Raw genomic sequence first — 222,327 nt, forward strand, 5'->3', positions numbered from 1 at the left:
TGGTCGCCCTGGGCGGGCGAGGCGATGCCGCGCTCTTCCAGGCGGAAGGTGCGCTCGGCCTCGGCGCGGGTGTTCTCAAGGGCCGTGCGGGCCTGGGTGACGGCGGCCTGCGCCGCCACCAGCGACGCGCTGGAAGCGTCTATGTTCTGTACCGCCTGCTCAAGGTTCGCCTCGGCCCGGCGCACGGCCAGCTCGTAGGGCCGCGTATCGATGGAGAACAGCGGATCCCCCGCGGCGACCACGGCGTCGTCCTCCACGTGCACGGCGGTGATCTCTCCCGACACGCGGGGGGCGATCTGAACCACTTGGGCCGACACGACCCCGCGTGAGGACGCCGGGGTCAGCCGGTCTGTCAGCGCGTAAAGGACGACCAGGATCACCAGCAGGACCACGACGCCGATGGCGACGCCCTTCGCGCTGCTTGCGCCAGGCTCGGTCTGGGGAGTGTTCTCGCTCATCGGCTCACCTTTCGATTGTGTCCCAACTTACAATGCGCTTGTCCTGGGTGAAAGCGGAACTAATTCATAAGCACCCGCTTGGCGATACGGTAACCGATGACGTCGGGTCCGCCACCTGCTTGGAGGGGTAGGAAGCCCGGCGTTCTGGGACTACTTGCGGCGGTATGCTGGATCCAACGCAGGAGATTCCGATGAAGCAGACAATGACCGCCGCCCTTGCGGCGAGCCTCGTTTTCGCAGGTGCCGCCATGTCCCAGGACGCCCCGCTTTCCGCCGAGGCCGCAGACCCCCTTACCTTGGGCTGGATGCAGGGCTTTCCGCCCCCCGAAGACAAGATCATCCGCTTCACCGACCCCGATTACTTCGCCTTCCCGAAGCTGCGCTGGACGGTCTGCCATTTCCGCCAACTGATGCCCAACACGGCCGTGCGCAACGGCTCGGCCGGGGCCGATGCGCTGCCGGTCGATCCCGATGCCGGGCTTGATAGCGTGACCTTCACGCCGCTCGGCGCGGACGCGGTGATGACCTGGGACGCCGCCTTTGACGCCAATTACACCGACGCGATCCTGGTGATGCACCACGGCCGCATCGTCTACGAGCGTTATGACGGCTGCATGGACGAACACGTGCTGCACGGCGCGATGTCAGTCACGAAGTCCATCACCGGCCTGATCGGCGAGGTGCTGGTCGCCAACGGCCAGGTCGACGAAAACGCCCTGATGGGCGATCTGATCCCCGAGTTGTCCGACAGCGCCTTCGGCGACGCCACCGTGCGCCAGGTGCTGGAGATGACGACCGCCCTCGACTATTCCGAGGATTATTCCGACCCCAAGGCGGACGTCTGGATCTACGCCCAGGCCGGCAGCACGCTGCCCCCGCCCGAGGGTTACACCGGGCCGCGCAGCTACTTCGGCTTCCTCGAAACGGTCCAGAAAGATGGCGAGCATGGCGAGGCGTTCGGCTATCGCACCATCAACACCGACGCGATGGGCTGGCTGATCGCGCGCACCACCGGCATGAACGTGGCCGACTGGCTGGCCGAAAACGTCTGGACCCGGATCGGGACCGAGCGTGAGGCCTTCTTCACCGTGGATTCCACCGGCACGCCCTTTGCCGGGGGCGGCTTCAACGCCACCCTGCGTGACATGGGCCGCCTTGGTCAGTTGATCCTGGACAACGGTGCCTGGCGCGGCGAGCAGGTCCTGCCCGAAGCCGCCATTGCCCGCATCCGCGAGGGCGGCGATCCCGAGGCCTTCGCCCGCGCGGGTTACGAGTTGCTGCCGGACTGGAGCTATCGGGGCATGTGGTGGGTCAGCCACGACGACCACGGCGCTTTCGCCGCGCGCGGCGTGCATGGCCAGACGATCTGGATCGATCCGACCGCCGACATGGTCATCGTGCGCTTCGCCTCCAACCCGGTGGCGGGGAACGCGGCGAACGACCCGACCTCGCTGCCCGCTTACCGCGCGGTTGCGGACTACCTGATGGCCCAGGACAGCGACCCGCAGCTGGTCGGGCGCGAGTGGTTCGTCGAGGATATCGGCGGCGCGGGCGTGATCGACAATTCCCCCGCCAGCCTAGTCTTCCTGCCCGAGGGGCGGCTGGCCGGAAACGCCAGCTGCAACCGCATCCTCGGCGGCTACGAGGTGGACGGCAGTGCGATCACGCTTTCCCCCGCAGGCACCACGATGATGGCCTGTCCGGAGGCGCTGATGATGCAGGAACGCAAGATGCTGGACCTGCTGGGTCAGGTCGCGTCGTTCGAGGTCACCGACACCGGCGCGCTTGTCCTGAGCGCGGCGGACGGCAGCGCGATCACCGCCCGCCGGCGCTGAGCCCGGCCTGACCGGGCGCGCGACTGCGCCCGGTTTTTCCGATCCCATCGGCAGGGGCCCGGCGTGGGGGGCGGTGTGGCGCGCCGCAGCGCCGCACCCTTTGAATTGGTATTTACAATGCGCATTGGCGGATCTACCCATTGATCCGACATGCCGGCAACGGGGCAAGGTGCAGTCCCCCCGTAGGGCCCCGGCAGGAAGGAGCGCGTTATGACCGATCGCGACCGGACGGGCCGCTACGCCTCACCCCCCTGCATGGCCGGGGAGGTCGCGCCGGAATACTTCGATCCGCTGGCGGTCGACCCCGATCAGGCGCGCGACGTGGCCCGCTGGCGGCGGGCGGAACGCAGCAGGCTGCGCGCCGCGCGCCAGGCACTGACCGTGCAGGAGCGTGCCGCGATCGACCTCGCACTTGCCGGACACTTGCGGGACCTGCTGGAAACGCGCTTCGGCGCGCTGCGGGGCAGGGGGCTGTCCGCCTACTGGCCGATCAAGGGCGAACCTGACCTGCGCCCGCTGATGAGCGCGTTGCACGAAGCGGGCGTGACCATCGCCCTGCCGCTGGTGGAAACCAGGGCCGCGCCGCTGGTGTTCCGCCGCTGGAGCCCGCAGACGAAAATGGTGCGCGGCGACTGGAACATCCCCGTCCCGCCCCCCGAGGCAGAGGCGCTGACGCCGCAGATCACGCTGGCCCCCCTCGTGGGGTGGGACTGCGCGGGCTATCGTCTCGGCTATGGCGGGGGGTATTTCGACCGTACGCTGGCGGCGCTGTCCCCGCGCCCGTTCACCATCGGCACAGGGGTTCAGGCAGCAAGGCTGAAGACGATTTTTCCCCAGCCCCATGACATCCGCCTCGACGCGATTGTGACCGAGGCGGGGCCGCAGGTCTTGCCGGGGCCGGGGCAGTCATGAGCAGCACGGCGGAACAGATGCGCGCCTGGCGCGGCCCGGCGATCCTCAGCTTCGGCTTTCGCCCGTTCTTCCTTGGCGCGGCGGTCTGGGCGGTGCTGGCCATGGTGCTGTGGGTAGCGATGCTGGCGGGCGCGCTGCGCCTGCCGAGCACGCTCGACCCGGTAAGCTGGCACGCGCATGAGTTCCTGTTTGGCTACCTTTCGGCGGTTGTCACAGGCTTCCTGCTGACGGCGGTGCCGAACTGGACGGGGCGCTTGCCCATCGTGGGCTGGCCGCTCGGCGGGCTGTTCGCCCTGTGGATCGCCGGGCGTGTCGCGGTGGCGGCTTCCACCGCCCTTCCGCCGGTGGCAGTGGCGATCGTGGACCTTGCGCTGCCGGTCACGCTCGGGCTGGTCATCGGGCGCGAGATCGTGGCGGGCCGCAACTGGCGCAACCTTGTCGTGCTGGCGATGCTGGCCGTCTTCACCCTCGCCAATGCGCTTTTCCACTGGGAGGCGGCGTCGGGGGCCTATGCCGCCAAGGGCTATGGGCTGCGCCTAGGCCTCGGGGCGGGGATGATGATGATCGCCGTGATCGGCGGGCGGATCGTGCCCTCTTTCACGCGCAACTGGCTGGTGCGGCTTGGCGGGGGTGCGCGCCTTCCCGCGCCGCCGATGCAGACCCTCGACAAGCTGGTGCTGCTTGTGCTTCTGGCCGCGCTGCTGCTGTGGGTCGCAATCCCCACCCACCCGCTGAGCGGCGTCGCGCTGCTGCTTGCCGGGGGTGCGCATGTCTTGCGGCTGGCGCGCTGGGCCGGGGGGCCGAGCTGGCGCGAGCCACTGGTCCTGGTGCTGCACGTCGGCTACGCGTTCCTGCCGCTCGGCGCGCTCGCCCTCGGCGCGGATATCCTGTGGACGGGCGGCCTTTACGCGGCGACGGCGCAGCACCTGTGGCTTGCGGGCGCTGTCGGGCTGATGACGCTGGCGGTGATGAGCCGCGCGACGCTGGGGCACACGGGGCGCCCGCTCGTCGCGGGGGCGGGAACGGTCGCCATCTATGGCGCCATGGTGCTCGCGGTGCTGGCGCGGATCTGCGCCGGTGTCCTGCCGGCAGAGGCTGCTTGGCTTCACACCGTCGCGGGGCTGGGCTGGATCGCGGCCTTCGGCGGGTTCTGCGCCGTCTATGGCCCGCTGCTGCTGCATTTGCCCGCCGACAAGCGGTTGAGAGCGTAGGCAAGGGCAATGGGCTGGAGCGAGTTCGCCATCGCATGGATCGTGTTCTTCCTGACGCATTCCCTGCCGATCCGCCCGCCCCTGCGCCCCCGGTTGCAGGCTGTGCTCGGGCGGCGTGGCTTCACGGTCGCCTATTCGGCGCTGTCGCTCGGGGTGCTCGGCTGGCTGATCGGTGCCGCCGGGCGCGCGCCCTTCGTCCCGCTTTGGGACTGGGCGCCGTGGCAGGCAAGGGTGACAATGGCGATGATGCTGGCGGCCTGCCTGGTGCTTGCGCTGGCCATCGGGCGGCCGAACCCGTTTTCCTTCGGCGGCGCGCGGAATGCGCGCTTCGATCCCGCGCGCGCCGGGATCGTGCGCCTGACGCGGCATCCAATCCTGCTGGCGCTGGGCTTCTGGGCGGTGGCGCATATCCTGCCGAACGGTGACCTGGCGCATGTCCTTCTGTTTGGCACCTTCGCGGCGTTCGCCGCACTCGGAACCCGGCTCGTGGACCGGCGGCGCAAGCGCGAGATGGGCGCGGAGTGGCAGCTTCTGCGCAACGCCACCATGCAGGGCCCCGCCGTGCCGCGCCCCGAGTCCCCGGGCTGGGCGCTTGTCAGGCTGGCGGCGGGCGGTGCGCTTTACGCGGGGCTGCTCTTGCTGCACCCGCTGGTCTTCGGCGTAAGCCCCCTTGGCTGAGGTCCGGGGGGTGAAACCGGCGATCCGCTTTCCACGGATTTCGGGGTTTGACGCCCCCCAGGGGATGGGCGTAGCCTTTGACGACGCTCGACTTTTCGCGCGTGCCCCGCGCCTTTCGGCGGGGCGCGCCGGCTGGCATGCGATCCTTTCGCCCGGGATGAAGGAGCACGGGACATGAACATCGCCTTTACCATGGCCCCGGGCCGTGGCGACACGGATCTGTTTCTGTACGCGCTGGCGCAGGACCTTGCGGCGCGGGGCTACCGGACATGCGGCACGGTCCAGAAGAACACCGCCTGCGACGATCGTCGTTGCGACATGGATATCAAGATCCTGCCCGACGGGCCTGTGCTGCGGATCTCGCAAAGCCTGGGGCGTGACGCGCGGGGATGCCGGCTGGATCCGTCGGCGCTGGAAACCGCCGTCGGGCTGGCGGCGGCGCGCCTTGGGGAGGGGGCCGACGTGCTGATCGTCAACAAGTTCGGCAAGCACGAGGTCGACGGGCGCGGGTTCCGGGGCGTCATCGCGGAGGCGCTGGCGATGGACATTCCGGTCATCGTCGGTCTGAATTCCATGAACGCAGAGGCATTTCACACCTTTACAGGGGGTTGCGCGGTGCAGTTGAAGCCTGATCGGAAGGATATTCTCGCCTGGTTGGAGGGGCTGGGCAGTGGCTCCGACGTTCCCCAGGCGGCGGAACGGGGTTGACGCGCGGGCGCGGCTGCTGCTGTTAATCGGATGAGCTGGATCATATGGACTTGATATTTGGTCCATATGGTCCTATCTTCACCCCAAAAGCAAACGGGGGGTGCGCCATGGAAAACCTTGTGATGGAGCGGGCCGCGCCGGATCGGCAGGCGGTGGCGCTGAAGGCTTTCGCCAGAATCGCGCAGGCCTGGTCGCTGACCCAGCAGGAGGCGGCGGCGCTTGCGGATATGTCCGAGTCCACCTGGAAGCGGGCGAAGAAACCCGGTTTCGCCGGCGATCTGACGCGGGACCAGATGCTGCGGCTCAGCGCGCTGGTCGGGCTCTACAAGTCGCTTGAGCTGTATTTCGACGCGCCGGTTGCGCGCGACTGGATCAAGCTGGCGAACACCGGCCCGGAGTTCGACGGCGCGCGGCCCCTCGATGCGATGATCGCGGGCGGCCTGCCGAAGATCCTGCGCGTGCGCACCTATGTCGATGCGCTCAGGGGCGGGATGTGAGGATCACCGCGCTGAACGACCGCGCGTTGGTCCGCCTGATTTCCGAGACGCACCACAAGCCCCCCGTCCTGCGCGGCCTTGTCGATACCGACGAGGAGGCGGCGGTACTGGCCGAGCTGGAGGGCGAGACGAGCGCCCGCCTGATCGCCGAGCGGGACGGCAGCCCCGCGCTCGACCGGCGCGAGCTGGCCTTCGCGCGGCGGGCGCAGGACCTGAAGCTTTACGGGCAAAGCCACATCAACGCCGCCTTCACCTACACACGGCCCACGGGTAACCGCTTCAACACCGGGGACCGGGGGGCGTGGTACTGCGCCTGGGACCTTGCCACGAGCGCGCAGGAGGTGGGCTTCCACCGCACGCGCGAACTCGGCTACATCGGGCGCTACGAGGGCGAGGCGCGCTATGTCGAGCTGCTGGCGGATTTCATCGGCGATTTTCCCGATCTGCATGGCGGCGGGGGTCACGCGGCGCTGCATCCCGATCCCGCGACGGGCTACCCGGCGGGGCAGGCGTTGGCGGAGGAGCTGCGCCGCGACGGGCACCGGGGGCTGATCTACCCTTCGGTGCGCCAGCCGAGGGGGCGCTGCTTTGTCGCCTTCGATCCGGGCATCATCCAGAACGTCCGCCCGGGCGCCAGCTGGAAGCTGGTGTGGGACGGCGCACCGGAATTCAGCGTGATCGGCGTGTGACGGCGGGGGCTACGCCCCCGCGTCCGCGTCGTCAGCCTGCTCGGACACCACCGCCGCGACGACGGCAAGGCAGTCGCCAAGGCCGATCAGCCCTGGAAAATGCCGCGCCGCCAGGATGCCTTCGCTGCTCGCGTGCACGGTTTCGGGCGCCACGCCCGTGCGATCGGCGGGCCAGATCCGCGCCAGCGGGTCGCCGATGGCCACCGGCTCGCCCAGGTCGACGAGCGGCTCGATCAGCCCCGCGCTTTCGGCGTGGTGGAAACAGCCCGGCCCGGTGGAATCGATATTCACGCTGGGTCCGATCTCCGGTTTGCCGCGCAGGATACCGGCCTGTTTCAGCACGTTTTCCACGCCCCGCCGCGCGATCCGCGCCGAGCGCGCCGTGGCCGTGCCACCACCGCCCAGTTCGGTGGAGACAAAGACCTTCCCGGCGTTTTCGGCCGCCGAGTCGTACATTCCCACCGAATCGATTTCCTTCAGGATCATCGAGTAGGGCGCGTTGAAGGCCAGCATCGCGTCGACGCAGGCGGCCTGCTGGTTCGCATCGCCCAGGATATGCGCGGCGGCAAAGGGGATGAAGTCCAGCGTCTTGCCCCCGGAATGGAAATCCAGGACCACGTCGGCCAGCGGCAGAAGCGTGCGCTCGAAGTAATCGGCGATCTTCTGGGTCGGCGTGCCGTCCGGCGCGCCGGGGAAGCTGCGGTTCAGGTTGCCGCCATCCAGCGGCGAGGTGCGGCGCGCGGCGTGAAACGCGGGCGTGTTCATGTAGGGAACGATGATCACCCGTCCCTTGATCGCCTTCGGCTCCAGTTCGTGGGCCAGCCCTTGCAGGGCGATCGGCCCCTCGTATTCGTCGCCATGGTTGCCCCCGGTCAGCAAGGCGGTCGATCCGGGGCCGTTCTGGATCACGGTAATGGGGATCATCACCGCCCCCCAGGCCGAGGTGTCGTGGCTGTAGGGCAGGCGCAGGAAGCCGTGGTGCTTGCCGTTCTGATCGAAGGGCACGGTGGCGGTGATCGGGTTTTCGGGTCTTGAGTGATAAGACATCAGCTCTTCACAATCAGTTTGCGTGGCACGTCGGCCAGGCATTCGGGGCCTTTTTCGCCGATGGCGATGCTTTCGGTGATTTCAAAACCCATGTCGTCCATCCAGAGGCCGGTCATGAAATGGAATGTCATCCCCGGTTTCAGCTCGGTCCGGTCGCCGGGGCGCAGCGAGCAGGTCCGCTCGCCCCAGTCGGGGGGGTAGGACAGGCCGATGGGATAGCCGGTGCGGTTGTCCTTCACGATGCCGTACTTCTGCAGCACCTCGAAGAAGGCGATGGCGATATCCTCGCAGGTGTTGCCCGCCTTCGCGGCCTCCAGCCCGGCGTCCATGCCCTCCAGCACCGCCTTTTCGGCATCCAGGAACTTCTGCGTCGGCTTGCCGAGGAAGATGGTGCGGCTCAGCGGGCAGTGGTAGCGACGGAAACACCCCGAGATTTCGAAGAAGGTGCCTTCGCCGGTCTGCATCTGCTTGTCGTCCCAGGTCAGGTGCGGCGCGGCGGCATCCGTGCCCGAGGGCAGCAGCGGCACGATGGCCGGGTAGTCCCCGCCAAAGCCCAGTTCCTCGTCATAGCGCAGGCTGGCGTCATAGATTTCCGCCACCAGGTCGCATTTGCGCATGCCCGGTTCCACCAGTTCGGCAATGCGCGCGTGCATCTTTTCCACGATCCGCGCCGCCTTGCGCATCCGGTCAAGCTCTGCCGGGGATTTCACGCCGCGCTGCCAGTTCACCAGCGCGGTCGCGTCGACCAGCGGATCGGGCAGCCCCTGGGACAGGGACTGGAACCCCTTGGCGGAGAACCAGTAGTTGTCCATCTCCACCCCGATGCGGCCGGTGTGCCAACCGCGCTCGGTCAGCTTGGCGGCCAGGTAGTCCATCGGATGACGTTCGGTCGATTGCACAAAGAAGTCCGGGTAGCCGATGATATCGGGCTCGGCCATGAAGACGGTGCGCAGCGCGCCCTGCGCGTCCTGCTCGCGCCCGAACCACACCGGGTCGCCGGTGGGGCCGATGATGACCGCCTGGTGGACGTAGAAGGACCAGCCGTCATAGCCTGTCAGCCACGCCATGTTGGACGGGTCCGAGGTGATCAGCGTGTCGATCTCGGCCGCCTCCATCGCCTTGCGGACTTTGGCGATGCGGGCCTCGTATTCGGAGTCGGAAAAGCGGAATGTGTCGATGGTGGCCATGTCTGATCAGCTTTCGATGTTCGTGCCAAGGTTGAGGTCGAGCGCGCGGCGGCGCGCAAGGGTGGCGATCGCGGTGTCCTGGACGCCGGTCCCGGTCAGGTCCGCGATCGTGATCTGGTCGGGCCCGCCGCGCCCCGGGGCCTGCCCGGCGGCAATCGCGCCAAGCTCGGCGAATTCCGCATCCCCGGCGATCAGCCCGGCGGCAATGGCGCCGCGCAATTCGCCCAAGTGCCGTGTCTGGCTGAGGCGGTCGGGCACGTAGAGATCGGCGCGCGCAAGGCACTCGGGCTGCAACTCGCCCTTGTGATCCTGGTCCGAGCCCATGGCCGTCACGTGCTGGCCGGGGCGCAGCCAGTCCGCCATTAGGATCGGCGCGGCGGCGGGGGTGGTCGTGACGATCACATCGGCCGTCGTGACCGCGGCCTGAGCATCCTCCACGGCGCGCACCTCGATCCCCAGTTCCTGTGTCAACTCTTCCGCCGTGGCCCTTGCAGCTTCGGGCTTCCGGGCCCAGATCGTCGCGCGGGTGATCGGGCGCACGAGGCACAGCGCCTTAAGTTGCAGGCGCGCCTGAAGCCCCGCGCCAAGGATCGCGGCGCTTTGCGCATCCGCCCGTGATAGGTGGCGCGCGGCCACGGCCCCGGCGGAGGCGGTGCGTACGTCCGTCAGGTAGCCGTTGTCCAGCAGCAGCGCCTCCAGCTGGCCGGTGCGGGCCGAGAACAGGATCATCAACCCCGAGGTGGAGGGCAGGCCGATCTTCGGGTTGTCGAAGAACCCGGGCGAGACCTTGAGCGCGAAACTGTCCAGCCCTGGAACATAGGCCGTCTTGACGTCCACCTCTCCGTTGAAGTCCTTGATCGCCATGGACAGGATCGGAGGCATCACCACATTGCCCCCGGCAAGGGCGCGAAAGCCGTCCTCGACGCAGGCGATGGCGTCCAGGTCCAGCGGCACCGCCTTGCGCAGTTCCGACTCGACCAGGATCCGGATATCAGGCATCAGCTTTCCCCTTCCGAGACGTCGACGTCCTCACCCGATATGATCCGGTGATGCAGACCCATGTCGATGTTGGCCCCGCTCAGCACCACCATTGTCGGCCCCTTGGGCGTGACCTTGCCCGCCAGAAGGGATGCGACGCCGACCGCGCCTGAGCCTTCGACGATCTGGCGTTCCTGCCAGTAGCAATGGCGGATCCCGGCGGCGATTTCCGCCTCGTCCAGCAAAACGATGTCGTCCACCAGGTCGCGGACCATGGCGAAGGTGTGCCGGTTGTCGAGCCCGATCCCCCCGCCCAGGCTGTCGGCAAGGGTCGGCAACTCCGTCACCTCGACCGGGCGGCCCTTGGCCAGGCTTTCGTGCATCGCCGCGCCCCGTTCCATGCTGATGCCGATCACCCGCACGCCGGGGATCTGCGCCTTCAGCGCCGCCGCGACGCCCGAGATCAGCCCGCCGCCGGAAAGCTGGACCAGCACGGTTTCGACGTCGGGCATGGCTTGGGCGATTTCGAGGCCCAGCGTGCCCTGGCCGGCGATGATGTCGCGGTGATCGAAGGGCGGGATCATGGTCATGCCTTTGGCGACCAACTCGTCCACCGCAAGCTGCGCCTCGTCCTGGCTGCGGCCCCGGATCAGCACCTCCGCCCCTTCGGCGCGGATGGCTTCCACCTTATTGCGCGGCACCAGTTCGGACATCGCGATGACGCAGCGCACGCCCGCGTTAGCGCAGGCCCGCGCCAGGCCGCGCCCGTGGTTGCCCGTGGATACCCCGACGACCCCGGCGGCGCGCTCCGCCGCGCCCAGCTGGGCGACCGCGTTGGAGGCGCCGCGAAACTTGAAGCTGCCGCTGAACTGGTGATGTTCCAGCTTCAGGCTGACCGGCACGCCCAGCTTCTCGCTGAGCGCCAGTGACGGCTCCACCGGCGTGCGCCGGATCATGCCTGACAGGGTCCGCTCAGCCGCGAGGATTTCGTCCAGGCCAACGGCTGAAGCGCTCATGCCGCCTGCTCCGGGGGCATCGCGGTAAAGATCCGCCCGGGCCGAGCAGTCGGGGCCAGCCCGGCGTGGCTGAGCAGCTTCCACAGGGCCGCCTGGTTGGACGAGATCACGGGCTTGCCAAGCCGCGCCTCCAGCGTCTCGATCACGCCAAGGGCGGGCAGGCCGGTGCAGGACAGAAACACGCCCTCCGCCTCGGGGCGGTCGGCGGCGATGGCGGCGTCGATGATCGTCTGCGCGCTGACGCGAGCCATGTCGCGGTCATCCTCAAGCCCGAGGCATTGTGCCGACACGATGTCCAGCCCGTGACGATTGAAGTAATCGGCCATCGGGGCGGTGGTTTCGGGCAGGTAGGGCGTCATTAGCGCGACCTTGCGGATACCGAGCGCCCCGAAGGCCGCCAGCGCGGCGGCGGTTGGGGTCACGACGGGCACGCCCGGCTTGGCCGCCTGGATGGCGCTGATCACTGCATCGTCGCCCATTGCGACCGAGGCCGCGGTGCAGGCGTAGTAGATCGCCGCCACGGGTTCGTCCGGCAACAGAAGCGCCGCCGTATCCGTCAGGCGCGGCAACATGCGGCGCAGGTTTTCTGGCGTCGTCGGGTTCTGGAAGGCGATGCGCGCGACATGCAGCGCCGCGTGGTCCCGCGGTAGCAGATTGGCCGCGTCCCGTTCGGTAGTCAGGTCCGTGGCAAGCGCGATCAGGCCCAGTCGGGTCACGGCGTCCCGCGGTTCCAGCCTGACCGGAACCGAGGACAGGAGAACGTCGGATTTTTCGGTCATCGGTCTAGACGATCATGACTGGGCAGTCGGATATACCGGTGACCTTGTGTGACACGCTGCCAAGCAGGTAGCTTTCGACCGAGCCGAGCCCGCGGCCGCCCATGACGATCAGGTCCACCTCGTTCGTTTCCGCGAAGGACACGATTCCGCGCGCCACCGGCCCGTTCTTGACCACCGCGCGGACGTTCTCGGCCCCCAGCTCCTTCGCGCGCGCCTTGGCCTGCTCGCACAGCTCCTTGGCGTAGTCGCGCATCGCGTCGTCGATGGGCTCGGGCGTGTCCTTGCGCACCATGGAGAAGGACGCCTCCAGCAGCGAGTGATGTCGATAGACGGTCAGGATGGTGATCTTCGCGCCGACCGCATCGCTGAGCTCGATGGCCTTCTCCAGCGCGGCCATGGCGTTTTTCGACCCGTCATAGGGTACGAGGATGTGCTTGAACATTGCCTGCGCTCCTTAGTCTATTTGGCGAATGCCAGGTCGCGCAGGAACAACGCGATCTGCGGGAAGAAGATGAGCGCCACGGAGACACTCAGCAGGATGATGATAAACGGCGGCGTGCCCTTGATGACCTCCATGTAGGGCCGTTTGAAGACGGCGATCGCCGTGAAGATATCGCAGCCGAATGGCGGCGTGGCCGAGCCGATGGCGACCTGCAGCGTGATCACCGTACCCACCAGGACCGGGTCAAGGCCGACGTCGTTCACCACCGGGGCAAAGATCGGGACAAGCACAAGAATCACGACGATCGGGTCCACGAACATGCAGCCGATGAAGAACGCGATGGAGATCACGAACAGCACGCCGTACTGGCCCATCTCGTCGATGCCGATGGAGCCGAGGATCGCCTGCGGGATCTGCGCGAAGGAAATCACCCAGGAAAAGGCCGCGCCGGCGGCGACCAGGATGAACACCACGGCGGTGATCAGACCGGTGGATTTCGCCGTGGAATAGACGTCTGCCAGGCTCATGGAGCGGAAGACCGCAACTTCGAGGATCAGCGCGTACAGCACACAGGCCGCCGCCGCCTCGGTGGGCGAGAAGATGCCGCCGTAGATGCCCCCGATGATGATGACCGGAAAGCCGAGCGGCCAAACCGCCTGCTGCACTGCCTTCAGGCGCGCGCCCCAGCTTGCCTTTTCCTCGGTCGGGACGTCATGGCGGATCGCGTAGATCACGGAATAGATCGAAAACAGCACCAGGATCAGCAGTCCCGGGCCTATGCCCGCGATGAACAGCTCGGAAATCGAGGTGTTGGAGACGACGCCGTAGATGATCATGCCGATCGACGGCGGGATCAGGAAGGCGATATCGGAGGAGTTCACGATCAGCGCCAGCACGAAATTGTCCTTGTAGCCCGCCTTCAGCATGCGCGGGCGCAGCGGGCCGCCAACAGCCACCACCGTCGCCTGCGTCGAGCCGGAGACAGCGCCAAACATCGTACAGGCCGCGGCCGTCGAAACCGCCAGCCCGCCCTTGAAGTGGCCCATGAACTTCATGACCATGTTGATCAGCCGGTCCGCGGACTGGCCACGGGTCATGATGTCGGCGGCAAAGATGAACATCGGCACCGCGATCAACGAGGCGGGCCGGATGCCGGCCATGAACTGCTGAACCATCGTCTCCATCTGCGAGAAACCGTTCAGCATCATGTAAAAGCCGACGAATGCGCCGGTGATCAGGGGGATCATCATCGGGAAGCCGAGCAGCAGAAGCACGATCATGATCGAGAATATGGTAAGCGCCATGAACGTGTTCCTTAAATCTCGATTTCGTCGTTGTCATAGCCCTCAAGCACGTTGGTCGAGAGGTAGATGTCCTTCTCGACCATGTTCTTGATGGCTGTCAGGAAGTACTGCATGCCGGTCATGAAGAAACCGACAGGCACCCAGACCAGCGTCCACCACACGGGGATCTGCAAGGACGGCAGCACGCGCCCGCGGCTGGCCTGCGTACCGATGTACTGGGTCGAATAATAGCAAAGGCCAAACATGAAGACGGCGGTGACAAGGGAGATCACGATCATCATGAACTTGCGCGCCTTGGGCGGCATCGCGTCATAGATCGCCGACATACGGATGTGACGGCCCTGCCGCGCGGCATAGCTGATGCCGGCGAAGGTGATCATTATGATCAGGATGCGGTTGAGTTCCTCGGAAAAGAACAGGCTGCTTTGAAAGACGAAGCGTCCGACCACGTTGCCGATGGTATTTGCCGCCATCAGAAGGACACCGACGGCCAGCATGATGGATTCTATCCTGGATATCGCGCTGTCGATGTAGCCCAGAAAGCCGGGCAGGCTGGAGGCGTGCTCATCGCGCTGCGTTCTGTCGGACACGTCCTGCTCCCTTCGGGTTGGCTTGAAAAGCCCCCGGCGGAACGGGTTCCGCCGGGGACGTTTTCGTCAGGTGATCAGCCCTCGGCCGCAGCGGCGAGGTCTGCTTTCATCTGCTCCAGGATCGCGGCGCCGCTTTCGCCGGTCATCTCGATGAACTTGGCCTCCACCTCTTCGGCCGCTGCCTTGAAGCAGGCGCGGTCTTCCTCGGGCAGGACAGTGACCGTCATCTCGGGCTTGGCTTCCATGATCTTGGCGAGTTCGGAATCCGCCAGACCCTTCTGGTAGTCCACGATGAACTCATAGGCGACGTCGGTCGCTTCCTGGATCACGGCCTGATCTTCCTCGGACAGGCCTTCATAGAAGTCGAGGTTCGCCATCAGCGCCGTGGTGAAATTGTTGTGCCCGACATAGGTGATATGGTCCGTCACCTCGTAGATCTTTGTCGAGAACAGGAAGAACGTCGGGTTTTCCTGGCCCTGGATGATGTTGGTTTGAAGGCCGCCGTACACCTCGCCCCAGGGCAAGGGGGTCGGGGTTGCGCCGAAGGCGCGGTAGGATTCGACCAGCAGCGGGTTGGTCATCACGCGGAACTTCACCTCGTTGAGGTCCTCGCAGGAATTCACCGGGTCCTTCGTCGTCATCGCGACTTCGCCCTCGGGGTACATCTGCAGCAGCTCAAGGCCCTGCTCGGCGTAAAGGCCCTGGAAATCCTCGTTGATCGCCTTGCTGTCGCGATAGAAGCGCGCCAGCTGCGCCTGGTCCGTGGGCAGCAGGTAGGGCACGAAGAATACCTGCGCCTCGGGGATCAGCGAGCCGGTGAAACCGGGCGACTGGTTGACGAACTGCAGGATACCGGCCTGCGCCTGTTCCATGATGTCCGCGGATTCGCCGAGCGTGCCGAAGGGGAACAACTGGATCTCGTGATCGGAATTCGCCTCCACGTGTTCCTTGAACTTCTGCGCGAACTGGCCCTGGACCTCTTCAAGGGATTCCTCGAAGGCGTAACGCCAAGTGTCCGCGGATGCGACGCTGCCGACCAATGCGAGAGCTGCGGTCGCCGAAAGCAATTTTCTGATGCTCATAATATCTTCCTCTTTTCAGTGCCAACGCCCGACCGCTGCCATGGCGATCGCGAGCACAGCGGGCTGTGCTTCAGCGTTGATTTCATTTTTGAGTTGAAAGCGGCAGGTGACCTCCCGGACAAACTCTGCTTTCCACCCCACGCACCAATTGGTTCAGCAGGGAGAAAATCAAGTCAATTCTTATTTTGAACCATGACAATCCATCCTGCCCAAAAACAGGGAAGTTTGCCGCTCGTGCCTATAATGCGAGCAGAGCGGGCACCGGCGCGGTGCGCACAAGACGGCTGAGCGCCTTCAATCCGGCTTCCAGTTCCGACTCGGTTCCCGCACCCAGGCAGACCCGCACGCCGCGCTGCACACTGCCCCCCTCGATCGCGAAATTTGCGCCGGCGGCGACGGCGACACCGTCGTGACGGGCAAGGGACACGAAGGCATCCTCCTGCCAGCTCGGGGGCAGGGGAAGCCAGATGTGCATGCCGTACGGGGCCGCGTTATGGGGGATGTCCTGCAGGATCCGCGCGGCGATGCGGTTGCGGCGGCCCAGTTCGCGGCGCTGCCAGGCCAGCAGTTCGCCCGCGGTTCCGTCCTTTATCCAGCGGCTCGCGATCTCTGCGATCAGAGGTGTCGCCATCCAGTTCGTGACCAGGTGGCGGGTCCGCGCGGCATGGACCTTTGCCTCGGGAACCACCAGCCAGGCGAGGCGTAGGCCGGGAAGAAGGCACTTGGACAGACCAGTGAAATAGAACGTCCGTTCGGGCGCGATCGCGGCGATCGGGGGCGCGCGATCGGGTTCCAGCGGACCCCAGGCGTCATTCTCGATGATCCAGACGGAATGCCGCCGCGCCACGTCGGCAATGGCCTTGCGCCGCTCTGTTCCCATCAGCGTCGCCGTGGGTCCGATCCCTGCTGGCATGACGCAAAGCGCCTTCACGGGCCCGTTCTGGCAGGCCCGCTCGAACGCCTCGGGCAGCACGCCCTGCTCGTCCATCGCAAGGCCGGAAAGCTTGAGCCCCAGCGTCGCGGTCAGCGACGCGAGCGTGTGATGCCCCATCTCCTCGGCGAGGACAAGGTCGCCGGGCATGGCCGCGGTCATCAGCGCGCAGGTCAGTGCCGCGGTGCTGCCGTTGGTGGGCAGAAGCCTGTCGGCGCTGTCCAGCCGGATCCCGCATCCGCAGAGCCAGTCAAGCGCGCGGGCGCTGTGGTCGCGCAAGGTCTGGCGCGGCCGGAAAGAGAACAGCGCCGCGTGGGGCAGGTCCTCGCCCATGTCGCGCAACACCTGCGCCATCCGGTCGGCGTGGATCTGTCCGATCACCGGCACCAGCATGGAGCAGTCGATCAGCTTCTCGTCGCCGTTGGTGCGCTGCCAGGGTACGCGCGCGTCCGTCGGCTTGGGCAGAACGAAGCTGCCCCGCCCCACGTGGCCGGAGATCACGCCAAGCCGCGCCAGCTCCTCGTAGGCGCGGCTGACGGTCTGCACGCTAACCCCGAGGTCGAAGGCAAGGGCGCGGTGCGTTGGCAATTGCATGCCCGGCAGCACTTCGCCTTCGTCGATCGCGCGCACGAGCGCCTGCGCAAGGGAGTGATACACCGGGCGGGAGAGGTTTTCGCGTTTCGGAGGCCAGATTGTCATGCTTTTACGCTGCGTCACACAAGGACATTTGACAAGATCAATTCCAGGCGCATACCTGCCTCATGACGCTTGCACTCGATCCTCGCGATATCCGAATCCTCCAGATCCTCTCTTCCGAGGGGCGCCTCTCCAAATCCGAGCTGGCGCGGCGTGTCAACCTGTCCCCCTCGCCCTGCTGGGAGCGGATCAAACGGCTGGAAAAAGCGGGGCTTATCAAGGCGTACCGCGCCGAGGTGGACTTGGCTCGCCTGTCCGCACACGTGGTCATCTTCGTCGTAGTGGAACTCGAATCCCACCGCGCCGAAAGCTTCCGCGTGTTCGAGGAGGCGGTCACGAAATACCCCGAGATCATCGAGTGCTGGGCCATCGGCGGCGGGGTGGACTACCTGATGCAGGTCGTGACCGGCGATATCAACAGCTACCAGCGCATGATCGACGAATTGCTCGAATCAAGCGTTGGGCTGAAGCGCTACTTCACCTATATCGTTACGAAGAAGGTGAAATCCGAACCACCCGCACTTGACCTTCTGCTGAAGCCGCAGATCGATTGACCTGTTTCGCGCGGATGCGCAGACAAACTCTCTGAAACGCTGGCCGACTTCGAAAAAACTGCCCGCCGCAAACGCGTTAGGGTGCCCGCACAATTTCATGCGGACACAGGATACGGTTATGCCAGAAGCACGACAGCTCGATCGCCCCACGGGTGTGGACGTTTCGGACCCGAAATTGCTCAAGACCTTTTCCTACGTGGACGGGCGCTGGATCGCCGCCACGTCGGGGGCCGGTTTCGACGTGACCGACCCCGCCAACGGCGGTTGCATCGGCCATGTCGCGCAGCTTTCGGGCGAAGACAGCGCGCGCGCCGTGGATGCCGCCGACGCCGCCTTTCCGGGCTGGGCGACGCTGCTGCCGCAGGAACGCTCGGCCCTGCTGCGCCGCTGGTTCGAGCTGATGATCGAAAACCGCGAGGACCTAGCCCGCATCATGACCGCCGAGCAGGGCAAACCCCTGTCCGAGTCGCGGGGCGAGATCGACTACGCCGCCGCCTTCCTGGAGTTCTACGCCGAGGAGGCCAAGCGCCCGAACATCGAAAGCGTGACCTCGCACCTGCCCGATGCCGAAATGGAACTGTGGCGCGAGCCTGTGGGCGTTGCCGCGCTGATCACGCCGTGGAACTTCCCCTCGGCCATGATCACCCGCAAGGCGGCCGCCGCGCTGGCGGCGGGCTGCACCGTCGTCATCCATCCCTCTGCCGAAACGCCATATTCCGCACTGGCCCTGGCCGAGCTGGCCGATCGTGCGGGCTTTCCGCCGGGTGTGCTGAACGTCGTAACGGGCATTGCGCCAGAAGTGGTGGAGCCCTGGCTTACAGACAGCCGCGTGCGCGCCCTGTCCTTCACCGGCTCGACCGAGGTGGGGCGGCTGCTCTATCGCCGCTCGGCGGACACGGTGAAGCGGCTGGTGCTGGAACTCGGCGGGCACGCGCCCTTCCTCGTCTTCGCCGATTGCGAGCTGGACCGCACCGTGGACGAGGCGATCAAGGCGAAGTTCGCCACCACCGGGCAGGACTGCCTCGGTGCGAACCGTTTCCTGGTGGAACGCCCGATCTACGAGGAATTCTGCGAGCGCTTCGCCGCCCGCGTGGCGGAACTGACCCTCGGCCCCGGCATGGAGGATTGCGACCTCGGCCCGCTGATGAACGAAAACGCCGTCAAGAAGCAGGAAGAGCATGTGGCCAACGCGCTGGCACTGGGCGCGCGCTGCGTCCACGGTGGTAAGCGCTCGCCCCTCGGGCTGCTGTTCTACGAACCCACCGTGCTGGTGGATGTCCCGCCCGAGGCGAAGATCTTTTCCGAGGAAACCTTCGGCCCCGTCGCGGCCATCGCCCCCTTCGATACCGAGGACGAGGCTGTGACCCGCGCCAACGCCACCGAATACGGGCTGGTTGCCTACGCGCACACCATGAACCCGCGGCGGATCTATCGCCTCAGCCGGTCGCTTCAGTTCGGCATGGTGGCGATCAACCGCACCAAGGTGACCGGCGCGCCGATCCCCTTCGGGGGCATGAAGCAATCCGGCCTTGCACGCGAAGGCGCGCGCTCCGGGCTGGAGGCGTTCACCGATATCAAGTACGTCTGCCGGGATTGGGGCCAGGCCCGTATCCCGTCGTGAATTTCAAAAACATTACAGACCAACGCTAGAATATAAAGGACGACCGATGCTTACCAACGACCAGCTCAGCGCGTGGGATCGCGAAAACTTCTTCCACCCCTCCACCCACCTCGGCGCCCATGCGCGCGGCGAAACGCCGACCCGCGTGATCACCGGCGGGGACGGTGTCTATATCACCGACCGGGACGGCAAGCGGATGCTTGACGCCTTTGCCGGGCTCTACTGCGTGAACGTGGGCTACGGCCGCCAGGAAATCGCCGAGGCGATCGCCGAGCAGGCCAGGGAACTGTCCTACTACCACTCCTACGTGGGCCACGGCACCGAGGCCTCGATCACGCTCTCCAAGATGATCATGGATCGCGCGCCCAAGGGCATGTCCAAGGTCTATTTCGGGCTGGGCGGCTCGGACGCGAACGAAACCAACGTGAAGCTGATCTGGTACTACAACAACATCCTCGGGCGGCCTGAGAAGAAGAAGATCATCTCGCGTTGGCGCGGCTATCACGGCTCGGGGCTGATGACTGGCTCGCTGACCGGGCTGAAGCTGTTCCACAACAAGTTCGACCTGCCGCTGGCCCAGGTGCTGCACACCGAAGCGCCCTACTACTACCGCCGCGACGACCTTAACCTGTCCGAGGAGCAGTTCACCGCCCACTGCGTGGCCGAACTTGAGGCCCTGATCGAGCGTGAGGGTGCCGACACCATCGCCGCCTTCATCGGTGAGCCCGCGCTCGGCACCGGGGGCCTCGTGCCGCCGCCCGCCGGCTACTGGGATGCGATCCAGGCCGTGCTGCAAAAGCACGACATCCTGCTGGTCGCGGATGAAGTCGTCACCGGTTTCGGCCGCCTCGGCACGATGTTCGGCTCGGACCACTACGGGATGCGCCCGGACCTGATCACCATCGCCAAGGGGCTGACTTCGGCCTATGCGCCGCTGTCCGGCTCCATCGTCAGCGACCGGATGTGGTCCGTTCTGATGCAGGGCACGGACGAAAACGGTCCCATCGGCCACGGCTGGACCTATTCCGCGCACCCCATCGGGGCTGCGGCGGGGATCGCCAACCTCAAGCTGATCGACGAGCTGGACCTCGTCGCCAACGCGGGCAGCACCGGGGCCTATTTCACCGGCGCGCTGAAGGATGCGCTGGGGGATCACGCGAAGGTCGGCGAAGTCCGGGGCGAGGGCCTGATGGCCGCGGTCGAGCTGGTGGCGGATCGCGACAGCCGCACCTATTTCGACGCCTCCGAAAAGGCGGGGGCGCGCGTGGTCGCAGCGCTGCTGGAGCAAGGCGTGATCGCCCGCGCGATGCCCGAAGGGGACATCATCGGCTTCGCACCGCCCCTGTGCATCACCCGCGAAGAGGCGGACATCGTGGTGGGCAAAATGGTCAAGGCGATGGACGCCGTCTTCAAGTGACCCCAACCGCGCGCCAGCCCCTCGCTGGCGCGCGGAAAACCCGGTCGGGCGGGCAGCCCCGAACAGGCCGCCCGCCTGCCACGATCCGCTTGACCCGCTGAATTCCATGACTTAAGCACCGGGGTGTCCGAGCGGGCGTTGTGTAATGGTAAGACCTCAGCCTTCCAAGCTGATGATACGGGTTCGATTCCCGTCGCCCGCTCCAAACTCCCTCCGCTACGCCGAGTCATCGCCGCGAAATGCGCTGCCGTAGGCCGTCCGCCTCAGACGAAACCGAACTCGAAATCCGCGTTGCTCAGGATGTTCGGGGCCACGTCGTGCAGGATGATCGTGGTATCGCCGAACGTGATCGTCGCGTCGCCCCCGGCATAGGCGATGCCCAGCTCCGAGATGTCGAGCGCGCCGTCCAAGATGCGGATCTTGTCCTCGCCATCGGTGAAATCGAAGATCCGGTTCGTCCCGTCCAGGCTGTCGAAATGGAACTCGTCGTTGCCAGCACCGCCGTGGATCTGGTCCTGGCCGTTGCCCGCGATGATCGTGTCGCGGCCGGGGCCGCCGAAGATCTTGTCCGCGCCATTGCCTGCGATGATCGTGTCGCGCCCGCTGCCGCCTTTCAGCTTGTCATTCCCAAGGCCGCCGTCGAGCAGGTCGTGGTTGCCGCCGCCGAACAGCTTGTCGCGCTGGTCGCCGCCGTGAAGCTCGTCCCTACCGCGCATACCCTTCAGGATGTCATAGCCGCCGTTGCCGTACAGCACGTTAGCGCGGGCGTTGCCGACGATGAAATCGTTGCCGCCGCCGCCGCTGGCATTCTCGATCAGGACGCCGTTCGCGATGGTGAAGCCGCCGTAGATCCCCGCCGCGCTGGAGGCGAGGCCACCGGCCCGCATCCCATCGGCGTAGTCCAGCGTGGCGGCGCGCAGCTGGATCTGAACGTCGCGCAATCCGGTATAGACGATCTCATCCGTGCCGCCCGCGTCCCAGATTGCCTTGTAATAGGTGCCCGCGCCGTTCACGTCCAGCAACACGTAGGTGTCGTTGCCGGTCGCCGTGGTCATGTTCGCCCCGTAGAGCGCCTGGAGCATGGCGATGTCGAAAGCGCCCATGACCCCGTAGCCATAGCCGTCCGCGCCCCAGCCGGTTGTGCGCTCTCCGATGTCGTCGATCTGTTGGGTGCGGTTGTATGACATCACGGTGTAGAGGTTCTGGTTCAGCCCGAAATCACCCGTCACCCAGGGAGAATCTACGCCCGGGAAGGTGGCGTAGCGATCATGGGGGTGCATGATCCCGACGTTGTGCAGGATCTCATGGATCACCGTGCGGTAGTTGAACCCGCCGTAGGTCAGGCCGTTGTCCTCAGGCGTCGGCCCGGTGCTGATGGCGTTCATGTTCATGAACACGCCCGGCCCATCAACGCCGTAGGAATAGCCCAGCACGTTGCCCGCCCCGCTGTAGGCCCAGAAATCGATGTCCGCCGCGACGCTTGGGCTGACCTCCGTGAAGCTCAGGTTGGTGATGGCCGAGATGTCGGCCAGTGCCAGGCGGATCGCGGCGGCAAGCTCGGGGGTGAAGGGGGCGGCCGTCTCTCCGGGGACGCTGACACCGGCGCCGGTATTCAGCGTGTAGGTCAGCGTCAGGGAATCCCACATCTCGAAGCGTTGGACGCCGCCCCATATTCCCGCGCTTGACGCCAATCCGGCGAGGAAGGGATTGGAGTCGACCTGCGTGGACGTGCTGATATTGGTGTAGGTCGCGTTTGCCATCTGGAAGCCTTGCATTCGGAGTGGGGCCGTTTCGAACATTTCTGTGGCGAGACTATGTTCGTGGGCGCTTCGCAAGGGGGACAAAACATCGCCTTGTCAGTTAACGGAGGGCTCAGTAGGTAGGCGCTGACTTGGGAAAACGCAGGAGTTGTGCAGGCATGAGCGATGCGAATAACGGCAAGGCGTCGCCGCAGGATCGGGCCAAATCGCGCAATTTCCGTGCGCTGGGCGGGCTTGCCCCGTTTTTGTCCCCGTATCGCGGGCTGATCGCGCTGTCCCTGCTGGCGCTGACCGTCACGGCGGCGCTGTCGCTGATCCTGCCGCTGGCGGTGCGCCGGGTCGTTGACGAGTTCAACGGCGGGGACGTGGTGCTGATGGACGCCTATTTCGCCGCCGCCGTGGGCATTGCGGCGCTGCTCGCGCTGGGCAGCGCGTTCCGCTACTACCTCGTGACCCGTCTTGGTGAGCGCGTGGTGGCCGACATCCGCCTTGCCGTCTATCGCCGCGTTATCGGGATGAGCCCGGCCTTCTTCGAGCGGATCATGACGGGCGAGGTGCTCAGCCGCCTGACCACGGACACCACGCTGATCCTGTCGGTGATCGGCTCGTCCGTCTCCATCGCGCTCAGGATGTTCCTGACGCTGATCGGCGGGCTGATCTTCATGTTCATCACCTCGGTCAAGCTGGCGGGGTTGGTGCTGCTGCTGGTGCCGGTGGTGGTGCTGCCGATCATCTTCCTTGGCCGGCGTGTGCGCAAACTCAGCCGCGTGGCCCAGGACCGGATCGCCGAAAGCTCGGGGCAGGCTTCCGAAACGCTGCTGGCGGTGCAGACGGTGCAGGCCTACACCCACGAACAGGTCTCGCGCGGGGCCTTCACGACGCTGACCGAGGCCGCCTTCGACGCCGCGCGGCAGCGGATCAAGGTGCGCTCGGTGATGAGCGCGATGGTTATCTTCTTCATGTTCACCGGCGTTGTCGGCGTGCTCTGGATCGGGGCGCGCGACGTGCGCGACGACCTGATGACCGCCGGGCAACTGGTGCAGTTCGTCATCTACGCGGTGATGGTCGCGGGCGCGGTCGCTGCCCTGTCGGAAATCTGGGGCGAGTTGCAGCGCGCCTCCGGCGCGACGGAGCGCCTGGTAGAGCTGCTGAACCTGCGCGACAGTATCGAGGACCCGGCCCAGCCGAAAACTCTGCCCACGCCGGTCCGCGGCGAGATCGCCTTTGACGGCGTCGGCTTCCGCTACCCCGCGCGCCCCGACATCCCCGCGATCGAGGATTTCAACCTGACCGTGGCCGAGGGCGAAACCGTCGCCCTCGTCGGCCCGTCGGGTGCGGGCAAGACCACCGTCTTCCAGTTGCTGATGCGTTTCTTTGACACCGACACCGGCACCGTGCGGCTGGACGGGGTGCCCATCACCGAGCTTGCCCGCGAGGAGCTGCGCCGCCATTTCGCGCTGGTCCCGCAGGAGCCTGTGATTTTCGCCGCCTCGGCGCGCGAAAACATCCGCTTCGGGCGCCCCGACGCGAGTGACGCGGAAATCGAGGCGGCCGCCAAGGCGGCAGCGGCCCATGACTTCCTGTCCGCGCTGCCCGAAGGCTATGACACCTACGTGGGTGAGCGCGGCGTGATGCTGTCGGGCGGGCAGAAACAGCGCATCGCCATCGCCCGCGCGATCCTGCGCGACGCCCCCGTGCTTCTGCTGGACGAGGCGACCTCGGCGCTGGATGCGCAAAGCGAACGCGCGGTGCAGGAGGCGGTCGAGCAGCTTGCCCAGGGGCGCACCACGCTGATCATCGCGCACCGCCTGGCCACCGTGAAGAAGGCGGACCGCATCGTGGTGATGGAAGGCGGTCGGATCGTCGCCACCGGCACCCACGACTCGCTGGTCGCTCAGGGCGGGCTCTATGCGCAGTTGGCGCGGCTTCAGTTTACCGACGGTCAAGCCGCCTGAAGTATCGATCAGGCTTGAACGCAACGGCCCAGACCGTATCGTGACACAAAGAATACTGTGCGGCGGCCGCGCGAACGGCCCCGCCAACGGAGGACATGCGCGTGACCCAGATCGCCACGCTGGCCGATACCAAGGCCATCGAAGCCCGGACCCCGGTGGACCAGCTGTGGAGCGCGCGCTCGCTCTACCAGCAGCTTGAGCAGACCGCCGCCCGCTTCGGCGACCGACCGGCGATTTCCTTCCAGATCAAGTCTGGCCCCCGTGACAAGCGAAAGACGCTCACCTGGGCCGATTTCAAGGCGCGGGTGACCCAAGGGGCGAACCTGTTCCGCCGCATCGGCATCAGCGACCATGACGTGATCGCCTACGTGCTGCCCAACTGTAACGAGACCGCGATCAGCCTGCTGGCCGGGGCGACGGCGGGGATCGTCGCGCCGATCAACCCGCTGCTCTCGGCGGACAAGATCGCCGCGATCCTGCATGAAACCGGTGCGAAGGCCGTGGTCACGCTGGCGCCGCTTCCGAAGTCGGATCTGAACGCGAAGGTGGCTGCGGCGGTGGCCAAGGCCGGACATGTGCACACCATCCTTGAGGTGGACCTGATGCACTACCTCAGCGCGCCCACAAGCTGGGTGGCAAAGCTGATCCGCCCCCGCGCGGCCGCCGGTCATTCGGCGAACGTGATGGATTTCAACCTGTCCCTGAAGGGCGAAAGCAGCGATGCCCTGGCCTTTGACGAGCCGCTGGACGACCGGATCTGCGCCTATTTCCACACCGGCGGCACGACGGGCATGCCGAAGGTGGCGCGCCACCGCGCCTCGGGCATCCTGTACAACGGGTGGTGCGGCAAGACCTACATGTTCGACCAGAACGACGTACTGATGTGCCCGTTGCCGTTGTTCCACGTGCTGGCCGCGTACCCCCTGATGATGAGCTGCCTGATGAGCGGTGCGCATATGGTCATGCCCACGCCGCAGGGCTATCGCGGCGAAGGGGTGATGGACAACTTCTGGAAGCTGGTGGAGCGCTACAAGGCGACCTTCATCATCATCGTGCCCACCGCCGCCGCCGCGCTGATGCAGCGCAAGGTCGACGCCGACGTCTCCTCGCTAAAGTCCGCGATCTGCGGCTCGGCACCGCTGCCGGTGGAGCTGTTTAAACGGTTCGAGGCCGCGACCGGGCTGAAGATCTATGAAGGCTACGGCATGACGGAGGCGACCTGCCTCGTCTCCATCAACCCGCCTGACGGCGAGCGGCGCATCGGCTCCGTCGGCTTTCCCTTCCCGCACACGGACGTAAAGATCCTCGAGTGCGACGCCAGCGGTGCGATCCTAAAGGAATGCGGCATCGACGAGGTGGGCGAGATCTGCGTCTCCAACCCCGGCGTGATCGTCGGCGCGACCTATACCGACGACGGCAAGAACGCCGGCCTGTTCGCGGGCGGCACCCATCTGCGCACCGGGGATCTGGGCCGGATCGACGCGGACGGATACCTCTGGATCACCGGCCGGGCGAAGGACCTGATCATCCGGGGCGGGCACAACATCGACCCCGCGGTGATCGAGGATGCTCTGATCGCCCACCCCGACGTGGCCTTCGTCGGCGCGATCGGCCAGCCCGACGCCAAGGCGGGCGAGGTGCCCGCCGCCTACGTCGAATTGCGCGAAGGCGCGACGCTGGGCGCGGACGAGCTGAAGGCCCACGCGCGCGACAACATCGGTGAGCGGGCCGCGATCCCGAAATACATCGAGGTGCTGGACGAACTCCCCAAGACGGCCGTCGGCAAGGTGTTCAAACCCGACCTGCGCCGCCTGGCGATCACCCGCGTCTACAACGCCGCGCTCGAACAGGCGGGCGTGCCGGTCAGCGTCGAGCGGGTGGTCGAGGACAAGAAGCTTGGGCTGGTCGCCCATCTGCGCGCCACCGGGCAGGTTGGCGACGACACGATCGACGCCGTGCTCGGCAGCTTCACCACCCCCTGGGCGTGGAGCGACTGACCCCGACCCTGTCCCGCGCCGCAGGGCAAGGCGCCGAGCGGATTGCCGGCTGGGCGTGATCTGCGGTTTTCCTGCCCATTTGCTGGCCATTCTTCCCCATGGATACCGGGCGGTGTCACGGGCCGATTGCATCGGCCCCCGGTCGCCTTGCGATCATGCACGTCCGCAGCTGCTTCCAATGGCAGGGGCGGGGCGCTCCGTCGTGCTCGGACATCCGGCGGTCGCGCAGGCGTCAGGGAACCAGCGGCGCAGCCGGACGTGCGGGCGCTGCTGGAGGCGGCAAGTTCGTGACAATATGCAAAACGCAGTTTGACATACAAAACAATTGGCGTATAAATGGAGGCGTTAAAGACACCAATTCCACACCGGCATCCTGCAATTGCCGGGTACAATCTTCAGGGAGTTCTACGCATGCGTATAGTCAAAACCTTGGAAGCGGTGGCGTTCGCGGCTGCTGTCAGCCTTGCCGGTCCAGTCTCGGCCCAGACCGAGACACATGATATTGCGACCTTCATCTCGGGCGGGCCGACGGGAACGTGGTACCCCACCGCGGCGATGGTTTCCGACATGGTCAACGAGTCCTACCTCGGCCAGCCGATGACGACGATTCCGGGCAAGGGCGCGGTCGGCAACCCGTTGGCGGTCGCCAGTGGCGGCGCGCAGTTCGGCCTGTCCTACGGCCCCTTTTTGAAGCTGGCCTATGAGGGCGGCAACGAAGTCTATGAAGGGGAAGGGTTTAGCAACCTGCGCGCCGTGGCCAACCTGGTTCCGAACACCGTCCAACTCGTGGTCGCGGAGGATGTCGATATCGATATCCTGTCCAAGCTGAAGGACGGCGCCACCGTGCGGATCGGTGTCGGGCAGAAGGGGTCGTCCAACTTCTTCGCCCAGGAAAAGATCCTGATGGAGTACGGCTACGACTACGAAAGCCTGGAAGCGCAGGGAAGCGCCGTCGTCCAGGGTGCGCAGGAGGGGTTGAACGACGCCTTCGCGAACCGCCAGATCGACATCTACACCAATACCGTGGGCACCAATTCCGGGGACATGCAGCAAGCGGTCGCCGCGCGGAACGGCCGCCTCATGCCGTTGCCGCAGAACGTGCGCGACGCACTGGTCAACACCTGGGGCTACGCACCCTCGGTGATACCGGCGGGAACCTATGACGGCCAGGATGAGGATATTCCCACCGTGAACCTCTCGACGGTCATCCTGACAACGGCGGAAATGGACGATGAAATCGTCTACCGCGCGGTGAAGGCCATTGCCGAAAACCATGACCGCATGATCGAGGCCTACGGCGGTTTCGAGCGCTGGAAGCCCGAGGACATCCACGTGGGCCTGCCGATCGAGATCCATCCCGGTGCCGTGAAGTACTTCAAAGAACGCGGCTGGATGTAACCTCGGAACGCGCGTGAGGAACAGGAAGGGGCGCAGCGATGAGGCGCCCCTTCGTCATAGACGGGAACGCAATGCTGAAATCCTATTACACCCAAAGCGCTGACGATCGCACACATACGTTTCCGGCCGAACAGCGCCAGCTGAACGGCTGGCTTCGCGTCGCGGTGACACTGGTCTGCTCGGTCCTGACCCTGCTGACGCTGTATTTCGCCTTCACCATCGCCCCCGACCAGATCGAGGCGCGCAGCCTGTTCCTGGCCTTCACCATACCGCTGACGATGCTGCTGTATCCGGCACTGGTGTCGCGGCACTCAAGGCCGCCCTCTGCTCTGGACTGGCTGCTGGCGGCGGCGGCGCTCGCCGCGTTCTCCTTTGCATTCTTTCGCGCCGATGCGTGGCTGGACCGTTTCGTCGGATATGACGCGGTGCCACCGCTCGACATGGCCATGGGGATCATTGCCCTTCTGACCGTGTTCGAGGCGACGCGGCGCAGCGTCGGCCCGACAATCGTCGTACTGAACCTTGTCTTCATCGGCTATGCGCTGACCGGCCCGATCTGGCCGGGAATATTCCAGCACGGCGGGATGAGCCCCACGCGCTTCATCGAGACGATGTATATGGATGCGGAAGGTATCTTCAACTTCATCACCGGGCTGATCGCCACCTTCATCTTCACCTTCCTGATGTTCGGCGTCTTCCTGCGGCTCAGCGGCGGTGACAGGGTGTTCACCGACTTTGCCGCCGCCATTTCGGGGCATCGCCGTGGCGGGCCGGCGAAAGTGGCGGTCATCAGCTCGGCGCTGATGGGGATGTTGTCGGGCAGCTCGATCTCCAACGTGTCGACCACGGGGGCGATGACGATCCCGATGATGAAACGCCTCGGCTTTCGCAACTACGAGGCCGCCGCGATCGAGGTCGTCTCTTCCGTCGGGGGCGGGCTCATGCCGCCGTTGATGGGCACCGGCGTTTTCGTGATGTCCAGCCTGACCAACATGCCGCTGGTCGAGATCCTGCTCTACTCGATGGGGCCGGCGCTGCTATATTACGCGGCGATCTATTTCTACGTGGACTTCAAGGCGGCGCAGCGCGGGCTTGCCGGGGTGCCGCGGGACCAGTTGCCCAGCCTTGGCGCGGTGTTGCGCGAAGGGGGGCATATCTTCGTGCCGATCTTCGTGCTGATCGCGCTGCTGCTGATGAAGTTCACGCCCTTCTATGCCTCCGCCGCCTGTGTCGTGATGACCGTGGTGATCAGCTACGTGCGCCGACGGACCCGCATCACGCCCGCCAAGCTGCTGACCGGGCTGGAGGCAAGCGCCCGCGTCGTGCTGACTATCGCGGCGCTGATCACCAGCGCGGCGATCATCTATGCGGTCATCGTCCACACCGGGCTGCTGAATAAGGTCACATCGATCCTTGTCGACGCCTCGGGGGGCAACCTGATCATCGCTGTGATCCTGATCGGCATCATGTCCTATGTCATCGGTATGGGCCTGCCGGTAACCGCGTCCTACGTGATCATTGCCGCCCTTGGCGCGAGCGCCTTGCAGAACATGGGTCTGTCGGTGCTTGCGGCGCATCTGATCATTTTCTGGTTCGCCCAGGACAGTACGATCACGCCGCCGATCTGCATGACCGCCTTCGTCGGCGCGCGCATCGCCGGGGCGCCGCCAATGCGCACGGGGTGGGAGTCCATGAAGATCGCCAAAGCGCTTTACATCGTTCCGTTCATGTTCGCGTTCTCAAGCCTGCTGGACCCGTCCATCGGTGAAATCGTCTTCGACGTGGCGATCGGCCTTGTGATGTTCTACGTGCTGCCGATTGCCATCGGGGGCTATTGGCGCGGACCGATCAACCCGCTCGGGCGGCTGGGCTTCGCGCTGGCGGGCTGCCTGCTGTTCTGGGCGACGATCGGGCCCTGGTCGGCCTCCCTACTGCCGCTGGCAGGTGCCTTCTCTGTGCTGGCGCTGTCGGTGGTCTACGCCACCCGCATGGCGCGTGCCGATATCCATGCAAAGGTCTGACGGGAAAGGGGCAGGGGCATTTGATAGCGCCGAGGGCAGCACTCTCATTGGTTGCACAAGGCGTGTTAGTCGATAAAACGAAGGAAGCCGCAAAACGGGACGTCGATACAGACATGAAGAAAGCCGTGAACCACGATGTCTATTTTGTGCCGGGCCTTTTCCGCGGACTGAGGATCCTTGAAATCCTAGGTTCTGCCGATGCCCCGATGTCCCTCAGCGAGATTGGCGAGGCGATCGGCCTGAGCCGCTCCTCGGCGTTCCGCCTGGTCTATACCCTGCGGCACATGGGCTTCCTGAGAGAGGGTGAGCAGAAAAACACCTATACGCTGGGCGCAAGGGTACTCAACCTTGGGTTTGCTTATCTTCACCAGCAGCCGATCACCGCGATCGCCAGGCCGCATCTTGCGGACCTGCGCGACCTGACCGGGATCAGTTCCCACCTGTCCGTGCTCGAAGGGTTGGATGTCCTCTACCTCGGCAGTCACCAGGCGCGGACCGGCTTTGTCAGCAACATGGTCACGGGAACACGCCAGCGGGCGTTCAGTTCCGCGATCGGCTGGTGCCTGCTCGGTGACATGAGCGACGAGGAGCTTGAGGCTTTCTGCGACATGCAGGAAATGACCGCGGTCACGGAACACACGCCTACCACCTTTGCCGCCCTGCGCGAAAGGGTGGTGCAGGCCCGGGAGCAGGGCTACATCATCTCGCGCGGGTTCGGAGAGCCGGGCGGCTCCAGCGTGTCTGTCCCGGTGCGCGACAACAGCCGCGCCATCGTTGCCTGCGTGAATATCTCCGGGCCGGACAGCGGGTTCGATTTCGAACGCCTGGACGGCCTCTACGTGCCGGCGGTGCGGGAAACGGCGCTGAAAATCTCGCGCGAGCTGGGCTACGCCGGGCCGGGCTAAGGGCGGCGCACCTGCTATCAGCTCCCGCTGCCCAGCCCGAGGATCGCGCGCGCTTCGATAGGGTTGGCGAGGGTTCCGCCAAGGTTTTCAACGATGCCCCTGGCCTTGGTGACCAGTTGAGCGTTCGATGTGCAATGCTCGCCGGCGCCGATATAGGCCGTGTCCTCCATGCCGATGCGCACATGCCCACCCAGCAGATACGCCTGCGCCAGCATCGGGAAGGCCATGCGCCCGATCCCGAAGGCGGCCCAGATCGTTCCGGGCGGAAGCTGGCTGACGAAATACGCCATGGTCTGCGGGTTCGCGACAGCGCCGAAACGCACGCCCAGCACGATCTGCACGATCAGCGGCGTGCTCAGCGCGCCGTTTTGCACGAAGTCCTTGGCAAGGTGCAGGTCACCGGAATCGAAGATTTCGATCTCGGGCGTCACGCCCGCGTCGGCGATCCGCTGAGCCATGATCCGCAGGTTGCGCGGGCTGTTGATGACCGAGGCCTGCCCCGACCACATCGTGTTGAAATCAAGCGTGCAAAGCTCCGGGCGCAGGTCTTCGACGTGACGAACCCGTTCTTCGGGCGTGCAAAGGGTGGAGCCTGCCGCCGCGACCCTCGGATCATCGTCGGATGGCACGAAACGCCCGCCTTCCCCCGTGGTCAGGTTCAGGATCACGTCCTCGTTCTGTGCGCGGATACGCTCGACCACCTCGCGGTAGAGGTCGAGCCGCATGGACCCCTTAGCCGTTTGCGGATCGCGCACATGCAGATGCACGATGGAGGCCCCGGCTTCGGCGGCCCCAAGGGCCGAGGTGGCGATTTCCTCCGGGGTGACCGGCAGGTGGGGGCTGATCTCGCGCGTCATCAGGTTGCCGGTGATGGCGGCGGTCAGGATTGTCCTTGTCTTGCTCATGAGAATGGAACGGCCTTCTCCAGTACTGAATCGATGACATCCCCGATCGTCCCGACGATCAGGTCGATTTCCTCGGCGGTTGAGGTGTAGGCCGGGGCGAGCAGCACATGATCGCCGTTCAAGCCGTCAGCACAGCCCTGTGAGGGGTAGCAGATCAGTCCCGCCTCCAGTGCGGCGGTCCGTATCTTCGGCGCGATGGACAGGCTGGCGTCGAATGGGGCCTTGCTGGTCCGGTCGCGCACAATCTCCACGCTCCAGAACAGGCCACGGCCGCGTATGTCCCCGACGTGGGGGTTCTGGCCAAGGCGCTCGTTCAGCGCCGCGCTCAGCTGGTCGCCGCGTTTCACGACGTTCTCAAGCAGGTTGTTGTCCTCGATATAGCGCAATACCGCCAGCGCGCCGGCGGCGGCGATGGCGTGGGACATGTAGGTGTGTCCGTTCCAGAGTGTGCCGCTGTTCTCCGCGATCATTCCGGTGACCTTCTCGGCGGCCATGACGGCGGCGATCGGCTGGTAACCGGCGCCGAGGCCCTTGGCCATGGTCGTGATATCGGCGGCGATGCCTTCCTGTTCCAGCGCGAAGCAGGTGCCGGTCCGGCCGATCCCGCACATCACCTCGTCAGCGATCAGCAACACGCCGTGCCGATCGCAGATATCGCGGATGCGCGCGAAATATCCCGCCGGGGCGGGCTGCGAGCCGAGCGACGCGCCGACAACCGGCTCGGCAACGAAGGCCGCGACGGTTTCCGGCCCGAGGTCCTGGATCTTCTGTTCCAGCAGTGCCGCCATTCGTGCGGCGAAGGCGTCTTCCGTTTCCGCGGCATGACGCTGGCGGTAGTCATAGGCCGCGTCGATATGGGCCACGTCGATCAGCAGTGGCGCAAAGGGTTTGCGCCGCGCGGCGTGGCCGCCGGTGGCCAGCGCGACCAGCGTATTACCATGATAGCTGGGCGCGCGCGCGATCAGCTTCGAGCGGGAGGGCTGACGGTTTTCCACGTGGTACTGGCGCGCCAGTTTGATCGCCGCTTCCATCGCCTCGGATCCGCTGCCAAGAAACATCACCCTCCCGTCGCCGGTGCCGGGCGGCGCGCGCTGGACCAGAAAGGCGGCAAGATCCTCTGCCGGTTGATTGGTGAAATAGCTTGAATGCGCGAAGGCAAGCCTTTCGAGTTGCTTGGAAATCGCGCTTCTCACGCTTGCGTTGCTATGCCCGAGGCAGGACACGGCCGCGCCGCCTGAGGCATCCAGGTATCGTTTCCCGTCCGCATCGATCAGGTAATTCCCCTCCCCATGGGTGACGGTCAGGGGTGTCGATGTAAGGGTGCGGTGGAGGACATAACTCAAAGCATCTTCGCCTTGCATGTAAAACTGTGTTTTGTATATTAGACAACAGATCGAGAGATAAGACAAGTCTCCCGTCCCGCAACAACCAGGCGAGGCAGCAATGGACCCGGCGCTCAAGGGAGTAAAAGTCATCGAGCTGTCACAGGTGCTGGCAGGGCCGTTCTGCGGATACCAGCTGGCGCTGCTCGGTGCGGATGTCATCAAGGTGGAATCCCCCTCCGCCCCGGATTGCGCGCGCGGGCGCGGGGTGGACGCGGCGCTGAACGCGGCCGGGCGTGGGCTGACCTACCAGGTACAGGGTGGCAACAAGCGCTCGTTGGCCATCGACCTGGACACCGCGGCGGGACGCGAAGCACTGCTACGGCTCGCCCGGGGTGCCGACGTGGTGCTTGAGAATTACACCACTGGCGCGCTGGACAGGATGGGACTTGGATACGAGGATCTTCGCAAGGTGAACCCGGCCATCATACAGTGTTCGATCACCGGCTATGGCGACAGCGGGCCGAAGGCGGCGAGGGGGGCCTATGACAACACGATCCAGGCGGCCAGCGGGTTGGTCATGCAAAGCGGTGGAACCAAGGCGGGGGTGTCCTTCGTGGATTACGCGGCCGGATACGCGGCCGCCTTCGCAATCGCGGCCGCGCTGGTGCAGCGTGCCGGAACCGGGCAGGGTAACTGCATCAGCGTCTCCATGCTGGAAGTCGCCATGTCCCTGATGGCCCCCGAAGCTGCCGCCGCGCAACTGCCCGGATCCCATGCCAAGCCCGCCGAGGCGGGCATCGGCTGCTTCGAGACGCGCTCAGCGCGGATCATGCTCGGGGCGTTCAAGCCGGATCAGTACCGCAAGCTGAGTCGGTGCCTGAAAGGGGAGGGGGTCGATATCCCCGAACTGTCCGAAATCCGCGGCTGGCCGGACGTCTGGCGCCACTCCCCCCGGCTGTCGGAGCAGCTTCGATCCGTGTTCCTCCAAAGGCCGGCGGAGGATTGGGTGCCGATCCTGGTGCGCCACGACATCCCGGTGGAAATCGTGGTCCCGCTCAGCGAAGCGGTCGAGGATCCGCAGCTTGCGGCGCGCGGCTATTTCCAGCGGATTCCGTCGGCGGAGAACCCCGATGTCGTCTTGCCGGAGGCGGCTTTCCGGATGCGCCACGGTAGCCCGGCGCTGCACACGCCGCCGCCCGCGCTCGGGGCGCATACGCGTGAAATCCTGCAGGAGGCGGGCTATTCGCATGCCGAGGTTCAGGCACTGATCGAAGATGGGGTCGTCGCATGATTCCCGCCCCGATCAGCATCCTCGCGGAGGCGGCGTTCCGCTTGCCTGAGGCTCTGCACCATCGTGGCCCGCCGTCAGCATGGGCGCGAATGACCCGCCCGGGCCAGCCGATGCACTCGTTTCTCGAGGCGGCGGTCTTTGACGGCGAGGGCAACCTGTGGCTGTCCGACGTGCCCTGTGGCCGGGTGTTCCGGATCTCGCCCGGCGGGGACTGGAGCGTCGTCCATGAATATTCCGGCGCGCCGCATGCCATGGCGATCGCGCCCGGTGACCGACACCTGGCCGTCGACTACCATCACGGCCTGATCGAGCTGACCGGGACGGACTCGTATACCGTTCTCAGCACCGGGCTTCCCGGACAGCCGTTCCTGGGGCTGTCGGACATGTGCTTTTCAGACGACGGCACACTTTGGTTCACCGACAGCGGGCGCAGCAGCCTGTCGGCACCTGTTGGCCGGGTCTATCGCCGGGACGCGGGCGGAAAGCTGCGATTGGTTCTGGATTGCATGCCCTATTCCAACGGCATCTGCCTATCCGCAGATGGCAAATGGGTCTACGTCGCCGCGACCCGCGCCAACCAGGTCTGGCGCTTTTCGGCTGACGTGCCGGACTCCGGGCCGCCGATGGTAGGTACGTTCCTGCAACTGTCCGGCGGCCTCGGGCCCGATGGGCTGGCGGCGAATGCCCTTGGTTGGCTGGCCGTCGCGCAGGCGCAGGCGGGCCGGGCCTATGTCTTCTCCGCGCTCGGCGACCCGCTTGCGGTCGTTCACCTGCCCGAGGGGTTGTGGACGACCTCCGTGGCGTTTCATCCCGAAAATCCCCGGCTGCTTTACGTGGTCGACGCACAGTTCGGCGCGGTCTTTAGCGCAAACCTCGAAAAGGCAGGCAAGTGACATGAAGAAAGAGGATCTGCACGGCTTCGTGCCCGCGATCGTAACCCCCTTCAGCGAGACGGGCGAGATCATGGAGGACGCTTTCACCGAGATCGCCCGCTTCCTGGTTGCGCGCGGGGCCACGGCGATATGCGTTGCCGGTGACAACGGCGAAAGCTGGGCTCTGTCAGCGCAGGAACGCGGGCGGCTGGTGCGCGTGTTGAAGGATGAACTGAAGGGCGAGGCGAAGGTGATCCTCGGGATCTCGGCCCCGACGATCGATGCGGCGCTGGCCTATGTCTGCGCGGGCGAGGAGAACGGCGCCGATGCGTTTCTGAGCATGCCCCAGACCTATGTGCTGAAGGCGACGGACGCGGAGCTGGCCCGCCGTTTCGATGCCATCTCGGCAAATACGCGGCTACCGCTGATCCTGTATAACTCGCCGCGCCGCATGGGCTATTCACTGTCCGTCGACCAGGTGGAACTGCTACTCGACCATCACAACGTGATCGGGATCAAGGAATCCCATCGGGATTTCTTCCATCACACGCACCTACTGCACCGCCTGTCGGGCAGACTGTCCGTGATGACGGGCCCCTGCCACTACATCCTGCCGGCTTTCGGTCTGGGCGCGCGCGGGTTCATCGCGACCGGGCCGGAATTCATCAACACGCTGCCGGCCGAACTCGCGCAGATCGGAACAGGTGCCCCCGGGGCGGCCTACCGCAAGGTCCATCACGAGTTGACCGTGATCTACGAGACGCTGATGGCCACGGGCACGTGGCCGTCCGCCTTCAAGGCGGCGCTGGCCCTGAAGGGGCTGCCCGCCGGGGCGCCGCGCGACCCGGTATTGCCCGCGACTCCGGCGGATATCGCCAGGATCAGGCAGGCGTTCGATGTGTTGGGGATCGAACACAGGTGATACGGCTCATTCCCGATCAGTCCCGGCGGATCCGCCGCACTGCTGAGGTCACCTTCTGGTTCGACGATGCTCAGATCCCGGCCCACGAAGGTGAGCCGGTCGCAACGGCGTTGCTGCGCGCGGGGCAACTGCGTTTGCGTGATGCCCCCACCGTGGCCGAGGGTGCGTCAGCCGCGCGGGGGCTGTTCTGCTGCATGGGCGCTTGTCAGGAATGCGCGGTCGAGGTGGACGGCGCGGTGGTTGAGGCGTGCCGCCTCGAAGCGGTCGAGGGGCTGAGGGTCCGCTCGCTCGGGCGGGGCGCATGACCGGGGATCTGGACACCGATGTCGCGGTGCTCGGCGCTGGTCCGGCGGGGGGGAATGCCGCTCTCGGGGCTGCCCGTGCGGGGCTGAGGGTCGCCCTGGTCGATGAGCAGCAGGATGCGGGCGGCCAGGTCTGGCGGGCGAAAGGCAAGGCGATACGCGCGGCGCCCGAAACCCCGGAATCCCGCGCGGGATCGCAGCTGCGCGCGCTGATCGCCGCATCGGCGGTGGATCACCTCGCGGACACCCGCCTCTGGCAGATCGAGCGCCACGGCCCCGCGTGGCGACTTGGCCTTTTGCAGGGCGGCGAGCCCGTGCAACTGACAGCCCGCGCGCTGGTCGTCGCATCCGGGGCGCGCGAGTTCGTCCAGCCGGTCCCGGGGTGGACGACACCCGGCGTCCTCGGCCTTGCGGGGGCCACGGCGTTGCTGAAGCGGGACATGGTGGTGCCCGGCGCGGCGACGATCGTCGCCGGGACCGGCCCGCTAGTGTTCTTCACCGCCGCCGAGATCCGACGGCTCGGGGGGCATGTCCAGGCGATCGTGACGCCCAATACCCGGGCCGACTGGATGCGAGCCCTTCCAGCGATGCTGGTGCGCCCGGACCTGCTGGCTCGCGGGGCGCGGTGGATGGCCGACCTTGCGCTTTCGGGCGTGCCGATCCACTGGGGCCACGCGCTGAGCCGCGTCATCGGTGAAGACAGGGTCGTCGGGGCAGAGGTGCACCCCCTCGACAGCGATTGGCGCCCCGCCGGGCCGGTGCGGGAAATCGCTGCCGACAGCCTGTGCCTCGGGAACGGGCTGGTCCCCTCCATCGAGGCGGCGCAGCTTGCTGGCTGCCCAATCCGACATGACCCCGCCCTTGGTGGCTGGGTGCCGGACGCGGACGATGAAGGGAAAACGCCGGTCGACGGGCTTTTCGTCTGCGGCGATGGCGCGGGTATCCGCGGCGCGGCTGCCGCGGCGTACCAGGGCAGCCTGGCCGGGCAGGGGGTGGCGCGTTTCCTAGGCGCGCAGGTCCCTGGCATTGGCCCGCGCCACCTGCGCCGGTACCGGCGCGCGGCGGCCTTCGGGCGCGCGATGACGGCGCTGAGCGCGCCGCGACCGGGGCTGTCCTCGCTGATCGATGACGCCACCGTCCTCTGCCGGTGCGAAGGGGTGACAAGCGGAGCGCTGCGGCAGGCCATCGCCGCCGGGGCGACAAGCGCCAATGCCACGAAATCTGGCCTGAGGTGTGGGATGGGCCCCTGTGGCGGCGCCTATTGTCAGACCGCAGTCACCCGCCAGATCGCCGTCAGTACCGGCCGGAGCGAGGGCGAGGTCCCCCCGCCCACGGCGCGCCCGCCGCTCAGGCCGGTTCCCCTTGGCGGCCTTGCCGGGGACATCGCCTACGAGGACCTGCCCATTCCAAAACCGGCCCCGCTGTGAGCGCGCCCTTTGACATCGCCATCGTCGGCGGCGGCATCATGGGCTGCGCGACGGCTCTGCGGCTGGCGGATGGTGGCATGACGGCCGTGATCCTCGACCAGGGGGATCTCGGGCAGGGGGCCTCGGGCGTGAACGCGGGAACGCTAAGCCTGCAGATCAAGCGGGTCGCCCTGATGCCCTACGCGCTGCGCGGTCACCGGGAATGGCAGGCGATGGGCGATGCGGTCGGCTTCCACAGGACCGGGGGCTACACGCTGGCCTTCACCGCGGATGAGGCTGCGTTGCTGCAAGAGCGCCAGGCCCTGAAGGCAGCGGCCGGTGCGCCGATCAGCTTCGTGTCGCCAAACGAACTGTTTACCCATGAGCCCCATCTTGCCCGCAAGGTGGCCGCGGCGAGCTTTTGCGCCGAGGACGGCTATGCCAACGCCTCGCTTACCGGCGCGTACTACCGCGCCCGGCTCAGCGCGGCAGGCGTGCCCTACCGGGAGCGGCAGGAAGTCCGCGACATATCGCGAACGCAGGGAACTTACGACCTTGTCACGCCCGGCGGGACGATCCGGGCGCGGCGTATCCTGCTGGCCGCCGGCGCCTGGCTGAGGCCCCTTGCCTCGCATCTGGGCGTCGATCTGCCGGTGCGCGCACGGGTCAACACGGTTTCGGTCACCGAACGCCAGCCGCCGTTGCTGGGCAGCGTCATCGGCCATGCGACCGGATTGCTGACCATGAAGCAGAAGCCGAACGGAACGCTCCTGATCGGCGGCGGCTGGCAGGGGGCAGGGCAGCCACAGGACGGGCGGGGGCAAGTGCGCATGGACACCCTGCGCCCCAACCTCGCCCTTGCGCAGCACGTGGTGCCCGCGTTGGCAAAGGCGCGCATCCTTCGCTCCTGGACGGGGTTCGAGGCGAATGTGCCCGATTTCTATCCGCTGGCCGGTTCGCTGCCGGGGCTGGAGGACGCATTCGTCCTTGGCTGTGTCCGGGGCGGCTATACCATCGGACCCTACATCGGAAAGCTGATGGGCGACCTCATTCTTGGCCGGGAGCTTGAGTTGCCGCTGTTCGATCCCGGACGTGACTTTGAAAGGACTGACCCATGACATCGCAGTATTCCGACAGAAGCCGCCTTGACGGCAAGCTCGCGGTCATAACCGGCGGGGGCAGCGGGATCGGCGCGGCGACAGCGCGCGTCTTCGCGCAGGCCGGGGCGACCGTGGTCGTCATGGGCCGGCGGCAGGAGCCCCTTCGCGCCGTCGCGGAGGCGACTGGCGGCCATGCGATTCCATGCGACGTCAGTGACCAGGCGCAAGTCCGCGCCGCCTTTGCCGAGGCGTTGAGCCTCACGGGGCGTATCGACGTGCTGGTGAACAACGCCGGTGGGCCAGGGCCGATCGCGCCGGTGGATGAAGTGGACATGTCCGAATGGGTCGCCTGCATGGGCGTGAACCTGGTCGGCGCGATGTACTGCCTGCAAGAAGCGGCGAAGATCATGCGGGTGCAGCGCGCCGGTTCCATCATCAACATGTCCTCGCTCATGGGGATCCAGGGCTATCCGATGCGCTCGGCCTACGTGGCCTCCAAGTTCGCGCTGATCGGGATTACCGAGACGATGGCGCGTGAGTTGGGGCCGGACAACGTACGGGTCAACGCGCTGATGCCCGGCGCTGTCTCGGGCGAGAACATGGACCGCATCCTTGAGCGCCGCGCCAAGGCCGAGGACCGCCCGGTTGAGCAGATCGTGGCCGAGAACTATACCGATGTCGCCGCGCTGAAGCGTTGGGTCGCCCCTGAGGAGGTCGCCCGCGCCGCGCTCTACTACGCCTCGGACATGTCTTCCGCCGTGACCGGGGACAAGATGAAGGTGGACTGCGGCCGGTTCTGAGCCGGTCGTGCCGGGGCGGTGCGATGGGCATTGCCGTGTTCCGCTCCGGACTGCTAGGCATGGTGTTCCGCCCCGCGTATCCACCCGGATTGTCATTGGAATCGTTGCCTCCAGCGCCGTCTGACTGAACATCCGCAGCCTTGCCGCCAATTTCGGGTTCGGTGGCCAGGCACCCAAAAACCTACCGGAAGGGACCATGACGCAGATATCAGGCACAACCCCGAACGCGATCGAGCAGATCTTCGCCCGCAAGAAGGCGCTGATCGGTATGATCCACTGCCCGCCCTTGCCCGGCGCGCCGCGGTATCGCGGGGCGTCCCGGCAGGAGATACTGTCCTTCTGCCTGCGCGATGCGGAGCGGCTGATCGCGGGCGGCATGCACGGGCTGCTGGTGGAAAACCACGGCGACATCCCCTTTTCCAAGCCCGAGGATATCGGGCCTGAAACGGCGGCGTTCATGGCCGTCGTCGCCGACCGGATCGCGCAGGAATTCGATGTGCCGCTTGGGATCAACGTGCTCGCCAACGCGCCGATCCCGGCCTTCGCGGTTGCCTCCGCCTCGGGGGCGGCGTTCATCCGGGTGAACCAATGGGCCAACGCCTATGTCGCGAACGAGGGCTTCATGGAGGGGCGCGCCGCCGAGGCGCTGCGCTACCGCTCGCGCCTGCGGGCCGAGGGGATCAAGGTTTTCGCCGACAGCCATGTGAAGCACGGCAGCCACGCCATCGTCGCCGATCGCAGCGTGACCGAGCTGACCCGTGACCTGGCCTTTTTCGATGCCGACGCGGTGATCGCGACGGGTCAGCGCACCGGCGACAGCGCCGCCCTGGAAGAAATCGAGACGGTCCGCGACGCCACCCACCTGCCGGTTCTGGTGGGTTCGGGCGTTACGCCAGACAACGTGGTGCCGATCCTGGAGCGCGTCGATGCGGTGATCGTCGCCTCGGCGCTGAAAGAGGGGGGCGTGTGGTGGAACCCGGTCGATGCAGCGCGCGTCGCGACATTCGTCGAGGCCGCGCGCCCGGCGCTGGGGCCTGCCTAGGGCGCGTCCCGGCGGGTCGTGTTTGCGCCGGGACGTGGTGCTGACGGCTACTCGCCGTAGGGCAGCCAGATGGTCTTGATCTGCGTCGCCTTCTCAAGGAACACCCGGCCCCTGCCTTCCTCCGAGTCCCAGCGGCGGGCGTTGCCCGGCTCGGTCCAGGTCTGTTTCAGGTTGCCCGCCGACAGCGCCTCGACCCGGGCGATCCCGGCGCGGCTGCCGAAATACCACAGCCCGTCGACCCCGTCATGGGAGGCGAGCGTTTCCGCCAGCGCATCCCGCTCCCCCGTCACCAGGCTGATCGCCCCGCGCGGCAGGTCGGAGGTGTCGAAGACCTGGTAGAGATCGGTCGCCGCAAGCGGCGCGGTCTGCGACGGAACCACAACCACCCGGTTGCCCGTGGCCAGCGCCGGCAGCGCGAGAGAGACAAGCCCCAGCAGCGGATGCGCCGTGGGGCAGACTGCGCCCATCACGCCGAGCGGCTCGTTCAGGGCCACGGTCATGTGGCGCGACAGGGTCTGGTGGACCGAGCCGTCGAACTTGTCCGCCTGGGCCGCGTACCAGAAACAGCGCTCGACCGAGAGGTCGACCTCGCGCGTCGCGCGCGCAGCGCTTGCGCCGCAGGACTTCAGGCGTTCCGCGAATTCCGCCGCGCGAGCGGACAGGTTCTCGGCCAGGTAATACAGCACCTGCGCGCGGGCGTGCCCGGTCATGCCGGACCAGGCGCCTTGCGTTGCCGCCACCTCTACCGCGTTGCGAATGTCCTTTCGGTTGCCCGCCCCAGCCAGTCCGACGCTGACCGCCTTGCGGCCAAAGACCGGATAGGAATAGCCGCTGTCCGGGCGCGCCTGCTTGCCGCCGATGTAGAGCTTCGCGGTGCGGTCGATCCCCGAGCCGGTGCCGGGGGTGCCCGGCGCGGCGTCGAGATCGCCGGGAACGTCATCCTCGCCCCGGTCCGCATCGACGGCCCCGGCGCCGGTCAGGTAGGCGCGCATCCCCGCGCGCCCGCCTTCGCGCCCGAAGCCGCTTTCGCGGTAGCCCCCGAAGCCTGCCGCCGCGTCGAAGACATTGGTGCAGTTGATCCAGACCACGCCCGCCTTGATCCGGGACGCGGCCTCCATCGCCTGGTTGACGTTCTCGGACCAGACCGAGGCGGACAGCCCGTAGCGCGTGTTGTTGGCCAGCGCGACCGCGTCGTCGGGCGTGCGGAAGGAGGTCAGCGTCGCCACGGGGCCGAAAATCTCCTCCTGCGCGAGGATCGAGGCGGGCTCGACCCCGGTGGCGATGGTGGGCGGGTAAAAGCACCCCTCGGGCGCGGTGACCTGGTGCAGCGAGGCCCCGGCGGCGACGCCCTGCTCGACCAACTCGCGAATGCGCGCGAGTTGCACGGGGTGGACGATCGCGCCGACATCGGTCGACTTGTCCAGCGGCGGCCCCACGCGCAGGGTTTCCATGCGGCGCTTGAGCAGCGTGGTGAAGGCCGCCTCCACGCTTTCGGCGACCAGGATGCGCGCCCCGGCGCAGCAGACCTGGCCCTGGTTGAACCAGATCGCGTCCACCACCCCTTCCACGGCGGCGTCGAGGTCGGCGTCATGGAACACGACGAAGGGCGATTTGCCGCCCAGCTCCAGCGTCAGCGCCTTGCCGGTGCCGGCGGTCTCGCGGCGGATCAGCCGCCCCACCTCGGTCGAGCCGGTGAAGGCGATCTTGTCGATGCCCGGGTGGGCGACGATCTCGGCCCCGGTGGCGCCGTCGCCGGTGACGATGTTGACGACGCCTTTCGGCAGACCGACCTCGACGCAGATCCCGGCGAAGGCCAGCGCGCTCAGCGGTGTGTACTCGGCGGGTTTCAGCACCACCGTGTTGCCCGCCGCGAGGGCAGGCGCAACCTTCCAGGCCAGCATCAGCAGCGGGAAGTTCCAGGGGATGATCTGGCCGCAGACACCCACGGGACGCGCGCCGGGGAATTCATCGTCGCGCAGCTCGGCCCAGCCTGCGTGGTGGTAGAAATGCCGCGCCGCCAGCGGGATGTCGATGTCGCGGGTCTCGCGAATGGGTTTGCCGTTGTCCAGCGCTTCGAGCACGGCGAGGAAGCGGGCGTGCTGCTGCAACCGCCGCGCGATGGCGTAAAGGAAGCGCGCGCGATCATGGGGCGAAAGCCCCGCCCAGCCGGGCTGCGCCGCCCGGGCGGCGGCGACGGCGGCGTCGACGTCCCCGGCAGTGCCCTGGGTGACCTTGGCCAGCCTGTCGCCCGTGGCCGGGTCCATCACGTCGAACCCCTTGCCGGGGTCGGTGAACGCGCCGGCGATGAAATGCCCGAAGTCGTCTTTGCGGGATGCCAGCCAGGCATCCACGATATCGCGCGCCTCTGGGGCGGGGCCGTAATCGAGCGTGGTCATGATGTCTGAGATCTCGGTCATAGGGGCGCTCCTCAGGCGATGGCGTGGCGGTGCGAAGCCGCGTAGCGGCCGGTGACATGATGTTCGAGCTGACGCTCGATATCGGCGAGCATGGAGGACGCGCCGAGCCGGAAGAGCGATGGCTCAAGCCAGTCCCGGCCCAGTTCCTCGCGCATCAGGATCTGCCAGGACAGGGCGTCCTTGGCGGTTTTCATCCCCCCCGCGGGCTTGAAGCCGACCTGCACGCCGTTCACCATGTTGTAGTCCCGGATCGCCCGCACCATCACCAGCCCCACGGGCAGGATCGCGTTCACCCCTTCCTTGCCGGTGGAGGTCTTGATGAAATCCGCGCCCGCCTGCATCGCGACCATGGACGCGGCATAGACGTTGCGGAAGGTGCTCAGGTCCCCGGTGGCAAGGATCGCCTTCAAATGCGCGGCACCGCAAGCCTCGCGCATCTTGCTCACCTCGTCGTAAAGGGCGGACCAGTCGCGTGTCAGGACATGCTCGCGGGTGATGACGATATCGATCTCATCCGCGCCTTGATCGACGGCGTAGCGGATTTCGTCCAGCCGCGTGCGCAGCGGCGTCAGCCCCGCCGGAAAACCGGTCGCGACCGAGGCGACCGGAATGCCGCTGCCCTGAAGTGCCTTGACGGCGGTGCCGACAAGGGTGGGATAGACGCAGACGGCCCCCGTCGTCAGCGGCGCCGTGAGCCCCAGCGCCTGCTGCAATTCCGCGGACAGCGGCTGGCGCGCCTTCGCGCAGAGCCGCCGCACGCGCCCTTCGGTATCGTCGCCTGCGAGGGTCGTCAGGTCGATGCAGCGGATCGCGTTGCAGAGCCAGGCCGCCTGGTGCGCCTTCTTCAGCGAGCGGCGGCTGATCATCGTGGCCGCGCGGCGTTCCGCGGCGGGACGGTTGACGGGGTGCGCTTCGAACATCGCCAGGTCGAGCGGCATTCCGGGATTGCGGGAATTGTGCCCCGCCGCGGTATCGGACGGTGCGATGTCCTGCTTCTGGGTCATCCCTGTCTCCGTGTGGAAGTTGCGGCCTCGACGAAACATCGGGCCCGGTCCAGCTCGACAGGGTAAGTCCGATGGTCGCCAAACGTCTGGCCGGTCTTGGCGATAGCCCCGCCAGAACCCGGCAAGAGTTCGTATTCATTCTGCACACTCACGGGGCTGGCGGCAATGACCGGAGGGGGCGGGCGCGGCGATTCAGATGCGCTGTCTGCGCCCCCTCCGAAAGCCTGCGCGGCGGCGGGTGCCGGGCGGCATCAGCCCGGACTGCATTTCGCCAAGGGGCACTCTATTTGCCACGATGCCTATACTATGCCCCCGGAATAAGCGCGGTCTGGCACCAATGAGCGGCATCATGCCGGCAATTCAGGCCCGAAAACGGCGATTTCGGCCAGTTCCCGCCGACAAGGTGAGAATGCCGACACAGGACCGTGATCGCGCCTTGCGGCTGGTTGGAACCATCAGTTGAGTGCCTACGTTAGGTTCACCTAATGGAAAGAAATGAGGGTATCATGCGTAACACGCTTACAATCGCCGCCGTTGCCGCGGCGCTCTCCGCCCCCGCTTTCGCGGGAAACTTTGAACCTGCACCGGCTGAGCCGGTCGTCATGGCGCCTGTGCCCGTGGCCGTTGATCCCGGCACCGACTGGACCGGCGCCTACGGCGGTGCGCAGCTCGGCTATGGCTTCGGGGACGCCAGCGGCACCGACTTCGACGGTGTGCTCGGCGGTCTTTACGGCGGGTATAACTACGACTTCGGTCGTTTCGTACTGGGCGCTGAAGTGGACGCCAACCTGGCGGATCTTCAGATCGACGGGACGTCGGACACCATCGACAGCATCAGCCGGCTGAAGCTGCGTGCCGGCGTCGACGCAGGCCGCGCGCTGTTCTACGCCTCCGGCGGCGGCGCTTACGCCACGGCCGACCTGGGCGGCACCTCGTACAGCGATTTCGGCTGGACGGCCGGCGCGGGCGTGGACGTCCTTGTCACCGACCGGATCACCGCTGGTGTCGAGTACCTGTATCACGAGTTCAACGACTTCGATAATACGGGCGCCGACATTTCCGCCAACACGATCGCGGCCCGTGTCGGGTACCGGTTCTAAGGAAACGGGATCCGGGCCGGGGCAGTCAGCCCCGGCCCGCACCTTTCAACAACAGCGCGTCCAGTCCCTGGGCGCGCTTCATCTTGCTGAAGTCGCCGTGATCGAGCATCGCCCCGGCGGCCTCGACCAGCGCGTGGGCGGCGGTATGCGCCAGCATCGACCCGACCGAGATCCGCGCCACGCCCGCCTCGGCGAACGCCTGGCGCGACACGTCCAGGAACCGGCCCGCCGCTAGGGCGTTGACCGGCACCGGCACGGCGGCGCAGATCCGGGCGAGATCCTCCATCGATGGCGGTAGCGGGACGTAGACGCAGTCCGCGCCCGCGTCGGCATAGGCCGTGACGCGCGCCAGCGCCTCCTTCATGTCGTAGCTTTCATTCAGCACCCCGTCGGCGCGGGCGACAAGCACGAAGTCGCGGGACAGGGACCGGGCCGCCGCCGCCGCCGCGCGGATCCGCTCGACCGCCAGGTCCCGGGGATAGGCGCCGCTGCCGGGCAGGGCGGTATCCTCGATCGAGCACCCGGCCAGCCCCGCCTCCGCCGCGAGCCTTATGGTCTCGGCCACCGTTTCCGGCGCGTCGCCATAGCCGTTCTCCAAATCCCCTGAAACCGGCAGGTCGGTCGCGGCGACAAGGCTTTGGGCATGGTCCATCGCCTCGTCCCGGCTGACATGGCCCATGTCCGGGCGCCCCAGCGTGAAGGCGTGACCCGCCGAGGTGGTGCCGATCGCCTGCGCCCCGAGCGCGGCGAGAACACGGGCCGATCCCGCGTCCCAGGCATTCGCCAGGATGAAGGGATCGCCCGGGCTATGCAGGGCGCGAAACGCGGGACCGGGATCATGGGTCATGGCAACTCCTCGGCAAAGGTCAGGATGTCTTCCATGGCCTGGCGCAGCACCGCGGCGGGCCGGGTCAGGGCGACGCGGATATGCCCCGCCGCCGCCGCGCCGAAGCTTTCGCCCGGCATCACGGCGATGTCCCTCGCGGCCAGCAGCGCCTCGGCGAGATGCGGTCGCGCCCCGCCGCCTCGATGGCGAAGACCTTGCCCGCAACCTTGTAGACATGCGCGTCCCCCCACTGGCGGACGACATGCGCGGCGGGGTGGCCAAGGGCGTGGGCGTGGATCTGCGCGAAGGTCATGGACGGAACGTGCCCCGGCCCGGGCGCTATTACAACTTGCTTTCGCGCGCGCCTTGGCGCATGTTCCGCGCCATGACGAACCGTGCCATCTGCATCGAGATCTGCATTATCCGCTGACCCCAGTCCGCGGCGCTTTCGTCTTTTCCTCCTGAACCAAGACTGCTAGGGCGCCCGGGCCAGACCCGTAGGAAGGACCCGTAGTCCTATGACGACCATACGCCTCAGAAACTCCGCCAGCCGCAAGGTCGAGGATTTCACGCCCGCCGACCCGGCCCGGATCGGCATGTATGTCTGCGGTCCCACGGTCTATGACCGCGCGCACCTCGGCAACGCGCGGCCCGCGGTGGTGGCGGACGTGCTGTTCCGCCTGCTGCGCCACGAATACGGGGCGGAGCATGTGAAATACGTGCGCAACATCACCGACATCGACGACAAGATTAACGCCCGCGCGGCAGAGACGGGGCGCGATATCCGCGCCATCACGGATGAAACGGCGCAGTGGTACAAGGACGACATGGCCGCGCTCGGCAACCTCGCCCCCAGCGAGGAGCCGCGCGCAACCGACTACGTTGGCCAGATGATCGCCATGATCGAGGAGCTGATCGCCAAGGGCGTCGCCTATGCCGCCGAAGGCCACGTGCTGTTCGAGGTGGCGAAATACCCCGATTACGGCCAGCTTTCGGGCCGCAGCCTGGACGACATGATCGCCGGCGCGCGGGTGGAAGTCGCGCCCTACAAGCGCGATCCGATGGACTTCGTGCTGTGGAAACCCTCGGACGCGGACACCCCCGGCTGGGACAGCCCCTGGGGCCGCGGGCGGCCCGGCTGGCACATCGAATGCTCGGCCATGGCGCGCGACCTTCTGGGCGACAGTTTTGACATCCACATGGGGGGCATGGACCTGCAGTTCCCCCACCATGAGAACGAGATCGCCCAAAGCAAATGCGCCTGCGGCCCGGACAGCTTCGCGCGGGTCTGGATCCACAACGAGATGCTTCAGGTCGAAGGGCGGAAGATGTCCAAGAGCTTGGGCAACTTCTTCACCGTGCGCGACCTGCTGGACCAGGGCATCCCGGGCGAGGTGATCCGCTACGTCTTCCTGATGACGCATTATTCCAAGCCGATGGACTGGACGGCGGAGAAGGCGAATGGAGCATTTGAGCAGATAAAGTGGTTGGACAAGATAATCCGAGACCATCCGCCTACTGACCCGCCTGAATGGTTTGTCCAAGTTCTCGCTGACGATTTAAATACAGGAGGTGCGATAGGAGCACTTCAAGACGTCGCTGATGAAGGTGATCCGGGGGCCTTGGCTGCCGCTGCAAATCTTCTCGGTCTTCGCGAGGTCGGGTCTCGTATTCTCTTCAAAGAAGAGAAGTTTGATGCAGTTTTTGTCTTGGGAACTGACCGAACAATGGAACACGGTGCTGTTGCACGTGCAGTCGGCGACAAATGGCAGGCGCTAAGGAAGGCAAGAAATTTTGAAGCGGCGGATAGCTTGCGGGCAAGTGCCAAGGAAGCAGGAGTTGAACTCCGGGCAGTTCCATCAGGAGCGGTTGTAGAGCTGTCGATGGTGGTTGACGGTACCAAGCTCGAGGCCCTCAAATGACACGCGCCGCCCCTAATCACCGTCCCGCCCGGCGGCACCGCCGGGCAGCCCCCGACCGCCCCCTCGGGCGGGGGCTTCACCCCCACCCGCGGCCGGGGGCTGCCCTCCACACTTATCCGGAGGCGCTGCAAGAGGCGCTAGCGCTTACTACCCCTCCTTGCGCTCGTAAACGCGACCTCCGCCATCCCACCCCCGACTGGTGGTCCGACCGAATTAGCAGGGCGTCCGCCCGTACCCCTGCCAATTCCGAAGGACAACTGCCATGACCAAAGAACGCCTTTACCTCTACGACACCACCCTGCGCGACGGGCAGCAGACGCAGGGCGTCGACTTCTCTCTCGAGGACAAGCAGCGCATCGCCCGCGCGCTCGACAAGCTGGGCCTTGACTATATCGAGGGCGGCTGGCCCGGTGCGAACCCCACCGACAGCGACTTCTTCGCGCAAGCCCCTGAAACGAAAGCCACCTTCACCGCTTTCGGCATGACCAAGCGCACCGGACGCTCGGCCGGGAATGACGACGTGCTGGCGGCGGTGATGAACGCGCAAACGCCTGCCGTCTGCCTCGTGGGCAAGACGCACGACTACCACGTGGAAACCGCGCTCGGCATCACGCTGGACGAGAACATCGAAAACATCGAAGCCTCCGTCCGCCATATCGTCGCCGAAGGGCGCGAGGCGCTGTTCGACGCCGAACACTTCTTCGACGGGTTCAAGGCCAACCCCGACTACGCGCTGAAGGCCGCGAAGGCCGCCTATGACGCCGGCGCGCGCTGGGTCGTGCTGTGCGACACCAACGGTGGCGCGCTGCCCCATGACGTGCGCAAGGCCACACGCGCCGCGATCGAGGCGGGCATCCCCGGCGATCACATCGGCATCCATACGCATAACGACACGGAAAACGCCGTCGCGAACTCGCTGGTCGCCGTCGCCGCCGGGGCGCGGCAGGTGCAGGGCACGCTCAACGGCCTGGGTGAGCGCTGCGGCAATGCCAACCTCGTCTCGCTGATCCCGACGCTGATGCTGAAGGAACCCTACGCCAGCCAGTTCGAGATCGGCGTCAGCGCGGAGGGGCTGAAAAGCCTGACCCGCGTCTCGCGCCTGCTGGACGATATCCTGAACCGCGTGCCGAACGCCCATGCGCCTTACGTCGGCGCGTCGGCCTTTACGCACAAGGCGGGGCTGCATGCCTCGGCCATCGCGAAGGATCCGGGCACCTACGAGCATATCCCCCCCGAAACCGTCGGCAACTCGCGCTTCATCCCGATGTCGAACCAGGCCGGGCAGTCGAACCTGCGCGAAAGCCTTGTCGCCGCCGGGTTGGATGTGGAGAAGGGCGACCCCCGCCTTGGCCGCATCCTCGACGATATCAAGATGCGCGAGGACCAAGGCTACGCCTATGACATGGCCGCCGCCAGTTTCGAGCTGGTCGCGCGCCGCCACCTCGGGCTGTTGCCGCGCTTCTTCGACGTGGAGCGTTACCGCGTCACGGTGGACCGGCGCTACAACGCGAAGAACGAGATGATCACCGTCTCGGAAGCGGTCGTCGTGGTGCGCATCGATGGCGAGCGGCTGCTGTCGGTCTCGGAATCGGTGGATGCGGCGGGGAACGACCAGGGCCCGGTTAACGCGCTGTCCCGCGCGCTGGCCAAGGACCTCGGGCCGTACCAGGCGATCATCGATGACATGAAGCTGGTGGACTTCCGCGTACGCATCACCAACGGCGGGACCGAGGCCGTGACCCGCGTCGTCATCGACAGCGAGGACGGGCAGGGGCGGCGCTGGTCCACCGTTGGCGTCTCGGCGAATATCGTGGATGCGTCCTTCCAGGCACTGAGCGACGCGGTGACCTGGAAGCTGATCCGCGACGGCGCATCCCCGCAATGACGGGCGGTGCGCGTACCGGGGTGGGCCGGGCATGAGCATCGATCTTTGCGCCGCGCAAGTGCTGCGCGCCGATCCCGACAGGTTCCGCGCCGCCATGGCCGCGCCATTGCCGGGGCGGGGCGCGTTGCTGGTGCTCGGCGCGTTCAACCTGGAAGTGGCGCGCGCGCCCTGGGTCACGCAGGAACCGCTGATCGCCCAGATGCGCCTGCAATGGTGGCGCGACGCGGTGGAGGAGATCTACACCGGCAAGCCCCCGCGCGCCCATGAGGTGGTCACGCCGTTGGCTGAGGTGATCCAAAGCCACGATCTGCCCCGCGCGCTTTTCGAGCGGATCATTGATGCGCGTGTCGGTGACATCGCCCGCGAAGCGCCCGCCTCGCGTGAGGCGGTGTGGCGGTATCTCGAACAGACCGGCGGCGCGCTGACCACGCTCGGGGCAGGGGTGCTTGGCGCGTCGGAGGCGGAGGCCGCGACGCTCGGCGCGCTTGGCACGGTGCAGGCCGCCGCGCGCCTGGTCGAGGCGCTGCCCGCACTTCAGGCCGCCGGGGCGAAACCCTTGCCGGAGTCGGACGCGCCCGAAGACCAGGTCAGCCAACTGGCGCTTGAGGCGCAGGACCGGCTTGCCGATCTGCGTACCGGGGCGCATTGGCCCGTCCGCAAGGCGCTACGCCCCGCGTTGCTTGCGGGAAGCGAGGCGGAGGCGATCCTTACCGCGGCACGCAATGCCCCCGCCGCGGCGCTTGCCGGGGACGGGGCCGTACGCTCGGAATTCCGCAAGCGCTTCACCCGCCTGCGGTTGGCCGCGACGGGCCGGTTCTAAGCCCTCAAGCCTGTCAGAGAAAACCAGTCATTGATGGCGGAACGGCCCGCCGAGAAAACGCCCGCCCACGAGTGGGCGGGCTGCCCCCGATCAGGCCCGCTGTTCCTTGCCGCTGAAGGCGAACCAGATCAGCGTGCTGCCCGCCAACAACAAGAGCGGCAGCATCGCGATGTTCACGGCCGTCCAGCCTTCCACCGGTGAGCCGCCCGAGCAGTTCATCAGGAAGCCCGAGCTCAGCGACGCCACGGACACCATGCCGAAGACGGCGAAGTCGTTCATGCCCTGCACGCGGCCCCGCTCCTCGGGGGTGTGGGCGTTGGAGAGCATGGTCGTGGCGCCAATGAAGCCGAAGTTCCAGCCCAGGCCCAGCAGGATCAGCGTGACGTAGAAGTTCCACAGCTCGACCCCGTTGATCGCCACCAGCCCGCCGATGGCCAGCAGGACCAGCCCCGTCGCGATGATCGGCTTCGAGCCGAAGCGCGCGATCAGGTTGCCGGTGAAGAAGGACGGCGCGAACATCGCCAGCACATGGGCCGACACGATATCCGCCGCATGGGCCGTGGTGAAGCCGCAGCCCACAACGGCCAGCGGGGTGGAGGTCATGACAAGGTTCATCAGCGCGTACGAGACCATGGCGCAGATCATCGCGACCAGGATCTTGGGGTCCCGCAACAGCTCGCCCCGGGTGCGGCCCGGCGCGGCCCCGTCCTCGGGGGCGGGGGGCTTGGGGATCTTCAGCGCAAAGAAGATGCCCGCGCCGACGATGTTCAGCGCGATGATGATCATGTAGCCGCCCGCGAAGGGCACCGGGTCCGTCAGCCCGTCGGTCAGCTTGACCAGCTGCGGCCCGAAGACGGCCGACAGCAGCCCGCCCGCCATCACCCAGGAAATCGCCTTGGGCCGGAATTCGGGGCTGGCGGTATCGGCGGCGGCAAAGCGGTAGAACCCCTGCGCCGCCATGTAGACCCCGGTCCCGGCAGAGCCGAGCAGGAAGATCGCGAATGAGCCCAGGTACAGCCCCGCCACGCTCAGAATACCGCCGATGGTCCCGCCAAGCGCGCCGATCAGGAAGCCCGTGCGCCGCCCGTGGGACTGCATCACGTTGGACAGCCAGGGGGCGGTCAGCATCGTGGTCAGGACGATCACCGAAATCGGCAGCGTTGCAAGGCACTTGTCCGGGCTCAGAACCTGGCCCGACAGGCCGCCCAGAACGAAGCTGATCGGCATCTGCGCGCCAAGGATCGCCTGGGCGCAGACAAGGACCAGCACGTTGCGCCGGGCAATATTATCTGTTGTCGACATGGGTTTGAATTGCCACCGGCACCGCCTAAAGTCCAGCACAAGGATTTGGGGGGCGACTTGACCAAAGGGAAGCTGCAAACTGAGGAGGACGTGGCGCGCGGCGTGGCCTGGCTCAGCGCGCAGGATCCGGCCCTTGCCGCCGCCGCGAAGGTGACCGGCCCCGTGGCGCTGCGCCGGCGCGAGGCGGGTTTCGGCGCGCTTTTGTCGGCCATCGTGGGGCAGCAGGTTTCCGTCGCCTCGGCCTCGGCGATCTGGGGGCGGCTCGAAGCGGCGGACCTGGTCCAGGAACACAAGGTCGCCGCCGCGACCGAGCAGGACCTGCGCGCCTGCGGCCTGTCACGCCAGAAGATCCGCTACGCGCTGGCCCTGTCCCAAAGCGGCATCCCCTTCGAGGCGCTCCACGACATGGAGGAGGGCGAGGTCATCGCGACCCTGACGGAGGTGCCGGGCATCGGGCGCTGGACGGCGGAAATCTACGCGATGTTCGCCCTTGGCCGCCCCGACGTCTTCGCCGCCGGGGACCTCGCGCTTCAGGAAGCGGTGCGCCTGTCCCACGACCTGCCCGAGCGGCCCCGCGAAAAGGACCTGCGCGCCATGGCCGAAGCCTGGAGCCCCTGGCGCACGGTTGCCGCCACGCTGCTTTGGCAATACTACGCCTGCGTGAAATCGCGCGAAGGAATACGCTCATGACCACGCTGACCGGCCCCAGCCGCCCCGCCCAATCGGGCAAGGCCACGTCCAACATCGTCTTTCTGCACGGCTATGGTGCCGACGGAAACGACCTGATCGGCCTGGCCGAACCGCTGGCCCCGCATCTGCCGAATGCCGCCTTCTTCGCCCCCAACGCGCCCGCGCGGTGCGGTCTGAACCCGATGGGCTACCAGTGGTTCCCGATCCCGCACATGGACGGCTCCTCCCAGGAACAAGCGGTACAGGGCATGATCGCCTCTGCGCAAAGCCTGAACGACTGGCTGGACGCGCTGGCAACCGATACCGACCTTGGCGCGGAGCGCACGGTGCTGGTCGGCTTTTCCCAGGGCACGATGATGAGCCTGCACGTCGCCCCCCGCCGCCCTGAGCCCGTCGCGGCGATCGTCGGTTTTTCGGGCCGCTTGATGATGCCCGGCCAACTGGCGGCGGAAGCCATCAGCAAGCCGCCCGTCCTGTTGATCCACGGTGACCAGGATGAAGTGGTGCCCCACGCCTCCATGGGCGAAGCGGCGGCGGCGCTGAGCGGGGCGGGGTTTGACGTCTCCACCCACACCAGCCCGGGCACCGCCCATGGAATCGCCCCCGACGGGCTGGGCCTTGCGCTCAGCTTCATACGCGCGGCCTTGGGCGAAGATCAGGGCTGAGCGCCCCAAAGGTGGGGCTCGGCGAACTCCACGGAGTTGCCCGCAGGGTCCCGCAGGTAAAAAGACCGTGCGCCGGTGGGCCAGGTGATTTCCGCCTCGATGGGGATGCCGTGGCCTTCCAGGTGCCGCTTCCAGGCACTGAACTCCGGCTCGGCGGCGGCGAAACACATATGGCCGGGCCCTTTTGCGCCATGGGTCGGAACCTCGTCCACCGCCTCGGCCGTGGCGGTGGGATCGAACACCAGCAGCATGGCGCGGCCAACCCGGAAAAACACGTGTCGTCCGGGCTTTCTGAGCACAACTTCAAGTCCCAGGACGCCGGCATAGAACGCCTCCGCCGCCGCAAGATCCCCCGCGTAGAGCGAGGTTTCGAGGATCGTCAGGGCGGTCGGGTCGGGTCTCATTACCAACTTCCGTCTTGTCCAACGCCCAAAGCGGCGTAAATTCAACCTTAGCAGCCCGTCACAAAACTGACAGGCGATTGCGCTAGCCTTCCGCTCAAATCTTGGGCCACCCGCATGATGTTGAGTGTTGCGCGGAGAAAAACCCGAGATATAGTTTGAGTCATCAGGGACGGGCGCGTCCCGTCCGCGAAAGCCTTGAGGGCCGGGCAGGACAGGGGTACGAGTCACTATGCAGACCGCGACGCAACCGAGCTTCATACGTCAGCCACCCGGCAGCCGGGACCATCCCGCGCTGGTGCTGAACGCGGATTATCGCCCGCTCAGCTACCTGCCGCTCTCGCTCTGGCCCTGGCAAGAGGCGGTGAAGGCGGCCTTCCTCGACCGGGTCATCGTGATCTCGGAGTACGAGGAGGTGGTGCGCTCCCCCTCGATGGAGATCCGCATCCCCTCGGTCGTCGTGCTGCGCGACTACGTGCGCCCGGCGCGCACCGCCGCCTTTACCCGCTTCAACCTGTTCCTGCGTGATGAATTCAGCTGCCAGTACTGCGGCTCGAAGGGAGAGATGACCTTCGACCACGTGATCCCGCGCGCCAGCGGCGGGCGCACCACATGGCAGAACGTCGTCGCCGCCTGCGGGCCGTGCAACCTGCGCAAGGGCTCCAAGACGCTGAAACAGGCCAATATGCACCTGCGCAAACCGCCGCGCGAGCCGGAGTCGATGGAGCTGCAGAACATCGGGCGCAAGTTCCCGCCCAACCACCTGCACGAAAGCTGGATGGACTACCTCTACTGGGACGCGGAGCTGGACGCCTGACCTGGGAAGTTTTGCTCGGGCGGTACCTGCTGGCGGCGCTGTTCCTGGCCGGAACGGTGCAAAAGGCGCTGGACCCCGCGCCGGTGATGTCCCTGCTTCAGGGCATGGGGCTGCCCGGTGTGCTGGTCTGGCCCGCGCTTCTGTTCAATGTCGCGATTGCCGTTTCGCTGATCTCGGGGCGCTACCTGCGCCCGGCGGCCCTGCTGGCGGCGGCGTACTGCGCCGGGACCAGCCTGTTTCACCTGGTGCCGGACGATCCCTGGCAGATGTCGATCTTCGTCAAGAACTGGGCGATCGCAGGCGGGCTGTTGGTGCTGGCCGCGCATAGTCGCCAAAGCGCCTGACCCGCGCGGAGCCAAGGGGCGTCAGCCCCGCCGCGCATCGCCGGCGCGCCCCCACGCGGCGGCGATTTGGTGAGGCTTGGTGCGGACGGCGATGTCTTTCGGGGTGGCCTGGATAAAGCGCGCTAACCCTGCGCCGCATCGCCTCCGCGCGCGCCAGCGATGCGCGGCTCAGCGCCCGGCGGGCGGCCTCAGCCCTGCTGCGCGCGCCGCCAGCAGCCGATCCACAATAGAACCAGAAGGGCCGAGGCGATGGCGTTCCATCCCGCCATGGAAATCCCCATCAGCGACCACGCGATATCGTCGCAGCGCACCACCGGGGCGGCCATGATCTGGTTCAGCGCCTCGGCTGGGCTCAGCCCCACGGTGCTGCCCGATGTGCAGGTGTTGGGGCCTTCCCACCAGAACTGCTCGACCCCGACGTGGTAGATGCCGATGCCCATGGTCGTCGCCGCCGCCAGCGCGCCAAGCAGCGCAAGGGCGGGCAGGGGGACGAGCAGCAACAGCACCCCGATCCCGATGGCGACCATGTGCGGATAGCGCTGCCAGTAGCACAGCTTGCAGGGCGGCAACTCTCCGATGTGTTGAAACGCCAGTGCGCCGCCAAGCAGCGCGGCGGATCCAAGGGCGGCGGCGAAGCCGCGCAGGCGCCAGTTGCTCATAGATACCTCACAGCCAGAAAACCCGCGATCAGCAGGCCGAATATCGCGATGGTCACCAGTCCGAAACGCTTTTCCACGAAGTCGCGGATGGGCGGGCCGAATTTCCACAGCAGCCCGGTGAGCACGAAAAAGATGATCCCCCGCGCGATGACCGAAGCCGTCATGAAGGTTGTGAAATCCAGCCCCGTCGCGCCTGAGGTGATGGTGATCACCTTGTAGGGAAACGGCGTGATCCCCGCGAACAGCACCGCCCAGGCGCCGAACTCGTTGAAGCGGGCCTGGAACTCGGCGAACTTCTCGGCCTTGCCGTAGAATTCCAGCACCGGCATGCCGATCGTCTCAAGCCCCGCCGCGCCGATCCAATAGCCAAGCGCGCCCCCCGCGACCGAGGCGGAGGTGCACACCAGCGCGATCACCCAGGCCCGCTGCGGCGCGGCCAGCACCATGGGGATCATCATCACGTGGGGCGGGATCGGAAAGACCGAGCTTTCGATGAAGGCCACCGCCGCCAGCGCCCAAAGCGCATGGGGCGTGTCGGCCAGGGCCAGCGTCTTGTCATAGAGGCGTCGCAGCATGGGGGGTCCTGAATGGGTCCCATGTCCTCTCCCACGCTGCCCGCAGCCCGTCAAGCGTGCCGCGGGCCATTGACGCGCCGAAGCAGTGCGGCTAATCCGGTCCGGCAAGGCCCGAGTGGCGGAATGGTAGACGCAGGGGATTCAAAATCCCCCGCCGCAAGGCGTGCCGGTTCGAGTCCGGCCTCGGGTACCAGCCTTGTTTTCAATGGGTTGCCCGATATGGGGAGTCCAAGTCGGGGCTGTCTGGCGCGGGCTTTCCCACGCCGTTTCCCATGCTCACGATTTTGTTCAGGTCTTAGCGCCGCGCGTTCTGTGCGTCCATGCGCCCTTGGCAATGCTGGGGCGGGATGCACCGGTGCGATGACCGCTGCATCCCCGATTATCTGCGCCCTCAGCGCGGGCCGAGCACCAGGTCCGGCAGCCAGGTCACGAAGGCGGGCTGCACGATCAGCAGGATCAGCACCGCCACCAGCGGCAGCAGGAACGGGACGGAGGCGCGGGCGAGCGTCTCGAACTTGATGCCAGAGACGCCCGAGACCACGAACAGCCCGACGCCCAGCGGCGGGGTCATCAGCCCGATCATCAGGTTGAAGATGAAGACCACGCCGAAATGCACCGGGTCGATCCCCGCCGCCACCAGCGTCGGCGCCAGAGCGGGCACCACCAGGATCATGATCGCGAGGCCTTCCACGAAGAAGCCCGCGACCAGGATCGCCGCGTTGATCAGCAACAGCAGGGTCAGCGGATCGTCCGACAGCGTTAGCAACCCGGCCGCCAGCTTCATCGGCGTCTGATGCGCCGCGAGCACCCAGGCGAAGACGCTCGCCGTCGCCACGATCAGGCAGACCGTCGCCGTCATGCGCACCGTGTCCAGCACCACCTTGACCAGGTCCGACACCGTCATCTCGCGGTAGACCCCCATCGACAGGACAAGGGCGTAGAGCGATGCGACCACCGCCGCCTCGGTGGGGGAGAAGAAGCCAAAGGCGATCCCCGCGATGATGATGCCCGGCGTGATGATCGGCAGGATCGCCCGGGTGAAGGACACCCGGACTTCGCGGAACGTCGGGACCGGGTCACGGGGATAGTTGCGCCGCTTTGCGAACCAGGAAATCAGGATCATCAAGGACAGCGCCGTCATCAGCCCCGGCACCACGCCGCCCAGGAACAGCCGCCCGATGGAGACATCCGCGAGCACCCCGTAAAGCACCATGGGAATCGAGGGCGGAATCATCGGCCCGATGACGCAGGACGCGACCGTGACCGCGCCCGAAAAGCCCGGATCATAGCCAGCGTTGCGCATGGCCTTGATCTCCATGTTGCCAAGGCCGCCCGCATCCGCCAGCGCCGAGCCCGACATCCCCGAAAAGATGACCGAGGCCATGACGTTCACATGGCCCAGACCGCCGCGAAAATGCCCGACCATAACGCGGGCAAAACCGAAGATCCGCTCAGTCACGCCGCCGGTGTTCATCAGGTTGCCCGCAAAGATGAAGAAGGGCACCGCGAGTAGCGGGAAGGAATCCGAGATCGACTTCGTCATCCGCTGCGCCATCACCGCAAGGGGCGTGCCGTCCTGCATAAGCTGGTAAAGCGAGGCGACGCCGAGTGTCAGCGCCACGCTCATTCCAAGGATGAGCAACCCCATCCAGACCGCCAGCATCATTCCCATATCAATCGCCTCACATCAGGGTTGCAGCGGTGTCACGGGGCAGGCCGTGACGCCAGATTCTCAGCGCCGCACCGAAAGAGCGCAGCGCCATCAGCGCAGCACCCGCGGGCACCGCGCCGTATTCGAAGGCCGAGGAGATGCCCATGGCGATGGTCGGCAGACCCGCCACCTTCAGGCAAAGCTGGATCCCGACCCATACAAGGATGAGGAAGAAGACCCCGCCCAGCAGGTGCATGAAGATCGCCAGCATGTTGCGCGGCCCGTCCGGCATCCTGTCAGGGATCAGCGTCACCGCGATCAACCCGCTGTGGCGCATGACGTTCGCGGCCCCGAGGAAGACGATCCAGGTGAACAGGAACCGCGCCAGCTCTTCTGTCCAGGGGAACTGGTAGTCGAGGAAATACCGGCTGCCCAATTGCGCGGTCAGGGCGAGCAGGGCCGCCAGGAACAGCGTGACCAGGAACAGGTCCTCTAATCTGTGGAGTGTTTTCACGGGCTCTCAGGTCCTTCTTGTTCGGGCTTCTTCTACGGGAAAGCACGCAGCCCCGCCGGGGGCTGCGTGCGATGGTTTCCATTGGTCGGCGGTTACGCCGTGCCGGTCACTCGACGGCGGAAAGCGCCTCGTAGGTCCCCGCGCCCCAGGCATCCTCGAAGGCGGGGAAGATGACTTCCACGGCCTCGGCGAACGCCTCGCGGTCGGGGTTGGTGACCTGCATGCCGTTCCCGGCCAGCCCTTCGACCAGCTCGGCCTCCAGCGCGACGATGGACTGGTTGTAGGCGTCACCCGCCGCCTGCAGCACGTCCATGACCACGGCGCGATCCGCTTCCGAGGTGCGCTGCCAGACGTCCTCGGCCACCAGCGGCGCGACGAACTGCACCAGGTGACCGGTCAGCGCAAGGTGGTCCTGCACTTCGTAGAACTTGGCCGCGTCGATCGTGGGCAGGGGGTTTTCCTGGCCATCGACGACACCGGTCTGCAGCCCGAGGTAGAGCTCGGGGAAGGCCATCGGCGTGGGGCGTCCGTCCAGGGCCTTGATGAACTCTAGGCTCAGCGCGACTTCGGGCACGCGGACCTTCAGGCCCTCCATGTCGGCCACGGTTTCGATGGGACGCGCGTTGTTGGTCATGTGGCGGGTGCCGTAGTACCAGACGTCCAGCAGGCGGATGCCGTGATCCTCGCGCAGCTTGTCAACCAGCTCGCCGCCCTTGTCGCTGTCGATCAGGCGTTCGAGGTGGGCGAAATCCTTGGCAAGGAACGGCGCTTCCAGCGCGCCCAGCTCGGACGTCCACTGGCTGAGGATGCCGGCCCCGTCAAAGGCCATGTGGTGGGTGCCGATGGTCATGCCGGTCAGCACTTCCTTGGCGCCGCCAACCTGGCCAGCGGGGAAGACCTTGATGTCCACGCGCCCTTCGGTGCGCTCGGCGATTTCGCTGGCGGCGGCCTCAAGCGCGCGGTTGCCGGGGTGGTCGGGGGGCAGGATATGGCCAAGGCGCCATTCTTCCGCCATGGCGGTCTGCGCCATCATTGCAATTGCAGAGGCCCCGAGGAACGGGCGGATCCAGTTTGTAGTCGTCATTCTTTACTCCATTGATCTGCGGGTATGTATGCCCGCTTGTATTGGTCGGCCCACGCACATGGGCCCACCGCTTATGCGCCCCGGCGGCTGGCGACCAGCAATGCCGGGACTTTCCCCCCTCTCTTCCAGAGACGGTTTCTGTGTGGCTCAGCCCGGCAGGCAGGCTGGGCCGATCGGTTCGAAGGATTTGTAGGTCAGGATGAACTCGGCATGGCCAAGCGCTTCGGACTTGGTCTTCTGGCCATCCGCCACGGCAAGGGTCAGGTCGTAGATCTCCTCGCCGACCTCCGCCAGGGGCGTGCCCGACAAGATGCGCCCGGCGTTCACGTCCATGTCCTCGGACAGGCGGGCATAGCTTTCGGGGTTGGCGCAGATCTTGATGACCGGCGCCAGCGCCGAGCCCACGACAGAGCCGCGCGCCGTCACGAACAGTGTCAGGTGCGCGCCCGAGGCGATCATCTCAACGATCTCGGCGTTGTCGGCGATATTGGGAAAGCCGTAGCGGACCTCTCCATCGGGGACCACGTCCATCAGGTAGAGCCCGCCGCGCGGCGGGATGTCGCCCGGCTTGATCAGCCCGTCGATGGGCGAGGAGCCGGACTTGGCATAGGCCCCCATGGACTTTTCCTCGATGGTGGACAGGCCCCCTTCGGCATTCCCGGCGGCGAAACTGCCAAAGCCGAGCGTCGCGTAGTAGCGCGCCGCCTTCTCGACGGAACGGGTCAGCTCCTCGGCCAACTCTGGCGTGCGGGCGCGGGCGGCCATGATCGCCTCGCAGCCGATCAGCTCGCCCGTCTCCTCGAAGATGCAGGCCGCGCCCTCGGCGACCAGCCGGTCATAGGCCAGCCCCACCGCCGGGTTGCCGGTGATCCCCGACGTCCCGTCAGAGCCGCCGCACACCGTGCCCACGATCAACTCGTCCACGCCCATCGGCACCGTTTCCTGGCCCTTCAGCGCCTCGACCTGTGCCGCGACCCAGTCTTGCCCCGCCGCGATGGAACTGCGCGTGCCGCCCGTGCGCTGGATCACGATGGTTTCCACGGGGCGGCCGCTGGCTTCGATCGCCTCGGACAGCTGGAAGCGGTTGAAGCTTTCGCAGCCCAGCGAGACCAGCAGCACCGCGCCCACGTTGGGGTGGGTGCAGAGGCGCTCCATCATGTCCTGGGCGTAGACGTTGGGAAAACAGCCCGGAAAGCCGATGACCTGCGCGCCGTCCTCGCGGTGGGGGTGCACGATCTCGCGCGCGACATGGTGGGCGCATTCGACAAGGTAGGCGACGGCAACGTAGTTGCGGATGCCCTTGCGCCCGTCTTTTCTGAGGTATCCCTGCATCAGCTGTCTCCTCCTGCGGTGGCGTCCAGCGCGTAGGTGGGGGTGTAGTCGCTCTTCATGTTGTCCACATGGACATGCGCGCCAGCCGGGATCTGGTCCGTGGCCGAGCCGATGGGCACGCCGTATTTCATGATCTGTGCGCCCGCCGCGATGGCTTCTGCGGCCACCTTGTGGCCCAGTGTCACCTTCGCGCGCAGCTCCAGCGTGCCGCTCCCGGAAACCGGGGTCGGCCCGGGGCCGACGGGCCCGGTGGCGACCAGCACGTTGTCCGCCGCGTGCAGCCTGAGCAGCACGCCGGCGGTGGGTGAGGTAGGGGTATCCATCGTTACAGGCTCTCCTGTGTGGAATTGTCGATCAGGTCCCAGTCCAGGTCCTGGCCCAGCCCCGGCTCTTCGGGCGGGGTGGCGATGCCGTTCTCGATCGGCAGCCCGCCCTTCAGCCCGAAGGCGAAGTCGCTGACCGGGGCCAGAAGCTCCAGGTAGGTGCAGTTGCGCACCGCCGCGCAGAGGTGCAGGTTCACCAGCTCCAGCGGGTGGAAGATCGCGGTGTGGATCTCGCAGTTCATGGCGAAGGCTTCGGCCAGGTGGGCCGACTTCAGCACCCCGGTCACGCCGCCCGACCAGCTGACATCAGCGCGGATCACGTCCACGACGTTGCGCGCCACCACGTCCGCCAGGCTGTAGGGATGCTTGGCCAGCACCTCGGTCCCGACGACGGGAATGTCCAGCTGGCGCGTCAGCTCCCGCAAGGCGGGGATGCACTCGTCGCCCATGGGTTCCTCGAACCAGGTGTAGTCCAGCCCCTCCAGCGCGCGCCCGTAGGCCAGCGCCTCGGGCAGGGTCATGGTGGCGACCGGGTCGCTCATCAGCGTGAAATCCGGGCCGACGGCGTCGCGCACCGCCTTGTGAATCTCGATGTCATGGGCGATGTCGCGCCCCGGCGGGTGCAGCTTGTAGGCGGCGAAACCCGCCTCGCGGATGCTCAGCGCCTCGGCCACGTAGTCCTCGGCCTCGTGCAGGAACATCGAGCTGGCATAGACCGGCACCGCGTCGCGCGCCGCGCCGATGTAGCGGAACAGCGGCAGCTCCGCCGCCTCTGCCGCGAGCAGCCAGAGGCAGGTGTCGATCGGTCCCCAGGTATAGATCGGCAGATGCCCCCACAGCCGGTCGCGCTTGCGGAAATCGTGCCAGAGCGCCTCGCGCTCATGCACGTTGCGCCCGACAAGCAGCGGCTCAAGGGATTTCGCCAGGTAGGCAGAGCCGAGCGCGCTGGCCCCCGCAAAGCCGAACATCGACGCGCTGCGCCCGCATTCGGTGGTCAGCGTGTAGACCAGGAATTCATGCCGGGCGCCGCCGGCCTGTCCTTTCAGGCCGACGTCCCCGGTCGTGTTCACGGCCGCGCAGGCCCTGATATGCAGACCCTTAAGCCGCATCAGAATTTCCGGTACTTCAGGTAGGCGTCCTGCGGGTCCATCCCGCCCATGATGCCGCTGCGCACCTTGTTTTCCGTGTGCATGGCGGTCACGGCGCGGTCGGCGATATCCTCGGCGATGGCGCGGGGCACGCGCACCAGCCCGTCCCGGTCGCCCAGGATGTAGTCGCCCTGTTCGATCATCACCGTGCCGATGTGGATCGGCTGGCCGGAGGAGATGGGAATCCAGCGGCCCGGAATGTCACGCGGGGTGAAGCCGTTGTGGAAGTTCTGGAAGCCGTTCTTCACCATGAACTCGGAATCGCGGATCTTGCCGTCGATGACGCATCCCGGGATGCCCTTCATCTGCAGCGTTTCCGAGGACAGCTCGCCCATCAGCGCGATGTTGTGGGTGTTCGGCTGGCAGACCCAGATGTGCCCGCCGGGCGCCTTGGACAGAAGGCCGGTCCAGGCCAGCAGCGTGTCGTCCACGCTGACGCTTTCGTCGGGGTGGCCCTCGATGGTGAAGGCGGGGCCGCAGATCGTCTTTTCGGGCAGCAGCGGGCGCAGTTCAGAGGGCAGCAGGCAGTCGTTGACGCCAACATCGCGCAGAACGTCGTGCACGACCCCGGTGTAGCAGGAGCCAAGGCGCTCAGTGATGGTATCGGTCATGGTCATATCCAAGGTTTGATCAGGTTGAAGGCGTGGGGCAGGGGGCGTGCCGCCCTGTCCCGGTGAAGGGGCGTCCCGCGCGACGGCGCGGGGCGAAGCGGGGATCGCGACGGATACGCCGGTCGATAGAAATTGCAGTTTCACGGCCCAGTGCGTAGGTTCGCGGCCTGATGTTGCCATTCAAGATGACCCCATGACCGCCAAGCCCAAACCCACCTACTCCGCCCCTGCATTGGAAAAAGGGCTTGATATCATAGAGTTGCTGTCCAAGCAGGAGGCCGGGCTGACCCAGTCCGAGATCGCCCGCGGGCTTGATCGCACGGTCGGGGAGATCTTCCGCATGCTCATGGTCCTGGTGGACCGGGGCTTCGTTGCGCAGGATCCGCGCTCGGACCGCTACGTGCTGACCACCTATATCTTCGAGGTCGCGAACCGCATTCCCATCGTCGGCCGCCTGACCGCCGCCGCCATGCCGCTGATGAACGAGGTGTCGGCCCGCATCAACCAGTCCACGCACCTTGCGGTGCTCAGCAAATCCGCGGTGCTGGTCATCGGGCAGGCCCACTCGCCGGGCAACAACGTGATGTCGGTGCGGCTCGGGGCGCGGATCGACCTGTGGCGCGCGTCCTCGGGGCGGGTCATCGTGGCCTACCAGACCGAACAGGAAATCACCCAGCTGATGAAGGACGTCCCCCTGCCGGAAGAAAGCCCCGCGTCCCAGGTGCTCGACGAACTGGCCCAGATCCGGGCGGCGGGTATGGAGGTGCGCGACAGCTTCGTCGTGAAGGGCGTCGTGAACATCTCCCTGCCGATCTTCGACCATTCCGGGCGCGCCGTCGCCGCGCTGACCGTGCCCCATATCGAGCGGATCGGCGACACCGTCACCTTCCAGCAGTGCAAGGACGAGCTGGTCACCACGGCCACCATGTTGAGCAAGGCGCTTGGCGGGCGCCCGCCCGAGGTCAGCCCAGGTCAAGGGGAATAGCCGGGCGTTTCATGCTGTCAAAGCAGGCTTCGACCAGCGCCATGGTCTGAAAGGCGTCCTCGACGCCCGCGAACAGGTGATCGTCCTCCCCCGCGTCGAAGCGTTGCAGGTTGCGCATCGTGCCCATGAAGCTGTCGATGAACCAGCTGCCCTCCAGCGGGACCTGCTCCCATTCGCCGCCGTTCCTGCAGTACCACAGCTCGTCCGGTTCGCCGTTGGGGTAGTCGAAACAGACCCCCAGCTTGACCATCATCACCCCGTCGGACCCTTCGATGCGGAACCACGCGGACTGGAACTTCCGCCCCGCCTGGTGGTTGTGGTTGATCGACATCAGCCCGCGCAACGTGTTCCCGTAATCCAGGATGACCGAGGTGCGCGTCTGCGCGAAATCCTGCGCCCGCGGGTCGCGCAGCGAGCGGGCGAAGACCCCCTCGGGGTTGCCCGCCAGCGCGCGGATACTGTCGAGGTAGTGGATCGAGTGCACCGCGATTTCCACCCGCTCCATCGGGATCAGGAAGGGAAACAGCGTCCAGGGGGTGAAGATGTTGAGGTGGACCTCGATCTCCAGCAACTCGCCGATCAGCCCCGTCTCGATCGTCTGGCGCGCGGCCATCATCATGGGCGAAAAGCGCAGCTGGAAGTTGACCGCCGCCTTGAGCGACTTGTCGCGGCAGATCTGGCGGATCGCGCGCGCCTGTTCCAGGTCCGCGCCCATGGGCTTCTGGATCAGCACCGCCGCGCCGTCGGGCAGGGCCTGAAGGATATCCTCGATGACATGGGGCGGCACCGCGATGTCGTAAATCACCTCCGTGCCGCAGGCCGCGACGGCGTCCGCCACGCTGTCATACACGTCCTTGATGCCGTGATCCGCCGCCAGGCTTTGCGCGCGCTCCGCGTCGATGTCGGTCACGCCGGACACGCTCAGCCCCGCCTTGGCATAGGCGGGCAGGTGCGCGTCGCGCACGATGCCCCCCGCGCCGACGATGACGATGGGCTTCGGGGTGGTGGGCGCGGGCCAGCTTTGGGGCAGGTCCTGGATCATGCCGCCGCCCCGCGCTTTTCGACCATCAGGATATGCTCGCAGTACATCACCGTGCTGCCGTCCTGCTTCTTCGTCTCGGTGATCTCGACCACTCGGCCATGGCTCGGGCGCTTCGTGTCGGGGGTCATCTCTCCGATGGTGACGGTGGTGTGCAGCGTGTCCCCGATATGCACCGGGGTGGGGAAGCGCAGCCGCTCGTAGCCGTAGGTGAAGGCGCGCGGATTGATCTGCGTCGCGGTCAGCCCGACGCCGATGGCGAAGGTCATGGTCCCATGGGCGATGCGCTGGCCGAAGGGCTGGGTGGCGCACCATTCCGCGTCCATGTGGTGGGGAAAGAAGTCCCCCGTGTGCCCCGCGTGAACCACGAAATCCGTTTCCGTGATCGTGCGCCCCGTGGTCCGGCGCTGCGCGCCCGGCTCATAATCCTCGAAAAACTGGCTGATTTCCATGCGACTCCCCCCTTCGCCGTTCTGGCGCTTTCATATTTACAAAAGAATTTGACAAATGAAAATAGCCAATGCTACCCATCTTGCAACCACTGGGAGGGGGGAACATTGGCCGAGATCGGGATTCACAAACGCGGCTTGCCGGGTCTGCCGGAGGATCACGCAGAGATTCCGGTCTGGAATTCAGAGGATTGGTACTTCGAGGATTTCGAGGTGGGCGACAGGATCCGCTCGATCCGGCGCACCATCTCCGAAGGCGAATCCATGCTGTTCAACAGCCTGGTGATGGACCACCACCCCTATGTCAGTGACCGGGAATTCGCCGAGAGCGAGGGCCATTTCGGCAAGCGGCTGGTCGCGGGCGCGATGGTGTTTTCCTACGGCCTGGGCCTTGCGGCGACGAACTGCCTGAACTCGTTTTCCTACGGCTATGACCGGCTGCGCTTCATAAAGCCGGTGTTCATCGGCGACACGATCTACACGATCCGGGAAAACCTGTCCAAGGAACCGAAAGACGACCGCATGGGCAAGGTCCGGGTCAGTTACTCCATCTACAAGGGAAATGGCGAGTTGGTACTCTACTGCGAACACCTGATGACCGCGCTCTATCGCGCCCCCAAGGGGGAAAGCGATGTCTGAAAAGATCACCCTGCGCGGCATGACATGGGACCACAGCCGGGGCGTGGACCCGATGCTGGCGACCTCCGCCCAATTCGCCAAGGACAATCCCGGCGTTGAAATCATCTGGGAGAAACGCTCTCTCCAGGCATTTGCCGATCGCCCGATCGGGGAAATGGCGGGGCGTTACGATCTGATGGTCATCGACCACCCCCATGTGGGCGAGGTGGCCGGGTCGGGGCAGCTGGTCGCGTTCGACACCCTCGGGCGCGACGAGGAGCTTGCGACGCTGGCCGCCCAGTCCGTCGGCCTGTCCCACCCGTCCTACAATTTCGACGGGCATCAATGGGGGCTGGCCATCGATGCGGCCACGCCCGTCGCCTCCTTCCGGCCGGACCTGCTGGACAGCGCGCCCACGCGCTGGGACGCGGTGATGAACCTGGCCGCGAAGGGCCGCGTCGCGGCGGCGCTGATCCCGATCAACACGCTGATGTGCTTCTTCGGCCTTGCCCGCAACCAGGACATGAGCGTGGCCGAAGCGCCCGACCAGCTGATGGATCGGGACGACGCGCGCCAGGTTCTGGACATGCTGGTCGAGCTTGCCGCAAAGGTCGATCCCCGCTGCCTGACGCTCGATCCTATCGGCGTGGCGGAATGGATGGGCCGCATGCTGGACGCCCCGGCCTATTGCCCCTTCGGCTATGGCTACACGAACTACAGCCGCGACGGCTATTGCCGCTTCCCGCTGATCTTCGCGGATGCACCGGGCGTGGGTGACAACGGCCCGCGCGGCACCGTCATCGGGGGCACGGGCATCGCGATCTCCAGCCAGTGCAAGCACCTTGAGGTCGCCGCCGATTACGCCTTCTGGATCGCCGGGGCAGAGTGCCAGAGCACTCTGTTCTTCGATGCGGGCGGCCAGCCCGCCAACGCCGTGGCGTGGGAGTCCGATCACACCAACGCCGCTGCACGAGATTTCTTCCGCAACACCCGGAAAACGCTGGAAACATCCTGGCTGCGCCCGCGCTATGACGGATACATGGGCTTCCAGGATCGCGGCGGGGACATCTTGCACCGCTGCCTGCGGGGCGAGGCGGGGATCACCGAAACGCTCGACGCGCTCGACGCCGCCTACCGGGACAGCCGCGCATGAACGTCCTGCCGCAAAACGAACGCCCGCTCGATGGCCTGCTGGTCGTGGATTTCAGCCAGTTCCTGTCCGGCCCGCTCTGCGGGTTGAAACTGGCGGACCTTGGTGCACGGGTGATCAAGGTGGAACGCCCCGGCGCGGGTGATTTGTGCCGGAACCTGTACCTTTCGCCCACCGATATCGACGGGGACAATTCCCTGTTCCACGCCATCAACCGCAACAAGGAAAGCATCACCGCCGACCTGCGCAATCCCGATGACCGCGCCGCGCTGGTCGAGCTGCTCAAGTCCGCCGACGTGATGATCCAGAACTTCCGCCCCGGCGTGATCGAGCGGCAGGGCTTCGGCTACGAGGACGTCGCCGCGATCAACCCGCGCATCGTCTACGGCTCGATCTCCGGCTACGGCGAGGAGGGGCCCTGGAAGGACCTGCCCGGGCAGGACCTGCTGGCGCAGGCGCGCTCGGGGCTGCTCTGGCTGACCGGCAATGCGGATCACGCGCCCATGCCCATGGGGCTGGCGGTGGCGGACATGCTGGCAGGCGGCGCACTGGCGCAGGGCATCCTTGCGGCACTGGTCGGGCGGGGCATCCACGGCCGTGGCGCCCACGTGCAGACCAGCCTGCTGGAGGCGATGATCGACTTCCAGTTCGAGGTGCTGTCCACCCACCTGAACGACGGTCAGCGCCTGCCGCAGCGCAGCGCGGTGAACGGCGCGCACGCCTACCTCGGCGCGCCCTACGGGGTCTACGAAACGCAGGACGGCTTCCTTGCGCTGGCGATGACGCCCTCGCTGAAGACGCTGGCGGATCTGCTGGGCGTGGCGGGGCTGGAACCCTATTACGACAACCCCACCGCCATGATGGAACAGCGCGACGCGATCAAGACCACGCTCGCCAATCAGCTGAAAACCCGGCCCACGCAGGACTGGCTGTCCGTTCTGCAACCCGCCGACATCTGGTGCGCCGAGGTGCTGGACTGGAAGCAGCTGCGCGCCAGCGAGGCCTACAAGCTGCTGGACCTGGAACAGACCATCACGCGCAACGGCACCGTCAACCTGGCGGCCCTGCGCGCCCCGATCCGCATCAACGGATCGACCCTGAAATCCGGACGCGCTGCGCCCGAACTGGGGCAGGACACCGAAAGCGTCCTCGCCCCGTTCCTGCCGCGCGCCCCAAAGCAATAACGGTCAACCATCCAAGGGAGGAAACCATGATCAGAACGACACTGAAACAGCTGCTTGCCGCCACGGCGCTCAGCGGCATCGCCGCCACCGGCGCGATGGCCGAGGACGTGGACTACGGCAATTTCGCCGACTACACGCTGCGCGTGAAGCTGATCGGCGGCGCGCAGTACGAACCGCTTTACGCGCGCATCAGCGAGTGGGAGGCCATGACCGGCGCCACCGTCGACGTGCTCAGCCGCAAGAACCACTTCGAGCTGGACCGCGAGATCAAGCAGGACATCGCCGCGGGCACCCTTGATTGGTGCGTCGGCTCCAACCACACCAGCTTCGCGCCGCAGTACGGTGCGATCTACATGGACCTGAATGGTGTGATCGGCGAGGAAACCCTGGCCGAGTTCCAGGAACTCGCGCTGAAGAACTCCACCGTGGACGGCCGCCTCGTGCAGCTGCCCCGGCACTCGGACATCTCGAACCTCTACTACATCAAGTCGCGTTTCGAGGACGAGGACAACAAGGCCGCCTTCAAGGCGGAATACGGCTACGACCTGGCCCCGCCCGAAACCTGGGACCAGATGAAGGACATGGCGATGTTCTTCGCCGATGCGCCCAGCTTCTACGGCACGCAGTTCGTCGGCAAGGACGAGGCGATCACCGGGCGGTTCTATGAAATGCTGGTGGCCAACGGCGGCCAGCTGTTCGATGAAAACTGGGAACCCACCTTCAACTCCGAAGCGGGCGTCAAGTCCCTGCAATGGTTCAAGGATCTGTATGACGCGCAAGCCGTTCCGGCCGGCGCGCTGAACTACCTCTGGGATGATACGGGCCTTGGCTTTGCCTCGGGCACCGTGGCGATGAACCTGGACTGGGCCGGTTGGGCCGCCTTCTTCAACGACCCCGAGAACTCCAAGATCGCCGGGGATGTCGGGCTTGTCCGCGCGCCCATGGGCGACGGGGGCGTTCGCGCGGGCTGGTCGGGCAGCCACACGTTCTCCATCACCTCGACCTGTGACAACGTCGAGGCGGCGGCGTCCTTCGTGACCTTCCTGACCAACCACGAAAGCCAGATGATCGAAGCCAGCACCGGCCTTCTGCCGACGCGCGCCTCGGTCTGGGACGCGGCCAAGGAAAAGTTCGCCGCCGATGGCAACGACTTCCTGGTCGAGGTGTTCGACACCTACCAGCTGTCCATGTCCGAAGACGCCTTCACCCCGCCGCTGATCGCGCCCTGGATCGAGGTCTCGAACGAGATCTGGCCCCGCCTCCAGGCCGCGATCCTGGGCGAGATGACGCCCCAGGAGGCCCTTGACGAGGCGGCCGAGGATGCCCGGATCGTCATGGAAGACGCAGGCTACCTGTAAGCTCTCCTCCCCGACTGGTGCGGGCTGTCACGGCCCGCACCTTTTTTCCCGGCACGATCCAAAAAGGCGGCATGGAAAACATGGCGAACAAACCCCCACCATTCTGGCAGCGTGAAAAGTATACGCCCTATATCCTGCTGCTACCGGCGATCCTGACGCTGGTCTTCGTGGTGCTGCTACCGCTGCTCTTCTCGCTCTACACCAGTTTCACTGGCTACCGCTTGATTCGGCCTGAAAGCCTGTATCAATGGGTGGGCTTGCGCAACTACGAGCGGATCTTCAGCGACGGTGACTTCTGGTCCGCCTTCGGGCGCACGATCATCTTCCTCACAATCGCGCTGAACGTGGAATTCCTGCTTGGCCTTGGCATCGCTCTGCTGATCAACAAGATCACCTGGGGCCAGCGGACGCTGCGCACGATCATGATGTTCCCGATGATGTTCTCGCCGATTCTGGTCGGCTACCAGTTCAAGTTCGTGTTCAACGACAACATCGGCATCCTGAACAACGCCCTGCAATCCCTTGGCCTCAGCGACGGGGCGATCCCCTGGCTGGTGGACAAGTACCTGGCCAACTTCGCGATCATCTTCGCCGAGGTCTGGATGAGCACCTCCGTCTTCGCGATCCTGTTGCTGGCCGGCCTGTTCGCCATGCCCCGCGACCCGCTGGAGGCGGCGAAGGTCGACGGCTGCACGCCCTGGCAGGTGTTCCGTCACATCACGCTGCCCTTCCTGATGCCCTTCGTCTTCATCGCCATGACCATCCGCTCGCTCGACGTGGCGCGGGCCTATGACATCGTGGATGTGATGACCGGCGGCGGCCCGGCGGGGCGGACGGAGCTGCTTTGGACGCTGATCGCGCGCACCGGCTATGACAACGCGCGCATGGGGCAGGCCAACGCCATGGCCTATGTCTCGATCATCCTGTCCATCGCCTTCACCTACTACTTCTTCACCAAGCTGATCGCGGCCCGCAAATACATGGGAGGAGCGGCATGATGAATGGTGCCCTCAAGAAACGCCTCGGGGCCATCGGACTGTGGGTGCTGACCTTCATCCTGATGGTCGTCATGTGCGTGCCCGGCCTCTGGGTGGTGCTGACCGCCTTCCGCCCGAACGGCGAAGTGCTGGCAAAACCCCCGGTCTGGATTCCCGAAAACCCCAGCCTGCTGAACTTCGCTAAGATCTTCGGCGTCGGCGTGGACCAGGTGGCGATCCCGGTTCCGGCCTATTTCATGAACTCGCTGATCATCGCGCTGACCTCCACCGCGGTCGCGCTGCTGATCGGCATGTCGGGGGGCTACGCCTTCGCGCGCTACCGCTTCAAATTCAAGAATGGCATGTTCCTTGGCCTGATGCTGTCGCGCACCGTGCCGGGCATCGCCCTGTCGCTGCCCGTCTTCATGATCTGGAGCCGCATCGGCCTGATCGACGCCAAGCTCGGGCTGATCATCGTCTATGTCGCGCTGAACGTGCCCTTCACCATCTGGCTGATCGACGGTTTCTTCCGCCAGATCCCCAAGGAAATGTCCGAGGCCGCCCAGGTCGATGGCTGCACCCGCTGGCAGGCGTTCTGGAAGATCGAGTTTCCGCTGGCCAAGTCCGGCATCGCAAGTGCAGGCATCTTCGCCTTCCTGACCAGCTGGAACGAATACGCGCTGGCGTCGAACCTGACACGCTCGACCGACAGCAAGACCTTGCCCGTGGGGCTCATGGATTTCACCGCGCAGTTCACCATCGACTGGGCGGGCATGTCCGCCATGGCGGTGATCATCATCATCCCGGCGCTGATCCTGACCTTCCTCGTGCAGAAACATCTTATCGCCGGCCTGACCTTCGGCGGCGTCAAAGGATAACCCATGGCAGAAATCACTCTCAAAGACGTCGTCAAGCGATATGGCAAGGTCGAGGTCGTGCACGGCATCAACCTGGATATCGCGCACAACGAATTCGTCGTGCTGGTCGGCCCTTCGGGCTGCGGCAAGTCCACAACCCTGCGCATGATCGCCGGGCTGGAGGATATCTCGGACGGGACCATCTCCATCGGGCCGGAGGTGGTGAACGACCTGCCGCCGCGCAAGCGCAACATCTCGATGGTGTTCCAGAACTACGCGCTCTACCCGCACATGTCGGTACGCGAGAACCTGGGCTTCGGGCTGAAGATCGCCAAGCAGGACGCGGCCACGATCAAGCGGCGCGTTGATGAAGCTGCGGATATCCTGGGCCTCGACGCGCTGATGGACCGGACACCGGCGGAACTTTCGGGCGGCCAGCGCCAGCGCGTCGCCATGGGCCGCGCCATCGTGCGCCACCCCGAAGCGTTCCTGTTCGACGAGCCGCTGTCAAACCTCGACGCGAAACTGCGCGTGCAGATGAGGACCGAGATCAAGAAGCTGCACCAGAAGGTCAAGACGACCGTGGTCTACGTCACCCACGACCAGGTCGAGGCGATGACGCTTGCCGACCGCATCGTGGTGATGAAGGACGGCCATATCGAACAGGTCGGCACCCCGATGGACGTGTTCAACCATCCGGTGAACACGTTTGTCGCCAGCTTCATCGGCTCGCCCCCCATGAACCTGCTGCCCGCCACGGTTCAGAACGGCACGGTCGTCTTCAGCGACGGCAAGTCCGTGCCCGTGCCCGCCCGCCTGAAGGACCGTGTCCGCGAGGGGCAGGAGGTCATCTTCGGCCTGCGCCCCGATGACCTGACCCCCGTGGGCCACGGCATCGCCGAAGCCGGGGACAGCGCGCGCGTCGCGCTCGACATCATCCTCTCTGAACCGCTGGGGACCGAGACAATCCTCTACACCACGATCGCCGGGCAGGAAGCCCAGGGCAAGATGTTCGGCCCGCGCAACGTCTTGCCGGGCGAGACGCTGGAATTCGACCTGGCCATGGACAAGGCCCATATCTTCGACGCCGAAAGCGGCAAAACGGTGAGGCTCGACTGATGGCAAAGATCACCAAGGCGGAAATCCTGATGGTGGACCTTGTTCCAAAGGTCACCCGGACAGATGCGATCCAGTCCTTCGTCAGCCAGGAAACGCCGATCCTGCGGCTTACCGATGCGGACGGCACCGTGGGCACCGGCTACAGCTATACCATCGGCGCGGGCGGCCCGGCGGTCGTCAGCCTGCTGCGCGAAACCCTGCTGCCCCAGCTGATCGGCCGCGACGCGGAGGAGATCGAGGGCATCTGGCGGGACCTGCTGATGTCCACCCACGCCACCGCCGTCGGGGCGATCACCTCGCTTGCGCTGGCCACCATCGACACCGCGCTCTGGGATCTGCGCTGCCTGCGCGCCGCGCAACCGCTCTGGCGCATGGCGGGCGGGGCGAAATCCAGTGTCGGCGTCTACTCGACCGAAGGCGGCTGGCTGCATATCGAGACCACCGACCTTGTGGCCGACGCACTGGCGATGCAGGAAAAGGGGTTTGCAGGCTCCAAGATCAAGATCGGCAAGCCCTCGATGGCCGCCGATCGTGCCCGCCTGAAAGCAGTGCGCGAGGCTGTCGGCCCGGATTACCACATCCTCGTCGACGCCAACCAGTCCTTCACCCTGTCCGAAGCGCGCCGCCGCGCGGACATGCTGGCGGAATTCGACATCGGCTGGTTCGAGGAACCGATGCCCGCCGACGACGTGGGCGCGCACGCGCAGCTCACTGCCGCCTCGCCGGTGCCGATTGCCGTGGGCGAAAGCATGTATTCGCTCAGCCAGTTCAAGGACTACCTGGCCATGAATGCCTGTACCATCGTGCAAGCCGACGTGGCCCGCATTGGCGGCATCACCCCCTGGCTGAAGGTCGCCCACATGGCCGAGGCGTTCAACGTTTCGATCTGCCCCCATTTCCTGATGGAACTGCACGTCAGCCTGACCTGCGCGGTCCCGAACGCGCCGCTGCTGGAATACATCCCCCAGTTGGACGAGATCATCACTTCGCGGGTCGATATCCGGGATGGCCGCGCACAGGCGCCGACCGCCGCCGGCCTTGGCATCGCCTGGGACTGGGACGCGATCGGTGCGCGCGCCATCCCCGGCCTCAGCGCAACACTGGAGGGTTAAGGCATGGAACGCATGGGCATGGTCATCGGGATCGATCCCGAAAAGATCCCCGAGTACAAGCGCCTCCACGCCGAGGTCTGGCCGGAAATCCTGGAACAGATCTCGGCCTGCAACATCCGCAACTACTCCATCTTCCTGCGAGAGCCGGAAAACCTGCTGTTCGGCTACTGGGAATACCACGGCGAGGATTTCGCCGCCGACGCCGCGAAAATGGCCGCCGACCCGATGACCCAGGAATGGTGGGACATCTGCATGCCGATCCAAAAGCCGCTCGAAAGCCGTGCGGAAGGCGAGTGGTGGGCGATGATGGAAGAAGTCTTCCACCACGACTGACCCCGGCCTCGCGGCCCCGATAACGACCACCCGGCCGATCCCACGGCCGAAACGACATAGGACGACCAATGAACCGACTTTCTGGAAAAACCTGCCTCGTGACCGCCGCCGGGCAGGGCATCGGGCGCGCCTCGGCCCTCGCCATGCAGGCCGAGGGCGCGACCGTCTACGCCACGGACGTGAACGACGCCGCTCTGGCCGAACTGGCGGGGCAGGGGCTGAAGACCCTGAAGCTGGACGTGACCGACCCCGCCTCCATCGCCGCCGCGCTGGAGGCGACGGGCGGCGTGGACGTGCTGTTCAACTGCGCGGGCTTCGTCGCCAACGGCACGATCCTCGACTGTGACGAGGATCAGTGGGCCTTCTCCAACGAACTCAACGTCACCGCGATGTACCGCATGAACCGCGCGTTCCTGCCCGCCATGATCGAACGGGGCAATGGTTCCATCATCAACATGGCCTCCGTCGCGTCCTCCGTGATCGCGGCCCCGAACCGCTTCGTCTATGGCACCACCAAGGCCGCCGTCATCGGCATGACGAAAGCCATCGCGGCGGACTTCATCACCAAGGGCGTGCGCTGCAACGCGATCTGCCCGGGCACAGTCGAAAGCCCCTCGCTGGAGCAGCGCCTCCACGATACCGGCGACTTCGAGGCCGCCCGCGCCGCCTTCATCGCGCGCCAGCCCATCGGGCGCATCGGCAAACCCGAGGAAATCGCCGCGCTCGTCGTGCACCTTGCATCCGACGAAAGCGCCTATACCACCGGCCAGGCCCATATCATCGATGGCGGCTGGGCAAACACCTGAGGAAAGACTGACATGAAACTGCTTCGATTTGGCCCCGAAGGGGCGGAAAAACCCGGTATCCTGGATGCAGAGGGCACGATCCGTGACCTCTCCGGCGTGGTGCCCGACATCTCCGGCGCGACCCTGTCCGACGAAGGCCTCGCCCAGATCGCCGCGACGGACCTGTCCACGCTGCCCGCCGTGCCCGCAGACACCCGCCTCGGCCCCTGCGTGGCCGGGACCGGCAAGTTCATCTGCATCGGCCTGAACTACGCCGATCACGCCGCCGAAAGCGGCATGGACGTCCCCGCCGAGCCTGTGATGTTCATGAAGGCCACCAGCGCGATCTGCGGGCCGAACGACCCGATCATCATCCCCCGCGACTCCGAAAAGACCGACTGGGAAGTCGAGCTTGCGGTCATCATCGGCAAGCGCGCCAAGTACGTGGATGAAGCCGACGCCATGGACTACGTCGCAGGTTACGCCGTGACCAACGACGTGTCCGAACGCACCTTCCAGATCGAGCGTGGCGGCCAGTGGACCAAGGGCAAAAGCTGCGACAACTACGGCCAGATCGGCCCCTGGCTGGTCACGCGGGACGAAGTCGCCGACCCCCAGGACCTGAAGATGTGGCTGACCGTGAACGGCCAGACCATGCAGGACGGCTCCACCGACACGATGGTCTACCGCGTGGCGCACCTGGTAAGCTACCTCAGCCGCTTCATGTCGTTGCAGCCGGGCGACGTGATCTCCACCGGGACGCCCCCGGGGGTTGGCATGGGCCAAAAGCCGCCGCGCTACCTGCGTCCGGGCGACGTGGTGGAACTGGGGATCGAAGGGCTCGGCCAGCAGAAGCAATCCGTCATCGCCGATCCTGAATAAGGGGGACCCATGGTCAAACTGATCGACACGCACCAGCACCTGATCTACCCGGAGGCCGCCGGCTATGCCTGGACCGACGGGATCGAGACGCTGGCCCATAAGCCGTTTCCCCTGGAACGCTACGCCGAGCTTTCGGCGGGCGGGGGCATCGCGGGCACGCTGTTCATGGAAACCGGCGTCGATGACGCCGACTACCAAGCCGAAGCGCGCTTCGTCGCTGACCTCGCCAAGGGCGCGGGCAGCGGCATCCTCGGGCTCATCGCCTCCTGTCGTCCGGAAACGGACGACGGGTTCGACGCCTGGCTCGAGGAATGCGAGGGGCTGGGCGTTGTCGGTTATCGCCGCATCCTGCACGTGATGCCGGATGAGCTGTCCACCGGCGCGACGTTCCGCAAGAACCTGCGCAAGCTGGGGGATCGCGGCAAGCCGTTTGACCTGTGCATGCTGCCCAGGCAACTGCCCCTGGGGCTGGAGCTGGCGCAGCACTGCGACAACACCACCATCATCCTGGATCACTGCGGCGTGCCCGACATCGCCGGCAGTGAGACGGAGGAGTGGCGCAAGGGTGTCGCCGCGCTGGCGGCGCTGCCCAACACCTACTGCAAGCTCTCGGGCCTTCTGGCCTATTGCGCGCCGGGCCAAGCCACCCAGCAGGCGATCCAGCCCTACGTGGACCACGTGCTGGAGGTCTTCGGCCCCACGCGCATGGTCTGGGGTAGCGACTGGCCGGTGGTCGAACTGGCCAACGGCCTGCCCGACTGGCTGGCGGTGACGCACGCCCTGCTCGGCGCGCTGTCGGAAGACGAGGCGGCGGCCATCGGCCACGGAACGGCGACCCGGCTCTACGGTCTGGAGGGGCAGGCGTAACCAGCGCGGCCTTTGGGCTGAGGCCGGTCCTTTGAAAATGCCCAGGCCGGTTCTGGCCTGGCTGCGGGGGGCATGAGGCCTGCGCAGAAGCGGCGCCTGGGGCAGTCATGCGGACAGCGCCGGTCCGATCGGGGTCACCTTCCCCTGCGCTTCGAGTAGATCCGAAAAACTACGAAAACAGAGACCAAGCTGGCCACAGCAGCGGCCAGTTTCCATTCGATCTGTTTTGCCTCCCCAAGAATGGCCTCCATCGCGCTACCGAACGTGTAGCCAAGACCCAGGATAACGCTGGTCCAGACCATTGCGGCCAACAGGTTCAAGATGATGAACAGCAAAGTCGGAATGCGACTTAACCCGCAAGCCACCGCGCCGGCGATCCTGATGCCATAGAAGAAGCGGAACGATAAGACGAAAGTCTTCGGGTGACGCTCAAGTCTTCCCAGTGTTCGCTGCAACCCTGGCTTGGCGACAAGGCGCTTTACGACTTCAAGTTCCGATCCATAACGGCCGAGAAGAAACCAGATCTGGTCACCGATAGCAGCGGCACATGTCGCAACGATAAAGACTGACGATATGGGCAAGAGCCCGTGGTGCGCCGCAACTGCGGCGAGGATGAGGATCGTTTCTCCTTCCAGCAGGCCGCCGACGAAAACCGCCAGCAGCCAGTAGTTTGCGATCAGGATTTCGGTTCCGGACATGAACTTCCCCGGCAGACTTTCAGTAATTCGGGGAATGCCTTCTGACCGTCTGCTTGCTTTGTCTATTCGGTATCATGCGCAGGAGACAACCTTGCTCCGCTCGTCTGAGGTCGAAAAGCACCCGCTTCGGGTGCCCACAGGACTGCGAGGTTTCCATGACGCAAGCCACCTGCACGGAGTTTGCAGATAGGGGGTGTGGGCTTTAGCGGCCGCCAACTGGGCCCGGTCCGGCGTGACATCGCCCGTAGCGCGCGGGCCCAAGGCAGGACGCGGCGCGCCCTAGCTGGCCGCGACTTTCGCGCCCGCTTCCACCTCGATCACCGGCACACCGGCCTCCCGCGCCTGGACCATCATGTTGGCCGTGCCGCGCCCGCCGGCGAAAGCGATCACCAGGTCGGGTTTGCCCTCCACCAGCATCTGGCGGTTTCGGATCGGACCTGCCGCGCGCCCGTGGGTGGCCCAGTCGGCGGGAAACGCCTGTACCTTCAGTCCCATCTCGGCGCCGTACTGCCCCGCCATGCTGTCAGCCCCGCGCGCCGCGCCGTGGATGAGCGTGTCGCCCGGAAACAGGTGTGCGGACAGGACAGCCCACATGTGCCGCCTGTCGTCAAAGTCCCGTCCGCCACAGACCAGGATACGCTTGCCCATTCCTTGCCCCCCGGTCCCCGTGTGTCCGCCGATGCGCTTGCGGGTGCTGCCGCCGGTCCACCGGCGCGAAACGCCGGTTTCTCGGGAACCGCCCCGGCGGAAAGGCGTGTCCCGCCCCTCAGCCCACCAGTTCCGCCGCGGTGGGCGGGTTGCAGCCCTTGCGGGCGCAGTTGATCGCTGCGGCGCGGGCGGCCACGGTCAGGATCTCATGCGCGGTGTCGCGCGTCAGGCCCGCCAGACCGTCCCGCGTCATCAGCCCCCGCTGGGCGCATTGCGCCAGCAGCGTGCCCATGAAGGTATCGCCCGCGCCGACCGTGTCCTTCAGGTCGGGCACCGGGGCTGTCGGCACGCGGACCTCCGCCCCGTTCACCAGGCCGACGGCCCCTTCCGCGCCCATGGTCAGCACAACGAAACCGGCACGCGCCTCGCCCGCCAGCGCCTTCAGCGCCTCCACCGGGTCCTCGCCCGGGCGGATCCAGGCGATGTCCTCGTCCGAAAGCTTGACCAGATCTGCCATCTGCAAGAGCCGCGACAGCCGCTCCAGGTAGCCCGCACGATCGTGGATGAAGGGCGCGCGGATGTTCGGGTCGAGCGCGGTGAACAGCCCCGCGCCATGGGCGTGGGCCATCGTCGCTTCCCAGGCATCCGCGTCCGCCCCGTCGGTGATCGCCAGCGAGCCGACGAAGAAGGCCCTCGCCTCGGGCGGCAGGATGGCGCGAAGGCTTTGGGCGGTGACGTCGCGCTCTGCGGTATTCTCGCGGTAGAACTGGTACTGCGCCTGTCCCCCCTTGAGCGACACGACCGCCAGAGAGGTGGGCTTGTCCGACGCCGGGTGCAGCGCGGTGACATTCGCCTCACGACCGAGGTCCGCGGCCAGCAGTTGCCCGAGCGTGTCGCTGGAAAACGGCGTCATGTAGCCCACCGCCGGCCCCTGGCGGGCCACGGCCTTCGCCACGTTGAAGGGCGCGCCGCCGGGTATCGCGCGATATGCGGGAAAGCCGCCGTCAGGGGCATCCTGGATGAAGTCGATCAGGTTCTCACCGCCCACAAGGATCATCATCGCCCCCCGTTCTGTTCTGTCTGGCTTCCGCACCTGCCAGATTTTTGCCCTCGGGCCAACAGAAAAGCCGGAAATCGTCCCCGGCGCTCGAAATGTTAATCATTGGTTAACCCCGCGCTTGGCACAGTCGGATGTCTTAAACATTTACAGGGTCAGATGGCGTCGCCGGCCACTGTTTCGTCAAACCTTATGCACATCGATTCCCTGATCACCGATATCGGCTCGTACGCAAACGAGGCGATAGCGATTGCCGAGGCGACTCCATCCGACGGGGCAATCCTTACCATCCGCTGGATCAACACGGCCTTTACCGAGCTGACGGGCCACACGAAGGAAACCGTCATCGGGCGGACCGCGGGTATCCTGACCGGTGAATCGACGGAACCCCGCCAGTATGAGCGGGTGGTGGCGAACCTTCAGGCCTGGTGCACCTTCAAGGCGGAACTGCAACTCTACCGCCGCAGCGGCATCAGCTTCTGGGCCGCGCTGTCGTTCCAGCCGATCCGGGATGAGGGGGGTGTCGTGCGCTATTGGATCATGCAGCTGCATGACATCAGCGCGCGCAAGAAGTCCGAGAATACCCTGGCCGACATGCAGCTGATCGCCCGCGCCACCGGCGACATGGTCTTCGTGCTGGATCGCCAGCGTCGGATCACCTGGGTGAACTACGCCTTCGAGGAGCAGACCGGCTACACTCTGGACGAGGCGCGCGGCCAGCGTGTCTGCCACATGATCAAGGCCCCCTCCGTCCCGCAGGAGGATATGGACGCCCTTGCGCGCAAGCTTGATCGGCGCTTGCCGCACACGGCGGAAATCCTGTCGCGGCGCAAGAACGGCAGTCTTTTCTACGGCGAATACGTCTTTCAGCCGACCTATGACGATTTCGGGCGCTTCACCAAATACGTCCTGCTGGTGCGGGACATCACCGCCCGCTACACGCTGGAGCAGCGCTACAAGGCGGTGTTCGATGAGACCAACGCCGCGATCTGCATCAAGTCCGGCGGGCATTACCTGCTTGTGAACCGCCGCTATGCCGACCTGTTCCGCCGCTCGCCCAAGGATTTCGTGAACGCCCCGGCGGATCTGCTGGCCGGATCGGACCTGGACGAGGTCATTCACGCGGCGGAAACGCGGGTCCTGGCGACCGGTGTTCCCGAGGTCTGGGAAGCCTCGATCACAGATGAAGACGGCGCGGCGCTGCACCTGCTCACCAAGACCTTCCGAAGCTTCGACAAGATCCTGGACACCCACATCGTCTACAGCGTGTCCACCGACATCACCCGGATTCGCCAGACCGAACGGGCCCTGTCGGCGGAGCAGGAAAAATCCATGCTCGCCCAGAAACGGCTGTGGTCCGCGATCGAGGGGATCCCCGACGGTTTCGTGCTCTATGACGAGCATGACCGGGTGGTCCACGCGAACCGGGCCTTTCGCGACATGCACGGCGCGATCGGCGCGCAGATCAGGACCGGCACCACCTTCGAGGGCATCCTGCGGCTGGGGCTTGAGGCGGGCCTGTGGAACACGGACACGCTGTCTGACGAGGAATGGCTCGCCGCCCGCCTGGACGAGCGTGAGACGGGCCGCATGAGCCAGGGCACCTACCTGGGCCTGGTGGACGGGGGGTGGATGCTGGCCAAGGAAATCCGGCTCGCCCATGGGGAAAAGGCGGGGATCCGCATCGACGCGACCGAGATCAAGGCCAGCGAAAGCGCGCTCATGGCCGCCCAGCGTGACGCCGAAAAGGCCGAGGCGCGGCTGTTCGCGGCGATCTCGGCGCTGGAAAACTCCTTCACCATCTATGACAGCGACGACCGGATTGTGCTGACCAACGTCCAGCACTTCGACGAACCGGTGGGCGCGTCGAAGGGCATGAGCTTCACCGAGCTCATCGAGAGCGCCGTCGCGCAGGGCAAGATCGAGATTCCGCCGGACACCGACCCCGAGGAATGGATCGAGGCGCGTAAGCGCCAGCACGCCGATCCGGGCGAGCCGCAGATCCAGACCCTGTCGAACGGGCGCACCTACCGCGTGATCGAGCGCAAGACGGACCACGGCGACACGGTCAGCATGCGTTTCGATCTGACCCGCGAGATGGAGCAGCAGGCCCGCCTGGAAAGCTACGCTCGCGACCTGGAAGTGTCCAAGCTGATGATGGAGGGGCGCAATGCCGACCTTGAGCGGGCGCGCCGGTCGCTGGAGTACGCGTCGCGCCATGACAGCCTGACCGGGCTGCCCAACCGGCGGTTCCTGGACTACGAGTTGCTGCGCCGCGCCAGCAATCGCGCCACGGGCAGTTTCGCGGTCCTGCACATCGACCTGGACCGTTTCAAGCAGATCAACGATGCCTTCGGCCATGCCGCCGGGGACCACGTGCTGAACACCGCCGCCACCGTCCTGCGGGACGAGACGGGCCCCGCGGATTTCTGCGCCAGGGTCGGGGGGGACGAGTTCGTCGTGCTCTGCGATACCAAGGACGATCCGGACCGGGCCGAGCGTCTTGCCGGCGATATCGTGGCCTCGCTTCGCCGCCCGGTGCGCTTCGGGGCGAACGAATGCCGCTTCGGGGCAAGCATCGGCATCGCCTTCAACGACCCCGCGAAGAAGAACGACAACCCCGGCCAGTTGCTCATCAACGCGGATATCGCGCTATACCGCGCCAAGGGCGGCGGGCGGAACCGCTGGGCGGTATTCTCGGACTCGCTTCAGGCCGAGGTGCTGGACAGCAAGCGGCTGTCGGACGACATCCTGCGCGGGCTCGACCGGGGCGAGTTCACCGCCTACTACCAGCCGCAGGTGCGCGCCGATGATTTCAGCTTCTGCGGGGTGGAGGCGCTGTTGCGCTGGAACCACCCCGAACGCGGGCTGCTGCACCCAAACAGCTTTCTTGGCGTGGCGCGGGACCTGAGCCTGCTGGCGCAGCTGGACGAGATCGTCTTCGCGCAGGCCGCCGCCGACGATGCCTTCTGGCGGCGGAACGGGCAGACCATCCCGAGGATCGCGGTGAACGTCTCCGACGCGCGGCTCAGATGCCCGGACTTCATTCGCGACGTCACCCGCCTCGGGATCGATCCGTCGCGCCTGTCGGTGGAATTGCTCGAGACGATCTTTCTGGATGACGATGATGAGATCATGACCTGGACCTTCGATCAGCTGCGCGAAATGGGCGTCGCGATCGAGCTGGACGACTTCGGGACCGGGCATTCCTCGATCATCGGGCTGTTGAAGCTGAAGCCGGCGCGCGTGAAGATCGACAAGAGCTTCATCGACCAGATCCTCGGCGCGTCCGAGGCGGAGGCGCTGCTGCGCTCGATCATCGATATCGGGCGCAACCTGGACGTGGACACGGTGGCTGAGGGGATCGAGACCCTGCAACAGGCGGAAATGCTGCGCGAAATGGGCTGCGACGTTCTGCAGGGCCACGTGTTCGCCGAGGCGATGAACGCCGAGCAGATCCTGCACTACGCGCGGGATGCCCTGGTGCCGCAATTGCAGCACCAGAGCTGAGGGGCGTTATTCCGCCGCTTCGCTGTAGCTTTCCAGCGGCGGGCAGGTGCAGACCAGGTGGCGGTCGCCATAGGCGTTGTCCACACGGTTCACCGGCGCCCAGTACTTGTCCACCCGGAACGCGCCCGGCGGGTAGCAGGCCTGCTCCCGGGTGTAGGGGCGTTCCCAGTCGCCGACCAGGTCCTCCACCGTGTGCGGCGCGTTCTTCAGCGGGTTGTTCTCCGCGTCGATCCGCCCTTCGGCGATGTCGTCGGCTTCCGCGCGGATCGCCAGCATCGCGTCGATGAAACGGTCAAGCTCGGCCTTCGGCTCGCTTTCGGTCGGCTCCACCATCAGCGTGCCTGGAACCGGCCAGCTCATCGTGGGGGCGTGGAAGCCGCAATCGATCAGGCGCTTGGCCACGTCGTCCACGGTCACGCCCGCCGCCTCGGTCAGGGGGCGGATATCCAGGATGCACTCATGCGCCACGTCCCCCGTGGGGTTGGTGTAGAGCACCTTGAACGCGCCCGACAGCCGCTTGGCGATGTAGTTCGCGTTCAGGATCGCCACCCGCGTCGCCTGGGTCAGCCCTTCGCCGCCCATCGCCAGGATGTAGGCATAGCTGATCGGCAGGATCGAGGGCGAGCCGAACGGCGCCGCGCTGACCGCGCCGGAGCCACCCATGTGGCAATGGCCCGGCAGGTAGGGCTCCAAGTGCGCCTTGACCCCGATCGGCCCCATGCCGGGACCGCCCCCGCCATGGGGAATGCAGAAGGTCTTGTGCAGGTTCAGGTGGCTCACGTCGCCGCCGATGTCGCCCGGCTGGGCGATGCCGACCATGGCGTTCATGTTCGCCCCGTCGATATAGACCTGCCCGCCGTGCTGGTGGGTGATCTCGCACACCTCGCGCACCGTGTCCTCGAACACGCCGTGGGTCGAGGGGTAGGTGATCATGCAGGCGGCCAGGTTCTCGGCGTTCGCCTCGGCCTTGGCGCGGAAATCCTCCACGTCGATGTCGCCGTTTTCCGCCGATTTCACCACCACGACCTTCCAGCCCACCATCTGGGCAGAGGCGGGGTTGGTGCCATGCGCCGACATCGGGATCAGGCAGACGTTCCTGTGCCCCTCTTTCCGGGCCTTGTGATAGGCGCGGATCGTCAGCAGCCCCGCGTATTCGCCTTGTGCGCCGGAGTTCGGCTGCATCGACAGCGCGTCATAGCCGGTGATCGCGCAAAGCTTCGCGCTCAGGTCCTGGATCAGGTGCGTGTAGCCCTCGACCTGGTCGGCGGGCGCGAAGGGGTGCACGTCGGAAAATTCCGGCCAGGTGACGGGGATCATCTCGACCGTGGCGTTCAGCTTCATGGTGCAGGAGCCGAGCGGGATCATCGCGCGATCCAGCGCCAGGTCCCGGTCCGCCAGGCGGCGCATGTAGCGGGTGATTTCCGCCTCGGCCCGGTTCATGTGGAAGATCGGGTGCGTCATGTACTTGGTTTCGCGCAGGTTTTCGTCCGGCAGCCGGTAGGGCCGGTCGCTGTCGCGATAGGTCATCTCTCCGCCAAAGGCGCGCCAGACGGCCTCCACCGTTTCGGGGTAGGTGACCTCGTCACAGGAAATGCCGATCCGCGTGGTCCCGATCTTGCGCAGATTCACGCCACCGGCCACGGCGGCGTTCAGGATTACGCCCTGAAGCGCGCCCACCTCGACGGTGATGGTGTCGAAGAAACGCTCGGGCTTCACCTCGAAGCCCAGCTTTTCCAGGCCCGTCGCCAGGCGCACCGTCTTGCGGTGCACGGACTGGGCGATCGCCTTCAGCCCGTCGGGCCCGTAATAGATGCCGTACATCGAGGCCATGACCGCCAGCAGTGCCTGCGCGGTGCAGACGTTCGACGTGGCCTTTTCGCGGCGGATGTGCTGCTCGCGGGTCTGAAGCGACAGGCGATAGGCCTTGTTGCCGCGCGCGTCCACCGACACGCCGATCAGCCGGCCCGGCATGGCGCGCTTGAACGCATCCTTGCAGGCCATGTAGGCGGCGTGCGGGCCGCCATAGCCCATCGGCACGCCGAAACGCTGGGTGGAGCCGACGGCGATATCGGCGTCCATCTCGCCCGGGGATTTCAGCAGGCACAGCGCCAGCGGGTCGGCGGCCAGGATGCCGAGCGCCTTGGCCGCGTGCAGTTTTTCGATGGGGGCGGTGAAATCATGCACATGCCCGTAGGTGCCGGGGTACTGGAAGATCGCGGCGAAGACGGCCTCGGGGGCCAGGTCGGTGAAAGGGTCGCCCACGATCACCTCGATCCCCAGCGGCTCAGCACGGGTGCGGATCACGTCGATGGTCTGCGGATGGCAGCGCTGGTCCACGAAGAAGCCGGTGGCCTTCGACTTCGCGCCGCGCTGCGCCATGGTCATGGCCTCGGCCGCCGCCGTCGCCTCGTCCAGAAGCGAGGCGTTGGCCACCTCCAGCCCGGTCAGGTCGGAGATCATCGTCTGGAAGTTCAGCAGCGCCTCAAGTCGGCCTTGGCTGATTTCCGGCTGGTAGGGGGTGTAGGCGGTGTACCAGGCGGGGTTTTCCAGGATGTTGCGCTGGATGACAGGGGGCGTCAGCGTGCCGTAATACCCTTGGCCGATCAGGCTTTTCATGCCTTTGTTACGCTCGGCGATTTCGCGCATGGTGCGCAGCACGTTGCGCTCGGACTGCGGGTCGCCGAAGTCCAGCGGCTCGGACTGGCGGATGCCCTGGGGCACGGTCCGGTCGATCAGCGCGTCCAGCGACGGCAGGCCGAGCGTTTCGAGCATCTGCGCCATTTCCGCCGGCGCGGGCCCGATGTGGCGGCGGTTGGCGAAATCATACGGATTGTAGTCGGTCAGTGAGAACGTCATGGTGCCCCCTTTGGGTGGCCGCTCCGTGACAGAGGCGGCCGGATTGGATACGCAACAACTGCGCCGGTGCGCGCCCCCGCAGGCGCGCCCCGATCAGGCGATGAGGTCCTTGTAGGCGGCCTCGTCCATCAGCTTTTCCAGCTCGCCCGCGTCCGCGATCTTGATCTTGTAGAACCAGGCATCGCTTTCGGGGCTTTCGTTCACGTTCGCGGGCGTGTCGGCCAGCGCCTCGTTGGCTTCCATGATCTCGCCCGTCACGGGGGCGTAGATTTCGGAAGCGGCCTTGACGCTTTCCACGACGCCGATCTCGTCGCCCTGCTCGAAGCTTTCACCGGCGTCCTTCAGCTCGACGAAAACGACCTCGCCCAGCTGCTCGGCGGCGTGGGCGGTGATGCCGATGGTGGCGATGTCGCCGTCGACGTCCAGCCACTCGTGATCTTCGGTGTAGTAAAGTGCCATGGGTCTGGTCCCTTGTTCAGCGTTTGTAGTTCTGTTTGACGAAGGGCAGGGCGGTGACCCGGCCCGGCAAGGGCTTGCCCCGCACGATCAATGCGACCTCGGTGCCCGGTTCTGCGAACCCGGCATCCACGTAGGCGATGGAGATCGGCGCCCCGAGGGTGGGGGCGAATCCGCCCGATGTCACCTCACCGATACGCGTTCCGTCCGGCGCCGTCACCTCGGTATGCGCGCGCGCCGGCGCGCGGCCGTCCGGCAGGATGCCGACCATGCGCCGCGCCGGCCCTTCGGCGAGTTCGCGTGAAATCCGCCCGTGGCCGGGGAAGCCGCCTTTCTCGCGGCGGCGTTTCTGGATGGCCCAGGTCAGCCCCGCCTCGATGGGAGAGGTGCTCTCGTCGATATCCTGGCCGTACAGACACAGCCCCGCCTCCATCCGCAGGCTGTCGCGCGCGCCAAGGCCGGCGGGCTCTGCGCCCGCGTCCACGAACTTGCGCGCCAGCGCTTCGGCCTGGTCGGCGGGCATCGAGATCTCGAACCCGTCCTCGCCCGTGTAACCGAGGCGCGAGATGCGCACCGGCACGCCGTCGATGCTGGCGGTGGTGGTCTCCATGAAGCTCAGCTCCGCCGCTTCGGGGCATATGGGGGCCAGCAGCGCCTCCGCCCCCGGTCCTTGCAGGGCGACCAGGCCGAGGTCGGAGCGGTGGGTCATATCCTCGCCGAACACCGCCTTCAGGTAGGGCAGGTCATGATCCGCCCGCCCGGCGTTGCTGACAAGGTAGAGGTGATCGCCTGCGTTGGACACGATCAGGTCGTCCAGGATGCCGCCGTTCTCATTGGTGAAGAACGTGTAACGGGCCTTGCCCTCGGGCAGGGTGGTGATGGCCGAGGGCACCAGCGCTTCGAGCTTTTCTGCCGCATCCGCGCCGCGCAACTCCACCTGGGCCATGTGGCTGACGTCGAACAGGGTCACGCCCTCACGCGTGGCCTTGTGTTCGCCCATAAGGCCGAGCGGGTAGCTGACGGGCATGTCCCAGCCGGCGAATTCGACCATCTTGGCGCCGCGCTCGATGTGGAAGTCGTAAAGTGGTGTGCGTTGGCTCATGCGGCGTCCTGTTCGTGAAAGTTGAAACCCAATGTGGTCAGCAAGGCCCGCGCGACCGGATCGTTGCCCGCAATCTCAACATGCGAGGCCGCCGCCTGCAACCGCGTAGCCGACTGGCCGCGACAGGCGCAGCTGCGCTGGCCGGGGGGGAAGAGCCCGACGCGCGGCAGATCGGGCCAGCCGATTGCAATTCTGTGTACCGCCATTCCGATCCCCGGTTCGGGCTTGTTTCCTATCGGAAACTTCCTCCGTTTCGGAGGTGAGTCGCAAGGGCCGTTTTCTGCGGGCTGGCGCAGGGTGGAGGGAGGCTGGACGGGGGCGTTCGAAATGAATAATATTGCGAACCTTACGAAAGTTAAAACGAATGAATTCCGAAAGCCTCTCCGACCGCCAGGACATGATACTGGCCCTGCTGCGCCAGCAGGGCGAGGTGGTGGTCGACGACCTGGCCTCGCGCCTGCAAACGACGCCGCAGACCATCCGCAAGGACCTTCGCGCGCTGGCGCGGCACGGCTACGCGACACGGTTCCACGGCGGCGCCACGCTGCGGCCGGGGCAGGTCTATCTTGACTACGACACCCGGGCGCGGGTGGCCGCCGGGGCGAAGCAGATGATCGGGGTGGCGGCGGCGCGGATGCTGCCGCGCGGCGCCACGGTGTTTCTGAACGCCGGCACCACGACCGAGGCGGTGGCCCGCGCCCTGACCGGCAACCACCGTCTCAGCGTCATCACCGACAGTGTTCATATCGCCGATATCCTGCGGAAATTGCCTGAAGTTTCGGTCATTATCGCGGGCGGCGCCGTGCGCGGGGCCGATGGCGCCGTGGTGGGCGCGGCCGCCGTTTCCTTCCTGGAACAGTTCCGCGTCGATTATGCGCTGATCGGCGCTGCGGCGATCACGGCGGACGGCGACCTGATGGATTACGACCTGGACGAGGTGATGGTGGCGCGGACGATGATCCGCAATGCCCGCGACGCCTTCCTGCTGGCGGACGGCTCCAAGTTCGGGGTCAACGCCCCGGTTCGGGTGGCGCATCTGTCCGACACCACGGCCCTGATCACCGATCGCTGCGAGAGTGCGGCCATTCGCGAGCTGTGCGAAACCCACGGCGTGGACCTGCAGGAGCTTTCGAGTCCATCGGGCGCGAACCCCGGCTGACAGCGGGGTTGACAGGTGCGTTCGATTTCCGTCAGCATCCGAAACCAGCGTGACCGCCAAGGCGCAGAACCTGCGGCACTTCAGATGGGATGGAACGCCGATGATGATCTTGTGGGGGCCGCTGCGCCTTCTGACCGCGATCAACAGCACGCTCTTGAGTATCGGACGCTTCCTGGCCTGGGTCGCGCTGGCGCTGATGGTGTTGGCGATCCTGGCGCAGGTGTTCTTCAGATACGTCCTTGGTGACGCGCTCAACTGGTCCGAGGAACTGGCCCGTTTCCTGATGCTCTGGATGACAGGGCTGATCGCGCCCTCAGCCTATCGCTGGGGCGGGTTCGTCTCGATCGACATGTTGCCGCAGGCGCTGTCGCACGTGACGGGGACGATCCTGAACCTGGTGCTGCTGTCCGTCGCCATGGTGGTGCTCGTCGTCGGAGTATCCCTTGGATATTCCGAGGTGACGGGCTTTGCCGGCAAATTCGCCAGCCCCTCGCTGAAAGTGCCGCTGTCGCTGGTGGGGGGCGCGGATATTAAGGTGCTCAAGGCCTACATGATGGCCTCGCTTTTGGTGTGCATGGTTCTGATGTTCATGGTGAACATAGAGTTGATGCTGCGCGCCCTGATCGGGCTGCTGGATCCGGACGCCGATCTGCCGCGCGATCCGGCGATGATCGCAGCGGGGTCGGACTGATGCTTATCTGGTTCCTGCCGATCTTCCTTGTCCTGCTGATGATCGGGATGCCGGTCTTCTTCGGGTTGCTGGCCGCGCCCGGCGTTCTGCTGTGGCTGGACGGGCAGGAACGGAACCTGATCACGCTGTATCGCAACGTCTACAACGGGATGGACAGCTTTCCGCTGATGGCGCTGCCGTTCTTCATGCTGGCGGGCGAGCTGATGAACCGGGGCGGCATCACGATGCGGCTGGTGGAATTCAGCCAGGCGATCATGGGGCACCTGCGCGGCGGGCTGGCGCATGTGAACATCCTCAGCTCGATCCTGTTCGCGGGCCTGTCGGGCTCGGCCGTCGCCGATACCTCGGCGCTTGGCTCCACGCTGATCCCGGCGATGGAGAAGAACGGCTACACGCGCCGCTTTGCCGCGGCGATCACCGCGGCGAGTTCGGTCATCGGGCCGATCATCCCGCCCTCGGGCATCATGATCATCTATGCCTACGTGATGGGCGAGAGTGTCGCCGCTCTGTTCCTGGCTGGGATCGTGCCGGGCATCATGGTGGGCGTCGGCCTGATGATCATGGTACGCTTGTTGGCAGACCGCTACGACCTGCCGAAGGCCGAGCGGATCGTGCGCAAGGGCCAGACCGTCAGCCCGGTCGAGAACCTGATCGCGCGCATCCTCGCGCGGATCAATTTCGTGGGGATCCTCTGGGGGATCTACACGCTGCTGTCCTCCAGCCTCGACATGGAGCGGGCCCCGGCACTTTCGACGCTGGCGGTCTTCGCCGTGGTGACGGAGCTGTTCTTCCGCGCCATGCGCCGCCGCATGTCAGAGGATATCCGCATCGTCTACAAGCGCGCCGTGGTGCCCCTGCAGACGCCGATCATCATCCTTGGCGGGATCCTCGTCGGCGTCTTCACGCCGACCGAGGCGAGCGTGATCGCGGTCGCCTACGCGATCCTGATCAGCTTCTTCATCCTGCGCTCGATGAAGCTGGGGGACTTGCCGGGCATCCTGAAGAAGTCCGCGCTCGGCTCCTCCACCGTGCTGTTGCTGGTAGGGGCGGCGGTCGCGTTCAAGACGGTTGTCTCGCTTTCCTACGCGCCGCAGATCCTGGCGGATTTCATCCTGTCGCTCAGCGAAAACCCCTACACGCTGCTGTTCCTGATCAACCTGCTTCTGTTCATCGTGGGCATGTTCCTGGATGCAGGGCCCGCGATCATCATCCTCGGCCCGATCCTTGGCCCCATCTTCGTCGACATCGGCGTGCACCCGGTGCATTTCGCCATCATCATGTCGGTGAACCTGACCGTGGGGCTGGCGACGCCGCCCATGGGGCTTGTGCTGTTCGTGGCGAGTTCGGTGTCAGGCGAAAAGGTCGAGACCATCTCGAAAGCGATCCTGCCTTTCCTGGCGGTGGAGGTCCTGGTGATCTTCCTGATCACCTACATCCCGGCGATTTCCTTGACGGTGCCAAGGCTCACTGGCTTCATTCAATGACGATGACACACGCATGTCATACGCAAAACTTACGTAAAACAGACCGATCAAGAGGAGGAAAACGGATGCGGTTCCAAACAGCGATCAAGACGCTTGCCATCGCGGCGATGCTGACTGCCGGCGTGGCCCAGGCGCAGGATTTCACGATCCGTGCGACGGCCAACGCGAACGAGAATGACGAGGACGCCGACGGCCTCAACGTCTTCAAGCAGTATGTCGAGGCGGCGTCCAACGGCGCCATCGGGGTCGAGGTGTTCATGGGCACACAACTTTGCTCGAACGGGACGGAGTGCGTGTCCGGCGTCGCCGACGGCTCGATCGACGTCTATATCTCCACCTCCGGCGGGACGGCGGGAATCTTCCCCTTCGTCCAGGTGCTCGACCTGCCGTACCTGATGGCGGATGACCGGGTAGCCGAGGCGGTGCTCGCCAACGGCTCGACCTTCATGAAGACGATGCAGAAGATGGTGATGGACGCGTCTGGCGGGGCGGTCCGGCTGATGACCATCGGCAACACCGGCGGCTGGCGGAACTTCGCCAACACCGAGCGGCGGGTGCAGAAGCCCGAGGACCTGGCCGGGCTGAAGATCCGCACCGTGGTCGCCGATCTGCCCCAGGTGCTGGTCAAGGCGCTTGGCGCGTCGCCCACCCCCATCCCCTGGCCCGAGTTGTTCACCAGCTTCCAGACCGGGGTTGTCGAGGGGTCCAAGAACGGCATCACCGATATCATGGGCATGAAGTTCCCCGATGCCGGCTTGCAGTATCTGACGCTGGACGGGCACGCCTACATGGGCGCGCTGTGGTTCATGAACAACGAGAAGTTCATGTCCATGCCGCCGGAGCTGCGCAAGGTCGTGGTCGACGGGTTCTACCAGCTTCAGCAGGCCACCTTCGCCTCGCCCAAGCGCAAGTCGATTCAGGCCTACGAGGATTTCGTCGCCGGTGGCGGGGATCTTTACGTGCCGACGCCCGAGGAAAAGGCCGCCTTCGCCGCCGCGGCAGAGCCCGTCTATGACTGGTTCAAGGAAAATGTCGACGGCGGAGAGGAGATCTTCGAGGCGATCACCGCCGCCGTGGCCGAGGCCGAGGCCGAGATCAACGAGATCTACGAAGCCGAGTTGAACTGAGCACACCTTCGGGGTCGCTGCTGTTGGGGCGGCCCCGAAGCCCCTGCACGTGGAAAGCCCCTAGGGGCGCGATGCCAGACCAACGATAGCATGGGCCTGCGTCTTGTGCGGCGACGAACCCTTCGCCCCACTGGTCGCCGGCTAACCAAACCCCAATCCGCCGCCAGAGCGGTGTGTCCTTGCGGAAGTAGACGATGCGATTGTCCAGCCATATCCCGACCTTGCGGCCCCTGCGGCCCGCCGGGAGCACGCTATTCGAAGGGGAACAGCCAGACGCGGTAATCTTCGAGCAGGATATTGGCCTGCGCGATCTGCTCGGGCGTCATCTTCTTCACCACCTCTTCGCGGCTGATCGCGGCGTCCGGATCGCCGCCGATGGTGGAAAGCTCGTACCACAGAAGCGCGCGCACGAGGTCCGGGGCGGGCATCCCGCGCCCCACCTCGTAGTACCAGCCGACGCCCGATTGCGCGCCGGGATGCCCCTTCATGGCGGAGCGCAGGTACCACTCGAAGGCGCGCACGTCGTCCCGCTCCACGCCCAGGCCCATCGCGTACATCACGCCGATCAGCTCCTCCGCGTCGGCGTTGCCCGCGCGCGCCGCTGGCCAGAGTTCCTCGTAGGCCTGCTCGAAATGCCCCGCCTCCATCAGGTCGCGCGCTTCGCCGATGTCGGCTTTCGCGCCAAGGGGCAGCAACAGCAGGGGCAGGATGCAAAGCAAACGTCGGGTCATGGGCGGGCCTCCTTCATCGGGGCAGTCTGCCTGCTGATCGGCATCGCCTCAACCGGCTATGCGCAGGAACGGCTGACGGCGGACGACTTCCACCCCGTAAACCCGAAGGCGGCGGCGGTGGGGCAGTTGCTGTTCTACGATCCGATCCTGTCGGGCAACCGCAACATTTCCTGCGCTACATGCCATCACCCGGACCACGGCACCGGCGACGGGCTGTCGCTGGGCATCGGGCAGGGGGGGGCCGGCCTTGGCCCGAAGCGGCGCGCTGGGCCGGGCGCGGTGCAAAAGCGCATTCCGCGCAACGCGCCAGCCCTTTGGAACCTTGGGGCGAAGGAAGTCGAGGTGCTGTTCCACGACGGCCGCCTTTCCGTGTCGGACGTCTGGGGCACCGGCTTTGACACCCCGGCAGAGGAATACCTGCCCCTCGGGCTGAAGACCCCGCTGGCGGCACAGGCGCTGTTCCCGCTGATCGCGCGCTTCGAAATGGCCGGCGCCCGCGAGGATAACGAGATTTCCCGCGCCGCCCGACGCCGCTTTCAGGAGGCATGGCCACTGGTTGCCAAGCGGGTGCGTAACATTCCCGAATACGCGGCGATGCTCAGCGACGCCTATCCCGGGATTGCCGCGCCGGGCGATATCGACATCACCCATATCGCCAACGCCCTGGCCGATTTCATGAACGCCGAGTTCCAGAGCTTCGACAGTCCCTGGGACGCGTGGCTGGCCGGCGACAAATCCGCGCTGAGCGCCAAGGCCGACGCCGGGCGCGCCCTGTTCTTCGGTAAGGCGGGCTGCGCGGAGTGCCATTCCGGCGCGCTGTTCACGGATCAGCGTTTCCACGCCCTGGCGCTGCCCCAGTTCGGCCCCGGCCGCACGCGCCTGTTCGACCCGATCCCGCGCGACGTGGGCCGCATGGCAGAAAGCGACCGGATCGAGGACGCCTATCGCTTCCGCACCCCGTCCTTGCGCAACGTGGCGCTGAGTGCGCCCTATGGGCACAACGGCGCTTATGCCACGCTGGAAGGGATCATCCGCCACCACCTGCGCCCGGCCAGCGCCCTTGCGACCTGGAATAAGGCGCAGGTCGTGCTGCCGCCCATCGAAGGCATCAGCAAGATCGACTTCATCGCGCTGAGCGACACCCGGGAAAGGGCCCGGCTGCGCGCGCGAATCGACATCGCCCCGCCGCGCATGGATGATGCCGAGGTCGCCGCGCTGGTCGCCTTCCTCCGTGCGCTGACCGGGACCGACAGCGTCAAGGGCCGCCTTGGCGTGCCCGAGCAGGTGCCCAGCGGGCTGGAGGTCGACAGATGACAAAGGTTCTGGTCTGCGGTTCTGCCGTGATCGACATGGTCTTCGATGTTCCGGCGTTTCCCGACAGTGCCGAGAAGTACCAGGCGACCGACGCGCGGATCGTTGGCGGCGGCTGTGCGGGAAACGCGGCGGTGGCCATAGCGCGCCTTGGCGGGCAGGCGGTTCTGGCCGCGCGCGCCGGGCAGGACCTGATCGGGGACATGACCCGCGCCGATCTGACCCGCGAAGGGGTTGATGCGGCGCTTTGGGAAACCTCGGCCAACGGGCGTTCGGCGTTTTCGTCGATCCTTGTCGATCCATCGGGGGAACGTCAGATCGTGGCGTTTCGCGGCGCTGGCCTGCCGCGGCGTCTGGGTCGCCCCCTCGTCCGTGCGGACGCCGTGCTGACCGACACTCGCTGGCCCGAGGCGGCGGCGCAGGTGCTGTGCCACGCCCGGGAACTGGGGGTGCCCGGCGTGTTGGACGGCGAAGCGCCGGTGGACCCGGAGTTGCTGGCGCTGGCCACTCACGTCGCCTTTTCCGCCCAGGGGTTGCGGGATTTCGCGGGCACCGATGACAAGGTCGCGGCGCTTAAGCGGGTTGCGCCGCAAACCGATGCTTGGGTCTGCGTCACTGATGGGCCCAACGGGGTCACCTGGCTTGAGAACGGCACCGTCTGCCACGCCGCCGCGCCTGAAATCACGCCCGTGGACACGCTCGGGGCCGGGGATGTCTGGCACGGCGCGTTCACCCTTGCCCTGGCCGAAGGCACGCCGCTGCCCGAGGCGGTCATTTTCGCCACCGCCGCCGCCACGCTGAAATGCCTGACGCCCGGCGGGCGTTCCGGCGCACCGGACCGGGTGGCCACGCTCGAATTCATCGAAAGGATGCAGAACTGATGCAACTCTCAGCCGGAAAACTCTGGGGCATGCGCCGGATGGCCGATGCCAACGGGCGTTTCAAGATGACCGCCGTGGACCAGCGCCCGCCGATAAAGGGCCCGATCGCAAAGCACCACGGCACGGAGGAAGCCCCCTGGCAGGACGTCGCCCGGTTCAAGACGCTGCTGGTGGAGACACTTCAGGACGCCTCCTCCGCGATGCTGCTGGACCCGCATTACGCGATTCCCATGGGGCTGGACCGGTTTTCGCCCACCAAGGGGCTGATCGTGACGCTGGAGGACAGCCTGTTTCACGAGACCGACGGCGGGCGTACCTCGTCGCAGATCGACGACTGGTCGGTGGAAAAGATCAAGCGCATGGGCGGGGACGCGGTGAAGGTGCTGGCCTGGTACCGCCCCGACGCCAGCGCCGACGTCTGCCGCGCGCAGCAGGACTACACCAAGGCCATTGGCGAGGCCTGCGCGCGCTACGACATCCCCTTCCTGTTCGAACTTCTGGTCTACCCCCTGAAGGGGGACGCGGACCAGACCAAGGACTACGTGGAAATGCAGGGCAAGCGTGCCGACCACGTGCTGCAATCGGTGGAGGAGTTCGCCAAGCCCGACTACGGCGTCGATGTCTTCAAGCTGGAAAGCCCGGTGAACGCGGCGGATGCGGACGGCTCGGCGTCCGTTCAGGCGGTGTTTGACGAAATGGGCCGCCTGTCGGGGCGGCCCTGGGTCATGCTGTCCGCCGGGGCGGGAAAGCCGGAGTTCCGTGCGATCTTGGAACATGCCTATGCGGCGGGGGCCTCGGGCTACCTGGCCGGGCGCGCGATCTGGCTGGACGCTTTCGGCAAGTACCCCGATTGGGCCGCGATGGAGGCGGACCTGCGCGGTGAGGCGAACGCCTACATGGCCGACCTGAACGCGCTGACCGATGCAAAGGCGCTGCCCTGGCAGGACCACCCGCTGTTCGGGGGCAAGGCCGGGATCACCCCCGCCGACGCCAGCTTCCGCCACGTCTACGAAGGAATGTGATCCCATGCCCCGTCTCGGTATCCTGCCCCTTGGGCGGGCGACGTTCGATGTTCCCTTTGCCGAGGAAAAGCTCGGCCAGATGCTTGCCGCGCTGGACGCCAGCGGGCACGAGCTTGTCGGCCCGCGCACACTGCTGATGGACGCCGACGCGACCAGGGCGGCGATCGACGCGCTGAAGGGGGAAGCGCCCGACCAGGTGCTGATCCTGCAAGTCACCTTCACCGACGCGGCGATGACACTCGCCATCGCCAACGCCTTTCCCGATGTGCCGCTGTCGATCTGGGCGGTGCCAGAGCCCCGGCTTGGCGGGCGGCTCAGGCTGAACGCATTCTGCGGGCTGAACCTCGCCTCCCACGCGCTGGGGCTGGCGGGGCGCGATTTCGGGTGGCTATATGTCGACGCGCCTGAGGCGGACCTGTCCGCGCTGCTCGGCGGCGCGCGGATGGCGGGGCGGCTCAACCCCGTGCCGCCGCAAGCGGACGCCGCGCTGGGCGCGGGTGTCGCGCAGGCGCTGGCGGGGCAGCGGATCGGGCGCATCGGTGCCCACCCCGACGGCTTTGAAACCTGCGCCTATGACGCGGAGGCCCTGAAATCGCTCACCGGGGTGGAGGTGGAGGCGTTGGAGCTTGACCAGCTGTTCGACACCGCCCGTGCAGCCGCGCCCGAGGACACCGCCGCCGTGCGCGCCGCGACAGCGGCGGAGCTGCCGGACCTCGACCAGGTGGACCAGGAGCAACTCGACCGCTCGCTCGCGCTGCGCGTCGCGCTGGACCAGATCCGCGCCAAGGGGCGGTTCGACGCCTTCGCGATCCGTTGCTGGCCGGAGACCTTCACCGAGTACGGCGGCGCGGTCTGCGGCCCTGTCGCGCAACTGGGCGAGGCCCGCGTTCCCTGCGCCTGCGAGGCGGACGTCTACGGCGCGCTGACCCAGCTGATGCTGCAAGAGGTGGCGAAAGCCCCCGTCTTCCTTGTGGACCTGGTCGACATTGACGCCGATGACGATACCGGCGTCGTCTGGCACTGCGGGCAGGCGCCCCTGTCCATGGCGGATGCGGACACTACGCCCTCGGCCACGATCCACACCAATCGCAAGATGCCGCTGCTCTACGAATTCGCGCTGAAACCGGGCACGGTGACCTTCGCGCGGATCAGCCAGGCCCACGGGTCGCCCCGGTTGGTGATTGCGCGGGGTGAAATGCTGAAACGGCCCATGGCCTTCACCGGCACCTCCGGAACCGTGCGGTTCGACGCCCCGGCCGGAAAGGTGCTGGAGCGGGTGATCGGCGCAGGACTCGAACATCACATGGGGCTTGTCTACGGCGATTACGCCGCGGCCCTGCACGGCGTTGCGGCGGCCCTTGGCCTGCCGGTACTGGACCTGGGAGACGTCGCATGACCTTGCGTTACGGAATCATCGGCTCTGGCATGATGGGGCAGGAGCATATCCGCAACATCGCCCTGCTGGACGGGGCGCGCGTCGCCGCCATCGCGGACCCGAACCTGCCCATGGCGCGCGCCGCGCAGGAACTGGCCGGGGCGGAGGCCTGCGCAAGCTACCTGACCCACGAGGAAATGCTGGCCGCGGGCGGGCTGGACGCAGTGGTCATCGCCGCGCCGAACCACCTGCACCTGCCGATCCTCGAGGACGTTCTGAAAACCGACATGCCGGTGCTGTGCGAAAAGCCGCTCGGCCTGACGGATGCGGAATGCGCACGGATCGAAAGCCTGCAATCCCGGCGCAAGGCGCCGCTGTGGGTGGCGATGGAATACCGCTACATGCCCGCCATCGCCCGCCTGATCGAGGAGGTGGGCAAGGGCACCGCCGGCACCGTGCAGATGCTGTCGATCCGCGAACACCGCTTCCCCTTCCTGCCGAAAGTCGGCGATTGGAACCGCTTCAACGCGCAGACCGGCGGTACGCTGGTGGAAAAATGCTGCCATTTCTTCGACCTGATGCGCCTGATCCTGAAGTCCGAGCCGATCCGGGTTTATGCCTCAGGCAATATCGACGTGAACTTCCTCGAAGAGGACTATCTTGGGCGCAAGCCCGACGTCATCGACAACGCCTACGTGATCGTGGATTTCGCCTCCGGCGCGCGGGCGATGCTGGACCTGTGCATGTTCGCCGAAGGCTCCTACTGGCAGGAGGTGGTGTCCGCCACCGGCGATCTTGCGCGGGTGGATGCGCGCTTGCCGGGGCCCGCACGCTTCAACCCGGATGGAGAGGAACGGGCGAGCCAGATCCTGATCTCGCCCCGCATGAAGCGGGATTTCCGCCGCGAGGATATCCAGATCGATCACGCCATCGCCAGCGCGGGCGACCACCACGGCTCGACTTTCTTCCAGCATCAGCGCTTCGCCGAGATGCTGCGAAACGGAGGCGCGCCGGACGTCTCCGTGCGCGACGGGCGGATTGCGGTTGCCGTCGGCGCGGCGGCAGAGGAAAGTGCGCGCACCGGGCAGGCCGTCGTCCTGCCTCAATTCACGAAGGAGAGCGCCGTTGCCTGATGTCGTCATCACCGAATTCATGGACGAGGATGCTGTCGCCCGGCTGTCGGCGAAATACGAGACGCATTACGATCCGAAGCTGGTCGATGACCGGGACGCGCTGGCGGCACTTCTGCCGGGCGCGCGGGCGCTGATCGTGCGCAACCGCACGCAGGTGCGCGGCGATCTGCTTGCAGCGGCGGGCAGCCTGTCCTGCGTCGGGCGTCTGGGTGTCGGGCTCGACAATATCGATGTGGCTGCCTGTGAGGGGCGGGGGGTCACCGTCTACCCCGCGACCGGCGCGAATGACGCCAGCGTGGCGGAATACGTGATCACCGCGGCGCTGGTGCTGCTGCGCGGCGCCTGGCTCAGCTCCGCCGTGGTGGCGGCGGGCGAGTGGCCGCGCCAGGCCCTGATCGGGCGGGAGGTCGGCGGGCGCACCATGGGCCTGGTCGGCTTCGGCGGCATCGCGCGCGAAACCGCCGCGCGGGCCCAGGCGCTGGGTATGCGCGTGATCGCCCATGACCCGTTCTTTGAGGCCGGCGACCCGGCATGGGGCAGCGTAAGCCCGGTCGAGCTCGACACGGTTTTCGCCGAAGCGGACGCCGTGTCCCTGCACGTGCCCCTGACGCAAGGCACACGCCACATGGCCAATGCGGATCGGCTGGCAATGATGAAGCCCGGCTCGGTCCTGATCAACGCCGCGCGCGGCGGCGTGGTGGACGAAGAGGCGCTGGCAGCAGCCCTGAAAGCAGACGGCGGCCTGTCAGGCGCGGCGCTGGACGTGTTCGAGGAAGAACCCCTCGGCGCGGCGGCCGGGGCGCGGTTTGACGGCCTGAACGTGCTGCTGACGCCCCACATCGCGGGCGTGACCGAGGAAAGCAACGTGCGCGTCAGCGGCCTGATCGCGGAGCGGGTGCTGGCGCATCTGGGCTAGCACTTGGCGGCGGGGTAGGGCAGGTGCCCCATCCCGCGCCTTTGACCGCCCGGCATGGCTGTGACGGCCAACGAGCAGGGTTGCCCGAAAATCAATATGGGTGAGGAATTGCGCCGCCCCCGGCGCTGACCCCGCAGCGCTGCTCAGTCCAGCGCCGCCTTGGCCTTTTGCCGCGCGATGCCGTTTTCGACATCCGACAGGCCCAGCAGTTTCACAGCGAGGCGCATGAACGCGTTCTCGGTGTGGTCGCGGGCCTCGTCCGCCAGGGCGACGGACCACAGCGCTTCTAGGATCGCGCCGCGTTCCTCGTGGGGGACGCCGTTCTTGATCACCTGGGTCAGGTGCACGGTGTCGCCGGCCTCCGCCTCCAGCGTTTCGCCGTCGCCCCGCAGGGCGGCGGCGGCATGGGCGTCGAGGCCGTAGCGCAGGGCCAGGATCTCGTCGATGCGGGCCTGTTCGGCGGCGGCGTACTCATAGTCCACCTTCGCGCAGCGCACGAGCAGCGCCGCCAGCGACTGGCGGTAATCTTCTTCCGGGTCGGGCTGGGGGGCCGTGCCCAGAAGGCGGTTCATCAGGTCTGCAAACATGAAGGGTATCTATCCCGCTGCGGCCGGAAGAAAAGGGTCAGACAAGCCGCGACTGTTCCAGCGCCGCGCGCACGAAATCGCGGAACAGCGGGTGCGGGGCGAAGGGCTTGGACTTCAGCTCCGGGTGGAACTGCACGCCGATGTACCAAGGGTGGTCCTTGATCTCGACGATCTCGGGCAGGCGGCCGTCGGGGGACATGCCGGAGAAGGTCAGCCCGGCTTTTTCCAGCCGGTCGCGATAACGGATGTCCACCTCGTAGCGGTGCCGGTGACGTTCGGAGATCGCCGTGGTGCCATAGATCTGGGCGACCTGGCTGCCTTCCTTCAACACGGCGTTGTAGGCGCCAAGGCGCATGGTACCGCCCTTGTCGTCGTTCCGGCTGCGCTGGATGGTGCGGTTGCCCTCGACCCATTCCTTGAGGTGATAGACCACGGGCTCGAAGCGTTTCACGCCGGCCTCGTCATCGAATTCCTCGGAGCCGGCGTTGTCCAGCCCGACCATGTTGCGGGCCGCCTCGATCACCGCCATCTGCATGCCGAGACAGATCCCGAGGTAGGGCACCTTGCGTTCGCGCGCGAAGGTGGCGGCGCGAATCTTGCCTTCGGTGCCACGCTCGCCGAAGCCGCCGGGCACGATGATCGCGTTGAAGCCCTCAAGCAGGGGGGCGACGTCCTTGTCCTGCTCGAATATCTCGGCGTCGATCCATTCCGCGCGCACCCGCACGCGATTGGCCATGCCGCCATGGGTCAGCGCCTCGGCGATGGATTTGTAGGCGTCCTCGAGCTGGGTGTACTTGCCCACGATGGCCACCCGCACCTCACCCTCGGGGTTGTAGACGCGGTCGGCCACATCCTCCCACTTGGTGAGGTTGGGCCGCGGGGCGGGGGCGATCCCGAAGGCGTCGAGCACGGCCTGGTCCAGCCCCTCGCGATGATAGGCCAGCGGCGCTTCGTAGATCGACTTCAGGTCCTGCGCGGCGATCACGCTGTCGGGGCGCACGTTACAGAACAGGGCCAGCTTCTCGCGCTCCTTCTCGGGGATCGGTCCTTCCGAGCGACAGACGAGCACGTCGGGCGCGAGGCCGATGGAGCGCAGCTCCTTCACGGAGTGCTGGGTCGGCTTGGTCTTCAGCTCGCCCGAGGCGGCGATGAAGGGCAGCAGGGTGAGGTGCATGAAAATGCACTGCCCGCGCGGCTTTTCCTGGGCGAACTGGCGGATCGCTTCAAAGAAGGGCAGGCCCTCGATATCGCCGACGGTGCCGCCGATCTCGCACAGCATGAAGTCGACCTCATCCTCGCCGATGCTGATGAAGTCCTTGATTTCATTGGTAACGTGGGGGATCACCTGGATCGTTTTGCCCAGGTAGTCGCCGCGGCGTTCCTTTTCCAGAACCGTGGAATAGATGCGGCCAGAACTGACGCTGTCGGTGCTGCGCGCGGCGACGCCCGTGAAGCGTTCGTAGTGGCCGAGGTCCAGGTCGGTTTCCGCGCCGTCGTCGGTGACGAAGACCTCGCCATGCTCGAACGGGCTCATCGTGCCGGGATCGACGTTGAGGTAGGGGTCAAGCTTGCGCAGCCGGACCGAGTAGCCGCGTGCCTGCAAAAGCGCCCCGAGCGCTGCCGAGGCCAGCCCCTTGCCGAGGCTCGAAACCACACCACCAGTAATGAAAACAAAACGCGCCATTTGACCGCGCCTCCCGCTTGGCAAGCCGACCATTCGGGCCGGAAAAATTAAGGCTGCTCACGGGAGTCCATCGTTACCGGATTCGACGTGATCGCACAAGCTCGGATGACTACATCCGGTATTTTGGGGGAGCGGCGCACCCATAGGTTGCGCCGCTGAACGGGGAAGAGCGTTATTCCACCGGGGGGGGGACCGCAGGCCCGTCGCCGCTGCTCGGCGGGGTCAGGTCGCCCCCAAGCGCCGGGGGCAGGGCCGGGGCGCCGGTTTCCGCGTCTTCGATGCCGACCCGGTCGATCACGCTGTTGCCAGCGGAATTCGTCGTCGAGATCCACGTCAGGGCCAGGCTGGTGGCGATGAAGGCCAGCGCCAGGATCCAGGTCACCTTCGCCATGGGCGTTGCAGGCGGCCGCCCGGAGGCGACACCGCCACCGCCGCCGCCGATACCCAGACCGCCGCCTTCGGATCTTTGCAGCAGCACGGAGCCGATCAGCGCCAGCGCCAACAGAAGGTGTACGGTCAGAATTATGTTTTCCATGGCTCGGACGTATCTCTCTTGGGGTCAGGCGCGGGGTCTAAACTATCGCTTCCGCATTGTCGATGGTCAAATCAAGAGGATGGCGGCGGAGGGCCTCACTCGGCCCCCTGTTCCACGTCGTCAACGTCCAGCTGGCCGGACAGGCGGCGGCGGATGATCGACCAGCTCAGGCCAACCCCCATGATTAGCGACAGGGCAAGCAGGCCGATCCAGGTCAGGGCGGTTGGGTTTTCAAGGTCGATCCAGCCCCAGCTGTAGAACACCCAGAGCACGGCGCCGACAAGCGCTACGACCAGTCCGATGCCAATCACCCCGATCGAGCGGAAGGTCGCACGAAAGAAGACGATGTAGGCGATGAAAAGGATCAGGCCCACCAACACGATCATCGGTGTGCTCTCGCCCCAGTTGTTGCGGGCCCAGTTCACGTAATTCAGCGATGTCGGATTGAAGGTAACGAACACCAGCAGCAGCGCCACCAGCCAGCGGATCAGAAAGGATCGTCCCATGTGCATCTCCCTCAGCGTCGGGTTTGACCCTTGTTACTTGCGCTTGGGGTGCTGGGCCAGCAAAACCCGGCCTTTCGGGTGAATTTCCCGACAGTTGTGACGCGGCGCCCGGTTCGGGCGCCGCGTCTGGCGTGATCAGTTCTTGGACTTGTCCACCATCTTGCCCTCGGAAATCCAGGGCATCATGCCGCGCAGGGTCTCGCCGACCTGCTCGATCTGGTGCTCGTCGTTGATCCGGCGGGTGCCCTTGAAGAACGGCTGGCCGACGGCGTTTTCCTGCATGAAGTCACGCACGAACTTGCCGGTCTGGATGTCGGTCAGGATGTCCTTCATCCGCTTCTTCGTCTCGTCGTAGGGCAGGACGCGCGGACCGGAGACATACTCGCCGTACTCGGCCGTGTTGGAGATCGAGTAGTTCATGTTCGCGATGCCGCCTTCGTAGATCAGGTCCACGATCAGCTTCACTTCGTGCAGACACTCGAAATAGGCCATTTCGGGATCGTAGCCGGCTTCGACCAGGGTTTCGAAGCCCATGCGGATCAGCTCGACCAGGCCACCGCACAGAACTGCCTGCTCACCGAACAGGTCGGTTTCGCATTCCTGGCGGAAGTCGGTCTCTATGATGCCCGAGCGGCCGCCGCCGATGGCGGAGCAGTAGGACTTGCCGATTTCCAGCGCATTGCCGGAGGCGTCGTTATGCACGGCCACCAGGCAAGGCACGCCGCCGCCCTTGGTGAACTCGCCGCGCACGGTGTGGCCGGGGCCCTTGGGGGCCATCATGATCACGTCGACGCCGGCTTTCGGCTCGATCAGGCCGAAGTGCACGTTCAGGCCGTGCGCAAAGGCGATCGCCGCGCCTTCGCGCAGGTTGTCGTGAACGTATTTCTTGTAGGTGTCCGCCTGCAGCTCATCCGGCATGGTGAGCATCAGAACGTCGGCCCAGGCGGAGACTTCTGCCAGGCCCATTACCTGCAGGCCTTCGCCTTCTGCCTTCGCGCGGGAGGGGGAGCCTTCACGCAGGCCGACGGCCAGGTTCTTGGCGCCGGAATCGCGCAGGTTCAGCGCATGGGCATGACCCTGCGAACCGTAGCCGATGATCCCGACCTTCTTGTCCTTGATCAGGTTGATATCGCAATCGCGATCGTAATAGACGCGCATTGGCGCTTCCTCCGATAGTGGTTTCGTCAGCGCCCGAGCATAGTGGGACGGGGCAGAAAAACTGTTCCCATTTCCGGGATCTTCCGCTATCCCCCAAATTTCCATTCGCCAAAGTTGCAAGTAGCGAGAAAATCATGCGTGTCGACGCCACGGACCGTCACATCCTGCGCCTGCTTCAGGAGGACGCGGATCGCTCCACCGCCGATCTGGCCGTCTCAGTGGGTATTTCCCCGGGCGCGTGCTGGCGGCGGATCGAGAAGCTGGAATCCGCGGGCGTCATCACCGGCCACACGGTCGAGATCGATCCCCGCGCGCTTGGTTTCGAGATTCAGGTTTTCCTGCGCATCACCCTGGACAAGACCGCGCCGAACGCCTTTGACAGCTTCATTCGCGCCGCCCGCGCGATCCCCAATGTGCAGAGCATCGAAACCCTGCTCGGCCGGGTCGATATCCGGATGGACGTGATCGCGCGCGACCTGGCCCATTACCAGCAGATCTACCAGGAGCAGATCCTGGCGCTGCCCAACATCGCGGATATCGAGGCGCTGATGCTCGTCTCGGAACTCAAGAACACGGAGGCGCTGGCGATATGAGCGCGGAACTCGACGACACGGACCGCGCCATCCTGCGCGCCTTGCTGGGCGACGGGCGGCTCAGCGCCAAGGCGGTCGGGGCGCGCGTCGGCCTGTCCCAGCCCGCGGCCTGGCGGCGCATCCGCCGGCTTCAGGAAGAAGGGGTGATCCGGGGGCGCCGCGCGCGGCTGGACCCGGCGAAGCTGGGTTTCGGCGTGACCGTGTTCCTTGGCGTGAAACTTGCTGGGAAGGGGCGCGCCAGCCCCGCGGACTTCGAGCGGGCGCTGATCGCCATCCCCGAGGTGCAGGTCGTCCAGCACGTGCTCGGACCCTATGACTACCGCCTGCGCGTCGCCGCGCGCGACCTGTCGGACTTCGAACGGATCCTGCGCCGCCGCATCATGACGCTGCCCGGCGTGGGGGAGGTGGAGTCAAACGTCCTGCTGAACGCGGAGCCACTGCCGCCGGCGCGCTACCTGTTCGCGCAATAGGGGCAGCGCCCCAGCCCGCTCCCCGGCGGAACCGGGGCCGGTGGGGCCGTGCGCAACGCTCATTCGCGCTATCAGGCCCGGGCCGCCCCCGCGACGGCGCGGCGGCACCGGGGGGAGGGGGGGGGGCTGGCCCGGCCTTTCGACTGCCGTCCCCTTGGGGACGCAATCGGCGTGCTACATGTTGTGATGCTCGCAGGTGACGTTCGCGTTGAACGGCATCAGATCGCCCATCGGGTTTTCCCGGAACAGCCAAACGTGCTGGTCGAAATGCGGCATGAAGCCGTGCGCTTCATCCCCCGGTGTGGCCGGATCATCCGCCATGTGATCCCAGTTCCTGCCGTTCAGAACCAGCTCTTCGGTCTTGCCCGAGGCTTCCCAGGCGGCTTCGAAGACGAGGTTTTCCACGGCGACCAGTTCCATCGATCCATCCGCCTGCGGCTCGTAGATCAGGATTGACGGGCGCGTCCAGTCCGTGTGGGTCGAATTGCCGCCGACACGGGGGTCCGTTCCGGTGATCTCCAGCAAGGCGGGTTGGATGTAGTGGATGCCCATCGCGCCCAGTTCCGCGGGAAGCCCTTCCGCTTCCGCTGAAACGCAATGGTTGTCGGGGGTGATGTAGCCTTCGGCTTTCGCGACCTCGATGTCTTTGTACTTCGACACCATTTCGCGCAATTCGTCTAGGTCAACATCCGCGGCAGAAACAGCGAAGGGTATCATGGCCGTAATCGCTGCAAGCATGTAAGTGTGCTTCATGATTTCTTACTCCTCCCAAAGGACTCGGATCGAACGGATCCAAACGTCATTTTAACACAACTTTCGTTTTTCAGCGGATATTTTCGTGCGACCGGGGCCGTGCCGGGGCTTGCGTCTCGGCCCCGTCCTTCGGGGCCATGTCCGGGGACGGCGCAGCTTAACAGGGTCCGCCGGATGGGCTATGCTGCACGCGCGACGGCCCGTTGGATTGCCGCGCGACCTTATTCGTGGGGCACGGCCCATGGCACGCGTTCAGGCTTTCCTTGTCTTCACCGTCTCCGCGCTTCTGGCCGGGGGGGCGGTGGCCGGAACGGACGAGGCGCCGGAATGGGCAGATGTCTTCCAGATCTTCAATACGCGGTGCGTGAACTGTCATGCTGCGCATGGCGCGGCCAAGGGCTTGCGGCTCGATTCCTACCAGGCGGCCATCGCCGGTGGGCTTGCGGGGCCCGTCCTGTTGCCCGGCGATCCGGCGGGCAGCGAGATGGTGCGCCGTATCCTGGGCGAAAGCGTGCCGCGCATGCCGTTCCTGAGCACGCCGCTGCCCCAGGAAGAGATCGACGTCATCCTGCGCTGGGTGGAATCCGGCCTGCCCGAAACCCGCCCCTGAGCGGTCCCGCGGCCGCGTCGCGCCGGAGCGGTGAGGGGTGGCAGTCCAGACCCGGGCCCGGCCCTGTCACGCCTGCAGGACGCCGTTTTCCAAAGCATAGCGCGTCAGCCCGGCGGTGGAGCTGATCCCGAGCTTGCGCTTGATGTTCTTGCGGTGAGTTTCCACCGTGCGGATCGAGATTTCCAGCGCTTCCGCCACCTCACGATTGGACTTGCCCGAGGCGAGGGCCAGCAGCACCGTCTGCTCGCGGCTGGTCAGCGGTTCGCGGCCGTCTTCGGGGTCCATCACTTGCGCGGTGCCGGTGCAAAGATAGGTGCCCCCAGCGTAGACGGTGTTGATCGCGGTCACGATGTCGTCGGTGTCCACGTCCTTCAGCACATAGCCGCGCGCGCCGTGGCGCATCGCGGTGGCGATATACTCGGGCGTGTCGTGCATCGACAGGATCAGCACCCGCGCGCCGGGGTCACGCTCCAGCAGCAGCTCTGTCGCGGCCAGGCCGTTCATCTCGGGCATGTTGAGGTCCATCAGCACGATATCCGGCATCAGGCGCTCATAGGCCACGAGCACCTCCTTGCCGTTGGAGGCGGTGCCAACGACCACGATCCCGTCATAGGTTTCCAGAACGCCCGCCACGCCCTGCACGACAAGGGGATGGTCATCGGCGATCAGCACGCGGATCAAACGGGGCTCGTCAGAGGTCATGCGCTTTCCTTCCGGGCGGGGGGTGGGGAACTGTCCGAACGCAGCAGGTGTTTCAGCGGGATCTGCGCCGTCACCACCGTGCCGGCGGCGGTGCTCTGGATCTGCAAGTTGCCGTCGAGGTGCTCGATCCGTTCGGCCATGTTGCGCAGGCCGACGCCGGGCCGGGTGTCCTGCCGGTGCAAGTCCATCCCGACGCCGTTGTCCTCGATGCGAAGGGTGGCGCCGCTTCTGTGGCCCCAGGCGCGCAGCTTCACCTCGGTCGCGTTGGCGTGGCGCTCGATGTTGGTCAGTGCCTCTTGCGCGACGCGGTAGAGCGCGGTCTTGGCCTCCGCCGTCAGGCGGTTGCGGAACACAGCCGTGTCGAACTCGGAGTGAATCCCGGTGCGCGCGGCGAATTCGTCGACAAGCGTCTTCAGCGCCGGGCCGAGGCCCAGGTCGTCCAGCACGCCGGGGCGCAGGTCGCGGCTGATCCGCCGTACTTCCTGGATCGCGTCGTTCAGCCCGTCGGTCGAGCTGAGGATGCCCTCGGCCACGCCGGGCTTGCCCGCGCGCAGGCGCCGCCCCGCGATGTCCAGCCCGTAGCGCACGCCGATCAGGATCTGGCTGATCCCGTCATGCAATTCGCGCGCCACGCGGGAGCGTTCCTCTTCCTGCGTGTCGAAGATGCGCTGGGTCAGCGCCTTCAGCTTGGTGTCCGCCAGCCGGCGCTCGCGGATGTTGATCCACAGCCCCGAGACGAAGACCAACAGCAGTGCGAGCAGCGTGATCCCCGCGATCCACAGGAAGGTGCGCTGGATGCGCGCCTCGGTCGCGGCGCGGGCGCTGGCCACCTGGGCGATCACGTCGTCGATCCAGATCCCGGTGCCCACCGCCCATCGCCAGTCCTGAAGGCCGATGACGTAGGAATACATCGGCGTCGCCACCCCTGTGGAGGGCTTGGGCCAGACGTATTCGTGGATGCCGCCACCCTGGCGCGCGATCTCGACCAGGCGGCGCACGACGTACTCTCCGTCCTGGTTCGGCACGTCCCACCAGTTCCGGTTGATCAGGTAGGTCTGCTTGGGGCTGACAAGGTTGGTGCCGTCGTAATCGTAGACGAAGAAGAAACCATCGCTGCCATAGGTCATCGCCGCGAGGATCTGCGCCACGCGGGTCTTGGCCTGCGCGTCATCGGGGGCGGCGTTGCCGTAGATATGCCCGATCGAGGTCCGCGCGAGGCTCATGTAGTTCGACAGCTCGGATTGCTTGGCTTCCAGCAGGCGTTCCTCAAGCAGCTTGATCTCCTGCTCGGCCAGCGCGCGGGACTGGACCGCGACCAGCACGGCCATGGCCGAGGCGGCGAAGACGAGCGGCACCGTCGCCAGCAGAAACAGCTTCTGCCCGTAGGTCAGCCATGTCCTCGCCGGGGTCTTCGGGCCTTCTGCGGTCTGTCGCATTCAGCGGCCTTGTCCTGTCGCGTTCCCGTTACTAGACGCAATCCGCCGCGAAAGGTCAAACCGTCCGTGTGCGTTTCGCATGGTCCAGGGGCGCTTAGCGGTGCGGGTCGTTTTCAAGGCGGATCGGCGTGCCGTGGGGCGTGGCGGCGGCAGCGCGCCGCCAGGCGCTGGCGGTTTCGCGCACCGCGTCGGCCAGGGCCAGGGCGCGGGCGGCCAGCACCTCCTCCAGCGTTTCGAGCCAGTGGTCGTAGTAGTCCGCCCCGTCGTCGCGCGCGTGGCCGGGGGCGCGGCGGCGGCCGAACGCCTGGCCCCAGTCGGCCCACGTGAAGACACCGGCGTCGATCAGCGCCACGGTCAGCGCCACGGCCTGGGCTTGCCAGGGCGCGTCGAAAGGGGGCGTGTCAGGCGGGGTCGAGGTAGGGTTCGAAGGCATCGATCGTCACGCTCAGGTCGGGGTCCGCATCCGCGCCCCACAGGGTGGCCGCGTCGAAGACGACGGTATAGACCCACTGCGGCGCTTCCCCGCCGTCATGGGCATTGGTGTCAGGATAGACGTGCACGCCGTGCACATGCTCGATCACGCCGGTCTTGTCGCGGGCGTAGGCGGGCAGGCGGGTGTGCCCTTCGGGCTGGTGGTTGCGCAGCCGCACCCACTGCCCCGGCACGAACCTGGCCGGTGCGCTCGCGGGCCGCGCCACGGGGCCGCCGCTGGCCAGCATCGCGGCCACCCGATCCGGGGCGAGGCGCCGCGCGGCGGCGTCGGGCGGAACGCTCACCGCGCCGCCGGCCAGCTCGGCGGGGCTGAGAACGCCGGCGTCCTGCAACTGGCGCTCCAGGGCGAGGATCCAGATGCGATAGTAGCTCGACGTCAGGTAGGTCGTGTGCGGCAGGCGTTCGCGCGCGTGCCGCCGCGCGTCGATGGTGAAATACCCCAGCGCGTTGCAGGCAACCGTCAGGGCCATGGCGCGCGCCTCCCACGGGGCGTGAAAGACCGGTGTTTCGGCTTCTGGCGTGACCCGGCCGAAGCCCGCGCGCCCGCCAAGATCATGCGGCCCGTTCATGGCGCGCTGACCAGCGCGGTGCCGATCATCGAATCGCGCGTCACCAGCGCGGCGAGGGCCTCTTCATCCAGCCCCTCGGTTCCTGCGGGGCGTTGCGGCACGACCATGTAGCGTACTTCCGAGGTCGAGTCCCGGACGCGGATTTTCGTTTCCTTGGGAAGTTTTACACCAAATTCCTCAAGCACTTTCCGAGGTTCCTTCACCGCCCGCGCACGATAGGGCGGCGACTTGTACCACACCGGCGGCAGGCCCAGCACCGGCCACGGGTAGCACGAGCACAGGGTGCACACGATCAGGTTATGGGTCTGCGCGTCGTTGAAGACGGCGCGCATGTGCTCGCCCCCCGCGCCGCCGTAGCCAAGCTCGGCCACCGCGGAAACGGCGTCGCTGCGCAGCCGCGCCGCGTAGTCCGGATCTACCCATGCGCGGGCGACCACCCGCGCGCCGTTGCGCGGCCCGATTCGGGTTTCCATCGCCTCGACGATGGTGTCGATCGTCGTAGGATCGACCAGGCCCTTTTCGGTCAGGATGGTTTCCAGCGCCCGGACGCGGGCGGTCATCTCGTCCATCTCGTTGTCTGCATGGTCGTGATCGTGCATGGCGCGGCCCTGTTCGCAACTCTTCTTGGCGAGTGAATGCCAGCCCGCGGGCAAATGCAAAAAAAAACGGCAGTTGCCGCAAAGTCAGGGTTTGTCGGTATTTTCCTTTGCCGCGGGGCAGACTAGAACTGCAGTCATAAAACAACTGCCCGGCAACAAGGGCCAGGCAAGAATTATATTGGGAGAGACTGATGGATCGCCGTTCCTTTCTGCGGGCTTCCGCCCTTGGATCAACCGCAGCCGCAACCGGGCTTGCCGCCCCCGCCTATGCCCAGGGCAAGCGCACGCTGACGCTTGTCACCACATGGGGCCGGGGCCTTGCCGGTGTGCACGACAGCGCGCAGCGCTGTGCCGACATGATCACCGCGATGTCGGACGGTCAGCTGACAATCGATCTGAAGGCCGCCGGCGAACTCGTTGGTGCGTTTGAGGTTTTTGACGCCGTGACCTCTGGCCAGGCGGACATGTACCACGGGGCCGACTACTATTTCACCGGGCAGCACCCGGGCTACGCCTTCTTCACGGCGACGCCCTTCGGCATGACCGCGCAGGAGCTGGTGAACTGGTACTACTACGACGGCGGCATGGAGCTGCACGACAAGCTGGGCGAGGTGTTCAACCTGAAGTCCTTCCTCGGCGGCAACACCGGCGCGCAGGCCGGTGGCTGGTTCCGCGCCGAGATCAACGGCCCTGAGGATTTCAATGGCCTGAAGTTCCGCATGCCGGGCCTTGGCGGCAAGGCGCTGGGTTACATGGGGGCGTCGGTCCAGAACCTGCCGGGTGCCGAAGTGTACCAGGCGCTGGCCTCCGGTGCGATCGACGGGACCGAGTGGATCGGCCCCTGGGCCGACGAAAAGGCGGGCTTCCAGGAAATCACCAAGATCTACTACCCCGCCGGTTTCCACGAGCCGGGCGCGGGCCTGTCGCTGGCCACCAACCGCGAGGTGTATGACAGCCTCACCCCCGCGCAGCAGAAGATCATCGAGGTGGCGGCAGGCGAAGCGCATCAGAACAACCTGGCGCAGTTCCTGTCCAACAACGGCGCCGCGCTGCAGCGCCTGATCGCCGGCGGCGTGACCGTCCGCGAGTTCCCCGACGATGTCTGGGATGCCTTCGGCGCCGCGTCGCAGCAGGTCTATGACGAGAACATGGGCGACGACCTGTTCAAGGAAATCTACGAAAGCGCCCAGGCGTCGATGCGCTCCTCTTCCGGGTGGCTGACCCGCTCCGAGGGCGTGTATCGCGCTCAGCGCGACCGGGTCCTGGGCTGAGCGTAACAGTCGGAAAACCCCGCAGGTGCCAGCCTGCGGGGTTTTCTGTATGCACCGGGTCCAACCGGGAAACCCCCAGCACAAGGGGAGAGTGGCATGATCGACGGATTGGTGTGGGTGATCACCAACCTGGTTGCCGGATTTCTGAATATCTTCCGCGCCTTGGCGCAGACCGAAACCTGGCTCGACTGGTCCGACAAGGAAGCGCTGGGGCGCTTCATCTACTACGGCGGATCGACGGAGTTCTTCTTTTCGGTCACCGCGTTCTTTCTGAGCATCCTTGCCGCCGGGCTGGTCTGGCGGCGGTTCCTGTGGGGCGTCGTCGTCGGGCTCGAAGGGGTTGCGAACACGCTTGGACGGCTGTTCGCCTGGGCCGGTCTGCTGATGGTCCTGCAACAGGTGATGATCGTCTTTCTGCAACGGATCTTCCGCGTCTCGGAAATCTCGTTCGGGCCGTTCGGATACGCCTTCGCGCGCGACCTCAGCTGGTGGTCCGAGGAGCTGAAGCTCTATAACGCGATGATCGTCGTGCTGTGCTGTGCTTACACCTTCGTGCAGGGCGGGCATGTGCGGGTCGATCTGTTCTACGCCGGGATGCGGTTTCGGGCCAAGAAGGTGGTGGACATGCTCGGCTCGCTGCTGTTCATCCTGCCGTCGATGACGCTGACCTGGCTGTTCGGCTGGTACTTCATGTGGCGCCACCTGGTGACGCCCAAGATCAACGCCACCGAAACGCTTGAGGCGACGCTGCGCAAATCCAAGCTGATGAAGTGGAACGTGGAAACCATCGGCTTCTCGCCGAACGGGTTCGACGCCTACTTCCTGTTCAAGCTGCTGCTGGTGACTTTCGCGGGCATGATGTTCGTGCAGGGCTGGGCCTTCTTCTATCGCTCGCTCCTCGAATTCCTCGAAGGCGAGCAGAGCGCGGGCAAATACCTCGACAAGGATGTCCTTGAAGACACCACGGCGGAACACGCCGCCGAAACGCATTAAAGGGGCAGGGGCATGATTTTCGGACTCGACGGGATCGAGGTAGGCCTCATCATCGTTTTCTTCTGCCTGTTCTCGGGCATCATGTCGGGCTTTCCGGTGGCCTTCGCCATTGGCGGCTCGGCGGTCATTTCCTTCGGGATCATCGCCTTTCTCGACCAAGGCGGGATCCTGGTCCACCAGGCGATCGACCTTGGCAGCGCGGAATACCAGGCGCTGATCGCCGAGGGCGTCCGGCGGGACGCGATATCGATCTTCCGATACCCGGATCTTCCGCGCACCATCGAGCCGCTTTTGCAGGGCGGCTGGGAGGATGCGCTGAACCGCAACCTCAGCTTCATCGTGAACCGCATGAACGAGCGTGTCCTCGCGGGCCCGTCGATCGAGACGCTGCTGGCGGTGGCCATGTTCGTGCTGATGGGGATCACGCTGGAACGCTCGCGCATCGCGAACGACCTGCTGACCACCATGGCGCGGGTCTTCGGCCCGCTGCCGGGCGGGCTGGCGGTGTCCATCGTGGTGGTGGGGGCGTTCCTTGCCGCCTCGACCGGGATCGTGGGGGCGACCGTGGTGACCATGGGGCTGCTCGCCCTGCCGACGATGCTGCGCAACAACTATTCGCCCGAACTGGCGACGGGGGTGATCGCCGCCTCCGGCACGCTGGGGCAGATCATTCCGCCGTCCATCGTGATCGTGCTGCTCGGCACGCTGGCGGGGGACCTTTACGCCACCGCTCAGGAAGAGCGCGCCGCGCTGGTGGGCTGTTCGGATGCGCTGACCTACCTGGGTGAGCCCGCCGTGCTGTCGGTGGGCACGCTGTTCCAGGCGGCAGTGATCCCGGGGATCATGCTGGCGGGGCTGTACGGCCTCTACGCCTTCGGCTTCGCACTGCTGCGCCCGGAAAAGGCGCCACCAATCCCCTCGGCCGACAGCGATGGCCACGGGCGCGGCAAGGGTCATGGGCTGACCTGGTTCCTGGCGGTGCCGCTTGGCATCGTCGCCTTTGCGGTGGCGGCCAACAGCTTCGGGCTTTCGGGCAGCCAGACCATCGCCGTGGACCGGTTCGCCGCACAGGGCCAGACGGCAGAGCTGCGCACCAACGTCTCGGATGATTGCCGCGCGGCGATGATCGAGCTGCACGGGCAGGAGGCGTGGGACAGGTCCGTCGCCACCCAGGCCGAGATTGAGGCCGGCGGCGGTGCCGCGACCATGGAAGAGCGGGAGCTTTCCGACGAGCAGATGGCCGAGGCCCGCACGCAGGCTCTGGTGGATGCCGCGCCCGTCGGTTCCGGCTTGACGATCATGCTGGTGATGTTCGCGCTGATCTTCGCGCTGGCCCACGGCGTGATGCCCGACGCGCAGCGCCGCCCGCTCTACCTCGGGGTTGCTGGGGTCGTGCTGGCCGTCGTGGTAGACATCCTGACGCTGACGCCGCTGTCCTCGCCGGGGACGGTGTTCCTGTTGCAGGGCATTCCCTTCGCGATGATCCTGATCGGCGCGCGCGCCGCCTTCGCGCGGCTGGCCACGAACGAGCTGCTGCGCGTCGTCTTTCCGCCGCTGGTGCTGATCGTCGCGGTGCTGGGCTCGATCCTCGGTGGGGTCACCAACCCCACCCCGGCGGCCGCGCTGGGGGCCGCGGGGGCGATCATGCTGGCCGCCTATCGAAAACTGCAGGAAGAGGGGGCCTCGGGGTCGCTGATCCTGATGTCCAGCTTTGCGCTGGTGATCATGCTGCTCGTCGGGGTGAACTTCGATCTGCGCGTCAACATCGAGGAGGTGAGCGTCGAGAACTGGATCGCCTTCGGCGTCGCGCAGGTGGCCTATACGGTCGCGATGCTCGGCCTCGTCTTCGCATGTTTCGTGCTGGCGCGGGGCAGGGTGCTGAGCCCGGTGGTGCGCGAGACGGCGAAGGTCACCTCCATGGTCTTCGCGATCCTGATCGGCAGCCAGATGCTGAACCTCGTGGTGATCAGCTTCGGGGGCGAGCATTACATCCAGGACTTCCTGCGCAGCTTCGACCGGGAGTGGGTCGTGTTCCTGCTGGTGATGCTGGTGCTGTTCATCCTGGGCTTCGTGCTGGATTTCCTCGAGATCATCTACATCGTGATCCCCATCGTCGGCCCGGTGATCTACGGCGGCACGATGGACCCGAAATGGGTGACGATCATGATCGCGGTGAACCTGCAGACCAGCTTCCTGACGCCGCCCTTCGGCTTTGCGCTGTTCTACCTGCGCGGGGTGGCCCCGGCGAGCGTGACGACATGGCACATCTATCGCGGGGTGATCCCCTTCGTGCTGATCCAGGTCTTCGCGCTGCTGATGTTCTGGGTCTTTCCGGGCATCGTCACCGTGCTGCCGGACGCCTTCAACTGAGCCTATCGCCAGCTGATCCGACGGAGGGCCCCGCCACGGCGGGGCCCTTTCTGTTACTCCCCATTCCCGCAAGCGCGGGAACGGGGCCCGTGGCGCGCGGGGCGTGGCGGGGGTGATCTGTTGTGGGGGCTCAGTCCTGCTGGGGCAGGTAGATCGCGGCGACCTGTTCGGCGATGGGATCATTTTCCAGCGGATGGGCGGTCATGCGGACCTCGGTATCCGCGTCCAAGCGTTGCCAGTTGCCGCCGCGAAAGATTTCCAGCGGGCGGAAGCGGGACTTGTAGTCCATCTTGCTTGATCCCGGCACCCAGTAGCCGAGGTAGACGTAGTCGAGCCCCGCATCGCGGGCGATCTCGATATGGTCGAGGATGACCTGCGTGCCGAGCGAGCGCTGCGACAGGTCTGGGTCGAAGAAGGAATAGACCATGGACAGCCCGTCGGACAGCACATCGGTCAGGCAGACGGCGGCCAGCTCGCGGCGGTCCGCGCCCTGCTGGTAGTATTCCACGATCCGGCTGCGCACCGGCGTTTCCTCGACCATGGCGGCGTATTCGTAGACGTCCATGTCCGCCATGCCGCCGTCGGAATGGCGGCTGGACAGGTACTTGCGGAACAGCGCGTACTGCTCCTCGCTGGCCCAGGGGGTCGTCGCCTCGCGCACGAGGTCGGTGTTCTTGCGCAGCACCCGCTTCTGCGAACGGGAGGGCTTGAAGTCCTTCACCACGATCCGGGCCGAAAGGCAGGCGGCGCAATCGGCGCAGGAGGGGCGGTAGAGCACATTCTGCGAGCGCCGGAAGCCCTGGTGTGACAGCACGTCGTTCAACTGGTCCGCGTTGCTGCCCTGAAGGGCCGTGAACAGCTTACGTTCCACCTGCCCGTCCAGGTAAGGACAGGGCTGGGGCGCCGTCACGTAGAATTGCGGCGGTTGTGGCAGGCTGTGGCGCATGGTCAGCGGGACCCTCGAAGTTCAAGAAAGGCTAGCAGGGCCTTCCCCGGTCTGACAATCGAAATTTCCGACCGGGGTGCTGTGGGTGCTGATCCTTGCCGCCGCCCTCAGTCGACGGGGCGGTTGATGGCGGTCGTGCCGAGGATGAGGTCGGGCAGACCCTGGTTGTAGCGCGTGGTCAGGATGCACCCCGCCGTCGCCAGCGCACCGACCACGCTGGCCATCAGCGCGACGAACATGCCGCTATGGATGGCGGCCGTCATTCCGTCAAGGCGGTGGCCCTTGCGGGTGCGCAGCTCGATCCCCATCAGGCGCATCCCCCATGTGGCGGAGCTGCTCGCGATGGTCAGCCAGCGATAGAGGAAGCTGAACAAGAACAGGATCGCCGGGAAGGCCATGAAGCCGAACCCGAAGGTGATGATCCCGAAGGCCAGGGTGAACACCCCGCTGAGGATGGTGATCAGGATCAGGTCGAACACCCAGGCCGCCAGCCGCTTGGACGGGACGCCTTCATAGAATTGCTTGTCGTGTTCCGGGTGGGGCAGATCGTTGAACGGGTCCATATCCGCATAGAATGACATAATCGCTGTCCTGACAACTAAAGAGGGAAGCAAGCCGGCCCGCCCCTTTGCGCGGGGCGGGCAGGATCGTCACGGGCAGGCTCAGGCCGGCGCCTCTTCGAAGCCCGAGGGGGCGGCGGGGCGGCTCGGCTCGTCGCGGCGCTTGGCGCGGTCTTCCATGAACTGGTCGAACTCGGACTGGTCCTTTGCCTTGCGCAGACGCTCCAGGAATTCCTGGAAGGCGGCCTGTTCATCCTCGAGGCGCTTCAGCGTGGCGTCGCGGTAGCCATCGAACGCCGTGTTGCCGGAGGAGTGGCGGAACCGGGCGCCGGTGGTGGACCATTTGCGGGCAGAACAGGACATGCGATTGCTCCAGATCATGTAGGCGAGAAGGGCGAGGCCAATGGGCCAGAACAGGATGAAGCCGACCACCATGGCGGCGATCCAGGCGCCCTTTCCGCGGGCGTCCAGCCAGGCTTGCGCCTCGCGCAGGGCATGGGAAACAGAGTTCATTTGCGATCCTTTCAGCATGTAAATATCATTTACATTACCCTACATGGGACGCCCCCGGGGCCCCCGCAAGGGGCAATGTAAATAATTTTTACATTTTTGCGATCTCAGTCGTCGCGCTCGATCAGGCCAAGCCCGCGCAGGTAGATCCCGATGCCCGATTCCAGCAGGTCCTCGGGCGCGAAGGGGGTCTTCGTGCCCGGTTGACCGCGCGAGAACAGCTCCACCACGCCGTGGCTCATGGCCCAGATGTGGTTGGACACCATGCTGGCGGGGGGGCGCTTGTCCTTCGGCATCCGGGCGATCAGTTCTTCCGCCGCGCGGGTCAGAACCGCGAAGGCCCGGTCCGTGGTGCGCTTCAGGTCGCTGTTCTGCGCGATCGGCAGGCCGCTTTCGAACATGGTGATGTAGTGGCCGGGAAACTTCCGCGCGAAGGCGAGATAGGCGCGCCCCGTCGCCTCGAACCGCGCCAGCGCGGATGGCGGGGCGCTGGCGTAGGCGTGTTCCATCAGGTCGGCGAACATCTCGAACCCCTGGCGGGCGGCTTCCTCGATGATTTCCTCTCGGCCCTTAAAGTGGCGATAGGGCGCGCCCGCGCTGACCCCGGCCTTGCGCGCCGCCTCGGCCATGGTGAAGCCCTGGGGGCCGCGTTCGACCACCAGTTCCAGCGTGGCGTCCACCAGCGCTTGTTTCAGATTGCCGTGGTGATAGCCGCGGCGGGCCTGCCGATCATCCCTGGACATGCGCTGTCAGGTAACGCCCGGCGTCCGTGGCAGCAAGGGCCGGCGGCATCTCAGGACAGCCCCATGGCGGCGGGCGTGCCGCAAATCCGGGGGTCCGGGGAGTCGACATCGAGCCCATCGACGGGCAGCGCGCCCAGCACCTGGCGAATGGCGGCGAGGCGCGCGCGCTTCTTGTCGTCCGAGCGGATCACGGCCCAGGGCACCCGGTCGCTGTGGCTGATCGTCAGCGTCTCGCGGATCGCATCGCTGTAGGCATCCCACCTGGCCAGGCCCTTGACGTCGATGGACGACAGCTTCCAGTGTTTCAGCGGATCGCTTTCGCGCTTGAGGAAGCGGCGCAGCTGTTCGGCCCGGCCGACATTCAGCCAGATCTTGAGGATGTGGATGCCATCCTCCGCCACCATCGCCTCGAAGCCGTTGACCTGGTTGAAGAATTGCTGGCGCTGCGTTTCGGTGCAGAAGTCGAAGACCTTCTCGACAACGCCGCGATTGTACCAGGAGCGGTCGAAGAACACCATTTGCCCATCGGTCGGCAGGTGCTGGATGTAACGCTGGAAATACCATTGGCCGCGCTCCACCTCGGACGGTTTGGACAGCGCCACGACCCGCGCCACGCGGGGATTCAGATTTTCGCGGAACCGCTTGATCGTGCCCCCCTTGCCGGCGGCGTCGCGCCCCTCGAACACCACGGCGACGCGCGCGCCGGTGTTCTGCACCCAGATCTGGGTGCGCATCAGCGCGATCTGCAATGCCTCCATCTGGGTATCGTAGGCGTCGCCGTCCATCTCGACGTCATAGGGGTAGGTCTCGTCCAGGATGTCCTTCTTGCCGGACCCGGAGATCGCCTCGCGCACGGCCTCGGGGGCGGCTTCCTCGAAGAACCGGCTGATCGCGCCGTCATAGGGCTTCTGGAATCCGGAATGCATCGGGGGACAGTCCTTTCTTTTCACAGGAGTATTGCCCGGATCACGGGGTATCGCAACGATCCTGGGACGGCGATCCTCGGAGTGGGCCGCTCAGCGGGTCAGCCGGGCCAGCGCCGCCGCGATCTGCCCGGTGGAGGTATGGTGCGGCATGTGCCCGATCCCCGGCAGCAGGGTCAGCCGCGCATTCTGCAAGGTCGCGACCGTGACTTCCGAGTGGATGTGGCTTGGCACCGTGTCGTCGGTATCGCCGTGCACCAGTTCCACCGGCATCGTCAGCCGCCCGTAACGCGGCACCATCTCTCGGATGTAGCCCTTCAGGTTGCCCACGTCCGCCGCGTTGGCCCGCAGGACAGAAGGGCGCAGCGTCAGGCGCGGGCTCACCCAGTCGAGATACCCCCTGGGGGGCGATTGCGGCTCGAAGATGCGCGCGACGGTATCCCGCGCCAGCCTGTCGGTGGCCAGCAGGGGCAGGGCGCGCGCGACCAGCGGGCCGGTCAGGGGATTGTGCAGCAGGTTGTAAAGCGTGCCGACGCCCCCCTCCCACACCTGGCTGGGGGAGGCGATCAGAAGCAGCCCCGGCGTTTCGCCGGGCGCATCCAGCGCCCAGGCCAGCGCCACCGCGCCGCCAAGCGAATGGCCCACCACGGGCGCGCCGCCAAAGCCCAGTTCCCCCGCCGCCTTGCGCATCAGCGCCGCCTGCACGGAAGGGTCGTCGCCATCCTTGGCGGGACGCTCGGAAAAGCCCAGGCCGGGGCGGTCGAACAATAGCAGCTGGTGGGTTTCGCCCAGGCGCTGCGCGGGGCCCGCGGTCCAGTCCCGCAGGTTGCCGCTGGCGCCGTGGATGACCACCGCCTTCGGCCCCTTTCCCAGGATCCGGTAATGCAGCCGCAGCCCGTCAACGGTCACGAACTGCCCGCTCGGCGATTGCTCAGATGCGCCCAACTCCGCCCCTCTCATCGCCACGCAACCGCCCGCCGCAAGGGCGAGCGCGCCGCCGCCCCCAAGAAGTAGGCGGCGGCGAAGCCTATTCGGTTCCGATTTCGGCAAGGTCGTATTTCGTCGTCTGGTAGATCTCGTTGATCCAGTTGCCGTAGAGCAGGTGCCCATGGCTGCGCCAGCGGTTCGCCGGGGGCAGGGCCGGGTTGTCGCCCGGATAATAGTTCAGCGGCACGGCGATCGCGTCCCCATTGGCGACGTCCCGGTCGTATTCCTGTTTCAGCGTATCGCTGTCGTATTCCAGGTGGTTGAACATATAGAGCGCCCGGTGGCCGGGATCCTCGATCAGGCAGGGGCCCACCTCGTCCGAGGTGACGAGCACATTCAGGCCCGGCGCCGCCGCGATGTCGGCTTCGCTCATCTCCGTCCAGCGGCTGACGGGCACCAGAAGATCGTCGGAGAACCCGTGCAGGTAGGGCGAGGCGTTGCTGACCGTGCGATGCCGGAAACAGCCGAACGCCTTTGCCGGCAGCATAAGCTTTTGAACACCGTGGAAGTGGTTCATCATCGCCATGCCGCCCCAGCACACACCCATGGTCCGGTGCACGTTGGTCTGCGTCCAGTCGAAGATCTCGCGCAGTTCGTCGTAGTAGGTGACGGCGTCGAAATCCAGGTGCTCGATCGGCGCGCCGGTAATGATCAGCCCGTCGAACTTGCGATCCTTCAGGTCCTGGAATCGGTGATAAAACGCCTCCATATGCGCCGAGGAGGTGTTGCGCGTCTCATGCTCGGACATGCGGATCAGCGTCAGGTCGATCTGCAACGGGGTGGAGCCGATGACGCGGGCGAACTGCGTCTCGGTCTCGGCCTTCTTCGGCATCAGGTTCAGCAGCCCGATCTGAAGGGGCCGGATATCCTGATGCGCGGCGCGTTCCTCGGCCATGACCATGACCCCCTCGGAAGAGAGGACGTCAAAGGCGGGCAGGTCGGCAGGGATCTTGATCGGCATTTCACTTGTCTTCCACACTCGTCGGGTGCCGATAGATAGGGCAGCAATCGACCGCCCGCAACCACGGGGTGTTCAGCTTCGCGTCAGGGCGCTGAAACACGGGCGGGCGTCAGCCCGGCAGGGCGGCGGCGATCAGGGCGTCGAAATCCTCGGGCGTGGCGACCTTCGCCACCGCCGCGGCGTCGACGGTGATGCCCCAGTTCTCTGCCATCGCGCGATAGATCGGCAGGCGGTGGTCGATCAGGCGGCGGAATCCCCAGCGGATGAAATCGTCCGGGTCCACCTTGGTTTCCCCGACGCCCATCTTCTGCAGGTACTCGGCCCAGATCCCGCGCAGGAAGTCCTCCTGATAGTACATCGGCTTCGGGGCTTTGGCGAAACGGGCCACCAGAGCCTCGACATCGGCGTCGGTGCCCCGGATCCAGACCGGCAGGATCGCTTCGGACAGGGGCTTCAGGACGGGGTCCTCGGGGTCCCAGGGATCGACCACTTCGCAAAGCGAGCCGGAGGTGTCGCAGACGAAATGCGGATAGCCGTAGATATCGCGCGCCTTGGTCGCGAAATGCAGCGCGTCCAGCGTGGCGGCGATTTCCGCTTCGCGGTGCTGGCGCTGGCGCGTCACGTATTCTTCGAACGGAATGCCGCCCTTGGCAGGATCGCCGGGCTTGCCGAGGTAGGTGGACAGCGGCGCGAGGTTCTGGAACGAGATGTTGGAGGCGATATAGATCGAATCCGACATCAGCAGCTCGCGCAGGAACGGGTTCTGCATCGCCTCGCGCTTGAAGTTGTCCACGATATGCTCGCCCATGTAGCGCGTGCCGATGCGGAAATCGGCGGAATAGTGAAACCACTCCCCGCCGCCGCGCAGCATGTCGGACAGATGGGTCTTGCCCAGCCCGGACATGCCGAACAGTGCGACACGCTTGTTGGGGGCGGCGTTCCAGTCGGTGCGGGTCATTTTCTGCATGGGCGCTTGGTCCGGTCCTGAGGGCGCCACAGGCTTCGCCCAATCGCCACGAAGATGCAAGCCGACCCCCTCCAAAGTCCACAAATATCCCGGGGAGCGCGAGGGGCTGGCCCCTCGCACCCGCCGCCGCCCCGGACGTGGCAGGCCTACAGCTTGAAGCCGATTCTCAGCCCCACGCCAAGCGCCGAGCCGTTGTCGTAGTCGGTATCCAGCACATTGCGCGCATTGCCGAGCACCGAGTAGCTCACCCCGCCCGAGACCTTGTATCGGTCGGTCTCATGGGTCGCGCCCAGGCTCACCCCGTAACGCCCGTCGATCGGCCCGAGCGAGGTCAGCTCCGTTTTGGTCTGCGGCTCGTAGCTGAAGGAAACCGCGCCCGACCAGGTCTCGGAAAAGCGCCGACCCACGCCCAGCGTATAGGTCGTCCAGTCCTCCTGGTAGTCCACCAGCGGGCGGCCGCCCGTCAGCGTGGTGTAGTTCGGTGGCGCGATGGCGAATTCCGACCAGTCGACCCAGTTGATCTGCCCGAACAGCAGAGTGTCCTTCGCGATGCCGGTCTGCGCGTCCAGCGTCACCGATTGCGGCGTCTCCAGCGTCGTCTGCGTGGCGTTCGTCCCCAGCGCCAGGCTCGATTCCCGCGTGTCGAGGTCATGCTCGATGGCCGAGCGATAGGTGACGCCGACGCGCAGCGCGATGTCGGGCACCGAGTAGGCCGCGCCGAGCGTGTAGCCGATCCCGGCGGAGGTGTTGGTCTCCACCGCGTAATCCGACAGGAAGGCGATGGAGGCATCGGCCGTCAGCGTCTGCAACACCGGCCCGCCGAAGATCTTGATCCGCTCGGTCACGTCATAGGCCAGCAGGCCGGTCAAGGCGACAGAAGTAAGGTTCGCGCTGGAGCCGCCATAGACGTTCTGCGCATCCAGCGGGCTTGGGGCCGATCCCGTGGGATAGGCGGTGTTCGCGCCCAGCGGCTGGTTGACGATGATCGCGTAGGACAGGCTGTCGTTGATATCCGCCTTGTAGGCGACGCCGAGCGTTGCGTAGGACTCCAGCAGGTTGCCGGTGTTGCCCGACAGGGGCAGGGGGCCACCGAAGGCGGGGGGAATGGTGCCGCCGTCGCCGCTGAGATCGGGCAGCACGAGCGCGCCGCTGAATTCCAGGTAGCGCCCCTCCTCGAACAGGGGCGAGGTGTTCAGGACGGAACGCTCCAGCCCCCCCGCCAGTGCGGTTGTCCCCGCAAGCGCGAATATGAGTGTCTGGCCCGAAAGCCGAATTTTCCCTTTGTTCACAGCAACCTCCCGAATCTGCCGCTAACGTGATCATCATCCGGGATACATAAGGGGGCAGGGGTCACAAGCGATGACGCCGCGTCATCGGGCGATGACGCGGCGTCACTTTGTCAGGGCTGAAAGGCGCGCAAACGCCCGGCAGGTCTTACTTGATCATCGCATCGATGGAGGTCTGCAGGATCGCCTCGGCCTCGGCCTTGTCGCCCCAGCCGATGACCTTGACCCACTTGCCTTCTTCCAGGTCCTTGTAGTGCTCGAAGAAGTGCTTGATGCGGTCGCGCGTCTTGGAGGGCACGTCGTCCAGGTCCTGGATGCCGGCCTGGAAGGGATCGACCTTTTCCACCGGAACGGCGATCAGCTTGTCGTCCATGCCGCCATCGTCTTCCATCTTCAGCACGCCCACGGGGCGGCAGCGGATCACGACGCCGGGCTGAAGGGTGAAGTCGCACAGCACCAGCACGTCGGTGGGGTCACCGTCGGCGTGCAGGGTGTTGGGCACGAAGCCGTAGTTGCAGGGGTAGAACATCGGCGTGTTGACGATCCGGTCGACGAAGACGGCGCCGGAGTCCTTGTCGATCTCGTACTTGATCGGTGCGCCGCCCCCGGCGCCGCCGGGGATCTCGATCACCACGTTGATGTCCTTGGGGGCGTTCTTGCCTGCGGGGATCTTGTCGATATCCATGAAAATGACTCCGTTTTCGTGTTTGGGCGTGCGCTAGCACGATTGCTGCAACTGCGAAAGGCTCGACTTACGCGGGGACGTTTTGTCGCCGCTGCTCGGACCAGATGTTGAGAAGGTTTGCGGAAAACACCACCGCGGCGCCCAGGAATACGGGCCACTCCAGCGGCTCGGCGTACAGGATATAGGCGACGAAGGCGACAAGGGGCAGGCGCAGGAACTCCATCGGGCTGACGATGGAGGCGGGCGCGACCGACAGCGCGTTGGTAATGCACCAGTGGCTGAACAGCCCGGTGCAGCCCACGATGGCCAGGAACGGCAGCGAGCCCGCGTCAGGCAGGCGGATTTCGCCGTCCATCCCCGCGGTGACAATGCCGAACCCGGTCTGCAGGACGACCAGCCAGAACAGGATGCAGGTCACGCTTTGGTCGCGGCTCAGCATCTTGGTGGTCAGGATCGCCCCGGCGAAGCCGAAGGCGGCCAGCATCGCGGTAATGACGCCGGGCGTGATCGCGATCATGCCCGGGCGGGCGACGATCAGGATGCCGGTGAAGCCTAGCAGCGCCGCCGTCAGCCGGACCGAGCGCCACCGCTCTCCCAGCACCAGCGGCGCGGCGAGAGCGACCCAGATCGGAGAGGTGAACTCAAGCGCGAAAAGCTGCGCCATGGGGATCGTCGCGACGGCGAAGAACCACAGGTTCTGGCCCGCGAAGTGAAACAGGTTGCGCAGCGTGTGCAGGCGGATCCGCCGCGCCGAGATCTGGTGCAGCGTGCCCGCCATGTGCCCGATCCCCAGCACGATGAAGATCCCCAGCATCGAGCGGTACATCATGATCTCGAACGTGTCGTGACGGCCCGCCAGTTCGCGCCCGGCGACAGCCATCAGCGTGAACGACAGCATTGCGCCGCTCATGTAAAGCGCGGCGAGCAGGGGGCGGGATGTCTGGTCCATTCGCGCGGTATGATCCCGCCCGCCGCCCGGGTCAAGGCGTTTGCGGCTTGTCGGCGGGCGCTGCGCTGGCCTAGGGTTCGGTCATGATCAAACTCCTCACGACGCTCGCAATTCTGGGTTTTGCCGGTTCCGCCGCGGGGCAGGGGCTGCAGATGGGCGCAACGGGCCCGGATACGGCGCGGGCCGTCTCGGACGTGGTCGAGGCGGCGAACCGCAGCTTCGCGCGCCTGCCGCCGGTGCGGCTGACAACGCAGATCGGCGCGGTGTGCGGCGGCGGTGACGCCTCGGACCTGGGGCGCTACTGCACAAGCCAGAACGCGATCTTCATCGCCAACGATCTTGAGGCGCGCATCGGGCCCGAGGCGGCCGCCTATGTCGTCGCGCATCTTTTCGGCCACGCCATCCAGGTGCGCCACGGCGTTGCGGATATCGCCCTGCGCACGATCCGCGCCGAGCCGCAGAACGAGGCGGAGCTGCGCGGGATGGTGACGCGCCAGGTCGCGTGCCTGGCCGGTTTCCTGCTGAAGCGCGCCGATGCGCGCCGCCCGGCGCTGAGCGCCTGGTTCGCGGACGAGCCCTTCACCGATGCCCATTGGGGCCGGGAGCCCGTGCACGCCGGCCCGAGGGTCGCGATCGGTATCGCCGCGCGATCCGAGTGGCTGGAAACCGGGTACCGCGCGGCGGACGTTTCGGCCTGCAGTGTCGGTAGGATCAGCGCCGACGGGCTTCTGGCGGTCCAGAAATAGCCCCACCGAACGCCGCCGCCATGGCGCGCGGCGGGGCGTCTTTGCAGCGTTCCGATGCCGGTCCTTGCGACACTTGTTCGCACTGCGCGGGACCGGTCATACCCGCCCGCCGGGGGGCGGAGGGGACCCCGCGGCGCAGCCATGCCTGCCCGAAGCCGCCCCGCGTGGCGCGGTAGAACAGGTGGAAAACGACATGCCGATGGTCGTATTTGCGCCATTGCAGGCGGTTTTCGCTTGTATCCTGATGCGGACCTTGTGTTACCCACGGGGGGAGTTGTGCATGCACTGCATCGCCTGACCATCGAAGCCGGGACACCGGCGCCCAAACATAACCCGGAGTAGTTTCATGACTGACGCCGTGGACCCAGCCGCAGAGGCGGCACCACATCCAATAGAAACCGATTACGAGATCGGGGATCAGAATATCACTCCTTTCGGGCTTGATATTCACAACCCTGTGTTCCTGATCTCGGGCCTGTCCATCGTTGTATTCGTTTTCCTGACGCTTGCATTCCAGGATCAGGCGTCCGAGTTCTTTAATTGGCTCAGGCCCTTCCTGACGTCGACCTTCGACTGGTTCTTCCTCAGCGCGGCCAACGTGTTCGTGGTGCTGAGCATCGTCCTGATGATCTCGCCCCTGGGCAAGATCCGCCTGGGCGGCGCGGAGGCGACGCCCGATTACAGCTACATGGGCTGGTTCGCGATGCTGTTCGCGGCGGGCATGGGCATCGGCCTGATGTTCTTCGGGGTGTCCGAACCGATGTCGCACTACGCCTCATCCTTGGGGGGAACCGCCGTCGAAGGCGGTGCACGCACCGACTGGGCCCCGCTTGGCGGCGCACAGGGCGACCTGGAGGCGGCCCGCAACCTCGGCATGGCGGCCACCATCTTCCACTGGGCGCTGCACCCTTGGGCGATCTATGCCGTCGTGGCGCTGTCGCTGGCGTTCTTCACCTTCAACCGCGGGCTGCCGCTGACCCTGCGCTCGGCGTTCTATCCCCTCCTGGGGGAGCGGATCTGGGGCTGGCCGGGCCACGTGATCGACATCGTCGCGGTCTTCGCCACGCTGTTCGGCCTGGCCACGTCGCTTGGCTTCGGGACCGAGCAGGCCCTTGCGGGTCTGAACTACCTGTTCGGCTGGGGCACCGGCAATGTCGCCAAGGTGATCCTGATCGGGTTGATCACGGCGCTGGCGCTTGTTTCGGTGATGCGCGGTCTCGACGGCGGTGTGAAAGTGCTGTCCGAGATCAACATTGCGCTGGCCGGTCTGTTGCTGCTGTTCGTGCTGATCGCGGGCCCCACGGGCACGATCTTCAGCACGATCATCCAGGGTGGGACGGCTTACGTCGTGGACCTCGTGCCGCTGTCGAACCCCTTCGGGCGTGAGGATACCAACTTCACCCAGGGTTGGACCTCGTTCTACTGGGCGTGGTGGATTTCCTGGTCGCCCTTCGTCGGCATGTTCATCGCCCGTGTCAGCCGTGGCCGCACGGTTCGCGAGTTCATGTTCTGCGTGATCGTGATCCCGACGCTGGTCTGCGTCGTCTGGATGGGCGTCTTCGGTGGCACGGCGATTTCCCAGGTGATGGCGGATGCCGCCGCGCCGGTGAAGGATGCCGCGCTTGAGCTGAAGCTGTTCGAGATGCTGAAGCCGTTGCCCTTCTCGGGCATCACGTCGTTCCTTGGGATCGTGCTGGTGCTGGTGTTCTTCGTCACCTCGTCGGACTCCGGGTCGCTGGTGATCGATACGATCACCGCCGGGGGCAAGACCGATGCGCCGGTGTCCCAGCGCGTGTTCTGGTGCACCTTCGAAGGCGTTGTCGCCGCCACTCTGCTGCTGGTCGGTGGCGCCGGGGCGCTGGGGGCATTGCAGGCGATGTCCGTCAGCACTGGCCTTCCATTTGCCATCGTGCTGCTGGCGATGTGCGTCAGCCTGGTCATGGGGCTGATGGAAAGCCGCCGCGAAGGCCAGATGTAAGACAAGGCCGTGTCCCGCCCCGCCCGGGCGGGGCACGGCAGACCCCTCAGGGCCGGTTCGGCCTTCCCCCCTATTTCAGAAATTCAGTACCGCTAATTGCTGGCCCGACATGCGTGCGCGCGGCAGCTATCGGCGAGCATCACCGAATGCCCCGGCATCGCGGCGACGCCGGCGCGCCGTTTGCACAGCCGCGCGCAGCTTTGCCGTCGTGCAAAGAAAATGCCGGGGAAAAGCCCCGGCATCCTGCATTCTTTCCGCGCGATAAACGACGTGCTGGCGCCCGCCGCTTATTCCCACTCGATGGTTCCCGGCGGTTTCGAGGTGATGTCATAGGTGACGCGGTTGATCCCCTGAACCTCGTTGATGATCCGGGTTGCGGTTTCGCCCAGGAACTCGTGGGTGAACGGGTAGTAATCCGCGGTCATCCCGTCCACGCTCGTCACCGCGCGCAGCGCGCAGGCGTAGTCATAGGTGCGCCCGTCGCCCATCACGCCCACGGTGCGCACCGGCAGCAGCGCCACGAAGGCCTGCCAGATCTCGTCGTAAAGCCCGTGCTTGCGGATCTGGTCGATGTAGACGGCGTCCGCCTTGCGCAGGATGTCGAGTTTGTCGCGGGTGATCTCGCCCGGGCAGCGGATGGCGAGGCCAGGGCCCGGGAAGGGGTGGCGGCCGATAAAGCTTTGCGGCAGGCCCAGCTCACGCCCCAGGGCGCGGACCTCGTCCTTGAACAGCTCGCGCAGCGGCTCGACCAGCTGCATGTTCATGCGCTCGGGCAGGCCGCCGACGTTGTGGTGGCTTTTGATCGTGACGCTCGGCCCGCCGGAGAAGCTGACGCTTTCGATCACGTCGGGGTAAAGCGTGCCCTGGGCCAGGAAATCCGCGCCGCCGATTTCCGCGGCGTGCTTCTCGAACACCTCGATGAACAGCTTGCCGATGATCTTGCGCTTCTGCTCGGGGTCCGAAACCCCTTCCAGCGCGGTCAGGAACAGGTCGCTCTCGTCCGCGTGGATCAGGGGCAGGTTGTAATGCTCGCGGAACATGCCGACCACCTGCTCGGACTCGTCCTGGCGCATCAGCCCGTGGTCGACGTAGACGCAGGTCAGCTGCTCGCCGATCGCCTCGTGGATCAGCACGGCGGCGACTGAACTGTCGACCCCGCCGGAAAGCGCACAGATCACCTTGCCGCCGCCGACCTGTTCGCGGATCTTGGCGATCGCTTCCTCGCGGTAGGCGCCCATGGTCCAGTCGCCCTTGAACCCGGCGAGGCGGATGAACCCCTCGAACAGTTTGCGCCCGTTCGGGGTGTGGTGCACCTCGGGGTGGAACTGCACAGCATAGAAGTTGCGCGCCGGATCGCCGGTGATCGCGAAGGGCGCGGCGGGCGAGGTGCCGAACACCTTGAAGCCCGGCGCGATGCGGCTGACGTGATCCCCGTGGGACATCCAGACCTGCTCGCGCCCCTCGGTGAACCAGCCCTCCAGCAGGGGCAGGCGGTCGACTTCGGGCGTCACGTAGGCGCGGCCGAACTCGGCGGTGCCGTGCCCGCGCTCGACGTGGCCGCCGAGCATCTGCATCATCACCTGCTGGCCATAGCAGATCCCCAGCACCGGCACGCCGAGGCTGAACACCTCTTCCGGCGGGCGGGGCGAGCCTTCGTCGATGACGCTGGCCGGGCCGCCGGACAGAATCACCGCCTTCGGGGCGAAGTCGGTCAGAAACTCCGACGTGACCGCCTGGAACGGATGGATTTCGCAATAGACGTTCAGCTCGCGCAGGCGGCGCGCGATCAGCTGCGTTACCTGGCTGCCGAAGTCGACGATCAGAAGGCGGTCATGGGAGGTGTCTGTCATGGAGCGGGCTTTAGGGCGCGGCGCGGATTCGCGCAAGTGGCCGGAATGTCGCCTTTGACGTGGCGGGGTTCGGATTTGTCCCAGAGTGCGGGCGCGTCGGGCGCGTATAAGTCTGCAGGCATGTTGCATGCCGACGCAGGAGTTGCATCTGAAGGCAGGGGATCGGGTCATGGCACAAGCAGCAGACGGGACACGGCGGCGCACCCGCGGCGCGGGGGGCGGGGCCGCCCGGCGCGCCGAGCGCACGGCGGTGCGAATCGAGTGCGCGCCGACGATCCGGCGCAACATCCCGACCTTCGACATCCTGAACGAGGAAGCGCTTCAGATCATCGAGGCCAACGCCGATACCGTGCTGGAGGAGATCGGCGTCGCCTTTCCCGACAATCCGCAGGCGGTGCAGACCTGGAAAGACGCCGGCGCGGATATTCGGGGTGACCGGATCCACATTCCCCGCGGGCTGGCGCGCAAGCTGTGCGAGACCGCGCCCGCCACCATCACCCAGCACGCCCGCAACCCCGAGCGCAACGTGGAGATCGGCGGTAACTCCCTCGTCCTTGCCCCTGTCTACGGCCCGCCCTTCGTGCGCGACGCGAACGGTGGCCGCCGCTATGCCACGCTGGAGGATTTCCAGAACTTCGTGCGCCTCGGCTACATGTCGAAATGGCTGCAACATTCGGGCGGCACCGTCTGCGAGCCGACCGACGTGGCCGTGAACAAGCGCCACCTCGACATGCTGCACGCGCATATGACGCTGAGCGACAAGCCCTACATGGGATCGGTCACCGAACCCTCGCGCGCTGCCGACAGCGTGGAGATGAGCAAGCTGCTGTTCGGGGCGGACTTCGTGGACAACAACACGGTGATGACCTCGCTCATCAACATCAACTCTCCGCTGACCTTCGATTCGGTGATGATGGGCGCGCTGGAGGTGTATGCGCGCGCCAACCAGGCGTGCATCGTCTCGCCCTTCATCGTGGGCGGGGCGATGTCGCCGGTCAGCGTGGCGGGCACCCTGACGCAGGTTCTGGCCGAGGCGATGGTGGGATGCGCCTATGCGCAGCTGGTGCGCCCCGGCGCGCCGGTGATCTTCGGGGCGTTCGTCGCCTCCATCGACATGAACTCGGGCGCGCCGACCTTCGGTACGCCGGAAGCGTCCAAGATCCTCTACGGCGCGGGGCAGCTGGCGCGGCGGATGAACCTGCCGTTCCGCTCGGGCGGGGGGCTGTGCGGCTCGAAGCTTCCGGACGCGCAGGCGGGCTACGAGTCGGCGAACACGCTGAACGCCGCGCTTCTGGGGGGCGTCAACTTCATGCTGCACGCCTGTGGCTGGCTGGAGGGCGGCCTGGTCGCCAGTTTCGAGAAATTCGTGCTGGACGCGGATCAGCTCGGGGCACTGCACGCCTTCGCGCGGGGCGTCGACATCAGCGAGAACGGCCAGGCGATGGACGCCCTGCGCGAGGTGGGGCCGGGGGGGCATTTCCTTGGCTGCGCGCACACGCAGGCGAACTTCCAAGACTCGTTCTGGCGCAGCCAGGTGTTCGACTACAAGCCCTATGAAACCTGGACGGACGAGGGCAGCCGCGACAGCCAGTCGCTGGCCAACGCCCGGGTCGCCAGGATGCTGGCGGACTACCAGCCCCCCGCGATGGACCCGGCGATCGCCGAGTCCCTTGACGCCTACGTGCGCCAGAAGAAGGACTCGATGCCCGACGCCTTCGTCTGAGGCGTCGGGCTGCGGCGCACCTGGGGGACGGCGCGCCTGCGGGTGGCCTCAGGCGGTATCGGGGCGCAGCCGCGCCTCGGCCAGAAGGGCGGTCAGCACCGCGATATGGCGGCTGACCGAATAGGTGACGTCGCCGCGCGCGCGGGTCTGCTCCAGCTTCTGTTCCAATCCCATCAGCTTGTCGCCGAGACCGGTCCGGCCCGGCGTTTCGCCGAGGATTCGCGGCAGGTCCCGCTCGCGTCGGTACAGGCACAACCCCTTGCGGGCGGCCCCGACGAGCAGGCGGGGGCGGCGAAGGTTTGCGAGGGATGTGGAAAGGTCGCGCATGGGGGTGCTCCGATCAGGTTCAGGTGACCGGCCCACTATCGCGGCGCGCAACCCTGCGTTGCGTTTTTTCGCAACCAGCGTACTGCGGGAGCGCTGAAATAACGGATTTATGTCAATTCAAACCGTGTGTTAATCGCTCATTTACCAATCAACTTTAGGTTGAGATGCGAGAATTATAAGGTAGAGCGATCCCGTGCTTTCTGCATGTCCGACCCAAGATCGCGAGCATTTAATCAGTTCCTCACAGGAAGGGTTGCACCTGTTCGCGGCGCTTGGCGGTGCCGAGCGGGCCTATCTCGCCCACACGGTCGGTGGCCTTTCGTTGCGGGCCATTGCGCGGCTTCACCACTGTCCGGCGTCCACGATCCTGCGGCAGGTCCGCCGGGTCGAGGAACGCCGTGATGACCCCCTCGTGGATGCAGCTCTCGATTGCGCGGCCGCGGCCCTTCCGCCCCTCACTGATTTGCCCCCCCAAAAACCTGTGGAGGACTGGGAACACATGATTGCGCGACTGAAATCCCAAGCCGAAGATCTCGACCAGAAAGTCACGCGGGAGGCGCGCAGGATCCTGCGCCGCCTGTGCGAAACCGGCGCTTTTCTGGCTGTCTCGGATGCCATGGAGCGGGCCGTCGTCCTGCGAGAGACCGCGCCGGGCCGCCATACCCGCACCGCTGTCGTCGACCGTGATATCGCCCATCAGTTCGCGCTGAAGGACTGGATCGGATGCAGCCACGCGGGCAAGATCGCACGCTACACCGTGACGGACGCCGGGCGCGCCGCGCTCAAGCGCCTGCTGGAGGAGGAGCGCCAGGCGCGCACGCCGCGCGGCCCCTACGCCGAGCAGGGCTCACCCTTCCGCAGCCAGCACCAGGAATTCGCCGAACGCCGCGTTGCCGGTGCCGATGGTGAGACGCGGGTGCGCTACAACCTGGCGGAAAGCCCGCTGACCGCGCTCGGGCGCAAGCGGGACAAGACCGGCGTGCCCTACCTGTCACCGGACCTGGTCGAGGCGGGCGAACGCCTGCGCGAGGATTTCGAGATCGCCCAGATGGGGCCGCGCATCACCCAGAACTGGGAAGCCTTTCTGACCCCGAAGCAGTCGCCGAAGGCCCCCGGCGGTGCTGGTGCCGCCGAAGGGCCGCAGGCCGCGCGGGACCGCGTTGCCGCCGCCATGAAGACGCTCGGCCCCGGCCTGTCGGACGTGGCGTTCCGGGTGTGCTGCTTCCTTGAAGGGCTGGAGACCGCGGAGAAGCGGCTGGGCTGGTCGGCGCGCTCGGGCAAGGTGGTGTTGCGCATCGCCCTTCAGCGTCTGGCGATGCACTACAAGATTCGCCCCCACCAGCCCCGTGAGGAGCCTGCGAACGGCTGAGCCTGTCAGCCAGCGGCGGCGTCGATGATCGGGCCGAAATCCTCGGCCTTGAGAGAGGCGCCGCCGACCAGTCCGCCGTCGACATCTTCAAGCGCGAAGATCTCGGCGGCGTTGCCGGGCTTCACCGAGCCGCCGTAGAGCAGGCGCATCGCCGCGGCGGTTTCGCTGCCCAGACGCTTCGCCACCATGGCGCGCAGGGCGGCGTGGGTCTCGGCGATCTCGTCTATGGAGGGGGTGCGCCCGGTGCCGATGGCCCAGACGGGCTCATAGGCGATCACGGTGTTTTCCGCCGTGGCGCTTGTCGTGACCGAACCTTCGATCTGGCGCGCGACAACTGCCGTGGTCTGGCCAGCGTCCCGCTCTGCCTCGGTCTCTCCCACGCAGATGATGGCGACAAGCCCGGCGCGATAGGCGGCTTCCGCCTTGGCCAGCACGTCCGCGTCACTTTCGCCGTGATCCGCGCGCCGCTCGGAATGGCCGACGATCACGTGGCTCGCGCCGCAATCCTTCAGCGTTTCCGCCGAGATATCGCCGGTATGCGGGCCCGAGGCTGCTGCGTGGCAGTCCTGCCCGCCGATGGAAAACGCGCCCGCCGCATCGGCGAGGATCGGGATCAAGGGGGCAGGGGGGCAGATGATGACTTCCGCCGCGGTGTCGCCATGGTCCCGGACCAGCGCCTCAAGCACCGCGCGGCTGGCACGAGTGCCGTTCATCTTCCAGTTTCCGGCAGCGATCTTGCGGCGCATGGTCATCCTCCGTTTGCGTGTTTTGCCCTAGCTAGCAAGCTGTGCGGGCAAGCGCAAACGGGATCACATGCCTTCGAACTTGATCGATTCGCCGCAGCCGCAGGCTTCGGTCACGTTCGGGTTGTTGAAGGCGAAGCCGGACTCGAGAAGGGAGGTCTTGTAGTCGATCTCGGTCCCGAACAGGAACATCTGCGCCATGGGCGCGATCAGCACCCGCGCGCCGTCCTGTTCCACGACCTCGTCGTTGGGATCGACGGTGTCGACGTATTCCATGGTGTATTCCATGCCCGCGCAGCCACCCTTCTTGATGCCGATGCGCAGGCCCTGCTTGTCACCCTCCGCCATCAGGCGGGTGATCTGGGCCGCCGCGGCGGGGGTAATGCTGACCGGAGGTTTTCCGGGGATGGAGAACATGGGTGCACCTTTTCGAGTTGCGTACCAAAAAGATAGGAGAAGCAGGCCCAGCCATCAAGTGTGGGGGCTTGCCCGGGTGATGTTACATGAACCCGAGTTCAAGCCGGGCCTCGTCGGACATCATGTCCATGCCCCACTGCGGTTCCCATACAAGCTGCACGTCCACGGTTTTCACGCCGGGCAGCGGCTCGATCGCCTCGGCGACCCAGCCGGGCATCTCACCCGCCACGGGGCAGCCGGGCGCGGTCAGCGACATCAGCACGCTGACCTCGTTCTCCTCGGAAATCTCGATGGTGTAGATCAGCCCCAGGTCGAAGATGTTGACCGGGATTTCGGGATCGTACACGCTGCGGCACGCATCGCAGATGGTTTCGTACATCGGATGATCCGTGGACGACGGCTTGATCAGCGGCGTGCCTTCCATCGGGGCATCGGGTTCGACAGTCATATCCGGGCCTCGTTGCAATTCCTGAGCAAACATATAAGGAATGCGCCCCGAAACGTCCAGTGAGGCAGGCGATGTCCAAGCGGTTTTCCTTTGCAATCCACGCGACAGATGGGCGCGCCCGCACCGGTGTGATCGACACGCCGCGTGGTGAAATCCGCACGCCGGCGTTCATGCCGGTGGGGACGGCCGCCACCGTAAAGGCAATGATGCCAGAGTCGGTGCGCGCCACGGGGGCGGATATTCTGCTTGGCAACACGTACCATTTGATGCTGCGCCCGGGGGCGGAGCGGGTGGCCCGCCTTGGCGGACTTCACAAGTTCATGAACTGGTCGCGCCCGATCCTTACCGATTCGGGGGGCTTTCAGGTGATGAGCCTGACCGAGCTGCGCAAGCTGACCGAAGAGGGGGTGAAATTCCGCTCTCACATCGACGGGACGGAGTTCAACCTGACGCCCGAACGCTCGATGGAGATCCAGAAGCTGCTCGGCTCGGACATCGTGATGTGCTTTGACGAATGTCCCGCGCTGCCCGCGGACCGGGATCGGATCGCGGAAAGCATGAAGCTGTCGATGCGCTGGGCGCAACGCTCGCGCGATGCATTCGGGGACTGGCCGGGCCATGCGCTGTTCGGCATCCAGCAGGGCGGGCTGGAGGAGGACCTGCGCGGCGAAAGCGCCGAGGCGCTGCGCGCGATAGAATTCGACGGCTACGCGATTGGCGGCCTCGCCGTGGGCGAGGGGCAGGAGGCCATGTTCGGCGTGCTCGACTACGCGCCGGGGCAACTGCCGCAGGACAAGCCGCGCTACCTGATGGGCGTGGGCAAGCCCGACGACATCGTCGGCGCGGTTGAGCGTGGCGTCGACATGTTCGACTGCGTGCTGCCGTCCCGCTCTGGGCGTACGGGGCAGGCGCTGACCCGCATGGGCGCGATCAACATCAAGAACGCGCGCCACGCTGATGATCCGCGCCCGCTGGATGCGGATTGTACCTGCCCGACGTGCCGGAACTACTCGCGCGCCTACCTGCACCACGTGTTCCGCGCGAAGGAAATCATCAGCTCCATGCTGCTGACCTGGCACAACCTGCATTATTACCAGGAATTGATGCAGGGTCTGCGCGATGCCATCGCAGCAGGCAGGCTGAGCGATTTTTCGGCAGAATTCCACGCAATACGGGCCCGGGGCGATATCGCGCCGCATTAACGTTTTATGCCGCTTTTAACCCCGGTTCCGCCCGCCTAAGCTGGGTTTCAGAATCAGCGACAGCTTGAAAACCACAGGCTTCAGGCACATTTTCCGTTCAAGACGTGGAAACGCCATCGTGCCGCCAGAACATCCGGGGCCCCGGCGTTTTGCAGCAAAGGATAAAAACATGAGCGAATTGAGCAGCATCACCCATCCCGTCCTGCCGCTGCGCGACATCGTGGTCTTTCCCCACATGATCGTGCCGCTTTTCGTGGGCCGTGAAAAATCGGTCCGCGCGCTGGAGGAAGTGATGCGCGACGACAAGCAGATCCTGCTGTCGTCCCAGCGCGACCCCTCGGATGAAGACCCGAGCCCGGACGCGATCTACGAAACTGGCGTTCTGGCCAACGTGCTGCAACTGCTGAAGCTGCCCGACGGTACCGTGAAGGTGCTGGTGGAGGGGCGCCAGCGTGCGCATATCCTGCGCTTCCTCGACAACGAGGAGTTCTTCGAGGCAGAGGCGGCGCTGATCACCGAAGTCGTCGGCGATCCCGCCACGATGGAGGCGCTGACCCGCTCCGTCACCGAGGAATTCGAGCGCTACGCCAAGCTGAACAAGACCGTCCCGGACGAGGCGATGCAGGCCGTCGCCGACGCGAGCAGCCCCGAGAAGCTGGCCGATACCGTGGCCGGGCACCTCGGGATTCGCCTCGAGGAAAAGCAGGACCTGCTGGAAACCGCCGACATCGCCGAGCGGCTGGAGAAGATCTATGGCCTGATGCAGGGCGAAATGTCCGTCCTGAAGGTCGAGAAGAAGATCAAGACCCGCGTGAAATCCCAGATGGAGCGCACCCAGCGCGAGTACTACCTGAATGAGCAGATGAAGGCCATTCAGAAGGAGTTGGGCGACACCGACGGTGGCGGCGACGATGCCGGCGAATACGAACAGAAGATCGCCGAGACAAAGCTTTCCAAGGAAGCCCGCGAAAAGGCCGAGGCCGAACTGAAGAAGCTGCGCAACATGTCCCCGATGAGCGCGGAGGCAACGGTGGTGCGCAACTACCTCGACTGGATGCTGTCCATTCCCTGGGGCAAGCGCAGCCGGGTGAAGAAGGACCTGAACAACGCCCAGAAGATCCTGGACCAGGATCACTACGGGCTGGAAAAGGTGAAGGAACGGATCGTCGAATACCTGGCGGTCCAGCAGCGCAGCTCCAAGCTGCGCGGCCCGATCCTGTGCCTTGTCGGCCCGCCGGGCGTGGGCAAGACCAGCCTCGGGAAATCCGTGGCGAAGGCGACCAACCGCGAATTCATCCGCATCAGCCTTGGCGGTGTGCGCGACGAATCCGAGATCCGGGGCCACCGGCGGACCTATATCGGCTCCATGCCGGGCAAGATCATCCAGTCGATGAAGAAGGCCAAGACGATCAACCCGCTGATGTTGCTGGACGAAATCGACAAGATGGGCCAGGACTTCCGGGGCGATCCGGCCTCCGCCATGCTGGAGGTGCTGGACCCCGAGCAGAACTCGACCTTCATGGATCACTACCTCGAGGTGGAGTACGACCTGTCCAACGTGATGTTCATCACCACGGCCAACTCCTACAACATGCCGAGCCCGCTTCTGGACCGGATGGAGATCATCTCGCTCTCCGGCTACACCGAGGACGAGAAGGCCGAGATCGCCAAGCAGCACCTGCTGCAAAAGCAGCTGAAGGGCCACGGCCTTAAGAAGGGCGAGTTCGAGCTGACGGACGAGGCGTTGATCGACATCATCCGCTATTACACCCGTGAAGCGGGTGTGCGGAACCTTGAGCGTGAGCTGGCGAAACTGGCCCGAAAGGCCGTGACCGCCATCGTCAAGGGCGAGGCCGAGAAGGTCGTCGTCACCCCCGAGAAGCTCGAGGACATGCTCGGCGTGCGCCGCTTCAAATACGGCCTGGCCGAGGAAGAGGACGTGATCGGTGTCGTCACCGGGCTGGCCTGGACCTCCGTCGGGGGGGACCTGCTGTCCATCGAAGCCCTGCGCCTGCCGGGCAAGGGCCGCATGAAGACCACCGGCAAGCTGGGCGACGTGATGAAGGAATCGATCGACGCGGCCTCCAGCTACGTGCGCTCCAAGTCGCCGGAGCTTGGCGTCAAGCCGCCGGAGTTCGACAAGCTGGACATCCACGTCCACGTGCCCGAAGGGGCGACGCCCAAGGATGGGCCGTCTGCCGGGGTGGCGATGGTGACCTCCATCGTGTCGGTGCTGACCCAGATCCCCGTGCGCCGCGACGTGGCCATGACGGGCGAGGTGACGCTGCGCGGCAACGTGCTGCCCATCGGCGGGCTGAAGGAAAAACTGCTGGCCGCCTTGCGGGGCGGGGTGAAGACCGTGCTGATCCCGGAAGACAACATGAAGGATCTGCGCGACATCCCCGACAACGTGAAGAACGGGCTGGAGATCATCCCCGTCTCCAACGTGGCGGAGGTGCTGAAGGTCGCCCTGACCAAGGCGCCGACACCCATCACCTGGGACGAGGCCGCCGAAGCCGCCGCCGCCGCGGCCGCCGCGCCGGCATCGGGTTCATCCCAGGGACGGCCCGCGCACTAAGCGTATCGCAAAGACTGAAAATGCCCGGACATCAAGGTGTTCGGGCATTTTCTTTCAACTGGCAACGGACAGGGTAGCGACCGCGCACATGGCGTTCACCATCTCCACCGAAACGCGGATTGAAGCAGACCCTGCAACGGTCTGGTCGGTGCTGACGACGGTGGAGGCCTGGCCGCTCTGGACCAGCCGCATGCGCATCCAGTCCGGCGACCTCGCCAAGGGCAAGCGCCTGAGGGTGAGCGTGGCGCAGCCCAGGGGCGGGCATGTGATCCACGCGCCGCGCATCACCGCCATCGTGCCCGCGCGCCGCCTGCAATGGGTCCGGCGCACCGCGCTGCCCGGCATATTCGACAGCAAGCGCGACTTTGTCCTGACCGAAACCGAATCTGGCGCGACGACCCTGTTGAGCAAGGAGGTTTTTTCCGGCCTGCTTGCCCCCTTGCTGCGCGACAGCACCAGCGTGCGCGAGGCCGAAGCCCGATTCGAGGGGCTGAACGGTGATATCAAGGCGCGGGCAGAGGACCTGCGCGGGGTCTGAGGTTTCTTGCCCCGCGACAGGCCCGGAAAGACGCGCATTCCAAGAGTTTTCGATGTGATGCGTCCTTGTCCATCGGCACCCGCACCTGGGGGCTTGCAACTCCCGCCGCGCGCGGCTAGGAAAACCACTCGGTGGGTGATTAGCTCAGTGGTAGAGCGCCACGTTCACATCGTGGATGTCGGGAGTTCAACTCTCTCATCACCCACCATTCCCCTTCCTCTCAGCGCGGTATCGCTAGTTCCGGTCCGGCACGGATGTGGCAGGGCAGATCACCACTTGCGGCTTTCGCAAAGGCGTCCTATACGCACCGCCAGCGGGTGATTAGCTCAGTTGGTAGAGCGCTTCGTTTACACCGAAGATGTCGGGAGTTCGAGTCTCTCATCACCCACCACCACTCCAGCGTTCAGGCGGTAATGCACGAAATCGGCCCCGTGTCCCTGCACCCCGCACGCGGGATTTTCGGGCCCGTTCGCATTTTCCTACCGATCCCGGCCCCTGATCCGCAAAACCCGTGACTTCGCGCTTGACGGGCCTTTTGCCCGCCCGTAGAAGACGCGGACTTCGGGGTTTTCCTCGAAGCGGGCATGCGGTTGTAGCTCAGTTGGTTAGAGTGCCGGCCTGTCACGCCGGAGGTCGCGGGTTCGAGCCCCGTCAACCGCGCCACTGCCCGATACGACAACACGATGCGGTTGTAGCTCAGTTGGTTAGAGTGCCGGCCTGTCACGCCGGAGGTCGCGGGTTCGAGCCCCGTCAACCGCGCCATCGTCGTTCCAGAACTTCCAACATTCGACATGAGCGGTCCGCCGCGCTATTGCGACCTATGGTCGATGCCGTTCCGCACCCTAGAGCGCTGCTGCCGCGCCGGACATTGCTCCGTTTCGCGGTGGGGTTGCTGTGTGTCGCCTCGGTCGTGGCGGCCTACCTGGTGGCACACCGGGTTTCGAGCGAATCCGCCCAGGCCCGTGCGCGCTCGCAGGCGGTGTTCTACAAAAGCACGCTCGATGCCGCCTTGGAGCGCCCGGCGGCGCTGCCCCATATCCTGGCGCGCGACGCCGCGGTGATCGATGCGCTGGAGCGGGACGACGGCAACGGGCTGAACCGCCGCCTAGAGGGGTTTGCCGAAGCGGCCGAAGTCGATGCGATCTACCTGATGGACCGCAACGGCGATACCATCGCCGCCTCCAACTGGCGGGAAACGGTGACCTTTCTTGGCCAGAACTATGGATTCCGCCCCTATTTCCGCGCCGCCATTTCCGGCACACCGGGCGAGTTCTTCGCCATCGGCGCGACCTCGGGTTTGCCGGGGTATTTCGTGGCAGAACCGGTGCGCGGGGGGGCTGGCGCCATCCTCGGCGTGGTGGCGATCAAGATCGACCTGAACCGGTTGGCCGATATCTGGCGCGCTGCGGGGGAGCGTGTGCTGGTGGTCAATCCAGACGGCATCGTGGTGCTCGCCTCGGACCCGCGCTGGCGATACCAGACGATCGCCCCCCTCGGCGCGACCCGCCGCGCGGCGTTGAGCGCGGCACGCCAGTTCGGCGAAGAGCCCCTGAGCCCGCTGAACTGGATCGTCCGCGAGCCGGGGCTGGTGGCGGTCGAGGGGCGCGAGTACCTGCACCACATGGTGCCGGTGGGCCGCCTTGGCTGGCAGGTGCACTACCTCGGCGATCTCGCCCCCGTGCGGGAGCGGGCGCGAATCGCGATGGGGGTCAGCATCTTCGTGCTCGGGCTGATCCTGGCGGCGGGCCTGGCGGCGCGCACCCGGCGAATCCGCACTGCGCTGCGGATTTCCCAGGACGACCGGCGCGCGCTGCGCGGCCTGAACGAGGAACTCGGCCGGGAAATCGAGGAACGCCGCCGCGCGGAGGCGCGCCTGGAAGCGGCGCAGTCCGAGCTCGCCGCTGCCAGCCGGCTTGCGGCGCTGGGGCAGCTCTCGGCCTCGGTCACGCATGAGCTGGGGCAGCCCTTGTCGGCGATGCGCAACTACATCGTCTCGCTCAGGATGAACGGCGCGGGGGAGGATATCGGCAAGTTCACCCAGCGGATGGAGAAGGTGATCTCGCGCATGGAGGCGCTGACCCGCCAGCTGAAATTCTTCGCCCGGCCGGGGGAGGAGGGGCTCGCCTCTCTGGACCTGCGAGAGGTGATCGCCGAGGCGGGCGAGATGATGTCCGCCGACGCGCGCGCCATGGGCCTGCGCCTGCCCGCCCCGGGGGCGCTGCCAGCCCTGTCGGTGCGCGGCAACAGGCTGCGCCTGGAACAGGTGGTCGTCAACCTGTTGCAGAACGCCCGCGACGCGACCCGCGGCATGCCCCGGCCGGAGGTCACCGTGACGTTGGAGCAGGTGGGCGCGCGGGCCGAGTTGCGCGTGGCCGACAACGGCGCGGGCATCGACGACAGCATCCGCGACGCGATGTTCGAGCCTTTCGCCAGCACCAAGGCCTCTGGCGATGGCATGGGGCTGGGCTTGTCGATCAGCCGCGCTATCGTGCGGGATCACAACGGCTCGCTCACCGCCGCGCCGCGCCCGGGCGGGGGCAGCGTGTTCACCATCAGCCTGCCCCTGGAGGCGCCATGAGCGAACCCAAGATCCTGGTCGTCGACGACGACGCGCAGATGCGCGACTCCCTCGGTCATCTGCTGGAAAGCGCGGGTTTCGCGCCGATGCTGCGCCCCGGCGTCGCCCAGGCCCTGCACACGCTTGGGGCGACGCCGGTGGATGCGGTGCTGACGGATGTGCGCATGCCCGGACAGAGCGGCCTGGACCTGCTGTCGCGCATCGGCGCGGGTGGACCGCCCGTCGTGCTGATGTCCGCCCACGGGGATATCCCGATGGCGGTGGAGGCGATGCAATCCGGCGCCTACAGCTTTGTTGAAAAGCCCTTCGATCCGGCCCGGCTGATCACCATCCTGCGCCACGCGGTCGAGGCGCATCGCCTCAGCGCGGCCAATACCCGGCTCGGCGAGCGGCTGGAGGCACTGTCCGGGCTCGACCGGATCCTGCTGGGGCAGGGCGCGGCGATGCAGCGCCTGCGCGAGGCGGTGCTCGACAGTGTCGGGACCGAGGCGAACACCATGCTTCTGGGCGAGACGGGCACGGGCAAGGAACTGGTCGCGCGCGCCCTGCACGACCTGGGTCCGCATCGCGAGGGGCCGTTCCTGGCGGTGAACTGCGCCGCGATCCCCCCCGAACGATTCGAAGAGCTGCTGTTCGGGCGTGACGACGACGGCGGAGAGGTGGCACTGCTCGGCCATTTCCGCGCCGCGGATGGCGGCACGCTGTTCCTGGACGAGATCGGCGCCTGCGACGTGGAGCTTCAGTCAAAGCTGCTGCGCGTCCTCGAAGCGCGCGAGGTGCTACCGCTGGGCAGCAGCCAGCCGGTCCGGTTGGACCTGCGCGTCGTTACGGCCACCAACGAGGATCTGCGCCAGGCCATGGCCGGGGCCGCCTTCCGCGAGGACCTGTATTTCCGCCTGTCCGCGATCGAGATCCATCTGCCCGCGCTGCGCGATCACGCGGACGACATCCCGCTTCTGTTCGCGCATTTCCTGCGGGAATACGCCACCCTCTACGAAATCGCCCCCCCAGAGGTGGAGGCAGAGGACGTGAGCCGCCTTCTGACCCATGACTGGCCCGGCAACGTGCGTGAGCTGCGCCACGTGGCCGAGCGGCGCGTGCTGGCGGCCCGCAGGGGTGGCGGCTCGGTCGCGGCGGCGATGCGGCGTGGCGATGCGGCGGGGGATATCCCCGCCACCCTGCGCGAGGCGGTGGCGGTGTTCGAGCGCGAGTTGATCGCGCGCACGATCCGCGCGCACGAGGGCCGCATGGACGTCGCGGCAGAGGCGCTGGGAATCGGGCGTCGCACGCTGAACGAGAAGATGGTGAAGCTGAACCTCGACCGGGACGCGCTGATCTGAGCGCGCGTCGGCCGCCATCCGTTCCCGGCGGTCTGGCGGAAATCCGCATGCGCAGCACTCGCTCCCCTGCGGATTTCTTCAGGGACCGGCGCACCCCTCCTTCGCTAGTCTTGTGGGCAAGCGCGCTTTCTGAACGCGTGTTGGCACCAATGGGAGGAAGCCTATGACCATGAAGAAACTGGCGACCGTGGCGGTCGCATCGACCCTGACGATGAGCTTCGCCGCAGAGGCGATGGCGACGGAGTGGAACGTCTCGCTCTGGGGTAAGCGCCGTGCGTTTACCGAGCACGTGGAAAAGCTGGCCGAGCTGGTCTCGGAAAAGACCGGCGGCGAGTTCACGCTGAACATCTCCTACGGGGGGCTGTCCAAGAACACCGAGAACCTCGACGGGATCTCCATCGGCGCGTTCGAGATGGCGCAGTTCTGCGCGGGCTACCACGCGGACAAGAACCCCTCCATCACAGTGCTGGAGTTGCCGTTCCTCGGTGTGGACAGCCTCGAGGCGGAGATCGCGGCCTCCATGGCCGTCTACAACCATCCCGCCGCGCAGGCGGACCTGGGCCGTTGGAATGCGACGCTGCTGATGCCAAGCCCGCTGCCCCAGTACAACATCGTCGGCGTGGGCGATGCGCCCAGAACGCTGGCGGATTACAAGGGCCTTGCGGTTCGCGCCACCGGCGGCATCGGCGAGGCGATGGCCGCCGTCGGGGCAGTGCCGACGTCGATGTCGGCCTCCGAAGTGCGCCAGGCCATGGATTCGGGCGTGGTGAAGGCGGTCAGCTTCGCGCCGCACGCGCATATGTCCTTCGGCACGGTCGAGAATGCCGCCTGGTGGACCACTAACCTGAACCCCGGCACGGTGAACTGCCCGGTGGTGGCCAACACCGATGCGCTGAACGACCTGTCCGATGAGCATCGTGAGGCGCTGATGTCCTCCATCGACGAGGCGCTGACCCACTACGTGGACTACTACAACAACGAGACGATGGCGAAATGGGGCCCGGTGCTGGACGAGAAGGGGATCGAGCGGATCTCCTACTCCGATGCGGAACTGACGGCCTTCCGTGAGGCCGTGGCCGGTCCCGCCGCCAAGGACTGGATCGAGCAGAGCACCGCGCGCGGCCTTCCCGGGCAGGACCTCTACGACCTGGTCACCGCCACGATCGCCGCGGGAAGCTGATCCCGCAGGGGGCGTGCCCGCAGGCGCGCCCCGCATCTCCTGCGGGCGGGGGGACGGCGGCCATGGGCCCGCCCGTACCCCGTGCCCGCAGTCCCTCATACCTCACGGAGCACAGCCATGGCCGGTGCCTCATCCGTCCTGAGTGATCACAGCATCCTGAGCCGCCTTGACCGCGCGCTCCACCGGGTGGAGGGCTGGCTTGCCCTTCTGGGCGGCATCGCCGTCTTTTCCCTCATGCTACTGGCCGTGGTCAGCGTCGGCGGGCGGAACTTCATGAACCAGCCCCTGCCGGGCTACGTGGACTGGATCGAGCAGGCGATGCCGCTGATCGCCTTCCTCGGCGTTGCTTATACCCAGCGCCTGGGCGGGCACATCCGCATGGACATCCTTGTCGGGCAACTGCGCGGCCGGGCGCTGTGGTGCGCCGAGTTCTTCTCCACCTTCCTGATCCTGGTCCTGATGCTGCTGCTGATCTGGGGCTCCTGGGAGCATTTCCAGCGCTCGTTCGACTTCAACGCCCCGCTCTGGAGCCGGGATTCGAGTTTCGACATCCGCCTGCCGCTCTGGCCGGCCAAGCTGATCGTGCCTGTCGCCTTCTCGGTCCTCGCCGCGCGGCTGGTGTTGCAGCTCTGGGCCTATGCCCGCGCGATCCGCACCGGCAGCGCCGATCCGGTGGCGGTGCCCCTGATCGAGGACGCCGCGACACAGGCGCAGAAAGAGGCCGAGACGGTCTCGGGGCTTGAGGAAGACGGGGCGCGTGCGTGATGGAACCCATTGAAATCGGCTTGTGGGTCTCGGGCGGGTTGCTGATCACCGTCATCCTGGGCATGCGCGTCGCCTTCGCTGCGGCGTTGGCCGGGCTGGTCGGGCTGATCTGGATCTTCTGGGCCAAGAAGGGCTATGCGCCGGATGAATTCGGCTGGGCGCTGGGCGTCGCGGCCAAGACCGCCGGGCAGGTGCCCCATTCCAAGGTGGCCAGCCAGGCGCTGAGCCTGATCCCCACGTTCATCCTGATCGGCTACCTCGCCTATTACGCGGGCCTGACCAAGGCCCTGTTCGAGGCTGCAAAGCGCTGGGTCGGCTGGCTTCCAGGCGGGCTGGCGGTGTCCACCGTCTTCGCGACCGCCGGGTTCGCCGCCGTCTCTGGCGCGTCGGTTGCCACGTCTGCGGTGTTCGCGCGGATCGCAATCCCCGAGATGCTGAAGGTCGGCTATGACAAGCGTTTCGCGGCCGGTGTCGTGGCGGCGGCGGGAACGCTCGCCTCGCTGATCCCGCCCTCGGCGATCCTGGTGATCTACGCGATCATCGTGGAGCAGGACGTGGGCGCGTTGCTGCTGGCGGGGTTCCTGCCGGGGGCTTTCTCGGCCGTCGTCTACGGTGCGCTGGTCGTCGGCATGGCGATGATGTTCAAGAACTTCGGCCCGCCGGTGAAGGGCTTCACATGGGGGCAGCGCTTTGCCTCGCTGCCGCCGGCGCTGCCGATCTTCTTCGTCGTGATCATCATCGTCTTCTTCATCTACAACCCCTTCGGCGGCGATGCCTGGGGCACCCCGACCGAGGGCGGCGCGCTGGGCGCTTTCGTGGTGTTCCTGATGGCGCTCTACCGCGGAATGCGCTGGGGCCAGCTGCGTGACGCGCTGATGGAGACCGCGAAGCTTGCGGTCATGATCTTCACCATCATCTGGGGCGTGCTGATCTACGTGCGCTTCCTCGGCTTCGCGGACCTGCCGGGGGCCTTCGCGGACTGGATCTCGACGCTGGAGCAAAGCCCGATGCTGACGCTGGTCCTGATCCTGCTGGCCTATGCGATCCTCGGCATGTTCATGGACGCGATCGGGATGCTGCTGCTGACGCTGCCGGTGGTCTACCCGGCGGTCATCGCCCTGAACGGGGGCGAGGGGGTCAGCGCGGCGGACAGCGCCTTCGGCATGTCCAGCGTGGAATGTGCGATCTGGTTCGGGATCATCGTGGTCAAGATGGCCGAGCTGTGCCTGATCACGCCGCCCATAGGGCTGAACTGCTTCGTCGTCGCGGGGGTGCGCCCCGAGATCTCGGTACAGGATGTGTTTCGCGGCGCGTCGCCCTTCTTCATCGCCGATGCGCTGACCATCGCGGGGCTGATCGCCTTCCCGGGCATCGTGCTATGGCTGCCGGGGTTGCTGCTGGGCTAGGCGCGCTCAGCCCGGCACGATCCGGCGCGGGTTGGAGCGGCCCCAGTCGAGGAACAGGTCGGCCAGGATGGTGCCGGCCTGGGCCTCCACCTCGGCGGGGCTGATCTCGGCGCTGTCCTGGCGGCCGAAGAGGATGGCGGCGTCGTTGATCGCCACCTCCGGCAGGTCGGTCACGTCGACCACCAGCGAGTTCATCGAGATCTTGCCCAGCACCGGCAGGCGCTGGCCGCGGATCAGGACATGGGCGACGTTGCCGAAGCACCGCCGGAAACCGTTCGCATAGCCGATCGCCACGCTGGCGAGGCGGCTGTCACGCACCAGCCTGCAGGCGCGGTCGTAGCCCACGCTCGCCCCCTGCGGAAAATCCCCCACCCCCGAGACGCGGGCCTTCAGCGTCATCGTGGTCGCAAAAGCGTCGCGCGGGCCGACGATGCCGTAAAGCACGGCCCCGCAGCGCACCATGTCATAGCCCTGCGTCGCGCGCGCCATCAGCGTCAGCGAACTGCCCGCGTGGACGAGAATATCTTCACGCCGGACGCCCGGCTGGCTGAGGACCCAAGACACCTGCGCATCGAACTCCCGGCGGCTGGCGGCAAGGTCATCGGGGCTGTTGGACGGGAAATGCGTCATCAGCCCGACGATCCGCAGCCCCTTGTCCTGAAGGATATCGCCGCAGACCTGCCGCCCCGCGGCGTTGGACAGTTCCACCCCGTCGCGCCCCATGCCCCCGGCGTTCAGCGCCAGGTGGACACGGCGGGGCCCGCCCCCGGCGGGGGGCGTCGCGGACAGTTCCCGCGCCGCCGCGGCGCTGCCGACCTGCTCTTCGACGTCGAGGTCCGAGGCGGCTTCAGCCTCGGGCAGAGTGGCGGGGCGCAGCCTGAGGATGCGCCCGCGAAAGCCCATGGCGCGCGCCTCACGGGCCTCGTCGTTCGAGGTGATGGCGATGAAGTCCACGCCCTCCTGCATCAGCACCGGCAGTACGTTGCGTATGCCATGCCCGTAGGCATCCGCCTTCAGCACCGCGCAGAACCTGTTGCCGGGGGCAAGGCAGGCCCGGGCCGAGAGCAGGTTGCGCCGGACCCGCTCGGGCGACACCTCCACCCATGAGGCGAGTTGCGGCGGGTCATGCTGCGTTTCGGCAAGGGGGACGGAGGCGATCATCTCAGCCGCGGGCCCTTCAGCCCTGCGCGCCTTGCAGGAAGGCCGTCAGGTTTGCCCCCAGCTCATCGCTGATGTAGCCGCCTTCCTGCACGATCACCATGGCCAGCCCGCTGTCGCGAATGGCGGCGGCGATGCGCGTGAACCCCCCGGTGGTGACGGCCAGCCCCTTGAAGGGGTCGTTCACATGAGCATCCAGCCCGAGGGCGACGACGATCACCTCCGCGCCGAAATCCACGATGCGCCCGAGCGCGGCATCCAGCGTTTGAAGATAGGCGTCGTCCCCCGTACCCCGCGCCAGCGGCAGGTTCAGGTTCGCGCCGAGCCCCGGGCCTTCGCCGCGCTCATGCGCATGGCCCCAGAAGAAGGGATAGAAGCGCATCGGGTCCGCGTGGATCGACACGGTCAGAACGTCCGCGCGGTTATAGAAGATGCCCTGCGTGCCGTTGCCGTGATGCACGTCCACGTCCAGGATCGCGGGGCGCAGGCCGCTGTCCAGCACGCGCTGGGCGGCGATGCCGGCGTTGTTCAGGAAGCAGAACCCCCCGGCAAGATCGCCGAAGGCGTGGTGCCCCGGCGGGCGGCTGAGCGCGTAGGCCGCGTCCGCCCCGGCGAGGACGGCGTCCGCGGCGCTCAGCGCCGACTGGGCGGACCAGTAGGCGGCCTCCCATGTGCCTGCGCTGATCGGGCAGGCGGTATCGGCCTGGTGAAACCCTGCCTGGCCGACGGCGGAGCGGGGGTAGCTGTCCGTGCGGTTCGCGGGGTGGATGTTGGGGATCACCTCGTCGCTGGCGCCTTCGATCCGGGACCAGCGGGTGTGGATCGTGCGCAGGAAGGTCAGGTATTCCGCGCTGTGCAGCGCCGCGATCGGGCCCAGGCCGTGATCATCCGGCGCCGCGAAGCTGCATCCCGCCGCCTCGGCCCCCGCCTTCAGCACCTCGACGCGGGCCGGGACTTCGGGGTTGGGCAGCAGGGTGCCATTGGCCATGAAGTTGCGCGGATCGTGCCCCGACTGGCGCGTATCGAGAAAGGCCTTCATGCCGCGCCCCGCAGTCTGCCCGCGGCGTCGGGCATCAGGATCAACGGGTGCTCACTAGCCTTGCGCAGGAAGCCGAGCCGCTCGTAGAAACGCAGCGCGTGCGGGTTGTCGTCATAGACCGTCAGCCGCAGGTAACGCGCGCCCCAGAGCTGTCCCGAGGTTTCCAGCACCCCGCAAAGCAGCCGCTCGCCCAGGCCAAGGCCCCGTTGCGTGCCCGCCACCCACAGGTCAGAGACGAACGCTCCGGTCCCGCCGAGGCTGGTCGACACCAGCGGCGTGAACAGCGCCAGACCCGTCGGCGCGTCGTGCCCCGCGATCAGGGCGTGGCAGATGGGGGCGGGGCCGAACAGGGCCTCCGCGAGCGCGGCGTCGGACATCGGGTAGGGGTCGCCGATGTCGCGCGCCAATGCCCTCAGCCCGTCGGACAGGATCGGCAGGTCCGGGGCGGTCGCCTTGCGGATGCTTGTCATGTGGAAACCTCTTCCGCGCCCTTCAGGTCCAGCATTGCGCGCGCCTCGTCCGGTGTGGCGACGGTGCGGCCCAGCCCCTCGACCAGCGTGCGGACCTTTTCGACCTGCTGGGCGTTAGAGGTGGCCAACTCTGCGCGTGCGATCATCAGGCTGTCCTCCAGCCCGACGCGCACGTGGCCGCCCATGCCCGCCGCCATCGCGGCGAAGGGCATCTGGTTGCGCCCCGCCGCCAGGACCGACCATTCGAAGCCCTCGGGAAACAGCCGATCAGCGGTGCGTTTCATATGCGTCAGCTGGTCCGCGTCCGGGGCCATGCCGCCTAGCACGCCGAAGACGAATTGCAGGAACAGCGGCCCCTGGACCAGGCCGCGATCCACGAAGTGGCGCAGCATGTGCAGATGGCCGGTGTCGTAGCACTCGAACTCGAACCTAGCACCACGTTTCGCGCCCATCTCGTCCAGCGTGCGGGCGATGTCGCGGGGCGTGTTCTTGAACACCAGGTCGTCGGAGTTGGTGAGGAACGGTTCCTCCCAGTCGTGTTTCCAGTCGGTGATCCGCGCTGCCATCGGGTAGAGCGCGAAGTTCATCGAGCCCATGTTGAGCGAGCACATCTCCGGTGCGAAGCGCATCGGGGCTTCCAGCCGCTGGTCCATGGTCATTATGGCGCTTCCGCCGGTGGTCATGTTGAGCACCGCGTCGCAGCCCGCGCGGATGCGGGGCAGGAAGCCCGCCCAGTGATCGGGGTCTGACGAGGGGCGGCCGTTGCCGGGGTCGCGCGCATGCAGATGCAGGATGGAGGCCCCCGCGCGGGCGGCGTCGATCGCCTGGTCGGCGATTTGCGCCGCCGTCACGGGCAAATGCGGCGACATGGACGGCGTATGGATCGAGCCGGTGAGCGCGCAGGTAATGATGATCTTGCTCATGCCGAAGTCGCCGCGATTTCCTGGGTGTAGCGGGTCAGCGCGAGGTCGAGCATTTCCGTGATCTCGTCCAGCTGCGGCTCGGTGACGATCAGCGGCGGGGCGACGATGAAGTGATCGCCCTCGGTGCCGTTGCGGGTGCGCCGGGCATAGATGATGAGCCCGGCCTCGTAGGCGATCTGCACGAAACGCTCGAAAGCGCGCAGCCGCGCGGGCAGGGGGGCCTTGGTGGTGCGGTCGGACATGAATTCGAAGGCTTGCAGCAGCCCCAGGCCGCGCACGTCGCCGATGATCTCGTGGCGCGCCATCAGGCCGTTCAGGCGCTGGGTCAGAACCGGGCCCATGCGCGCGGCGTTTCCGGCCAGGTCCATGCGCTCGATCTCGTCCAGCACGCCAAGCCCGGCGGCGCAGGACAGCGGGTTGCCCGCATAGGTGAAGCCGTTCGCAAAGCCCCCCGCCGCGATCACCGGCGCGACCAGCCGGTCGCTGGCGATCATCGCGCCAAGGGGCGCATAGCCCGCTCCGAGGCCCTTGGACATCACGACGATATCGGGCTGCATGTTCCAGTGTTCGCCCGCCAGGAAACGCCCCGTGCGCGCCGCGCCGGTCATCACCTCGTCCATGATGAGCAGCACGCCGTGGGCCTTGCAGATGTCCTGCACCGCCTCCATGTAGCCCGCGGGCGGCACCAGCGCCCCGGTGGAGGCGCCGCCGACCGGCTCCAGGATGAAGGCGAGCACGCTGTCGGGGCCCTCGCGCTCGATCAGCGCTTTGAGCGCCTGGGCATAGAGCTGGCCGGTGGCCGGGTCGTCCGGGTCCAGCCCGTCGAGATAGGCGCGCGGCGCGGGCACTTTCGGCATTGCCTGCATCATCGGCGTGAAAGGCGCGGTCAGCGGATCGTAGCCCGTCAGCGCCAGCGCGCCGAGGGTGCAGCCGTGGTAGCTGGGCGTGCGGCTGATGACCTTCCAGCGGCTCGACTCGCCGGTTTGAACGGCGAACTGCCGGGCGAGCTTGATGGCGCTTTCCACCGCCTCGGAGCCGCCGGTCACGAAGAAGACCTTGTTCAGATCACCGGGACACAGCCCCGCCAGCCGCGTGGCCAGCCCTTCGGAAGCCTCGGTCTGGAACTGGGTGCGGTAGCCGAACGTCGCCAGCTCCATCTGCTTCTTCATCACCTCGAGCACATGGGCGTTACCGTGTCCGATGTTGCAGACCATCGCGCCGCTGGACCCGTCGAGGTATCGTCGGCCGTCCTGGTCCCACATGTAGACGCCCTTGGCCTGTTCGAGGAAAGGCTTGCCCTGTCCGGTGAGGTAGAACAGGTGGCTTTCGGATACGGCGGCGGCCATCATTCGGCCCCCAGCGCCGCGCAATCGCGTTGCCGGAAATGCAGGCTTACGGGCTGGCCCTTGGCGAAGGGGCGCTCGTCGATCATGTTGATAGCCTGAAGCTGCGTCTCGCCCGAGCGGACGAAATAGCGCACGGCCTGGCCCTGGTAGTCCACGGTTTCGACAACGCCGGGGATGCTGATCGTGTCCTCCTTGCGTGCATCCTCGCCCGCCAGCACCAGCTTTTCGGCGCGCAGCACCAGCTTCGCGCCCGCGCCGGGGCGCACCGCCGGGGCCTTGGCACGGGGCACGGTAATCCGGCCCAGTAGGGGCACGTCGATCAGCACCGCCGTGCCGTCGGCCTGCTCGCAGGTACCATCCAGGATGTTGGAGGCCCCGAGGAAATTCGCCACGAATTCCGAGCCGGGGGCGTTGTAGACCTCTTCTGGGGTGCCGACCTGCTCGACATGGCCTGCGCTCATCACGACGATCTTGTCGGACATGGCCAGCGCCTCGCTCTGGTCGTGGGTGACGAAAACGGTCGTGACGCCGATGCGGTCCTGAATGCGCTTCAACTCGATGCGCATATCCTCGCGCAGGTTGGCGTCCAACGCGGAAAGCGGCTCATCCAGCAACAGGACGGAGGGTTCGATCACAATCGCCCGCGCAAGCGCGATGCGCTGTTGCTGGCCGCCGGACAGGGCCTTGGGGTATTTCGCGCCGCTGTCAGGCAATTGCACGAGGTCGAGCGCGCGGCGCACGCGCTCTTCCATTTCGGCGCGGCTGACATCGCGGTATTTCAGGCCGAAGGCGACATTCTCGGCCACGGTCTTGTGCGGGAACAGCGCGTAGTTCTGGAACACGATGCCAAGGTTGCGCTTGTGGATCGGTACGTCGTTGATGCGCTGGCCGTTGATCAGGATGTTGCCCTCGGTCGGGTCGAGCAGACCCGCGATCATGCGCAGGTTCGTCGTCTTGCCGCAGCCCGAGGGGCCCAGCAGGGTGACGAACTCCCCGTCGTCCATTTCAAGGCTGGTCTGGTGGACGGCCGTGAAGGTGCCGAAGCGCTTGACCACATTTTCCAAGGCAACCGTGCTCATGGGTATTCCCCGCAGAGGTGGCCCCCGCCCGAAGGTCGGGCAGGGGCGGGTGACGTCAGTATCCGCGCTTCACGCGGCCGAAGGTTTCGGACCAGACCTGCTCGTTGCCGTTCCAGAAGGCGGGATCGGCGAAGACCAGCCCGTCCAGCGTGCCGGTCGGATCGAAGGCAGGCAGCGTCGGGATCTTGGCACCGAGATCGACCTTCGAGGGATCGAGCGCGGGCGGGTAGTTCTGCCCCTCGGCCACCGCGATGGAGGTTTCGGGCGCGAGCATGAAGTTCAGCAGTTCCTCGCAGGCCTCCAGCGGCGAACCCTTCAGCACGAACAGGCATTCCTGCCAGCCAAAGCCGTTGGGCGGGTCCATGTAGCCGATGTTGTGGCCCTGCTCCTGCAGCGCGTAGATGCGGCCCGACCACCCTTCGGTGACGTAGATCTCGCCCTCGGCCAGAAGGCTCATCAGTTCCGCGCCCGAGGTCCAGTACTTCAGCGCCAGGTCGCGGTGGGTGCGGATCGCGTCCCAGGCGGCCTCGACGTCCTGGATATCGTTCGGGTTCTGGTCGGTCTGAAGCGCGGCGTACCACATGCGGGTGCGCCAGTCGTCCCAGCCGCCGATCTTGCCCTTCAGCGCCTCGTCGATCAGGATCTTCGCACCCTTTTCCTGCATCTCCTCGTCCGAGATGTGATCACGGTTATAGGCGATGCCGGTGGTGCCGTAGTCATAAGGAACGCAGGACAGCGTCCCGCCGGAGACCTTGCGGAACACGTCGATCAGCTTCGGGATAACGAATTCAAGGTTTGGAATGTTAGCCTCGTTCAGCTCCGTGCTGAGGCCGAGGTTGTGATAGCGCGCGTAGTCGAACACGCCCGACAGGTGCGCCAGGTTGTATTCGCCGGGCTGTGCGGCCTTCACGCGGCTGAGGTATTCGTCACCGCCGCCGAAGGTGCCGTCCACGACCTCGATCCCGGTTTTCTCGGTGAAGGGACCGAAGGCGTGTTCGCGGAACGCCTCGGACACGACGCCGCCCCAGCCGTCAAAGCGGACCTGGCTGACGGTCTGCGCGGTCGCGTAGCGTGCGAAGGGCGTCTGCACGCCGTAGGCCAGGCCGGCCGCGCCGATCAGGCCGAGGAAGCTGCGGCGGTCGATGTCTCCGTTCTGGTAGCGCTCGCGCAGGCGCTCATAGCGGGTCGTATTGTCCATCTTTGTCATGGGTCACTCTCTCCTTGTTGGGGGTTGCAGCGGCGTCAGGCGCCGCTTTTCTGATTTATCTTTCTCGCAATCGCCAATCCCAGCAGGGGCAGGCCCACGGTGATCAGGATCATGACGGTGCCAAGGGCGTTGATCTCGGGGCTGATGGAATTGCGCAGCATCGCGAAGATCTGGGTCGGCACGGTTTCCACGCCGCCCGGCTTCCAGAACAGGGTGCCGGTGATGTCGTCAAAGCTGATGGTGAAGGCGAACAGCGCCCCCGCCAAAACTGCGGGCATCAACAGCGGGAGGGTGATCTGGAAAAACGTCTGCATGGGCGAGGCGCCAAGGCTCATCGCCGCCTCCTCCACGTCGCGGCGGATGCTGACAAGGCGCGCCTGCACGACCAGCAGCACGAAGGGCAGGGTGAAGATCACGTGCCCCATCAGCAGCAGCGGGAAGCTTTTCGGCAGGCTCAGGAAGTTCAGGAACAGCAGAAGCGCGACCGCCAGCACCACCTCGGGCACCAGGATCGGCGCGATCAGCATGGTGGAGATAATGTTTTCCCCCGGCACGCGGTAGCGCACCAGCGCCAGGCTGGCGAGCACGCCAAGGGTGGTAGAAATCGCCGCCGTCAGCGCGCCCAGCAGCAGCGAGGTGCGGAACGCCCGCAGGATCGCGTCGTTCTGGGACAGCTCGACGAACCACTGGAGGCTGAAGCCCGTCATCGGGAAACTGCCAAACTGGTTCGCGTTGAAGCTGAGCAGCACCACGACCGCGATCGGCAGGAACATGAACGCATAGACCAGCAGCGTCCACGCCCGGATTGCCTGCCATCCCCATCCGCGCATCAGCCCAACCCCTTCATCAGTTGGGTCATGCCAAGGTAGCGGTTGTAGATCATCACCAGCACGCCAAGCACCGCCAGCAACATCAGCGACAGGGCCGAGCCGAGCGGCCAGTTCAGCTGCGTGATGATCGCCTCGAACACCAGGTTGGCGAACATCGCATCCCGCGGCCCGCCCAGCACCAGCGGCGTGATATAGGTGCCCGCGCCGAGGACGAAGCACAGCAGCCCGCCCGCCGCCAGCCCCGGCAGGGACAGGGGCAGCGTCACGTTCAGGAAGCTCTGCCAGCGCGTCGCGCCCAGCGAGTTCGCCGCGTCCTCGAGGTTGGTGTCGATCCCGTCCAGGCTGACGAAGACGTTCAGCACCATGAACGGCAAGAGGTAGTGGATCAGACCTAGGATCACCGTCGCCTCGTTGTAGAGCATCTGGATCGGCTCCGTGATGACGCCAAGCGCCATCAGCGCCGAGTTCAGCGCCCCCGACACGCCGAGGATGTTGATCCAGCTCATCGTGCGGATGATGTAGCTGATCCAGAACGGCAACATCAGCAACAGCAGCAGGATCGCCTTGTTCCCCTTCGAGCGGGCGATGAAATAGGCGGCCGGATAGCCCATCAGCGCGCAGAAGAAGGTGGTGATCGCGGCAATGCGCAGCGTGGAGAGCAGAATGTCGCGATAAAACGCATCCCCCAGCGCCTTTTGCCAGTTGTCGAGGTGAAAGCCCGGGTCGTCCGCGCCGGTCGCCGTGCGAAGCCAGAAAGAATAGACGACGATGAAGAGCAGGGGGACGAACAACAGAAGGGTCACCGACGTCAGGGCCGGTGTGAGTAATATCCAGGGCTGTTTGCGCTCTCTGGCTTCTACGGACATTCTTTTTCCCTTTGGTGGGGCTATGTTGACAACAGGACATATTATAGATCAAATAGATAATCGATATAGTTACTATAGGCATCATCTATGGCCCGACCCGATCAAGCGGCAACCGTCGCCAGGCAACTGGACTGGAACCTGCTGCGCACCTTTGTCGTCCTGTCCGAAAGCGCTTCGGTCAGCGATGCGGCGGGGCGGCTGGGGCTGAAGCAGCCCAGCGTCTCGGCCGCGTTGAAACGGCTGGAAATGGTGCTCGGCAAGCAGCTGATCGATCGCGGGCCGGGCCGGTTCGCCCTGACCGAGGCGGGCGAGATGCTGCGCCGCGAGGCGATGGAGATCAACGGCCAGGTCCTGCGCCTCGCCACCCTGATGCGCGACGTCACGGACGAGGTGACGGGAGACGTGCGAATCGCGCTGGCCAGTCACGTGGTCTGCCCGCTGCTCGACGATGCGCTGGGGGATTTCCACCGCACGCACCCCAAGGCGACGCTGTCCATCGCGGTGCACTCCAGCATCGATGCCATCGACGCGGTCGCCTCGGGGCGGGCGGCCTTCGCGGTGGCGCTGGTGCGCAACCACAGCCCGAAACTGGAATATGCCCGGCTCTACCGTGAGCGCTTCGGCCTGTTCTGCGGCCCGAACCATCCCCTGTTCGGCCGCCCCGGGCTGAAGCCCGAGGACCTGGCCGGGTTCACCGCCGTCAGCTTCGACACCGACCGCCTGCAGGACGTGCTACGCCAGGTCGCGCTGCTGCGCGCGCGGGTGAACCTGAGCGACCAAATCGTCGGCACCTCCAGCGCGCTGGAGGAGGTGCGCCGCATGATTATCGCGGGGCTTGGCATCGGCGCGTTGCCGGTGCACGTTGCGGCGCGCGACGTGCGTGACGGGCTGCTCTGGCCGCTGCCCCCGCATGAGAACCTGCCGGCGGTGGACGTCTACCTGACCCACAACCCCAAGGCGCGCCTGAACCGCGCCGAGGCGGCCCTGCTGGGGATGGTGCTCAAGCGGATCGCGGACGTGCCGATGGCGGAACGAACCTACTGACCCAGTCTAGAAGGTGGACGATATGCAGACCCCGAACCTGTCCGACCTGGTATCCTGGCGGCGTGCGCTGCACCGCCAGCCCGAGATCTCGGGCGAGGAGGCGCGCACCGCCGAGACCGTGTGCGCCAGGTTGCAGCCCCTGAAGCCCGACGCGCTGGTCACCGGCCTTGGCGGGCACGGTGTGCTGGCGCAGTTCCGTGGCGCGGCCCCAGCGGTAAGGGTGCTTGTGCGCTGCGAGTTGGACGGTTTGCCGATCGCGGAAACCAACAGCTTCGCCCACCGCTCCGAGATCCAGGGCAAGGGCCATCTCTGCGGGCATGACGGGCATATGGCCATCGTCATGGGCGTCGCCGAGCGGCTGGCGGCCCGGCGGATCGATCACGCGGATGTCCTGCTGCTGTTCCAGCCCGCCGAGGAAACCGGCGCCGGGGCGAAAGCCGTGCTGGAGGATCCGAAATTCGCGCCCTTCACCCCCGATATCGCCGTCGCGCTTCACAACATCCCCGGCTTGCCGCTGGGCCAGGTCCAGGTGCGCCCGGGCCCGGTCAGTTGCGCCTCCGCGGGGCTGAAGATCACGCTGATCGGCAAGACGGCCCACGCCTCGCAGCCCGAAACCGGCCTGTCGCCCGCGGGGGCGATGATGCGCATCATGACCGGCCTGCAGGAGCTGAACAGCCCGCCCCCCGCCACCGGCGTGCCCGCGCGGATGGCGACGCTGACCCACGCCGCGCTGGGCGAGCCGACCTTCGGCGTCGCACCGGGCCGGGCCGAGGTCTTCGTGACCCTGCGCGCGGTGCGCGACGCCGACATGACCAACCTGTGCGCGCAGGCCGAGGGGCTGACCCGGCAGATCGCCGCCGCCGCCGGCCTGCGGGCCGAGCTGTCGTGGCACGACGTCTTCCACGCCACGACCAATGACACGGACCTGGCTGCGCTCATCGCCGACGCGGTGCGGGGGCAAGGCATCGCCTGCCAGGACCAGCCCCACCCGATGCGCTGGTCCGAGGATTTCGGCCGCTTCGGCGCCGTCTCCCGCGCCGCGCTGTTCCTTCTGGGCGCGGGGGAGGGGACGCCCGCGCTGCACAACCCGGACTACGACTTCCCCGATGCGCTGATCGGGACCGGCGTTTCAGCGTTCCTGGGAATCATCGGGAAGTGCGGGGCCCTGCCGGCTCGCGCGGTGCCCTGAAAAGCGGCGCATGAAATCGGGGCGCTGGCGGAGAGACAGGGATTCGAACCCTGGGAGGCTTGCACCTCAACGGTTTTCAAGACCGCCGCATTCGACCACTCTGCCACCTCTCCACACGCGGGGTGGTCTAGCTTGTGCGGGGGGGGAATTCAAGAAGCCGTCATCGGCGGCGGTTCGCTGACGAAAGGCGTCTATGCCTTTCCAAGCGGTATGTTTCTGCGTAGACTTCGCCGCGACAGAATGGCCGGAACCAACGGCCACGATCCAAGAGCGGTTCGCACCCGGGGGAAGACCGTCGCTTTCCCTCTTCGGGTCAGTAAGGAGAACAGGATGAGCAGCCCCGTCAAGCCCTTGTCACCCCGCAGCCTGCGCCTGGCCTCGGGCCTTGCCCTGCTTGCCGCGCTGGGCGCCTGCGACGACCTGCCGATGATCGGGGGCGCTTCCGGGTCCGCCGGACAGGAGGCGAGCGCCGCCTCCGGCACGGCCGCCGGGGTCGTGCGGATCGAGGAGCGGGACGTCGAGCGGCCCGACATCTATTCCACCGAGGATCGCGCGCTCTGGGACGGGCGCTTTTCGCTTGGCGGGCGCTGGGTCGCCGTGCCCGAGGATATCAACGCGGCCCGCGTGAACATCACCAACCTGGCCAATGGTCAGCAGATCGAAGGCGCGCTGTTCCGCCGTGAAGTGACCCTGCCGGGGCCGCCGATCATGGTGTCGATGGATGCCGCCATCGCGCTGGGCATGGAGGCCGGGTCCCCGGTCAACATGCGCATCGTCGTCGTGCGCAGCGAGGCGATCGAGGTCCAGGCGCCGCCGACAGCCACCGTCGCCGAAGCAGGGACTGAGGCCGGGGCCGACGTGGGGGCCGAAGTCGTTGAGGCCGGTGTCGAAACCGCCGCCGCCGCTGGCGCAACCGCGACAGCCGCCGCCGCCACGGTCGCCGCCGCACCGGCACCCGCCGTCGCCGGGGACAGCCTGCAGACCAGCGTTCTGGACGCGCTGCAATCGGTCGCCCCGCCGCCCCCGCCGCCTGTTGCCGTGCCCGCTGCCCCGGTGGCCGCCGCGGCGGAGGACTCTCCGCCCGCCCAGGACATCGCCGGGGTCGGGCAGTTCAATATCCAGGTCGCCGGGGGCACCAACCGAAGCGGCGCGGAAGCCGTGGTGCGTCGCCTGAAGGATGCGAATGTCACCGCCAGCGTGCAGGACGGCACCTCGCAAGGGAAACCGTTCTACCGGGTCATCGCCGGTCCCTATCCGGATCGCGCGGCCTTCGAAGCGGCCCTCGGCCAGATCCGCAAGCTTGGCTACAGCGACGCTTTCGCCGTGAATTGATCCAGGCGCGCCCCGCCACGGCAGCGCGCGCCACAATCCCAGGAGGCAACCGATGCGCCTTTCAACCCTTGTCCGACCCGTTTTCCACCCGGTCTGCTCGGCGCTCGTGCTGGGCTTGGCGCTGGCGATGCCCGCCGCCGCGCTCGACACCTCGGCGCGGGCGGCGCTGGTGGTGGACCACGCCACGGGCACGGTCCTGCTGTCCAAGAACGCCGAACTGCCGCTGCCGCCGGCGTCCATGTCCAAGCTTATGACGCTGAACATGCTGTTCGAGGCGCTGAAGGACGGGCGGCTTGAGCTGAGCGACACGTTCCGCGTGTCCACCAAGGCCTGGCAGATGGGCGGCTCGAAGATGTTCCTGCGCGAGGGCAACGAGGTCTCGGTCGAGGATCTGATCCATGGCATCATCGTGCAGTCCGGCAATGACGCCTGCGTCGTCGTGGCCGAGGGGCTCGCCGGGTCCGAGGAAGCCTTCGCCCTGCGCATGACCCAGCGCGCGCGGGAACTAGGGATGATGGACTCGGTCTTTGCCAATTCCACCGGCTGGCCGCACCCCGATCACCGCATGACCGCCGAGGACCTGGTGACGCTGGCCACACGGCTGATCAATGAATTTCCCCAGTATTATCCGTTCTTTGCGGAAACCAGCTTCACCTGGGACGGAATCGAGCAGCAGAACCGCAACCCGCTGCTGGGCCTGAACGTCGGCGCGGACGGGCTGAAGACCGGCCACACCGAGGAAGCGGGCTACGGGCTCGTCGGCTCTGCCATGCAGGAAGGGCGGCGCGTGACCTTCATGGTGACCGGGCTCGACTCGGCGCGTGAGCGGCTGGTGGAAAGCGAACGCCTGATCAACTGGGCGTTCCGCGAATTCGCCTCGCGCGAGGTCTACGCCCCCGGCACCACCATTGCCGAGGCGGACGTCTGGGTCGGGGCGCGCGCGACCGTGCCGCTGGTGTCGGACGGCGGCGTGATGGCCGTGATTCCCTGGACGCAGGCCGACAACCTGACCGCGCGGGTGGAATACGACGGGCCGCTCAAGGCGCCGATCGCCGCGGGGGACGTTGTTGCCGAACTGGTCCTGTCCGTGCCGGAAATCGGCGAGACGCGCTATCCGCTGCAGGCGGGCGCGGCGGTGGCCGAAGGCGGGTTCGTGAAGAAGCTGGAAGCCTCGGCGCGGATTCTGGGCGCGCAGGCGATCGACATGGCCTTCGGGGACAGCAACTGACATGACCACCGGGCCCGGCCTGTTTCTGAGCCTTGAGGGCATCGACGGATCGGGCAAATCCACGCAGTCCCGCCTGCTGGCCGAGCGTTTGCAGCACAGTGGGCGCGAGGTGGTGCTGACGCGTGAGCCAGGCGGCTCTGCCGGGGCCGAGGAAATCCGCGCGCTGCTGGTGGCAGGCGATCCGGGCCGCTGGTCGCCGGAAACCGAGATCCTGCTGTTCACCGCCGCCCGCCGCGACCACCTTGAGCGCAAGATCGACCCGGCGCTGGCGCGGGGGGCGATCGTCATCTCGGACCGTTTCGCCGACAGCACCCGCGTCTACCAGGGGGCGGCGCGCGCCGACTTGCGCAAGACCGTGGATGCGCTGCACGACCTGATGATCGGGCGGGAACCGGACCTGACGCTGATCATCGACATGGACCCGGACGCCGCGCTGTCCCGCGGGCTGGCGCGCGACAGCGGAGAGGATCGTTTCGAGGATATGGGACAGGATTTCCAGACCCGCCTTGCCAAGGGCTTTCACGCGCTGGCCGAAGAATACCCTGACCGTTGCCGCCTGATAGACGGGCGCGGCAGCGCCGAAGAGGTGGCCGCGCGCGTCTGGCGTGCCGTGGAGCAGCACCTGCAATGAGCGATACCGACGAGATTCCCGAGGCGGACCGCCTGGAAGGCGCGCCGCATCCGCGCCACACCGACCGGCTGTTCGGCCAGGATGCGGCAGAGGCGGCGTTCCTCGACGCCTATGCCTCGGGGCGGTTGGCCCATGCGTGGCTGCTGACCGGCCCGCGCGGCGTCGGCAAGGCGACGCTGGCCTGGCGGATCGCGCGCTTTCTCGCGGCGCAGCAGCAAGGTCAAGGGCAGGGCGGCGGGCTGTTCGGCGAAGCGCCCGCGCCGGCGACCAGCCTCGATCTGCCGCCCGACCACCCGGTGATGCGCCGCGCCGCGCAACTGGCCGAGCCGCGCATCGCGCTGTGTCGGCGCAGTTGGGACCCCAAGGCGAAGCGCCTGAAAACCCAGCTGACCGTGGACGAGGTGCGCGCGCTGAAGTCCCATTTCACGCTGTCCGCGACCGATGGCGGCTGGCGCGCCGCGATCATCGACAGCGCGGACGAGATGAACACGAGTGCGGCAAACGCGATTCTGAAGATCCTCGAAGAACCGCCTGAAAAGACGGTGCTTCTGATGGTCAGCCACCAGCCCGCGAAATTACTTCCCACGATCCGCTCGCGCTGCCGGGTGCTGCGCCTGCCGTCCCTGTCGGAGGAGGATCTTGCCCGCGCCCTGGCCGGGGCGGGCCAGCCGCTGGACGCGGTGGCGCTGCTGCACGCGCTGACCGGCGGCTCCGTCGGCACCTCGGTGCGCTTCCAGGAGGCGAACGGCGCCGCGCTCTACCCCGAGATCCTGAGCCTGCTGGTCGATGCTCCGGGCATGGACCGCCAGGACCTGTTCCGCCTGGCCGCCACGGCGACGGGGCGCGCGGGGCTGGCGAGCTACGAGATGATTACGGACCTGATCAGCCTGGCGCTCGGGCGGATCGCGCGGGCCGGGGCAGGGCACCCCGATCCGCTGCTCGAGGCCGAGCAGCCCGTGGCGCGCCGGCTCTGCCCGGACGCGGCGGCGGCGCGGGACTGGGCGGACACCCTGGCGCGGATCACCGGGCGGCTGACCCATGCGCGGGCCGTCAACCTTGACCCTGAACAGGTGATCCTTGATATGTTCCTGACCATTGAGAAGACCGCCGCCGGGATCACGCGAAGCTGAGGCTACGCCCCGGGTCCGGCCCGTAACGCCCCGAGGCCCCTTGACTGACCGTCCCGTCCTTGTCGACAGCCACTGCCACCTCGACTTTCCCGACTTCGAAGGGGAGGTAGAGCACCTCCTGGACCGCGCCGCAAAGGCGGGGGTGACCCGTATGGTCACCATCTGCACCCGCCTGTCCGCGCTTGCCCCCGTGCAGGCGCTGGCGGATGCCCATGCGCCGATCTTCTTCGCGGCTGGAACCCACCCGATGAGCGCCGCCAAGGAGCCGCTGGTCAGTGTCGAGGAGCTGACCGCGCTGATGGCGCATCCCAAGTTCGTCGGCATCGGGGAAACCGGGCTGGACTACCACTACACTGCCGACAGTGCAGAGGTGCAGAAGAAGAGCCTCGCCATCCATATCGAGGCGGCGCGCCAGACGAAGCTGCCGCTGATCATCCATGCGCGCGACGCGGATGACGACATGGCCGACATTCTGAGCACGGAAATGCGCAACGGCGCATTCACCTGCGTGATGCACTGCTTCTCCTCCACTCCGGCGCTGGCGCGGGTGGCGCTGGAGCTGGGCTTCTACCTGTCGATGAGCGGTATCGCGACGTTCAAGAAGTCCCAGGAGCTGCGCGACATCTTTGCCGCCGCCCCGCTTGATCGCGTGCTGGTCGAGACGGACAGCCCCTATCTTGCGCCGACACCGTATCGCGGCAAGCGCAACGAGCCTGCCTACACCGCCCACACGGCCGCCGTCGGGGCCGATATCTTCGGCCTGCCGCTGGAGGATTTCGCGCGCGCCACCACGGAAAACTTCGACCGCCTGTTCTGGCGCGCAAGCGGGGCGGCCCATGGCTGAACTGGTCGTCACCATCCTCGGGTGCGGCTCCTCGGGCGGGGTGCCGCGGCTCGGCGGCCACTGGGGCGCCTGCGATCCGGAAAACCCGCGCAACATCCGCCGCCGCTGCTCGGTCCTGGTCGAACGCTTCGACGGGGAGGCCTGCACGCGGGTGCTGATCGACAGCTCCCCCGACATGCGCGCGCAACTGCTGGACGCGGGCGTGGGCCATCTTGACGGCGTGGTCTACACCCATGCCCACGCGGACCACGTGCACGGGCTGGACGACCTGCGGATGATCGTCTTCAACCGCCGCTACCGCCTGCCGGTCTGGGCGGATGCCACCACCGCCGACAGCCTGTTCGCGCGCTTTGGCTATGCCTTCATCCAGCCCGACGGCAGCAGCTATCCTCCGATCCTGGACCACCACCATATCCACGGCCCGTTCGAGGTGCCGGGGGCCGCCGGCCCGATCCCCTTCCAGCCGTTCGAGGTGGAGCACGGGCGGATCGACGCGCTCGGCTTTCGCATACATGACGTCGCCTACCTGCCGGACGTGTCGGACATGAAGGCGGAAAGTTGGGACGCGGTGACGGGGCTGGAGTGCTGGATCCTCGATGCGCTGCGCTACACCCCGCATCCGACGCATATCCACCTTGAAACCGCACTGGAATGGATCGCCCGCATGAAGCCCCGGCGCGCGGTGCTGACGAATATGCACATCGACCTGGACTACGCCACCCTGGAGGCTGAGACGCCGCCGGACATCACCCCCGCATACGATGGTCTGCGCTTGAGTTTCCAGGTCCTATGATCGCCCTTTTGCAGGTCGTGATCCCGGTATTCCTCGTCTGTGGCGCGGGGTATCTGCTGACGCGGACGCGCTACCTGTCGGACCCGCATATCGACGGGCTGAACCGCTACACCCAGGGCTTCGCGATCCCCTGCCTGCTGTTCAGCGCCGCGCTGAACCTGGACTTCGGGGCGGTGTTCGATCCCCGCCTTCTGGGCGCGTTCTATGCCGGGAACACGACGGCCTTCCTGATCGGGATGCTCGGCGCGCGCTTCCTGTTCGGGCGTCGCCCGGGCGAGGCGGTGGCAGTGGGCTTCGGGGCGCTGTTCTCCAACTCGGTGATCCTGGGCGTTCCCATTGTCGAGCGTGCCTTCGGGGGCGAGGCGTTGCAGGCGACCTTCGCGATCGTCGCGATCCACGCGCCGTTCTGCTACTTCCTCGGCATCACGGTGATGGAGTTTGCCCGCGCGGACGGGCGCGGACTTCTGGGCACCGGGCGCGCTGTGATCAACGCCATGCTGCACAATGCGCTGATGATCGGCCTGCTTCTCGGCATCGGCGCGAATCTCGGCGGCGTGTCGCTGCCGGCGGTGCTGGCGGATGCGCTCGACCTGGTGGTGCGCTCGGCGCTTCCGGCGGCGCTGGTGGGGCTGGGCGGGGTGCTGACGCGGTATCGCCTGCGCTCGTCCCTGGGCGAGGCGCTGATGGTCTCGTTCCTCAGCCTTGTCGTGCATCCCGGCATCACCTTCGTGCTGGCGCACCACGTGTTCGACCTTCCGGTGCCCTTCGTGCAGGGGGCGGTCCTGACGGCCGCCATGGCGCCGGGGGTGAACGCTTATGTCTTCGCCGCGCTCTACAACCGCGCGATGGGGGCGGCGGCGTCCTCGGTCCTGCTGGCCACGGGCTTGTCGGTGTTCAGCGTCTCGGTCTGGCTGTCGATCCTGAACACGACGCTGGGCTAGGGCGGGGACCCTAAACTGGGCGAGGTTTCGCCGACCTTAGGCGCAACTCGGGCGATGCCGTTTGACGGCAACGTGGCGCCTGACTTTATGATCCTTGCGGAAATTGGCAGGACAGGACGTAAATCAATGCAGAATGCCGCGACAGCCATCAGGGTGCAGGATCGGTTGGCCCTCCCCCCGATGAAGCGCCCTGAAATACGGGCGGAACTGGATCGCCTTTCCCTGCGCTACCCGTTTCCGCAATCGGAATGGAAGCGGCTGACCCGCCGCGAATGGATCCTCGACTACGCCAAACCGGGCCGGCGCAGCATCGGCGCCGAGATCGGCGTGTTCCGCGGCCATTTCAGTGAATGTATCTGCGAAGTGCTCCGCCCGCGAAAGCTGTACCTGGTCGATCCTTGGACGCTGATCGGGCCGACGTTCAACTGGGGCAAGCTGGATTACACCAACAACGACGAGCTTCCCACCGCCGTCGCCCGTGACGAGGCCATCCTGCGCTGCGCGCAGTTTCCCAAGGTCGACACGGTCGTGGTGGAGGGGGCGTTCCCGGCCTGCAAGGACCAGATCGCCGAGCCGCTGGACTGGGTGTATCTGGATGCGAGCCATTCCTACCAGAAGACGCTGAATGAGCTGTTCGCGCTGGACGCCCTGGTGGCCCCGAGCGGGACCATCCTGGGCGACGACTGGCAGATCAATCCGACTGGCAAGCACCATGGCGTCTTCGCGGCGGTGCAGGAGTTCGTGCGGCAAAGCGACTGGCGCATCGTCGCGGCGGGTCCCGCCGGGCAGTGGGCGCTGCGCCGCTATACCGAGGCGTAGCCGCGCCCGAATGCCGTGCGGGACGGCCCGCCGCCAAGCGTTATTCCTGGATCGACTCGAGGTAGTAGGCCAGCCCCAGGATGCGCCCGCGCACCGCGTTTTCGGCACCGGCGTCCGAGATCTCGCCCTCGATCGGGGCCTTGAAGACCGCGCCCCAGACCGGCATCGCCTCGGACCCGTGGGCGCGCACGCCCTTGCGGCCATCGATGATCTGCACCACATGCTGCAACGGGAACGCTCCGCCATTGCGCGCCGAAAGGCCGGTCAGGTCGGGCGCGACGATGGTCAGCGCATCGCCGACCGGGCCGCTGCCCTTGGCGTCCGCGCCGTGGCATGACGCACAGGCGTTCATGAATTCCCTCTCTCCCACCGCCTGCGCCTGGATGGCTGAGGGGATCAATCCGGCCGCAAGGACCAGCGTCATCGTTGCGAGCTTCATCGTGGCCTCCCTGACTTTCGTACAGGGTAAATGATCCACGGCTCCCGCCGCTTGCGCATTGATATTCGTCATGGGGCGCAACGCGGGGAAGGGCGTGCAGGCGACAGGGTGCCGCGCCCCCTTGGGGCGGCGTCAACGCTTTGATTTTTCTGGAATGAACTCCGGTGGTGCCCCCAGAGAGACTCGAACTCCCGACATCTTGATTACAAATCAAGCGCTCTACCAGCTGAGCTATAGGGGCACGCCGCCGTGTTTAGTGGGTCTGCGCGCCTCGTGCAACGATATTTGCATCCCTTCGCGGGGCGGTGAAATTAGCATAGCAAATTAGTCAACTTAATATCTTGACTAAAATAGTCGGATCACTCATCCATACGACGACGCAACACGAAACGGAGACATCCCATGACTTTCACCCGACCAATTGCTGTGCTCCTGGCCAGCGTTGTCACGCTCGGCGGCCTGCCCGCCTTTGCGGATGGTGAGCTGAACATCTACTCCTCGCGGCACTACGATACCGACGAGCGCCTCTACAGCGACTTCGAGGAAGCGACCGGCATCACGATCAACCGGATCGAGGGCAATGCCGACGAGCTGATCGCACGAATGGAGGCCGAGGGGGCGAACTCGCCCGCCGACATCCTGCTGACCGTCGACGCCAGCCGGACCTATCGCGCGGATCAGAAAGGGTTGTACCAGCCGATCGAAAGCGAAGTCCTGAACCGCCGCATCCCGGATTACCTGCGTCATCCCGAAGGGCACTGGTTCGGCTTCTCGCAGCGCGCGCGCATCATCTTCTATGCCAAGGACCGCGTCGAAGAGCCGCCCCGGACCTATGCCGACCTGGCGGATCCCCGTTACGAGGGGCTGATCTGCACGCGCTCTGCGACCAACGTCTATTCCCAGACGCTGCTGGCCGCGATCATCACCCATGAGGGGCGCGATGCCGCGAAAGCCTGGGCCGAGGGGCTGAAGAACAACCTCGCCCGTGATCCCCAGGGCGGCGATACGGACCAGCTGCGGGGCCTCGTGTCGGGAGAGTGCGATATCGCGGTGGCCAACACCTACTACTTCGCCCGCGCGATCCGGACGGAGGTGGACGGCGTGACCTCCGGTCTGGACAACATCGGGTGGATCTTCCCCGACCAGTCGGGCTACGGCGCGCATGTGAACGTGTCCACCGGCGGGGTCGCGGCCCATGCGCCGAACCGGGACAATGCGGTGAAGTTCCTGGAATACCTCGCCAGCGATCAGGCGCAGGAGTATTTCTCCAACGGGAATGACGAGTATCCCGGCGTTTCCGGCGTGGCGCTCGCGCCGTCCGTGGCCGCACTCGGCTACTTCCGCTCGGACACCGTTGGCCTCGGCGAGGTGGCGGAAAACACGCCCGAGGCGCAGCAGGTCTATAACGAGATCGGCTTCGAGTAAGCGCCCATCAGCGCTGCTTTGCGAAAGGGGGGAAGGGCCACGCGGTCCTTCCCCCTTTTTCGTGCGCGTAGGTGTGCGCGGGAGGGGGCCTTCAGCCCTTGGCGCTTTCGGCGGCCATCGGGTCCAGCGCCGGGCGCGGGTTCGGCGTGGCGTGCCGCGCGATGGAGCGGCACAGGATGATCACCGGCAGCAGCCCGAACGCCACGATGACGAGCGAGGGCAGCGCCGCCTCGGACAGGCGCTCATCCGCGGCGAGGCGATGCGCCTGAACCGCCAGCGTGTCGAAGTTGAACGGGCGCAGGATCAGCGTGGCCGGCAGTTCCTTCATCACGTCCACGAAGACGATCAGCGCGCCGGTCAGCAGCGCGGTCTTCATCAGCGGCAGGTGCACGCGCCACAGCATCCCCGCGGGGCTTTTGCCAAGCGTGCGCGCCGCCGCGTCGATGGAGGGGTTGATCCCCGTGATCCCGGTGTCGAAGGCGCTCAGCGCGGCGGCCATGAACCGCACCATGTAGGCCAGCACCAGCAACCAGATCGAGCCGGTGAACAACAGCCCCGTGCTGATCCCGAAGGTGGCGCGCATCCACGCATCGAGGTTGTTGTCGAGCGCCGCGAAAGGCACCATCAGCCCCACCGCGATCACCCCCCCCGGCACCGCGTAGCCGACCCCCGCGAGCAGCGTCATCGCACGGGTCGCGCGGCTACGCTTCAGGCGCGCCGCGGTGCCGACCAGAACCGCCGCGGCGACGGTTACGACGGCGGCAATGGCGGCCAGCATCAGCGAGTTGCGCATGAACCCCTGGTAGCGCGCGGACAGCAGCGACTGGTTCGCGTCCCACGCCAGCGTCGTGAGGATCACGATCGGCAGCACGAAGCCGAACAGCACCGGCAGCGTGCACCACAGCGCCGCACCCCAGGCCGCGGCGCCGCCGAGTTCCTGGCGCGGCATCTCGGTCCCGCCGCCCGAGGGGTAGCGTTTCGCCGCGCCGCGCTGGATCCGCTCCAACGTGGCGAGCAGCAGGGCGACGCTCAGCAGGCACAGCGCCAGCTGTGCTGCCGCCGTGCGATCCCCGAGCGAGAACCACGCCTGGTAGATGCCGGTCGCGAAGGTCTGCACCCCGAAGTAGGACACCGTGCCATAGTCGGCGATGGTCTCCATCACGGTCAGCAGCACGCCGCCCGCGATCGCGGGGCGCGCCATCGGCAGGCTGACCCGCCAGAACGCCGTCCAGGGCCCCTTGCCGAGCACGCGCGCCGCAAGGTAGCCGCCGAAGGACTGCGTCAGGAAGGCCGCGCGCGCCAGCAGGTAGACGTAGGGATAAAGCACCAGCGTCAGCATCGCCGCCGCCCCTTCGAGCGAGCGGATCTCGGGGAACCAGTAATCGCGCGGGCCCCAGCCGGTCACCTCGCGCAGCAGCGTCTGCACAGGGCCGGGGTGGTCCAGCAGGTCGGTATAGGCATAGGCCAGCACGTAGGCGGGAAAGGCCAGCGGCAGCGCCAGCATCACTTCCAGCAGGCGGCGGCCGGGGAAATGGCAGGTCGTGACCAGCCAGGCGGTGCTGGTGCCGATCACGAAGGTGCCCATGCTGACTAGCAGCACCAGCGCGACGGAATTCGCCGTGAAGCGCGGCAGTACGGTCGAGGACAGCGCGCTCCACCCGCTCAGGTCGCCGCTGACAGCGGCCAGGATCACCGCCGCGACCGGCAGCAGGCACAGCCCGGCGGCGGCCCAGGCGAGCATATGGAACAGGCGGTCGTTCATTGTCGAAAAGTGGCCTTCACAGCTTGGTCATTCCCGCTTTTCAGCGGGCGCGGGGCTTCTATATCCTCCAATGTATAAAGGAAAGGAGCGCCGGAATGAAACGCCTCATCGCGGTGATTTGCGTGGCAGTGCTGAGCTTCGCCCCCCTCCATGCGCAGGAGCGCGTGGAAACCAGCGCCGGGACGGTCATGGTCGAACGGATGATCGACCGCCTGGACCAGCCCTGGGCCATCGCCTTCGTGCCGGGGGGCTCTGTCCTCGTGACGGAGCGGGCCGGGCGCCTGCTGCACATCGGCCCCGAGGGGCGGCGCGCGGTCGGCGGCGTGCCACGGGTGGCGGATTCGGGGCAGGGCGGCCTGCTCGACGTTGTCGTGGCGCGGGATTTCGCTGAGACGCGCGAGATCTTCCTCAGCTACGCCCAGCCCGCCTCAGGTGGCGCACGCACCGCGCTGGCGGTGGCGCGCCTGTCCGACGATGGCGGCACGCTGGAGAACCTGCGCGTGATCTTCCAGATGTCCGAGGCGTCGGGCGCGGGCCGGCATTTCGGCAGCCGCATCGTGGAGGCGCACGACGGCACCCTGTTCCTGACCATCGGGGACAGGGGCGCGCGTCCGAAGGCGCAGGACCCCAACGCGCACAACGGCAAGGTGATCCGCGTGGCGCGCGACGGCTCCATCCCCGCGGACAACCCCTTCGCGAACGGCGGCGGCCTGCCGGAGATCTGGTCCCTCGGCCATCGCAACCCCCAGGGCGCGGCGCTGGACGCTGCGGGCACCCTGTGGACCGCCGCCCACGGCGCGCGTGGCGGGGACGAGGTGAACACCCCGCAGAAGGGCCGCAACTACGGCTGGCCGGTGATTTCCTACGGACGGCACTATACCGGCGGGCGGATCGGCGAGGGCACGGCAAAGCCGGGGATGGAGCAGCCGTTGCACTACTGGGACCCGTCCATCGCGCCTTCGGGGATGATGATCTACTCGGGGCGGCTGTTTCCCGAATGGAGGGGCGACATCTTCGTCGGCTCGCTGAAGTTCGACATGATCTCGCGGCTGGAGCGGCAGGGCACGACCGTCAGCGAGGCCGAGCGCCTGTTCCAGGATCGCTACATCCGCATCCGCGATATCCGCGAGGCGCCCGACGGCAGTATCTGGTTCCTGTCCGTCGGCGACGGCGCCGCCTATCGCGTCACGCCCGGATAGGAAGCGTTGCTGCGCTCAGCCCCGCGTCTGGCGGGGCGTGCGGGGGCGGGTGAAGGCCATCTTCTGACCGGCCAGGTCCTGCGGGTCGCCGACCCAGGCATAGCTCAGCAGGGCAGGTTCGCGATCGTCCACGGTGATGCGGTGCAGGTGCCCCGGCGGGTTGAAGATCAGCGAGCCGACGCTCGCGACGCCGGTGTCGTTCTCGCTCACCGCGCCGGAAAGGATGTAGTAACTCTCCGTCAGCCCCTCGTGCGCGTGGGCGGGGTAGGTGCATTTCGGCGCGAACAGCACAAGGCCCAGGATCACCTCATGCGACGTCACCGGCCCGTGCGGCCCGGCGATTTCGGCGTAGGCGAATTTCCGGCCCAGACCCGCGGGCAGCTTGTCATAGCCGTAGAGCCAGCTGAGGTCCGGCATCACGTTGACCACCGCGCGCACCACCCCCGACAGCGGCGCGGTCATCCCCTTGTCCATGGCGCGGGGCAGGTGGGCGCAGACGGGCTTGTGCTCGGGCACGCGGTCCAGGATTTCCGGGTCCGCCGCGATCACGCGCGAGATCGCCTCGCGCACCGTTCGCTGGTGGGTGCGGATGCGCGCCGAGCCGCCGGCGGAGGACCGCCGGTACAGCTCGTAGAATTCGCGCAGCAGGTAGCCGAAGTCCGGACGCTCGCCCAGCCGCGTCAGGGGCGCGGGCGCTTCAGACACGCTCGATCGCGAGCGCGGTGCCCTCGCCGCCACCGATGCAGATCGCGGCGACGCCGGTGCTCTTGCCGTGACGTTCCAGGGCCCCCAGGAGCGAGACGATTATCCGCGCCCCCGAGGCTCCGATGGGATGCCCCAGCGCGCAGGCCCCGCCGTGCACGTTCAGGCGGTCGCGCGCGACGCCGGTTTCGCGCATGAAGGCCATGGGCACCACGGCGAACGCCTCGTTCACCTCCCACAGGTCCACGTCCTCCCCCCCCCAGCCGAGGCGGGCGAGCAGCTTTTGCGCGGCGGGCACCGGCGCGGTGGTGAACCAGCCCGGCGCCTGCGCGTGGCTGGCATGGCCAAGTATGCGCGCGCGCACCGGCAAGCCGTGCGCCTTCGCCACGCTTTCGCGGGTGAGCACCAGCGCCGCCGCCCCGTCCGAGATGGACGAGCTGTTCGCCGCCGTCACCGTGCCGCCCTCGCGGAAGGCGGGTTTCAGATGCGGGATCTTCTCGGGGCGAGCGGTCTGGGGCTGTTCGTCCACCTCGACGGTGTGGTTGCCCTTGCGCGTCCTGACCGTCACCGGGGTGATCTCGTCGCTCAGCGCCCCCGTCTCGGTCGCCGCGAGCGCGTTGGACAGGGACTGAAGTGCGTACTCGTCCTGCGCTTCACGGGTGAACTGGTACTTCTCGGCGCAATCCTCGGCGAAAGTGCCCATCAGGCGGCCCTTGTCATAGGCGTCCTCAAGCCCGTCGAGGAACATGTGATCGATGGTGCGCCCATGGCCGAGCCGCGCGCCGCCGCGCATCGCGGGCAGCAGGTAGGGCGCGTTGGTCATGCTCTCCATCCCGCCGGCGACGACGAAATCGCCGTTGCCGAGCGCCAGCTGGTCATGCGCCTGCATCACCGTCTTCATGCCCGAGCCGCACATCTTGTTGACCGTGGTCGCGGGAACGCTTTCGCCAAGCCCGGCGGCAAAGCCCGCCTGCCGCGCCGGGGCTTGCCCCTGACCGGCGGGCAGGACGCAGCCCATCAGCAGTTCATCAACCGAACGCGCCTCCACCCCTGCCGAGGCGAGGGCCGCGCGGATCGCCGCGCCGCCAAGCTCGGCGGCGGTGACATCGGCGAAAACTCCCTGAAATCCGCCCATTGGGGTGCGGGCGGCACCTGCGATCACGATGGGGTCGGACATGGGGTTCTCCTTGTGTCAGGTATCGGGGTCAGGTCGTGTGTCGGGTCACCTCACGCCAGCCCGTGCACCGCGGGGTGGGCGAAGCGCGCGCGCGCGCCTCGCTCGATTGCGGCGGCGGCCAGGCGGTCGATGTTCAGCTCGTGGCGGATTTCCTCGAGCAGGCGCAGCTCTTCCTCGCGCGCCTTGCCGTCGGCGGCGATCACGTCGCAGCACAGGGCGTAGGCGGTTTCGAACAGGGACGCAGGCAATCCGTCGCGCACCAGCCCGAACAGCGCGTCAAGGCCGTCCTCCTCCTCGAACAGGTCGAAGACGGTCTGGCTGACGTCGCTGATGCGGTCCTTGTCGTAACCCTCGAACATCGGCAGGCTTTCGATGATCCGGATGATCCACAGAAGCTCGGGCGCGGACACCCGCTCGTCCGAGAGGGACGCGGTGATCATGAGGGCCAGCAGCGCATCCTGCGCGCTGATCGAAGTGGTTCTGATGTCGATGGGTGCCATTGTGCAGATGCCGGATATAAGGAAAGCCAATGTCCTATATGGGCCCGGAGCGCCGATCCCCGCAAGGGCCGCGCTTCACAATTCGCCGGCGGAACGCCGCCGGGTGTTGACCCCGGCGCGGCACGGCGCTACGCCGCGCGCTGCAACCCGTAATTTTGAGGATCAGACGATGACAAGCTTGCGCGAAGCCGCGATGGCATCAAAGGCGTGGCCCTTTGAAGAGGCCCGCAAGCTGGTCAAACGTTACAGCAAGGCCGAGCCCGAGAAGGGCTACGTCTTGTTCGAAACCGGCTACGGCCCGAGCGGCCTGCCCCATATCGGCACCTTCGGCGAAGTGGCCCGCACCACCATGGTGCGCCGCGCGTTCGAGATCCTGTCCGACATTCCCACCCGGCTGCTCTGCTTTTCCGACGACATGGACGGGCTGCGCAAGGTGCCCACGAACGTGCCCAATGGCGAGGCGCTGGCGCAGGACCTGAACCTGCCGCTGACCAAGGTGCGCGACCCCTTCGGCACGCATGAAAGCTTCGGCGCGCACAACAACGCCCGCCTGCGCCAGTTCCTCGATGCCTACGGGTTCGAGTATGAATTCGCCTCGTCCACCGAGTATTACGCCGCCGGCCGCTTTGACGAGATGCTGGTGCGCGCTCTGGAGCGGTTCGACAAGATCATGGCGATCATGCTGCCCACCCTGGGCGAGGAACGCCAGGCGACCTACAGCCCGTTCCTGCCGGTCAGCCCCAAGACGGGCCACGTCCTGCAGGTGCCCACGCTTGAGCGCAACGTCGCCAAGGGCACCATCGTCTACGAGGAACCGGACGGCGAACGTGTCGAGGTTCCCGTCACCGGGGGCAACGTCAAGCTGCAGTGGAAGCCCGACTGGGCCATGCGCTGGGCAGCCCTTGGCGTGGATTACGAAATGTCGGGCAAGGACCTGATCGACAGCGTGACGCAGGCCGGCAAGATCTGCCGCGCCCTGGGCGAGCCGGGGCCGGAAACCCTGACCTATGAGCTGTTCCTGGACGAGGCGGGGCAGAAGATCTCCAAATCCAAGGGCAACGGCCTGTCGATGGAGGAATGGCTGCGCTACGCCTCGCCCGAGAGCTTGCAGCTTTTCATGTACCAGAAGCCGAAGACCGCGAAGCGCCTGTACTTCGACGTGATCCCGAAGGCGGTGGACGAGTACCACCAGCACCTGCGCGCCTATCCGGAGCAGGAGGCGGCGGCGCGGCTGAACAACCCGGCGTTCCATATTCACGGAAATGACGTGCCCGAAAGCGACATGGCGGTGCCCTTCGCGATGCTGCTGAACCTCGCCTCCGCCTCGGGGGCCGAGGACAAGGAAACGCTGTGGGGCTTCATTCGCAAGTACGCGGATGCCGCGCCCGACACGCATCCCGGCCTGGATGCCGCCGCCGGTTTCGCGGTGGCCTACTACCAAGATTTCGTGAAGCCGAACAAGACGTTCCGCGCCCCCGACGAGAAGGAGCGCGCGGCGCTTCAGGACCTGGTTGCGCGCCTGCGCGCCTGGGATGGCCCGCTGGAGGCGGAGGCCCTGCAAAGCGAGGTTTTCGCCGTCGGCAAGGCCCACGGGTTCGAGCCGCTGCGGGCCTGGTTCAGCGCGATCTACGAGGTGGTGCTCGGCGCCACCCAGGGGCCGCGCTTCGGCGGGTTCATCGCGCTCTACGGCGTCGGCGAAACCGCCGACCTGATCGAGCAGGCGCTGGCGGGCGATTTCACTGCCTGAATGACGCCGCCTGAAGACGCCTGAACAGCGAAACGGGGCGGCGGAGCCGTCGGCGCGGGGGCGCGCCGGCGGGCTTGATTCATCCGTTTCGCCCCGCAAGGCGTATACTTCCCTGATAAAGTCAGACAGGGAGAGTCGCGTTGAACCTCAGACCGCATATCCTCGGCCTCGCGCTGGCGTTGGGCCTTGGCGTTTCTGCCGCCGCGCAGACGCCGCAAACCGACATCCGGGGCGTGATCCAGAGCCAGCTCGACGCGTTCCAGGCGGATGATTTCGCCACCGCCTTCACCTATGCCAGCCCAACGATCCAGCAGCTTTTCGGCTCACCCGAGCGGTTTGGCCAGATGGTGATGAACGGCTATCCCATGGTCTGGAGGCCCGCCAACGTGGAATTCAGCAGCCTGACGGAACGCGGCGGGCGGCTTTATCAAAGCCTGCTGGTCACCGACCGGGCAGGGCGGCTGCACCTTCTGGAATACGAGATGATCCAGACCGCGGACGGCTGGGAAATAAACGGCGTGCAGTTCAAGCGGCCCGGCAGCTTCGGGGCGTGAGCCTCAGAAGCTCTGCACCAGCCCCTTGGCGTCGCATCTGAACGACTGCTTGGGCACGATCCGGTTGTTCGCGCGGTAGCGCAGGCAACCGTCAGAGCCGCGGTAATAACCTGTGTTGTTGTTGCGCTGGGTCCGCGCCGGGCGGGACTTCAGGTAGGCGGCGTAGGCGTCCTCGGTCTGGGTTTTCAGCGCCTCGATCTGCGTTTCGTTGAGGTAGCCGGTGCGGGGCAGGCCGTTTTCTTCCTGCCAGTCGGCCAGGGCGTCGCGCGTGCGCGGTCCGAAGACACCGTCCGCGCCGCCCGCGTCCTGGCCCGCCAGGTTCAGCCGCTGCTGGATCTCGCGCCGCTCGGCGCGCGACAGGGACAGCGCCTCTTCGGTCTGCTCGCTCGCCGCATCGTCGGGAAGATCGGCGGTGCCGTCATCCCAGATGGAGATTCCCGCGTCATCGACGCGCAGCGTCAGCTCCGTGTCCGAAATGATCGACCCGCCGCTGGTCAGCGGCGCGCAGTCGAAGATCGCCGTTTCGGCGCGGAAGAACTGCCTGAGGTGGCTGCGCAACGTGTCCTCTTCGTCGGGTTCCACGAACTCGGGCAGGCCGGGCTGGCCGTCGGGCCCGAAGGAGACCAGCACCACGATGTCGTCATGGGGCAGCGAATCCTCGTAGATCGGGCGCAGGCAGGCGGTCAGCTGCTTGCCGATTTCCTCGGCCGTGGCGACCGGATCGGTCAGCAGGTCGAGCACGGCGGCCAGATCGTCGCTGCCCGGTTCCGACTGCGCCGCCACCGATGAGGCAAGCGGCATCATCAAGGCGTTAATGCAGAAAAATGTCTGAAATAATGGGCGCATAGCGGACTCTGTTACGATGGTTGCGCAATCGTAACGCGCCGGGGGCATGCGGGCAACGGCTGAATTTCACCACCGCTCTTAACCCCGGGTTTACCGCTTGTGGGGTAGAACCGGTCCGTGACGTGTGGGCTGCAAGCGGCCCCGTCATTCTTCCCGAGATCATTTTCATTCCGGCCGGACCCTCGGCTGCCTGGCTGTCTGGCGTTCTGACTGCCCTCGGTCGGCCGGAGGGCTGAACGAAAAGGACGTGACCCCATGAACAAGGCGATTACCGAAGGCCTGGACCTGATGCCGCCCGATTTTGTCGACGGGCTGGACGTCTGGTCCAGCGGCGACGGCACCGCAGGCACCACCACCTATGCAACCGATCCGTCGGGCAGCCTGGTGGCCAGCGATCCCGATTTTGGCGACTGCCTGGAAATCCAGACCGCGACGAGCCCGCAATCCCTGCGCCACATGGGCGAAACGCCGATCCTGCCGGGCTGCTACCTGGAGGTGTCGGCGCGGGTGAAGCTGATCTCAGGTCCGAAGCCGGGCGTGCGCGTGGCCGGCTATCCGGGCGATGCCAGCGGGGACCGGGTCAGCGGGCTGGGCGTTTCCGGGCCGACGCTGTCCCTGGACGACTACGGCCGCGTCTACACCGTGCGCGCGATCGTCGGTTCGGGCGCCCGTATCGGCGTGGACATGGTCTGGGGCACGCAGCCGGTCTATGGCCATTTCGGCATCAATATCGTCGGCGCGACCGGTGCGGTGGTGCGGGTGGAATCCGTTACGGTGCGCGATGTCACCGACATCTTCCACCGCAAGCTGATGGACTGGGTGGACGTGCGCGACTACGGCGCGCTCGGCGACGGGGTCAGCGATGACGCCACCGCCTTCGAGCGCGCCGACGCGGCCGCCCAGGGGCGTGAAGTTGTCGTGCCGGAGGGCAGCTATTTCCTCGACCGCGATATCACTATGCTCTCTCCGGTGCGGTTCCAGGGCACGATCCTTCAGCCCGACAACCGCCGCTTCGTGCTGCGCGCGGACTTTAACTACCCCGCCTATGCGGATGCTTTCGGGGACGAGACGCTGGCGCTGAAAAAGGCCCTTCAGGCGTTGTTCAACTTCGCGGACCATGACACGCTGGACCTGCAGGGGCGCCAGGTCAACCTGAGCGGCCCGATCGACGTTCACGCGGCGGTCGGCAACGTCAGCGTGATGCGCAATCGCCGCGTCATCCGGGGCGGGCAGCTGACGGCGGACAATACCCCGGCCTGGGACCCGGACGTCGTGACCGAGACTTGCACCTACTCGCCCTCGAATCCGCTCAAGCTGACCAATGTCGCCAATGCCGGGACCATCGCCATCGGCTCCCTGGTCGAGGGGTTCGGCGTCGGGCGCGAGGTATACGTGCGCGGGCGCAACCCGGCGGCGAACGAACTGACGCTGAGCCAGCCGCTCTATCGCGCGGGGGCCTCGCAGAGCTACACCTTCACCCGCTTCAAATACATGCTGGATTTCAGCGGCTTCGAGCGGGTGAACCAGTTCATGGTCGACTCGATCCAGTTCGACGGCGAGGGGCGCGGTAACGGCATCCTTCTGCCGGAGGTCGGCATCTGGTGGACGATCCGCAACTGCTGGTTCTTCAAGGCGGGGCTGCGCGGCATCACCTCCTTCGGGGATGCCTGCCAGGGGATCACCATCGAGCAATGCGAGTTCAACGCCTCGGATTCGGCCGATCCCATCGCCACGCGCAAGAGCGTGGGGTTCAACACCAACAAGAACGATCCCAAGATCCGCGATTGCCGCGCCATCAACCTGCGCCATTTCGGGGTGCTGTCGGGCAACGGCAATATCGTAAACGGCAACCATTTCTGGTCCGACGAGCCGGATGACCCGGGCGACCGCACCGCCGGGCTGGTGTTCACCGACAAGAAGTCGAAATCCACGATCACCGCGAACTACATCGACAACTGTTTCATGGAGTTCACCAACGAGCACCAGGCAGACGCGCGCAATTCCTCGAACGAGGTTTTCGGCCGGGTCAGCATCGTGGGCAACATCTTCACCGGCACAAAGGTCGCGGACTTCTTCACCTTCCTCGTGATGAAGCCGATCGGGAACGGGCACCGCATGGACGGGATCTCGGTCATCGGGAACACCTTCGATCTGTTTGGCGGCGCGGTGATCGACCGGGTGGACGAATACGACGACAGCCTCGGCAGTTTCGATCTGCGCGAAACCGTCGACCTGGTGTTCGAGGCGAACACCTACGGCTCCGTCCGCCAGCGCACGCAAAGCCCGGCCCTGTTCGATCATGTGCAGGCCGCCGCCAGCAATGTCTGGAGCGTGGATGCCAGCGACGTGCTGCCCTTCGGCTCCATCGCGCTCGGGGTGGATAGCGTGACGCCCCATGCGCCGATGGTCAGCGGCGGGACGCCGTTCATCGGGGTGCCTTGGGTGGCGACGCAGCGCGGCGCGAACGACAAGCGGATCGATCTGAACTTCCCGACTCCGGTCAGCGGGCGGGTCCAGCTGAGGATCCGTGGCGACAAGCCCAACAACTAGGTCGGGCTTGCACCGTCAACTGCTGGCAGCCGGGAAATCCCCGGCTGTCAGCGCATAGGCCTTGCCGAAACCGCCGTTGAGATGCGCTGAGCGGATCTCGAAGCTGACCAGGTGGAAATCCCCGAAATCGATGTAGAGGGCGGCTTTCGGGTTGCGCTCGAGGTACGCGGCCCGCGCGGCGGCACGCCCGTCGCTGTCGCGTGGCAGGAACCGCGCGACGCAAGCCAGCGTCAGCCGTGCCGCGTTCATCGGATCGCCCCGCTCCACCGGACCCTCCACCAGCAGCGAGGCGCGCGGGTCATCGCGAAGGCAGGCGGTGTGCGGCGACAGGTCCGAGATCAGCGTCAGCGGCCCCACGTCCGGCGCATAGGCGAAGCCGACCTTGGTGACCGAGGGCGCGCCCCCGGCGCCGAGCACGCCAAGCGCCGCCGTTCGCGCCCCGTCCAGCAGCGTGCGGGCCATGGCACGGGCGGTGTCATCGGCACTCAGGAAACCGGGATCGGGCATGGCGGGACCTCTGGGCTGCTCGGGCGCGACACTGCCACAAGCGCGGCGGCTGGGAAATCCCCGGCACCCGTGCTTTCGGTTGGTTTGGTCAGCGGGTGATCGAAAGGTAATCCCCATGGGCCCAGGCCGGCTGGCTGAGGCCGTGTCCCGAGACCTGCACCCATTTGCCGTCACTCTCGCCCGTCAGGCTGTAGCTTTCGCCCCTGAGTGCGCGGGCGACGACGGCGTTCGACGTGCCGGGACCGGCGCGCAGGTTCAGCGCCTCGGCCGTAACCACGCCGGTGGCGGTCTCCGCCGTGTCGGCAAGGTCGGCGGCGGCGCGGGCGCGCGCCATCTGTTGCTCGGTTCCGTCCCTGTTGAAGGTCACCGGCTCAAGCTTGGCGAGGGGAATATCGTCCCCTGCGCCGGGCAGGATATCGATCCCCTCCGCCACCGCGATATCGCGGATCAGCGAGAAGTCCGCCCTGCTGGAGGCGAGAAGCGTGGAATCGGGCCGCGCCCCGGGAAGGTTTGCCACAAGGGCCGCCGCGCCAAGCGCCGTGGCGGTTAAATACGTTATGAAGTCAGAATAAAACTGTGACACGATACATACCCCTGTTTACACAACCAACGCGCACTGCGGCGATCGGGTTCCCTGGGGTGCTGTGCGTGTGGCCGCGGTCGCCGTTGATCCGGCGGGCGGTCACGATCTGCCTCATCTGTCAGTATACACCGCCAATGGGGCGGAATCGGTGTGAATTGGCACGTTTAACCCCCGAAGGGCGGGTGTCCTAGACCGCCAGGGCTTCAGCGCAGGCGCGGAAGGCGCGCACCCCGGGCGCGGCGTCTGTCGCCGGGAAGGGGACCGCCAGGGGGCCCAGAAGCGCCGTCGCCTGTTCGTTGAACTCGAGCCCGGCGAGCAGGTTCCCGAAGCCGCGATCGGTGACGCTGAGCGTTGCGCCGTCGGGGCTGATCCGGTGGCGGTCGGTCGTGATCGTCAGGGACCGGGGGCCCGTGAAGCGCAGGGCGAAGGTGGCCGCCGGCGGCCAGCCCCCGGGGCGGGTCAGGGCGATGGCGTAGTCCCGGGTCGCGTGGTCGTAGGTGATCGTGACATCGACGGTCGGGTGCGCCTGCGACAGGGTGCAGACGGGCAGGGGGCGGAACTCCTAGGCCTGCGCCGGGGCGGCGAGCAGGGCGAACATGGTGAGAAGGGCGTAGCGCATGGACGGAAGGTAGCGCCGGGCCGGGGCGCGGCAATCCCCGGCGGGGGTGGGCAGAAGCTGCCCACCCTACAGGCCCCGCACGGTGGGCGGCTTTTTCCGGCCTTTACCGGGCTTTTACCAAACCGGGTCTATCGGAGGGTATGTCTGCTTATCTTCGCGCCCGCGCGCCGGGCGGCACCTTCTTCTTCACGGTCTGTCTTGCCAGGCCTGGTTCGGGGCTGCTGGTCAGCCACATCGACGCGTTGCGCCGCGCCTATGTCCGAACGGTCGCCACGATGCCGTTGCGCTGCGATGCGATGGTGGTGCTGCCCGACCACCTGCACGCGGTCTGGACGCTGCCCCCCGGCGACACGGACTATTCCGAGCGGTGGCGGCGCATCAAGCACCGGTTCTCACGTTACGTGGGCGCGCCGCCGGGGACGCGCGCGCACAGCCACCTGCTCAAACGCGAGGCCGGTCTGTGGCAACGGCGGTTCTGGGAGCATCGGATCCGCGACGCCGCCGACTACCGCGCACATATCGCCTACTGCTGGGCCGACCCCCAGCGTCATGGGCTGGTGGAGCTGCCCGGCGACTGGCCCTTCTCTTCCCTCGGGCGGGAGATCCGCGCCGGCCGCGTTGCGCCGGACTGGCGCGGCCCGACCGATTTGCCCGGCCGGTTCGGAGAGGCGGCGTAGGGTGGGCAGCTACTGCCCACCACTGGCGTACGGCCCGGCGGGATGGGTAACGCGCGGGCGGGCCTAACCTTTCCGCCGCCGCTTCACGTTGCCGCCGCGCTGACCGGCGCGCCCGGCGGTGCTGCGGCCCTCGGCCTTCTTCGCATCCTCGACCGCCGATTCCACCGCCGATTGCCGCGCCAGCGGGTCGTCGGCGACCAGCAGGTCCACCTGCTCGAGGCGCTTCACCTCGTCGCGCAGGCGGGCGGCTTCCTCGAACTCCAGGTTCTCGGCGGCCTTCAGCATGTCCTTGCGCAAGCCGTCCAGCACCGTCTGAAGGTTCGCGCCCGCCGTCTTGCGATCCACCTTCGCGGTGACGCGGTTCATGTCCACGTCGCCCTGGTAGAGCCCGGCGAGCACGTCCTCGACGTTCTTCTTGACCGTTTCCGGGGTGATGCCATGCTTTTCGTTATAGGCCTGCTGCTTCTCACGCCGCCGGTTCGTCTCGCGGATCGCGCGCTCCATCGAGCCGGTGACACGGTCGGCGTACATGATCACCTTGCCCTCGGCGTTGCGCGCGGCCCGCCCGACGGTCTGGATCAGCGAGGTTTCCGAGCGCAGGAACCCTTCCTTGTCCGCGTCCAGGATCGCGACCAGCCCGCATTCGGGGATATCCAGCCCCTCGCGCAGCAAGTTGATGCCGATCAACACGTCGAAGGCGCCAAGGCGCAGGTCGCGCAGGATCTCGATCCGCTCCAGCGTGTCGATGTCCGAATGCATGTAGCGCACGCGGATGCCCTGCTCGTGCAGGTACTCGGTCAGATCCTCGGCCATGCGCTTGGTCAGCACCGTGCAGAGCACCCGGTAGCCCGCCTGCGCCGTCTTGCGGATTTCATCGAGCAGATCGTCCACCTGGGACTCGACGGGCCGGATTTCGACCGGCGGATCCAGCAGCCCAGTGGGGCGGATCACCTGTTCGGCGAAGACGCCGCCGGATTGCTCCAGCTCCCAGGCGGACGGGGTGGCGGACACGAAGACGGACTGCGGGCGCATCGCGTCCCACTCCTCGAACTTCAGGGGCCGGTTGTCCATGCAGGAGGGCAGGCGGAAGCCATGCTCGGCCAGGGTGAACTTACGCCGGTAGTCGCCCTTGTACATGCCCCCGATCTGGGGAACCGAGACGTGGCTTTCGTCGGCGAAGACGATGGCGTTGTCCGGAATGTATTCGAACAGGGTGGGGGGGGGCTCGCCCGGGGCGCGGCCCGTGAGGTAGCGCGAGTAGTTCTCGATCCCGTTGCAGACGCCGGTGGCTTCCAGCATCTCCAGGTCGAAGTTGGTGCGCTGTTCCAGGCGCTGCGCTTCCAGCAGCTTGCCCTCGGCTTCCAGCTGTTTCAGGCGCTGGATCAGCTCGGCCTTGATGCTCTTGATCGCCTGGGCCAGCGTCGGGCGCGGTGTGACGTAGTGCGAGTTGGCGTAGACGCGGGTCTTTTCCATCGCGCCGGTCTTCTGCCCGGTCAGCGTGTCGAACTCGGTGATGCTCTCCAGCTCCTCGCCGAAGAAGGACAGCCGCCAGCCGCGATCCTCCAGGTGGGCGGGCCAGATCTCCAGGGAATCGCCGCGCACGCGGAAGGTGCCGCGCTGGAAGGCGTTGTCGTTGCGCTTGTATTGCTGGGCGATCAGGTCGGCCATGACCTTGCGCTGGTCATACTCGTTGCCCACGATCAGGTCCTGGGTCATCGCGCCGTACGTCTCGACCGAGCCGATCCCGTAAATGCAGGAGACGGAGGCGACGATGATCACGTCATCGCGCTCCAGCAGCGCCCGCGTGGCCGAGTGGCGCATCCGGTCGATCTGGTCGTTGATCTGGGATTCCTTCTCGATATAGGTGTCCGAGCGCGGGACATAGGCCTCGGGCTGGTAGTAGTCATAGAAGCTGACGAAATACTCCACCGCGTTGTCGGGAAAGAATCCCTTGAATTCGCCGTATAATTGCGCGGCCAGCGTCTTGTTCGGCGCAAGGATGATGGCCGGGCGCTGGGTTGCCTCGATCACCTTGGCCATGGTGAAGGTCTTGCCCGTTCCCGTCGCGCCGAGCAGCACCTGGTTACGCTCGCCCTCCTTGATGCCGGCGACCAGTTCGCGGATCGCGGTGGGCTGGTCCCCGGCGGCGGTGAAGCTCGTATTCAGCACGATGCGGCGCCCGCCGTCCAGCTTGTCGCGCGGGCGGTCGATTTCGGCGGTGGTGCTCATGACGGGTCGTCCTGTCGTGGGGGAAGGGTCGCCTGATATTTGCGGGTGACGGGGCGGGATTCAAGGGCTGCGGCGCGCCGCGGGGCAGGGCGCGGGCGGGGATGCCTAAAGCGGAAGCTTTCAATAGAAGTGGGGCGGGGGTTTCCCAATGAGTTAATAATAAGTAAATAAAGATGTAAAAATTTCGGTGAAATTAAAGGAATTTATGCCATTTAAATATTGTCTAACCATGGAGTGGTCGATAATTTGTTCGGGCAAGCAGCGACGATCCGCCAGCCGGGTGCAGTACACCCACCCCACCCCTCACTCCCCTGTAACCGGCTGGCGGGCTTCGCGCTCTTGTGTCTGGCAAGCGATCCGGCAATAAGAGGCGATGGGCCTGGTGCCCATCATGCGATTACATTTGTCGGAGGCAACATGCGCGCGCGCATCTACAAACCCGCCAAGACGGCCATGCAGTCAGGGACCGCGAAAACCAACGAGTGGATCCTGGAATTCGCGCCCTCGGAAGCGCGGGTGAAGGATCCGTTAATGGGCTGGACCGGGTCCGGCGATACGCAGACCCAGGTCAAGCTGCGGTTCGACACCCTCGAGGCGGCGAAAGCCTATGCCGCGCGCCAGGGTATCGCGGCGCGGGTGATGCAGCCCAAGACGCGCAGCCGCAACATCCGCCCCGGCGGGTATGGCGACAATTTCGCCAATAGCCGGCGCGGCGCCTGGACCCACTGACCCTTGGTGCCGCCCTTCGCGGGGCACACAGCACCAGGCCATGAAAGCGGGCGGAGGATCTGCCGCCCAGCCCTTAAATAACCTCGATCCAGGTGGCCATGCCGCTCATGCGGTGTGACAGCATGTGGCAATGCAAAAGCCAGCGCCCGGGGTTGTCGGCGTGGAAGGCCACTTCGCGCACCTGCCCGGGATCGACCAGGATGGTGTCGCGCCACAGCCCCAGGGTTCCGTTCTGGTACACCTCGCGGAAGTGGTGGCCGTGCAGGTGCATCGCGTGCGGGAAGGCCGTGGCGTTGATGAAGGGAATGCGCAGCGTCTCACCCGCCGAGAGGGTCAGCCAGGGCGCGTCGGGCATGTTCACCTGACCGTTCAGCGACCAGTATTGCCCCTTCGTGGCCAGTGCGCGGCCGTCCATCTGCTCACCCTGGTAGGTGCCTGAGCGCAGGCCGCGCATCGCGCCACCCTGCATTTCCATCGGTTCGATCCGCGCCGCATCCAGGTCGAGCGCCAGCGCCTGCGCCGGGTTCTGCGCCAGCGGCGGGATGTCGGGCGCGCGCCGCTCCCGCTCAGGCGCGGTGACGGTGAAACTGGCCAGCGCGAAGGTTTCCCCGCGGAAGACATCGGCGACCAGCGCGTCCTCGCCCTCGGGGGCGGTGACGTCGACGATCAGGTCCGCGCGTTGTCCGGGTCCGAGGAAGATCTGCCCGATGGGCAGCGGCGCCTCCACCGGCATCCCGTCCACCGCCACGATCGCGCCGGACAGGCCGCTGGTGGCCAACTCGAACACCCGGTCCGTGGCGGCGTTGATCAGGCGCAGGCGCAGGCGGGAATAACGCGGCACGCTCTGGCGCTGCTCGGTCATGGCGTTGACGGTGACGAAATTGCCCAGCCGGCCGGCATGGGCCATGTCGTGATGGTTATCGAAATCGGGCGAGACGTTGGCCGGGTCCACCAGCCGCCAGTCGCGCAGGAACAGGACCTCGTCCCGGTCCACGTCGGGCGGGTCCGTCTCCTCCACCACCAGGGGGCCGGACAGGCCGCGGGAGAGTTGCTCAACGGAATTCATGTGCGCGTGGTACCAGTATGTCCCGGCATCTGGCGGCGTGAAGGCGTAGCGAAAGCCCGCGCCGGGTAGGACCGGGTCCTGGGTCAGCCCCGCGACGCCGTCCATGGCGTTGGGCACCCGTATGCCGTGCCAATGCACCGTCGTCGCCTCGGGCAGGGCGTTGTCCAGCATCAGCTCGAACGGCTTGCCCTGTTGCAGGCGCAGCTCGGGGCCGGGCGTGGTGCCGCCGAAGGTCCAGACCGGCGTCGCGGGCAGGCCAACCGGGGCAAGCTGAACTTCGCCCGGCTTGGCCACAAGCGTTTGGGTTGCGGCGCGCGACCGCCCCGGAACGAGCAGCGCAGCGGCGCCGGTGGCCAGCATCTGCCGCCTGGTCAGCCTCATCCGGTCATCCTTCGATTGTCCCATTCTGCGGGCGTCATGGCACCGCGATTCGGGGCGCGGCACAAGCTTCAATCGCAGGGCTGCGGCAATGGGCCTGATGCCGCCTGAGGCGGTTTTGCCATTCAGCTTCCCGGAAATTAGCCCTACAAGGCGGCATGCGCATTTCGCTTCCCTCTCTCACCGCCTTGCACGACCTCGGGGTCGATACGATCATCGATGTCCGCTCGCCAGCGGAATTCGCCGAGGACCATGTTCCCGGCGCGATCAACCTGCCCGCCCTGTCCAACGCCGAGCGGGCCGAGGTGGGCACGCTGTACGTCCAGGTCGACCGGTTCGAGGCCCGCAAGGTGGGCGCGGCGATGGTCGCGCGCAACGCGGCGGCGCATCTGGACGGGCCGTTGCACGACAAGACGGGCGCCTGGCGTCCGCTGGTCTATTGCTGGCGCGGGGGGCAGCGCTCGGGCTCTTTCGCGGCGATCCTCGAGCAGATCGGCTGGCGGGTGAGCCTGCTGGAGGGCGGCTACAGGAGCTATCGCCGCCTCGTGGTCGATGCGATGCACAAGACGCCGCTGAGCCGCGGCGTCGTGCTGCTGGACGGCAACACCGGCACCGCCAAGACCGAGATTCTGGCCCAGCTCGCCGCCCGTGGCCTGCCGGTGGTGGACCTGGAAGGGCTGGCCAGTCATCGCGGCTCGGTCTTCGGCCATGTCGGGACGCAGCCTTCGCAAAAGGCGTTCGAGGGGGCTCTGGCCGCCGCCGTCGTCAATGCGCCGGGCAACGGGCCGATCCTGATGGAGGCCGAATCGAGCAAGGTGGGCGAGCGTCAGATCCCCCCCTCTGTCTGGAGCGCGATGCGCGCGGCACCCCGGATCCGCCTGTCCGCCCCGCTCGGGGCGCGCGCGGACTACCTGGTGCGCGCCTATGCGGACATGAGCGCGGATGTCGAGCGGCTGACGCGGGTGATCGCCGCCCTCACGCCGCTGCAAGGTACTGAGCGGGTCGAAAGCTGGACCGCGATGGCGCGGGAGGGGCGGCTGCGCGAGCTTGCGGCCGAGTTGATGCAGCATCACTACGACCCGCGCTACGCGAAATCGGCGGGGCGCAACGGCGCTGGCGTGTTGCGCGAGCTCAGCGTCGACTCCCTGACGCCGGACGGGGTGCAGGCTGCGGCCGATGCGGTGGCCGGGGCCTACGACGCGCTGATCACCCCCAGCTGAGGCGCGGCGGGCCGTCCGCGATCCGCCCGATCAGCGCCGCCATGTAGCCCGCCTCCGTCAGGGCGCACAGTGCTGCATCTGCGTTTTCGGGGGGCAGGGTGGCCAGTAGCCCCCCGGCGGTCTGGGGATCGAACAGCAGCGCGGCGCGCGGGGTCCGGGGCGGGGCCGCGACCTCGGGCACGCCGGCGACATTGTCAGTATAAAGGGTCGAGCGCAGGCCGCTTTCCGCCAGCGCCAATGCGCCCGCCATCACCGGCACGTTCGCCAGCTCCAGGTGGGCCGACACGCCGCTTGCGCGCGCGATATTGGCCAGGTGCCCGGCCAGCCCGAAGCCGGTGACGTCGGTCATCGCGCGCGCCTCGGACAGGATCTCGGCGGCCCGCGCCTGGGACTGGCCCATCAGCGCCAGGCAGGCGGCCAGGTCCGCGCCGCTGGTCTTCAGCGCCATGTCCCCGGCCAGCAGGGTGCCGCTGCCGATCGGCTTGGTCAGGACCAGAACGTCGCCGGGCCGCGCGCCGGTCAGCTGTTTCGGGGCAGGGGCCTCGGCCAGGACGGTGACGCCGAGCGTCAGCTCCGCGCCGAAGGTGGTATGCCCGCCGAGGATCGGCGCCCCGGCCGGGTTAAGCGCGCTGGCAAGGCCCTGCATCACTTCGCCAAGGGTGGCCTGCGCCAGCAGCGGCTCCATCCGTGGCAGGATCACGTTGACCAGCGCGCCGCGCGGCGCTGCGCCGGTCGCCCAGATATCGCCGAGCGCATGGGTCGCCGCGATCCGCGCGAAGGTCAGCGGGTCCTCGGTGAAGGCGGGCAGGTGATCGGTGCTCAGCGCCAGCCTGTGCCCGCCGATATCGAGCAGTGCGGCGTCGTCCCCGATGTCGCGCGCCTGCGCGCCGATGCCCGGCAGCAGCGCGCTCTGCGCCACTTTCGCCCCGCAGCCCATGCACTGGAGTTGGCCGCGCATCAGCGCGCTGACCCCGATCGCCGCGCGCTCGGGCGGGGGCGGGGGCGCCATGGGCTTGAGGGCGGAGAAACGCTCCATGAAGCGGCGGTCGATCCGGTCCTTCCAGCGCCAGATGAGCGGCCCGCTGAAGGCAAGGCCGAAACGTTCCCCCGCCGCGCGCTGCGCGCCGAGCGAGACGAGCTTCAGGAACCCCTTCTGCGGGCGGAACGCCCGGCGCTGCCGCCCCGTCAGGTCGGCGCGCAGGTTGTGGTGCAGCACCGGTGCGGCGCGCACCGCGTAGACGCCCGCCTTGGGCCTCGGGCTGGCGCTGAGGTGCGCGCAATCGCCCGTGGCGTAGATCTCGGGGTGGCCAAGGACGCGCAGCGCCGAGTCCACCGGCAGGTAGCCATCCCGTAGGGGCAGGCCGGTGCCTGCCAGCCATTCATGGGGGCGCGCGCCCGCCGCGCTGACGGTGAACCCGGTCGCAACCTCCTGCCCGCTGGCAAGGCGCAGGCTGTCCGGGTCCAGCGCCACGGGGGCGTCGCCAAAGCGGGTTTCGATGCGGTACTCGGCGAAGGCGGCCAGGACCGCCCGGCGCAGGCCGGGGGCCGCCGCGCCCAGCGGGTCGGGCGCGGTGTCGATCACCTGCACCGAGGGCGAGACACCCATCCCCCGCAGCCGGTGCGCCATCGCCAGCGCGATTTCCGAGCCCGCGATGCCGCCGCCGATCACCGCGATCCGGGGCGCGGCGCCGCTGGCGGCCACGCGGTCCAGCAGTTCGACCCAGCGGTCGGCGAAACGATCCAGCGGCTTCACCCCAACGCCATGTTCGGCAAAGCCGGGCAGCTCGTTCAGGCCCGCGTGGATGCCAATGTCGATGGACAGCCGGTCATAGCGGATCGGCGGACGGCCCGGCACGCTGACGGTCCGGGCCTGCGGGTCGATCTGCTCCGCCGCGCCGAGGACCAGCCGGGCCCCGGCGAAACGCGCCAGCCGGGCCAGGTCGATATCCAGCGCCGCGCGGGGGTAGTGACCGGCGACATGGCCGGGCAGCATCCCGGTGTAGGGCGCGGTCGGGGCCGGGTTGATCAGCGTCACGCGCACCCCGGGCACCGGGTCCATCCCCCAGGCGCGCAGCACCAGCGCATGGCTATGCCCGCCGCCCAGAAGGACAAGGTCTTTCGTCAGGGGCACGGATCGTTGCATCGGCGGGCTTTCTGGGGCGGCTCGGGGTGGTTCGGGGGGTATCTAGGGCGCTGGAGGGGCGCTTCGCAACGCCATAGTGGCGCGCCGCGCCGGTCCGAGGTGCCGGGGGCAGAGAATCCGGTACTGCCCGGCGCGGTTTCGCCCTAGCTTTCCCCAGACTGCCCAAAACACTGGCCCACCGCACCGCCCAAGGACCGCCATGACCCGTTTCAGAACTGCCCTCGCCCTTGTCGCGCTGCTGGCCGCCGGGCTTGCCCTCACGATGCTTGAGCGGGGCCGCCTCGGGCTGGAAGTGCAGCACTTCGAGGCTGGCGGAACCCCGGCCAGCCTGACCGCCCAGCCGGGCGCGACGGGGCCGCTGGTGCTGATCGCGCACGGCTTCGCGGGGGCCCGGCAGATGATGCACTCCTATGCGCTGAGCCTGGCCCACGCAGGATACCGCGCCGTCACCTTCGATTTCGCCGGTCATGGGCGCAACCCGCAGCCCCTGAGCGGCGATGTCACCCGGATCGAGGGGACGACCCGGCTGCTTGTCGCGGAAAGCGCCCGCGTGCTGGATGCGGCGCGCCGCCTCACTGGGGCCGAGGGGCCGGCGGCGGTGATCGGGCATTCGATGGCCTCGGACATCGTGGTGCGGCTGGCGGCGGAGCGGCGCGACATCGCCGCCGTCATCGGGATCTCGATGTATTCCGAGGCGGTCACGCCGAGCTTTCCCGAGCGCCTGCTGATCCTCACCGGCGCGGGCGAGCCGACGCTGCGGGCCAATGCCCTCGCGGCGGTGCGCATGATCGATCCGGCGGGGGAGGAGGGCGACCTTGTCGCGCGCGGCGCAGTGACCCGCCTCGCGCTTGTCGCGCCGGGGGTGGAGCATGTCGGGGTGCTGCACAGCGAAACGGCGGTGCGCGCCGCGCGCGGCTGGCTCGACGCCGCGTTTCAGCGGGAAAGCGCCGCGCCGCCGGTGCTGCCGGGGCGCTGGGCGGCGCTGCTGCTGCTGGCGATCCTGGCCGGGGCCTGGGCGCTCAGCCCGCTGATCGGGCCTAAGCGGCCCGCGCGGGATCCGCTGCCGGCGCTGCGGGTGATCGCGATCTCGCTGACCGGTGCCGGGGCGGGGATCCTGGCGGGGGCGGCCCTGCCGTTTCAGCTGCCAGGGGCCGCCGCCCTTGGCACGGTCACGCTGGTGCTGGGCGCGAACGGGGCGGTGCAGCTGTTTCTGCTCTCCCGCGCGGGCCCGCTTACGGGTGGGGTGTCGCACCGGGGGCTTGGCTTCGTGCTGATCGCGGGGCTGCTGTTCGCGCTGGCGCTGGACCGCTACGGGGCCAGCTTCTGGCCTCACGGCCCCCGCGTGGCGCTGACGGGCTGGCTGCTGCTGGGGGCGGTGCCGATGATGCTGGCGGATTTCGCCATGTTCGCGGGGCGCGCCGCGCCGCTTTGGCTGCGTATCGTGGCGCGCATCCCGCTGGTGCTGGCCCCGTCGCTGACGGCGCTGCTGGTGCCCGAAGAGGTGGTGTTCCTCGCCGTCTCGGTCCCGTTGCTGCTGTTGTTCCTGCTGCTCCTGCACCCCATCGCCCGTTGGGCCGGCGCGCGCGGCGGCGCGCTGACCGGGGGGCTTGGCGCGGGGGTGCTTCTGGCCTGGAGCCTTGGCGCCGCCTATCCGCTGTTCGCAGGCTGAGGGCTCAGCCCGCCACAAGGGCGGGCAGGGCCGCGAAGTCGGAAAAGCGGAAGTCTGGCGCGAGCGCGTCGACACTGGCGTGGCGATAGCCTTCGGTGAACAGACCGAAGCGGACCTCGGCGCGCCGGGCCGTCTCGGCATCGACGTCGCTGTCGCCGACATAGGCCACGGTGTCGCCGCCGCAGAGCGCCTTGTGAAGCATCTCCGGCTCGGGCTTGCGGGTCGGCAGGCTGTCACCGCCGACCACCAGGTCGAAATACCCGTCGATCGCGAAATGCTTAAGGATATCGCGCGCCGGGCCAGCGGGCTTGTTGGTGCAGATCGTCAGGCTGTGGCCCTGTGCCTTCAGCGAGTCCAGCGCGCCGCGCACGCCGGGGAACAGCGTGGTTTCGCGGGTCGGATCTGCGCCATAGACCGCGCCGAGCCGCTCATGCGCGGCCTCCAGCGCCGCGCCCTCTGCGGCCAGGCCGGAGGCGCGCAGCGAACGCTCCACCAGCTTCAGCGTGCCGTTGCCGATGAAACCCGTCACCTGCGCAAGGCTCAGCGCCTCGGCCCCGAGCTCTTCCAGGACGGCGTTGATGGCGGAGCGGATGCCCGGCGCACTGTGGATCAGCGTGCCGTCCAGGTCGAAGGCGATCCGCATCATGCCAGCGCCGCGCGGATGGCGTTCATGTTCTGCCCGTAGGGGGCCGGGTTCGCGACCGAGCCGCCCTTGAACACCGCCGAGCCGGCGACCATCACGTCCGCGCCCGCGTTGACGGCAAGGGGGGCGGTTTCCGGCGTCACGCCGCCGTCGACTTGGATGTGAATGGGGCGGTCGCCGATCATGGCGCGCACCTCGGCCACCTTCGCGACCTGGCTTTCGATGAACTTCTGCCCGCCGAAACCGGGGTTCACGGTCATCACCAGCACCAGGTCCACCATGTCCAGAAGCGGAGCGATGGCGCCCGCCGGGGTGCCGGGGTTCAAGGCCACGCCCGCCATCACGCCCGCGCCGCGGATCGCCTGAAGGGTGCGGTGGATGTGGGGGCCCGCCTCGACATGGGCGGTCAGGATGTCGGCGCCCGCTTCGGCAAACGCCTCGATATAGGGGTCGACGGGGGCGATCATAAGGTGCACGTCCATCACCGTCTTCACATGGGGGCGGATCGCCTTGCACAGCTGCGGGCCAAAGGTGATGTTGGGCACGAAATGCCCATCCATCACGTCAACATGGACCCAGTCCGCGCCCTCTGCCTCTATCGCCTCGCATTCGCGGCCGAAATCGGCGAAATCCGCCGACAGGATGGAGGGGGCGATCTTGACGGACCGGTCGATGCTCATGGGGACACTCCTCGTGTGTACTGCACCTTCTGGGGCGCGGGTCTGCGCGACCTGCACCTGTTGCGGGGGGCGTAGCGCCGGGCACATGCCCTTGGCAAGGGGAAAGCGGCCGCGGCGCGCTCTCCTGCCTTGCGTTGGGCCGGGATTTGCTGGGATAAGTCGGAAAAACGCGCGCGATGCACTTTCGCCGCCCGAGGAGAGGAAGCGACATGGAACTGCAAGACGAGATCCGGATCGAGGCCCCGCGTGAGAAGGTGTTCGCCGCACTGAACGACCCCGAGATCCTGAAAGTGGCGATCCCCGGCTGCGAGGAACTGGAAAAGCATTCCGACACCGAGCTGGAGGCGAAGGTCACCCTGAAGGTCGGCCCCGTGAAGGCGCGCTTCAAGGGCAATGTCACGCTCGACCCCTCCGAAGCGCCCGAGCGGTTTTCCCTGACCGGGCAGGGCGCTGGCGGGGCCGCGGGCTTTGCCAAGGGCGGCGCGGATGTCGAACTTGTGGAGGATGGCGACGCCACGATCCTGCGCTACACCGCCAAGGCGGATGTTGGAGGCAAGCTCGCCCAGCTCGGCAGCCGCCTGATCACCGGCACGGCGAAGAAGCTGTCGGCGCAGTTCTTCGACGATTTCAAGGCGCAGGTCGAAAAGAGCTGAGGGCGCGCTCATGCCCGTCTGCCTGGTGATCCAGTCGCAGGTGGTCAGCGGGGCGGTCGGCCTTGGCGCGTCCGCGCCCGTGCTCTGGGGCGCGGGGGTGGAGGTCTGGCCCCTGCCCACGGTGACCCTGAGCGGCCACGCGGCGATGCCCGGCGTCTCGGGGCGGCGGCAGGGCGCGGCGGATATCGCCGCGCTGCACCGCGGGCTGGCGGCGGGCGGGCAGCTGTCGCGGATCGACGCGGTGCTCTCGGGCTATTTGCCCGATGCGGGCGTGGCGGGCGCGGTGGCGGACCTTGTGACCGACATCCGCGCCGCGCGGCCGGACATGGTCTACCTCTGCGATCCGGTGCTGGGGGACAAGGGGCGCTTCTACTTGCCCGAGGATCTCGTGCCGGTCTTTCGCGCACGGCTGCTGCCGCTGGCGCGGATCGCGACGCCGAACATGGACGAACTGGGTTGGCTTTCCTGCGGCGCAGGGGCTGGCGCGGCGCAGCTGGGCCCGGAGGTGGTGCATGTCACCTCGGTCGAAAGCAGTGGCGGGCTGGGGATCGAAACCCACGCCGGAGGAAGCCCTGCGCTGGCCACGGGGCCGAAGGTGCCCCATCACGTGCATGGCGCAGGCGACGCGGTGGCCGCGCTGCTGCTGGCGGCGCATCTGTCGGGCCGTGCGCCGCAAGATGCGGCAGCAGAGGTGGTGCACAGGATCGCCGCGCTGGTCGAGGCCGCGCGGATCGCGGGGCGCGACACGCTGGAACCGCGGGACCTGGTGGCCTGCGGCGCGGCGCTCGTAAAAGCTTAGAGCGGGCGGCGGCCGTTGGTCCGCCAGTAGGTGCTACCCCGCGGTCATCGCCCAGGGGCCGTGATGCGCGCCCTCGGCGTCCAGCCGCTCGAACCCGTGCGCGCCGAAGAAATCGCGCTGGCCCTGAAGCATGTTCGCGGTGCCGCGCGGTTGGCGCAATCCATCCACGTAGGCCAGCGCCGCCGAGAAGGCGGGCATCGGCAGCCCCTGCGTCGCGCCAAGGGCGACGATCCGGCGGAAACTGGCGTCCGCCTCGATCATGCGCTCGGAAAAACCGCTCGCGAACAGAAGGTTGCCGTGCGGGCCGGCCTCAAGTGCCCGGGCCATGTCGTCCAGCATGGCCGAGCGGATGATGCAGCCCGCGCGCCAGACCTTCGCGATCTCGGGCATGGGCAGGTCCCAGCCGTATTCTTCGGACGCCATGTCGAGCAGCCCGAAACCTTGCGCGTAACAGGCGATCTTGCCCGCCAGCAGCGCCTGTTCCAGCGCGTCGATCACGCCGTCCGTGTCGTGGATACTGCGCGACGGCTCGCCAAGGCGAGCGGCGCCCTCGCGCCGCTCGGGCAGGCGGGAGGACAGGTTGCGCGCGGCCACCGCCGCCTCGATCGTGGTGGCGGGCGCGCCCAGCATCTGCGCCTCGATCGCGGTCCAGCGCCCGGTGCCCTTCTGCCCCGCTCGATCCAGGATCACGTCGAGCATGGGCTTGCCGGTTTCGGGGTCGGTCGCGGCGGCCACCTTGCCCGAAATCTCGATCAGGTAGGATTGCAGCGGCCCCTCGTTCCAGCGGGCATAGACCTGCCCAATCTCGGGCGCGCTCATGCCAAGGCCGTCGCGCATCACGCCGTAGGTCTCGGCGATCATCTGCATGTCGGCGTATTCGATGCCGTTGTGCACGGTCTTCACGAAATGGCCCGCACCGTCGGTGCCCATGTAGGTGGCGCAGGGGGTGCCTTCGAACTTTGCGGCGATGGCGCTCAGCACCGGGGCGACCCGGTCCCAGGCCGCGCGATCGCCGCCGCCCATGATCGAAGGGCCGTGCCGCGCGCCTTCCTCGCCCCCCGAAACGCCGATGCCAAGGAACATCGGCCCGTCGCTTGCGGCGGCGCGGCGGCGAGTGTCCTTGAAGTTGGCGTTGCCCGCGTCGATGATCAGGTCCCCGGGCGCCAGAAGCGGCGTCAGCTCGGCGATGTAGTCGTCCACGACCTGGCCCGCGGGCACCATCAGGATGATCGCGCGGGGGCTTTCCAGCGCGTCCACCAGTGCGGGGATACTCTCACACGGGGTGATGCGCCCCTTCAGCGCGCCCGCGTTCTCATGGAACGCGAATGTGCGGGAGGTGGTGCGGTTCGCAACCGCGATATCGAAGCCCTTTTCCGCAATATTCAATGCAAGGGCCGCACCCATGGTGCCCAGCCCGACCAGCCCGATTTCCGCCATATGGTCCCCCCTGATCCGCCGGCCGCGGCGGTTGACACAAAGAAGGGTATCGTGAAGAAGAAAGGACGCAAGGTCTTTCGCACCGGCCTGCCTGCGGGAGGTTTTCGTTCATGACCAGCACCCTGTTCGATCTGAGCGGCCGCACGGCGCTTGTCACCGGCTCCAGCCAGGGCATCGGCCATGCGCTTGCCCGCGGACTATCCGGCGCGGGCGCGCGGATCGTGCTGAACGGGCGCAACATGACCAAGCTGGAAACCTGCGCCGAGGAACTGCGCGCCGAGGGCTGCTCGGTCGAGGTCCTGGCCTTCGACGTGACCGACCACGACGCCGCGCGCGCGGCGGTGGATCGTTTCGAGGACGGCGTCGGTCCCATCGACATCCTGGTCAACAACGCCGGAATGCAGCACCGCGGCCCGCTTGAGGATTTCCCCGCCGACGCGTTCGAGCGGCTGTTGCGCACCAATATTTCCAGCGTGTTCAACGTCGGACAGGCGGTAGCGCGGCACATGATCGCGCGCGGGGCGGGCAAGATCATCAACATCGCCTCGGTCCAGTCGGCGCTGGCGCGCCCCTCGATCGCGCCCTACACGGCGACAAAGGGGGCGGTGGCCAACCTGACAAAGGGCATGGCCACGGACTGGGCGCGCCACGGGCTTCAGTGCAACGCCATTGCGCCGGGCTATTTCAAGACACCGCTCAACCAGGCGCTGGTGGACGATCCCGAGTTCACCGCCTGGCTTGAAAAGCGCACCCCCGCCGGGCGCTGGGGCAACGTGGAGGAACTGGTAGGCGCCTGCATCTTCCTGTCCGCGCCGGCTTCCAGTTTCGTGAACGGCCATACGCTTTACGTGGATGGCGGCATCACGGCGTCGCTCTGACGTGGCGCGCCTGGTTGTCGTCATGGGGGTTGCGGGCTGCGGCAAATCCTCCGTCGCCGAGGCGCTTGCCGCGCGGCTGCGCGGAACCTTCCTTGACGGGGACGCGTTCCACACGCCGGAAAACATCGCCAAGATGAGCGCCGGCATCCCCCTCGACGACGAGGACCGCTGGCCCTGGCTCGACCGGATCGCCGCCGAGATGCAGACCCGCAAGGGCGTGCTCGTCACCGCCTGTTCCGCCCTGCGCCGCATCTATCGCGACCGGCTGCGCAGCGGCGCGGGCGAGCCGGTGTTCTTTGCCCATCTCGACGGCAGCCGCGCGCTGATCGCCGCGCGCATGGCGAAGCGGGACGGTCATTTCATGCCCGGCAGCCTGCTCGACAGCCAGATCGCCACGCTTGAACGCCTGGGCCCGGACGAGGCGGGCGTCACCGTCGATATCTCGGGGGATCTCGCCCAGGTCACCGGGGCGATCTGCACTGCGTTGGAGGCCGCATGAGCCCTCGCGCGCCCTTCAAGGCCTATGACGTGCGCGGCGTCGTGGGCAAGGACCTGACCGAGCCGGTGATGGAACGGATCGGCGCGGCCTTTGCCGCCATCGTCGCGAAGGGCGGCCCCGTGGTCGTCGGGCGCGATGCGCGCGCCAGTTCCCCCGCCTTCGCCGCCGCCCTCGCGCGGGGGTTGCAGGCGGGCGGATCCGACGTGCTCGACATCGGGCTCTGCGGCACGGAGGAGGTCTATTTCGCCACCGATCACCTCGGCGCGGCGGGCGGGATCATGGTCACCGCCTCGCATAATCCGCCGGGCGACAACGGGCTGAAGATGGTGCGCAGCGGGGCGCGCCCGCTCGACCGGGACTCCGGGCTGGCTGAAATCGAAGAGATGGTCCTCGGCCCCGACCCGGCGCCCCGCGCCGCGCGGCCCGGCGAGCTTGAGCCCCGGGATATCCGTGGCGCTTACGTGGAAAAGCTGCTCGGCTTCACCCACCCGGAAAAGCTGGCGCCGCTGCACATCCTCGTCAACGCCGGGAACGGCGCCGCCGGGCCCACCTTCGACGCCCTGGCAGAGGGCTTGCAGGCGGCGGGCGCGCCGCTTCGCTTTACCCGGTACCTGTTCACCCCGGACCCGACATTTCCCAACGGCGTTCCGAACCCGATTCTGCCCGAGAACCACGCCCAGACCGCCGACGCCCTGCGGGCGGCAGGGGCGGATTTCGGCGTCGCCTGGGACGGGGATTTCGACCGCTGCTTCTTCTTCGACCACACCGGGGCCTTCATCGACGGGGCCTATATCGTTGGCCTGCTCGCGGCCGCGGTGCTGCGCGAAACCCCGGGCGAGACCGTCGTCTACGACCCCCGCGTGGTGTTGAACACGCTGGACATCATCGGCGCCGCCGGTGGGCGCGGGGTGCAGGCCAAGACCGGCCACAGCTTCATGAAATCCGTCATGCGCGCGGAAAGCGCCGCCTACGGGGGCGAGATGTCGGCTCATCACTACTTCCGGGATTTCATGTTTTGCGACAGTGGGATGATCCCGGTTCTTAAAGTGGCCGAACTGCTCAGCGCACAGCAGGTGCCGCTGGCGGAGTTGGTCGCCGCCCGCGCGCGCGCTTTCCCGGTGTCGGGCGAGCGGAACTTCTCCCCCGCCGATCCCGACGCTGCCATCGCGCGGGTCGAGGCGCGCTTCGCCCCCGAGGCTGAAGCGCGCGACGACAGCGACGGGATGAGCCTGCGGTTTGCGACCTGGCGCTTCAACCTGCGCCGCTCGAATACCGAGAACCTGGTCCGGCTGAACGTCGAAAGCATCGCCGACGCCCCCCTCGTGAAAGCGAAGGTGGCCGAGATCGCCACCCTGCTTGCCTGAGAACCGGTCGCTGCCTGCCTAAAAAAGCGGCACATGAGCCGCCGCGCAGTAAAGTCGCGCAAAATCATTGGCGCGGCTGCCGCCCCCTGACTAGGCTTTGGGCGATCCTTCCCCGGTGAAAGGCAGACCCGTACCATGCTCGACCAGCCAGTTGCGACCCAGCGCCACCAGCGCGTCAACGGGCACGTGCGGCTGGGCGTCGGCCTGCGTAACGGGCGCACGGTTCTGCGAGAGCTGTTCCAGTCCGGGGCGGCCAAGGCAATGCTGCCAAAGGTCCACGGGCAGCACCCCGTCGCCGTCCTGATCAACACTGCCGGCGGCCTGACCGGGGGCGACCGGCTGAAGGTGGAGGTCCGCGCCGGCGCTGGCGCGACCCTCACCCTCGCCACGCAAACGGCCGAGCGCGCCTACCGCGCCGGGCAGGGCCGGGCCGAGGTGGAGATTCGCCTCTCCGCCGGGGCGGGGGCGCATCTCGACTGGCTGGCGCAGGAAACGATCCTTTACGAGGGGGCGGCCCTGTCCCGCCGCCTCGCCGTCGATCTCGCGCCCGGGGCGAGTGCGCTGTTGGTCGAGCCGGTGGTCATCGGGCGCGCCGCCATGGGCGAACACCCCGAAAACCTGGTCTTCCAGGACCGCTGGCGGATCACCCGCGCAGGCCGACTGATCCATGCCGAGGCAGCGGGCCTCCACCCGCCTCTCGGCGACCTGCGCACCGGCGCGGGGCTGGGGGCCGCGCGCGCCTTCGCCACCATGCTCTACCTCGGCGCGGATGCGGACGCCCGCGCGGCGCGGCTGGCAGGGCTGCCGGCGCGGGATGGTGTGCGCATGGCGCAAAGCTGCTGGGACGGCCGCCTCGTGCTGCGGTTCCTGGCGGACGATCCCCAGGCCATGCGGGCCGGCCTGGTCGCGGCGATGACCCGCCTGCACGGCCACCCGCCGCCGCGTGTCTGGACCATGTAACAAAGGACGACGACGATGAACCTCACCCCCCGCGAAAAGGACAAGCTGCTGATCTCCATGGCGGCCATCGTGGCGCGCAACCGGCTGGAGCGTGGCGTGAAACTGAACCACCCCGAGGCGATCGCCCTGATCACCGACTACGTGGTCGAAGGCGCGCGCGACGGGCGCTCGGTCGCGGACCTCATGTCCGCCGGGGCGGGCGTCGTGCGCGCCGAACAATGCATGGAAGGGGTGCCGGACATGATCCATGACGTGCAGGTCGAAGCGACCTTCCCCGATGGCACCAAGCTGGTGACCGTCCACCACCCGATCAGGTAGCGCGATGCCTCCGTTCCAAAGTCCACCAAATATCCCCGCCGGAGGCTCCGGCGCCGCAACAGGTACAGGAGGTCCGGCATGATCCCCGGCGAAATCATCACCGCCCTCGGCGAGATCACCCTGAACGAAGGCGCCACGGCGCTGACGCTGACCGTCGCCAACACCGGCGACCGCCCGGTGCAGGTCGGCTCGCATTATCACTTCGCCGAAACCAATCCCGCCCTGTCTTTCGAGCGTGACGCGGCGCGTGGCATGCGGCTCGATATCGCTGCGGGCACCGCCGTGCGCTTTGAGCCGGGGCAGACCCGCGATGTCCAGCTCGTGCCCCTTGCCGGTGCGCGCCGGGTGTTCGGCTTCAACGGGAAGGTGATGGGCGATCTCTGAGCGCAACGCCCTCAGACGCGGCCGCCCCCTGTCGGAGGTGCGCGCCGATCCCGAGGCGCGGCTCGGCGCCTATCACGGGGCCTGTGCCTGCGGCACGGTGCGCTTTTTCGTGCGCGCCGACCCGGCCAGCTCCGCGCCCTGCATCTGCGCGAAATGCCGGGGCATGGGCCTGCGGATCGTCAGTGCGGCGCGGGGTGACTTTCGCCTGCTCACCGGGCAGGGCGAGCTGACGGAGCCGATAAGCGGCGCGCGAACTCCGCATCATTTCTTCTGCGCGCGCTGCGGGGAAGCGGCGTTCGGCTTTCCCGACGGGCCCGGCGGCACGCGGGTTTCCGTCAACCGAGCGCTGCTCGACCGCGGCGATCCCGACGCGGTCGATATGCTTGCAGAGGATGCGCCATGAGCGCCGCGCGATCACTCCGCGTCGCGCAGCGGCGGCAGGCTGCGCAGGTACAGCACCACCGCGTCCAGGTCCTCGGGCGTCATCATGGCGAGGTAGCCGTAGGGCATCGGCGGCAACATCGGATCGCCGCTGGCGTTCACGCCCTTGGTGATCATCGTCTTGATCTGCTCATCCGTGTAGCCGGCCAGCCCATCCTCGTGGCTGGTCAGGTTCGCGGCGATGGACGTGCCCCAGGGGCCGTGGAACTCGAACCCGCCCCGGCCGAGGTCGGTCTCCAGCATCGGTCCCTGCGGGCCCATCGGCGTGTGGCATTCCATGCAATGGGTCACCGGCCCCGCCAGGTATTCGCCATAGGCGACGCTGACCGCCCGTTCCGGCGCGGTCACGCTGTCGATCGGCGGGCCATAGGCCGGGGGCAGGGGGATGTTGTAGGTGGAGGTGCCGGGGTCGTTCTCCACCGCGGGCAGGGTGCGCAGGAAGGCGACGATGCTCGCCAGATCCTCATCCCCGAGGCCGCGGTACATGGAAAAGGGCATCGGCGGGCCGATCACACTGCCATCGGGGCGGATGCCCTCGCGGATGGCGCGGGCGAGTTCTTCGTCGGACCAGTCGGCAATGGGGCCGCCGGGCGTCAGGTTGGCCGCGATGGCGGTGAACATGTCGTTCTGCTCGACCAGCCGCCCGCCGAGTTCTTGCTCCATGACCGGACCTTCCGGGCCCATGGGCGTGTGGCAGTTGCCGCATCCGGCGGGCCCGCGCACGAGGTATTCGCCGCGCGCGACATCACCGGCGGCGGACGCGGCCAGCGGCGCCAGGGCCGCAAGGCCCGACGCAAGAATGATCGATCTGATAAGCATGTAACTCTTTCCCTGGTTTTTATCTTGAGCCGCGCCCGGTGCATTTCCGTCACCGATGCGCAGCTGAGGGGAACCGTAGGCGGGGTGCGACAACCTGTCAAATGTCTGCTGGCCGCCGCGCGGTGCGAAATCCTGTGGCTTTTCAAGGCGGACGGCGTGGAAGTTGGGGGGGTGGCGATGCCTGTGACGCTTGCCGGATCCTGCCGCTGCGGGGCGGTCCGTTTCACCCTTGGCTCGCACACGCCTTATCCCTTCATGCGCTGCTATTGCTCGATCTGCCGCAAGACGGGCGGCGGCGGGGGCTATGCGATCAACCTGATGGGCGTGGCGTCGACCCTGCGTGTCGAGGGCCTCGGGCGCGTCGGCCATTTCCGCGTCGCGACCGATCCGGACACGCCGGCCTGCGAGCGGCATTTCTGCACCAGCTGCGGCAGTGCGCTCTGGGTGTCGGACAGGCGCTGGCCGGAGCACGTCCACCCCTTCGCCTCGGCCATCGACAGCCCACTTCCGGTGCCGCCGAGCCGCACCCACATCATGCTGGACTTCAAGGCGGACTGGGTCACCCCCGACATCCGCCCCCAAGACAAGAGCTTCCCGCGCTATCCCGATCAGTCGATCGAGGATTGGCACCGCACCCATTCCCTTTGGATCGACTGAGGACAACGCCCATGCCCGCCAAAATCCCGCGCACCACCTATGCCGACATGTACGGCCCCACCACCGGAGACAGGGTCAGGCTGGCCGATACCGAGCTTTACATAGAGGTTGAAAAAGACCTCACAACCTACGGGGAAGAAGTGAAATTCGGCGGCGGAAAGGTGATCCGTGACGGGATGGGCCAAAGCCAGGTCAGCCGGGCCGAAGGGGCGATGGACACTGTCATCACCAACGCGCTGATCGTGGACTGGACCGGCATCTACAAGGCCGATGTCGGCCTGAGGGACGGGCGCATCGCGGCCATCGGCAAGGCGGGCAACCCCGACACCCAGCCCGGCGTGGACATCGTCATCGGCCCCGGAACCGAGGTGCTGGCGGGCGAGGGGCGCATCCTGACCGCGGGCGGGTTCGACGCGCATATCCATTTCATCTGCCCCCAGCAGATCGAGGATGCGCTGCATTCGGGGCTGACCACCATGCTCGGCGGGGGCACCGGCCCGGCCCATGGCACGCTGGCCACCACCTGTACGCCGGGGCCCTGGCACATCGGGCGGATGCTGCAAAGCCTGGACGCCTTCCCGATCAACTTCGGGCTGTCGGGCAAGGGCAACGCCTCCGGCCCCGCGGCCCTGGTCGAGATGGTGGAGGCGGGCGCCTGCGCGCTGAAGCTGCACGAGGATTGGGGCACCACCCCCGCCGCCATCGATTGCTGCCTTGGCGTGGCCGACGACATGGACGTGCAGGTGATGATCCACACCGATACGCTGAACGAAAGCGGCTTCGTGGAAAACACCGTCGCCGCCATGAAGGGGCGCACGATCCATGCCTTTCATACCGAAGGGGCGGGCGGGGGCCATGCGCCTGACATCATCAAGGTCTGCGGATTGCCCCATGTCATCCCGTCCTCGACCAACCCGACGCGCCCCTACACTGTGAACACGCTGGAAGAGCACCTGGACATGCTGATGGTCTGCCATCACCTCGACAAGTCCATCCCCGAGGATGTCGCCTTCGCCGAAAGCCGCATCCGCAAGGAAACCATCGCGGCTGAGGATATCCTGCACGACATGGGCGCGTTTTCCATCATCGCCAGCGACAGCCAGGCCATGGGCCGCGTGGGAGAGGTGATCATCCGCACCTGGCAGACCGCCGACAAGATGAAGAAGCAGCGTGGCCGCCTGGCGGAGGAAACAGGCGACAACGACAATTTCCGCGTGAAGCGCTACATCGCGAAATACACGATCAACCCAGCCATCGCACATGGCATCAGCAGCCACATCGGCTCGATCGAGGTGGGCAAACGCGCGGACCTGTGCCTGTGGTCCCCGGCTTTTTTCGGTGTGAAGCCCGAAATGACGCTGGTCGGCGGCACCATCGCCTGCGCGCAGATGGGCGATCCGAATGCCTCCATCCCCACGCCGCAGCCGGTCTATTCCCGGCCCATGTTCGGCGCGTTCGGCCGCAGCCAGGAGGCGTCGTCCGTCACCTTCGTCAGCGGCGCGGCCCATGACCTGGGCATCGGCGAAACCCTGGGCCTGCGCAAGGCGACCGCGCCGGTGCAAAACACCCGTGGCGGCATCGGCAAGGCGGCGATGAAGCTGAACGACGCCATGCCCCGGATCGAAGTGGACCCCGAAACCTACGAGGTGCGCGCGAACGGCGAATTGCTGACCTGCGAACCGGCAAAGGTCCTGCCCATGGCGCAGCGCTACTTCATGTTCTGAGGCTGCCCCACCTCGCGATCCGCCACATAGGCGCGCGCGTCCCTCAGCAGCCGTTTCACCTCTGCGTCTTCGATGCCGAACTCGTCGAGGTGCGCGGCGATATTCTCGAGATATTCCATGCTGGTGCCGAGGAACCCGGTCCCCGTGGCGGCAAAGCGGATCTGGTCCGCGTAGGGGATGTCCGGCACGATATCGGGCGCGCTGTGATCGGCCACGAAAGCCAGTGTAGGCAAGGGTCCAAGCGCGGTCTCGGCCTCGGTCATTACGGGGTGATAGGCGGGGGCGACCAGTTCACGGTTCCAGAGGGAGGTGGCCTCCCGAAGCAGCGCGTGGGGCGGAATGCGGAACACCAGCCCCTCGCACGGACCGCCCGTGTCCAGCGCGACCATCAGGCCCGGAGCTTCCGGCGTGCCGCGCGCGCCAAGCGTGTCGCGCAGGCAGAATCGGCGCCGATAGGTCGTGATCCGTGCGCGGCGCACCTCGTCAAAGGCAAAGCCCGGATCCCACATCAGCGAGCCGTAGCCGAAGACCCAGAGCGGACCCTCCCCATGGCGTTCCAGGAATGCATCGCGGCTGGCATCGATCTGGTCCTGGGGAAAGCGCCACTCCGGCCCTTTGCCCAGCTCCGCCATCCGCGCGTCAAGGTCGCAAGGCCGAAAATCCCGGAAGAAAGAGGTCTCCGGGTCCTTCACAAGGGCGCGCAGCGACGGGTGATGGCGGAATGGATCTGTGGAGTCTGTCATGGTCTTTCCCTTTGATGCTGCTCAGGTAGCATTTTGCGCAAAGGGTTACAGCAGCCTGTCGTGCCCCGCGTATTTACCAGTGTTGCCGGTGCGAGAATTGCCAAAGGATGCAGCAGAATGCCCGAATCCGCCTGATTATATATCACTCCCGCGCAGGGGGCATTCCCGCGCCACCCCTGCGCTGGACGCGGCTCATGACCGTTTCCTAGGCTCTGGCCCAAACGGTATAGGGGGGATGGGCATGATCCGTGCGACAGAGGTGGTGGCCGAGGCGGGCGCGGCCGAGGACAGCGTCACGCTGGATTACGATGGGCGCTACCGGCGGCGGATCGCGCTGCGCAGCGACAAGGGCTGCGAATTCCTGCTGGACCTGGCGCAGACGACGGATCTGCGCGACGGGCAGGGGCTGCGGCTCGAGGACGGGCGCATCATCGGCGTGCGCGCGGCGGACGAGGACCTGATGATCGCCCGCGCCCACGATCCGCATCACCTGGTGCGAACCGCCTGGCACGTCGGGAACCGGCATCTGCCCTGCGCGATCGAAGCCGACCGCCTGGTGCTGCGCTGGGATCACGTGATCGCCGAAATGCTCGAAGGGCTCGGTTGCGTCGTCGAGCGGACCCGCGGCCCCTTCGTGCCCGAGGGTGGCGCGTACGGGATGGGCCGCACCCATTCCCACGCCCACTGATCGCCGGGGCGATGCGCGCCGATGCCGACCATATCCTGCTGAGCTGGTTTTCGCCCGGCTATCCCGTGGGGGCCTTCGCCTATTCCCACGGGTTGGAGCGGGATATCGCGCGCGGCGCGGTCTGGAACGCCGACACGCTGGCCGACTGGATCGACACGGTGCTGGCCCATGGCACGGGGCGGGCGGATGCCATCATCATGCGCGCCGTGCTGGCGGGGGATCCGCCGGAGGACATGGCGGACCTCGCGCTCGCGCTCGCCGCCTCCTCCGAGCGCGCGATGGAGGTCAGCGCCCTTGGCGCGGCCTTCGCGCGGGTCACTTCTGCGGTCTGGGGCACACCTGATGATCCCTGGCCCTACCCGGTGGCGGTCGCCGTCGCCGCCCGTGCGCTGGGCCTGCCTGAAGCCGCTTTGCTGCGCGCCTACCTGCACGCGATGGCCGCGAACCTCGTCTCCGTCGCGGTGCGCTTCGTACCGCTCGGCCAGACCGACGGGCAACGCGTTCTGGCGGGGCGTTTCGCACTGATCGACAGCGTCGTGAGCGGGACGGAGTTCGCCGTCCCCGACGATATCCTGACCGCCGCCTTCGCGGCCGACCTTGCCGCCATGGAGCATGAAACCATGGACGTGCGCCTGTATCGAAGCTGAAGAAAGAGGTCCCCCATGACATCACGCGCCCCCCTGAGGGTCGGCATCGGCGGCCCGGTCGGGGCCGGCAAGACCACCCTGACCGAGACACTGTGCAAGGCGATGCGCGACCACTGGTCGATCGGCGTCATCACAAACGATATATACACCCGCGAGGATGCCGAGGCGCTGGTGCGTGCGCAGGCGCTGCCCTCGGACCGGATCATCGGCGTGGAAACCGGCGGCTGCCCGCACACCGCGATCCGCGAGGACGCCTCGATCAACCTGGCGGCGGTGGCGGAGTTGAGCGGGCGCTTTCCCGACCTCGACGTGATCCTGATCGAATCGGGGGGCGACAACCTGGCCGCGACCTTCAGCCCCGAACTGGCGGACCTGACGATCTACATGATCGACGTGGCCATGGGCGAGGAAATCCCGAGGAAGGGCGGGCCGGGGATCACGCGCTCGGACCTGCTGGTGATCAACAAGACGGCACTGGCGCCCCATGTCTCCGTCTCGTTGGAGGTGATGGCGCGGGATGCCGCGAAACAACGCGGCGCGCGGCCCGTGGTTTTCGCCGACCTGCGCTCTGGGCAGGGGGTGGATGCGATCGCCGACTTCCTGGCGCAGGCGGGCGGGTTGCCCGCGCGCTGAGGGGGGCCGCCCGCCACGTATCGGCTTCCGGCGGCGGGCCTTGATGGGCTAACGTGTCCTGCGTCACGCCCGATCCGGAACCTTGTGCGGCAGACGCGCAAAAGGCGAAAAACCGCGCTGCGTCTTGACCTTGGGGGGTGCATGGGTGCAGGTGCGCATCAAGAATTCTTGAAGGAAGCGGTCGTCGGCTGGTCCGAGCTTTTGGACGCGGTCGGGCGAAACGTGGATATCCTTGGCGTCATGCCGTACGTTCCCCCTCTGGGGTGAAGTGCGCTTGGCGCCGGCAGGACCATCGCGGTGCACGCCGCGCTCAACCACAACGCGCCCTTCGTCGCCTTCTCCGGTAAGGCGGTGGTCAGGCTGATGCAGCACATGATCACGATCAATGTAAGGCTCAGCACCGAGGCCGAGAGCGACGCGCAAATGATCGTTCATGCGCATCGGTTCGACGCTTATGCGCCCGGGCGCGAACGGGCTGCGCCTACGGTGTTTCGATATCCCCGTGCACGCCGACCTGCGCCAGCTCGGCGGCTTCGGCCTTGATCGTGCGGTATTGCTCGCGCACGCCTGCCTCGGTCAGGTCGCGCGACACGATCAGCAGCGTGTTGGGGTCATGATCGTCGCAAAGCTCGGCCATATGGGCGATCTCGCTTTCGGCGACGGCGCGCGCGGCGGCGTCCGAGGGCGCGCCGTAGACGGTGACGAAATGACGGGCGAGCGCCTGCGTCAACGCCTCGACCTCGGCCGGTTCGGCCTTGGTGACCGCGACGAAAGTGGCCCGGCCGAAGGTTTCCAGCCCCAGCCAGCCGTTGGCGAAGGCCTGCCGGGCCTTGCCGGTCAGGTCCGCCTCGCCCCAGTTGGAGAATTCGAACCCGCCGGAAATCGCCCATTCCCCGGTGCGCGCGTGGCGGTGGAACACCTGCGTGTCGCTTTCATCGAAATGGATCGTCCGCGCGAGGTTCATGTCCTGGTCCCGTTACCGTGAAAGAAGGCTGGATAGCGGGCGAAGCCCGGTTTTCCCGTCACTGCGCAGCAGCATACCGAAATCCTCGTCGACGCCAAGGAACGTGCCCTGTCCGCCGCCGGCGGGGTCCGCGATCTGTTCTCCGATGTCCCGGGCCATGCCGCGCCATTCCTCGTGCAGCGCGCCGGAACCGCTGGTTTCCCAGGTGTTGATCCAGACAAGGGTGTGACGCACCCAGGCCTCCAGCAGCGCGGCGGGATCGACCTCGACACAGCCCTCATCGAACAGCGAGGTCTGCTCGGGCATCGCGCCGGGCGCATCGGGGTTTCCGGGGATCAGGGGCACCGAAAGGCCGATCACCAGCCAGTCGGGCACCGATTGGGGGTCATGGGTCGCGGCGGCGGTGGACAGCTTGCCGCACAGGCCGCCATTCACCCGGATGCGCCCGTCCCAGTGCAGGTGCACCGCCACCTCTGGCGGGGCGAGCGCGCCGAGGGCGTTGGAAAAGCCGATGCCGCAGACGACCAGCATCGTCATCGCGCGCTCCAGCGGCACCTCGGGGGCAAGGACGATGGCGGCGTCCAGGGTGTCGCGGCTCAGCCGGTAGGGGACGGTCCCCGCGTCACAGCCGAGTTGCGCCATCGACACCGCCTTGGCAAACGGATCGATGGCGCCGTCCAGCGCCACCCCCTCGAACAGGGGGGGGAAGCGCGGCGCGTCCGTCATGCCAGGCCGTCGGCCACCATCCGCCGCGCCACGTCGCGGAACGCCTGGGCCTGCGGGCTGTCGGGCTTGGACACCACGATCGGCGCGCCCCCGTCCGAGGCAAGGCGGATATCGAGGTGTAGCGGCACCTCCGCCAGCAGCGGCACACCCAGTTTCTTCGCCTCGGCCGCGACGCCGCCGTGGCCGAAGACATGCTCTTCATGGCCGCAGTTCGAGCAGATGTGCGTGCTCATGTTCTCGATCATGCCGAGGATCGGCGTGTTCATCTTGCGGAACATGTCCAGCGCCTTGCGCGCATCCAGCAACGCCACGTCCTGGGGGGTGGAGACGACGATCGCGCCAGTCACCTCGGCCTTCTGGGTCAGCGTCATCTGCACGTCGCCGGTGCCCGGCGGCAGGTCCACGATCAGCACGTCCAGCGCGCCCCATTGCACCTGGTTCATCATCTGCTGGAGTGCGCCCATTAGCATCGGGCCGCGCCAGACGACCGCTTCATCCTCACGCGTCAGCAGGCCGATGGACATCAGCGTGACACCGTGGTTCCTGAGCGGCAGGATCGTCTTGCCATCGGGCGAGGCGGGCCGCCCCGAGATTCCCAGCATCCGCGGCTGCGAGGGGCCGTAGACATCCGCGTCCAGCAGGCCCACGCGCCGCCCCTCCGCCGCCAGCGCGGCGGCGAGGTTGGCGGAAACAGTGGATTTGCCCACGCCCCCCTTGCCGGAGGCGATGGCGATGATCCGCTCGATCCCCGGGATCTTCTGCGGTCCCGAGGGTTCGGCCTTGCGGCGCGGTTGCAGGTCGGGCGGGGGCTTGGTCTGCGCGTGGCCGGTCAGCAGGGCGGACACCGCCCCGACACCGTCCACGCCTTCGGCGGCGGACTGCGCGGCGGCGCGCACTGGCTCCATCTTTTCGGCGTTGGCGGGGTCGATCTCCATCACGAAGCGCACGGTGGTCCCATCAAGCGTCAGGGCGCGCACGATGCCCGCGTCCACGATGTTCTTGCCGGATACGGGGTCGTCGATGGTCTTCAGGGCGGCCAAAACCGCCTCGCGTGTCAGGCTCATTCGTCGCGGCCCTTGATGGTGCCGGTCACGACATGCTCCACGTCCAGCCCGTCGACGGTCAGCACCACCTTGGCGTTGAAACTTTTCCCGGCGGTCGCCTCAAGCCCCTTGTCGCGCATCGCATCCTCGATCGTCTGCTGCGAAGTGACGCCCACCTGCTTCAGGAACTTGCGCATGCTCATGTTGAAATCGTCGCTCATCACTATCCCCTTTGATCCAACCAGATCGTTGACGGGCCAATCGCCGCCCCCTTACCCTTGCACGTAAGGAGGTGGGGCCCATGTTCCAACGGCTTGCCACGCTGCTTGCCGCATTTCTTTGCCTTGGTCTACCTGTTGCGACGGCGCAGGAAAAGGCGATCACGCTTTATGCCGCGCCCGCGCTGGCAGAGAGCGGGCTTCCCAACTACCTGCTGCCGCGCTTTTCGCTGAAAACCGGGATCGGCATTCGCCCGGCGGACACCCCGGACGCGGCGGATGTGGCGCTTCTTCCCGCCCCGCAGCAGGGTGTCCCGGCGTTGCGGCGGCGCGCGGATGGCGCGCTTTTCGGGGTCGCGCTGGGGCCTTCAGGGGCGGACACCGCCGCCGGGGCCCGGGCCGAGCAGTTCGCGGACTGGCTGCTGTCGGACATCGGCCAGCGCACCGTCGCCGCCTTCGCCCCCGGCGAAACGGCGCTGTTCGAGGGGGCGGCGGGCAGGACAGCCACACAGGAGGAGGCCGTGTTCGAGGGCGATGCCGTCCTCGGGAAGGCGCTGTCGCTGCGCCATTGCGGGCGCTGCCATGTCGTCGCGCCGGAAAACCGCATGAAGGGCCTTGGCTCGACCCCGTCCTTCGCGGCGCTGAAGGCGCTGCGGGACTGGCAGCATCGCTTCCAGGTGTTCCACGTGCTGAACCCGCACCCCGCCTTCACCCAGATCGCCGAGGTCAGCCCGCCTTTCGACCCGATGCGCCCGTCGCCCATCGCCCCGATGGAGCTGACGCAAGGCGAGGTGGACGCGATCCTCGCCTTCGTCTCGGGGATCGCTCCGGCGGATCTGGGCGCGCCGGTCCTGTCGCGCTGAGGGGTCAGTTCAGATAGTCGTCCGTGGTGCGCGGCCGGGGGCGCGGTTTGCCCGCGAAGGGCGAATCCTCGGAATGCATCTGGCTGCGCACCCGGCAATCGTCACACATGCGGATCATCCGCCCCTGCGCGGACTCGGCGAACATCGGGTGTTTGCCCTCAAGCTGGGTGACGATCCGCTCAATGGTGGATTTCACGCCGAACAACGCGCCGCATTCGATACAGGGGTAGGGCTCTTCTTCCTTCAGGACGGCCTGGTCGAAGGCGGAATCGCCCAGGTTCATGCGCGGCTCCAGCGTGATTGCTTTTTCGGGGCAGATGGTTTCACACAAGCCGCATTGCAGGCAGGCGTCTTCCTGGAAGCGCAACTGCGGCAGGTCCGGGTTCTCCAGCAGCGCGCCGGAGGGGCACAGCCCCGCGCAACTGAGGCAGAGCGTGCAGGCGTTCTGGTCCACCAGCACCGCGCCATAGGGCGCACCTTTGGGCAGCGGCAGGGGGGCGTCGGCGTCAGGGCGCAGCGCCTGAAGCGCCAGGCGCGTCACCTCGCGCCGGCCGCCCATGGGCAGCACCGGCTCGGCCCGCGCATCGGCGGGGCTAGCGTCATAGAGCAGATCGCTCAGCGCATCGGGGTCGTGCGGTGCGATCATCTCAGCCGCATCGGGGCCGAGCATGGCCGAGAGCATCTCAATCTCGAACGTCAGGGCCGTCGTCTCGGTCTTCGGGCCCGTCAGCACCTGCACCCGCCCGAAGCCGGAGGCGAGTGCCGCCAGCGCCTCGGCATGGCCGAAACCGCCGATCTGCTCCAGCTCAAGCGGGATCACGTCTGCGGGCAGCCCGCGCCCGTGGCGCGCGGCAAGCTGGATCATCTGGCGGCCATGCAGCGCGTCATGCACCAGCAGGCGCGGCGTCCCGCCCCCCGCCGCGCGATAGGCGCGGGCCAGCCCCTCGATCCGGCGAAACAGGGTGCCCGGCGCGGGGGCGTCGTAGGTCATCGCGCCGGATGGGCACAGCGCCGAGCACGCGCCGCAGCCAGCGCAGATCTGCGGGTCCAGCGCCACATGCGCGCCATTGGTGGTGATCGCGCCCGTGGGGCAGGCGTCAAGGCAGCGCGTGCAGGCGGTCTGCCCGGCGCGGGAATGGGCGCAGAGGCTTTCCTCGTAGCGCACGTAAAGCGGCTTCTCGAACGTGCCGCTCATGTGCGAGGCGTCGAGGATCAGCCGCCCCACCGCCAACGGATCGCCCGGATCGGCGCGGAAGTAGCCATCGCGCTTTTCATGGGCCCGGAAAAGGGGCTGGTCGCCGGTCAGGTCCAGGATCAGGTCGCACCGCGTGACCGCCCCGTCGCGCGGCGGCGTGAGCGCATCGTCGCGCCCGCCCGGCTCCACTTGGGTGAACCCATCGATCACCACCTCGAAGCGGCCAAGGCTGCCCGCCGCGCGGCGCAACCGGCCGCCGATCACATCGAAGGCGCGATCTAGCGGCGGCTCTGGCGTGCCGCTCAGAAGGGTGACGGACAGATGCGCGGACAGCGCTTCGGCGGCGGCGCGCGCGGTGTCATGGCCGCCCAGCACCAGGCATTGCCCGTAGGAAGTGATGTCGAGCGTCCGCTCTGCCGGGTCCCTGCGCTGAGCGTCCAGCGCCAGCGCTGCCATCTTGGGCAGCGCCTGCGCGCCTTGCGCGGACCAGCCCGCACGGTCGCGCAGGTCCACGAAGGCAGGCGCGTCAAGGCCCATGTCCTCGGCAAGTTCCTCGAATATCTGCATTTCCTGGCCGCAGGCGATCATGACGGGGCCGTCCTTCATCGCCTCGCCCGCATGGGCGAGTTGCCGTGTGCACAGGGCCGTGTGAACCAGCGAACAGGGCAGGCCCGTGGCTTTTTCCAGCGCGTCGGCGTCGATCCGCTGCGTGCCGAGGCAGTCGCAGAGCAAGAGTCTGGATGTCATGGACAAGCCCCTCCCAAGGCGCAGCGGCCCCAGATAGCCACGTCGGGCGCGCGGGGTAAAGACCCGGTGAGGCGCTTCCTTTTTCGCTTTCCCTTGCGCGGGCCCTTTCACTAGGCTGGGGCCAGCAAGGGAGGGACGTGCAAGGATGATACCGTCACAGGCATCGCTGCCCGTCGGTGTGGTGATCCGGCGCACGCCGGGGGTCACCCGCTGGGCCAGGTACTACTGGAAGGTGGTTGCCGTCCTGCCCGGGGCGGGGCCAGCCGAATGGCGTGAGTTGCGCCGCGAAGGTGACGCTGTGGAATACCACGCCGGCACCGCCACGATGCATCTTTACCGTGCGGACACCGAAGCCTACCTTCACGCGCTGAACGCGCGTCAGCCTGCTTGCTACGTGGTGCTGCGCGGCGGGCCGAACTCTGCCGAAGGGCGCGCGCTTGACCTGGTGCTGGTCACCGCCTCCCCCTACGAAGCGCAGGACTACATGGAAGGCGGAGAGGAGATCGTCGAGCAGGTCCCGATGCCCCCCGGGTTGGTCGCCTTCCTGCGCGAATTCGTCGAACAGCATCATCACGAAGAAGTGTTCGTAAAGCGCCGCCGCAACAAGGAACGGATCGACCGTAAGGAGGACGGCAAGGGCGACGCCCGCATCCGCCAGGCGGCGGATGTCTACCGCTCGCCCGCGTCGCGCAAGGGGCGTGCGCAATGAGCGGGGCCGGGGATGACTTCTGGTCGCGCCGCAAGGCCGCAGTGGAAGCCGAGGAGCGCGCGCTTCGCGACGCCGCCGCCGACCGGGACGCGGCGCTGAGCCGCGACGCGCTGGCGAAACTGCCCGACGAGGAGGTCCTGAAGCGCCTCGACCTGCCCGAACCCGAGAGCCTGAAAGAGGGCGACGACTTCAGCGTCTTCATGTCCGGCCTGGTCCCCGAAACCCTGCGTCGCCGGGCTTTGCGCCACCTGTGGCGGACGAATCCCGCGCTGGGCGCGCTCGATGGGCTGGTGGACTACGGGGCGGATTACACGGATTCCGCGACGGTCGTCGCGGATTTGCAGACCGCCTACCAGGTCGGCAAGGGCATGCTGCGCCACGTCGAGGCGATGGCCGCCCGGGACGAGGATCAGGAAGGCGTGGCCGAGGGTGGCGAGGACGCGCCGCGCCCCGGAACCGCCGCCGCGCCGGAAGCGGAAACCCCTGCTGAAGCTGGCGCGGCGTCCCTGCCAGACCCGGCGCAGGACGACGCCGCCGTAGGGGCGGAGCAAGCGCTCCCCGAGCCCCCGGACTGCGCGCCGGAAAATGATGCCGCGCCCGGCGAACCCCCGCTGCGGCCCGTCCGACGCCGCCTGAAGTTCCGCTATTTGGACTAGACAGGTCGGTTGAGTCGGTTGCAGACTGAAATCTCAGGTCGGGTAAACCGGCAGCAAACATGGCCGTGGAGCCAGAAGAGGGAGCATGGCAGCAATGGCTGCACAAACGGAAATCTTTCCCGAAGACCGACTTCGGGCCGACCTTTATGATTTCCTCGCTGCCCTGCTGTCCGCCCCGCCACCCCCTGAACTTCTGCGCAAATGCGCCGCGCTTTCTGGCGACGATACGCCGCTCGGGCGGGGCATCGGCGCTTTGGCGCGGGTGGCGCAGGGCACCTCGGCGCGGGCGGTGGAATCCGAGTTCAACGCGCTGTTCGTCGGCCTCGGCCGGGGCGAGTTGCTGCCCTACGCCAGTTACTACATGACCGGCTTCCTGAACGAAAAGCCGCTGGCCCAGTTGCGCCAGGACATGGCCGCGCGGGGGATACGCCGGGCGGATACGGTGTTCGAGCCGGAGGACAACATCGCCAGCCTGCTGGAAATGATGGCCGGCCTGATCCTCGGCCGTTTTCGCGCGCCCGCGGGGCTTGAGGATCAGAAAGCCTTTTTCAACAAACATATAGGACCCTGGGCCGCGCATATGTTCGAGGATCTGGAGGGCGCGAAGGCCTCCGTCTTCTACGCCACGGTTGGCGCGGTCGGCCACGCTTTCATTGAGATCGAAAGGGAAGCTTTTCGAATGACCACGGGGGGACCCTCCGCATGATTATGAAGCAAAGGAGTATTTCCATGAGCGAAAAGGAAAAGAAGGCGGCCAGCCGCCGTGACTTCCTGAAGCTCGCCTCGGTATCCGCCCCGGCGGCAGTGGCAACGCTGGCCGTTTCGGGAACGGAGGCCGCAGCGGCCCCGGAAGACGCGAAAGGCAGTGGCCTGCGCGATACAGCCCACACTCGGGCCTACCTGGACAGCGCCCGGTTCTGAACACCGGTACCGGACGCGACCGAAGACCAGCGGTAAAAGGAAGCGTGTCGCCCAAACGCCGCTGACAGGCGAAGAAAGAGTGCGCCAATAACAAAAAGCAAATGGCCGGCCTGCCGGTCCCAGCTTCTAGGAGAGAGAAATGCTCAGGAAAAAGACCAACGGGGTTGCGCGACGCCCCCAGCGGACGACCCTGATGACAGATATCTCGGATACCTCGGTTGACCGCCGCGCGTTCCTGCGCGGCTCGGGCCTTGCCATCGGCGGGCTCGCGGCGATCGGGGCCACGGGGGGATCGGTCACCAGAGCCACGGCACAGGAAGCCGTCGGCGGTGCCGTTCAAACGATCAAGTCCGTCTGCACCCACTGCTCGGTCGGCTGCACGGTGATCGCGGAGGTTGAGAACGGCGTCTGGACCGGCCAGGAGCCCGGATGGGACAGCCCCTTCAACCTCGGCGCGCATTGCGCCAAGGGGGCCTCGGTACGTGAGCATGCCCATGGTGAGCGGCGCCTGAAGTACCCGATGAAGAAAGAGGGCGGCGAGTGGAAGCGCATCAGCTGGGAACAGGCCATCGACGAGATTGGCGACGGCATGATGAAGATCCGGGAGGAAAGCGGCCCGGACAGCGTCTACTGGCTGGGCTCGGCCAAGCATAATAACGAGCAGGCCTACCTGTTCCAGAAGTTCGCCCGCTACTGGGGCACGAACAACGTGGATCACCAGGCCCGGATTTGCCATTCGACGACCGTGGCAGGTGTTGCGAACACCTGGGGCTACGGCGCGATGACCAACTCCTACAACGACATCCACAATTCCCGCGCGATCTTCATCATTGGCGGCAACCCGGCCGAGGCGCATCCCGTCTCGCTGCTGCACTTGCTGAAGGCCAAGGAGCAGAACAACGCCCCGCTGATCGTCTGCGATCCGCGATTCACCCGCACCGCGGCCCATGCGGATGAATATGTCCGCTTCCGGCCCGGCTCGGACGTGGCGCTGGTCTGGGGTATCCTGTGGCACATCTTCGAGAACGGCTGGGAGGACAAGGAGTTCATCCGCACCCGCGTCTGGGGAATGGACCAGATCCGGATCGAGGTGGCCAAGTGGACCCCCGAGGAAGTCGAGCGCGTCACCGGCGCCCCCGGCAGCCAGCTTCGGCGGGTTGCCCGGACGCTGGCGAACAACCGGCCCGGCACCGTGATCTGGTGCATGGGTGGCACTCAGCACACCAACGGCAACAACAACACCCGGGCCTACTGCATCCTGCAACTGGCGCTGGGCAACATGGGCACCTCCGGCGGGGGCACCAACATCTTCCGCGGCCATGACAACGTGCAGGGCGCGACGGACCTTGGCGTTCTCAGCCACACGCTGCCAGGTTACTACGGGCTCGAAGAGGGGGCCTGGGCCCACTGGGCGCGGGTCTGGGGCGAGGATATGGACTGGCTGAAGGGCCAGTTCGCAACGCTCGAAGGTGCTGACGGCACCAGCAAGCCGTTGATGAACGAAATCGGCATCCCGGTCAGCCGCTGGTTCGACGGCGTGCTGGAGGACCCGGCCAACATGGACAACCCGGACAAGATCCGGGCCATGGTGTTCTGGGGGCATGCGCCGAACTCGCAAACCCGCATGAAGGAAATGAAGACGGCGATGGAAATGCTCGACATGCTTGTCGTGGTGGATCCCTATCCCACCGTCTCCGCCGTCATGCAGGACCGCACCGACGGCGTATACCTGCTGCCGGCCTGCACCCAGTTCGAGACGCGCGGCTCCGTCACCGCCTCGAACCGCTCGATTCAGTGGCGGGACAAGGTGGTCGAGCCACTGTTCGAAAGCTTGCCCGACGAAGTCATCATCGCCAAGTTCGCCAACAAGTTCGGCTGGGCGGATCGCCTGTTCCGGAATATCGAAATGGAGGATGCCGAAACCCCCAATGTCGAAAGCATCACCCGCGAGTTCAACAAGGGCATGTGGACCATCGGCTATACCGGCCAAAGCCCTGAGCGGCTGAAGGCGCATATGGCCAACCAGCACACCTTCGACCGCACCACGTTGCAGGCGATCGGCGGCCCGGTGGACGGGGATTACTACGGTATGCCCTGGCCCTGCTGGGGAACGCCCGAAATGGGGCATCCCGGCACGCCGAACCTTTACGACATGTCCAAGCCCGTGTCCCAAGGCGGGCTGACCTTCCGCGCGCGCTTCGGGGTTGAGCGGGACGGCGACAACCTGCTGGCCGAGGGCGTCTATTCCGCCGGCTCGGAAATCCAGGACGGCTACCCTGAGTTCACGATGCAAATGCTGATGGACCTCGGCTGGGGCGGCGATCTGACCGAAAGTGAGCGCGCCGCGATCGACGCTGTGGCCGGGCCGAACACCAACTGGAAGACCGACCTTTCGGGCGGCATCCAGCGGGTGGCGATCAAGCACGAATGCGCGCCCTTCGGCAACGCCAAGGCGCGGGCGGTCGTGTGGACCTTCCCCGACCCGGTGCCGATACACCGCGAGCCGCTGTACTCCCCGCGGCGCGACCTGGTGGCGGACTATCCCACCTATGAGGATCGCAAGTTCTACCGCCTTCCCACGATGTACGCATCGATCCAGAAGAACGACTTTTCAAAGGATTACCCGATAATCCTGACGTCCGGTCGTCTTGTGGAATACGAGGGCGGCGGGGACGAGACCCGCTCCAACCCCTGGCTGGCCGAGCTTCAGCAGGACATGTTTGTCGAGATAAACACCCGCGATGCCAACAACATCGGCGTCCGTGACGGACAGCAGGTCTGGGTCGAAGGGCCGGAGGGCGGCAAGGTGAAGGTCATGGCGATGGTGACTGAGCGTGTCGGCGCCGGTGTCGCCTTCATGCCGTTCCACTTTGGCGGTCACTTCGAAGGCGTCGACCTGAGGGACAAGTACCCCGAAGGCGCGGACCCGTATGTGCTGGGCGAATCCACCAACACCGCCCAGACCTACGGCTACGACAGCGTCACCCAGATGCAGGAGACGAAAGCGACTCTCTGCAAGATCTACACGGCTTAAGGAGGACCAGTCATGGCAAGAGCGAAATTCCTCTGCGACGCCGAACGCTGCATCGAGTGCAACGCCTGTGTCACCGCCTGCAAGAACGAGCACGAGGTCCCCTGGGGCATCAACCGCCGCCGGGTCGTCACGATCAATGACGGCACGCCGGGCGAACGCTCGATCTCGGTCGCGTGCATGCATTGCTCGGACGCGCCCTGCATGGCGGTCTGCCCCGTGGACTGCTTCTACCAGACCGAGGACGGCATCGTGCTGCATTCCAAGGACCTGTGCATCGGCTGCGGCTACTGCTTCTACGCGTGCCCCTTCGGCGCGCCGCAGTTCCCGCAGGCGGGCAACTTCGGCTCACGCGGGAAGATGGACAAGTGCACCTTCTGCGCCGGCGGCCCGGAGGAGGACAACTCCTCCGCCGAATTCGCGAAATACGGGCGCAACCGGATCGCGGAAGGCAAGCTGCCGCTCTGCGCGGAGATGTGCTCCACCAAGGCCCTGCTGGCGGGGGATGGGGACGTCGTGTCCAACATCTACCGCGAGCGGGTTGTGGCCCGCGGCTTCGGCTCGGGCGCCTGGGGCTGGGGCACCGCCTACGACCAGAAGGGCGGCTGACACTGCCGGAAAACCGGCCCCCGGGGCATCCGGGCGCTTACCCGGCCCCGCGGGCGGCACGGGTCGATGATTGAAAGCATCGGGCGGGCGGCGTGCCGCGCCGCCCGGTCGTGATCCGGAAAGACAGGGGTCGAACATGCGACAATGGCTTCAGGCGGCGCTCGTTTCGCTGGCGATTCTGGCGGCGCCCGCAGCGGCACAGGAAGCGGGGCCGAATACGGCCGCGCCGGGTGCGGAGCGCGCCGCCACGGGCGGGGCCACCACGCTGGAGGATATCCTCGCGCGCCAGCGGGGCGAGAAGGTCGACCTGACCTTTCGCGCCGGGAACACGGGCGATCCGGATTCCGCCGCGGCGATCACCTCGCAACTCGGCACGCTTGGTGGTGCGTCGGACGCCGATGTGTTCCGCGCGCTGCGCTACGGCACGGCGGATGTCACCGTGTCCACCACCAGCCCGGCGGCGGGGGTGCTGATCCAGGACGGCGGCATGTGGTGGCTGAAGGTGCGCGCCGGCCCGCTCAGAACCTATGGCGGCTACCTGCTGCTCGGCATGATCGGCCTGCTTGCGCTGTTCTACCTGCTGCGCGGCCGCATCCGCATCGAGGGCGAGAAGACCGGCGAAAAGGTCCTGCGGTTCAACGGGGTGGAGCGTTTCGCCCACTGGCTGCTGGCGGGCTCCTTCCTGCTGCTCGGCTTTACCGGGCTGATCACCCTGTTCGGCCGGGTCGGACTGATCCCGCTTATGGGAAAGGACACCTACGCCACGCTGGCGCTGGGCTCGAAGTGGATCCACAACAACGTGTCCTGGGCCTTCATGCTGGCGCTTGTCATGGTCTTCGTCTTCTGGGTGATCCACAATCTGCCGAACCGCCATGATCTGAACTGGATGCTGAAGGCGGGGGGCCTGTTTTCCAAGCACTCGCACCCGCCGGCGAAGAAGTTCAACGCGGGGCAGAAGCTTATCTTCTGGTCGGTGATCCTTCTGGGCGGCTCGATCTCCGTCTCTGGGCTGTCGCTGCTGTTCCCGTTCGAACTGCCGATGTTCGCCTTCACCTTCGAAAAGCTGAATATCATCGGGGTGCCCGGCTGGTTCGGCCTGACACCATTTCCGGCCGAGTTGGCCCCGCACGAGGAAATGCAATACGCCCAACTGTGGCACGCGATCATCAGCTTCGTGCTAATGGCGATCATCATCGCGCATATCTACATCGGCTCCATCGGGATGGAGGGCGCTTTCGACGCCATGGGCTCGGGCGAGGTGGAAAAGCAATGGGCCGAGGAGCATCACGGGCTCTGGGTGGAAGAGCTCCAGGCCAGGTCCCGGGATGGCGGTGCGGCACGACCGGCGGAATAGGCTGGCTGCGCTTTGCATGGCGCTAGCGCCGCCGCGCGCGGCCCGATCTGGGCGCTGGACTTCGCCGGGGGGCTGGATGACGCGGTGTTCGCCTGGTCGGTGTCAGTCCCCGACGCCCCGATGCGGCAAATGGCAACGGAGAGCGGCAATTCGCGCGCAAATGCTCGATCCGCTACGTTCTGCAAGGGGATACCGCTATTCCGAAGTGCTCGGCGAAAGTGACATTATCTGGTCGCAGGACACGATCGACGCCTTGTTCCGGCTTGGTCCCGCGCATTATCTTCCGGGGACAAAGATGCCGATGCAGCGTATCGCCGGCCCCCGGCGACCGGCGCGACCTGATCGAATACCTGAGGCAGGCGACGGCCCCGAAATGACCGCGCCGCAAGAGGAGATGCCAGTATGAAAGCGATGTTTGCAGCCTTCGTGGCCCTTGTCGTGATTACCGTCGGCGCGTGGTACGGGCTGAACCATGCCGGCTTCTCGATACAGGATCGCACCTCGGGCGACGCGGTGCGCCTGGGCTAGGGAGCGGTGTGCGTCGATCGGGACCCGGTGGCGGCCCCCGTCGGGGATCATGCCACGCTCAGCCATCCGTTCGCGGCGGCGCACCGACTGCGCGCGCCCGGCCTGTCCCCGGTGGCCGAGTGCGACTGGTTGCGCATCGACGGGGACGAGCCCGCGCGCCTTGCGGAACGCGACGCGCTGGTGGCGCGACACGGGCCGGGCGTGGTGGCCATCGGGCAGGGCGGGGCGCAGGCGGCGCGGGACTTCGCCGCGCAACTGCGGCGCGCCCTGAGCGCGGTACCGGGCTACAGGGTCGCGCCGGACCATGTGCAGCGCCCCGACGGGGTTCGGCTTGGCGCGGATGCCGACCTGCTGGCGCGCGCCACGGCGGACGATTGGTTGCTGCTGCTACCCGACGACGGGGCGCAGGGGCACCGGCTGGTCGCGGGCAGCGCCTGTTACCCCGCCCATTGGCGATTGCAGGACAAGCTGGGCAAACCGCTGGACCTGATCCATGCGCCGGTGCCGGGCTATGCCGGGTCGCTCGCACCGCGCGTGAACCGCATTTTCGCCAACCTCTCCCCGGGCCGCCCGCTGGAGCGTCACAACTGGAGCATCGGCGCCAGCGGCGCGCGCTACACCCCGCCCGAGGTGCGGCCCCCTATCGGGCCCGAGGGGCCCTGGCTGCGGGTCGAGCGCCAGACGCTTCTGCGCCCCCTGGGCAGTGACATGGTGATCTTTTCCGTGCGTACCGCGCTGGCCCCGCTGGGGGCGCTGGACGCGGCGCTGAAAACCCGGGTCCGCGCGGCGCTGGAGGCCCTGCCGGAGGCCATGCGCCGCTACAAGTTTCGCGAGGACGTTCTCAGCACCGCCGAAGCGCTGCTCGCCCCTGGGGCCGGCTGAAGGCGCGGCCTGGCGCGAACGCCGGGGCCCCCTCAGCGACCCGAGGCGGTGACGGTCTTCGGCGCGTTCAGGTTTTCCTCAACCTCGGCGGCGACTTTTTCAAAGCAATGATTCGGGCCCATGGCCAGGCGCTGGTCCAACAGACCCGGTGCCACCGGCGCCGCGCTCGGCACCACGGCGTCGATGCTGCCGACGCCGTTCGCCGCACCGAACCGCGGCATGTCCCCCCTCAGCCTTTCGTCCTGGCCGGAGAACAGGATCGGGCGCGCCTTGCACGTCGCCAAGGTGGCCTCTTCCCCGGGCGGGAAACCGACGACCATGTCCGCACCGGGCAGGGGGGCCGGGTCGGCGGAGGCGATTTCAAACCTATTCTTCGCACCGCCGGTGTCATCGCCGGAGAGAGTGTTGGTATCGTTGATCGAGCGGCCGATGTCGTTGCTCGCCTGCTCGGACCCCTCGGCGATCAGGGCAAGGACCGGCACGGCCATCAGGACCACCATGCCAACGGCGACAATCCACTCGATGGTGGCGGAACCGGATTCGTCACGACGAGACTCTTTAAAGCAACGAGACATTGCACATACCTTTTACGCAAAACAGACCGAACAAACACGCGTGGCCCTGACGCCTGTTATGGTAGCCCAAACTTACGATCTTGTTAATGGCGGGATGTGGCAGTGCTCACACTTCGAGGTGTCGTTAAACCTATGGAAATCAATCGCTTGTAGTCACCGGGGCCAGGTAGTGCGAGTCACATTCACCAATGCAAGAACCCCTATGCAACCGATCGGGCGGAACTGCCCGACCCCCGGGGAAGCGCGGGTGACAGGGGCGATCCGGGGCGTGCTGCGCTGCAACAGTTTACCACGCCGGGGGCGCTGCCGGGCGGTTGACCTCCCTACGGCGTAGGGCTACCACATACCCACGCCGCGCGGGCGACCATCCCCGCGCGCGGGGCCGCGCAGGAGAGAGATTTTGGAAGACCTTCTGAGAGAGTATTTGCCGATCCTGGTGTTCCTGGGACTGGCCATCGCATTGGGCCTGGTCCTGATGCTGAGCGCGGTGATCGTTGCCGTGCGCAACCCCGACGCGGAGAAGGTCAGCGCCTACGAGTGCGGCTTCAACGCCTTTGACGATGCGCGGATGAAGTTCGACGTGCGCTTCTACCTCGTCGCGATCCTGTTCATCATCTTCGACCTCGAAGTGGCGTTCCTGTTCCCATGGGCTGCCAGCTTCCAGTACCAGGGGCTGTTCGGCTTCTGGTCGATGGTGGTGTTCCTGGGCGTGCTGACCGTCGGCTTCGCCTATGAGTGGAAGAAAGGGGCCCTGGAATGGGAGTAGCAGTCGGCAACACCGCCGGGCCGGACAAGGAAGCGGCGACGACCGCCCTGTCCAACGAGCTTCAGGACAAGGGTTTCCTGCTGACCTCGACCGAGGATATCATCAACTGGGCGCGCACCGGCTCGCTGCACTGGATGACCTTCGGGCTGGCCTGCTGCGCGGTGGAGATGATGCACACCTCCATGCCGCGCTACGACCTTGAGCGTTTCGGCACCGCGCCGCGCGCCTCGCCGCGCCAGTCCGACCTGATGATCGTGGCCGGTACGCTGACCAACAAGATGGCTCCCGCGCTGCGCAAGGTCTATGACCAGATGCCAGAGCCGCGCTACGTGATCTCCATGGGATCCTGCGCCAACGGCGGCGGCTACTACCACTACAGCTACTCGGTGGTGCGCGGCTGTGACCGGATCGTGCCGGTCGACATCTATGTCCCCGGCTGCCCCCCGACGGCCGAGGCGCTGCTCTACGGAATCCTTCAGTTGCAGCGCAAGATGCGCCGCACCGGCACCATCGCCCGATAGGAGACGGCCATGTCAGACGACGCCCTGCAAGAGCTTGGCAGCATGATCGCCGTGCGCCAGGAAGAAGCGATCATTGAAGCCTCCGTGCGCAACGGCGAGCTGAACGTTGCCGTTGGCGCGGCCACGGTTCCGGCCTTCGTGAAGTTCCTGAAGACCGACGGCGCGTGCCAGTTCACCACGCTGGTGGACATCACCGCCGTGGACTACCCGGACCGCGAGCGGCGCTTCGACCTAGTCTATCACTTCCTGTCGATGACCCAGAACCAGCGCATCCGCGTGCGCGTGGCCGTGCGCGAGGACGACATCGTTCCGTCCATCACGGAAATCCACCCCTCCGCCAACTGGTTCGAGCGGGAGGTGTTCGACATGTACGGGATCATGTTCTCGGGCCATCCGGACCTGCGCCGGATCCTGACGGACTACGGGTTCCGCGGCCACCCGCTGCGCAAGGACTTCCCGACCACGGGCTACGTCGAAGTGCGCTATGACGAGGTGGAAAAGCGCGTGATCTACGAACCGGTGGAACTGGTTCAGGAATACCGCCAATTCGATTTCATGAGCCCCTGGGAAGGGGCCGAGTACATCCTTCCCGGTGACGAGAAGGAGGGGGAGGCGCGCTGAATGGCCGACCCGACACTTCTTTTCGTGATCGGCGCGCCGAAGGCGGGCACGACCTGGCTCTATGACTACCTGGCCAGCCACCCCGAGTGCCATCTGCGCGGGGTGAAGGAACTGCATTACTTCGACACCGCCGCCGGGACCAGCCGGCTCGAGCACTATATCGAGCATATGGACTCCCGCGCGAAGGACCTGGATCGCAAGATCGCCAAGGCCGGTTTCCTTCAGCGCCGCCGGCTTGAGGCGGAAAAGCGTGACGTGCGCGACTGGCAGGCGGTGCTGCGCGCACAGGAAAACGGTCAGGGGCAGGGGCACCGCGCCTATCTCGACTACATGACCAAGGGTTTGGGGCGCGCGAAGCTGATCGCCGATATCACGCCCTGCTACGTGACCCTTACGCGTGAGCATTTCGCCGAAATGGCCGCGCTCGGCGATGACGTGCGCTTCGTCTTCCTGCTGCGCGACCCCGTGGATCGCGCCTGGAGCCAGGCGCGCATGAACGGGCAGCGCCGGGCCAGGCAGACCAAGCGCCCGGTCGAGGCGGTGGTGAAGCGCAATTTCGACAACTTCCTGGACGGCGACCTGAACGGCTTCGCGGCGCGCTCGGACTACGCGCGCACCCTGACGGAACTGAGCGCGGCGGTCCCCGGTGCGCGCATCCACGTGGAATTCTACGAGCAGCTGTTCACCGAGCCGGCGTTGCAGCGGCTGACCGCTTTCCTCGGCATCGCGCCCCACCCGGGGGCCTTTGACAGCGTTAGCCACGCGGGCCGCGCGATCCCGCTGGACGCCGAGCGGCGCGCGCGCGCCGAAGCGCGGCTGCGTGACCAATACGCATTCTGCAATACATACTTCAACGGGCAGCTGCCGGACCGCTGGCGCGCCCACATGGCGGAGGCCTGAGATGGACGGATCTTCAACCAAGGGCGACGTGCTGACAGGCGAGCAGCGCATCCGCAACTTCAATATCAACTTCGGCCCCCAGCACCCGGCGGCCCACGGCGTGCTGCGCCTGGTGCTTGAGTTGGACGGCGAGATCGTCGAGCGTTGCGATCCGCACATCGGCCTGCTGCATCGCGGCACCGAAAAGCTGATGGAAAGCCGCACCTACCTGCAGAACCTGCCCTATTTCGACCGGCTCGACTACGTCAGCCCGATGAACCAGGAACACGCCTGGTGCCTGGCGATCGAGCGTCTGACCGGCACCGTGGTGCCGCGCCGGGGCAGCCTGATCCGGGTGCTCTATTGCGAGATAGGGCGCATCCTGAACCACCTGCTGAACGTTACGACACAGGCCATGGACGTGGGCGCGCTGACGCCGCCGCTCTGGGGCTTCGAAGAGCGCGAAAAGCTGATGGTCTTCTACGAGCGCGCCTGCGGGGCGCGGCTCCACGCCGCATATTTCCGCCCCGGCGGGGTGCACCAGGACCTGCCCCAGGACCTGGTCGACGATATCGCGCAGTGGTGCAAGGAATTCCCCGCCGCGCTTCAGGACATCGACGACCTGCTGACGGAGAACCGGATCTTCAAGCAGCGCAACGTCGATATCGGCCACGTCAGCCAGCAGGACGCGCTGGACTACGGCTTTTCCGGCGTGATGGTGCGCGGCTCAGGCATGGCCTGGGATCTGCGCCGCGCGCAACCCTATGAATGCTACGACGAATTCGACTTCAAGATCCCCGTCGGCAAGAACGGCGATTGCTATGACCGCTACCTCTGCCGTATGGCCGAGATGCGCGAAAGCGTGAAGATTATGGAACAGGCCATTGAAAAGCTGAATGAGTGCAAGGGCCAGGACGTGATGGCGCGGGGCAAGCTGAGCCCGCCGACGCGGGGCGACATGAAAACCTCGATGGAAGCGCTGATCCACCACTTCAAGCTTTACACCGAAGGCTTCCACGTGCCCGAGGGCGAGATTTATGCTGCTGTCGAAGCGCCCAAGGGCGAGTTCGGCGTCTACCTGGTCTCGGACGGCACCAACAAGCCTTACAAGGCCAAGCTGCGCGCGCCCGGTTTCCCGCATCTGGCGGCGATGGACTACCTGTGCACCGGGCACCAGCTGGCGGATGTCAGCGCGATCCTCGGCTCGCTCGATATCGTGTTCGGCGAGGTGGACCGGTGATCGCAAGCGCGACTCTTCAGCGGCGGCCTTTGGCCGGGACCGCGCCGCATGCGCGTCTGGCCGTAACGCTGGCCACGCTTGGCGTGATGGCGCC

At 66.7% G+C, this 222,327-nt stretch carries 221 protein-coding genes and 8 tRNA genes (2 of these 229 running past the window's edge); 128 read left to right on the forward strand and 101 right to left on the reverse strand.

Annotated elements, in window-relative coordinates; all coding sequences use genetic code 11:
• Positions 1–458, reverse strand: partial view of an HlyD family secretion protein gene (locus tag DJ029_RS13590; RefSeq protein WP_112323031.1) — the 5' end (the start) only. Its footprint begins 643 nt before the window's first position; 458 of the gene's 1,101 nt are visible here — the first part of the coding sequence; its start codon is at positions 456–458; its stop codon lies beyond the left edge, outside the window.
• A gap of 191 nt (positions 459–649) precedes the next feature.
• On the opposite strand from DJ029_RS13590, the gene DJ029_RS13595 reads away from it, so the two are divergent.
• The 7 genes from DJ029_RS13595 (at position 650) to DJ029_RS13625 (ending at position 6,988) form a co-directional block, all read left to right on the forward strand.
• On the forward strand, positions 650–2,293 hold the full coding sequence (locus DJ029_RS13595) for a serine hydrolase (RefSeq protein ID WP_112323032.1): 1,644 nt from the start codon (positions 650–652) through the stop codon (positions 2,291–2,293).
• A gap of 210 nt (positions 2,294–2,503) precedes the next feature.
• Positions 2,504–3,205 (forward strand): 5-formyltetrahydrofolate cyclo-ligase, encoded by a 702-nt coding sequence (locus DJ029_RS13600; RefSeq protein WP_112323033.1) that lies wholly within the window; start codon positions 2,504–2,506, stop codon positions 3,203–3,205.
• Positions 3,202–4,416 (forward strand): NnrS family protein, encoded by a 1,215-nt coding sequence (locus DJ029_RS13605; protein WP_112323034.1) that lies wholly within the window; start codon positions 3,202–3,204, stop codon positions 4,414–4,416. The genes DJ029_RS13600 and DJ029_RS13605 overlap by 4 nt, the downstream gene beginning before the upstream one ends.
• Before the next feature lie 9 nt (positions 4,417–4,425).
• A complete protein-coding gene (locus DJ029_RS13610; protein ID WP_112323035.1) occupies positions 4,426–5,094 on the forward strand; it encodes an NnrU family protein in 669 nt (222 codons plus the stop codon).
• Between the two features lie 174 nt (positions 5,095–5,268).
• The gene (locus DJ029_RS13615) at positions 5,269–5,802 is read left to right on the forward strand and encodes a DUF2478 domain-containing protein (protein ID WP_112323036.1); all 534 of its coding nucleotides are present in this window, start codon (positions 5,269–5,271) and stop codon (positions 5,800–5,802) included.
• Positions 5,803–5,909: 107 nt separating this feature from the next.
• A complete protein-coding gene (locus DJ029_RS13620; RefSeq protein ID WP_112323037.1) occupies positions 5,910–6,299 on the forward strand; it encodes an antitoxin Xre-like helix-turn-helix domain-containing protein in 390 nt (129 codons plus the stop codon).
• The gene (locus tag DJ029_RS13625) at positions 6,296–6,988 is read left to right on the forward strand and encodes an RES family NAD+ phosphorylase (protein WP_112323038.1); all 693 of its coding nucleotides are present in this window, start codon (positions 6,296–6,298) and stop codon (positions 6,986–6,988) included. The genes DJ029_RS13620 and DJ029_RS13625 overlap by 4 nt, the downstream gene beginning before the upstream one ends.
• 9 nt (positions 6,989–6,997) lie before the next feature.
• Here the strand turns inward: DJ029_RS13625 and doeB are convergent, their stop codons facing one another.
• The 10 genes from doeB to ehuR form a co-directional block, all read right to left on the reverse strand.
• Positions 6,998–8,035, reverse strand: coding sequence for a N(2)-acetyl-L-2,4-diaminobutanoate deacetylase DoeB (doeB, locus tag DJ029_RS13630; protein WP_198671157.1), 1,038 nt, complete (start codon positions 8,033–8,035; stop codon positions 6,998–7,000).
• Positions 8,035–9,222 carry an ectoine hydrolase DoeA gene (doeA, locus tag DJ029_RS13635; RefSeq protein WP_112323040.1) on the reverse strand — a complete coding sequence of 396 codons (1,188 nt, stop codon included), beginning with the start codon at positions 9,220–9,222 and terminating at the stop codon, positions 8,035–8,037. Before doeA ends, doeB begins: the two co-directional genes overlap by 1 nt.
• A gap of 6 nt (positions 9,223–9,228) precedes the next feature.
• Positions 9,229–10,221, reverse strand: a complete 993-nt coding sequence (gene eutC / locus DJ029_RS13640) for an ectoine utilization protein EutC (RefSeq protein ID WP_112323041.1) — start codon at positions 10,219–10,221, stop codon at positions 9,229–9,231.
• On the reverse strand, positions 10,221–11,216 hold the full coding sequence (gene eutB / locus DJ029_RS13645; RefSeq protein WP_112323042.1) for a hydroxyectoine utilization dehydratase EutB: 996 nt from the start codon (positions 11,214–11,216) through the stop codon (positions 10,221–10,223). The genes eutC and eutB overlap by 1 nt, the downstream gene beginning before the upstream one ends.
• Complete coding sequence (locus DJ029_RS13650) at positions 11,213–11,995, reverse strand: aspartate racemase/maleate isomerase family protein (protein WP_112323043.1); 783 nt, start codon at positions 11,993–11,995, stop codon at positions 11,213–11,215. Before DJ029_RS13650 ends, eutB begins: the two co-directional genes overlap by 4 nt.
• Before the next feature lie 4 nt (positions 11,996–11,999).
• Positions 12,000–12,437: a universal stress protein gene (locus DJ029_RS13655; protein WP_112323044.1), complete on the reverse strand. Its 438-nt coding sequence runs from the start codon at positions 12,435–12,437 to the stop codon at positions 12,000–12,002.
• Between the two features lie 17 nt (positions 12,438–12,454).
• Entirely contained in the window at positions 12,455–13,741 is a 1,287-nt protein-coding gene (locus DJ029_RS13660) for a TRAP transporter large permease (protein ID WP_112323045.1), read from the reverse strand.
• Between the two features lie 11 nt (positions 13,742–13,752).
• Positions 13,753–14,331 (reverse strand): TRAP transporter small permease, encoded by a 579-nt coding sequence (locus tag DJ029_RS13665; protein WP_112323046.1) that lies wholly within the window; start codon positions 14,329–14,331, stop codon positions 13,753–13,755.
• Positions 14,332–14,405: 74 nt separating this feature from the next.
• Positions 14,406–15,413, reverse strand: a complete 1,008-nt coding sequence (locus DJ029_RS13670; protein ID WP_112323047.1) for a TRAP transporter substrate-binding protein — start codon at positions 15,411–15,413, stop codon at positions 14,406–14,408.
• 238 nt (positions 15,414–15,651) lie between these two features.
• Positions 15,652–17,043, reverse strand: a complete 1,392-nt coding sequence (gene ehuR / locus DJ029_RS13675; protein WP_198671158.1) for a MocR-like ectoine utilization transcription factor EhuR — start codon at positions 17,041–17,043, stop codon at positions 15,652–15,654.
• 62 nt (positions 17,044–17,105) lie between these two features.
• On the opposite strand from ehuR, the gene DJ029_RS13680 reads away from it, so the two are divergent.
• From DJ029_RS13680 to DJ029_RS13695, 4 genes are all read left to right on the forward strand, one after another.
• Positions 17,106–17,594, forward strand: a complete 489-nt coding sequence (locus DJ029_RS13680) for an Lrp/AsnC family transcriptional regulator (protein ID WP_112323048.1) — start codon at positions 17,106–17,108, stop codon at positions 17,592–17,594.
• Between the two features lie 118 nt (positions 17,595–17,712).
• Positions 17,713–19,215, forward strand: a complete 1,503-nt coding sequence (locus tag DJ029_RS13685) for an NAD-dependent succinate-semialdehyde dehydrogenase (protein ID WP_112323049.1) — start codon at positions 17,713–17,715, stop codon at positions 19,213–19,215.
• A gap of 46 nt (positions 19,216–19,261) precedes the next feature.
• Positions 19,262–20,632 carry an aspartate aminotransferase family protein gene (locus tag DJ029_RS13690; protein WP_112323050.1) on the forward strand — a complete coding sequence of 457 codons (1,371 nt, stop codon included), beginning with the start codon at positions 19,262–19,264 and terminating at the stop codon, positions 20,630–20,632.
• A gap of 131 nt (positions 20,633–20,763) precedes the next feature.
• A tRNA-Gly gene (locus DJ029_RS13695) sits at positions 20,764–20,837 on the forward strand.
• Positions 20,838–20,895: 58 nt separating this feature from the next.
• Here DJ029_RS13695 and DJ029_RS13700 read toward each other — a convergent pair.
• Complete coding sequence (locus DJ029_RS13700; protein WP_157966381.1) at positions 20,896–22,392, reverse strand: M10 family metallopeptidase C-terminal domain-containing protein; 1,497 nt, start codon at positions 22,390–22,392, stop codon at positions 20,896–20,898.
• A gap of 158 nt (positions 22,393–22,550) precedes the next feature.
• Here DJ029_RS13700 and DJ029_RS13705 point away from each other — a divergent pair, with 158 nt between their 5' ends.
• The 5 genes from DJ029_RS13705 to DJ029_RS13725 all read left to right on the forward strand — a co-directional run bounded on the left by DJ029_RS13705 (position 22,551) and on the right by DJ029_RS13725 (position 30,668).
• Complete coding sequence (locus tag DJ029_RS13705) at positions 22,551–24,347, forward strand: ABC transporter transmembrane domain-containing protein (RefSeq protein ID WP_112323052.1); 1,797 nt, start codon at positions 22,551–22,553, stop codon at positions 24,345–24,347.
• Positions 24,348–24,448: 101 nt separating this feature from the next.
• Complete coding sequence (locus DJ029_RS13710; RefSeq protein ID WP_370445241.1) at positions 24,449–26,344, forward strand: acyl-CoA synthetase; 1,896 nt, start codon at positions 24,449–24,451, stop codon at positions 26,342–26,344.
• 411 nt (positions 26,345–26,755) lie between these two features.
• A complete protein-coding gene (locus DJ029_RS13715; RefSeq protein WP_157966382.1) occupies positions 26,756–27,742 on the forward strand; it encodes a TAXI family TRAP transporter solute-binding subunit in 987 nt (328 codons plus the stop codon).
• A gap of 38 nt (positions 27,743–27,780) precedes the next feature.
• Positions 27,781–29,763 (forward strand): TRAP transporter permease, encoded by a 1,983-nt coding sequence (locus DJ029_RS13720; protein ID WP_112323055.1) that lies wholly within the window; start codon positions 27,781–27,783, stop codon positions 29,761–29,763.
• 113 nt (positions 29,764–29,876) lie between these two features.
• Positions 29,877–30,668, forward strand: a complete 792-nt coding sequence (locus DJ029_RS13725) for an IclR family transcriptional regulator (protein WP_112323056.1) — start codon at positions 29,877–29,879, stop codon at positions 30,666–30,668.
• Positions 30,669–30,685: 17 nt separating this feature from the next.
• Here the strand turns inward: DJ029_RS13725 and DJ029_RS13730 are convergent, their stop codons facing one another.
• Both DJ029_RS13730 and DJ029_RS13735 read right to left on the reverse strand, forming a co-directional pair.
• Positions 30,686–31,573 (reverse strand): beta-keto acid cleavage family enzyme, encoded by an 888-nt coding sequence (locus DJ029_RS13730; RefSeq protein WP_112323057.1) that lies wholly within the window; start codon positions 31,571–31,573, stop codon positions 30,686–30,688.
• The gene (locus DJ029_RS13735; RefSeq protein WP_112323353.1) at positions 31,570–32,916 is read right to left on the reverse strand and encodes an aspartate aminotransferase family protein; all 1,347 of its coding nucleotides are present in this window, start codon (positions 32,914–32,916) and stop codon (positions 31,570–31,572) included. The genes DJ029_RS13730 and DJ029_RS13735 overlap by 4 nt, the downstream gene beginning before the upstream one ends.
• Before the next feature lie 100 nt (positions 32,917–33,016).
• Between DJ029_RS13735 and DJ029_RS13740 the strand changes: the two genes are divergently transcribed.
• The 8 genes from DJ029_RS13740 to DJ029_RS13775 all read left to right on the forward strand — a co-directional run bounded on the left by DJ029_RS13740 (position 33,017) and on the right by DJ029_RS13775 (position 40,633).
• Positions 33,017–34,189, forward strand: coding sequence for a CaiB/BaiF CoA transferase family protein (locus DJ029_RS13740; protein WP_112323058.1), 1,173 nt, complete (start codon positions 33,017–33,019; stop codon positions 34,187–34,189).
• Positions 34,186–35,082 (forward strand): SMP-30/gluconolactonase/LRE family protein, encoded by an 897-nt coding sequence (locus tag DJ029_RS13745; RefSeq protein WP_112323059.1) that lies wholly within the window; start codon positions 34,186–34,188, stop codon positions 35,080–35,082. The genes DJ029_RS13740 and DJ029_RS13745 overlap by 4 nt, the downstream gene beginning before the upstream one ends.
• A 1-nt stretch (position 35,083) precedes the next feature.
• Positions 35,084–35,983: a dihydrodipicolinate synthase family protein gene (locus DJ029_RS13750; protein ID WP_112323060.1), complete on the forward strand. Its 900-nt coding sequence runs from the start codon at positions 35,084–35,086 to the stop codon at positions 35,981–35,983.
• A complete protein-coding gene (locus DJ029_RS13755; RefSeq protein WP_112323061.1) occupies positions 35,980–36,288 on the forward strand; it encodes a (2Fe-2S)-binding protein in 309 nt (102 codons plus the stop codon). Before DJ029_RS13750 ends, DJ029_RS13755 begins: the two co-directional genes overlap by 4 nt.
• Complete coding sequence (locus DJ029_RS13760; RefSeq protein WP_112323062.1) at positions 36,285–37,712, forward strand: FAD-dependent oxidoreductase; 1,428 nt, start codon at positions 36,285–36,287, stop codon at positions 37,710–37,712. Before DJ029_RS13755 ends, DJ029_RS13760 begins: the two co-directional genes overlap by 4 nt.
• A complete protein-coding gene (locus tag DJ029_RS13765; RefSeq protein WP_112323063.1) occupies positions 37,709–38,809 on the forward strand; it encodes an NAD(P)/FAD-dependent oxidoreductase in 1,101 nt (366 codons plus the stop codon). The genes DJ029_RS13760 and DJ029_RS13765 overlap by 4 nt, the downstream gene beginning before the upstream one ends.
• The gene (locus DJ029_RS13770; protein ID WP_112323064.1) at positions 38,806–39,591 is read left to right on the forward strand and encodes an SDR family NAD(P)-dependent oxidoreductase; all 786 of its coding nucleotides are present in this window, start codon (positions 38,806–38,808) and stop codon (positions 39,589–39,591) included. The genes DJ029_RS13765 and DJ029_RS13770 overlap by 4 nt, the downstream gene beginning before the upstream one ends.
• A 196-nt stretch (positions 39,592–39,787) precedes the next feature.
• Positions 39,788–40,633 (forward strand): BtpA family protein, encoded by an 846-nt coding sequence (locus DJ029_RS13775; protein WP_112323065.1) that lies wholly within the window; start codon positions 39,788–39,790, stop codon positions 40,631–40,633.
• 47 nt (positions 40,634–40,680) lie between these two features.
• Here the strand turns inward: DJ029_RS13775 and DJ029_RS13780 are convergent, their stop codons facing one another.
• Complete coding sequence (locus DJ029_RS13780) at positions 40,681–43,050, reverse strand: aldehyde dehydrogenase family protein (RefSeq protein WP_112323066.1); 2,370 nt, start codon at positions 43,048–43,050, stop codon at positions 40,681–40,683.
• Between the two features lie 11 nt (positions 43,051–43,061).
• Complete coding sequence (gene deoC / locus DJ029_RS13785; protein ID WP_370445242.1) at positions 43,062–44,054, reverse strand: deoxyribose-phosphate aldolase; 993 nt, start codon at positions 44,052–44,054, stop codon at positions 43,062–43,064.
• Between the two features lie 506 nt (positions 44,055–44,560).
• On the opposite strand from deoC, the gene DJ029_RS13790 reads away from it, so the two are divergent.
• A complete protein-coding gene (locus DJ029_RS13790; protein WP_112323067.1) occupies positions 44,561–45,154 on the forward strand; it encodes an outer membrane protein in 594 nt (197 codons plus the stop codon).
• Between the two features lie 25 nt (positions 45,155–45,179).
• On the opposite strand, the gene DJ029_RS13795 is transcribed toward DJ029_RS13790, so the two are convergent.
• Genes DJ029_RS13795 through DJ029_RS21955 form a run of 3 tightly spaced genes read right to left on the reverse strand, consistent with a single transcriptional unit; the run spans position 45,180 to position 46,293 of the window.
• Positions 45,180–46,001 (reverse strand): isocitrate lyase/PEP mutase family protein, encoded by an 822-nt coding sequence (locus DJ029_RS13795; RefSeq protein WP_112323068.1) that lies wholly within the window; start codon positions 45,999–46,001, stop codon positions 45,180–45,182.
• Positions 45,998–46,123, reverse strand: a complete 126-nt coding sequence (locus DJ029_RS13800; RefSeq protein ID WP_370445243.1) for a hypothetical protein — start codon at positions 46,121–46,123, stop codon at positions 45,998–46,000. The genes DJ029_RS13795 and DJ029_RS13800 overlap by 4 nt, the downstream gene beginning before the upstream one ends.
• Positions 46,120–46,293, reverse strand: coding sequence for an MmcQ/YjbR family DNA-binding protein (locus DJ029_RS21955; protein WP_198671165.1), 174 nt, complete (start codon positions 46,291–46,293; stop codon positions 46,120–46,122). Before DJ029_RS21955 ends, DJ029_RS13800 begins: the two co-directional genes overlap by 4 nt.
• 205 nt (positions 46,294–46,498) lie before the next feature.
• Here DJ029_RS21955 and cysS point away from each other — a divergent pair, with 205 nt between their 5' ends.
• The 3 genes from cysS to DJ029_RS13820 all read left to right on the forward strand — a co-directional run bounded on the left by cysS (position 46,499) and on the right by DJ029_RS13820 (position 50,607).
• Complete coding sequence (cysS, locus tag DJ029_RS13810) at positions 46,499–47,902, forward strand: cysteine--tRNA ligase (RefSeq protein WP_112323070.1); 1,404 nt, start codon at positions 46,499–46,501, stop codon at positions 47,900–47,902.
• Between the two features lie 262 nt (positions 47,903–48,164).
• Complete coding sequence (cimA, locus tag DJ029_RS13815) at positions 48,165–49,787, forward strand: citramalate synthase (RefSeq protein ID WP_112323071.1); 1,623 nt, start codon at positions 48,165–48,167, stop codon at positions 49,785–49,787.
• A 31-nt stretch (positions 49,788–49,818) separates the two neighbouring features.
• On the forward strand, positions 49,819–50,607 hold the full coding sequence (locus tag DJ029_RS13820; protein ID WP_112323072.1) for a squalene/phytoene synthase family protein: 789 nt from the start codon (positions 49,819–49,821) through the stop codon (positions 50,605–50,607).
• Between the two features lie 90 nt (positions 50,608–50,697).
• Here the strand turns inward: DJ029_RS13820 and DJ029_RS13825 are convergent, their stop codons facing one another.
• The gene (locus DJ029_RS13825; RefSeq protein ID WP_112323073.1) at positions 50,698–51,909 is read right to left on the reverse strand and encodes an MFS transporter; all 1,212 of its coding nucleotides are present in this window, start codon (positions 51,907–51,909) and stop codon (positions 50,698–50,700) included.
• Positions 51,910–51,966: 57 nt separating this feature from the next.
• On the opposite strand from DJ029_RS13825, the gene DJ029_RS13830 reads away from it, so the two are divergent.
• Positions 51,967–52,599 (forward strand): DNA-3-methyladenine glycosylase family protein, encoded by a 633-nt coding sequence (locus tag DJ029_RS13830; RefSeq protein WP_112323074.1) that lies wholly within the window; start codon positions 51,967–51,969, stop codon positions 52,597–52,599.
• A complete protein-coding gene (locus tag DJ029_RS13835) occupies positions 52,596–53,264 on the forward strand; it encodes an alpha/beta hydrolase (RefSeq protein WP_112323075.1) in 669 nt (222 codons plus the stop codon). Before DJ029_RS13830 ends, DJ029_RS13835 begins: the two co-directional genes overlap by 4 nt.
• Here DJ029_RS13835 and DJ029_RS13840 read toward each other — a convergent pair.
• On the reverse strand, positions 53,255–53,668 hold the full coding sequence (locus DJ029_RS13840; protein WP_112323076.1) for a VOC family protein: 414 nt from the start codon (positions 53,666–53,668) through the stop codon (positions 53,255–53,257). The two genes, DJ029_RS13835 and DJ029_RS13840, sit on opposite strands and share 10 nt — an antisense overlap.
• A 229-nt stretch (positions 53,669–53,897) precedes the next feature.
• Here DJ029_RS13840 and DJ029_RS13845 point away from each other — a divergent pair, with 229 nt between their 5' ends.
• The gene (locus DJ029_RS13845; protein ID WP_112323077.1) at positions 53,898–54,482 is read left to right on the forward strand and encodes an HNH endonuclease; all 585 of its coding nucleotides are present in this window, start codon (positions 53,898–53,900) and stop codon (positions 54,480–54,482) included.
• Positions 54,483–54,493: 11 nt separating this feature from the next.
• Positions 54,494–54,826 carry a DoxX family protein gene (locus DJ029_RS13850; protein ID WP_112323078.1) on the forward strand — a complete coding sequence of 111 codons (333 nt, stop codon included), beginning with the start codon at positions 54,494–54,496 and terminating at the stop codon, positions 54,824–54,826.
• A 188-nt stretch (positions 54,827–55,014) separates the two neighbouring features.
• Here the strand turns inward: DJ029_RS13850 and DJ029_RS13855 are convergent, their stop codons facing one another.
• Both DJ029_RS13855 and DJ029_RS13860 read right to left on the reverse strand, forming a co-directional pair.
• On the reverse strand, positions 55,015–55,485 hold the full coding sequence (locus tag DJ029_RS13855; RefSeq protein ID WP_112323079.1) for a disulfide bond formation protein B: 471 nt from the start codon (positions 55,483–55,485) through the stop codon (positions 55,015–55,017).
• Complete coding sequence (locus tag DJ029_RS13860) at positions 55,482–56,060, reverse strand: YqaA family protein (RefSeq protein ID WP_112323080.1); 579 nt, start codon at positions 56,058–56,060, stop codon at positions 55,482–55,484. The genes DJ029_RS13855 and DJ029_RS13860 overlap by 4 nt, the downstream gene beginning before the upstream one ends.
• Positions 56,061–56,169: 109 nt before the next feature.
• On the opposite strand from DJ029_RS13860, the gene DJ029_RS13865 reads away from it, so the two are divergent.
• A tRNA-Leu gene (locus tag DJ029_RS13865) sits at positions 56,170–56,253 on the forward strand.
• A gap of 198 nt (positions 56,254–56,451) precedes the next feature.
• Here DJ029_RS13865 and DJ029_RS13870 read toward each other — a convergent pair.
• From DJ029_RS13870 to DJ029_RS13900, 7 genes are all read right to left on the reverse strand, one after another.
• On the reverse strand, positions 56,452–57,732 hold the full coding sequence (locus DJ029_RS13870; protein WP_112323081.1) for a TRAP transporter large permease: 1,281 nt from the start codon (positions 57,730–57,732) through the stop codon (positions 56,452–56,454).
• Positions 57,733–57,742: 10 nt separating this feature from the next.
• The gene (locus tag DJ029_RS13875; RefSeq protein WP_112323082.1) at positions 57,743–58,225 is read right to left on the reverse strand and encodes a TRAP transporter small permease; all 483 of its coding nucleotides are present in this window, start codon (positions 58,223–58,225) and stop codon (positions 57,743–57,745) included.
• Between the two features lie 106 nt (positions 58,226–58,331).
• Positions 58,332–59,309 carry a sialic acid TRAP transporter substrate-binding protein SiaP gene (locus DJ029_RS13880; protein WP_112323083.1) on the reverse strand — a complete coding sequence of 326 codons (978 nt, stop codon included), beginning with the start codon at positions 59,307–59,309 and terminating at the stop codon, positions 58,332–58,334.
• Positions 59,310–59,456: 147 nt separating this feature from the next.
• Positions 59,457–60,641 (reverse strand): UxaA family hydrolase, encoded by a 1,185-nt coding sequence (locus DJ029_RS13885; protein WP_112323084.1) that lies wholly within the window; start codon positions 60,639–60,641, stop codon positions 59,457–59,459.
• Entirely contained in the window at positions 60,641–60,964 is a 324-nt protein-coding gene (locus tag DJ029_RS13890; RefSeq protein WP_112323085.1) for a UxaA family hydrolase, read from the reverse strand. The genes DJ029_RS13885 and DJ029_RS13890 overlap by 1 nt, the downstream gene beginning before the upstream one ends.
• A gap of 2 nt (positions 60,965–60,966) precedes the next feature.
• Positions 60,967–62,073, reverse strand: a complete 1,107-nt coding sequence (locus tag DJ029_RS13895) for an enolase C-terminal domain-like protein (RefSeq protein ID WP_112323086.1) — start codon at positions 62,071–62,073, stop codon at positions 60,967–60,969.
• Positions 62,073–62,723 (reverse strand): RraA family protein, encoded by a 651-nt coding sequence (locus DJ029_RS13900; RefSeq protein WP_112323355.1) that lies wholly within the window; start codon positions 62,721–62,723, stop codon positions 62,073–62,075. The genes DJ029_RS13895 and DJ029_RS13900 overlap by 1 nt, the downstream gene beginning before the upstream one ends.
• A gap of 193 nt (positions 62,724–62,916) precedes the next feature.
• Between DJ029_RS13900 and DJ029_RS13905 the strand changes: the two genes are divergently transcribed.
• Positions 62,917–63,708 (forward strand): IclR family transcriptional regulator, encoded by a 792-nt coding sequence (locus DJ029_RS13905; RefSeq protein ID WP_112323087.1) that lies wholly within the window; start codon positions 62,917–62,919, stop codon positions 63,706–63,708.
• Here the strand turns inward: DJ029_RS13905 and DJ029_RS13910 are convergent.
• Positions 63,686–64,750, reverse strand: a complete 1,065-nt coding sequence (locus tag DJ029_RS13910) for a Gfo/Idh/MocA family protein (RefSeq protein ID WP_112323088.1) — start codon at positions 64,748–64,750, stop codon at positions 63,686–63,688. The two genes, DJ029_RS13905 and DJ029_RS13910, sit on opposite strands and share 23 nt — an antisense overlap.
• Positions 64,747–65,199, reverse strand: coding sequence for a MaoC family dehydratase (locus DJ029_RS13915; RefSeq protein WP_112323089.1), 453 nt, complete (start codon positions 65,197–65,199; stop codon positions 64,747–64,749). Before DJ029_RS13915 ends, DJ029_RS13910 begins: the two co-directional genes overlap by 4 nt.
• A 105-nt stretch (positions 65,200–65,304) precedes the next feature.
• Between DJ029_RS13915 and DJ029_RS13920 the strand changes: the two genes are divergently transcribed.
• The 12 genes from DJ029_RS13920 to DJ029_RS13975 all read left to right on the forward strand — a co-directional run bounded on the left by DJ029_RS13920 (position 65,305) and on the right by DJ029_RS13975 (position 76,438).
• Positions 65,305–65,835 (forward strand): MaoC family dehydratase, encoded by a 531-nt coding sequence (locus DJ029_RS13920; protein ID WP_198671160.1) that lies wholly within the window; start codon positions 65,305–65,307, stop codon positions 65,833–65,835.
• Positions 65,828–66,967, forward strand: coding sequence for an ABC transporter substrate-binding protein (locus DJ029_RS13925; protein WP_112323090.1), 1,140 nt, complete (start codon positions 65,828–65,830; stop codon positions 66,965–66,967). Before DJ029_RS13920 ends, DJ029_RS13925 begins: the two co-directional genes overlap by 8 nt.
• Positions 66,964–68,148, forward strand: coding sequence for a CaiB/BaiF CoA transferase family protein (locus tag DJ029_RS13930; protein ID WP_112323091.1), 1,185 nt, complete (start codon positions 66,964–66,966; stop codon positions 68,146–68,148). Before DJ029_RS13925 ends, DJ029_RS13930 begins: the two co-directional genes overlap by 4 nt.
• Positions 68,149–68,174: 26 nt before the next feature.
• Positions 68,175–69,506 (forward strand): ABC transporter substrate-binding protein, encoded by a 1,332-nt coding sequence (locus DJ029_RS13935; RefSeq protein WP_112323092.1) that lies wholly within the window; start codon positions 68,175–68,177, stop codon positions 69,504–69,506.
• Between the two features lie 80 nt (positions 69,507–69,586).
• Positions 69,587–70,504 (forward strand): carbohydrate ABC transporter permease, encoded by a 918-nt coding sequence (locus DJ029_RS13940; protein ID WP_112323357.1) that lies wholly within the window; start codon positions 69,587–69,589, stop codon positions 70,502–70,504.
• The gene (locus tag DJ029_RS13945; protein WP_112323093.1) at positions 70,501–71,361 is read left to right on the forward strand and encodes a carbohydrate ABC transporter permease; all 861 of its coding nucleotides are present in this window, start codon (positions 70,501–70,503) and stop codon (positions 71,359–71,361) included. Before DJ029_RS13940 ends, DJ029_RS13945 begins: the two co-directional genes overlap by 4 nt.
• A 3-nt stretch (positions 71,362–71,364) precedes the next feature.
• Entirely contained in the window at positions 71,365–72,459 is a 1,095-nt protein-coding gene (locus DJ029_RS13950; RefSeq protein WP_112323094.1) for an ABC transporter ATP-binding protein, read from the forward strand.
• The gene (locus DJ029_RS13955; RefSeq protein WP_112323095.1) at positions 72,459–73,571 is read left to right on the forward strand and encodes a mandelate racemase/muconate lactonizing enzyme family protein; all 1,113 of its coding nucleotides are present in this window, start codon (positions 72,459–72,461) and stop codon (positions 73,569–73,571) included. The genes DJ029_RS13950 and DJ029_RS13955 overlap by 1 nt, the downstream gene beginning before the upstream one ends.
• 3 nt (positions 73,572–73,574) lie before the next feature.
• A complete protein-coding gene (locus tag DJ029_RS13960; protein WP_112323096.1) occupies positions 73,575–73,904 on the forward strand; it encodes an L-rhamnose mutarotase in 330 nt (109 codons plus the stop codon).
• Between the two features lie 68 nt (positions 73,905–73,972).
• On the forward strand, positions 73,973–74,710 hold the full coding sequence (locus DJ029_RS13965) for an SDR family oxidoreductase (RefSeq protein ID WP_112323097.1): 738 nt from the start codon (positions 73,973–73,975) through the stop codon (positions 74,708–74,710).
• A gap of 12 nt (positions 74,711–74,722) precedes the next feature.
• Positions 74,723–75,571 (forward strand): fumarylacetoacetate hydrolase family protein, encoded by an 849-nt coding sequence (locus DJ029_RS13970; protein ID WP_112323098.1) that lies wholly within the window; start codon positions 74,723–74,725, stop codon positions 75,569–75,571.
• 9 nt (positions 75,572–75,580) lie between these two features.
• Positions 75,581–76,438, forward strand: a complete 858-nt coding sequence (locus tag DJ029_RS13975; protein ID WP_112323099.1) for an amidohydrolase family protein — start codon at positions 75,581–75,583, stop codon at positions 76,436–76,438.
• Positions 76,439–76,572: 134 nt separating this feature from the next.
• Here DJ029_RS13975 and DJ029_RS13980 read toward each other — a convergent pair whose 3' ends face one another.
• The 3 genes from DJ029_RS13980 to DJ029_RS13990 all read right to left on the reverse strand — a co-directional run bounded on the left by DJ029_RS13980 (position 76,573) and on the right by DJ029_RS13990 (position 78,844).
• A complete protein-coding gene (locus DJ029_RS13980; protein WP_112323100.1) occupies positions 76,573–77,136 on the reverse strand; it encodes a DedA family protein in 564 nt (187 codons plus the stop codon).
• Between the two features lie 279 nt (positions 77,137–77,415).
• The gene (locus tag DJ029_RS13985; protein ID WP_112323101.1) at positions 77,416–77,784 is read right to left on the reverse strand and encodes a DUF2493 domain-containing protein; all 369 of its coding nucleotides are present in this window, start codon (positions 77,782–77,784) and stop codon (positions 77,416–77,418) included.
• A gap of 118 nt (positions 77,785–77,902) precedes the next feature.
• The gene (locus tag DJ029_RS13990) at positions 77,903–78,844 is read right to left on the reverse strand and encodes a carbohydrate kinase family protein (protein WP_112323102.1); all 942 of its coding nucleotides are present in this window, start codon (positions 78,842–78,844) and stop codon (positions 77,903–77,905) included.
• A gap of 189 nt (positions 78,845–79,033) precedes the next feature.
• On the opposite strand from DJ029_RS13990, the gene DJ029_RS13995 reads away from it, so the two are divergent.
• Positions 79,034–82,351 carry an EAL domain-containing protein gene (locus tag DJ029_RS13995; protein ID WP_198671161.1) on the forward strand — a complete coding sequence of 1,106 codons (3,318 nt, stop codon included), beginning with the start codon at positions 79,034–79,036 and terminating at the stop codon, positions 82,349–82,351.
• Between the two features lie 6 nt (positions 82,352–82,357).
• On the opposite strand, the gene gcvP is transcribed toward DJ029_RS13995, so the two are convergent.
• The 4 genes from gcvP to DJ029_RS14015 all read right to left on the reverse strand — a co-directional run bounded on the left by gcvP (position 82,358) and on the right by DJ029_RS14015 (position 86,971).
• The gene (gcvP, locus tag DJ029_RS14000) at positions 82,358–85,207 is read right to left on the reverse strand and encodes an aminomethyl-transferring glycine dehydrogenase (RefSeq protein ID WP_112323104.1); all 2,850 of its coding nucleotides are present in this window, start codon (positions 85,205–85,207) and stop codon (positions 82,358–82,360) included.
• Positions 85,208–85,300: 93 nt separating this feature from the next.
• A complete protein-coding gene (gene gcvH / locus DJ029_RS14005) occupies positions 85,301–85,666 on the reverse strand; it encodes a glycine cleavage system protein GcvH (RefSeq protein WP_112323105.1) in 366 nt (121 codons plus the stop codon).
• A gap of 16 nt (positions 85,667–85,682) precedes the next feature.
• The gene (gene gcvT / locus DJ029_RS14010) at positions 85,683–86,765 is read right to left on the reverse strand and encodes a glycine cleavage system aminomethyltransferase GcvT (RefSeq protein WP_112323106.1); all 1,083 of its coding nucleotides are present in this window, start codon (positions 86,763–86,765) and stop codon (positions 85,683–85,685) included.
• On the reverse strand, positions 86,762–86,971 hold the full coding sequence (locus tag DJ029_RS14015) for a hypothetical protein (protein WP_112323107.1): 210 nt from the start codon (positions 86,969–86,971) through the stop codon (positions 86,762–86,764). The genes gcvT and DJ029_RS14015 overlap by 4 nt, the downstream gene beginning before the upstream one ends.
• 158 nt (positions 86,972–87,129) lie before the next feature.
• Here DJ029_RS14015 and DJ029_RS14020 point away from each other — a divergent pair, with 158 nt between their 5' ends.
• From DJ029_RS14020 to dctP, 4 genes are all read left to right on the forward strand, one after another.
• The gene (locus DJ029_RS14020; RefSeq protein ID WP_112323108.1) at positions 87,130–87,924 is read left to right on the forward strand and encodes a DeoR/GlpR family DNA-binding transcription regulator; all 795 of its coding nucleotides are present in this window, start codon (positions 87,130–87,132) and stop codon (positions 87,922–87,924) included.
• Between the two features lie 100 nt (positions 87,925–88,024).
• Entirely contained in the window at positions 88,025–88,615 is a 591-nt protein-coding gene (locus DJ029_RS14025) for a TRAP transporter small permease (RefSeq protein WP_112323358.1), read from the forward strand.
• Entirely contained in the window at positions 88,615–90,099 is a 1,485-nt protein-coding gene (locus tag DJ029_RS14030; protein ID WP_112323109.1) for a TRAP transporter large permease, read from the forward strand. The genes DJ029_RS14025 and DJ029_RS14030 overlap by 1 nt, the downstream gene beginning before the upstream one ends.
• Before the next feature lie 65 nt (positions 90,100–90,164).
• Positions 90,165–91,226: a TRAP transporter substrate-binding protein DctP gene (gene dctP / locus DJ029_RS14035; protein WP_112323110.1), complete on the forward strand. Its 1,062-nt coding sequence runs from the start codon at positions 90,165–90,167 to the stop codon at positions 91,224–91,226.
• 251 nt (positions 91,227–91,477) lie between these two features.
• Here dctP and DJ029_RS14040 read toward each other — a convergent pair whose 3' ends face one another.
• On the reverse strand, positions 91,478–91,957 hold the full coding sequence (locus DJ029_RS14040) for a tetratricopeptide repeat protein (RefSeq protein WP_112323359.1): 480 nt from the start codon (positions 91,955–91,957) through the stop codon (positions 91,478–91,480).
• 117 nt (positions 91,958–92,074) lie between these two features.
• On the opposite strand from DJ029_RS14040, the gene DJ029_RS14045 reads away from it, so the two are divergent.
• From DJ029_RS14045 to DJ029_RS14070, 6 genes are read left to right on the forward strand one after another with little or no spacing between them, the layout of a single operon-like run.
• On the forward strand, positions 92,075–93,271 hold the full coding sequence (locus DJ029_RS14045) for a cytochrome-c peroxidase (RefSeq protein ID WP_232823082.1): 1,197 nt from the start codon (positions 92,075–92,077) through the stop codon (positions 93,269–93,271).
• Positions 93,268–94,149: a PfkB family carbohydrate kinase gene (locus tag DJ029_RS14050; protein WP_112323112.1), complete on the forward strand. Its 882-nt coding sequence runs from the start codon at positions 93,268–93,270 to the stop codon at positions 94,147–94,149. Before DJ029_RS14045 ends, DJ029_RS14050 begins: the two co-directional genes overlap by 4 nt.
• Positions 94,149–95,171: a tagatose 1,6-diphosphate aldolase gene (locus DJ029_RS14055; protein ID WP_112323113.1), complete on the forward strand. Its 1,023-nt coding sequence runs from the start codon at positions 94,149–94,151 to the stop codon at positions 95,169–95,171. The genes DJ029_RS14050 and DJ029_RS14055 overlap by 1 nt, the downstream gene beginning before the upstream one ends.
• 4 nt (positions 95,172–95,175) lie before the next feature.
• Complete coding sequence (locus tag DJ029_RS14060) at positions 95,176–96,567, forward strand: L-fucose/L-arabinose isomerase family protein (protein ID WP_112323114.1); 1,392 nt, start codon at positions 95,176–95,178, stop codon at positions 96,565–96,567.
• On the forward strand, positions 96,564–97,679 hold the full coding sequence (locus tag DJ029_RS14065; RefSeq protein ID WP_112323115.1) for a Gfo/Idh/MocA family protein: 1,116 nt from the start codon (positions 96,564–96,566) through the stop codon (positions 97,677–97,679). Before DJ029_RS14060 ends, DJ029_RS14065 begins: the two co-directional genes overlap by 4 nt.
• A complete protein-coding gene (locus tag DJ029_RS14070; protein ID WP_112323116.1) occupies positions 97,672–98,595 on the forward strand; it encodes a hydroxyacid dehydrogenase in 924 nt (307 codons plus the stop codon). The genes DJ029_RS14065 and DJ029_RS14070 overlap by 8 nt, the downstream gene beginning before the upstream one ends.
• 143 nt (positions 98,596–98,738) lie before the next feature.
• On the opposite strand, the gene DJ029_RS14075 is transcribed toward DJ029_RS14070, so the two are convergent.
• The 5 genes from DJ029_RS14075 to ilvC form a co-directional block, all read right to left on the reverse strand.
• Positions 98,739–99,182: a tellurite resistance TerB family protein gene (locus DJ029_RS14075; protein ID WP_112323117.1), complete on the reverse strand. Its 444-nt coding sequence runs from the start codon at positions 99,180–99,182 to the stop codon at positions 98,739–98,741.
• Positions 99,183–99,219: 37 nt separating this feature from the next.
• The gene (locus tag DJ029_RS14080; protein WP_112323118.1) at positions 99,220–100,866 is read right to left on the reverse strand and encodes a CTP synthase; all 1,647 of its coding nucleotides are present in this window, start codon (positions 100,864–100,866) and stop codon (positions 99,220–99,222) included.
• A gap of 172 nt (positions 100,867–101,038) precedes the next feature.
• Entirely contained in the window at positions 101,039–101,401 is a 363-nt protein-coding gene (secG, locus tag DJ029_RS14085; protein ID WP_112323119.1) for a preprotein translocase subunit SecG, read from the reverse strand.
• Between the two features lie 95 nt (positions 101,402–101,496).
• The gene (locus tag DJ029_RS14090) at positions 101,497–101,907 is read right to left on the reverse strand and encodes a DUF6524 family protein (RefSeq protein WP_112323360.1); all 411 of its coding nucleotides are present in this window, start codon (positions 101,905–101,907) and stop codon (positions 101,497–101,499) included.
• A 135-nt stretch (positions 101,908–102,042) separates the two neighbouring features.
• A complete protein-coding gene (gene ilvC, locus DJ029_RS14095; protein WP_112323120.1) occupies positions 102,043–103,065 on the reverse strand; it encodes a ketol-acid reductoisomerase in 1,023 nt (340 codons plus the stop codon).
• A gap of 134 nt (positions 103,066–103,199) precedes the next feature.
• On the opposite strand from ilvC, the gene DJ029_RS14100 reads away from it, so the two are divergent.
• Together DJ029_RS14100 and DJ029_RS14105 are read left to right on the forward strand one after the other, a co-directional pair.
• Entirely contained in the window at positions 103,200–103,658 is a 459-nt protein-coding gene (locus DJ029_RS14100) for an Lrp/AsnC family transcriptional regulator (protein ID WP_112323121.1), read from the forward strand.
• A complete protein-coding gene (locus tag DJ029_RS14105) occupies positions 103,655–104,128 on the forward strand; it encodes an Lrp/AsnC family transcriptional regulator (protein WP_112323122.1) in 474 nt (157 codons plus the stop codon). Before DJ029_RS14100 ends, DJ029_RS14105 begins: the two co-directional genes overlap by 4 nt.
• Positions 104,129–104,302: 174 nt before the next feature.
• Here the strand turns inward: DJ029_RS14105 and DJ029_RS14110 are convergent, their stop codons facing one another.
• A complete protein-coding gene (locus DJ029_RS14110) occupies positions 104,303–104,881 on the reverse strand; it encodes a hypothetical protein (protein ID WP_232823083.1) in 579 nt (192 codons plus the stop codon).
• Between the two features lie 241 nt (positions 104,882–105,122).
• Between DJ029_RS14110 and DJ029_RS14115 the strand changes: the two genes are divergently transcribed.
• Positions 105,123–105,491 (forward strand): c-type cytochrome domain-containing protein, encoded by a 369-nt coding sequence (locus DJ029_RS14115; protein WP_157966383.1) that lies wholly within the window; start codon positions 105,123–105,125, stop codon positions 105,489–105,491.
• 66 nt (positions 105,492–105,557) lie between these two features.
• Here DJ029_RS14115 and DJ029_RS14120 read toward each other — a convergent pair whose 3' ends face one another.
• From DJ029_RS14120 to nthA, 5 genes are all read right to left on the reverse strand, one after another.
• Positions 105,558–106,193, reverse strand: a complete 636-nt coding sequence (locus tag DJ029_RS14120; protein WP_112323124.1) for a response regulator transcription factor — start codon at positions 106,191–106,193, stop codon at positions 105,558–105,560.
• Entirely contained in the window at positions 106,190–107,629 is a 1,440-nt protein-coding gene (locus tag DJ029_RS14125; RefSeq protein WP_112323125.1) for a cache domain-containing protein, read from the reverse strand. Before DJ029_RS14125 ends, DJ029_RS14120 begins: the two co-directional genes overlap by 4 nt.
• A gap of 94 nt (positions 107,630–107,723) precedes the next feature.
• Entirely contained in the window at positions 107,724–108,062 is a 339-nt protein-coding gene (locus DJ029_RS14130) for a nitrile hydratase accessory protein (protein WP_112323126.1), read from the reverse strand.
• Positions 108,031–108,690 (reverse strand): nitrile hydratase subunit beta, encoded by a 660-nt coding sequence (gene nthB, locus DJ029_RS14135; protein ID WP_112323127.1) that lies wholly within the window; start codon positions 108,688–108,690, stop codon positions 108,031–108,033. The genes DJ029_RS14130 and nthB overlap by 32 nt, the downstream gene beginning before the upstream one ends.
• The gene (gene nthA / locus DJ029_RS14140; protein WP_112323128.1) at positions 108,687–109,289 is read right to left on the reverse strand and encodes a nitrile hydratase subunit alpha; all 603 of its coding nucleotides are present in this window, start codon (positions 109,287–109,289) and stop codon (positions 108,687–108,689) included. Before nthA ends, nthB begins: the two co-directional genes overlap by 4 nt.
• 191 nt (positions 109,290–109,480) lie before the next feature.
• On the opposite strand from nthA, the gene DJ029_RS14145 reads away from it, so the two are divergent.
• From DJ029_RS14145 to DJ029_RS14155, 3 genes are all read left to right on the forward strand, one after another.
• Positions 109,481–110,560: a TRAP transporter substrate-binding protein gene (locus DJ029_RS14145; protein ID WP_112323129.1), complete on the forward strand. Its 1,080-nt coding sequence runs from the start codon at positions 109,481–109,483 to the stop codon at positions 110,558–110,560.
• A gap of 96 nt (positions 110,561–110,656) precedes the next feature.
• Positions 110,657–111,553 carry a TRAP transporter small permease subunit gene (locus tag DJ029_RS14150; RefSeq protein WP_112323130.1) on the forward strand — a complete coding sequence of 299 codons (897 nt, stop codon included), beginning with the start codon at positions 110,657–110,659 and terminating at the stop codon, positions 111,551–111,553.
• 12 nt (positions 111,554–111,565) lie between these two features.
• The gene (locus DJ029_RS14155) at positions 111,566–113,923 is read left to right on the forward strand and encodes a TRAP transporter large permease (RefSeq protein WP_112323131.1); all 2,358 of its coding nucleotides are present in this window, start codon (positions 111,566–111,568) and stop codon (positions 113,921–113,923) included.
• A gap of 130 nt (positions 113,924–114,053) precedes the next feature.
• On the opposite strand, the gene DJ029_RS14160 is transcribed toward DJ029_RS14155, so the two are convergent.
• From DJ029_RS14160 to DJ029_RS14210, 11 genes are all read right to left on the reverse strand, one after another.
• On the reverse strand, positions 114,054–114,869 hold the full coding sequence (locus DJ029_RS14160; RefSeq protein WP_112323132.1) for an arginyltransferase: 816 nt from the start codon (positions 114,867–114,869) through the stop codon (positions 114,054–114,056).
• 107 nt (positions 114,870–114,976) lie between these two features.
• Positions 114,977–115,450, reverse strand: a complete 474-nt coding sequence (locus DJ029_RS14165) for an RDD family protein (protein ID WP_112323133.1) — start codon at positions 115,448–115,450, stop codon at positions 114,977–114,979.
• 81 nt (positions 115,451–115,531) lie between these two features.
• On the reverse strand, positions 115,532–115,942 hold the full coding sequence (locus DJ029_RS14170; RefSeq protein WP_232823084.1) for a DUF2852 domain-containing protein: 411 nt from the start codon (positions 115,940–115,942) through the stop codon (positions 115,532–115,534).
• Between the two features lie 104 nt (positions 115,943–116,046).
• Positions 116,047–116,682 (reverse strand): TetR/AcrR family transcriptional regulator, encoded by a 636-nt coding sequence (locus tag DJ029_RS14175; RefSeq protein ID WP_112323135.1) that lies wholly within the window; start codon positions 116,680–116,682, stop codon positions 116,047–116,049.
• 50 nt (positions 116,683–116,732) lie between these two features.
• A complete protein-coding gene (gene ppk2, locus DJ029_RS14180) occupies positions 116,733–117,608 on the reverse strand; it encodes a polyphosphate kinase 2 (RefSeq protein ID WP_112323136.1) in 876 nt (291 codons plus the stop codon).
• A 90-nt stretch (positions 117,609–117,698) separates the two neighbouring features.
• Positions 117,699–118,550, reverse strand: coding sequence for an alpha/beta fold hydrolase (locus DJ029_RS14185; protein WP_157966384.1), 852 nt, complete (start codon positions 118,548–118,550; stop codon positions 117,699–117,701).
• An 82-nt stretch (positions 118,551–118,632) separates the two neighbouring features.
• Positions 118,633–119,553 carry a homoserine O-succinyltransferase gene (locus tag DJ029_RS14190; RefSeq protein WP_112323138.1) on the reverse strand — a complete coding sequence of 307 codons (921 nt, stop codon included), beginning with the start codon at positions 119,551–119,553 and terminating at the stop codon, positions 118,633–118,635.
• Positions 119,554–119,662: 109 nt separating this feature from the next.
• On the reverse strand, positions 119,663–120,520 hold the full coding sequence (locus tag DJ029_RS14195) for an ATPase (RefSeq protein ID WP_112323139.1): 858 nt from the start codon (positions 120,518–120,520) through the stop codon (positions 119,663–119,665).
• Between the two features lie 146 nt (positions 120,521–120,666).
• Positions 120,667–121,809 (reverse strand): OmpP1/FadL family transporter, encoded by a 1,143-nt coding sequence (locus DJ029_RS14200; protein WP_157966385.1) that lies wholly within the window; start codon positions 121,807–121,809, stop codon positions 120,667–120,669.
• A gap of 145 nt (positions 121,810–121,954) precedes the next feature.
• Positions 121,955–122,491, reverse strand: a complete 537-nt coding sequence (gene ppa / locus DJ029_RS14205; RefSeq protein ID WP_112323141.1) for an inorganic diphosphatase — start codon at positions 122,489–122,491, stop codon at positions 121,955–121,957.
• 67 nt (positions 122,492–122,558) lie between these two features.
• Positions 122,559–123,440, reverse strand: coding sequence for a DMT family transporter (locus tag DJ029_RS14210; RefSeq protein ID WP_112323142.1), 882 nt, complete (start codon positions 123,438–123,440; stop codon positions 122,559–122,561).
• 83 nt (positions 123,441–123,523) lie between these two features.
• On the opposite strand from DJ029_RS14210, the gene DJ029_RS14215 reads away from it, so the two are divergent.
• Both DJ029_RS14215 and DJ029_RS14220 read left to right on the forward strand, forming a co-directional pair.
• Positions 123,524–124,186, forward strand: a complete 663-nt coding sequence (locus DJ029_RS14215; protein WP_112323143.1) for a neutral zinc metallopeptidase — start codon at positions 123,524–123,526, stop codon at positions 124,184–124,186.
• Between the two features lie 346 nt (positions 124,187–124,532).
• Positions 124,533–126,164: a BCCT family transporter gene (locus tag DJ029_RS14220; protein WP_112323144.1), complete on the forward strand. Its 1,632-nt coding sequence runs from the start codon at positions 124,533–124,535 to the stop codon at positions 126,162–126,164.
• A gap of 287 nt (positions 126,165–126,451) precedes the next feature.
• Here DJ029_RS14220 and guaA read toward each other — a convergent pair whose 3' ends face one another.
• Positions 126,452–128,014 carry a glutamine-hydrolyzing GMP synthase gene (gene guaA / locus DJ029_RS14225; protein WP_112323145.1) on the reverse strand — a complete coding sequence of 521 codons (1,563 nt, stop codon included), beginning with the start codon at positions 128,012–128,014 and terminating at the stop codon, positions 126,452–126,454.
• Positions 128,015–128,183: 169 nt separating this feature from the next.
• Between guaA and DJ029_RS14230 the strand changes: the two genes are divergently transcribed.
• Positions 128,184–129,737 (forward strand): trimethylamine methyltransferase family protein, encoded by a 1,554-nt coding sequence (locus tag DJ029_RS14230; protein WP_112323146.1) that lies wholly within the window; start codon positions 128,184–128,186, stop codon positions 129,735–129,737.
• A 48-nt stretch (positions 129,738–129,785) separates the two neighbouring features.
• On the opposite strand, the gene DJ029_RS14235 is transcribed toward DJ029_RS14230, so the two are convergent.
• Complete coding sequence (locus DJ029_RS14235; protein WP_112323147.1) at positions 129,786–130,064, reverse strand: DUF6477 family protein; 279 nt, start codon at positions 130,062–130,064, stop codon at positions 129,786–129,788.
• Positions 130,065–130,563: 499 nt separating this feature from the next.
• On the opposite strand from DJ029_RS14235, the gene DJ029_RS14240 reads away from it, so the two are divergent.
• Positions 130,564–131,433, forward strand: coding sequence for a DUF6456 domain-containing protein (locus DJ029_RS14240; RefSeq protein ID WP_232823085.1), 870 nt, complete (start codon positions 130,564–130,566; stop codon positions 131,431–131,433).
• Between the two features lie 5 nt (positions 131,434–131,438).
• On the opposite strand, the gene tpiA is transcribed toward DJ029_RS14240, so the two are convergent.
• The 3 genes from tpiA to DJ029_RS14255 all read right to left on the reverse strand — a co-directional run bounded on the left by tpiA (position 131,439) and on the right by DJ029_RS14255 (position 133,041).
• Entirely contained in the window at positions 131,439–132,179 is a 741-nt protein-coding gene (gene tpiA / locus DJ029_RS14245) for a triose-phosphate isomerase (protein WP_112323148.1), read from the reverse strand.
• Positions 132,180–132,242: 63 nt separating this feature from the next.
• Positions 132,243–132,593, reverse strand: a complete 351-nt coding sequence (locus tag DJ029_RS14250) for a HesB/IscA family protein (protein WP_112323149.1) — start codon at positions 132,591–132,593, stop codon at positions 132,243–132,245.
• A gap of 82 nt (positions 132,594–132,675) precedes the next feature.
• Complete coding sequence (locus DJ029_RS14255; RefSeq protein ID WP_112323150.1) at positions 132,676–133,041, reverse strand: DUF59 domain-containing protein; 366 nt, start codon at positions 133,039–133,041, stop codon at positions 132,676–132,678.
• Between the two features lie 71 nt (positions 133,042–133,112).
• On the opposite strand from DJ029_RS14255, the gene tgt reads away from it, so the two are divergent.
• From tgt to DJ029_RS14315, 12 genes are all read left to right on the forward strand, one after another.
• Positions 133,113–134,243 (forward strand): tRNA guanosine(34) transglycosylase Tgt, encoded by a 1,131-nt coding sequence (gene tgt / locus DJ029_RS14260; RefSeq protein WP_112323151.1) that lies wholly within the window; start codon positions 133,113–133,115, stop codon positions 134,241–134,243.
• Between the two features lie 169 nt (positions 134,244–134,412).
• Positions 134,413–136,821: an endopeptidase La gene (lon, locus tag DJ029_RS14265; RefSeq protein ID WP_112323152.1), complete on the forward strand. Its 2,409-nt coding sequence runs from the start codon at positions 134,413–134,415 to the stop codon at positions 136,819–136,821.
• Positions 136,822–136,909: 88 nt separating this feature from the next.
• Complete coding sequence (locus DJ029_RS14270) at positions 136,910–137,359, forward strand: SRPBCC domain-containing protein (RefSeq protein WP_112323153.1); 450 nt, start codon at positions 136,910–136,912, stop codon at positions 137,357–137,359.
• A 133-nt stretch (positions 137,360–137,492) separates the two neighbouring features.
• A tRNA-Val gene (locus tag DJ029_RS14275) sits at positions 137,493–137,567 on the forward strand.
• Between the two features lie 107 nt (positions 137,568–137,674).
• A tRNA-Val gene (locus DJ029_RS14280) sits at positions 137,675–137,750 on the forward strand.
• A gap of 195 nt (positions 137,751–137,945) precedes the next feature.
• Positions 137,946–138,022 (forward strand) — tRNA-Asp (locus DJ029_RS14285).
• A gap of 22 nt (positions 138,023–138,044) precedes the next feature.
• A tRNA-Asp gene (locus DJ029_RS14290) sits at positions 138,045–138,121 on the forward strand.
• A gap of 106 nt (positions 138,122–138,227) precedes the next feature.
• Complete coding sequence (locus DJ029_RS14295; RefSeq protein WP_198671162.1) at positions 138,228–139,937, forward strand: sensor histidine kinase; 1,710 nt, start codon at positions 138,228–138,230, stop codon at positions 139,935–139,937.
• Entirely contained in the window at positions 139,934–141,277 is a 1,344-nt protein-coding gene (locus tag DJ029_RS14300) for a sigma-54-dependent transcriptional regulator (protein ID WP_112323155.1), read from the forward strand. Before DJ029_RS14295 ends, DJ029_RS14300 begins: the two co-directional genes overlap by 4 nt.
• Before the next feature lie 169 nt (positions 141,278–141,446).
• Entirely contained in the window at positions 141,447–142,457 is a 1,011-nt protein-coding gene (locus DJ029_RS14305; protein ID WP_112323363.1) for a C4-dicarboxylate TRAP transporter substrate-binding protein, read from the forward strand.
• Between the two features lie 117 nt (positions 142,458–142,574).
• Positions 142,575–143,222, forward strand: a complete 648-nt coding sequence (locus DJ029_RS14310) for a TRAP transporter small permease subunit (RefSeq protein ID WP_112323156.1) — start codon at positions 142,575–142,577, stop codon at positions 143,220–143,222.
• The gene (locus DJ029_RS14315) at positions 143,222–144,628 is read left to right on the forward strand and encodes a TRAP transporter large permease (RefSeq protein WP_112323157.1); all 1,407 of its coding nucleotides are present in this window, start codon (positions 143,222–143,224) and stop codon (positions 144,626–144,628) included. The genes DJ029_RS14310 and DJ029_RS14315 overlap by 1 nt, the downstream gene beginning before the upstream one ends.
• A 6-nt stretch (positions 144,629–144,634) precedes the next feature.
• On the opposite strand, the gene alr is transcribed toward DJ029_RS14315, so the two are convergent.
• Genes alr through DJ029_RS14360 form a run of 9 tightly spaced genes read right to left on the reverse strand, consistent with a single transcriptional unit; the run spans position 144,635 to position 153,546 of the window.
• Positions 144,635–145,789: an alanine racemase gene (alr, locus tag DJ029_RS14320; protein WP_112323158.1), complete on the reverse strand. Its 1,155-nt coding sequence runs from the start codon at positions 145,787–145,789 to the stop codon at positions 144,635–144,637.
• 16 nt (positions 145,790–145,805) lie between these two features.
• The gene (locus DJ029_RS14325) at positions 145,806–146,825 is read right to left on the reverse strand and encodes a histone deacetylase family protein (RefSeq protein WP_112323159.1); all 1,020 of its coding nucleotides are present in this window, start codon (positions 146,823–146,825) and stop codon (positions 145,806–145,808) included.
• Positions 146,822–147,295 (reverse strand): GNAT family N-acetyltransferase, encoded by a 474-nt coding sequence (locus tag DJ029_RS14330; RefSeq protein ID WP_112323160.1) that lies wholly within the window; start codon positions 147,293–147,295, stop codon positions 146,822–146,824. The genes DJ029_RS14325 and DJ029_RS14330 overlap by 4 nt, the downstream gene beginning before the upstream one ends.
• The gene (kce, locus tag DJ029_RS14335) at positions 147,292–148,218 is read right to left on the reverse strand and encodes a 3,5-dioxohexanoate:acetyl-CoA acetone transferase (protein WP_112323161.1); all 927 of its coding nucleotides are present in this window, start codon (positions 148,216–148,218) and stop codon (positions 147,292–147,294) included. The genes DJ029_RS14330 and kce overlap by 4 nt, the downstream gene beginning before the upstream one ends.
• On the reverse strand, positions 148,215–149,567 hold the full coding sequence (locus tag DJ029_RS14340) for an aminotransferase family protein (RefSeq protein ID WP_370445244.1): 1,353 nt from the start codon (positions 149,565–149,567) through the stop codon (positions 148,215–148,217). Before DJ029_RS14340 ends, kce begins: the two co-directional genes overlap by 4 nt.
• Positions 149,564–150,643: an ABC transporter ATP-binding protein gene (locus DJ029_RS14345; protein WP_112323162.1), complete on the reverse strand. Its 1,080-nt coding sequence runs from the start codon at positions 150,641–150,643 to the stop codon at positions 149,564–149,566. The genes DJ029_RS14340 and DJ029_RS14345 overlap by 4 nt, the downstream gene beginning before the upstream one ends.
• Positions 150,644–150,698: 55 nt before the next feature.
• Positions 150,699–151,841 carry an ABC transporter substrate-binding protein gene (locus DJ029_RS14350; protein ID WP_112323365.1) on the reverse strand — a complete coding sequence of 381 codons (1,143 nt, stop codon included), beginning with the start codon at positions 151,839–151,841 and terminating at the stop codon, positions 150,699–150,701.
• Between the two features lie 44 nt (positions 151,842–151,885).
• A complete protein-coding gene (locus DJ029_RS14355; protein ID WP_112323163.1) occupies positions 151,886–152,680 on the reverse strand; it encodes an ABC transporter permease in 795 nt (264 codons plus the stop codon).
• Positions 152,680–153,546 carry an ABC transporter permease gene (locus DJ029_RS14360; RefSeq protein WP_112323164.1) on the reverse strand — a complete coding sequence of 289 codons (867 nt, stop codon included), beginning with the start codon at positions 153,544–153,546 and terminating at the stop codon, positions 152,680–152,682. Before DJ029_RS14360 ends, DJ029_RS14355 begins: the two co-directional genes overlap by 1 nt.
• Before the next feature lie 87 nt (positions 153,547–153,633).
• Between DJ029_RS14360 and DJ029_RS14365 the strand changes: the two genes are divergently transcribed.
• Together DJ029_RS14365 and DJ029_RS14370 are read left to right on the forward strand one after the other, a co-directional pair.
• Entirely contained in the window at positions 153,634–154,590 is a 957-nt protein-coding gene (locus DJ029_RS14365) for a LysR family transcriptional regulator (RefSeq protein WP_112323165.1), read from the forward strand.
• 22 nt (positions 154,591–154,612) lie between these two features.
• On the forward strand, positions 154,613–155,779 hold the full coding sequence (locus tag DJ029_RS14370; protein ID WP_112323166.1) for an amidohydrolase: 1,167 nt from the start codon (positions 154,613–154,615) through the stop codon (positions 155,777–155,779).
• A 25-nt stretch (positions 155,780–155,804) separates the two neighbouring features.
• On the opposite strand, the gene DJ029_RS14375 is transcribed toward DJ029_RS14370, so the two are convergent.
• Positions 155,805–155,892: transfer RNA gene (locus DJ029_RS14375), tRNA-Ser, on the reverse strand.
• Positions 155,893–156,109: 217 nt separating this feature from the next.
• Between DJ029_RS14375 and DJ029_RS14380 the strand changes: the two genes are divergently transcribed.
• The 8 genes from DJ029_RS14380 (at position 156,110) to DJ029_RS14415 (ending at position 163,497) form a co-directional block, all read left to right on the forward strand.
• On the forward strand, positions 156,110–157,111 hold the full coding sequence (locus tag DJ029_RS14380) for an SPOR domain-containing protein (RefSeq protein WP_112323167.1): 1,002 nt from the start codon (positions 156,110–156,112) through the stop codon (positions 157,109–157,111).
• 52 nt (positions 157,112–157,163) lie between these two features.
• Complete coding sequence (locus DJ029_RS14385) at positions 157,164–158,339, forward strand: D-alanyl-D-alanine carboxypeptidase family protein (RefSeq protein WP_112323168.1); 1,176 nt, start codon at positions 157,164–157,166, stop codon at positions 158,337–158,339.
• A 1-nt stretch (position 158,340) separates the two neighbouring features.
• Complete coding sequence (tmk, locus tag DJ029_RS14390; protein ID WP_112323169.1) at positions 158,341–158,970, forward strand: dTMP kinase; 630 nt, start codon at positions 158,341–158,343, stop codon at positions 158,968–158,970.
• A complete protein-coding gene (locus DJ029_RS14395; protein WP_112323170.1) occupies positions 158,967–160,100 on the forward strand; it encodes a DNA polymerase III subunit delta' in 1,134 nt (377 codons plus the stop codon). The genes tmk and DJ029_RS14395 overlap by 4 nt, the downstream gene beginning before the upstream one ends.
• A gap of 40 nt (positions 160,101–160,140) precedes the next feature.
• Positions 160,141–160,944, forward strand: coding sequence for a TatD family hydrolase (locus tag DJ029_RS14400; RefSeq protein WP_112323171.1), 804 nt, complete (start codon positions 160,141–160,143; stop codon positions 160,942–160,944).
• Positions 160,937–161,737: an MBL fold metallo-hydrolase gene (locus DJ029_RS14405; RefSeq protein WP_112323172.1), complete on the forward strand. Its 801-nt coding sequence runs from the start codon at positions 160,937–160,939 to the stop codon at positions 161,735–161,737. The genes DJ029_RS14400 and DJ029_RS14405 overlap by 8 nt, the downstream gene beginning before the upstream one ends.
• Positions 161,734–162,678 carry an AEC family transporter gene (locus DJ029_RS14410; RefSeq protein WP_112323173.1) on the forward strand — a complete coding sequence of 315 codons (945 nt, stop codon included), beginning with the start codon at positions 161,734–161,736 and terminating at the stop codon, positions 162,676–162,678. The genes DJ029_RS14405 and DJ029_RS14410 overlap by 4 nt, the downstream gene beginning before the upstream one ends.
• Before the next feature lie 180 nt (positions 162,679–162,858).
• Positions 162,859–163,497, forward strand: a complete 639-nt coding sequence (locus tag DJ029_RS14415; protein WP_157966386.1) for a class I SAM-dependent methyltransferase — start codon at positions 162,859–162,861, stop codon at positions 163,495–163,497.
• Positions 163,498–163,537: 40 nt separating this feature from the next.
• On the opposite strand, the gene DJ029_RS14420 is transcribed toward DJ029_RS14415, so the two are convergent.
• Positions 163,538–163,936 (reverse strand): c-type cytochrome, encoded by a 399-nt coding sequence (locus DJ029_RS14420; protein WP_112323175.1) that lies wholly within the window; start codon positions 163,934–163,936, stop codon positions 163,538–163,540.
• 165 nt (positions 163,937–164,101) lie between these two features.
• A tRNA-Thr gene (locus DJ029_RS14425) sits at positions 164,102–164,177 on the reverse strand.
• Between the two features lie 161 nt (positions 164,178–164,338).
• Here DJ029_RS14425 and DJ029_RS14430 point away from each other — a divergent pair.
• Positions 164,339–165,361 carry an extracellular solute-binding protein gene (locus tag DJ029_RS14430; RefSeq protein WP_112323176.1) on the forward strand — a complete coding sequence of 341 codons (1,023 nt, stop codon included), beginning with the start codon at positions 164,339–164,341 and terminating at the stop codon, positions 165,359–165,361.
• A gap of 91 nt (positions 165,362–165,452) precedes the next feature.
• Here DJ029_RS14430 and DJ029_RS14435 read toward each other — a convergent pair whose 3' ends face one another.
• Positions 165,453–167,123 (reverse strand): ABC transporter permease, encoded by a 1,671-nt coding sequence (locus DJ029_RS14435; protein WP_112323177.1) that lies wholly within the window; start codon positions 167,121–167,123, stop codon positions 165,453–165,455.
• A gap of 95 nt (positions 167,124–167,218) precedes the next feature.
• On the opposite strand from DJ029_RS14435, the gene DJ029_RS14440 reads away from it, so the two are divergent.
• Positions 167,219–168,322 carry a PQQ-dependent sugar dehydrogenase gene (locus DJ029_RS14440; protein ID WP_112323178.1) on the forward strand — a complete coding sequence of 368 codons (1,104 nt, stop codon included), beginning with the start codon at positions 167,219–167,221 and terminating at the stop codon, positions 168,320–168,322.
• A gap of 15 nt (positions 168,323–168,337) precedes the next feature.
• Here the strand turns inward: DJ029_RS14440 and DJ029_RS14445 are convergent, their stop codons facing one another.
• Genes DJ029_RS14445 through DJ029_RS14455 form a run of 3 tightly spaced genes read right to left on the reverse strand, consistent with a single transcriptional unit; the run spans position 168,338 to position 170,701 of the window.
• Positions 168,338–169,027 (reverse strand): dimethylsulfonioproprionate lyase family protein, encoded by a 690-nt coding sequence (locus DJ029_RS14445; protein ID WP_112323179.1) that lies wholly within the window; start codon positions 169,025–169,027, stop codon positions 168,338–168,340.
• Positions 169,020–170,201 (reverse strand): acetyl-CoA C-acyltransferase, encoded by a 1,182-nt coding sequence (locus DJ029_RS14450; RefSeq protein WP_112323180.1) that lies wholly within the window; start codon positions 170,199–170,201, stop codon positions 169,020–169,022. The genes DJ029_RS14445 and DJ029_RS14450 overlap by 8 nt, the downstream gene beginning before the upstream one ends.
• A 50-nt stretch (positions 170,202–170,251) precedes the next feature.
• Positions 170,252–170,701: a tellurite resistance TerB family protein gene (locus tag DJ029_RS14455; protein WP_112323181.1), complete on the reverse strand. Its 450-nt coding sequence runs from the start codon at positions 170,699–170,701 to the stop codon at positions 170,252–170,254.
• A gap of 169 nt (positions 170,702–170,870) precedes the next feature.
• Between DJ029_RS14455 and DJ029_RS14460 the strand changes: the two genes are divergently transcribed.
• Complete coding sequence (locus DJ029_RS14460) at positions 170,871–172,448, forward strand: lysine--tRNA ligase (protein ID WP_112323182.1); 1,578 nt, start codon at positions 170,871–170,873, stop codon at positions 172,446–172,448.
• Positions 172,449–172,588: 140 nt separating this feature from the next.
• Positions 172,589–173,002: a DUF4864 domain-containing protein gene (locus tag DJ029_RS14465; protein WP_198671163.1), complete on the forward strand. Its 414-nt coding sequence runs from the start codon at positions 172,589–172,591 to the stop codon at positions 173,000–173,002.
• 3 nt (positions 173,003–173,005) lie between these two features.
• Here DJ029_RS14465 and DJ029_RS14470 read toward each other — a convergent pair whose 3' ends face one another.
• Positions 173,006–173,803 carry a peptidoglycan-binding domain-containing protein gene (locus DJ029_RS14470; protein WP_232823087.1) on the reverse strand — a complete coding sequence of 266 codons (798 nt, stop codon included), beginning with the start codon at positions 173,801–173,803 and terminating at the stop codon, positions 173,006–173,008.
• Between the two features lie 300 nt (positions 173,804–174,103).
• On the opposite strand from DJ029_RS14470, the gene DJ029_RS14475 reads away from it, so the two are divergent.
• The gene (locus DJ029_RS14475) at positions 174,104–176,398 is read left to right on the forward strand and encodes a glycosyl hydrolase family 28-related protein (RefSeq protein ID WP_112323184.1); all 2,295 of its coding nucleotides are present in this window, start codon (positions 174,104–174,106) and stop codon (positions 176,396–176,398) included.
• A 15-nt stretch (positions 176,399–176,413) separates the two neighbouring features.
• Here the strand turns inward: DJ029_RS14475 and DJ029_RS14480 are convergent, their stop codons facing one another.
• Together DJ029_RS14480 and DJ029_RS14485 are read right to left on the reverse strand one after the other, a co-directional pair.
• Positions 176,414–176,905, reverse strand: coding sequence for a HugZ family pyridoxamine 5'-phosphate oxidase (locus DJ029_RS14480; RefSeq protein WP_112323185.1), 492 nt, complete (start codon positions 176,903–176,905; stop codon positions 176,414–176,416).
• Between the two features lie 88 nt (positions 176,906–176,993).
• Complete coding sequence (locus tag DJ029_RS14485; RefSeq protein ID WP_157966387.1) at positions 176,994–177,422, reverse strand: SH3 domain-containing protein; 429 nt, start codon at positions 177,420–177,422, stop codon at positions 176,994–176,996.
• An 825-nt stretch (positions 177,423–178,247) separates the two neighbouring features.
• On the opposite strand from DJ029_RS14485, the gene DJ029_RS14490 reads away from it, so the two are divergent.
• Positions 178,248–178,784, forward strand: coding sequence for an REP-associated tyrosine transposase (locus tag DJ029_RS14490; RefSeq protein ID WP_112323187.1), 537 nt, complete (start codon positions 178,248–178,250; stop codon positions 178,782–178,784).
• Between the two features lie 63 nt (positions 178,785–178,847).
• On the opposite strand, the gene uvrB is transcribed toward DJ029_RS14490, so the two are convergent.
• Positions 178,848–181,013, reverse strand: a complete 2,166-nt coding sequence (uvrB, locus tag DJ029_RS14495) for an excinuclease ABC subunit UvrB (protein ID WP_112323188.1) — start codon at positions 181,011–181,013, stop codon at positions 178,848–178,850.
• Between the two features lie 417 nt (positions 181,014–181,430).
• Here uvrB and DJ029_RS14500 point away from each other — a divergent pair, with 417 nt between their 5' ends.
• The gene (locus DJ029_RS14500) at positions 181,431–181,742 is read left to right on the forward strand and encodes an ETC complex I subunit (RefSeq protein ID WP_112323189.1); all 312 of its coding nucleotides are present in this window, start codon (positions 181,431–181,433) and stop codon (positions 181,740–181,742) included.
• Positions 181,743–181,815: 73 nt separating this feature from the next.
• Here DJ029_RS14500 and DJ029_RS14505 read toward each other — a convergent pair whose 3' ends face one another.
• Positions 181,816–183,189, reverse strand: a complete 1,374-nt coding sequence (locus DJ029_RS14505; RefSeq protein ID WP_112323190.1) for a multicopper oxidase family protein — start codon at positions 183,187–183,189, stop codon at positions 181,816–181,818.
• A 155-nt stretch (positions 183,190–183,344) separates the two neighbouring features.
• On the opposite strand from DJ029_RS14505, the gene mnmH reads away from it, so the two are divergent.
• Positions 183,345–184,406 (forward strand): tRNA 2-selenouridine(34) synthase MnmH, encoded by a 1,062-nt coding sequence (gene mnmH, locus DJ029_RS14510; RefSeq protein ID WP_112323191.1) that lies wholly within the window; start codon positions 183,345–183,347, stop codon positions 184,404–184,406.
• On the opposite strand, the gene selD is transcribed toward mnmH, so the two are convergent.
• A complete protein-coding gene (selD, locus tag DJ029_RS14515) occupies positions 184,393–186,549 on the reverse strand; it encodes a selenide, water dikinase SelD (protein WP_112323192.1) in 2,157 nt (718 codons plus the stop codon). The genes mnmH and selD overlap by 14 nt on opposite strands.
• A 199-nt stretch (positions 186,550–186,748) precedes the next feature.
• On the opposite strand from selD, the gene DJ029_RS14520 reads away from it, so the two are divergent.
• The gene (locus tag DJ029_RS14520) at positions 186,749–188,218 is read left to right on the forward strand and encodes an alpha/beta fold hydrolase (protein WP_112323193.1); all 1,470 of its coding nucleotides are present in this window, start codon (positions 186,749–186,751) and stop codon (positions 188,216–188,218) included.
• A gap of 4 nt (positions 188,219–188,222) precedes the next feature.
• Here the strand turns inward: DJ029_RS14520 and gph are convergent, their stop codons facing one another.
• Together gph and rpe are read right to left on the reverse strand one after the other, a co-directional pair.
• Positions 188,223–188,864: a phosphoglycolate phosphatase gene (gph, locus tag DJ029_RS14525; RefSeq protein WP_112323194.1), complete on the reverse strand. Its 642-nt coding sequence runs from the start codon at positions 188,862–188,864 to the stop codon at positions 188,223–188,225.
• On the reverse strand, positions 188,861–189,541 hold the full coding sequence (gene rpe / locus DJ029_RS14530; RefSeq protein WP_112323195.1) for a ribulose-phosphate 3-epimerase: 681 nt from the start codon (positions 189,539–189,541) through the stop codon (positions 188,861–188,863). The genes gph and rpe overlap by 4 nt, the downstream gene beginning before the upstream one ends.
• A gap of 209 nt (positions 189,542–189,750) precedes the next feature.
• Here rpe and DJ029_RS14535 point away from each other — a divergent pair, with 209 nt between their 5' ends.
• Positions 189,751–190,194: an SRPBCC family protein gene (locus DJ029_RS14535; RefSeq protein WP_112323196.1), complete on the forward strand. Its 444-nt coding sequence runs from the start codon at positions 189,751–189,753 to the stop codon at positions 190,192–190,194.
• A 10-nt stretch (positions 190,195–190,204) separates the two neighbouring features.
• On the forward strand, positions 190,205–190,993 hold the full coding sequence (locus DJ029_RS14540; RefSeq protein ID WP_112323197.1) for a bifunctional hydroxymethylpyrimidine kinase/phosphomethylpyrimidine kinase: 789 nt from the start codon (positions 190,205–190,207) through the stop codon (positions 190,991–190,993).
• A 33-nt stretch (positions 190,994–191,026) separates the two neighbouring features.
• On the opposite strand, the gene gndA is transcribed toward DJ029_RS14540, so the two are convergent.
• Complete coding sequence (gene gndA, locus DJ029_RS14545) at positions 191,027–192,430, reverse strand: NADP-dependent phosphogluconate dehydrogenase (protein WP_112323198.1); 1,404 nt, start codon at positions 192,428–192,430, stop codon at positions 191,027–191,029.
• Positions 192,431–192,540: 110 nt separating this feature from the next.
• Between gndA and DJ029_RS14550 the strand changes: the two genes are divergently transcribed.
• The 7 genes from DJ029_RS14550 to DJ029_RS14580 all read left to right on the forward strand — a co-directional run bounded on the left by DJ029_RS14550 (position 192,541) and on the right by DJ029_RS14580 (position 197,236).
• On the forward strand, positions 192,541–193,308 hold the full coding sequence (locus DJ029_RS14550; RefSeq protein ID WP_112323199.1) for an SDR family oxidoreductase: 768 nt from the start codon (positions 192,541–192,543) through the stop codon (positions 193,306–193,308).
• Between the two features lies 1 nt (position 193,309).
• Positions 193,310–193,807 (forward strand): gluconokinase, encoded by a 498-nt coding sequence (locus DJ029_RS14555; protein WP_232823088.1) that lies wholly within the window; start codon positions 193,310–193,312, stop codon positions 193,805–193,807.
• Positions 193,804–195,171 carry a phosphohexomutase domain-containing protein gene (locus DJ029_RS14560; protein ID WP_112323201.1) on the forward strand — a complete coding sequence of 456 codons (1,368 nt, stop codon included), beginning with the start codon at positions 193,804–193,806 and terminating at the stop codon, positions 195,169–195,171. The genes DJ029_RS14555 and DJ029_RS14560 overlap by 4 nt, the downstream gene beginning before the upstream one ends.
• A 135-nt stretch (positions 195,172–195,306) precedes the next feature.
• On the forward strand, positions 195,307–196,131 hold the full coding sequence (locus DJ029_RS14565) for an urease accessory protein UreD (RefSeq protein WP_112323202.1): 825 nt from the start codon (positions 195,307–195,309) through the stop codon (positions 196,129–196,131).
• Between the two features lie 15 nt (positions 196,132–196,146).
• Positions 196,147–196,449 carry an urease subunit gamma gene (locus tag DJ029_RS14570; protein ID WP_112323203.1) on the forward strand — a complete coding sequence of 101 codons (303 nt, stop codon included), beginning with the start codon at positions 196,147–196,149 and terminating at the stop codon, positions 196,447–196,449.
• Between the two features lie 78 nt (positions 196,450–196,527).
• A complete protein-coding gene (locus tag DJ029_RS14575; RefSeq protein ID WP_112323204.1) occupies positions 196,528–196,833 on the forward strand; it encodes an urease subunit beta in 306 nt (101 codons plus the stop codon).
• Between the two features lie 37 nt (positions 196,834–196,870).
• Positions 196,871–197,236 carry a GFA family protein gene (locus tag DJ029_RS14580; protein WP_112323205.1) on the forward strand — a complete coding sequence of 122 codons (366 nt, stop codon included), beginning with the start codon at positions 196,871–196,873 and terminating at the stop codon, positions 197,234–197,236.
• An 11-nt stretch (positions 197,237–197,247) separates the two neighbouring features.
• Here the strand turns inward: DJ029_RS14580 and DJ029_RS14585 are convergent, their stop codons facing one another.
• Entirely contained in the window at positions 197,248–198,093 is an 846-nt protein-coding gene (locus tag DJ029_RS14585; protein ID WP_112323206.1) for a cytochrome-c oxidase, cbb3-type subunit III, read from the reverse strand.
• Positions 198,094–198,177: 84 nt separating this feature from the next.
• Between DJ029_RS14585 and DJ029_RS14590 the strand changes: the two genes are divergently transcribed.
• Together DJ029_RS14590 and ureC are read left to right on the forward strand one after the other, a co-directional pair.
• Entirely contained in the window at positions 198,178–198,750 is a 573-nt protein-coding gene (locus tag DJ029_RS14590; protein WP_232823089.1) for a GFA family protein, read from the forward strand.
• Positions 198,751–198,761: 11 nt separating this feature from the next.
• Entirely contained in the window at positions 198,762–200,474 is a 1,713-nt protein-coding gene (ureC, locus tag DJ029_RS14595) for an urease subunit alpha (protein WP_112323207.1), read from the forward strand.
• Here the strand turns inward: ureC and DJ029_RS14600 are convergent.
• Positions 200,459–201,217, reverse strand: coding sequence for a gamma-glutamylcyclotransferase (locus DJ029_RS14600; RefSeq protein WP_112323208.1), 759 nt, complete (start codon positions 201,215–201,217; stop codon positions 200,459–200,461). The two genes, ureC and DJ029_RS14600, sit on opposite strands and share 16 nt — an antisense overlap.
• Positions 201,218–201,458: 241 nt before the next feature.
• Between DJ029_RS14600 and DJ029_RS14605 the strand changes: the two genes are divergently transcribed.
• From DJ029_RS14605 to ureG, 3 genes are read left to right on the forward strand one after another with little or no spacing between them, the layout of a single operon-like run.
• The gene (locus DJ029_RS14605) at positions 201,459–201,905 is read left to right on the forward strand and encodes an urease accessory protein UreE (RefSeq protein WP_112323368.1); all 447 of its coding nucleotides are present in this window, start codon (positions 201,459–201,461) and stop codon (positions 201,903–201,905) included.
• Positions 201,906–201,916: 11 nt separating this feature from the next.
• Positions 201,917–202,552 (forward strand): urease accessory protein UreF, encoded by a 636-nt coding sequence (locus tag DJ029_RS14610; protein ID WP_112323209.1) that lies wholly within the window; start codon positions 201,917–201,919, stop codon positions 202,550–202,552.
• A 15-nt stretch (positions 202,553–202,567) separates the two neighbouring features.
• The gene (ureG, locus tag DJ029_RS14615) at positions 202,568–203,185 is read left to right on the forward strand and encodes an urease accessory protein UreG (RefSeq protein WP_112323210.1); all 618 of its coding nucleotides are present in this window, start codon (positions 202,568–202,570) and stop codon (positions 203,183–203,185) included.
• Positions 203,186–203,248: 63 nt separating this feature from the next.
• Here ureG and DJ029_RS21770 read toward each other — a convergent pair whose 3' ends face one another.
• From DJ029_RS21770 to DJ029_RS14640, 5 genes are read right to left on the reverse strand one after another with little or no spacing between them, the layout of a single operon-like run.
• A complete protein-coding gene (locus tag DJ029_RS21770) occupies positions 203,249–203,626 on the reverse strand; it encodes a hypothetical protein (protein ID WP_157966388.1) in 378 nt (125 codons plus the stop codon).
• Between the two features lie 40 nt (positions 203,627–203,666).
• Positions 203,667–204,149: a DUF6505 family protein gene (locus DJ029_RS14625; protein ID WP_112323212.1), complete on the reverse strand. Its 483-nt coding sequence runs from the start codon at positions 204,147–204,149 to the stop codon at positions 203,667–203,669.
• Positions 204,150–204,161: 12 nt separating this feature from the next.
• The gene (locus tag DJ029_RS14630; protein WP_112323213.1) at positions 204,162–204,875 is read right to left on the reverse strand and encodes a biotin/lipoate--protein ligase family protein; all 714 of its coding nucleotides are present in this window, start codon (positions 204,873–204,875) and stop codon (positions 204,162–204,164) included.
• Positions 204,872–205,939 carry an Mrp/NBP35 family ATP-binding protein gene (locus DJ029_RS14635; RefSeq protein ID WP_112323214.1) on the reverse strand — a complete coding sequence of 356 codons (1,068 nt, stop codon included), beginning with the start codon at positions 205,937–205,939 and terminating at the stop codon, positions 204,872–204,874. The genes DJ029_RS14630 and DJ029_RS14635 overlap by 4 nt, the downstream gene beginning before the upstream one ends.
• A complete protein-coding gene (locus DJ029_RS14640) occupies positions 205,936–206,139 on the reverse strand; it encodes a DUF6494 family protein (protein ID WP_112323215.1) in 204 nt (67 codons plus the stop codon). Before DJ029_RS14640 ends, DJ029_RS14635 begins: the two co-directional genes overlap by 4 nt.
• A gap of 80 nt (positions 206,140–206,219) precedes the next feature.
• Here DJ029_RS14640 and DJ029_RS14645 point away from each other — a divergent pair, with 80 nt between their 5' ends.
• The gene (locus DJ029_RS14645; RefSeq protein ID WP_232823090.1) at positions 206,220–206,999 is read left to right on the forward strand and encodes a cytochrome c; all 780 of its coding nucleotides are present in this window, start codon (positions 206,220–206,222) and stop codon (positions 206,997–206,999) included.
• A 4-nt stretch (positions 207,000–207,003) separates the two neighbouring features.
• On the opposite strand, the gene DJ029_RS14650 is transcribed toward DJ029_RS14645, so the two are convergent.
• A complete protein-coding gene (locus DJ029_RS14650; protein ID WP_112323216.1) occupies positions 207,004–208,941 on the reverse strand; it encodes a 4Fe-4S binding protein in 1,938 nt (645 codons plus the stop codon).
• Between the two features lie 145 nt (positions 208,942–209,086).
• Here DJ029_RS14650 and DJ029_RS14655 point away from each other — a divergent pair, with 145 nt between their 5' ends.
• The 9 genes from DJ029_RS14655 (at position 209,087) to DJ029_RS14695 (ending at position 217,631) form a co-directional block, all read left to right on the forward strand.
• Positions 209,087–209,650, forward strand: coding sequence for a DUF3305 domain-containing protein (locus tag DJ029_RS14655; RefSeq protein WP_112323217.1), 564 nt, complete (start codon positions 209,087–209,089; stop codon positions 209,648–209,650).
• A complete protein-coding gene (locus DJ029_RS14660; RefSeq protein ID WP_112323218.1) occupies positions 209,647–210,306 on the forward strand; it encodes a DUF3306 domain-containing protein in 660 nt (219 codons plus the stop codon). Before DJ029_RS14655 ends, DJ029_RS14660 begins: the two co-directional genes overlap by 4 nt.
• Before the next feature lie 85 nt (positions 210,307–210,391).
• A complete protein-coding gene (locus tag DJ029_RS14665; protein WP_112323219.1) occupies positions 210,392–211,012 on the forward strand; it encodes a TorD/DmsD family molecular chaperone in 621 nt (206 codons plus the stop codon).
• Between the two features lie 23 nt (positions 211,013–211,035).
• A complete protein-coding gene (locus DJ029_RS14670; protein ID WP_112323220.1) occupies positions 211,036–211,227 on the forward strand; it encodes a twin-arginine translocation pathway signal protein in 192 nt (63 codons plus the stop codon).
• A 139-nt stretch (positions 211,228–211,366) separates the two neighbouring features.
• Entirely contained in the window at positions 211,367–214,261 is a 2,895-nt protein-coding gene (locus DJ029_RS14675; RefSeq protein ID WP_112323221.1) for a formate dehydrogenase subunit alpha, read from the forward strand.
• Between the two features lie 12 nt (positions 214,262–214,273).
• Entirely contained in the window at positions 214,274–214,867 is a 594-nt protein-coding gene (gene fdh3B / locus DJ029_RS14680; protein WP_112323222.1) for a formate dehydrogenase FDH3 subunit beta, read from the forward strand.
• Between the two features lie 136 nt (positions 214,868–215,003).
• A complete protein-coding gene (locus DJ029_RS14685) occupies positions 215,004–216,221 on the forward strand; it encodes a formate dehydrogenase subunit gamma (protein ID WP_112323223.1) in 1,218 nt (405 codons plus the stop codon).
• Positions 216,222–216,623: 402 nt separating this feature from the next.
• Positions 216,624–216,749: a hypothetical protein gene (locus DJ029_RS22420; protein ID WP_258165093.1), complete on the forward strand. Its 126-nt coding sequence runs from the start codon at positions 216,624–216,626 to the stop codon at positions 216,747–216,749.
• Positions 216,750–216,755: 6 nt separating this feature from the next.
• Positions 216,756–217,631 carry a heme-dependent oxidative N-demethylase family protein gene (locus tag DJ029_RS14695; protein WP_112323224.1) on the forward strand — a complete coding sequence of 292 codons (876 nt, stop codon included), beginning with the start codon at positions 216,756–216,758 and terminating at the stop codon, positions 217,629–217,631.
• 32 nt (positions 217,632–217,663) lie between these two features.
• Here the strand turns inward: DJ029_RS14695 and DJ029_RS14700 are convergent, their stop codons facing one another.
• Positions 217,664–218,206, reverse strand: a complete 543-nt coding sequence (locus tag DJ029_RS14700; RefSeq protein ID WP_157966389.1) for a hypothetical protein — start codon at positions 218,204–218,206, stop codon at positions 217,664–217,666.
• Positions 218,207–218,606: 400 nt separating this feature from the next.
• On the opposite strand from DJ029_RS14700, the gene DJ029_RS14705 reads away from it, so the two are divergent.
• The 6 genes in view from DJ029_RS14705 to DJ029_RS14730 are tightly spaced (at most 9 nt apart) and all read left to right on the forward strand, a layout consistent with a single transcriptional unit that may run on beyond the window.
• Positions 218,607–218,972: an NADH-quinone oxidoreductase subunit A gene (locus tag DJ029_RS14705; protein WP_112323226.1), complete on the forward strand. Its 366-nt coding sequence runs from the start codon at positions 218,607–218,609 to the stop codon at positions 218,970–218,972.
• Positions 218,963–219,493 carry a NuoB/complex I 20 kDa subunit family protein gene (locus DJ029_RS14710; RefSeq protein ID WP_112323227.1) on the forward strand — a complete coding sequence of 177 codons (531 nt, stop codon included), beginning with the start codon at positions 218,963–218,965 and terminating at the stop codon, positions 219,491–219,493. The genes DJ029_RS14705 and DJ029_RS14710 overlap by 10 nt, the downstream gene beginning before the upstream one ends.
• Positions 219,494–219,502: 9 nt before the next feature.
• A complete protein-coding gene (locus DJ029_RS14715; protein ID WP_112323228.1) occupies positions 219,503–220,114 on the forward strand; it encodes an NADH-quinone oxidoreductase subunit C in 612 nt (203 codons plus the stop codon).
• Positions 220,115–221,014: a sulfotransferase gene (locus DJ029_RS14720; RefSeq protein WP_112323229.1), complete on the forward strand. Its 900-nt coding sequence runs from the start codon at positions 220,115–220,117 to the stop codon at positions 221,012–221,014.
• 1 nt (position 221,015) lies between these two features.
• Positions 221,016–222,233 carry an NADH-quinone oxidoreductase subunit D gene (locus tag DJ029_RS14725; RefSeq protein ID WP_112323230.1) on the forward strand — a complete coding sequence of 406 codons (1,218 nt, stop codon included), beginning with the start codon at positions 221,016–221,018 and terminating at the stop codon, positions 222,231–222,233.
• Positions 222,230–222,327: the 5' end (the start) of a hypothetical protein gene (locus DJ029_RS14730; RefSeq protein ID WP_157966390.1), read on the forward strand. 349 nt of this gene lie beyond the right edge of the window; 98 of the gene's 447 nt are visible here — the first part of the coding sequence; its start codon is at positions 222,230–222,232; its stop codon lies beyond the right edge, outside the window. Before DJ029_RS14725 ends, DJ029_RS14730 begins: the two co-directional genes overlap by 4 nt.

Source organism: Oceanibium sediminis, from assembly GCF_003265325.1.
In the GTDB taxonomy this organism is placed as follows: Bacteria; Pseudomonadota; Alphaproteobacteria; order Rhodobacterales; family Rhodobacteraceae; genus Halovulum; species Halovulum sediminis.

Bases quoted from the DNA above. Each gene is read 5' to 3' on its own strand.
- DJ029_RS14565 (WP_112323202.1), top strand. From the start codon at position 195,307: ATGCTCGACCAGCCAGTTGCGACCCAGCGCCACCAGCGCGTCAACGGG.
- DJ029_RS14105 (WP_112323122.1), top strand. From the start codon at position 103,655: ATGAGCGCGGAACTCGACGACACGGACCGCGCCATCCTGCGCGCCTTG.
- selD (WP_112323192.1), bottom strand. From the start codon at position 186,549: ATGCAACGATCCGTGCCCCTGACGAAAGACCTTGTCCTTCTGGGCGGC.
- DJ029_RS14100 (WP_112323121.1), top strand. From the start codon at position 103,200: ATGCGTGTCGACGCCACGGACCGTCACATCCTGCGCCTGCTTCAGGAG.
- DJ029_RS14060 (WP_112323114.1), top strand. From the start codon at position 95,176: ATGCCCCGTCTCGGTATCCTGCCCCTTGGGCGGGCGACGTTCGATGTT.
- DJ029_RS14385 (WP_112323168.1), top strand. From the start codon at position 157,164: ATGCGCCTTTCAACCCTTGTCCGACCCGTTTTCCACCCGGTCTGCTCG.
- DJ029_RS13690 (WP_112323050.1), top strand. From the start codon at position 19,262: ATGCTTACCAACGACCAGCTCAGCGCGTGGGATCGCGAAAACTTCTTC.
- nthA (WP_112323128.1), bottom strand. From the start codon at position 109,289: ATGCACGATCACGACCATGCAGACAACGAGATGGACGAGATGACCGCC.
- DJ029_RS14055 (WP_112323113.1), top strand. From the start codon at position 94,149: ATGCAACTCTCAGCCGGAAAACTCTGGGGCATGCGCCGGATGGCCGAT.
- DJ029_RS14360 (WP_112323164.1), bottom strand. From the start codon at position 153,546: ATGTCCGTAGAAGCCAGAGAGCGCAAACAGCCCTGGATATTACTCACA.
- DJ029_RS14455 (WP_112323181.1), bottom strand. From the start codon at position 170,701: ATGGCACCCATCGACATCAGAACCACTTCGATCAGCGCGCAGGATGCG.
- DJ029_RS14340 (WP_370445244.1), bottom strand. From the start codon at position 149,567: ATGATGGCCGCCGCCGTATCCGAAAGCCACCTGTTCTACCTCACCGGA.
- DJ029_RS14665 (WP_112323219.1), top strand. From the start codon at position 210,392: ATGGCAGCAATGGCTGCACAAACGGAAATCTTTCCCGAAGACCGACTT.
- DJ029_RS13890 (WP_112323085.1), bottom strand. From the start codon at position 60,964: ATGGATACCCCTACCTCACCCACCGCCGGCGTGCTGCTCAGGCTGCAC.
- eutC (WP_112323041.1), bottom strand. From the start codon at position 10,221: ATGCCTGATATCCGGATCCTGGTCGAGTCGGAACTGCGCAAGGCGGTG.
- DJ029_RS13615 (WP_112323036.1), top strand. From the start codon at position 5,269: ATGAACATCGCCTTTACCATGGCCCCGGGCCGTGGCGACACGGATCTG.
- ppa (WP_112323141.1), bottom strand. From the start codon at position 122,491: ATGGATATCGACAAGATCCCCGCAGGCAAGAACGCCCCCAAGGACATC.
- DJ029_RS14065 (WP_112323115.1), top strand. From the start codon at position 96,564: ATGACCTTGCGTTACGGAATCATCGGCTCTGGCATGATGGGGCAGGAG.
- DJ029_RS13820 (WP_112323072.1), top strand. From the start codon at position 49,819: ATGAGCATCGATCTTTGCGCCGCGCAAGTGCTGCGCGCCGATCCCGAC.
- uvrB (WP_112323188.1), bottom strand. From the start codon at position 181,013: ATGAGCACCACCGCCGAAATCGACCGCCCGCGCGACAAGCTGGACGGC.
- DJ029_RS14350 (WP_112323365.1), bottom strand. From the start codon at position 151,841: ATGGACAATACGACCCGCTATGAGCGCCTGCGCGAGCGCTACCAGAAC.
- DJ029_RS14610 (WP_112323209.1), top strand. From the start codon at position 201,917: ATGCGCGCCGATGCCGACCATATCCTGCTGAGCTGGTTTTCGCCCGGC.
- gcvT (WP_112323106.1), bottom strand. From the start codon at position 86,765: ATGAGCCAACGCACACCACTTTACGACTTCCACATCGAGCGCGGCGCC.
- DJ029_RS14655 (WP_112323217.1), top strand. From the start codon at position 209,087: ATGATACCGTCACAGGCATCGCTGCCCGTCGGTGTGGTGATCCGGCGC.
- DJ029_RS14700 (WP_157966389.1), bottom strand. From the start codon at position 218,206: ATGTCTCGTTGCTTTAAAGAGTCTCGTCGTGACGAATCCGGTTCCGCC.
- DJ029_RS13840 (WP_112323076.1), bottom strand. From the start codon at position 53,668: ATGAGACCCGACCCGACCGCCCTGACGATCCTCGAAACCTCGCTCTAC.
- DJ029_RS13620 (WP_112323037.1), top strand. From the start codon at position 5,910: ATGGAAAACCTTGTGATGGAGCGGGCCGCGCCGGATCGGCAGGCGGTG.
- tgt (WP_112323151.1), top strand. From the start codon at position 133,113: ATGTCCAAGCGGTTTTCCTTTGCAATCCACGCGACAGATGGGCGCGCC.
- DJ029_RS14365 (WP_112323165.1), top strand. From the start codon at position 153,634: ATGGCCCGACCCGATCAAGCGGCAACCGTCGCCAGGCAACTGGACTGG.
- DJ029_RS14440 (WP_112323178.1), top strand. From the start codon at position 167,219: ATGAAACGCCTCATCGCGGTGATTTGCGTGGCAGTGCTGAGCTTCGCC.
- DJ029_RS14235 (WP_112323147.1), bottom strand. From the start codon at position 130,064: ATGCGCGACCTTTCCACATCCCTCGCAAACCTTCGCCGCCCCCGCCTG.
- DJ029_RS13740 (WP_112323058.1), top strand. From the start codon at position 33,017: ATGGACCCGGCGCTCAAGGGAGTAAAAGTCATCGAGCTGTCACAGGTG.
- DJ029_RS13880 (WP_112323083.1), bottom strand. From the start codon at position 59,309: ATGACGACTACAAACTGGATCCGCCCGTTCCTCGGGGCCTCTGCAATT.
- DJ029_RS13750 (WP_112323060.1), top strand. From the start codon at position 35,084: ATGAAGAAAGAGGATCTGCACGGCTTCGTGCCCGCGATCGTAACCCCC.
- DJ029_RS14150 (WP_112323130.1), top strand. From the start codon at position 110,657: ATGATCGACGGATTGGTGTGGGTGATCACCAACCTGGTTGCCGGATTT.
- DJ029_RS14540 (WP_112323197.1), top strand. From the start codon at position 190,205: ATGCCCGTCTGCCTGGTGATCCAGTCGCAGGTGGTCAGCGGGGCGGTC.
- tpiA (WP_112323148.1), bottom strand. From the start codon at position 132,179: ATGCGCCGCAAGATCGCTGCCGGAAACTGGAAGATGAACGGCACTCGT.
- ureG (WP_112323210.1), top strand. From the start codon at position 202,568: ATGACATCACGCGCCCCCCTGAGGGTCGGCATCGGCGGCCCGGTCGGG.
- DJ029_RS14300 (WP_112323155.1), top strand. From the start codon at position 139,934: ATGAGCGAACCCAAGATCCTGGTCGTCGACGACGACGCGCAGATGCGC.
- cimA (WP_112323071.1), top strand. From the start codon at position 48,165: ATGACCAAAGAACGCCTTTACCTCTACGACACCACCCTGCGCGACGGG.
- DJ029_RS14080 (WP_112323118.1), bottom strand. From the start codon at position 100,866: ATGGCGCGTTTTGTTTTCATTACTGGTGGTGTGGTTTCGAGCCTCGGC.
- DJ029_RS14190 (WP_112323138.1), bottom strand. From the start codon at position 119,553: ATGCCGATCAAGATCCCTGCCGACCTGCCCGCCTTTGACGTCCTCTCT.
- DJ029_RS13835 (WP_112323075.1), top strand. From the start codon at position 52,596: ATGACCACGCTGACCGGCCCCAGCCGCCCCGCCCAATCGGGCAAGGCC.
- DJ029_RS14380 (WP_112323167.1), top strand. From the start codon at position 156,110: ATGAGCAGCCCCGTCAAGCCCTTGTCACCCCGCAGCCTGCGCCTGGCC.
- DJ029_RS14305 (WP_112323363.1), top strand. From the start codon at position 141,447: ATGAAGAAACTGGCGACCGTGGCGGTCGCATCGACCCTGACGATGAGC.
- DJ029_RS13845 (WP_112323077.1), top strand. From the start codon at position 53,898: ATGCAGACCGCGACGCAACCGAGCTTCATACGTCAGCCACCCGGCAGC.
- DJ029_RS14120 (WP_112323124.1), bottom strand. From the start codon at position 106,193: ATGACCTCTGACGAGCCCCGTTTGATCCGCGTGCTGATCGCCGATGAC.
- DJ029_RS14195 (WP_112323139.1), bottom strand. From the start codon at position 120,520: ATGCAGAAAATGACCCGCACCGACTGGAACGCCGCCCCCAACAAGCGT.
- DJ029_RS14130 (WP_112323126.1), bottom strand. From the start codon at position 108,062: ATGCCTTCGAACCCTACCTCGACCCCGCCTGACACGCCCCCTTTCGAC.
- ureC (WP_112323207.1), top strand. From the start codon at position 198,762: ATGCCCGCCAAAATCCCGCGCACCACCTATGCCGACATGTACGGCCCC.
- DJ029_RS13855 (WP_112323079.1), bottom strand. From the start codon at position 55,485: ATGAGCAACTGGCGCCTGCGCGGCTTCGCCGCCGCCCTTGGATCCGCC.
- DJ029_RS14725 (WP_112323230.1), top strand. From the start codon at position 221,016: ATGGACGGATCTTCAACCAAGGGCGACGTGCTGACAGGCGAGCAGCGC.
- DJ029_RS21955 (WP_198671165.1), bottom strand. From the start codon at position 46,293: ATGACCTTCGCGCAGATCCACGCCCACGCCCTTGGCCACCCCGCCGCG.
- DJ029_RS14240 (WP_232823085.1), top strand. From the start codon at position 130,564: ATGATTGCGCGACTGAAATCCCAAGCCGAAGATCTCGACCAGAAAGTC.
- rpe (WP_112323195.1), bottom strand. From the start codon at position 189,541: ATGAGCATCGACCGGTCCGTCAAGATCGCCCCCTCCATCCTGTCGGCG.
- lon (WP_112323152.1), top strand. From the start codon at position 134,413: ATGAGCGAATTGAGCAGCATCACCCATCCCGTCCTGCCGCTGCGCGAC.
- DJ029_RS14605 (WP_112323368.1), top strand. From the start codon at position 201,459: ATGATCCGTGCGACAGAGGTGGTGGCCGAGGCGGGCGCGGCCGAGGAC.
- DJ029_RS14255 (WP_112323150.1), bottom strand. From the start codon at position 133,041: ATGACTGTCGAACCCGATGCCCCGATGGAAGGCACGCCGCTGATCAAG.
- DJ029_RS13925 (WP_112323090.1), top strand. From the start codon at position 65,828: ATGTCTGAAAAGATCACCCTGCGCGGCATGACATGGGACCACAGCCGG.
- dctP (WP_112323110.1), top strand. From the start codon at position 90,165: ATGCGGTTCCAAACAGCGATCAAGACGCTTGCCATCGCGGCGATGCTG.
- DJ029_RS13955 (WP_112323095.1), top strand. From the start codon at position 72,459: ATGGCAAAGATCACCAAGGCGGAAATCCTGATGGTGGACCTTGTTCCA.
- DJ029_RS13995 (WP_198671161.1), top strand. From the start codon at position 79,034: ATGCACATCGATTCCCTGATCACCGATATCGGCTCGTACGCAAACGAG.
- DJ029_RS14470 (WP_232823087.1), bottom strand. From the start codon at position 173,803: ATGCCGCTTGCCTCATCGGTGGCGGCGCAGTCGGAACCGGGCAGCGAC.
- DJ029_RS13775 (WP_112323065.1), top strand. From the start codon at position 39,788: ATGACGCAGATATCAGGCACAACCCCGAACGCGATCGAGCAGATCTTC.
- DJ029_RS14720 (WP_112323229.1), top strand. From the start codon at position 220,115: ATGGCCGACCCGACACTTCTTTTCGTGATCGGCGCGCCGAAGGCGGGC.
- DJ029_RS13715 (WP_157966382.1), top strand. From the start codon at position 26,756: ATGCGTATAGTCAAAACCTTGGAAGCGGTGGCGTTCGCGGCTGCTGTC.
- DJ029_RS13965 (WP_112323097.1), top strand. From the start codon at position 73,973: ATGAACCGACTTTCTGGAAAAACCTGCCTCGTGACCGCCGCCGGGCAG.
- DJ029_RS14475 (WP_112323184.1), top strand. From the start codon at position 174,104: ATGAACAAGGCGATTACCGAAGGCCTGGACCTGATGCCGCCCGATTTT.
- DJ029_RS14630 (WP_112323213.1), bottom strand. From the start codon at position 204,875: ATGACGGACGCGCCGCGCTTCCCCCCCCTGTTCGAGGGGGTGGCGCTG.
- DJ029_RS13650 (WP_112323043.1), bottom strand. From the start codon at position 11,995: ATGACCGAAAAATCCGACGTTCTCCTGTCCTCGGTTCCGGTCAGGCTG.
- DJ029_RS13685 (WP_112323049.1), top strand. From the start codon at position 17,713: ATGCCAGAAGCACGACAGCTCGATCGCCCCACGGGTGTGGACGTTTCG.
- DJ029_RS13730 (WP_112323057.1), bottom strand. From the start codon at position 31,573: ATGAGCAAGACAAGGACAATCCTGACCGCCGCCATCACCGGCAACCTG.
- DJ029_RS14450 (WP_112323180.1), bottom strand. From the start codon at position 170,201: ATGTCCGACCCCATCGTGATCGCAGGTGCCGCCCGCACCCCAATGGGC.
- DJ029_RS13660 (WP_112323045.1), bottom strand. From the start codon at position 13,741: ATGGCGCTTACCATATTCTCGATCATGATCGTGCTTCTGCTGCTCGGC.
- DJ029_RS14650 (WP_112323216.1), bottom strand. From the start codon at position 208,941: ATGACATCCAGACTCTTGCTCTGCGACTGCCTCGGCACGCAGCGGATC.
- DJ029_RS14645 (WP_232823090.1), top strand. From the start codon at position 206,220: ATGTTCCAACGGCTTGCCACGCTGCTTGCCGCATTTCTTTGCCTTGGT.
- DJ029_RS13680 (WP_112323048.1), top strand. From the start codon at position 17,106: ATGACGCTTGCACTCGATCCTCGCGATATCCGAATCCTCCAGATCCTC.
- DJ029_RS14345 (WP_112323162.1), bottom strand. From the start codon at position 150,643: ATGAGCACGGTTGCCTTGGAAAATGTGGTCAAGCGCTTCGGCACCTTC.
- gcvP (WP_112323104.1), bottom strand. From the start codon at position 85,207: ATGACGTTCTCACTGACCGACTACAATCCGTATGATTTCGCCAACCGC.
- DJ029_RS14410 (WP_112323173.1), top strand. From the start codon at position 161,734: ATGATCGCCCTTTTGCAGGTCGTGATCCCGGTATTCCTCGTCTGTGGC.
- DJ029_RS13825 (WP_112323073.1), bottom strand. From the start codon at position 51,909: ATGTCGACAACAGATAATATTGCCCGGCGCAACGTGCTGGTCCTTGTC.
- DJ029_RS14020 (WP_112323108.1), top strand. From the start codon at position 87,130: ATGAATTCCGAAAGCCTCTCCGACCGCCAGGACATGATACTGGCCCTG.
- DJ029_RS14490 (WP_112323187.1), top strand. From the start codon at position 178,248: ATGTCTGCTTATCTTCGCGCCCGCGCGCCGGGCGGCACCTTCTTCTTC.
- DJ029_RS13930 (WP_112323091.1), top strand. From the start codon at position 66,964: ATGAACGTCCTGCCGCAAAACGAACGCCCGCTCGATGGCCTGCTGGTC.
- gndA (WP_112323198.1), bottom strand. From the start codon at position 192,430: ATGGCGGAAATCGGGCTGGTCGGGCTGGGCACCATGGGTGCGGCCCTT.
- DJ029_RS14310 (WP_112323156.1), top strand. From the start codon at position 142,575: ATGGCCGGTGCCTCATCCGTCCTGAGTGATCACAGCATCCTGAGCCGC.
- DJ029_RS13720 (WP_112323055.1), top strand. From the start codon at position 27,781: ATGAGGCGCCCCTTCGTCATAGACGGGAACGCAATGCTGAAATCCTAT.
- DJ029_RS14625 (WP_112323212.1), bottom strand. From the start codon at position 204,149: ATGAACCTCGCGCGGACGATCCATTTCGATGAAAGCGACACGCAGGTG.
- kce (WP_112323161.1), bottom strand. From the start codon at position 148,218: ATGAGCAAGATCATCATTACCTGCGCGCTCACCGGCTCGATCCATACG.
- DJ029_RS13725 (WP_112323056.1), top strand. From the start codon at position 29,877: ATGAAGAAAGCCGTGAACCACGATGTCTATTTTGTGCCGGGCCTTTTC.
- ehuR (WP_198671158.1), bottom strand. From the start codon at position 17,043: ATGACAATCTGGCCTCCGAAACGCGAAAACCTCTCCCGCCCGGTGTAT.
- DJ029_RS14165 (WP_112323133.1), bottom strand. From the start codon at position 115,450: ATGTCATTCTATGCGGATATGGACCCGTTCAACGATCTGCCCCACCCG.
- DJ029_RS14395 (WP_112323170.1), top strand. From the start codon at position 158,967: ATGAGCGATACCGACGAGATTCCCGAGGCGGACCGCCTGGAAGGCGCG.
- DJ029_RS13760 (WP_112323062.1), top strand. From the start codon at position 36,285: ATGACCGGGGATCTGGACACCGATGTCGCGGTGCTCGGCGCTGGTCCG.
- DJ029_RS14640 (WP_112323215.1), bottom strand. From the start codon at position 206,139: ATGAGCGACGATTTCAACATGAGCATGCGCAAGTTCCTGAAGCAGGTG.
- guaA (WP_112323145.1), bottom strand. From the start codon at position 128,014: ATGACAGACACCTCCCATGACCGCCTTCTGATCGTCGACTTCGGCAGC.
- mnmH (WP_112323191.1), top strand. From the start codon at position 183,345: ATGCGCATTTCGCTTCCCTCTCTCACCGCCTTGCACGACCTCGGGGTC.
- DJ029_RS14115 (WP_157966383.1), top strand. From the start codon at position 105,123: ATGGCACGCGTTCAGGCTTTCCTTGTCTTCACCGTCTCCGCGCTTCTG.
- DJ029_RS13910 (WP_112323088.1), bottom strand. From the start codon at position 64,750: ATGATCCAGGACCTGCCCCAAAGCTGGCCCGCGCCCACCACCCCGAAG.
- eutB (WP_112323042.1), bottom strand. From the start codon at position 11,216: ATGAGCGCTTCAGCCGTTGGCCTGGACGAAATCCTCGCGGCTGAGCGG.
- DJ029_RS14670 (WP_112323220.1), top strand. From the start codon at position 211,036: ATGAGCGAAAAGGAAAAGAAGGCGGCCAGCCGCCGTGACTTCCTGAAG.
- DJ029_RS14430 (WP_112323176.1), top strand. From the start codon at position 164,339: ATGACTTTCACCCGACCAATTGCTGTGCTCCTGGCCAGCGTTGTCACG.
- DJ029_RS13905 (WP_112323087.1), top strand. From the start codon at position 62,917: ATGACCGCCAAGCCCAAACCCACCTACTCCGCCCCTGCATTGGAAAAA.
- DJ029_RS14270 (WP_112323153.1), top strand. From the start codon at position 136,910: ATGGCGTTCACCATCTCCACCGAAACGCGGATTGAAGCAGACCCTGCA.
- DJ029_RS13780 (WP_112323066.1), bottom strand. From the start codon at position 43,050: ATGACCGAGATCTCAGACATCATGACCACGCTCGATTACGGCCCCGCC.
- DJ029_RS13595 (WP_112323032.1), top strand. From the start codon at position 650: ATGAAGCAGACAATGACCGCCGCCCTTGCGGCGAGCCTCGTTTTCGCA.
- DJ029_RS13770 (WP_112323064.1), top strand. From the start codon at position 38,806: ATGACATCGCAGTATTCCGACAGAAGCCGCCTTGACGGCAAGCTCGCG.
- DJ029_RS13990 (WP_112323102.1), bottom strand. From the start codon at position 78,844: ATGATGATCCTTGTGGGCGGTGAGAACCTGATCGACTTCATCCAGGAT.
- ppk2 (WP_112323136.1), bottom strand. From the start codon at position 117,608: ATGCATTCCGGATTCCAGAAGCCCTATGACGGCGCGATCAGCCGGTTC.
- DJ029_RS14155 (WP_112323131.1), top strand. From the start codon at position 111,566: ATGATTTTCGGACTCGACGGGATCGAGGTAGGCCTCATCATCGTTTTC.
- DJ029_RS14170 (WP_232823084.1), bottom strand. From the start codon at position 115,942: ATGAACTCTGTTTCCCATGCCCTGCGCGAGGCGCAAGCCTGGCTGGAC.
- DJ029_RS21770 (WP_157966388.1), bottom strand. From the start codon at position 203,626: ATGCGCATGAACGATCATTTGCGCGTCGCTCTCGGCCTCGGTGCTGAG.
- DJ029_RS14040 (WP_112323359.1), bottom strand. From the start codon at position 91,957: ATGACCCGACGTTTGCTTTGCATCCTGCCCCTGCTGTTGCTGCCCCTT.
- DJ029_RS14535 (WP_112323196.1), top strand. From the start codon at position 189,751: ATGGAACTGCAAGACGAGATCCGGATCGAGGCCCCGCGTGAGAAGGTG.
- DJ029_RS14090 (WP_112323360.1), bottom strand. From the start codon at position 101,907: ATGGGACGATCCTTTCTGATCCGCTGGCTGGTGGCGCTGCTGCTGGTG.
- DJ029_RS13885 (WP_112323084.1), bottom strand. From the start codon at position 60,641: ATGCAGGGATACCTCAGAAAAGACGGGCGCAAGGGCATCCGCAACTAC.
- deoC (WP_370445242.1), bottom strand. From the start codon at position 44,054: ATGACCCAGAAGCAGGACATCGCACCGTCCGATACCGCGGCGGGGCAC.
- DJ029_RS14575 (WP_112323204.1), top strand. From the start codon at position 196,528: ATGATCCCCGGCGAAATCATCACCGCCCTCGGCGAGATCACCCTGAAC.
- DJ029_RS13900 (WP_112323355.1), bottom strand. From the start codon at position 62,723: ATGACCGATACCATCACTGAGCGCCTTGGCTCCTGCTACACCGGGGTC.
- ilvC (WP_112323120.1), bottom strand. From the start codon at position 103,065: ATGCGCGTCTATTACGATCGCGATTGCGATATCAACCTGATCAAGGAC.
- DJ029_RS13610 (WP_112323035.1), top strand. From the start codon at position 4,426: ATGGGCTGGAGCGAGTTCGCCATCGCATGGATCGTGTTCTTCCTGACG.
- DJ029_RS13985 (WP_112323101.1), bottom strand. From the start codon at position 77,784: ATGGGCAAGCGTATCCTGGTCTGTGGCGGACGGGACTTTGACGACAGG.
- DJ029_RS13655 (WP_112323044.1), bottom strand. From the start codon at position 12,437: ATGTTCAAGCACATCCTCGTACCCTATGACGGGTCGAAAAACGCCATG.
- gcvH (WP_112323105.1), bottom strand. From the start codon at position 85,666: ATGGCACTTTACTACACCGAAGATCACGAGTGGCTGGACGTCGACGGC.
- DJ029_RS14370 (WP_112323166.1), top strand. From the start codon at position 154,613: ATGCAGACCCCGAACCTGTCCGACCTGGTATCCTGGCGGCGTGCGCTG.
- fdh3B (WP_112323222.1), top strand. From the start codon at position 214,274: ATGGCAAGAGCGAAATTCCTCTGCGACGCCGAACGCTGCATCGAGTGC.
- DJ029_RS13915 (WP_112323089.1), bottom strand. From the start codon at position 65,199: ATGGAAATCAGCCAGTTTTTCGAGGATTATGAGCCGGGCGCGCAGCGC.
- DJ029_RS13670 (WP_112323047.1), bottom strand. From the start codon at position 15,413: ATGAGCATCAGAAAATTGCTTTCGGCGACCGCAGCTCTCGCATTGGTC.
- DJ029_RS14660 (WP_112323218.1), top strand. From the start codon at position 209,647: ATGAGCGGGGCCGGGGATGACTTCTGGTCGCGCCGCAAGGCCGCAGTG.
- DJ029_RS14175 (WP_112323135.1), bottom strand. From the start codon at position 116,682: ATGTCCAGGGATGATCGGCAGGCCCGCCGCGGCTATCACCACGGCAAT.
- DJ029_RS14710 (WP_112323227.1), top strand. From the start codon at position 218,963: ATGGGAGTAGCAGTCGGCAACACCGCCGGGCCGGACAAGGAAGCGGCG.
- DJ029_RS14460 (WP_112323182.1), top strand. From the start codon at position 170,871: ATGACAAGCTTGCGCGAAGCCGCGATGGCATCAAAGGCGTGGCCCTTT.
- alr (WP_112323158.1), bottom strand. From the start codon at position 145,789: ATGATCGCCTCCGTCCCCCTTGCCGAAACGCAGCATGACCCGCCGCAA.
- DJ029_RS14685 (WP_112323223.1), top strand. From the start codon at position 215,004: ATGCGACAATGGCTTCAGGCGGCGCTCGTTTCGCTGGCGATTCTGGCG.
- DJ029_RS14220 (WP_112323144.1), top strand. From the start codon at position 124,533: ATGACTGACGCCGTGGACCCAGCCGCAGAGGCGGCACCACATCCAATA.
- DJ029_RS13790 (WP_112323067.1), top strand. From the start codon at position 44,561: ATGCGTAACACGCTTACAATCGCCGCCGTTGCCGCGGCGCTCTCCGCC.
- DJ029_RS14250 (WP_112323149.1), bottom strand. From the start codon at position 132,593: ATGTTCTCCATCCCCGGAAAACCTCCGGTCAGCATTACCCCCGCCGCG.
- DJ029_RS14050 (WP_112323112.1), top strand. From the start codon at position 93,268: ATGACAAAGGTTCTGGTCTGCGGTTCTGCCGTGATCGACATGGTCTTC.
- DJ029_RS13745 (WP_112323059.1), top strand. From the start codon at position 34,186: ATGATTCCCGCCCCGATCAGCATCCTCGCGGAGGCGGCGTTCCGCTTG.
- cysS (WP_112323070.1), top strand. From the start codon at position 46,499: ATGACGACCATACGCCTCAGAAACTCCGCCAGCCGCAAGGTCGAGGAT.
- DJ029_RS14215 (WP_112323143.1), top strand. From the start codon at position 123,524: ATGATCAAACTCCTCACGACGCTCGCAATTCTGGGTTTTGCCGGTTCC.
- DJ029_RS14600 (WP_112323208.1), bottom strand. From the start codon at position 201,217: ATGACAGACTCCACAGATCCATTCCGCCATCACCCGTCGCTGCGCGCC.
- DJ029_RS14315 (WP_112323157.1), top strand. From the start codon at position 143,222: ATGGAACCCATTGAAATCGGCTTGTGGGTCTCGGGCGGGTTGCTGATC.
- DJ029_RS14075 (WP_112323117.1), bottom strand. From the start codon at position 99,182: ATGTTTGCAGACCTGATGAACCGCCTTCTGGGCACGGCCCCCCAGCCC.
- DJ029_RS13705 (WP_112323052.1), top strand. From the start codon at position 22,551: ATGAGCGATGCGAATAACGGCAAGGCGTCGCCGCAGGATCGGGCCAAA.
- DJ029_RS14125 (WP_112323125.1), bottom strand. From the start codon at position 107,629: ATGCGACAGACCGCAGAAGGCCCGAAGACCCCGGCGAGGACATGGCTG.
- DJ029_RS14030 (WP_112323109.1), top strand. From the start codon at position 88,615: ATGCTTATCTGGTTCCTGCCGATCTTCCTTGTCCTGCTGATGATCGGG.
- DJ029_RS13935 (WP_112323092.1), top strand. From the start codon at position 68,175: ATGATCAGAACGACACTGAAACAGCTGCTTGCCGCCACGGCGCTCAGC.
- DJ029_RS14210 (WP_112323142.1), bottom strand. From the start codon at position 123,440: ATGGACCAGACATCCCGCCCCCTGCTCGCCGCGCTTTACATGAGCGGC.
- DJ029_RS14570 (WP_112323203.1), top strand. From the start codon at position 196,147: ATGAACCTCACCCCCCGCGAAAAGGACAAGCTGCTGATCTCCATGGCG.
- DJ029_RS14415 (WP_157966386.1), top strand. From the start codon at position 162,859: ATGAAGCGCCCTGAAATACGGGCGGAACTGGATCGCCTTTCCCTGCGC.
- DJ029_RS14025 (WP_112323358.1), top strand. From the start codon at position 88,025: ATGATGATCTTGTGGGGGCCGCTGCGCCTTCTGACCGCGATCAACAGC.
- DJ029_RS22420 (WP_258165093.1), top strand. From the start codon at position 216,624: ATGAAAGCGATGTTTGCAGCCTTCGTGGCCCTTGTCGTGATTACCGTC.
- DJ029_RS14160 (WP_112323132.1), bottom strand. From the start codon at position 114,869: ATGCGCCACAGCCTGCCACAACCGCCGCAATTCTACGTGACGGCGCCC.
- DJ029_RS14420 (WP_112323175.1), bottom strand. From the start codon at position 163,936: ATGAAGCTCGCAACGATGACGCTGGTCCTTGCGGCCGGATTGATCCCC.
- DJ029_RS13950 (WP_112323094.1), top strand. From the start codon at position 71,365: ATGGCAGAAATCACTCTCAAAGACGTCGTCAAGCGATATGGCAAGGTC.
- DJ029_RS13895 (WP_112323086.1), bottom strand. From the start codon at position 62,073: ATGCGGCTTAAGGGTCTGCATATCAGGGCCTGCGCGGCCGTGAACACG.
- DJ029_RS14560 (WP_112323201.1), top strand. From the start codon at position 193,804: ATGAGCCCTCGCGCGCCCTTCAAGGCCTATGACGTGCGCGGCGTCGTG.
- DJ029_RS13700 (WP_157966381.1), bottom strand. From the start codon at position 22,392: ATGGCAAACGCGACCTACACCAATATCAGCACGTCCACGCAGGTCGAC.
- DJ029_RS14675 (WP_112323221.1), top strand. From the start codon at position 211,367: ATGCTCAGGAAAAAGACCAACGGGGTTGCGCGACGCCCCCAGCGGACG.
- DJ029_RS13975 (WP_112323099.1), top strand. From the start codon at position 75,581: ATGGTCAAACTGATCGACACGCACCAGCACCTGATCTACCCGGAGGCC.
- DJ029_RS14480 (WP_112323185.1), bottom strand. From the start codon at position 176,905: ATGCCCGATCCCGGTTTCCTGAGTGCCGATGACACCGCCCGTGCCATG.
- DJ029_RS13870 (WP_112323081.1), bottom strand. From the start codon at position 57,732: ATGGGAATGATGCTGGCGGTCTGGATGGGGTTGCTCATCCTTGGAATG.
- tmk (WP_112323169.1), top strand. From the start codon at position 158,341: ATGACCACCGGGCCCGGCCTGTTTCTGAGCCTTGAGGGCATCGACGGA.
- DJ029_RS13940 (WP_112323357.1), top strand. From the start codon at position 69,587: ATGGCGAACAAACCCCCACCATTCTGGCAGCGTGAAAAGTATACGCCC.
- DJ029_RS14330 (WP_112323160.1), bottom strand. From the start codon at position 147,295: ATGACAAGCATCCGCAAGGCGACCGCCCCGGACCTGCCGATCCTGTCC.
- DJ029_RS14520 (WP_112323193.1), top strand. From the start codon at position 186,749: ATGACCCGTTTCAGAACTGCCCTCGCCCTTGTCGCGCTGCTGGCCGCC.
- DJ029_RS14110 (WP_232823083.1), bottom strand. From the start codon at position 104,881: ATGAAGCACACTTACATGCTTGCAGCGATTACGGCCATGATACCCTTC.
- DJ029_RS13860 (WP_112323080.1), bottom strand. From the start codon at position 56,060: ATGCTGCGACGCCTCTATGACAAGACGCTGGCCCTGGCCGACACGCCC.
- doeA (WP_112323040.1), bottom strand. From the start codon at position 9,222: ATGGCCACCATCGACACATTCCGCTTTTCCGACTCCGAATACGAGGCC.
- DJ029_RS13600 (WP_112323033.1), top strand. From the start codon at position 2,504: ATGACCGATCGCGACCGGACGGGCCGCTACGCCTCACCCCCCTGCATG.
- DJ029_RS14550 (WP_112323199.1), top strand. From the start codon at position 192,541: ATGACCAGCACCCTGTTCGATCTGAGCGGCCGCACGGCGCTTGTCACC.
- DJ029_RS13970 (WP_112323098.1), top strand. From the start codon at position 74,723: ATGAAACTGCTTCGATTTGGCCCCGAAGGGGCGGAAAAACCCGGTATC.
- DJ029_RS13795 (WP_112323068.1), bottom strand. From the start codon at position 46,001: ATGACCCATGATCCCGGTCCCGCGTTTCGCGCCCTGCATAGCCCGGGC.
- DJ029_RS14355 (WP_112323163.1), bottom strand. From the start codon at position 152,680: ATGCGCGGATGGGGATGGCAGGCAATCCGGGCGTGGACGCTGCTGGTC.
- DJ029_RS14585 (WP_112323206.1), bottom strand. From the start codon at position 198,093: ATGCTTATCAGATCGATCATTCTTGCGTCGGGCCTTGCGGCCCTGGCG.
- DJ029_RS14635 (WP_112323214.1), bottom strand. From the start codon at position 205,939: ATGAGCCTGACACGCGAGGCGGTTTTGGCCGCCCTGAAGACCATCGAC.
- DJ029_RS14405 (WP_112323172.1), top strand. From the start codon at position 160,937: ATGGCTGAACTGGTCGTCACCATCCTCGGGTGCGGCTCCTCGGGCGGG.
- DJ029_RS13945 (WP_112323093.1), top strand. From the start codon at position 70,501: ATGATGAATGGTGCCCTCAAGAAACGCCTCGGGGCCATCGGACTGTGG.
- DJ029_RS13605 (WP_112323034.1), top strand. From the start codon at position 3,202: ATGAGCAGCACGGCGGAACAGATGCGCGCCTGGCGCGGCCCGGCGATC.
- nthB (WP_112323127.1), bottom strand. From the start codon at position 108,690: ATGAACGGGCCGCATGATCTTGGCGGGCGCGCGGGCTTCGGCCGGGTC.
- secG (WP_112323119.1), bottom strand. From the start codon at position 101,401: ATGGAAAACATAATTCTGACCGTACACCTTCTGTTGGCGCTGGCGCTG.
- DJ029_RS14230 (WP_112323146.1), top strand. From the start codon at position 128,184: ATGGCACAAGCAGCAGACGGGACACGGCGGCGCACCCGCGGCGCGGGG.
- DJ029_RS14715 (WP_112323228.1), top strand. From the start codon at position 219,503: ATGTCAGACGACGCCCTGCAAGAGCTTGGCAGCATGATCGCCGTGCGC.
- DJ029_RS13980 (WP_112323100.1), bottom strand. From the start codon at position 77,136: ATGTCCGGAACCGAAATCCTGATCGCAAACTACTGGCTGCTGGCGGTT.
- DJ029_RS14325 (WP_112323159.1), bottom strand. From the start codon at position 146,825: ATGAAGGCCTTTCTCGATACGCGCCAGTCGGGGCACGATCCGCGCAAC.
- DJ029_RS14500 (WP_112323189.1), top strand. From the start codon at position 181,431: ATGCGCGCGCGCATCTACAAACCCGCCAAGACGGCCATGCAGTCAGGG.
- doeB (WP_198671157.1), bottom strand. From the start codon at position 8,035: ATGTCTTATCACTCAAGACCCGAAAACCCGATCACCGCCACCGTGCCC.
- gph (WP_112323194.1), bottom strand. From the start codon at position 188,864: ATGATGCGGATCGCCTTCGACCTGGACGGCACGCTGATCCACAGTGCG.
- DJ029_RS14505 (WP_112323190.1), bottom strand. From the start codon at position 183,189: ATGAGGCTGACCAGGCGGCAGATGCTGGCCACCGGCGCCGCTGCGCTG.
- DJ029_RS14145 (WP_112323129.1), top strand. From the start codon at position 109,481: ATGGATCGCCGTTCCTTTCTGCGGGCTTCCGCCCTTGGATCAACCGCA.
- DJ029_RS13960 (WP_112323096.1), top strand. From the start codon at position 73,575: ATGGAACGCATGGGCATGGTCATCGGGATCGATCCCGAAAAGATCCCC.
- DJ029_RS14015 (WP_112323107.1), bottom strand. From the start codon at position 86,971: ATGGCGGTACACAGAATTGCAATCGGCTGGCCCGATCTGCCGCGCGTC.
- DJ029_RS14435 (WP_112323177.1), bottom strand. From the start codon at position 167,123: ATGAACGACCGCCTGTTCCATATGCTCGCCTGGGCCGCCGCCGGGCTG.